At 40.6% G+C, this 230,686-nt stretch carries 164 protein-coding genes, 2 tRNA genes and 1 pseudogene (2 of these 167 only partly in view); 84 read left to right on the top strand and 83 right to left on the bottom strand.

Annotated elements, in window-relative coordinates:
• The 13 genes from AC6JAD_RS09105 to cyoE form a co-directional block, all read right to left on the bottom strand.
• On the bottom strand, positions 1-45 hold the beginning of the coding sequence (locus AC6JAD_RS09105; RefSeq protein WP_461305396.1) for a TolC family protein. Its footprint begins 1,413 nt before the window's first position; only the first 45 of its 1,458 coding nucleotides appear in the window; it begins with the start codon at positions 43-45; its stop codon lies off the left edge, out of view.
• 82 nt (positions 46-127) lie between these two features.
• Complete coding sequence (locus tag AC6JAD_RS09100; RefSeq protein WP_461305397.1) at positions 128-1,249, bottom strand: efflux RND transporter periplasmic adaptor subunit; 1,122 nt, start codon at positions 1,247-1,249, stop codon at positions 128-130.
• Positions 1,250-1,282: 33 nt separating this feature from the next.
• On the bottom strand, positions 1,283-2,548 hold the full coding sequence (locus tag AC6JAD_RS09095; RefSeq protein ID WP_461305398.1) for an ABC transporter permease: 1,266 nt from the start codon (positions 2,546-2,548) through the stop codon (positions 1,283-1,285).
• Between the two features lies 1 nt (position 2,549).
• A complete protein-coding gene (locus AC6JAD_RS09090; protein WP_461305399.1) occupies positions 2,550-3,782 on the bottom strand; it encodes an ABC transporter permease in 1,233 nt (410 codons plus the stop codon).
• Positions 3,775-4,476, bottom strand: coding sequence for an ABC transporter ATP-binding protein (locus AC6JAD_RS09085; RefSeq protein WP_461305400.1), 702 nt, complete (start codon positions 4,474-4,476; stop codon positions 3,775-3,777). Before AC6JAD_RS09085 ends, AC6JAD_RS09090 begins: the two co-directional genes overlap by 8 nt.
• A gap of 147 nt (positions 4,477-4,623) precedes the next feature.
• Positions 4,624-4,854 carry a hypothetical protein gene (locus tag AC6JAD_RS09080; protein WP_461305401.1) on the bottom strand — a complete coding sequence of 77 codons (231 nt, stop codon included), beginning with the start codon at positions 4,852-4,854 and terminating at the stop codon, positions 4,624-4,626.
• A 1-nt stretch (position 4,855) separates the two neighbouring features.
• Positions 4,856-5,383 carry a DUF420 domain-containing protein gene (locus AC6JAD_RS09075; RefSeq protein ID WP_461305402.1) on the bottom strand — a complete coding sequence of 176 codons (528 nt, stop codon included), beginning with the start codon at positions 5,381-5,383 and terminating at the stop codon, positions 4,856-4,858.
• A gap of 1 nt (position 5,384) precedes the next feature.
• Positions 5,385-6,011, bottom strand: coding sequence for an SCO family protein (locus AC6JAD_RS09070; RefSeq protein ID WP_461305403.1), 627 nt, complete (start codon positions 6,009-6,011; stop codon positions 5,385-5,387).
• A 7-nt stretch (positions 6,012-6,018) separates the two neighbouring features.
• Positions 6,019-6,693 carry a hypothetical protein gene (locus AC6JAD_RS09065; protein WP_461305404.1) on the bottom strand — a complete coding sequence of 225 codons (675 nt, stop codon included), beginning with the start codon at positions 6,691-6,693 and terminating at the stop codon, positions 6,019-6,021.
• 125 nt (positions 6,694-6,818) lie between these two features.
• Positions 6,819-7,202, bottom strand: a complete 384-nt coding sequence (locus AC6JAD_RS09060) for a cytochrome C oxidase subunit IV family protein (RefSeq protein WP_461305405.1) — start codon at positions 7,200-7,202, stop codon at positions 6,819-6,821.
• A gap of 18 nt (positions 7,203-7,220) precedes the next feature.
• Positions 7,221-8,204, bottom strand: a complete 984-nt coding sequence (locus AC6JAD_RS09055) for a cytochrome c oxidase subunit 3 (RefSeq protein ID WP_461305406.1) — start codon at positions 8,202-8,204, stop codon at positions 7,221-7,223.
• 44 nt (positions 8,205-8,248) lie between these two features.
• Entirely contained in the window at positions 8,249-8,836 is a 588-nt protein-coding gene (locus AC6JAD_RS09050; protein ID WP_461305407.1) for a cytochrome c oxidase subunit 3, read from the bottom strand.
• The gene (gene cyoE / locus AC6JAD_RS09045) at positions 8,836-9,732 is read right to left on the bottom strand and encodes a heme o synthase (RefSeq protein WP_461305408.1); all 897 of its coding nucleotides are present in this window, start codon (positions 9,730-9,732) and stop codon (positions 8,836-8,838) included. Before cyoE ends, AC6JAD_RS09050 begins: the two co-directional genes overlap by 1 nt.
• Positions 9,733-9,861: 129 nt before the next feature.
• On the opposite strand from cyoE, the gene AC6JAD_RS09040 reads away from it, so the two are divergent.
• On the top strand, positions 9,862-10,872 hold the full coding sequence (locus AC6JAD_RS09040; RefSeq protein ID WP_461305409.1) for an MBL fold metallo-hydrolase: 1,011 nt from the start codon (positions 9,862-9,864) through the stop codon (positions 10,870-10,872).
• A gap of 18 nt (positions 10,873-10,890) precedes the next feature.
• Here AC6JAD_RS09040 and AC6JAD_RS09035 read toward each other — a convergent pair whose 3' ends face one another.
• The 12 genes from AC6JAD_RS09035 to ruvB form a co-directional block, all read right to left on the bottom strand.
• Positions 10,891-12,999, bottom strand: a complete 2,109-nt coding sequence (locus tag AC6JAD_RS09035) for a gliding motility protein RemB (RefSeq protein ID WP_461305410.1) — start codon at positions 12,997-12,999, stop codon at positions 10,891-10,893.
• A 91-nt stretch (positions 13,000-13,090) separates the two neighbouring features.
• Positions 13,091-13,888: an energy transducer TonB family protein gene (locus AC6JAD_RS09030; RefSeq protein WP_461305411.1), complete on the bottom strand. Its 798-nt coding sequence runs from the start codon at positions 13,886-13,888 to the stop codon at positions 13,091-13,093.
• 111 nt (positions 13,889-13,999) lie between these two features.
• A complete protein-coding gene (locus AC6JAD_RS09025; protein WP_461305412.1) occupies positions 14,000-14,722 on the bottom strand; it encodes an energy transducer TonB in 723 nt (240 codons plus the stop codon).
• A 60-nt stretch (positions 14,723-14,782) separates the two neighbouring features.
• On the bottom strand, positions 14,783-15,181 hold the full coding sequence (locus tag AC6JAD_RS09020; RefSeq protein WP_461305413.1) for a VanZ family protein: 399 nt from the start codon (positions 15,179-15,181) through the stop codon (positions 14,783-14,785).
• Positions 15,147-15,527 (bottom strand): glycine cleavage system protein GcvH, encoded by a 381-nt coding sequence (gene gcvH / locus AC6JAD_RS09015; protein ID WP_461305414.1) that lies wholly within the window; start codon positions 15,525-15,527, stop codon positions 15,147-15,149. The genes AC6JAD_RS09020 and gcvH overlap by 35 nt, the downstream gene beginning before the upstream one ends.
• Before the next feature lie 27 nt (positions 15,528-15,554).
• Positions 15,555-22,979, bottom strand: coding sequence for a T9SS outer membrane translocon Sov/SprA (gene sov / locus AC6JAD_RS09010; protein ID WP_461305415.1), 7,425 nt, complete (start codon positions 22,977-22,979; stop codon positions 15,555-15,557).
• Positions 22,980-22,982: 3 nt separating this feature from the next.
• The gene (gene ruvA / locus AC6JAD_RS09005) at positions 22,983-23,564 is read right to left on the bottom strand and encodes a Holliday junction branch migration protein RuvA (protein WP_461305416.1); all 582 of its coding nucleotides are present in this window, start codon (positions 23,562-23,564) and stop codon (positions 22,983-22,985) included.
• 78 nt (positions 23,565-23,642) lie between these two features.
• Positions 23,643-25,946: an NADP-dependent malic enzyme gene (locus AC6JAD_RS09000; protein ID WP_461305417.1), complete on the bottom strand. Its 2,304-nt coding sequence runs from the start codon at positions 25,944-25,946 to the stop codon at positions 23,643-23,645.
• 53 nt (positions 25,947-25,999) lie between these two features.
• Positions 26,000-26,923 carry a tRNA epoxyqueuosine(34) reductase QueG gene (gene queG / locus AC6JAD_RS08995; RefSeq protein WP_461305418.1) on the bottom strand — a complete coding sequence of 308 codons (924 nt, stop codon included), beginning with the start codon at positions 26,921-26,923 and terminating at the stop codon, positions 26,000-26,002.
• 102 nt (positions 26,924-27,025) lie between these two features.
• A complete protein-coding gene (locus tag AC6JAD_RS08990) occupies positions 27,026-27,748 on the bottom strand; it encodes a DM13 domain-containing protein (RefSeq protein ID WP_461305419.1) in 723 nt (240 codons plus the stop codon).
• A gap of 84 nt (positions 27,749-27,832) precedes the next feature.
• Entirely contained in the window at positions 27,833-29,188 is a 1,356-nt protein-coding gene (locus tag AC6JAD_RS08985; protein WP_461305420.1) for a cytochrome P450, read from the bottom strand.
• A 94-nt stretch (positions 29,189-29,282) separates the two neighbouring features.
• Positions 29,283-30,305: a Holliday junction branch migration DNA helicase RuvB gene (ruvB, locus tag AC6JAD_RS08980; RefSeq protein WP_461305421.1), complete on the bottom strand. Its 1,023-nt coding sequence runs from the start codon at positions 30,303-30,305 to the stop codon at positions 29,283-29,285.
• A gap of 94 nt (positions 30,306-30,399) precedes the next feature.
• On the opposite strand from ruvB, the gene AC6JAD_RS08975 reads away from it, so the two are divergent.
• Positions 30,400-31,170: a hypothetical protein gene (locus AC6JAD_RS08975; RefSeq protein WP_461305422.1), complete on the top strand. Its 771-nt coding sequence runs from the start codon at positions 30,400-30,402 to the stop codon at positions 31,168-31,170.
• A 269-nt stretch (positions 31,171-31,439) separates the two neighbouring features.
• On the opposite strand, the gene AC6JAD_RS08970 is transcribed toward AC6JAD_RS08975, so the two are convergent.
• The 9 genes from AC6JAD_RS08970 to AC6JAD_RS08930 all read right to left on the bottom strand — a co-directional run bounded on the left by AC6JAD_RS08970 (position 31,440) and on the right by AC6JAD_RS08930 (position 44,667).
• Complete coding sequence (locus AC6JAD_RS08970) at positions 31,440-32,834, bottom strand: MATE family efflux transporter (RefSeq protein ID WP_461305423.1); 1,395 nt, start codon at positions 32,832-32,834, stop codon at positions 31,440-31,442.
• 86 nt (positions 32,835-32,920) lie between these two features.
• On the bottom strand, positions 32,921-34,747 hold the full coding sequence (locus AC6JAD_RS08965; protein WP_461305424.1) for a cytochrome c oxidase subunit I: 1,827 nt from the start codon (positions 34,745-34,747) through the stop codon (positions 32,921-32,923).
• A 22-nt stretch (positions 34,748-34,769) separates the two neighbouring features.
• Positions 34,770-35,828: a cytochrome c oxidase subunit II gene (locus tag AC6JAD_RS08960; RefSeq protein WP_461305425.1), complete on the bottom strand. Its 1,059-nt coding sequence runs from the start codon at positions 35,826-35,828 to the stop codon at positions 34,770-34,772.
• Between the two features lie 24 nt (positions 35,829-35,852).
• Positions 35,853-37,205, bottom strand: a complete 1,353-nt coding sequence (locus AC6JAD_RS08955) for a quinol:cytochrome C oxidoreductase (protein WP_461305426.1) — start codon at positions 37,203-37,205, stop codon at positions 35,853-35,855.
• Positions 37,206-37,233: 28 nt separating this feature from the next.
• A complete protein-coding gene (locus tag AC6JAD_RS08950; RefSeq protein ID WP_461305427.1) occupies positions 37,234-37,935 on the bottom strand; it encodes a c-type cytochrome in 702 nt (233 codons plus the stop codon).
• A gap of 1 nt (position 37,936) precedes the next feature.
• Positions 37,937-38,473, bottom strand: a complete 537-nt coding sequence (locus AC6JAD_RS08945; RefSeq protein WP_461305428.1) for a DUF3341 domain-containing protein — start codon at positions 38,471-38,473, stop codon at positions 37,937-37,939.
• 3 nt (positions 38,474-38,476) lie between these two features.
• Positions 38,477-40,231, bottom strand: a complete 1,755-nt coding sequence (locus AC6JAD_RS08940) for a helix-hairpin-helix domain-containing protein (protein WP_461305429.1) — start codon at positions 40,229-40,231, stop codon at positions 38,477-38,479.
• A gap of 30 nt (positions 40,232-40,261) precedes the next feature.
• Positions 40,262-43,321, bottom strand: coding sequence for a TAT-variant-translocated molybdopterin oxidoreductase (locus AC6JAD_RS08935; protein WP_461305430.1), 3,060 nt, complete (start codon positions 43,319-43,321; stop codon positions 40,262-40,264).
• Positions 43,322-43,353: 32 nt separating this feature from the next.
• The gene (locus AC6JAD_RS08930) at positions 43,354-44,667 is read right to left on the bottom strand and encodes a c-type cytochrome (protein WP_461305432.1); all 1,314 of its coding nucleotides are present in this window, start codon (positions 44,665-44,667) and stop codon (positions 43,354-43,356) included.
• A gap of 222 nt (positions 44,668-44,889) precedes the next feature.
• Between AC6JAD_RS08930 and AC6JAD_RS08925 the strand changes: the two genes are divergently transcribed.
• Positions 44,890-45,294 (top strand): SPOR domain-containing protein, encoded by a 405-nt coding sequence (locus AC6JAD_RS08925; RefSeq protein WP_497865310.1) that lies wholly within the window; start codon positions 44,890-44,892, stop codon positions 45,292-45,294.
• A gap of 56 nt (positions 45,295-45,350) precedes the next feature.
• Here AC6JAD_RS08925 and infB read toward each other — a convergent pair whose 3' ends face one another.
• From infB to rimP, 3 genes are read right to left on the bottom strand one after another with little or no spacing between them, the layout of a single operon-like run.
• Positions 45,351-48,065 carry a translation initiation factor IF-2 gene (gene infB, locus AC6JAD_RS08920; protein ID WP_461305387.1) on the bottom strand — a complete coding sequence of 905 codons (2,715 nt, stop codon included), beginning with the start codon at positions 48,063-48,065 and terminating at the stop codon, positions 45,351-45,353.
• A gap of 60 nt (positions 48,066-48,125) precedes the next feature.
• Positions 48,126-49,358, bottom strand: coding sequence for a transcription termination factor NusA (gene nusA, locus AC6JAD_RS08915; protein WP_461305386.1), 1,233 nt, complete (start codon positions 49,356-49,358; stop codon positions 48,126-48,128).
• An 11-nt stretch (positions 49,359-49,369) separates the two neighbouring features.
• Positions 49,370-49,831: a ribosome assembly cofactor RimP gene (gene rimP / locus AC6JAD_RS08910; protein ID WP_461305385.1), complete on the bottom strand. Its 462-nt coding sequence runs from the start codon at positions 49,829-49,831 to the stop codon at positions 49,370-49,372.
• Between the two features lie 153 nt (positions 49,832-49,984).
• Here rimP and AC6JAD_RS08905 point away from each other — a divergent pair, with 153 nt between their 5' ends.
• The 14 genes from AC6JAD_RS08905 (at position 49,985) to AC6JAD_RS08840 (ending at position 62,145) form a co-directional block, all read left to right on the top strand.
• The gene (locus tag AC6JAD_RS08905; RefSeq protein WP_461305384.1) at positions 49,985-50,806 is read left to right on the top strand and encodes a universal stress protein; all 822 of its coding nucleotides are present in this window, start codon (positions 49,985-49,987) and stop codon (positions 50,804-50,806) included.
• Between the two features lie 105 nt (positions 50,807-50,911).
• Complete coding sequence (locus tag AC6JAD_RS08900) at positions 50,912-51,181, top strand: hypothetical protein (protein WP_461305383.1); 270 nt, start codon at positions 50,912-50,914, stop codon at positions 51,179-51,181.
• A gap of 212 nt (positions 51,182-51,393) precedes the next feature.
• Entirely contained in the window at positions 51,394-51,903 is a 510-nt protein-coding gene (locus AC6JAD_RS08895; protein ID WP_461305382.1) for a c-type cytochrome, read from the top strand.
• Positions 51,904-51,967: 64 nt separating this feature from the next.
• Positions 51,968-52,540, top strand: coding sequence for a fasciclin domain-containing protein (locus tag AC6JAD_RS08890; RefSeq protein WP_461305381.1), 573 nt, complete (start codon positions 51,968-51,970; stop codon positions 52,538-52,540).
• A gap of 26 nt (positions 52,541-52,566) precedes the next feature.
• The gene (nosZ, locus tag AC6JAD_RS08885; RefSeq protein WP_461305380.1) at positions 52,567-54,525 is read left to right on the top strand and encodes a Sec-dependent nitrous-oxide reductase; all 1,959 of its coding nucleotides are present in this window, start codon (positions 52,567-52,569) and stop codon (positions 54,523-54,525) included.
• A 115-nt stretch (positions 54,526-54,640) separates the two neighbouring features.
• Complete coding sequence (locus AC6JAD_RS08880; protein WP_461305379.1) at positions 54,641-55,234, top strand: hypothetical protein; 594 nt, start codon at positions 54,641-54,643, stop codon at positions 55,232-55,234.
• A gap of 1 nt (position 55,235) precedes the next feature.
• Positions 55,236-55,679, top strand: a complete 444-nt coding sequence (locus AC6JAD_RS08875) for a nitrous oxide reductase accessory protein NosL (protein WP_461305378.1) — start codon at positions 55,236-55,238, stop codon at positions 55,677-55,679.
• 38 nt (positions 55,680-55,717) lie between these two features.
• On the top strand, positions 55,718-56,968 hold the full coding sequence (locus AC6JAD_RS08870; RefSeq protein WP_461305377.1) for a nitrous oxide reductase family maturation protein NosD: 1,251 nt from the start codon (positions 55,718-55,720) through the stop codon (positions 56,966-56,968).
• Positions 56,955-57,665: an ABC transporter ATP-binding protein gene (locus tag AC6JAD_RS08865; RefSeq protein WP_461305376.1), complete on the top strand. Its 711-nt coding sequence runs from the start codon at positions 56,955-56,957 to the stop codon at positions 57,663-57,665. Before AC6JAD_RS08870 ends, AC6JAD_RS08865 begins: the two co-directional genes overlap by 14 nt.
• Entirely contained in the window at positions 57,658-58,440 is a 783-nt protein-coding gene (locus AC6JAD_RS08860; protein WP_461305375.1) for an ABC transporter permease, read from the top strand. The genes AC6JAD_RS08865 and AC6JAD_RS08860 overlap by 8 nt, the downstream gene beginning before the upstream one ends.
• 185 nt (positions 58,441-58,625) lie before the next feature.
• Complete coding sequence (locus AC6JAD_RS08855; protein WP_461305374.1) at positions 58,626-59,846, top strand: sulfite oxidase; 1,221 nt, start codon at positions 58,626-58,628, stop codon at positions 59,844-59,846.
• A complete protein-coding gene (locus AC6JAD_RS08850; RefSeq protein WP_461305373.1) occupies positions 59,847-60,320 on the top strand; it encodes a monoheme cytochrome C in 474 nt (157 codons plus the stop codon).
• On the top strand, positions 60,304-61,266 hold the full coding sequence (locus AC6JAD_RS08845; protein WP_461305372.1) for a sulfurtransferase: 963 nt from the start codon (positions 60,304-60,306) through the stop codon (positions 61,264-61,266). Before AC6JAD_RS08850 ends, AC6JAD_RS08845 begins: the two co-directional genes overlap by 17 nt.
• Before the next feature lie 3 nt (positions 61,267-61,269).
• On the top strand, positions 61,270-62,145 hold the full coding sequence (locus AC6JAD_RS08840) for a sterol desaturase family protein (protein ID WP_461305371.1): 876 nt from the start codon (positions 61,270-61,272) through the stop codon (positions 62,143-62,145).
• An 82-nt stretch (positions 62,146-62,227) separates the two neighbouring features.
• Here AC6JAD_RS08840 and katG read toward each other — a convergent pair whose 3' ends face one another.
• Complete coding sequence (gene katG / locus AC6JAD_RS08835) at positions 62,228-64,450, bottom strand: catalase/peroxidase HPI (protein ID WP_461305370.1); 2,223 nt, start codon at positions 64,448-64,450, stop codon at positions 62,228-62,230.
• A 178-nt stretch (positions 64,451-64,628) separates the two neighbouring features.
• Positions 64,629-64,943, bottom strand: a complete 315-nt coding sequence (locus tag AC6JAD_RS08830) for a hypothetical protein (protein ID WP_461305369.1) — start codon at positions 64,941-64,943, stop codon at positions 64,629-64,631.
• 120 nt (positions 64,944-65,063) lie between these two features.
• On the opposite strand from AC6JAD_RS08830, the gene AC6JAD_RS08825 reads away from it, so the two are divergent.
• The 4 genes from AC6JAD_RS08825 to AC6JAD_RS08810 are packed head-to-tail and all read left to right on the top strand — an operon-like array spanning position 65,064 to position 70,180.
• Positions 65,064-65,732 (top strand): TetR/AcrR family transcriptional regulator, encoded by a 669-nt coding sequence (locus AC6JAD_RS08825; RefSeq protein ID WP_461305368.1) that lies wholly within the window; start codon positions 65,064-65,066, stop codon positions 65,730-65,732.
• Positions 65,733-65,741: 9 nt separating this feature from the next.
• The gene (locus AC6JAD_RS08820) at positions 65,742-67,403 is read left to right on the top strand and encodes a peptidase domain-containing ABC transporter (RefSeq protein WP_461305367.1); all 1,662 of its coding nucleotides are present in this window, start codon (positions 65,742-65,744) and stop codon (positions 67,401-67,403) included.
• Positions 67,404-67,406: 3 nt separating this feature from the next.
• A complete protein-coding gene (locus tag AC6JAD_RS08815) occupies positions 67,407-68,768 on the top strand; it encodes an HlyD family secretion protein (RefSeq protein WP_461305366.1) in 1,362 nt (453 codons plus the stop codon).
• Positions 68,765-70,180 carry a TolC family protein gene (locus tag AC6JAD_RS08810; protein WP_461305365.1) on the top strand — a complete coding sequence of 472 codons (1,416 nt, stop codon included), beginning with the start codon at positions 68,765-68,767 and terminating at the stop codon, positions 70,178-70,180. The genes AC6JAD_RS08815 and AC6JAD_RS08810 overlap by 4 nt, the downstream gene beginning before the upstream one ends.
• Positions 70,181-70,208: 28 nt before the next feature.
• Here the strand turns inward: AC6JAD_RS08810 and AC6JAD_RS08805 are convergent, their stop codons facing one another.
• Positions 70,209-70,433 carry a hypothetical protein gene (locus AC6JAD_RS08805; protein WP_461305364.1) on the bottom strand — a complete coding sequence of 75 codons (225 nt, stop codon included), beginning with the start codon at positions 70,431-70,433 and terminating at the stop codon, positions 70,209-70,211.
• A gap of 184 nt (positions 70,434-70,617) precedes the next feature.
• On the opposite strand from AC6JAD_RS08805, the gene AC6JAD_RS08800 reads away from it, so the two are divergent.
• Both AC6JAD_RS08800 and AC6JAD_RS08795 read left to right on the top strand, forming a co-directional pair.
• The gene (locus AC6JAD_RS08800; RefSeq protein ID WP_461305363.1) at positions 70,618-71,184 is read left to right on the top strand and encodes a LemA family protein; all 567 of its coding nucleotides are present in this window, start codon (positions 70,618-70,620) and stop codon (positions 71,182-71,184) included.
• A gap of 4 nt (positions 71,185-71,188) precedes the next feature.
• Entirely contained in the window at positions 71,189-72,880 is a 1,692-nt protein-coding gene (locus AC6JAD_RS08795; RefSeq protein ID WP_461305362.1) for a DUF2207 domain-containing protein, read from the top strand.
• 22 nt (positions 72,881-72,902) lie between these two features.
• Here the strand turns inward: AC6JAD_RS08795 and AC6JAD_RS08790 are convergent, their stop codons facing one another.
• From AC6JAD_RS08790 to AC6JAD_RS08780, 3 genes are all read right to left on the bottom strand, one after another.
• On the bottom strand, positions 72,903-74,066 hold the full coding sequence (locus tag AC6JAD_RS08790; RefSeq protein WP_461305361.1) for a pentapeptide repeat-containing protein: 1,164 nt from the start codon (positions 74,064-74,066) through the stop codon (positions 72,903-72,905).
• A 210-nt stretch (positions 74,067-74,276) separates the two neighbouring features.
• Entirely contained in the window at positions 74,277-75,434 is a 1,158-nt protein-coding gene (locus AC6JAD_RS08785; RefSeq protein ID WP_461305360.1) for a DNA-processing protein DprA, read from the bottom strand.
• A gap of 138 nt (positions 75,435-75,572) precedes the next feature.
• Positions 75,573-77,669 carry a RecQ family ATP-dependent DNA helicase gene (locus AC6JAD_RS08780; protein ID WP_461305359.1) on the bottom strand — a complete coding sequence of 699 codons (2,097 nt, stop codon included), beginning with the start codon at positions 77,667-77,669 and terminating at the stop codon, positions 75,573-75,575.
• 313 nt (positions 77,670-77,982) lie between these two features.
• Here AC6JAD_RS08780 and AC6JAD_RS08775 point away from each other — a divergent pair, with 313 nt between their 5' ends.
• Positions 77,983-79,038: a T9SS type A sorting domain-containing protein gene (locus AC6JAD_RS08775; RefSeq protein ID WP_461305358.1), complete on the top strand. Its 1,056-nt coding sequence runs from the start codon at positions 77,983-77,985 to the stop codon at positions 79,036-79,038.
• Between the two features lie 296 nt (positions 79,039-79,334).
• On the top strand, positions 79,335-80,981 hold the full coding sequence (locus AC6JAD_RS08770) for a T9SS type A sorting domain-containing protein (RefSeq protein ID WP_461305357.1): 1,647 nt from the start codon (positions 79,335-79,337) through the stop codon (positions 80,979-80,981).
• Positions 80,982-81,343: 362 nt separating this feature from the next.
• Here the strand turns inward: AC6JAD_RS08770 and AC6JAD_RS08765 are convergent, their stop codons facing one another.
• Together AC6JAD_RS08765 and AC6JAD_RS08760 are read right to left on the bottom strand one after the other, a co-directional pair.
• Entirely contained in the window at positions 81,344-82,384 is a 1,041-nt protein-coding gene (locus AC6JAD_RS08765) for a hypothetical protein (protein ID WP_461305356.1), read from the bottom strand.
• A 216-nt stretch (positions 82,385-82,600) separates the two neighbouring features.
• Positions 82,601-83,734, bottom strand: a complete 1,134-nt coding sequence (locus AC6JAD_RS08760) for a hypothetical protein (protein ID WP_461305355.1) — start codon at positions 83,732-83,734, stop codon at positions 82,601-82,603.
• A gap of 518 nt (positions 83,735-84,252) precedes the next feature.
• Here AC6JAD_RS08760 and AC6JAD_RS08755 point away from each other — a divergent pair.
• The 12 genes from AC6JAD_RS08755 (at position 84,253) to AC6JAD_RS08700 (ending at position 99,082) form a co-directional block, all read left to right on the top strand.
• Positions 84,253-85,527: an Nramp family divalent metal transporter gene (locus AC6JAD_RS08755; RefSeq protein WP_461305354.1), complete on the top strand. Its 1,275-nt coding sequence runs from the start codon at positions 84,253-84,255 to the stop codon at positions 85,525-85,527.
• A 104-nt stretch (positions 85,528-85,631) separates the two neighbouring features.
• On the top strand, positions 85,632-87,653 hold the full coding sequence (locus AC6JAD_RS08750) for a polysaccharide lyase family 7 protein (RefSeq protein WP_461305353.1): 2,022 nt from the start codon (positions 85,632-85,634) through the stop codon (positions 87,651-87,653).
• Positions 87,654-87,705: 52 nt separating this feature from the next.
• Positions 87,706-88,053 (top strand): cupin domain-containing protein, encoded by a 348-nt coding sequence (locus AC6JAD_RS08745; protein ID WP_461305352.1) that lies wholly within the window; start codon positions 87,706-87,708, stop codon positions 88,051-88,053.
• Between the two features lie 275 nt (positions 88,054-88,328).
• Positions 88,329-91,496 (top strand): SusC/RagA family TonB-linked outer membrane protein, encoded by a 3,168-nt coding sequence (locus AC6JAD_RS08740; RefSeq protein WP_461305351.1) that lies wholly within the window; start codon positions 88,329-88,331, stop codon positions 91,494-91,496.
• Between the two features lie 12 nt (positions 91,497-91,508).
• Entirely contained in the window at positions 91,509-92,810 is a 1,302-nt protein-coding gene (locus tag AC6JAD_RS08735) for a RagB/SusD family nutrient uptake outer membrane protein (protein ID WP_461305350.1), read from the top strand.
• A gap of 241 nt (positions 92,811-93,051) precedes the next feature.
• Complete coding sequence (locus AC6JAD_RS08730) at positions 93,052-93,753, top strand: FadR/GntR family transcriptional regulator (protein ID WP_461305349.1); 702 nt, start codon at positions 93,052-93,054, stop codon at positions 93,751-93,753.
• A 219-nt stretch (positions 93,754-93,972) separates the two neighbouring features.
• On the top strand, positions 93,973-95,235 hold the full coding sequence (locus tag AC6JAD_RS08725; RefSeq protein ID WP_461305348.1) for an MFS transporter: 1,263 nt from the start codon (positions 93,973-93,975) through the stop codon (positions 95,233-95,235).
• 29 nt (positions 95,236-95,264) lie between these two features.
• A complete protein-coding gene (locus AC6JAD_RS08720) occupies positions 95,265-96,029 on the top strand; it encodes an SDR family NAD(P)-dependent oxidoreductase (protein WP_461305347.1) in 765 nt (254 codons plus the stop codon).
• Positions 96,030-96,043: 14 nt separating this feature from the next.
• The gene (locus AC6JAD_RS08715) at positions 96,044-96,799 is read left to right on the top strand and encodes an SDR family NAD(P)-dependent oxidoreductase (protein WP_461305346.1); all 756 of its coding nucleotides are present in this window, start codon (positions 96,044-96,046) and stop codon (positions 96,797-96,799) included.
• 19 nt (positions 96,800-96,818) lie between these two features.
• Positions 96,819-97,859 carry a PfkB family carbohydrate kinase gene (locus tag AC6JAD_RS08710; protein ID WP_461305345.1) on the top strand — a complete coding sequence of 347 codons (1,041 nt, stop codon included), beginning with the start codon at positions 96,819-96,821 and terminating at the stop codon, positions 97,857-97,859.
• A gap of 18 nt (positions 97,860-97,877) precedes the next feature.
• Positions 97,878-98,546, top strand: a complete 669-nt coding sequence (locus AC6JAD_RS08705) for a bifunctional 4-hydroxy-2-oxoglutarate aldolase/2-dehydro-3-deoxy-phosphogluconate aldolase (RefSeq protein WP_461305344.1) — start codon at positions 97,878-97,880, stop codon at positions 98,544-98,546.
• Entirely contained in the window at positions 98,543-99,082 is a 540-nt protein-coding gene (locus AC6JAD_RS08700) for a LacI family DNA-binding transcriptional regulator (protein ID WP_461305343.1), read from the top strand. The genes AC6JAD_RS08705 and AC6JAD_RS08700 overlap by 4 nt, the downstream gene beginning before the upstream one ends.
• Positions 99,083-99,358: 276 nt before the next feature.
• Here the strand turns inward: AC6JAD_RS08700 and AC6JAD_RS08695 are convergent, their stop codons facing one another.
• The 7 genes from AC6JAD_RS08695 to AC6JAD_RS08665 form a co-directional block, all read right to left on the bottom strand.
• Positions 99,359-114,754 carry a T9SS type A sorting domain-containing protein gene (locus AC6JAD_RS08695; RefSeq protein WP_497865294.1) on the bottom strand — a complete coding sequence of 5,132 codons (15,396 nt, stop codon included), beginning with the start codon at positions 114,752-114,754 and terminating at the stop codon, positions 99,359-99,361.
• A gap of 56 nt (positions 114,755-114,810) precedes the next feature.
• Complete coding sequence (locus AC6JAD_RS08690; protein WP_461304848.1) at positions 114,811-115,152, bottom strand: hypothetical protein; 342 nt, start codon at positions 115,150-115,152, stop codon at positions 114,811-114,813.
• Between the two features lie 114 nt (positions 115,153-115,266).
• Positions 115,267-115,914: a response regulator gene (locus AC6JAD_RS08685; protein WP_461304847.1), complete on the bottom strand. Its 648-nt coding sequence runs from the start codon at positions 115,912-115,914 to the stop codon at positions 115,267-115,269.
• The gene (locus tag AC6JAD_RS08680; RefSeq protein WP_461304846.1) at positions 115,907-117,784 is read right to left on the bottom strand and encodes a tetratricopeptide repeat-containing sensor histidine kinase; all 1,878 of its coding nucleotides are present in this window, start codon (positions 117,782-117,784) and stop codon (positions 115,907-115,909) included. The genes AC6JAD_RS08685 and AC6JAD_RS08680 overlap by 8 nt, the downstream gene beginning before the upstream one ends.
• 55 nt (positions 117,785-117,839) lie before the next feature.
• The gene (locus AC6JAD_RS08675) at positions 117,840-119,888 is read right to left on the bottom strand and encodes a tetratricopeptide repeat-containing sensor histidine kinase (RefSeq protein ID WP_461304845.1); all 2,049 of its coding nucleotides are present in this window, start codon (positions 119,886-119,888) and stop codon (positions 117,840-117,842) included.
• A gap of 265 nt (positions 119,889-120,153) precedes the next feature.
• Positions 120,154-120,345: a hypothetical protein gene (locus tag AC6JAD_RS08670; protein WP_461304844.1), complete on the bottom strand. Its 192-nt coding sequence runs from the start codon at positions 120,343-120,345 to the stop codon at positions 120,154-120,156.
• Positions 120,346-120,409: 64 nt separating this feature from the next.
• Complete coding sequence (locus tag AC6JAD_RS08665; RefSeq protein ID WP_461304843.1) at positions 120,410-127,330, bottom strand: BspA family leucine-rich repeat surface protein; 6,921 nt, start codon at positions 127,328-127,330, stop codon at positions 120,410-120,412.
• Positions 127,331-127,814: 484 nt separating this feature from the next.
• On the opposite strand from AC6JAD_RS08665, the gene AC6JAD_RS08660 reads away from it, so the two are divergent.
• From AC6JAD_RS08660 to AC6JAD_RS08645, 4 genes are all read left to right on the top strand, one after another.
• Positions 127,815-128,696, top strand: coding sequence for a LytTR family DNA-binding domain-containing protein (locus tag AC6JAD_RS08660; RefSeq protein ID WP_497865290.1), 882 nt, complete (start codon positions 127,815-127,817; stop codon positions 128,694-128,696).
• A gap of 56 nt (positions 128,697-128,752) precedes the next feature.
• A complete protein-coding gene (locus tag AC6JAD_RS08655; RefSeq protein WP_461304841.1) occupies positions 128,753-129,376 on the top strand; it encodes an MORN repeat-containing protein in 624 nt (207 codons plus the stop codon).
• A gap of 398 nt (positions 129,377-129,774) precedes the next feature.
• The gene (locus AC6JAD_RS08650; RefSeq protein ID WP_461304840.1) at positions 129,775-130,938 is read left to right on the top strand and encodes an alkaline phosphatase; all 1,164 of its coding nucleotides are present in this window, start codon (positions 129,775-129,777) and stop codon (positions 130,936-130,938) included.
• A 29-nt stretch (positions 130,939-130,967) separates the two neighbouring features.
• Positions 130,968-131,444: a hypothetical protein gene (locus tag AC6JAD_RS08645; protein WP_461304839.1), complete on the top strand. Its 477-nt coding sequence runs from the start codon at positions 130,968-130,970 to the stop codon at positions 131,442-131,444.
• 258 nt (positions 131,445-131,702) lie between these two features.
• Here the strand turns inward: AC6JAD_RS08645 and AC6JAD_RS08640 are convergent.
• A tRNA-Gln gene (locus AC6JAD_RS08640) sits at positions 131,703-131,775 on the bottom strand.
• Between the two features lie 236 nt (positions 131,776-132,011).
• Between AC6JAD_RS08640 and AC6JAD_RS08635 the strand changes: the two genes are divergently transcribed.
• Together AC6JAD_RS08635 and AC6JAD_RS08630 are read left to right on the top strand one after the other, a co-directional pair.
• On the top strand, positions 132,012-135,308 hold the full coding sequence (locus AC6JAD_RS08635; protein WP_461304838.1) for a protein O-mannosyl-transferase family: 3,297 nt from the start codon (positions 132,012-132,014) through the stop codon (positions 135,306-135,308).
• Between the two features lies 1 nt (position 135,309).
• Positions 135,310-135,957 carry a polysaccharide deacetylase family protein gene (locus tag AC6JAD_RS08630; RefSeq protein WP_461304837.1) on the top strand — a complete coding sequence of 216 codons (648 nt, stop codon included), beginning with the start codon at positions 135,310-135,312 and terminating at the stop codon, positions 135,955-135,957.
• Here the strand turns inward: AC6JAD_RS08630 and AC6JAD_RS08625 are convergent.
• Positions 135,942-136,238 carry a thioredoxin family protein gene (locus AC6JAD_RS08625; RefSeq protein WP_461304836.1) on the bottom strand — a complete coding sequence of 99 codons (297 nt, stop codon included), beginning with the start codon at positions 136,236-136,238 and terminating at the stop codon, positions 135,942-135,944. The genes AC6JAD_RS08630 and AC6JAD_RS08625 overlap by 16 nt on opposite strands.
• Positions 136,239-136,282: 44 nt before the next feature.
• Positions 136,283-137,509, bottom strand: a complete 1,227-nt coding sequence (locus AC6JAD_RS08620; RefSeq protein WP_461304835.1) for a metallophosphoesterase — start codon at positions 137,507-137,509, stop codon at positions 136,283-136,285.
• A 105-nt stretch (positions 137,510-137,614) separates the two neighbouring features.
• Here AC6JAD_RS08620 and AC6JAD_RS08615 point away from each other — a divergent pair, with 105 nt between their 5' ends.
• Together AC6JAD_RS08615 and AC6JAD_RS08610 are read left to right on the top strand one after the other, a co-directional pair.
• Positions 137,615-140,554, top strand: a complete 2,940-nt coding sequence (locus AC6JAD_RS08615; protein ID WP_461304834.1) for a GH92 family glycosyl hydrolase — start codon at positions 137,615-137,617, stop codon at positions 140,552-140,554.
• Positions 140,555-140,560: 6 nt separating this feature from the next.
• Positions 140,561-141,568, top strand: coding sequence for a glycosylasparaginase (locus tag AC6JAD_RS08610; RefSeq protein WP_461304833.1), 1,008 nt, complete (start codon positions 140,561-140,563; stop codon positions 141,566-141,568).
• 499 nt (positions 141,569-142,067) lie between these two features.
• Here the strand turns inward: AC6JAD_RS08610 and cphA are convergent, their stop codons facing one another.
• Positions 142,068-144,704 (bottom strand): cyanophycin synthetase, encoded by a 2,637-nt coding sequence (gene cphA, locus AC6JAD_RS08605; protein ID WP_461304832.1) that lies wholly within the window; start codon positions 144,702-144,704, stop codon positions 142,068-142,070.
• 95 nt (positions 144,705-144,799) lie between these two features.
• Between cphA and AC6JAD_RS08600 the strand changes: the two genes are divergently transcribed.
• Positions 144,800-145,654, top strand: a complete 855-nt coding sequence (locus AC6JAD_RS08600; protein WP_461304831.1) for a cyanophycinase — start codon at positions 144,800-144,802, stop codon at positions 145,652-145,654.
• Here AC6JAD_RS08600 and AC6JAD_RS08595 read toward each other — a convergent pair.
• Complete coding sequence (locus tag AC6JAD_RS08595) at positions 145,651-146,583, bottom strand: isoaspartyl peptidase/L-asparaginase family protein (protein ID WP_461304830.1); 933 nt, start codon at positions 146,581-146,583, stop codon at positions 145,651-145,653. The two genes, AC6JAD_RS08600 and AC6JAD_RS08595, sit on opposite strands and share 4 nt — an antisense overlap.
• Positions 146,584-146,990: 407 nt before the next feature.
• On the opposite strand from AC6JAD_RS08595, the gene AC6JAD_RS08590 reads away from it, so the two are divergent.
• Entirely contained in the window at positions 146,991-147,851 is an 861-nt protein-coding gene (locus AC6JAD_RS08590) for a helix-turn-helix domain-containing protein (protein WP_461304829.1), read from the top strand.
• Positions 147,852-147,968: 117 nt separating this feature from the next.
• Positions 147,969-149,150 (top strand): T9SS type A sorting domain-containing protein, encoded by a 1,182-nt coding sequence (locus tag AC6JAD_RS08585; RefSeq protein ID WP_461304828.1) that lies wholly within the window; start codon positions 147,969-147,971, stop codon positions 149,148-149,150.
• An 81-nt stretch (positions 149,151-149,231) separates the two neighbouring features.
• Here AC6JAD_RS08585 and AC6JAD_RS08580 read toward each other — a convergent pair whose 3' ends face one another.
• Positions 149,232-149,600 carry a DoxX family protein gene (locus tag AC6JAD_RS08580; protein WP_461304827.1) on the bottom strand — a complete coding sequence of 123 codons (369 nt, stop codon included), beginning with the start codon at positions 149,598-149,600 and terminating at the stop codon, positions 149,232-149,234.
• A 66-nt stretch (positions 149,601-149,666) separates the two neighbouring features.
• Here AC6JAD_RS08580 and AC6JAD_RS08575 point away from each other — a divergent pair, with 66 nt between their 5' ends.
• Together AC6JAD_RS08575 and polA are read left to right on the top strand one after the other, a co-directional pair.
• On the top strand, positions 149,667-150,122 hold the full coding sequence (locus AC6JAD_RS08575) for a winged helix-turn-helix domain-containing protein (protein WP_461304826.1): 456 nt from the start codon (positions 149,667-149,669) through the stop codon (positions 150,120-150,122).
• A gap of 98 nt (positions 150,123-150,220) precedes the next feature.
• Entirely contained in the window at positions 150,221-153,052 is a 2,832-nt protein-coding gene (gene polA, locus AC6JAD_RS08570; RefSeq protein ID WP_461304825.1) for a DNA polymerase I, read from the top strand.
• On the opposite strand, the gene AC6JAD_RS08565 is transcribed toward polA, so the two are convergent.
• Together AC6JAD_RS08565 and AC6JAD_RS08560 are read right to left on the bottom strand one after the other, a co-directional pair.
• Positions 153,049-154,557, bottom strand: a complete 1,509-nt coding sequence (locus AC6JAD_RS08565; protein ID WP_461304824.1) for a KAP family P-loop NTPase fold protein — start codon at positions 154,555-154,557, stop codon at positions 153,049-153,051. The genes polA and AC6JAD_RS08565 overlap by 4 nt on opposite strands.
• Before the next feature lie 313 nt (positions 154,558-154,870).
• Positions 154,871-155,335 carry a lipocalin-like domain-containing protein gene (locus tag AC6JAD_RS08560; protein WP_461304823.1) on the bottom strand — a complete coding sequence of 155 codons (465 nt, stop codon included), beginning with the start codon at positions 155,333-155,335 and terminating at the stop codon, positions 154,871-154,873.
• Positions 155,336-155,483: 148 nt separating this feature from the next.
• Between AC6JAD_RS08560 and AC6JAD_RS08555 the strand changes: the two genes are divergently transcribed.
• A complete protein-coding gene (locus tag AC6JAD_RS08555) occupies positions 155,484-156,935 on the top strand; it encodes an SLC13 family permease (protein ID WP_461304822.1) in 1,452 nt (483 codons plus the stop codon).
• A gap of 76 nt (positions 156,936-157,011) precedes the next feature.
• Here the strand turns inward: AC6JAD_RS08555 and AC6JAD_RS08550 are convergent, their stop codons facing one another.
• Positions 157,012-159,708 carry a DUF5916 domain-containing protein gene (locus tag AC6JAD_RS08550; protein ID WP_461304821.1) on the bottom strand — a complete coding sequence of 899 codons (2,697 nt, stop codon included), beginning with the start codon at positions 159,706-159,708 and terminating at the stop codon, positions 157,012-157,014.
• Between the two features lie 221 nt (positions 159,709-159,929).
• On the opposite strand from AC6JAD_RS08550, the gene rplM reads away from it, so the two are divergent.
• From rplM to tsf, 4 genes are all read left to right on the top strand, one after another.
• Complete coding sequence (gene rplM, locus AC6JAD_RS08545) at positions 159,930-160,385, top strand: 50S ribosomal protein L13 (RefSeq protein WP_461304820.1); 456 nt, start codon at positions 159,930-159,932, stop codon at positions 160,383-160,385.
• Positions 160,385-160,771, top strand: a complete 387-nt coding sequence (rpsI, locus tag AC6JAD_RS08540) for a 30S ribosomal protein S9 (RefSeq protein ID WP_461304819.1) — start codon at positions 160,385-160,387, stop codon at positions 160,769-160,771. The genes rplM and rpsI overlap by 1 nt, the downstream gene beginning before the upstream one ends.
• 179 nt (positions 160,772-160,950) lie before the next feature.
• Positions 160,951-161,754 carry a 30S ribosomal protein S2 gene (gene rpsB, locus AC6JAD_RS08535; RefSeq protein WP_461304818.1) on the top strand — a complete coding sequence of 268 codons (804 nt, stop codon included), beginning with the start codon at positions 160,951-160,953 and terminating at the stop codon, positions 161,752-161,754.
• A 99-nt stretch (positions 161,755-161,853) separates the two neighbouring features.
• Positions 161,854-162,825, top strand: a complete 972-nt coding sequence (tsf, locus tag AC6JAD_RS08530; protein ID WP_461304817.1) for a translation elongation factor Ts — start codon at positions 161,854-161,856, stop codon at positions 162,823-162,825.
• A gap of 161 nt (positions 162,826-162,986) precedes the next feature.
• On the opposite strand, the gene AC6JAD_RS08525 is transcribed toward tsf, so the two are convergent.
• Together AC6JAD_RS08525 and AC6JAD_RS08520 are read right to left on the bottom strand one after the other, a co-directional pair.
• Positions 162,987-163,802 (bottom strand): tetratricopeptide repeat protein, encoded by an 816-nt coding sequence (locus tag AC6JAD_RS08525; protein WP_461304816.1) that lies wholly within the window; start codon positions 163,800-163,802, stop codon positions 162,987-162,989.
• Positions 163,799-164,362 carry an RNA polymerase sigma factor gene (locus AC6JAD_RS08520; protein ID WP_461304815.1) on the bottom strand — a complete coding sequence of 188 codons (564 nt, stop codon included), beginning with the start codon at positions 164,360-164,362 and terminating at the stop codon, positions 163,799-163,801. The genes AC6JAD_RS08525 and AC6JAD_RS08520 overlap by 4 nt, the downstream gene beginning before the upstream one ends.
• A 108-nt stretch (positions 164,363-164,470) precedes the next feature.
• Here AC6JAD_RS08520 and AC6JAD_RS08515 point away from each other — a divergent pair, with 108 nt between their 5' ends.
• The 10 genes and pseudogenes from AC6JAD_RS08515 to AC6JAD_RS08470 all read left to right on the top strand — a co-directional run bounded on the left by AC6JAD_RS08515 (position 164,471) and on the right by AC6JAD_RS08470 (position 182,096).
• Positions 164,471-167,551 carry a CHAT domain-containing protein gene (locus AC6JAD_RS08515; RefSeq protein WP_461304814.1) on the top strand — a complete coding sequence of 1,027 codons (3,081 nt, stop codon included), beginning with the start codon at positions 164,471-164,473 and terminating at the stop codon, positions 167,549-167,551.
• Between the two features lie 218 nt (positions 167,552-167,769).
• Positions 167,770-169,542 (top strand): T9SS type A sorting domain-containing protein, encoded by a 1,773-nt coding sequence (locus tag AC6JAD_RS08510; protein WP_461304813.1) that lies wholly within the window; start codon positions 167,770-167,772, stop codon positions 169,540-169,542.
• Positions 169,543-169,661: 119 nt separating this feature from the next.
• A complete protein-coding gene (locus AC6JAD_RS08505; RefSeq protein WP_461304812.1) occupies positions 169,662-172,742 on the top strand; it encodes a M36 family metallopeptidase in 3,081 nt (1,026 codons plus the stop codon).
• A gap of 558 nt (positions 172,743-173,300) precedes the next feature.
• Positions 173,301-174,008 (top strand): UMP kinase, encoded by a 708-nt coding sequence (pyrH, locus tag AC6JAD_RS08500; protein WP_461304811.1) that lies wholly within the window; start codon positions 173,301-173,303, stop codon positions 174,006-174,008.
• Positions 174,009-174,064: 56 nt separating this feature from the next.
• Positions 174,065-174,619, top strand: a complete 555-nt coding sequence (gene frr / locus AC6JAD_RS08495; protein ID WP_461304810.1) for a ribosome recycling factor — start codon at positions 174,065-174,067, stop codon at positions 174,617-174,619.
• A 117-nt stretch (positions 174,620-174,736) separates the two neighbouring features.
• A complete protein-coding gene (locus AC6JAD_RS08490) occupies positions 174,737-175,960 on the top strand; it encodes a DUF5686 family C-terminal domain-containing protein (protein ID WP_461304809.1) in 1,224 nt (407 codons plus the stop codon).
• Positions 175,961-176,024: 64 nt separating this feature from the next.
• Entirely contained in the window at positions 176,025-178,427 is a 2,403-nt protein-coding gene (locus AC6JAD_RS08485; protein ID WP_461304808.1) for an efflux RND transporter permease subunit, read from the top strand.
• Positions 178,428-178,487: 60 nt separating this feature from the next.
• Positions 178,488-179,939 (top strand): annotated as a pseudogene (gene asnS / locus AC6JAD_RS08480) (asparagine--tRNA ligase).
• Positions 179,940-180,033: 94 nt separating this feature from the next.
• Entirely contained in the window at positions 180,034-181,491 is a 1,458-nt protein-coding gene (gene rpoN / locus AC6JAD_RS08475; protein ID WP_461304806.1) for an RNA polymerase factor sigma-54, read from the top strand.
• Entirely contained in the window at positions 181,491-182,096 is a 606-nt protein-coding gene (locus AC6JAD_RS08470; RefSeq protein ID WP_461304805.1) for a hypothetical protein, read from the top strand. Before rpoN ends, AC6JAD_RS08470 begins: the two co-directional genes overlap by 1 nt.
• Here the strand turns inward: AC6JAD_RS08470 and AC6JAD_RS08465 are convergent.
• From AC6JAD_RS08465 to AC6JAD_RS08440, 6 genes are all read right to left on the bottom strand, one after another.
• Positions 182,091-182,804, bottom strand: a complete 714-nt coding sequence (locus tag AC6JAD_RS08465) for an outer membrane beta-barrel protein (protein WP_461304804.1) — start codon at positions 182,802-182,804, stop codon at positions 182,091-182,093. The genes AC6JAD_RS08470 and AC6JAD_RS08465 overlap by 6 nt on opposite strands.
• A 79-nt stretch (positions 182,805-182,883) precedes the next feature.
• Positions 182,884-183,357 carry an ExbD/TolR family protein gene (locus tag AC6JAD_RS08460; protein ID WP_461304803.1) on the bottom strand — a complete coding sequence of 158 codons (474 nt, stop codon included), beginning with the start codon at positions 183,355-183,357 and terminating at the stop codon, positions 182,884-182,886.
• Between the two features lie 15 nt (positions 183,358-183,372).
• A complete protein-coding gene (locus tag AC6JAD_RS08455; protein ID WP_461304802.1) occupies positions 183,373-183,999 on the bottom strand; it encodes an ExbD/TolR family protein in 627 nt (208 codons plus the stop codon).
• On the bottom strand, positions 184,000-184,428 hold the full coding sequence (locus AC6JAD_RS08450) for a hypothetical protein (RefSeq protein ID WP_461304801.1): 429 nt from the start codon (positions 184,426-184,428) through the stop codon (positions 184,000-184,002).
• 18 nt (positions 184,429-184,446) lie between these two features.
• Positions 184,447-185,256 (bottom strand): MotA/TolQ/ExbB proton channel family protein, encoded by an 810-nt coding sequence (locus AC6JAD_RS08445; protein ID WP_461304800.1) that lies wholly within the window; start codon positions 185,254-185,256, stop codon positions 184,447-184,449.
• A 307-nt stretch (positions 185,257-185,563) separates the two neighbouring features.
• On the bottom strand, positions 185,564-185,848 hold the full coding sequence (locus AC6JAD_RS08440) for a hypothetical protein (RefSeq protein ID WP_461304799.1): 285 nt from the start codon (positions 185,846-185,848) through the stop codon (positions 185,564-185,566).
• A gap of 265 nt (positions 185,849-186,113) precedes the next feature.
• Here AC6JAD_RS08440 and AC6JAD_RS08435 point away from each other — a divergent pair, with 265 nt between their 5' ends.
• Complete coding sequence (locus tag AC6JAD_RS08435; RefSeq protein ID WP_461304798.1) at positions 186,114-186,401, top strand: hypothetical protein; 288 nt, start codon at positions 186,114-186,116, stop codon at positions 186,399-186,401.
• Positions 186,402-186,668: 267 nt separating this feature from the next.
• Here AC6JAD_RS08435 and AC6JAD_RS08430 read toward each other — a convergent pair.
• The 3 genes from AC6JAD_RS08430 to AC6JAD_RS08420 all read right to left on the bottom strand — a co-directional run bounded on the left by AC6JAD_RS08430 (position 186,669) and on the right by AC6JAD_RS08420 (position 188,631).
• Positions 186,669-186,756 (bottom strand) — tRNA-Ser (locus tag AC6JAD_RS08430).
• Between the two features lie 78 nt (positions 186,757-186,834).
• On the bottom strand, positions 186,835-187,866 hold the full coding sequence (locus AC6JAD_RS08425; RefSeq protein ID WP_461304797.1) for an asparaginase: 1,032 nt from the start codon (positions 187,864-187,866) through the stop codon (positions 186,835-186,837).
• The gene (locus AC6JAD_RS08420; RefSeq protein ID WP_461304796.1) at positions 187,867-188,631 is read right to left on the bottom strand and encodes a TatD family hydrolase; all 765 of its coding nucleotides are present in this window, start codon (positions 188,629-188,631) and stop codon (positions 187,867-187,869) included.
• 43 nt (positions 188,632-188,674) lie between these two features.
• Between AC6JAD_RS08420 and AC6JAD_RS08415 the strand changes: the two genes are divergently transcribed.
• The 3 genes from AC6JAD_RS08415 to AC6JAD_RS08405 are packed head-to-tail and all read left to right on the top strand — an operon-like array spanning position 188,675 to position 191,818.
• Positions 188,675-189,112 carry a retropepsin-like aspartic protease family protein gene (locus tag AC6JAD_RS08415; RefSeq protein ID WP_461304795.1) on the top strand — a complete coding sequence of 146 codons (438 nt, stop codon included), beginning with the start codon at positions 188,675-188,677 and terminating at the stop codon, positions 189,110-189,112.
• Positions 189,113-189,167: 55 nt separating this feature from the next.
• Positions 189,168-191,189: a tetratricopeptide repeat-containing sensor histidine kinase gene (locus AC6JAD_RS08410; protein ID WP_461304794.1), complete on the top strand. Its 2,022-nt coding sequence runs from the start codon at positions 189,168-189,170 to the stop codon at positions 191,187-191,189.
• Positions 191,186-191,818, top strand: a complete 633-nt coding sequence (locus tag AC6JAD_RS08405) for a response regulator (RefSeq protein ID WP_461304793.1) — start codon at positions 191,186-191,188, stop codon at positions 191,816-191,818. Before AC6JAD_RS08410 ends, AC6JAD_RS08405 begins: the two co-directional genes overlap by 4 nt.
• Before the next feature lie 282 nt (positions 191,819-192,100).
• Here the strand turns inward: AC6JAD_RS08405 and odhB are convergent, their stop codons facing one another.
• Positions 192,101-193,309 (bottom strand): 2-oxoglutarate dehydrogenase complex dihydrolipoyllysine-residue succinyltransferase, encoded by a 1,209-nt coding sequence (gene odhB, locus AC6JAD_RS08400; RefSeq protein WP_497866276.1) that lies wholly within the window; start codon positions 193,307-193,309, stop codon positions 192,101-192,103.
• A gap of 25 nt (positions 193,310-193,334) precedes the next feature.
• Complete coding sequence (locus AC6JAD_RS08395; protein ID WP_461304854.1) at positions 193,335-196,079, bottom strand: 2-oxoglutarate dehydrogenase E1 component; 2,745 nt, start codon at positions 196,077-196,079, stop codon at positions 193,335-193,337.
• A gap of 114 nt (positions 196,080-196,193) precedes the next feature.
• On the opposite strand from AC6JAD_RS08395, the gene AC6JAD_RS08390 reads away from it, so the two are divergent.
• Positions 196,194-196,727: an alpha-ketoglutarate decarboxylase gene (locus AC6JAD_RS08390; RefSeq protein ID WP_461304791.1), complete on the top strand. Its 534-nt coding sequence runs from the start codon at positions 196,194-196,196 to the stop codon at positions 196,725-196,727.
• Here the strand turns inward: AC6JAD_RS08390 and AC6JAD_RS08385 are convergent.
• Positions 196,724-197,692 carry a polyprenyl synthetase family protein gene (locus AC6JAD_RS08385; protein WP_461304790.1) on the bottom strand — a complete coding sequence of 323 codons (969 nt, stop codon included), beginning with the start codon at positions 197,690-197,692 and terminating at the stop codon, positions 196,724-196,726. The genes AC6JAD_RS08390 and AC6JAD_RS08385 overlap by 4 nt on opposite strands.
• A gap of 165 nt (positions 197,693-197,857) precedes the next feature.
• Here AC6JAD_RS08385 and AC6JAD_RS08380 point away from each other — a divergent pair, with 165 nt between their 5' ends.
• The 4 genes from AC6JAD_RS08380 to AC6JAD_RS08365 are packed head-to-tail and all read left to right on the top strand — an operon-like array spanning position 197,858 to position 204,521.
• Positions 197,858-198,463, top strand: a complete 606-nt coding sequence (locus AC6JAD_RS08380; protein WP_461304789.1) for a TetR/AcrR family transcriptional regulator — start codon at positions 197,858-197,860, stop codon at positions 198,461-198,463.
• Positions 198,463-199,809 (top strand): TolC family protein, encoded by a 1,347-nt coding sequence (locus tag AC6JAD_RS08375; RefSeq protein ID WP_461304788.1) that lies wholly within the window; start codon positions 198,463-198,465, stop codon positions 199,807-199,809. Before AC6JAD_RS08380 ends, AC6JAD_RS08375 begins: the two co-directional genes overlap by 1 nt.
• Positions 199,810-199,832: 23 nt before the next feature.
• Positions 199,833-201,008 carry an efflux RND transporter periplasmic adaptor subunit gene (locus tag AC6JAD_RS08370; RefSeq protein ID WP_461304787.1) on the top strand — a complete coding sequence of 392 codons (1,176 nt, stop codon included), beginning with the start codon at positions 199,833-199,835 and terminating at the stop codon, positions 201,006-201,008.
• 3 nt (positions 201,009-201,011) lie between these two features.
• The gene (locus AC6JAD_RS08365) at positions 201,012-204,521 is read left to right on the top strand and encodes an efflux RND transporter permease subunit (RefSeq protein ID WP_461304786.1); all 3,510 of its coding nucleotides are present in this window, start codon (positions 201,012-201,014) and stop codon (positions 204,519-204,521) included.
• Between the two features lie 51 nt (positions 204,522-204,572).
• Here the strand turns inward: AC6JAD_RS08365 and AC6JAD_RS08360 are convergent, their stop codons facing one another.
• Positions 204,573-205,901: a RagB/SusD family nutrient uptake outer membrane protein gene (locus AC6JAD_RS08360; RefSeq protein WP_461304785.1), complete on the bottom strand. Its 1,329-nt coding sequence runs from the start codon at positions 205,899-205,901 to the stop codon at positions 204,573-204,575.
• Between the two features lie 11 nt (positions 205,902-205,912).
• Entirely contained in the window at positions 205,913-208,840 is a 2,928-nt protein-coding gene (locus tag AC6JAD_RS08355; protein ID WP_461304784.1) for a SusC/RagA family TonB-linked outer membrane protein, read from the bottom strand.
• 203 nt (positions 208,841-209,043) lie between these two features.
• Between AC6JAD_RS08355 and aspS the strand changes: the two genes are divergently transcribed.
• The 3 genes from aspS to AC6JAD_RS08340 all read left to right on the top strand — a co-directional run bounded on the left by aspS (position 209,044) and on the right by AC6JAD_RS08340 (position 211,340).
• On the top strand, positions 209,044-210,792 hold the full coding sequence (aspS, locus tag AC6JAD_RS08350) for an aspartate--tRNA ligase (RefSeq protein ID WP_461304783.1): 1,749 nt from the start codon (positions 209,044-209,046) through the stop codon (positions 210,790-210,792).
• 9 nt (positions 210,793-210,801) lie between these two features.
• Complete coding sequence (locus AC6JAD_RS08345) at positions 210,802-211,047, top strand: hypothetical protein (RefSeq protein ID WP_461304782.1); 246 nt, start codon at positions 210,802-210,804, stop codon at positions 211,045-211,047.
• A 95-nt stretch (positions 211,048-211,142) separates the two neighbouring features.
• The gene (locus tag AC6JAD_RS08340) at positions 211,143-211,340 is read left to right on the top strand and encodes a cold-shock protein (RefSeq protein ID WP_461304781.1); all 198 of its coding nucleotides are present in this window, start codon (positions 211,143-211,145) and stop codon (positions 211,338-211,340) included.
• Positions 211,341-211,388: 48 nt separating this feature from the next.
• On the opposite strand, the gene AC6JAD_RS08335 is transcribed toward AC6JAD_RS08340, so the two are convergent.
• On the bottom strand, positions 211,389-211,838 hold the full coding sequence (locus tag AC6JAD_RS08335) for a nucleoside deaminase (RefSeq protein WP_461304780.1): 450 nt from the start codon (positions 211,836-211,838) through the stop codon (positions 211,389-211,391).
• 60 nt (positions 211,839-211,898) lie between these two features.
• Here AC6JAD_RS08335 and AC6JAD_RS08330 point away from each other — a divergent pair, with 60 nt between their 5' ends.
• Both AC6JAD_RS08330 and AC6JAD_RS08325 read left to right on the top strand, forming a co-directional pair.
• Positions 211,899-212,420: an energy transducer TonB gene (locus AC6JAD_RS08330; protein ID WP_497866271.1), complete on the top strand. Its 522-nt coding sequence runs from the start codon at positions 211,899-211,901 to the stop codon at positions 212,418-212,420.
• Positions 212,421-212,454: 34 nt separating this feature from the next.
• On the top strand, positions 212,455-214,233 hold the full coding sequence (locus tag AC6JAD_RS08325) for a 1-deoxy-D-xylulose-5-phosphate synthase (protein ID WP_461304778.1): 1,779 nt from the start codon (positions 212,455-212,457) through the stop codon (positions 214,231-214,233).
• Between the two features lie 53 nt (positions 214,234-214,286).
• Here AC6JAD_RS08325 and AC6JAD_RS08320 read toward each other — a convergent pair whose 3' ends face one another.
• Together AC6JAD_RS08320 and dgt are read right to left on the bottom strand one after the other, a co-directional pair.
• On the bottom strand, positions 214,287-216,896 hold the full coding sequence (locus AC6JAD_RS08320) for a T9SS-dependent M36 family metallopeptidase (RefSeq protein ID WP_461304777.1): 2,610 nt from the start codon (positions 216,894-216,896) through the stop codon (positions 214,287-214,289).
• A 122-nt stretch (positions 216,897-217,018) separates the two neighbouring features.
• The gene (dgt, locus tag AC6JAD_RS08315; RefSeq protein ID WP_461304853.1) at positions 217,019-218,347 is read right to left on the bottom strand and encodes a dGTP triphosphohydrolase; all 1,329 of its coding nucleotides are present in this window, start codon (positions 218,345-218,347) and stop codon (positions 217,019-217,021) included.
• Between the two features lie 177 nt (positions 218,348-218,524).
• On the opposite strand from dgt, the gene AC6JAD_RS08310 reads away from it, so the two are divergent.
• A complete protein-coding gene (locus AC6JAD_RS08310; RefSeq protein WP_461304776.1) occupies positions 218,525-221,311 on the top strand; it encodes a TonB-dependent receptor in 2,787 nt (928 codons plus the stop codon).
• Positions 221,312-221,335: 24 nt separating this feature from the next.
• A complete protein-coding gene (locus AC6JAD_RS08305; RefSeq protein ID WP_461304775.1) occupies positions 221,336-222,517 on the top strand; it encodes a beta-helix domain-containing protein in 1,182 nt (393 codons plus the stop codon).
• A gap of 68 nt (positions 222,518-222,585) precedes the next feature.
• Here the strand turns inward: AC6JAD_RS08305 and AC6JAD_RS08300 are convergent, their stop codons facing one another.
• Positions 222,586-222,960, bottom strand: coding sequence for a toxin-antitoxin system YwqK family antitoxin (locus AC6JAD_RS08300; protein WP_461304774.1), 375 nt, complete (start codon positions 222,958-222,960; stop codon positions 222,586-222,588).
• 432 nt (positions 222,961-223,392) lie between these two features.
• On the opposite strand from AC6JAD_RS08300, the gene AC6JAD_RS08295 reads away from it, so the two are divergent.
• The 3 genes from AC6JAD_RS08295 to AC6JAD_RS08285 all read left to right on the top strand — a co-directional run bounded on the left by AC6JAD_RS08295 (position 223,393) and on the right by AC6JAD_RS08285 (position 227,723).
• Complete coding sequence (locus AC6JAD_RS08295) at positions 223,393-224,595, top strand: porin (protein WP_461304773.1); 1,203 nt, start codon at positions 223,393-223,395, stop codon at positions 224,593-224,595.
• 75 nt (positions 224,596-224,670) lie between these two features.
• Positions 224,671-226,914, top strand: a complete 2,244-nt coding sequence (locus tag AC6JAD_RS08290) for an inorganic phosphate transporter (protein WP_461304852.1) — start codon at positions 224,671-224,673, stop codon at positions 226,912-226,914.
• A 92-nt stretch (positions 226,915-227,006) separates the two neighbouring features.
• The gene (locus tag AC6JAD_RS08285; protein ID WP_461304772.1) at positions 227,007-227,723 is read left to right on the top strand and encodes a DUF6503 family protein; all 717 of its coding nucleotides are present in this window, start codon (positions 227,007-227,009) and stop codon (positions 227,721-227,723) included.
• A gap of 76 nt (positions 227,724-227,799) precedes the next feature.
• On the opposite strand, the gene AC6JAD_RS08280 is transcribed toward AC6JAD_RS08285, so the two are convergent.
• Together AC6JAD_RS08280 and AC6JAD_RS08275 are read right to left on the bottom strand one after the other, a co-directional pair.
• On the bottom strand, positions 227,800-230,241 hold the full coding sequence (locus AC6JAD_RS08280; protein ID WP_461304771.1) for a ribonucleoside-diphosphate reductase subunit alpha: 2,442 nt from the start codon (positions 230,239-230,241) through the stop codon (positions 227,800-227,802).
• 119 nt (positions 230,242-230,360) lie between these two features.
• Positions 230,361-230,686, bottom strand: the final stretch of a protein-coding gene (locus AC6JAD_RS08275) for a ribonucleotide-diphosphate reductase subunit beta (protein ID WP_461304770.1). 652 nt of this gene lie beyond the right edge of the window; 326 of the gene's 978 nt are visible here — the last part of the coding sequence; its start codon lies beyond the right edge, outside the window — the gene reads right to left on this strand; its stop codon occupies positions 230,361-230,363.

The raw sequence follows: 230,686 nt of genomic DNA, 5'->3' as shown, positions 1-230,686 counted from the left end.
TACACTTAAGCACAGTACTAGTAATATCAATACAATATTCCTCATGATAACATCTAGTTGTTGGATTTGTCTTTTGATTGTTGAATGTGTTACATTCTGGTTAAGAAAACCTAAGTTGGTTCGCTTTCTAGTTGGCTTCTGCTTCTTCGTTCTTAATAGGCTCGGTTTTATTCCACACCTTGATCTCATCATCCTCCGTAATTCCGGAGACTATTTCTACATTAATACCATCTGAGAGACCTATTTCAACATCTTTTCTTTCATATTCTTGTTCGCCTGTCAATACTTCAACGAAGGGTTTTTGATCTGCTTTATCGAATTGCAGCAACGCTTCCTTTATTGCAAAAACACTATCCTTTTTTTGAAGCACGATGGAAGCATTGGCACTGTAGCCAGCACGAATAAAATAACTATCATCTAAATATACCTCACCTTCAATCTTAAACTGAACGGCTCCTTGTTCCTCATTCCCCTTTGGGGCCACAAATTTAAGCTTGGCATCGAACTCCTTGTCCTGAATAGCTCCCAAGCTTACCTTTAGCGGCATGTCAATTTCCAATTTCCCAACTTCGGCTTCATCCACCTTCCCCTCAAAAATCATTTTGTTAAGATCGGCAATGGTAGCAATCGAGGTACCAGCATTAAAGTTGTTACTCTCAATTACCTGATCCCCTTCTTTCACCGGAATTTCAAGAATAGTTCCAGCTACGGTCGCCCTAATATTCGTGTTGGCTGCAGATGAACCTCCAGCTGACCCCACTCGGATAATCCGATAATCACTTTGAGCATTCGCAAGCTCTTGCTTCGACTGATTGTAGGATAGCTCAAAATTCTGAAATTCGTTGAGGGAAATAACTCCTTTTTCAAAAAGTGCTTTATTCCTATTGTATATAATTTCTGAATTGTTCAAAGCAATCTGTGCATTTTGAACACGTCCCCTAGAGCTATTTAGACTTTGCTCATTGGGCACCACTTTTACCTTGGCAATTAAATCGCCTGCTTTAATGGCGTCTCCTTCTTCCACAAATATCTCTTCAATAATTCCAGAAATTTGAGGTTTAATTTCTACCTCATCCTCGGGAATAACCTTCCCCGTGGCCACCGTTTTTTCTTCGATTGAAGTGTAAAAGGCCTTTTCGGTAGTATACGTAATAGGGGATCTACTGTTTGTTTTTCCAAAGTAGATTATGGCAAAAAGCCCCCCGAGTATTACAAAAGCTATAAAAAAGTATTTTAAGAATTTTTTCATTCGTAAATGATTTTGATTGATCGGTTATAGTTATTATTCTTCTCTTAATGCGTCTATGGGTTTAATACTTACAGCCCTCTGAGCCGGTATTAATCCTATTAATGTGCCCAGCAGTATCATTATAAATAAGGCTCCTACAACATAGGGTATGGGAACTGTTGGGTTGGAATACGGAAAGCCATCTTTGTCCGCAAATAGGGCATTGATAGTTGCTAAAAGCATGGCTCCACAGATGATTCCTACGATACCAGCAATGATCGTCAAGAACACGGATTCAAGTATGATTTGCCCTCTAACTTCCCGAGGCGTCGCCCCTAAAGCCCTTCGGACACCCAATTCCTTGGTTCGCTCCTTTACCGAAATAAGCAAGATATTTCCAATGGCAATAACCCCTGCAATGATCGTAGCAATTCCAACGATGAGGGAAAGGAAATTCATTCCCTTGGAGAACCCCATGATTTTCCCAAATGCTTCCCCTAAATTAAAGGACCCAAATGCGCGCTCATCGTCCGGATGCACTTGATGTATTCTTTTCAATGACTGCTTAATGTTTGTTTCCAATCCAATAATATCGGCATCATCGTACGCCGCAATAGCAAACCACGCCACATTATCGGCCATATTGTAAATTTTTTGATAAGTAGTGAATGGAATAAAGATCGCGCTGTCATCTTCAAAGCCTCCACCATCTTCATATTTGTGTATCCCCACTACTTGGAAATAAATATTGTCTATCCTAATAAACTGTCCTATGGGGTCTTCGTCTTTCTCGAAAAGTTCTTTTTGAACACGTTCGCCAATAACACAGACCTTGCGTGCCTCTTCAATATCTTCATCATTCAAGAAACGACCACCATCATATATCTTCTTTCTTGCAATCTTGTCTATTACCGGAAAATCCCCAAAGGTAGAGTAGTTACCGGATTTCAACCCTCGTATTACTTGCGCTGGAGGATCCCCGAAAATACCCTTTACATTTCTTGGGGCAATGAATTGAATTTCAGGATTTTGATTCTCCAAGGATTCGGCATCTCCCAATTTAAGCTGAATGGATCTTCCAATCTTGAATCCGTCGTGTGGAATACTGGTTCTTTGGGCCCAAACAAACATACTATTGGTGGCGATATCGCGAAACTCCTTTTCAAAACCATTATCCAGTCCTTTTGCAGCTCCGGATAGTCCTATGTAAACAAAAATCCCCCATAGTACTCCAATTACGGTAATCACCGTTCTTAGTTTGTTCTTACTTATGGAACCGTAAATCTCTTGCCAAGTATCTCTATCGAAAATAAACTTCATATCATTCGTCTCTTAGTGCTACAATGGGTTTTATTTTAGCTGCCCTTCGAGCGGGTATATACCCCGCAAGCGCACCAAAAAATATAAGCAATAGTGTTGCCTTGACCACAGTTCCTGTTCCCACGTATGGGTTTTTAATAAAAAAGTCCTCAAGGCTTACTCCGACCAGATTTAAGATTCCGATTCCGATTATTAATCCAGCCACTCCAGCTACAGTCGTAATAAATACTGATTCTTGCAACACCATTCCTACAATACTCCTTGGAGAAGCCCCCATGGCTTTGCGTATACCCAATTCCTTAGTACGTTCCTTTACGACAAAAACCATGATATTGCTAATTCCAATAATTCCGGCCAATAAAGTTCCAATACCTACGAAGGCTACCACTGTTTGAAGTATACTGGCAAACTGAAGTGTCTGCTTTACCCCTTCTGCCGCATTTCGTACAAACATTCCGTTCTGATCATCTGGTGCAATAATGTGCTTGTTGCGCATGTATTTATTCAAGCTGGATTCGAAGGCTTTAGAACCTGCGTACCCGATACTGAGCTTGAAACCAACGATAAGTTGATCTATTTTGTCTGTATTCTTTTCAATAAGCTGTCTTGTGGTGTAAGGCATGTAAATGTAACGCTCTTCATTATCGCCGCCATCATCCTGGAACACCCCAACCACTTTATAAACTATACCGTCTATGTCCATATACTTTCCAAGCGCAGTTTCCCCATTCTTGAAAAGATCTTTTTCCACCAACCTACCTATTACTATGTTCTTGGACTTGGTAAGAATATCATTTTCATTGATATAGCGCCCCTGCATTATGATCGTTTTCTCACTTAATTGATGAGCAGGCGCTACAGCGCGGGTCGTGTACGTATTGGATTCCCCTTTATATTTTGCAGTACCCCCTCTGGAAATCCTAGGAGTGATATATTCAACATACATGGCAAAATCCTTTCGTATGTCGTCTATATCATCATTTCTGAACTCAATTCTTCTGTTGGTCGCAAATCCTTTATAGGGTTTTGAAGTACGTCCAGGGAAAAGCCAAATCGTATTGGTCGCATCATCTACGAAGAATTCCTGAAAGGTGTTTTTTAAACCATTTCCAAAACCAAAGAGAATCGTAAAAATAAGTATCCCTAAGGTCACAGTAAATCCGGACAGAAATGTACGAAGTCTGTTCTTACCAATGGATTGGAAAATCTCTTGCCAACGGTCGCTACTAAACATACTGCTCTGCTCTTACCTGTTCAATTTTTTTGTCTTCAACGATCACCCCATCCTTAAGATGGACGATACGTTTGCACATATGCGCTATATCTTCTTCGTGAGTCACAACCAGTATGGTGTTTCCCGAATCATTTATCTTCTGAATTAGATCCATCACCTCATAGGAAGTCGTTGTATCTAATGCACCCGTGGGTTCATCTGCCAACAACACTTTAGGTTCTGCCGCCATAGCCCTCGCAATGGCCACACGCTGTTTTTGTCCTCCAGAAAGTTCACTGGGCAAGTGGGTGGCCCATTCTTTTAGCCCGACCTGTTCAAGATATTTTATAGATTTCTCATGACGCTCCTTTCTCTTAACTCCTTGGTAATATAGGGGAAGCGCCACATTCTCAGCGGCTGTTTTGTAATTGATAAGGTTAAAGGATTGAAACACAAAGCCCAAAAACTTATTGCGGTACTTGGCCGCTTTGGTTTCATTGAGGTTTTTAATCTCAACATTATCAAGGGTATATTCACCGCTATCTGATTCATCTAGCATTCCCAAAATATTTAGGAGTGTGGATTTACCAGATCCGGAAGAACCCATAATAGCAACAAGCTCCCCTTCTTTAACACTGAAATTTATTCCTTTTAACACATGAAGGGAATTACTCCCCATTCTATATGATTTGTGTAAGTCTTTAATTTCTATCATAATGAATCTATTCCTTAACAAAGGTAAAGCGGTAAAACCGCCATTTTGTAAAAATCATGTTAAGACTTACTAGGATTGGTTAGTGAAAGCCTTTACCATAAGACTTTTTCCAGCCGATTTAGTTACAAAAATTATGTGAAGGAAATGTTAATTTTCTTCCTGATGGGCTTTTTTTCTCATTCTGTAGATCATATAACCTACCGCACCCACCAGCAGATAAGGGAATAGCATCAAATATGCAATACCATCGTTGATACCCTTAGCGGTATTTCCACCTTCTTCAGATTCCAGTACCGCCCTGCACATAGCACACTGCGCCTCAGCCGGAATTGAGACCAGTAGAATTAGTGCGAGAGCAAGTAATACAGTTCGTTTCATTTTAGTAATAAGGTGAAATCATTAAGTAAACAATTACCCCAGTAACTGCCACATAAAGCCAAATGGGAAAAGTGATTTTTGCAATTTTTCGGTGCATCTTGAAATTACCCGTTAGTGCCCTAACATAGGTTATTAACACAAATGGAATGACACCAATGGAAAGCAGTATATGACTAATAAGTACAACGTAATACACATATTTAATAGCCCCTTCTCCGCCAAAGGCCGTTGATTCTGAGGTCATATGATAGGCAACGTACATTCCTAAAAATAAGACGGAAAGCAAAATACAGAACTTCATTATGCGTTCGTGAGCAATTCGGTTACCTTTTTTAATTTGAATGACCGCCAATATCAATAGCACAGCTGTAAGTCCATTGATACTAGCATAAATCGGCGGTAAAAACATGAGGGGTTCAACATTCGGGATTTTTATTCCGAACAATGCTGCCACCACCAACGGAATAGCAATGGACAGTATCCATATCCAGGTATTGTATTTCTTGGTCGATTCCTGTTTCTCTTCCATATTACTTTAATAGTAGTTTTATATCTTCAATGAGCATTTGAATTCCTTCAGCCTCCAGCCCATCATAGTAAATAATAGGGTTATTATTTTTATCGTAACGGGACCTGATATTACCTTCCTTATCTATAAGTGCAAAATAACCGCTGTGCTCAAATCCCCCGATATCCTCAGAACCTTCGCCTACATACAAATTGAATCCTTCGTTGGCAAGCTTAAAAATGGCTTCCTTATCACCCGTAAGCAAGTGCCAATTGGGATTGGTAATACCATAGCTTTCGGCGTACTTACTTAACACCTCTGGTGTATCATAGGCCGGATCAATGCTAAAAGAAGCTATCCCCAAATTGGGGTTCCCATAAAATTCATTTTGAATTTTCACCATATTCTGATTCATAATCGGACATATGGACGGACAGGTAGTGAAGAAAAATTCGGCCACATATACTTTCCCCTTGTAGTCCTCGTTGGAAACGGCCTCCCCCCTTTGATTGATGAAACTAAAATCTGCTGCTTTTCCTATGGTCGCCATTTCTGGACCCCCAGAAGCACGATCTACGATTTTAGGCACGGCCCAAATCCCGAAGATTAGTATAATAAACGAAATTCCTACATATGAGTAATTCTTCATAAAGGTGTTACTTTAGATGCGTATCGCGAAATTCATCTTTACGATCGGCCTTGTATTTCTTTAAGGCCAATCTGTATTCTGCCAAAACCACTTTCACGTCGTCGCTCATTTTATTATTAATCTCGGCATAGTCACTCGCATTGAATCCGAACAGCACTCCATAATCCTCATCATCTTCCCTACCCCTAAGGTTCCTTTCCTTATCAATAATAAAGACCGTATTGGTATTCAATTCGGTGGTAAGGGCAGAATTTGTTTTTAATGAAGTGAACACTTTCTCAATAGCTGCTTCGGAGCCAATTGCAAAACGCCAATTCTTAGGATCTTCGATCTCCCTAAGTTTATCCAGGAGTTGAGTCGCTTCTTCCCTTTGGCTTTCAGTAATCAGGGTCACGAACTGAAACTCGGCAAACTGGTAGTTCTTCTTATAAATCTTGTGTGCCAAATTGAAAGCATTTGCTTTCTTTTCTTCCACATCTTCACCAAAGAACATTAATACAGTAATTCTATCCTTAAGCGCTAATGGCTGTCCATCCAAGCTCTGGAATTCGGAGAGTTCATGAACACCATAGGTTATGGTTGGTAATTTTACAAAGTTGTTCTTTCCTGTTGCGAAGAACAGGTATACCGAAATGGGTAGTAGAAACAGAATTCCAAGTACAATGAACTTTTTGGCCTTCACGTTTATTTTTTTGCAAAAATACGACCCAAAGCTAGGTTGGGCAATTTTATATGGCTTTTTTAACTAGATATGGGCACAAAAAAACCCTGTCTGTGACAGGGTTCATATCTCGACAATTTCTACAATTAGAAATTGAATTTTACATAATTCTGTTTGTATACCTCATAAATATAATCTCCTTCAATAAGCAAGATTAGGATAAGGTAACAAATAAGGAACACGGCTGTCCAAACAACCGATCTTCTCAATCCTTTGGTCTCATCACGCATGTGCATGAAGTCCCAAGTGATATAATAGGCTTTTACTAAAGTAAGGATAATGAATATCCAGTTAAGGAGTTTCATTGCCAAGAAACGGGTTCCTGTTAAGGATTCTGGCTTTACGATACCTAAATACACTTCGACAGCAGTTACAAAACAAAGAAATCCGAAAACCCCCCAAATTTTGCTAACGTTCGACTTAAATTTCCAAAGTCCTCTAAATATCTCTAATTTATGTTCGTGTCCCATTGTTAATTTATTCAATAATTAAACTAGATAGAAGAAGGTAAATACGAATACCCATACCAAATCTACAAAGTGCCAATACAGTCCTACTTTTTCTACCATTTCATAACTCTTTCTCTTTTCGTATGTTCCAATAATCACATTAAAGAAAATGATGATATTGATCAATACCCCAGAGAATACGTGGAATCCGTGGAATCCGGTAATGAAGAAAAAGAAATTTGCAAATAAAGGGTGACCGTATTCGTTTCGTTTTAGGTTCGCTCCTTCTACAACCAGCCTTCCGTCATTAACGAGCTTTGCCACCGATTCTTCCCTCGATAGTACCGTGGGATGACCGTTTTCATCTAAATACTGCGTACGCACCAACAAATTATCGTTTGCCAGGAAACCAGCCTTTACCTCTTCAAATGAATAGGTTGTCACAGTTTCGGTCTCACTATCATACCAAACCCCATTTTTCTTTTCGTGTATTGCCCTCTCTGTAGGAAGTTCCTGTGCAAAACTAGCTATAGCCACGCGCTCTCCATCCGTATCCAAAAACTGCAGGATTTTCCCTCCTTTTGTTTCTACGGCACCATAATCCCCTTTAATGAAGGTAGCCCATTCCCAAGCTTGGGAACCTACGAAAATTGCACCTCCAATAATGGTGAAGAACATATACCATATAACTTTGTTCTTCTGCATTCTGTGCCCAGCATCAACAGCAAGTACCATGGTTACAGAAGAAAAAATAAGCACCAGGGTCATAAAAGCTACGTAGTACATAGGTGCTGGAACTCCATGCAAAAACGGAACGTGAGTAAATACTTCATCCGCAATGGGCCATGCATCTATAAATTTAAATCTGGAAAATCCATACGCGGCAATAAAGCCCGAAAAGGTCAATGCATCCGATACGATGAAAAACCACATCATCATCTTGCCATAGCTGGCATTGAGTGGACGGTTTCCTCCGCCCCAGGTTTTTCCTTCCGTACCTGTTTTATCAACAGTAGCTTCCATATAATGAATTTGGTTTATTTAGTGTGCAAAAATAAGTATAATTTTTATCTAACGAAATAGAAAAATAAAAAGAGATAGACCCATAAAAAATCAACGAAATGCCAAAAAGTAGCAGCTAGTTCTATACCAAGGGTTTTCCCGTTCTTATACTTCTGTTTATAATGATTATAAATTACGACTAACAGCGCCAAAAGACCTGCTACCACATGGGCAATGTGCACAATGGCGATTACATAAATAAAGCTTCCTTTTATGTTACTGGTTTTACCCGTGAAATAAATTCCCATACTCTCAATCATCTGAGAAAACCCTTGCACCTGAAACCAAATAAACAGCAAGCCCAACAAAAAAGTGAGGATTAACAATCCCATTCCCTCTTTCGATTTATTGCGCTGCACCATTATTTTGGCAACATGCATAGTCACGCTACTGATCAGAATAACAAGTAAGCTCCAAAAAAAGGCCTGGGGCAATTCCAGGTCTTGCAACCAATCCTTTCTGTTTTTACTCACAATATAGGAACTGGTAAATCCGGCAAAGCTCATTCCCAAACTGACCATCCCAAACCAGAGCATCATTTTTTTAGCTCTTCTATGCTTTAATTCTTCTGTTCCCTTTGAATAGTCTTCCATTAACGAATGAATTTATCTGCAACATAAATAATCTGCAGCAATGTGATATAACTTACGCTTACCAACATAAGTTGGCGTGCCGCTTTATCTGTTTTTTGCTTGTACAGGCGAAAGGCATAATAGATTAACCATACCCCCAACCCCAGAACAATAACTCCTGAAACCGGTGTAATGTATAATCTTCCCGTTACTCCTGCTACTGGAATCAAAGAAGCCAATACGGTCCAGATACAATATAAGATGACTTGAACAGCTGTTCCCTTGTCCCTTTTGCCATTGGGCAGCATAAAGAACCCTCCCTTTTTATAATCCTCAAAAAGAAACCAACCAATAGCCCAAAAATGAGGGAATTGCCAAAAAAACTGAATCATGAACAATGTCCCCGGTTCAATTCCAAAATCATTGGTCGCTGCTACCCACCCCAACATAAATGGAATGGCACCCGGAAAGGCCCCAACGAACACCGAAAGTGGTGTCTTGGTCTTTAGGGGTGTATAAAGACTCACGTACATAAAAATGGAAATGGCCCCAAACATGGCTGTTTTCGGGTTGATATAATAAAGAATGGCAATTCCGGCAAGAGTCAAGAAACTGGCCAGGACAAAAGCGGTATTTACCTTCATGCGCCCCGCAGGAATAGGCCTGTTCTTAGTCCTTTCCATTAATGCGTCAAGGTCTTTCTCTATAATTTGATTGTACACATTGGATGCCCCCACCATACAATATCCCCCTAAACACAGTAGCAGAAGTACATTGAAGTCGATACCGTTCTCTACCCCTAACAAATAACCCGCCACTGAAGAGAACACCACACTTATGGAAAGTCTCATTTTAGTGATCTCAGTAAAATTCTTGATCGCTAAAGCTGGAAAGGATGTAGTTTGTGCTGTGGACAAAAGTGCCTGTTTTTGAAAACGCTGCAAAGATACGTCACAACCCCATTTTTCACAATATATATCTTATATTGTTATCCTTGTATTAAAGCTATTTTATTAAATTCGCCTACACACAAAAAGTAATACCTCATGCGATTAGCAATTTTATGTACACTGGCTTTCATTTGTTCTTTTACAATGACCGCCCAGAATGTTTCGAAGATTAAAGTAAATGACAGCATCTATATGCTTAAAGGGAAAGGCGGGAACATTGCCGTTAATTTTGGGGAAGATGGTGTCCTGGTCATAGACAGTCAATTTGCAGAGGCCAGTCCACAAATACTTGCCAGCATCAGACAATTAAGCGATAAGCCCATCAAATTTTTGGTAAACACGCACCATCATGGGGATCATGTAGGTGGAAACGAAAACTTCAGTAAAGAAGGTGCAATATTGTATGCGCATGACAACGTGTTAAAGCGCATACAGCAAAAGGAACGTGCCGCTGCCTCGGAAGCCGTTGAAACTGCTTATCAAGAAGGATTGAAAAAGGCCAATCGCGAATCCATGAATGAAGGGGAAGCTGGTGCAAGTGCTAAACGCTACGCCCAGAAAGTAGAGGAATCTTTCGATTTCAATTATATCTCCCCGATGATTACTTTTTCGGAAAATTCTACATTCTATTATAATGGAGAACAAATTATGCTCATTCACGTGCACAAGGCACATACCGATGGCGATACGATGGTTTACTTTTCAGAAAGCAATGTAATTCATACAGGAGACGCTTACATTAAGGGGAAGTACCCTTTTGTTGATGTAAAAAATGGAGGTACACTAGAAGGTTATATTGAGGGGCTGCAAAAAATTCTGCTTTTGGCCGATGAGGATACGGTAATCATCCCTGGACATGGAGGATTAGCCTCCATTGCCGATGTTAAGGAAACCCACAGTATGATGAAGTATCTAAAGGACAGGGTTGGCTATTACTATCTTACAGGCAAAACATTAGAGGAAGTCTTACCATTAGAAGATGTGGCTAAAGCTTTTGATGATAAAGGATTCGGTGGTGGTTTCATCTCTACCGAGAGCTTCATTACGATGATTTATGACGCCGCAAAGAAGAAATACAAAAACAAAAGAGGCAAGCCTCAGAAATAAGCCTGTTTCCTTCTTTTTTTAAAAATCATTGTACCAATTAAACAGATCGGTACGAATACCAAAATTCACCCAAGTTGTACTGTTATTGAATACGGCATCCGTATCTAACTCAGGACTAAAATCCCTAACAATTAAGCTTCCGTAGATTTTAAGATTGGTTGCTGGGTTGATAAGGTATCCAGCTTGTATTTCGGCATGAAAGAAATCTGTGGTATTACCCTGTGCCAATTCATTCCCATTATCCGATATGCGATTGTCTTCGGTACCGTATATACTTCCGCCATAAAAAGATTCGTCCTCAGTAGTATTGAATTCGAAACCACGCTTGGCCACTATTACCTTGGCATCTCCAAAAATGCGGCCATTCTGATACCTCGCAATTCCAATGAATTCTGAAAAATTAGCCCCGAGGGTATGCGCCATAGACTGATTGTTATGCCCATAATTAAGCACTACGGTGTTGTGCGAATAGGTATACGGGCGCACCCTATTGTATTCGGCCTGCATTAAGAGTCCCTTTAGGCCGAAAGCATCGTAGTACTTGCCCCCAACCTGATATCCGATTTTGTTTTTATAACTTCCATCACCTCCAAAAATATCCGAAGAAGAAAATTCATCGATGATTAATTGACTGTAAAAGTTGAATCTGTTTGTAAACTTATACTTTGCACTTAAACCAATAATAGCATTACCTCCTCGGGATCCAGTTGAAAATTCAATGGCACGGTAAAAGATAACCGGGTTCAAATAATTGAAATCGAAGCCACGATCGTTGTCATTTTCCCATATTACCGATTCGAATAGGCCGATATTTAATCGCTTGGTCACATTGTAGCTTAAGTAATGGTTGGCCATAAACTTCGTCCTGAAAGATCCATCGGCCGTAACTTCGCTTCTCACATCCCGCAATGACATCCAGGTATTGGTATACTTTAGTTTCCAAAAGGTAGTATTCAACTTAAAGAATGGATACGGACTGGCATTATCACTTAAGAATAAAGAGCGATAGCCATCGCCGATAAAATTCTTACCATGCCCTAATTGAAGGTTAAAGTGCTCACTTGGACTATAGGAAACGTGACCCGTGGCTATGGGATAATCATAGGAATCTGTCCTAAAGTTCTTAGCAATTCCCCTTCCTGGGATGATAGCTGGATTCCCTCCATCTGGTGCCCTTGCTTCTGCAAAGCGATTGAAGTAATCTGCAAAACGGCCCTGACTTTCATACACTACAGCGAAAAAATTGACCTTCTTGCCCAGACCTCCTTGTGCATACACCAATCTGGTATTGTTATACGTATCAATATCCGAATCGGTATCCTTCCCCGCCTGAAGGTCCACGCCTGGATCTAGCGTAAGCCAAAAATCCTTTCCTTTAAGCGTTACCATATGTTCATTCCACCATTTTCTTCCTAACCATGTATTACGGGTTTTGGAAATAGACGCGTTCGCCTCGGCAAAATTGTAGTAGGTATTCACATCGGCGTACAAATAGGGTTTCTGTGCGGTATGTGCATTATTCCCTATCTGGTTCATAGCGGGATCGAAAAGCCCATAATTATGATGCGATAATGGAATATTGATGAAACTGGTATATTCGTCATTTTCATAGGGAAGTTTCTCTATGGCATCGTACTCCGGATGTTCTTCGTTACCAATCACTTCCTTTGTATTTCGCATGGTAAACGAGGACGTTTCCTTCTTTTCCACTTCTTCTTCCAAAAGGGCCTCTAAAGGAACAAAAAAGGTAAAGGTATACTGTGTGTTCAACGATTTGCCATTGTATGTTCCAGGGTCCACCTTAGGAAAGTCTCCGAACACCCTTTTCAATTCCTCTTTTAGTTCGTCATACGCAGCATCGATATACAAAATATCAATGTTACCCTTATCCGTTACTTCAAAAAGGACACTCACCTCTCCTTTATAATTTTCTTGGGAAACAATGGCAGGCAAGTTGTAGTTATCCGATATAAGCTGTCTGATTCTATTATTAAAACACACCTTCAATTCTCCTGCAGGGACTTCTTCACATGCAGGAAACACAGGGTATTTTTCGAAAGGATCTTGAGCCAAAATGGCGCTGCAAAAGAAGAAAGAAAAAACGAGAAGGGTTGGAAATTTCTTCATCGACAAAGGGCGTTTAGTTTGGCGAAAGATACGTTTTTTTACTATGCCCATAAAAACAAAACCCGTTTCGAAATGAAACGGGTTTGTTCTTTTAATATTCAGCCTTAAAGAGAATTGGCATTCGGTATATGACCGGAACATTTTCATTTAGGTCCTTTGCGGGTTTCATTTGAGGAAGCTTGGACATTACCTTGGCTGCCTCACCCTCTAAATCCTTTCCTGTGGATCGGGCCATAATATCAACGACATTCCCACTGGCGTCGATGGTAAATTGTACGTTTATCCGCAAAACCTGCCCAGCATATTTTTCTGAATACTTTTCGGTATCGAATTTTCTACCTACAAAGGCACTGATCTTAGACGATAAGCAATCCAATTTGGATTGATTGTCTTGTAACCCTTCGCATCCAGGAAAGGTAGGCACCATATCCACCTGATTTACATTTCGGGTCACCACAGGGGTAGTCTTCTTAACTACGGCGACCTTGGGTGCGACAGGTGCGTTCGTCAATTCTGAAGAACCCGTTTTGGTCTCAACCACAACCGTTTTATTAGTTACTGGCGTAAAAGTTGAAGCTAATGACACTTTCTGAATTACAGGTCTCTTCTCTACTACCGGTGCGGCTTTTTCAAGAACTTTTACAGGTTCAACAATAATATCCCCAAGAACAACTTCCTCAAATTTGAAATCATCCTTGGCATATCCAAATTCCCTTGGCTCTATATCCCAAGTCATTTCCATAGCTGCAATGGAAAGCAGCAAACTAACTATAAGACCTATTTGAAAAAATAGACCTGAGTTCCAACGAATGTTAATTCGCTTTTTTTCTTCTCTTTTTGAAAGTACCTTTGTTTCGGTACCGTCCGAATTTTTAATAGATGGTAACATAGTGTTTATATTTAAGAGTTATAAAAACTAGTTACACAAGGGTTGTGCCAAAAAGAACCGCCTCCCAATGGGAGGCGGTTTACTTTATCGTATATCTTAAAAAAGATTTGTTTAGTTCTCTACTTGGAAAAGAATTGGCAACGCATATAATACACCTACGGCTTTTCCACGTTGTCTCCCTGGAGTCATTTTAGGTAAGGCCTTAACTACTTTAATAGCTTCTTGCTCTAATCTTGGATGTGGAGCACGCGCTCGTACGTTAACAATATTTCCGTTTCTGTCAATCTTGAACTGCACAGAAATACGCTGTCTTCCTTCTAGCCCTAGATCGTTTGCCAACTCAGTATCGAATTTCTTCTGTACAAACTTCTGTACTTTATCCGACATACATTTCTTCTTGGCCTCATTGTTTCCGGCATTCTCACATCCCGGATAGACTGGCACGTTTTCAATAACAGCAAAAGGTACGTCTGCAATCTCTTCTTCTTCTACTTCTTCGATTTCTTCGATCTCAACAATCTCTTCTTCCTGATCAGATTCAGTAGACTCTATAATGGTTTCTTCCACTTCTTCCTCATCTTCTACAACCTCAATCACTTCCGGAGCTGGTGGTGGCGGAGGCGGTGGTGGTGGTGGAGTGATTGTCTGGGTAATCGGGATTTCTTCTTCAAGATCATCACCAACATCCAATACATCTCCTGCCAGATTATCTTTATCATACGTTTTCCATTCCAACGCAGTAACGGAGATTAATAACATTAATACCAATCCTCCTAGCAGAAAGATAGTACTCCATCTGTTCAGGTCAGCTTTTGGATTTTTCTTAGGTTCCATAATAGAGATTTTATATAATTGCTAAAATATGTAAAAGGATTTGTTTTTTAAAATGAAAATTTAAGTTTTAAGACTTATTCTTTTTTTCATCATCAGAAAAACGAAACAACCGATAAGAATACCTATTGCATCGGCAACAATATCCCAAATATCCGCACTTCGAGTTTCAAAAAACCCTCCCTGCAATACCTCAATTATTATGCCATAGACCAAGGCCCAAAATGAGACCCATATAATCCTTCCTGTGCCCAGCCACTCATTAAGCCAGGCAGCAAGCAACCAAACCAGTGAAAGCAAAAGGAACACCAAGATGTGGGCCCATTTGTCTCCAAAGCGAATTGCCATACCCGGTATGTCCTTGGCGGGCAATAAAAATAATACGGTAATTATTAGGGTATAAAGTACTCCTGAATAAAAAAGGGGCCTAGGCCCCAATAACTTCTTTATAAGCTTCATCATCCAAAAGGTCTTCGAGTTCTTCTGGGTTCGAAATCTTTATTTTAATCATCCAACCCGCTCCATAAGGGTCTGAGTTCACTTGCTCAGGTTCTGCTTCTAGGTCTTCATTGAATTCGATCACCTCGCCACTAAGCGGCATGAAAAGGTCCGATACTGTTTTAACGGCTTCTACCGTTCCAAAAACTTCTTCCCTATCCAATGTTTCATCCAGTGTTTCAACTTCAACATACACAATATCTCCCAATTCACCCTGGGCAAAATCGGTGATACCAATGGTAGCTGTATCCCCCTCTATTTTTACCCACTCATGGTCCTTGGTATACTTTAAATCTGAAGGTAAGTTCATGTGTTCTTAAATTATCTTAGTTGTTATTTAGTTACCAAAATTATATCGAAGTGTCAATCCACTTCTTATGGTTGTCTGCGGGAATGCTGTTGAAATAGCATACTCGGAGAACGTATGATCATAATAGAACAATGCCGTAAGGTTCTTACTCAATGCATAATCTGCAGAGAATTGAAGCCCATAAATGGTTTGTCCCGCAGTTACCTGATTGTTATTTATATCTAGGTAACGTATAATCGTTTTATTATCACGCACAGACATATCCAACTTAAAGTTTAGATCACTAGTAATAATCTTCTTTTTACCTCCAAAGTTGGTTCCAATCTTCAAGTCTTTTACCCTATATCCCAATCCTAATATCAGCTCATTCCCAATGATTTCGGTAAGTAGATTATTCGCAAAACTCAATGATAAAGCTCTATCTTTCCTGTACTCCGCCAATATTTTAACGGAATTCTGCATTTCGAAATCTACCCGCACCAGTGGAGAGAACTGCTCTGTAAGGTTCACATTGCTCAAGAAGGTTTCACTTTTAAAGTTACCCGCTTGATCTAAAGCAGTCGGATCATTTCTATCGTAATCTAAGTTGGTCTGAAATTGGTTCACTGTGTACGATGAACGATATCCATGCTGTATGGAGAATCGCTTAAAGTTTTTCTTAAACCACTTAATGTTCATTAACCCTGTATACTTAAGGTCCCAGTTTGGCAAGGGCATATCCCTAAACAAACCTGTCTTTTCCTTAGAGGCATCGCTTCCTTTGTAAGCGGACAAGAAAGAGGTTAGTAGTACATTTTGACTGGTAGGTCCGAAACCAACTGGGAAGCCAGTTTCTTCATCTATAGCGTACTGGTATTCTCCAGGGTTCTCTGCTGCAAAATTTCTTGCTAAACGGTCTGCAACTGTAAATCGATTGTTTCTAAAATCGGTAAAGGCATCACTTCCGTTTTCATCACTTTTTCCGAAGGCTGTTTTAATAAGTACCGTCGAAATATTAAAGTTTCCAAAAGTAGTTGGTGTTAAAGAACGGTACAATCCGTCCTCCACTATATAGTTTTCCGCATAGTTTTCCGAATAGGCGCGATTACCATTCACGTCTATCTTTAGATCTGGAATGAGTTCGATGTTAGCTTGATAATCCAATTGCCTACTTTCTACCTCCGTGTACTGTTCATTGAATTCTGGATATAAGGTAAGCCATCCCTTCCTTGCTGCTAAATCCCTCACTTCTGCCTGACTACCAAATACGAATCCAGAGGTTGGTTTCAGTGTTCCGGCAAAACCGATAGAAGGTGTATATCCCGGCAAGAAAATACCATTGTTCTCCTGATAGTTAATCCCCACCTTCTTAACCATAGTTACCAAACCTATAAGGGTATTGGCAGCCTTTGCCCCAGCACTTAAAGAACTTGAAGATCCGGCGGCATTCTGTGTTGCATTTCTATTACTTTGTACAATTCTCGTTCTTTTGTCACTACCCGAAGCTTTGCTTTCCTCATTTTTCGAGTCGCCCTTTCCTCCGTCTTTACCACCGCCGCCTCCGGCATCTCCACCACCACGTTCGTTTCCACTACCGCCACTATTACGAGCATCACGACCTCTACGCGTGCTCTTCTTGATTTTGGTAAGACCTATATAACGATAGAAATTCTTCATATCGAAAGTGGAGTTAATCCTATGAGTGCTCGCATTCTGAATAGAATTTCCGAGATCATATACAATTGGATCGCCCGTTTCTTGCGGAATAACTACATTACTGAAAAGATCACTTCCATCTTGCCACTGATAATCCCCTTGATAGCTATAGGTAGCCCGTATCCATTTCAGGAATGGGAATTTTTGGGTAGGAAGATCATAATTTATCTGTAAAGACTGGAAATGCTGGTTTGGATCACCAATATCGAAGAAACCATCCCATACTCCCACCGAATTATCCGTTATATAATTTATGCTTCCATCATCCTGTTGTTCAGGATTAATATAATTGGTAACTATTCTATTATTGGATGCATTGAAATTGAATCGCAAGGATTTAGTCAAATTATAATTGACCGCATACTGCCAATCGAACAGGAAGTTCCGTTGGTACAATGTTGGAATACCAATGTTCCCAGGCAATAAATTCAATTCACGGAATTTTTGCTCGTTGTACTGTCTTATAATATTGGAGCTAACAGATATATTGGAAGGCAATGGATTGAAGTTCAAATCCTTCAAGAATTGCCAGTATTTACTCCTGAATATTGAATCGTTTTTCTTGAAGGGTTCAATGGATTTCTGTGGGAAACTATAATCGTATGTTCCTCCTACACGTACATTTTGATCCAAGGATTCTTCAATTTCAAAATCGTTATGATCCACTTGGTTATAGGAATACGAGAAGGTGAAATTCTCAATATCATACGGCATCGGTTTCTTGTCACCGGTTCGTTCCTTACGAACACCAATAAAATTAATGCTCTGGCGCTTCGTATAGTCTACAGCCTGATCCTTATAGGCATCCTTTAGGTTTTCATCTGTTTCATTATCTATACGCGTATCCAGTTCTATATCCTGTAACTCGGGATCGAACTTAGGCGTGATAAACTCCTCTCCAATTCCGTAATTGAATGGTAGGTTTATTCCCCATTTCTTAGGCAATAATTGCCCTAAATTGAAATTGGTTACTACATCGTACAAACGGGTATCTTCAAGACTACGTTGGTTTGGACCTTGATCTATGGAACCGAATCCGATAGTACTAATACTACCCGTGGCACTTACATTGGCAAAATCGGCTAAATTCGCATCTATATTTGCTACAGCAGCCCAACCTCCTGTATTATCCAATTCTGAAAGTCGCATTTCATTGAACCATGCTTCCCCACAAATATTGGAGTTGGTCTTGTTTCGCAAACCTATCATGATGACACGCACATTTCCAAAACTGGGATTTCCTTTAATACCAAATCGGAACTTAGGGTCTGCATTTATTTCCCCCTCGGCAGCATACCTAACTCCTGCAGCATCTTCCGGCAACAATCCGTCCTGACCAGAGCTAACGGCTATACTCTTCAATTCCTGAAGGGCCTCTAACGGGAATTCCAATCTGTTTTCACTTGGCCATACCGTTTCAGCATCGGCATCGGTTGCATTTTCAATATTAGGAGAAACCTTTAATGGCATTTCAATTTCATAGAAACTTGTATTTAAATCGGTTCCCAATCGAATGAAAGCATGCATTTCGTCATCTGCCAATCCTATTCCGGCATCTTCATTAGCCTCGGCGTGCACAAATAATTCAAGGTTCTTATACTGACGCATATCTACATTGAAATTCTTGTAAACAGCTCGAGCATCACCTGGCTCTAATTCGCACACACGTAGCGCCAAGGATTGCTCATCCTGACGAATAATATTGTTATTCTGGTTTAACTCCTCACGGAATACTCCCGGTGGAATTACATAATTACTGTTCTGAATAATACCTACCGCTTCGTTTTCGAAAGTTGTATTGTCATTTTCATTAGGTTCAAGATCATTGGCCACATCTAGAGAACCAGCATATCTTCTATAGTCTCCCCTAAATAATTCTACGGTTCCTAATCGAAGTACCGTAGGCTGCTCAAATTCGGTTACGAACATTCGCATGAAACGGATGGATCGGAAATCGGATATTCCGTTCACCGCTTCTGTGGGTTCGTTTAATGGAATCCTAAATTGAATCCAACGAACGGGAATCTCTTCATTAGTCTGGGTTGTTATCTGAATCTCCTTTACATCGGTTACAAACTGGCTATTATCTGCATTCATGCCCGGCACTACATCTATTTCATACTGAAAATAGCTGTCTACCGTATTCATGGTATTATCACGGTTTACATCCTCTACATCGGGCTGTGCATTATTACCACGGTCTGTATTGCTTACGGCTTCTGGCGAGTTTCCATCGGTACCATTAAATAGACGGTATCTATCTAAAATTCCACCTTCTGCCTGAAGGAAATACTGATAGTTATCGCGAGCAGGATCTTCTGGTCCAAATCGCGCTACAATGGAATTCTCTGGTTCCACCGGCGCCCCATTAATATCTAATACTGATCCTTCTTCTAAATCTGATTTTCCATCCAGACCCACATCCTGGTTCGTACGTTCCTGTCCCGTGGTACTAAATGTGTAGATAAGGGATTGATTTAAAGGAACCTTCGCCAAATTGGTAGGCAACACATTAGAGGTCCCTCCATCTTCCGGAAGTCCATTTTCATATTGCTTACGACCATCCTTAAGGATATCTTCAGATATGTTCCCAAGATCAAATACTAATTTACCTCCTTGATTGGTGGAGTTTTCATCATAAATGAACGGATCCATTAACCAAAATTGAATGTATTCCACATTCGATCGCTCAAAATCGGTAGTGGTTAACTGTCGCATAATCCCTCCAAAATTTCGATCTGGATTAGGCAACTCATTTTGATCATTCCCTAAACTTTGCTCTGTGGACCTAAAGTTATAAGGGCCCCTTTCATCTGGATAATAGGATAAATCTAAGGTAAACAGTGCTTGGGTTTGCCCTTGCACAATATCTTGGTCAGGGAAAATCTCATCCCTGAATACCCTTCTGGTAAATGGTGATGAAAGATCTTCATCAGAAATACCATCTGGACGTTGCGAGCTGTAGAAAACTGGATCAATAGTATACCAGTTAAGTAATGCACGACGGTCATTAGATCCAATATCGTCTGCAGGAACTTCCTCTTGTCCGTTATGACTAACCCTACCAAACCCATTAGGCACACTGGAGAGTGTCCATGTAAGTGGTGCACTAATATCGATAGCCGTTTGAGCGGCTTCAAAATCATCGATATAAGAAGTAGTTTTTCCGTCGAAATCGGAAACCTTTGGTGCTCCTGGCAACAGGTAGGCTGCTTCGGCACGAATGGCCACATTGGAAGGCACATCCGTGTCTATGTTCGGTAATTTGTTTACCAATCTAGTTAAGAAAGGAACCTCTGTAGAATACTGAAGGTTCATTCCAAACATGGTGTTGTTTATGGGTTCATTGTCGAAGGCCGATTTTTGCGTCAATGGACGTTCGTTCAGGTTAAGGAATGTTCCTCCTAATTGGAAGTTGTTATTGAACTTATGCTGAACATCGAAACCTGTAAACCTTCTTGTTTGCTGTCCGAATAGTGTATTATTCTCTGTAGAAATATTAATGGGAGTATTCGAGTTTTGAAGTGCCGGATCCAAAATCTGCACTCGTCCCAATTGATAGTTTACCGTATAGTCCACCCCTTCAACAAGGGTTCTTCCACCCGCAGTAACCGTTACCGATCCTGGAGGAATATTGAAGGCACCAATCGGGATTCCATCCGATCCTGTGGATTTATAAGTTCCGCGCAATTGAAATTTATTCTTATCACTATCTTCTTGCTCGGCCACAATTTTTGTAGATCGATACATAGATCGGTATACATACTTCGCTTGGTTGGCATTATAACTGGCAGGTATATCGTAATCTTGACCTCCTCCAGGTGCATCTAGCCTATCGAAAAGGAATTCCCCGAAAGGCTCAACACTTGTAAAAATAATTCGCCCGTTTTGCTGATCGACCGTAATCCCTGGAAAGAAATCGAAAAAACCATCACCGCCATCCTGCGGGTCATTATTGAAGTTCAATCTATCCATATTGAATAAGCGCAATAGCACTTCATCGGTCAACACTTCATCATCTATATCATCTGGTAAGGCTTCCACGGGGAAATCACCACCTTCGGCTGGGGTAATATAATTCAAAGGGGAAGGATCCGTATAAAGGATGTTCATACGAAAATCCTCTTGTTCCAGTTGAAATGCACCAATAGGATAGATGTTCTTCATCATGATGTCCCATACAGGTTCTTCAACTATGGTGATATTACTTTTAAGAAGTTTTACTACTAAATTCTGAGGGATTCCTACTTCATTTTGGTCTGGATCTGGGTCCGGATCTACACCTCCTTGACCTCCAAGTGGACCTCCTGTAGCATCGACACCATCTGTTGAGAATTCACCTACTTGAAATACCTTTCCATTTACTGTAAATTGGAATGACACCCCAAGCACTTCGTCGTTATTCAAACGTTGATTCAAGGAAATATATCCCAGTTGAGAATTCAATTGGTATTCATTGGTTTGTAATCTTCTAGCATTCTCAAGGGTTACATAATCAATTCCGTCGGCAACCGAAACACCACTGAAACCATTGGAAACCTGAGCGATATCCCGAATATTACTATTTAATATACTTTGCTCACTAGCGTTATCTATACCAAAGGGGTTAAAGTCGTTATTTCCGTTATCTGGAAATGCATTTCTGGAGGTATTAATAAATCCTCCTGGTACGTTATCCAAACCAATATTTGAAATATCCGATTCTCCAATATCCTGAAGGGCCACAATGTTACGTACATCGTTGGTCGTATTGTTACGATTAGTAATCCAAACTTCTATTCGGGTTACCTGTACATTCGAATTAATGAATGGATATTGCTCTAAAACCCTATCGTAGTTATCCCTAAAGTAATGTGAAAGGAAGAAGTGCCTGTTCTCGTCATAATCCAAGGCAAACAACTCATATTCTGTCACTGTTGCCCCGCCTTCGGCCACAACAGAACGAGTTTCTGAACGTTGTTCTGAGAACACACCTGTAATGGTGGTCTTTCCAAATTGCAGTTCGGTTCGTACCCCAAAAAGACTCTGTGCCCCTTGAATTAAAGAGCTATTTAGCGGCATACTTACGTTACCCACTTCTATTTTTTGAATGATATCGTCCTCTGTAGGCGTATATTCCAATTTTATGATATTCTGAAAATCGAACGTAGATTGGGTATCATAATTGGCCGTTACCTGAAGTCGTTCCCCTACTTTACCCAATAAGCTCAAACTAATCCTTTGATCGAAATCGAACGAAAGGTTACTACGGTTTCTCGGTGAGAAAGCTGGATTGTCTTGTTTGGTATACAAGATTCCCAAATCCATTTCCACTGTACCCTGAGGAATTACTTCGATGGTATTTCCCCCAAAAACACTTTCAAAAAAGCTAGAATTCACATAAAAAGTGGGAAGTAAGTTCTTCTGTGCTTCTTCGGCACCATCTTTACGCCCATCAGCCGCATCGATCTTTTCTTTGAAATAGGCCTTCATTTCCTCTTTCATAACCAACTCCTGATATTCCTCTGGTGTCAGAATTACCGGATAGGATATGTCTATATTACCCAATGTACGTGTTAAAATGTACCGTTCGGTAATGGGGTCGTATGTATATAAGTTTTGGATACTCGTAGGATCTGGAAGATCTAAACGGCCCATAGTCGAGCCTGTGGCAGTAGTATCATCTTGGGAGAATAATTGATTCGTAGTTAGAAGCAATATCCCCACAATTATAATTTTCGCTAAACTATATCTTGAATCGTAATTTTTTGTACTCAATTCCTACAAATTTTTTAAGGCTTGTTTAATGATCGTTTCCACTGATGCATTTGGGTCTTCTTTGATGACCAAATCACAAGCTTTTTCGGCTTGTTTTCTTGCAAAACCTAAGGTCTCCAAAGCTGATAACGCTTCATTCTTATTCGTATTGCTCGAAATAGCAGAAACATCTTCTAAGCCATATACTTTTAAAATCTTATCCTTAATATCCAAAACTACCCGTTGGGCCGTTTTGGCACCAATTCCCTTTACAGATTGGATGGTGGTTACATCGCCACTTGCAATTGCCTCTTTTACTTGATCCGGACTAAGGGAAGACAGCATGGTTCTAGCGGTACTTGCCCCAACACCCGAAACGGAAATCAACAATCTAAAAATCTCACGTTCCACCTGACTTGAAAACCCATACAATGTGTGGGAATCTTCTCTAACAAGTAAATGCGTGAAAAGTTTCACATTTTCAGAATCGGGGAGGTGCGAAAATGTGTGTAGCGAAATATTCAAAAAATAACCCACACCATTGCAATCAACAACAACATTGGTCGGGCTTTTCTCAACAAGTCTTCCCTGCAAATGGGTAATCATTTGTTAACATAAGTTAATTGCCCAAATATAGTATAATTATTTGCAAGTGCTAACAAAGCAAATACGAAAATAGAACGGTTACTTTTTGCCTTTTTTCTTGGCTTCCTTAGCCCTTTTTTCTTTCTGCTGCGCATCTACAACTGCAATAGCAGTCATATTTACAATTTCCTCTACGCTAGCGCCCAACTGCAATATGTGCACTGGCTTTTTCATTCCGAGCATAATTGGTCCGATAGACTCAACCCCTTTTTGCTCTTTGAGCGTTTTGTAGTTACTGTTGGCAGAGTCCAGATTAGGGAATATTAGTGCGTTTACTTTCTTTCCAGCGAGTTTTGAAAAGGGGAATTTACTCTTCATCATTTCCATATTCAAGGCAAAGTCTGTTTGTACTTCCCCGTCCACAAGCATATCTGGATTGGATTTATGGAGCATGGACACTGCCTGTCGTACTTTGGCCGCATGTGGATCTTTAGAAGACCCGAAGTTGGCATAAGAGATCATTGCAATTACCGGAGTAAGACCAAACATTTTCACCGTATAATTGGTCATTTGCGCAATATTGGCAATTTCCTTTGCCGTAGGATCAATGTTTATGGATGTATCAGAAATAAAAACTGGGCCTTTACCGGTTAGCATTAGGTTTGTTGTCGCCACTTTGTCCACCCCTTCAAATTTACCAATGGTTTCAAGTACAGGCCTTAGTACTGTTGGATAAGCGCGGGCATAACCCGAAATCATACCGTCGACATCCCCTTCGTTTACCATCATGGCAGCAAAATAATTACGCTCCCTAAGCAATCGTTTGGCATCGTAATGGGTTACTCCATTTCGCTTTCGCTGTTGCCAATACTTTTCGGCATATTCATTCAGTTTATCCAACTGTTCGTCACTCTTAGGATCTATGATCTCCATTTCTTCTTCGAAATCGAGTTCCTTCATCAATTCCTCTATAACGGCCTTTCTTCCCAATAACACGGGTATAGCAATCCCTTCCTCATGCACTATTTGAGCCGCCTTAAGAACATCTAAATGATCTGCCTCGGCAAAAACAATCTTCTTAGGATTGGATTTTGCACGATCCATGAGTAATCGCGTAATTTTATTATCACTTCCCATCCTTTCCCGAAGCTCATCTTCATAACGCTCCCAATCCTTAATGGGCTCTGTCGCCACTCCACTTTCCATGGCTGCCTTGGCAACAGCCGGTGGAATTTTTTCAATCAACCTTGGATCGAAGGGTTTGGGTATGATATAGTCTTTTCCAAAGCCTAGTTTCGTTTCACCATAGGCAATATTAACCTGTTCGGGTACGGGTTCTTTTGCCAATTCTGCCAAAGCATTCACCGCAGCCATCTTCATTTCTTCGTTAATCTTGGTCGATCTCACATCTAGTGCTCCCCTGAAAATAAAAGGGAACCCCAATACATTATTCACTTGATTAGGATGATCACTTCGTCCAGTGGCCATAATGATATCATCCCTTGTCTTGCATGCTAGATTATAGGCAATTTCAGGATTTGGATTAGCCATAGCAAAAACAATGGGCCTTTTGGCCATAGTTTTCAACATATCTGGTGTTACTATGTCCGCAATGGAAAGACCTACAAATACATCGGCGTCTTTCATAGCATCCTCGAGGGTATCAATTTTTCTGGAGGTAGCAAATTCGGCTTTCTCCTCTGAAAGCTGTTCACGATCTTTTCGAATTACCCCTTTACTGTCCAGCATGACAATATTCTTTGATGAGGCGCCAAAAGCCTTGTACAAGCGTGTACAGGAAACGGCCGCTGCACCTGCACCGCTAATCACAATTTTAACTTTGCTAATATCCTTTTCAGCCAATTCCAGTGCATTCAAAAGGGCAGCTGCAGAAATGATCGCAGTACCGTGTTGGTCATCGTGCATAACAGGAATATCCAATTCCTCTTTCAACCGCCGCTCTATTTCGAAAGCTTCAGGGGCCTTAATGTCTTCTAAATTGATCCCTCCAAAAGTTGGGGCGATATTCTTGACCGTTGCAATAAACTCATCTATATTTTCCGTGCTCACTTCAATATCGAATACATCGATATCTGCAAAAATCTTGAAAAGCAATCCTTTCCCCTCCATAACGGGTTTGGAAGCTTCTGGACCAATATTACCCAATCCCAAAACTGCTGTTCCATTAGAAATAACAGCCACCAGGTTTCCCTTATTGGTATATCTATAAGCATTGTTAACATCCTTTTCTATTTCCAAACAGGGTTCTGCCACCCCGGGTGAATAAGCCAAAGCCAGATCCCGTTGGGTAGCATATTTCTTAGTTGGAACTACCTGAATTTTCCCAGGCCTAGGTTTCGCGTGATATAATAGGGCTTCCCGTCGTTTACTTTGCTTACTCATAAAAATGAATGTTAAGACTTACAAAGGTAACCGACCCTAAGGAATAGGGAAAGTTATTTCAGAAAATTTATGTTGCGCTGCAATCCCGAAAACTTGGTGCGTTTCACAGGACTTTTCTTGAATAGCTCACGAAATACTTCCTCTGTAATCTCCTCCCAGTCCGCTTTGGTCTTGGAAAGTAATTGTGGATTTGGATCGAATAGAGGTTCATTATGGCTTTGGCTAAATCGATTCCAAGGGCATACGTCTTGGCACACATCGCAGCCAAACATCCAATCATCGAACATTCCTGAAAATTCATGGGGAATTTCGTTCTTAAGCTCAATAGTGAAATAGGAAATGCATTTGCTTCCATCGACAACATAGGGAGCTACAATGGCTTGGGTGGGGCAGGCATCTATGCAGGCCGTACAGCTTCCGCAATGATCTGTAACCGGGGTATCGTATTCCAATTCCAAGTCGACAATGAGCTCAGCAATAAAATAAAAAGACCCCACTTGCTTTGTGAGCAGGTTGGTGTGCTTGCCCATCCAACCCAGTCCGCTTTTAGCTGCCCAAGCTTTGTCCAGCACGGGGGCAGAATCTACAAAAGCCCGACCATGTACTCCACCAATTTCTGTCTGAATGCTATGCAGGAGTTCTTTCAATTTGTCTTTGATCACAAAATGATAATCGGTACCATAGGCATATTTTGAAATCTTATAGGAGTCTACTTCCTGAGAATCGGAAGGGAAATAATTTAACAGTAAGGAAATTACACTTTTGGAGCCTTCCACCAGTTTCGTGGGATCCAGACGCTTGTCGAAATGGTTTTCCATATATGCCATCTCTCCTTGCATGCCATCCTTTAGCCATTTTTCCAGTCTTGGGGCTTCCTCTTCCAAAAACCCAGCCCGACTAATACCACAGGAAAGAAACCCAAGCCGTTTGGCCTCGGATTTAATAAACTGGGTATTTTTATGATGCGATGTTTTCATTGGGCCAAAGTTGCACCACAAGATACTATCTTTAGTAACATCTGGATATAAAAAAAGCGTCCTTTGATGGACGCCTTTCCCAATAAAGAAGCTCTTAAGCGTTTATTGAATCACCAATCTTTGTAGACTTCTATTTCCCTCGGTTGTGGTAACCTGCACTAAATAAATTCCCTGCGAGAGACTGGAAACATCTAATGACTTATTTTCTTGGATAGTCACATTGTCTATGACCACTGCTCCATTTATGGTTAGCACATCCACCATAGCCGAATTAAATCTTTCAGATACAACTTGCACTTCATTTTGTGCTGGATTAGGAAATAAATGAAATGAAATTACATCCTGATCAACAACATTCAAAATACTACAGGTACTGTCTGTAAAAGGGGTATAGGTTCCGAAATCCCAAAATTGATTGAATTGAAGGCAATAGAAAAACACTTTATCGAAATCCTGAATGTCATTGCCAGCCGGTAGGTCGATGGTAAAAGATTTGGCCCCATTTTGTGGCACACTACTACTTCCTACCAAACCAAACTGTACGTTTTGTAGGCTTGCGATAGGAGTAGTGGTAAGTTGGGCATCACTAAGTCCACCCGAATTCACCAAATAAGCCCTAATATCCGGACCGGCTGCCGTCATAAAATCATCCCCTAGATCTAGGGTCACCGAACCATCGGGGTTAAGAGTCACCTCCACTGTACCCTCCACATTATACATAGGAATGCTACTGTTATTTCCGAAACCGGTTACATCTTCAAGGCACTGCGCACTTATAGAGAAGGCTGAAAACAAGGATAAACCAAAGAATATTAATTTTTTCATAGTCGTTTTTTTGAATTGTTTGAGGTTTTAAGTCGTAGTAAAACCAAAACATTTCACGTCTATGAGAAATTTATGATGTTTCTTTTACTTTTTCGAACGTTTTTCGAAGGTCAAAAATGTATCTACGGGCTTGAGGGTGATGAGCGGATTCATCCTGATGGATTTGGTTTGGGTGGTGATCGCATAATTTTGGACCAAATGGGACACCGCCAAAACCATTTCATATACTGCAAAGCCCAAACCTATACAAAGTCTCGGGCCAGCTCCAAAAGGATAATAAATCCCCGAGGCCTTCTTTTTGTTTTCTCCAAGAAAACGATCTGGTTTAAAAAGATTAGGGTCTTCCCAATAGTCTGGATGGCGATGAAGCTCGTAGAACGAAATGCCAACCAAGGTATCTTCCTTAATGTGGTAACCTGCCAGGGAATCATCTTCAAGGTTCTCCCTGTCCGTAATCCAAGCTGGTGGATACAACCGCATGGATTCGTCGATCACTGCTTTGGTGTATTCCAATTGTCGGATTTGCTCAATAGGATCTGATGTTCGATTGGACACTTCCAATACTTCCTGAAACACCTTCTGCTGCACCTCGGGATGTTTAGCCAATAGCCATGAAGTAAAGGACAGGGCATTGGCCGCAGTCTCATGTCCCGCTACAAACAAAATGGTAATTTCATCTATAAGTTGCTTGATCGTCATGGGTTCTCCAGTATCCTCATAACGCGTTGCCAAAAGCATGTCGAGCAGATCGTCATGATTTTCCTTGGATTCTTTGCGTTCTTCAATAATTGCACGAAGAATTTGCCTGCTTTCCTCAGCTAGAATTAAATGCTTATTTACCTGCCCCGTTAATTTAAACCACCATCCTTTGTGAGGCAGTCGCACTTCCTTCACCAAAAATTCCTGAACTTCCTGAATAATGAATTGGAGCCGCTCTAACATTTCTTCAGAAGCGGATACATGGAACAATGATTTTCCCACCACTTGAAACGCTAATCGGTTCATAATAGGAAACACATCGACTTCTTCCTTTTGAGGAAGTTTCTCTAATTCTAATTCAATGGTTTTTTGCATAAGCCCAACCAACTGCTCCATTTTTTGTTTGTGAAATGCAGGTTGAATCAATCTTCGTTGTTGCAACCAGTATTCTCCATTAATGGTTAGCAGCCCATTCCCCAAATACTTAGACAAATAATTGGTTTGTATTTTGGACTTGTAATAATTCTTATGGTTTTTCCGAAGGATATATTCTACCACCTCCTTATCCCGGGAAAGCATCAGGTATTTCTTTCGGCCTAAACGTACCGAAAAGGTATCTCCATATTTTTCAAAAAAGCGGTTGTGAAAAGGAATGGGGTTTTTCCGAATGGCCTCTGCATTCCAAAAAAATTTGAGTAAGGGTAACGATTTGGGGTAGGTATACTTTTTCTTTGTTGGCATTAAGCTCACGGATCGTGCGCAGATCTGATCCCTTCTTTAAAATTGCATTCTTCTACAATCATACCCCAACTGCGCTCGGGGAGACATCATCTAATTAAAACAACCCGCCCTGAGAAGGCCCTTTTAGCTTACCCAAGTGTTTATAGGCATGTTCTGTGACTTCCCTACCTCGGGGTGTTCTTAAAATGAACCCTTGTTGAATTAAAAAAGGTTCGTATACTTCCTCAATAGTTTCCGCACTTTCGGAAACAGCCGTTGCCAAGGTGGTAATCCCTACTGGACCTCCCTTAAATTTATCGATAATAGTGGTCAATATTTTGTTATCCATCTCATCCAATCCGTGTGCATCTACATTCAATTGTTGCAGGGCGTATTTGGCAATGGTAATATCTATGGTTCCATCTCCTTTAATCTGGGCAAAATCACGCACTCTCCTTAAAAGTGCATTTGCTATACGTGGTGTTCCCCGACTTCTTCCAGCTACCTCAATAGCGGCCTCCATGGTAATGGGGACATTTAAAATTGTAGCACTCCGTTGCACAATGGTTGTAAGGAGTTCTGTTGTATAATATTGCAATCGGGAAGCAATACCAAAACGGGCCCGCATAGGTGCCGTAAGCAATCCAGATCTTGTCGTTGCTCCGACCAAGGTAAAGGGGGCCAAATTGATTTGAACCGTCCTAGCATTGGGGCCACTTTCGATCATGATATCGATTTTATAGTCCTCCATGGCAGAATACAAGTATTCCTCGACAATAGGGCTCAATCTATGTATTTCATCAATAAACAATACATCCCTTTCATCTAAATTGGTAAGTAAGCCGGCCAAGTCGCCTGGCTTGTCCAGTACAGGACCCGAAGTAACACGTATGTTTACTTCCAGTTCATTGGCCAAAATATGGGCTAAAGTAGTTTTTCCTAACCCGGGAGGGCCATGAAATAAGGTGTGATCGAGTGCCTCGTCTCGCATGTTTGCAGCTTGCACAAACACTTGAAGGTTTTCTAATGCCTGATCCTGACCCGTAAAATCATCGAAAGATAATGGCCTCAACTTCTTTTCGATATCCAGTTCTTGAGGTGATAGATGATCTCCGGTGGGATCTAGGTTGTCATTCATAAAACAAATATACGAAAGGCTATTTGGGTCTCCAAGACTTCCAATTGATATCACATCCCGAAGATTAGTGTATATTTATTTTTTTAAGTAACGCATGAACGAATTCTCTGAAAAATACCAAAGTCTCAGCGACTATGAAATTCTCCGTATCCTCGAAGAAAAAGAGAAATACCAACTAATGGCCCTAGAAGCAGCCAGGGAAGAATTGAAACAGCGTAATCTTTCGGAAGACAAAATTGCTTTGATGCAGGAAGACATCAGGAAAGCTGCATTTCGAAAAGAGGAGCAGGAAGCGATACATAAAGAGGAAATGCGAATGCATAGGGAAAAGTTCTTCAAATTACTATCGGCGTTAAATCCTTTTCAGGTCGGCATTCAGACTCCGGAAAAGATCATCCGGTTTCTCACCCTAATTTTCGGAGCCGCATCTATTTATAGCTTTTATAGTCAATTTTGGACCTTCCGATACCTATTCCAAAGCGAAGATGCTCGGTGGGATTTAAGTATAATCTTGAGCCTAATAATTCTTTTCCTACTCCCTATTGCAGTTTACTTATTCTATAGACGGAAGAAGATTGGATGGATTCTATTCAGTTTTTACTTGGGATATAATACCATAAGCTCTTTTTTGATGCTTATATATGCCATAAGGACTCGGGATATGTATTTTGAAGTTTTTGAATCCTTGATTCCCTCCCTACCTGTAGCATTGGCATCCGTAGCATTTTATGCCGGAGCGCTATTGGCGTTATGTAAAAGAGAGATCCTTAATATTTTCAAGGTTTCCACTAATACTATTGTATGGACCGTCGTACTGGTCATGATCCTTTTTAGTATTCACATTTACTACTTCTATTTCTATTGAAAATAAAAACCCTGCACCGCATTGATACAGGGTTAAAAAACAGCAGTTCTCCTCTTACCGCTGTAGTCGGTTTGCGTCAAAAATAGTGATCATCCAATACGATGAAAATCCCCATTGGAGGGTATTTAGCAAAAAGCCGCAGGGTCGCTGCGGCTCCTTACACCAAAAGGCTCCCCAGCCTATGATGTTCTAGTATTATGATATAAAACTAAACTGAAAACAAGGGGTTGGCAATACGTAAAAACACGTATTTAGAAGTATTAAAATGGTTATACCTTAACTTCCTTCCACTTTCCTTTCCTAAACCAAATTATACCAATAACCGCAATTAATGCTTCAGCTATGGTGATGGCTAAAAGCACACCAAGGACCCCTAAATCAAAGTAGATAGCAGCAGCGTAAGCAAATGGTAACTGAAACAACCAAAAACAAAAGAAGTTAATAATGGTTGGAGTTTTAGTATCGCCTGCTCCATTAAAAGCTTGGACAATGACCATTCCATAGGCATAGAAAACGTACCCTGCCGCAATAATTCGTAAACTTAATGCTCCGTATTTTATCACTTCCGGTTCATCGCTAAAGATCTTTATTATGAAGTCTGCAAAAAAGAGGTAAAACAAGGACACAAAAATCATAAACCAAGCATTATACTTCCCGGTTTTCCATACTGAAGATTCCGCGCGGTCTGGCTTCCCTGCCCCTAGGTTTTGCCCTACCAATGTGGCAGCGGCATTACTCATTCCCCATGATGGCATTAAGGTAAACATGAGTACGCGAATGGCAATGGTATACCCCGCCACAACTTCACTACCAAATTCGGCCATAATTCGCATCAAGAAAACCCAACTGGAGGTTCCAATTATAAATTGACCTATTCCCCCTAAACTTACCTTGATGAGATTCATCATGATCTTTGCCCTAAACACGATATCCTTTATCCCGACCTTAATTCGGCTCCATCCAAAAAACAAAATCAATAGTTGCAATAACACTCCCGTTCCCCTACCAATCGTGGTAGCGATAGCCGCCCCCTGGACACCGTACTCCGGAATTGGGCCCCACCCGAAAATAAACATCGGGTCCAATATGATATTTAGCAAGTTGGAAACGATAAGAACCCGCATGGCTACAGATGCATCTCCTGCCCCACGAAAAATAGCATTAATTAGGAATAACAACATGATAGTAACATTCCCTCCTAAAAGAATTTGTGTAAACCTATAACCCTCGGCTATTAAGTCCGGTTCACCTCCCATGAGTGCAAGGATATCTTTTGGGTAAATGATGCCTATCACACTAATAACCATAGCCACAATTACCCCTAAGAAAATAGCCTGGACTGCAGATTGCGTGGCTCCGGGAATATCTTTTTCCCCAGTTCTTCTAGCTACAAGGGCCGTTACTCCCATGCTTAATCCAATCGCAATGGCATATACTAGGGTGAGCACGGACTCAGTTAGACCGACAGTAGCAATGGCATTAGCACCTAGGCTCGAAACGAAATAGGCATCTACCAAAAAGAAAATGGACTCCATCATCATTTCCAAGATCATTGGGACAGAGAGCATGAACACAGCTTTGCGAATACTACCAGTGGTAAATTCTTGCTCTTTGCCTGCAACGGCATTGGGAAAATTACGGACGATTTTTTCGAGAATGGTCACAACGGGTTCATTTAGTGGGGCTAAAGATAACAAAAAACCCTTCCGAGAAATTCGGAAGGGTTCCTTTATAAAATATTATTTTCAGCTTAGTGATTCATCTCTTCTTCATTATCCTGAAGCGGGGTTGTCTGCGGAATAAAATCCTGTCCCGGAATCACGTAATCGGATTCGTCTTTATTCAATTTACTGTAGTCATACGCCCAACGGTGTACGTGCGGAATGGGTCCATCCCAGTTTCCATGAATATGTTTTACTTCTGCAGTCCACTCCAACGTATTCGAATTCCAAGGGTTCTTACTTCCCTTTTTTCCAAAGAACATAGATGAAATAAAGTTATACAAGAATACAATTTGCGCAGCGGCTGAGATAAACGCGAATATGGTAATTACTACGTTCACATCGGTCAAATCATCGAAATATGGAAAAGCCGTATTCGTGTAATAACGTCTTGGAAGACCCGCCATACCGATAAAGTGCATAGGGAAGAATACCCCATAGGCTCCAACAGCGGTTACCCAGAAGTGAATATACCCAAGGTTCTTATTCATCATCTTACCTTCGAACATTTTTGGGAACCAATGGTATACCCCGGCAAATAATCCGTATAAGGCACTAATACCCATTACCAAGTGGAAGTGAGCTACCACAAAATAGGTGTCGTGTACATTAATATCTAATGCACTATCCCCTAAAAGGATTCCTGTTAGACCTCCAGTAATGAAGGTAGAAACCAACCCAATGGAGAACAACATAGCAGGGTTCATTTGAAGATTCCCCTTCCAGAGTGTTGTGATATAGTTAAAAGCTTTTACAGCAGATGGAATTGCAATCAATAATGTTGTAAATGTAAATACCGATCCTAGGAATGGGTTCATCCCTGAGATAAACATATGGTGACCCCATACAATCGTTGAAAGGAATGCAATTGCCAAAATAGATGCTACCATGGCACGGTATCCAAAAATAGGCTTACGTGAGTTGGTTGCAATGATTTCTGAAGTGATTCCTAACGCGGGTAATAATACGATATATACCTCTGGGTGCCCAAGGAACCAGAACAAGTGCTCGAAAAGCACAGGAGATCCTCCTTGATTATGCAACACCTCTCCAGCAATATAAATATCGGACAGGAAAAAGGACGTTCCAAAACCTCTATCCATAATAAGCAACAAAGCTGCCGATAATAGAACTGGGAACGAAACCACACCAATTACCGCTGTGATAAAGAAGGCCCAAATAGTTAACGGAAGTCTAGTCATAGACATCCCTTTGGTCCTAAGATTAATTACGGTTACAATATAGTTTAGCGACCCCAATAAGGAAGAAGCAATAAATATAGCCATAGAAACCAACCATAGCGTCATACCCGTTCCTGAGCCAGGTATTGCTTGTGGAAGCGCACTTAATGGTGGATATATAGTCCATCCTGCAGATGCCGGTCCGGCTTCTACGAAAAGGGAAAGAACCATGATTACACTGGAAAGGAAGAACAACCAATACGAGATCATGTTCAAGAATCCAGATGCCATATCCCGTGCACCAATCTGCAATGGAATTAATAAGTTACTAAACGTACCACTTAACCCAGCAGTAAGCACAAAGAATACCATGATGGTTCCATGGATGGTAACCAAAGCAAGGTATACACTTGGATCCATAACTCCTCCTTCACCCCATTTTCCAAGCAGTACTTCATAGATGGTGAACTCCTTATCTGGCCAAGCCAACTGCATTCTAAATAGAAGCGACATGGCAATACCAATGATTCCCATAAACAATCCCGTAATAAGGTATTGCTTGGAGATCATCTTATGATCCTGACTAAATATATACTTAGTCACAAAAGTCTCCTTGTGATGATGTCCGTGATCGTCGTGGTGATCTACTGCTAAATCGTGTGCGTGTGCTGACATATCTTTCTAAGCTATTTTTTTGTTATTGTTTAAGAGTTTGCGCTAAAGTTGCCTGTTCTGCCATCCAAGCATTGTATTCGTCTTCAGTTTCTACTATGATCTTCATTTGCATGTTGTAGTGATTGTTACCACAGATCTTGTTACATAGTAGCATATAATCGAAGGTATAAGGCTCTAACGCCTCATCTCCGTTAGCAACTAACGCTTTACTATTCTCTTTTCTAATATTATTAATCTTGGCCACCTTTGCAATGATCTCTTCATTTTCACGCATATCCAAAGTAGTTTTGGTCGGTGTGAATGCAAATTGAGTAATCATACCAGGAACACAGTTCATTTGTGCTCTAAAGTGAGGCATATAAGCTGAGTGCAATACATCTTGAGAACGCATCTTGAACAGCACCTTTCTACCTACGGGCAGGTGCAGTTCGTTCACAATAATATCATCTTGTGCATTAGGGTCCCCTACATCAACACCCAATTGGTTGGCTCCTTCAATTAAGCGAACATTGGCTTCACCCAATGTATTATCTTCTCCTCCATAACGTGCTCTCCAATCGAATTGGTAGGCATATAACTCTACTACTAATGGATCGTCTTCTGTATCGATATTCATAATATCGGTCCAAGTAAAAAGACCGTAGATGATCAATCCGGCTAGCACGATAACAGGGATTATGGTCCAAATAAATTCAAGCTTATCATTATCGGCAAAGAAAACGGCTCTTTGTCCTTGTCTTCCTCTATATTTGAAGGCGAAGTAATGCAACAACCATTGCGTTACGATTCCGACCACAAAGATTAAAATCATGGAAATTAACCAGAGTTGATCAATTCCAACACCATGCTCGGATGCTGATTCCGGTAGCATTACATCTCCCCATTTCCAGAAAGAAACTATACTGATTCCGTATATAAAGAGAACAAACATCAACATGAGCCATCCGTTCATGTTGTTGTCTTTGTCGTTAGCTACTTCAGAATCTTCTTGTTGGTTTTTGGACAGTTGGAATATCTTACCCATTTGCCAAACAGCAACTCCAAAAAGTATGATTACTAGTACAACTAAAAATGCGGTCATCGTTATCTGTCTTCTTTAATTTAATTAATAATGAAAATGCTTACTCTCCTTCACGAATGGGCTTCCTTTAGCCAATAGCGGTGCTTTGGTCAATGCAGTAAAGACTACAAATACAAACAGTCCGAAGAAGAATAGTAATGATCCAATTTCCGGTAATCCAATGAACCATGAGGTTCCTACCGTACCAGGCATTACCATGTTAAACACATCGATATAATGTCCGGCCAAGATTACAACCCCAGCCATTATCACAAACCAGTTTACACGCTTGTAATCACTATTCATAAGGATTAATAGCGGGAATATGAAGTTCATCGCAAGCATTCCGAAGAACGGTAATTTATAATCTTCAATACGGGTTACAAAGTAAGTTACCTCTTCTGGAATGTTCGCATACCAAATAAGCATGAACTGAGAAAACCATAGGTAGGTCCAGAAAATACTGAAAGCAAACATGAACTTCGCCAAATCATGAATGTGGCTGTCGTTCACAAAATCCAGATATCCTTGCGATTTCAAGAAAATTGTAATCATTGCGATTACCGTAATGGCACTTACCATCATACCTGCAAAGACATACCATCCGTATAGGGTAGAAAACCAATGTGGATCGAAACTCATAAGCCAATCCCAAGACATCATAGATTCTGTATAGATAAAGAATACCAAGAACCCAGCTGCCAATTTAAAGTTTTTCTTAAACCATCGGTTATCGGATGCATTGTCCTGATTCAATGTCCATTTTCTTGATAAATAACGGTATGCATTGAATCCTAATAAATAAATTACTGCACGAATCAAGAATCCAGATGTATTCAGCCATCCACTTTTCCCATCTATCAATTTATCATAGTGGTCGCTTTCCGGGTTAACCAAATCGGGATCCATCCAATGGAAAATATGATTTACGTGAAATACGGAAAGTGCCAATAGTATCAAAATAATAACCGAAGCCCATGGTAAGTAGGCAGTAATTCCTTCCATTACCCTGAACAATACAGGTGACCATCCCGCTTGGGATGCATGTTGAATGGCATAGAACGCCAGGGTTCCCAATGCAATCATGAAGAAAAAGAACGAAGCGATGTACAAAGCAGACCAAGGCCTATTTTGCATTTGGTGCAATACGTGTTCATAGTGCGCGTCGCCTCCGTGAGCATCGTCTGCATGATCCCCACCGTGTGCGGCTTCCCCATGACTATCGGCAGTGGCGTGATCACCACCATGTCCGTCGCCATGATGACTTGCCTCAATTGCCTTCACCTCTTCAATAGTTTTTGGTGTTAAGGCAAACCCAGCTATCATGCCAAGTGCACCTATCACCATAAAGCTGATTGCAAATAACTTTAATTTATTAGGTAGCTTATACGTATCCATATTCTTAGCTATTCTCTTTGTTCTTCAGTTAGTGTTGTTCTTCGTCGTTTTCGTGATCGTCCCCTTCATGGCCTTCTTCTCCTTCATGAGACTCTGTCTCAACAATCATAGTAGCAATACCTTCGGCAACGTCTTCCATTGGAGTTTCAATTTCCAATAGTGGTTTCCCCTCCAGGGTATTCTTAAGGTTCATTACGTGCATAGTGATTTGCCAGCGTTCTTCTTCATTCGTCTGAGAGGCATACGATCCCATTGAGTTTAATCCATACATCTGAACGTGGTACGTTCCTCCTTCAGTAATCACCCTTCCTGGATCGGCATAACTTGGAATTCCCAATATTTTTTCATTCTGAACCAATATTCCCTGTCCATCTCCCTTTTCGCCATGGCATACAGCACAATAAATGTCGTAAAGTGCTTTTCCTTTGTCCAGGTTATCCTGTGTTACACTTAATGGGTTTGTCAATTCAACTTTTGCCAATTCGAGCCCTTCGTTGGTATTTGGATAATCATAAGGTTGCCATCCACGAGGGATAGAACCTTCAGCTGGCAACATAGCCTCAGAACCTCCAGTCACATTTTCGAAAATGCCGTACTCTCCATAGGTTTCATAACCTACTGGCTCATACATATTGGGCATGTACTGATAGTTTGGTTTTGCGCTATCGAAACACGATACCATCGTGATGGATGCAGCAAACAGAAGTGTTATCGTTAAAATACGTTTCATATTAGTGATCGTCTTCTTTATCGTGTAAACTAATTTCTATGGCACCTGTATCGCTGAGGAATTTAGATACCTCATCCACATTATGGTGACTCGCATCGATTGCCATAAGGAAATGGTCATCGGTGGTACGAACATCAGGGTTCTCTGCTTTTTTGAATGGCCACAATTTACTGCGCATGTAAAATGTAATCACCATAAGGTGGGCAGCAAAGAAAACCGTCATCTCAAACATAATAGGAACAAAGGCTGGCATATTCTCTAGGTAGCTAAAGCTTGGCTTACCTCCAATATCCTGTGGCCAGTCCGCAATCATTATATAGTTCATCATTGTGATAGCTACAGCCAACCCAACAATACCATACATAAAAGAACAGATGGCTATTCTTGTGTCCTCCAGTCCCATAGCCTTATCGAGGCCGTGAACTGGAAACGGTGTATATACTTCATCAATATGATAATGCTCCTTGCGAACTGCTTTTACAGCATTCATTAGGATATCATCGTCGTTATAGATAGCGTGAATTACTTTCGAAGCCATACCTTAACTATTTTTAAGTTTAGCAGCCTGTCCTGCCCAATCGTCGCGTTTTGCACGACCTGGGAACTCTCCAGTGATGCTGTCTAATAAATCGTATTCCCTGTCGGTCATTTTGCTTACCTGTTCAAAGGTGAAAATGCCCAATTGATGTAGTTTTTCCTCCATTTTGGGTCCTACACCACTTATTCTCTTAAGATCGTCTGCTGTTTGCGTATTTGGATCGAAAGTTCCAATGCTACTCAACAACGAATCTGTTTTAGCGGAATGATCTTCTTCTGAAGATTCAGCTCCTCCTGTGGCTTCTGAGCCTTCAGATCCAGATGATACCATTGCTTCGGCTCCAGACGGCATCTCATAATGCTTTGCGTCGTCTCCTTGTTCTGCCCTTAATTTTTTATACTTGCTTCCCGATGATTTTAGGATAGATTTTACCTCTGCCTGCGCAATTACAGGGAAGGTTCTTGAGTACAATAGGAAAAGTACAAAGAAGAATCCTATGGTTCCGATAAAAATCCCAATATCCACAAAAGTTGGGGAGAACATCGTCCAAGAAGATGGAAGGTAATCCCTATGCAGTGAGGTTACGATAATTACGAAACGCTCAAACCACATTCCGATGTTTACCACAATCGAAATAAAGAAGGAGAACATGATACTTCTTCTCAATTTTGGGAACCACATAAACTGAGGAGAGAATACGTTACAGGTCATCATGGCCCAATAGGCCCACCAATAAGGTCCTGTTGCCCTATTCAAGAAAGCATATTGCTCATATTCCACTCCAGAATACCAAGCGATAAACAACTCGGTTATATAAGCCACACCCACAATAGAACCAGTAATCATTATTACTATGTTCATTAATTCGATGTGTTGTATGGTAATATAATCTTCTAGGTTAGATACCTTTCTCATAATAATAAGAAGGGTATTTACCATCGCGAATCCTGAGAAAATCGCCCCAGCAACGAAATACGGTGGGAAAATGGTAGTGTGCCATCCCGGAATTACCGAAGTTGCGAAGTCAAAGGATACTATGGTATGTACCGAAAGTACCAGTGGTGTTGCCAATCCGGCCAAAACCAAAGATACTTCTTCAAAACGTTGCCAATCCTTGGCACGTCCACTCCATCCGAATGATAGAATGCTGTATACTTTCTTTGTAAATGGTGTAACCGCTCGGTCACGAATCATGGCAAAATCAGGAAGTAAACCTGTCCACCAGAATACCAATGATACCGATAGATATGTGGATATCGCAAATACATCCCAAAGAAGTGGTGAGTTAAAGTTTACCCATAAAGATCCAAATTGGTTTGGAATGGGTAATACCCAATAAGCCAACCAAGGACGTCCCATGTGAATAATTGGGAACAATCCTGCCTGAATTACCGAGAAGATTGTCATCGCCTCTGCAGAACGGTTAATCGCCATTCTCCATTTTTGACGGAATAACAAAAGTACCGCCGAAATAAGTGTTCCTGCGTGACCAATACCTACCCACCAAACGAAGTTGGTAATATCCCAAGCCCAGTTTACTGTTCGGTTAAGTCCCCAAACCCCAATACCAGTTGAGATGGTGTAAATGATACAACCCAATCCCCATAAAAAGGCAACCAAGGCAATAGAAAATACTATCCACCATTGTTTGTTGGCTTTGCCTTCTACGGGAGCCGCTACATCCACGGTAACATCGTGGTAGTTCTTATCTCCAGTAACTAAGGGTCTTCTAATAGGTGCTTCGTAATGCGACGCCATATCTATATATTCAATTACTTAGTTAGATTATTATGCTTCGTTTGTATTTCTCACCTTGGTCTGGTAGAACACATTTGGTTCTGTTCCTACCGCTTCCAATAGGTGATACATACGTTTGTCTTCTTTCAATTCAGCAATCTCACTGTCGTGATCATTTATATCGCCAAACTTAATTGCTCCTGTCTCACATGCTGCCGAACAAGCCGTTTTAAACTCACCACTTTTAACAGGTCTCCCATCACGCTTGGCATCCAAAATGGTCTTTTGGGTCATCTGGATACACATCGAACATTTCTCCATTACCCCACGAGAGCGTACCACTACATCTGGATTCAATACCATGCGGCCTAAATCGTTGTTCATGTGGTAATCGAACTCATCGTTTTCTGCATACAAGAACCAGTTGAAACGACGTACTTTGTAAGGACAGTTGTTTGCACAGTAACGCGTACCCACACATCGGTTATACGCCATATGGTTTTGACCTTGACGACCGTGGGATGTTGCAGCCACCGGACAAACCGTCTCACATGGAGCATGGTTACAGTGCTGACACATAACTGGCTGAAATGCAACCTGCGGATTCGCCGCAGCGTTTTCCATTTCACCGTACTCAGAAAGGGAACTTCCCAATCCGGAAATATTGTCTTTCTTCTCTGAATCTGCCGCAAAGGAATCTTCAGAAGAATAATATCTATCAATTCGAAGCCAGTGCATATCACGGCTACGACGCATTTCAGTTTTACCAACAACCGGCACATTATTCTCGGCGTGACATGCAATAACACATGCCCCACAACCTGTACAGGCATTCAGATCAATAGAAAGATTGAAGTGATGTCCAATAGAACGATCGAACGAATCCCATAAGTCGGCATCTGGAGAAGTAACAGGGATTTCCTGATGATCCTTAGATACTTCTGGAACTGCGTTCCAATCGTGAACGTCTTTAGTGTTGAAAATTTCCAAGGTGGTCTCACGAATAATATCGCGTCCCATCATGGTATTGTGCAACTGAACACATGCAAATTCATGCTCTCCAGACACCTTTTCTAAGGATACTGATCCTGGAGTAGCAGAGAACCCACTATAAAGAGGATAGGCATTTACACCTGTCTGCATTTCTGATTGTACGGAAGAAGTTCGTCCGTATCCCAAAGCAAGTCCTACAGACCCTTTGGCCTGACCTGGTTGGATTAATACCGGCACCCTTTCTAGGGTAACATCTCCCATTTTTACATTTACGTAACTCCCGTTAAGACCTCCATTGGCCACATTCCAGTTTTTCAAGCCAAGGCCTGAAGCATCGGAAGCAGAAATAGTAATATAATTATCCCAAGAAGTTCTTGTAATTGGGTCTGGCAGCTCTTGCAACCAAGGGTTATTGGCTTGCTGGCCATCTCCAAGTCCAGTTTTGGTGTATAACGTAAGTTCTAAACCTCCATTTTGAAGGGAGCTTAATGCTCCATTGGATGTTGAAGAATCGGTAGTTTCAGCGGTGTCTGCATCTGTAGTAATTGCAACAGCGCTTTCGTATACACCATCGTGCAATGCTTGGGTCCAAGAACCTCCATCGGCAAGGATGGTCGCATTCCACATGTCTTTTATATAATTGTAGTAAGAATCGCCATTATCGGTCCACTGTACCAAACAATCTTGAAATTGTTGGGTATTGAATAATGGACGGATGGTAGGTTGCATCAAACCAAATACTCCTTTTTTCAATTGTGCATCTCCCCAAGACTCAAGATAATGAGGGGTAGCTGCAACTAACTTGGCTTTTGAAGCCGTTTCGTCTTCTTTCATCGCAAAGGCAAGAGAGAAGTCAAGATTTTCATACGCAGCGGCGAATTCTGAATGCGGGAAGGTATACACAGGGTTCACACCTACTGTAATCAATCCTTTCACACTTCCACTTACCACTCCGTTCATTACATTGGCCACATCTGAAGCACTTCCCATGGAAGTCATTCGTGGACGATCTGTATCCATTACTTCACTACCTATGCCCTTATTGTATTGCAGCGCAGCAGTTTGAGCAGCTACGGTTTGAACTCCCGTAATAACCACTCCTTTACTACCAGCTTTGCCCAATTGCGCCTTAGCCTTATTAATAGCATCCACAATGTTTTCTGGAAGCCCCGAAGTACTACCCCCTGTAATAGCAGCAATAATCTGTGCTTGTTGTGAAGGGGTCGCTGGCACACGTACATCTGCATTGGCACCAGAAAGGGTCATATTCGCTTCGAACTGATAGTGCTTGGACATCTTTCCATTCTTTGGAATTCGTCCTTGGGCATATCCCGCCTCATAACCACCACCTTGCCAGTCACCTATAAAATCTGCACCTACCGAAACAATAACCTCAGCTTTAGAGAAATCATAATCGGCCAAGGCACGGGTTCCATATTCAGCTTGGAATGCATCCAACGCTTCACTGGAGGATACGGCATCATATATTACGTGACGTACGTTCGGGTATTTTGTTTTAAAATCGGCAATCAATTTGGAAGTCGAAGGACTTGCAAAGGTTTGGGTCAACAAAACCACATCTTGGCCAGCTGTTTCATTCAACTTGCCTGCCACAGCGGTATGCAACTCATCCCAAGAAGCATCTGCTCCATTCACTTTGGGTCCTTGCAGACGATTTTGATCGTACATGGAAAGTACAGAGGCATGCACACGTGCATTTACACTACCGCCATGCTTTGCCAGATCATTTCGCTCAATTTTTATGGGACGTCCTTCACGTGTTTTTACCAATACATTGGCAAAATCGTATCCATCTGCGATCGTAGTTGCATAATAGTTTGCTACTCCAGGCACAATCTCGTCCGGAGCCACTACATAAGGAATGGATTTAATAACAGGACCTTCACAGGCAGCCAAAGAAGCAGCTGCAGTGGTGAATCCAACATATTTTAAGAAATCGCGACGTGTGGTCGAAGAGGCTTCCAACGTGTCTTTGTCACCCAAGAAATCATCCGTAGGAATGGGCTCTACAAATTCGTTTTGTCGTAGCGTCTCAACAATAGAGCTGTTATCGTTTAGCTCTTCAACACTTTTCCAGTATTTCTTGTTTGATGCCATATTATAATTATAAAATAATATTCAAGTTTACATTAGTAGTGACACTTTCCACATTCCAAACCACCCATCTCGGCAGCAGTAAAGCTTTCTTTGCCATACTTCTTGGAAAGTTCTGCATGAATCTTTTCGTAATATTCGTTGTCGGCTACATTTACATTGGTTTCCCTGTGACAGTTAATACACCATCCCATGGTAAGTGGAGAATGCTGTTCCAATATCTCCATTTCTTCAACCGGTCCGTGACAGGTCTGACACTCAACCCCAGCCACGGTAACGTGCTGTGAGTGATTAAAGTAAGCGAAATCCGGTAGGTTATGAATACGCACCCACTTTACAGGTTTCTCTTCACCCGTATAAGCTTGGGTAGCTTCGTCCCATCCTACTGCTGCATACAGTTTTTGGATTTCGGCATTGTAATCTACTCCATATTCGTTTTGTCCTTCCGCCTGTGTATTCGCAGCTACTTCAGAAATGCTTTTATGACAGTTCATACACACATTCAAAGAAGGAATTCCAGAATGCTTACTCTTACGGGCAGAACTGTGGCAATAGTTACAATCTATTTCATTAACCCCTGCATGTATTCTATGGGAGTAATGAATAGGTTGCACTGGTGCATACCCTTGATCAACCCCTACCTGCATCATCCATCCGTAAGCAAAATATCCAGCGGCAAGTAGTAAGAAAATTGAGGTTGTTAACACCAAGAATTGATTCTCGGCAAAAGCTTTCCAAATAGGTGTGCTTTTTTCCTTTTCTTTTATCTCTACCCCTTGTGCTTTTGCAAACTGACGTAAGGTCTTGTTCACTAACACCAAAACCAGGATAAGCATCCCAAACATAAGAGCCAGGATAGCCAAAATCACTTCTGTGGAAACTCCTCCAGTACTGCCATCATCTTTACAAGATTCAGGATTTAAAATACATGGATCTTCCGGCGGTGGCGGCGTATAGTAAGTGTACGCAATTATATTGTCAATATCCTCATTGGTTAAAGCTGGGAAAGGGGTCATAACCGACTGGTTATACTCATTAAAAATCTTTACGGCCTGAGCATCACCTGCTTTTACAAGTTCTTGACTGTTACGAATCCACTTGTACAACCACTCTCGATCATACTTGTCACCAACTCCATATAACGCTGGCCCAGTAGCTTTCTTTCTAAGTTTGTGACAAGCTGCACAATTGGCCTTGAACAGTTTTTCACCAGCAGCCGTATCTACGGCCTGTGTAGGCAGAAAACTTGTAGAAGCGTACGCATTTTGGGAGAAAGAAAGGGTTAGTAATAAAACTAACGCAATAAATGACCATTTTTTGGGTAGATTTCGGTAAGGTACCTTTTCCATACGATCGGTTATATTATTATCCATAAGTTTGGCACGCAATTGGTTATAAATGGTTGTGTTTTCGAACAATTTTTACGTGCCACAAATAACTGTGCAAAAGTACGCCATAAAGTCGATTTTCGAAATCCAAATGAACTGTTAAACCTAATTTATATAGATTCTAAATAATAAATGGCAGCCTAAAAAAGTTATTTAGATTTACATTTGCAAAAAAGAACGAATATGATCGTATTACGAAACCTAAATAAGCTCTTGTTTTTAATCATTTTATCAATGACTTTTTCGTTGCCCTCAATGGCACAAACTGCTACGGTCACTGTAAACCAAGACGAAAAAATACCCCAGCTTCTCGAGCTGAAAAAGGAAATGGAAAAGGACAATGAGTTCACCGATGGATATACCATCCAACTCTATTCCGGCTCCTTGAGAACGGCTAATACGGTCATATCCAACTACCGGAATAAGTATGCCCAATGGCCTGCTTCCATTGAGTATGAAACCCCCAATTACAAGGTATGGGTCGGCAACTATTCCAACCGATTGGAGGTAGATAGGGCATTATTGGAAATACACCGAAATTTCCCGAATGCATTACCTGTCCCTAGAAAGCAACAAAAACAAAATTAAGAGGCATAAAAAAAGCGACCCTAGGGTCGCTTTTCTTTTATCATTGCTGGGTTTGATTACAGCTTCTTCTTCACCGCAACTTCCTGGAAGGCCTCTATAATATCACCTTCTTTAATGTCGTTGTAGTTTTTCACCTGCATACCACAGTCATATCCTTTGGACACTTCTTTCACATCGTCCTTAAATCGCTTCAAGGAAGCCAATTCACCCGTAAACACCACTACTCCTTCGCGGATTAAACGTATACCGGAATTTCTAAAGATTTTACCATTGGTTACCATACATCCAGCAATCGTTCCAATCTTCGAGATTTTAAACGTTTCACGGATTTCGGCGGTACCGGTGATTTCCTCCTTCATTTCTGGAGACAACATTCCTTCCATCGCATCTTTCAGGTCATTGATCGCATCATAGATAATGGAGTACATTCTGATGTCAATTTCTTCCTTATCAGCCAACTGACGTGCATTACCCATTGGGCGTACATTAAATCCAATCACTACGGCATCGGAAGCAGATGCTAACAAGACATCACTTTCGGTAATGGCACCCACTCCTTTATGAATGATATTCACTTGGATTTCCTCGGTAGACAGTTTCAGGAATGAATCTGTCAATGCTTCTACAGATCCGTCCACGTCTCCCTTCAGAATGATATTCAATTCCTTGAAATCACCCAAAGCAATTCGACGTCCGATCTCATCCAGTGTAATATGACGCTGCGTTCTCACACTCTGCTCACGTTGCAATTGTGTACGCTTGGTCGCAATATCCTTCGCCTCGCGCTCATCTTCGAAGACATTAAACTTATCCCCTGCCTGAGGCGCTCCGTCTAATCCTAAAATTGAAACGGGTGTAGAAGGCCCTGCTTCTTTTATTTTCTTTCCACGCTCATCGTGCATGGCTTTTACTTTTCCACTGTGTTGCCCAGCCAATACGTAATCCCCTATTTTAAGGGTTCCCCCTTGTACCAAAATAGTTGAAACGTATCCACGTCCTTTATCCAAGAACGCCTCTACAACAGTACCATTGGCTACTTTATCCGGATTAGCTTTCAGTTCCAGAAGCTCCGCTTCCAATAATACTTTCTCCAACAGTTCGTTTACCCCTTGACCTGTTTTGGCTGAAATATCATGGGATTGGATTTTTCCTCCCCAATCTTCTACCAACAGGTTCATGGCTGCCAAACCTTCTTTAATCTTATCTGGATTTGCCGTAGGCTTATCAATCTTATTTATGGCAAATACGATAGGAACCCCAGCAGCTTGCGCATGGGAAATTGCTTCCTTCGTTTGTGGCATGATATCATCATCTGCCGCTACCACAATAATGGCTAAATCGGTCACCTGTGCTCCACGTGCACGCATCGCCGTAAAGGCTTCGTGACCTGGAGTATCTAAAAAGGCTATTTTTTGCCCACTTTCAAGGGTTACCCCATAGGCTCCGATATGCTGGGTAATTCCTCCGGACTCACCAGCAATTACATTTTCTTCACGTATATAATCCAGTAAAGAAGTCTTACCGTGGTCTACGTGACCCATTACGGTTACAATAGGCGCCCTAGTTTCAAGATCTTCTGGATTGTCTTCCACATCTTGAATGGCTTCTTCAATATCCGCAGTTACGAATTCTACTGTGAAACCAAATTCGTCCGCTACAATACTAAGGGTTTCGGCGTCCAAACGTTGATTCATAGTTACCATCATCCCCAAAGACATACAAGCAGAGATTACTTGCGTAACAGGAACATTCATCATCGTAGCTACCTCACTAACCGTAACAAACTCGGTTACTTTCAGGATTTTGCTTTCAGCATCTAATTGAGCTAGTTCGTCTTCTGTCTTTTGCCTGTGAATATCACGCTTTTCCCTACGATATTTAGCTCCTTTACCTTTAGAAGTCTTTCCTTGTAGCTTCTCTAAGGTTTCCCTTACTTGCTTTTGTACTTCTTCTTCACTCGGCTCTTCCTTAGGTACGTGCGTTCTTCCTTTACCTTTTCCTCTGTTATCCCTATAGTTATTACCTCCTTGAGAAGGTCCTTTGCTAATTCTACGACGCTTGGTTTTCTTCTCTGCCTTTTGTTTATCGTCCTTCTTAGGATCTTTTTTCTTCTCGGGCTTTTTGAATTTAGAAAGATCAATTTTATTCCCCGTAAACTTGGGCCCATCCAGTTTCTGATACTGGGTTTTCACCTTATCCGGTCCTTTAGACACTTCAGCTTCGACCTCCTGTTTTTCCTCCTTCTTTTCTTCTACTTTAGCCTTAGGAGCTTCCTCCTTTTTGGCTACTACCTCTTTCTTAACCTCCTCTTTTTTAGCCTCTTCTTTTTTCTTAGGGGCTTCTTCTTTTTTAGGGGTAGGTTTAGGGGTTTCCTTGACTTCTTCCTTGGGAGCTTCTTCCTTGACTTCTTCCTTCTTTGGCTTGGCTCCTTCTAGATCAATCTTACCAACTTGCTTCGGCCCTTCCAGTTTAGCTTCGGCTTTAATAACGCGAGACTCGGATTGTTTTTCCTCCAACTCCTTTTCACGTGCCAAGCGCAACTCTTCCTTCTCCTTTCGCTTTTCCTCTCCTACTTCCTTGGAGGCAACTTTTTTGCTCTTGTCGGTTTGAAATTCATCGAAAAGCACTTGGTATTCAGTATCACTAATTTTGGTAGTAGGACGTGCCTCTATATCGTAACCATGAGAAGCCAAATGCTCCACAGCACGATCCAGTGAGATGTTGAATTCCCTTAGTACTTTACTAAGTCTCATTGTTTTTACTTCAGCCATAAACTGCTTTCCTGTTATTCTATTTTATTATTGGAATCGTAAATGTAGTCAAACTTTCGACTACTCTTCAAATTCTTCTTTCAATATGTTGACCACTTCCTGAATGGTCTCTTCTTCCAGATCAGTTCCATTGATCAAGAAAGAAATATCTTTTTCTAATACGCTCTTGGCGGTATCCAATCCAATCTTCTTGAATTCATTGATAATCCAATCTTCTATTTCATCGCTAAACTCAGTTAACTCTACATCTTCCTCTGCTCCTTCCCTCAACACGTCTATCTCATACCCGGTTAATTGACCTGCCAAACGAATGTTATGCCCACCACGACCAATGGCCTTGGACACTTCTTCCGGTTTCAAAATCACTTCGGCACGCTTGTTCTCCTCATCAATATTAATGGATGTTACCCTAGCTGGGCTCAACGCACGTGTAATGAAAAGGTTAAGATTATTGGTATAATTGATTACATCAATATTCTCATTCCCCAACTCGCGCACAATTCCGTGAATTCTGGAACCTTTCATTCCAACACAAGCACCTACTGGATCTATACGATCATCGTATGAATCTACAGCTACTTTTGCTTTTTCGCCTGGAATTCGCACCACCTTCTTCACATTAATTAGGCCGTCGAATACTTCAGGAATTTCCTGCTCGAACAATTTCTCCAAGAATATGGGACTTGCCCTTGACATTATGATGGCGGGTTTATTCCCTTTTAATTCCACGCTTTCAATAATACCTCTCACATTATCCCCTTTTCTGAAGAAATCGGATGGTATTTGCTTTTCCTTTGGAAGGATGATCTCATTTCCTTCGTCATCCAATAAAATTACAGCTCTGTGACGAATGTGATGTACTTCTGCTGTATAAATATCACCTTCCAGTTCCTTGAATTGTTTATAAATATTGGTGTTATCGTGTTCATGGATCTTCGATATCAAGTTTTGGCGTAATGCCAAAATAGAACGACGTCCCAAATCGATCAGTTTTACTTCCTCTGACACATCTTCACCAACCTCAAAGTCATCCTCAATCTTGCGCGCTTCAGTTAGGGAGATCTCTTCATTAGGATCTTCTACCTCTCCATCTGCAACTACGATACGGTTTCTCCAAATCTCCAAATCCCCTTTATCGGGGTTAATAATGATATCGAAGTTATCATCACTTCCATACTTCTTCTTCAATGCATTTCTAAACACATCCTCCAGGATCGCCATAAGCGTAACCCTGTCTATCATCTTGTCATCCTTGAACTCTGAAAAAGATTCGATCAACGCTAAATTTTCCATATCATTCTAAATTAAAATGTTATCATAACTTTTGCTTCTACAATATTTTCATAAGGCACTATTGCCTCTTTTTGAACAGTTACTTTTCCTTTTCCAACTGGTTTCGGTTCCCTTGCCTTCCATTGAAGGGTAATGTTTTCTTCTCCTGCATTCACCAATTCACCTTCTATGGTTTCGCCTCCAGTTTTCACCTTTAACTTTCGGCCTACATTTTTTCGGTATTGCCGTACCTCTGACAACGGTTCGGAAACTCCCGCTGATAGTACTTCCAATGAGAAATCCTCTTCATCCCGATCCAGATTATGCTCTATGGCACGACTCACGGCAATGCAATCTTCCACCTTAACACCTTGATCCCCATCTATAATAACACGGATCTGATTTCCGGGTCTGATTTCCAGATCAATTAAAAACAAGGAAGGGTTTTCCTCCAATGCTTTTCCCAACAATTCCTTTACTTTCTCCTGCATCAATTTTGGCTATAAAAAGAGGGGACTTCCCGTCCCCTCGCCTTGTTGCTCTTAAATTCGGTGCAAATATACTATATTTTTCGAGATAATAAAAGTCGAAGAGGTCAATATTATTTTGTAATTTAATTGGGCTAAATCCTTCCAATTTATACACTTATGAAACGTATTTTAGTCCCCACCGATTTTTCCTCGCAAGCCGAAAATGCATTAAAAGTTGCAGCTCAAATTGCCAAAAAGAATAATAGTGCAATTTATTTGGAACACTCCCTTAATTTGCCTTCGCACATAAACGACATGGGCTCAGCAGGAGCGTTACCTGAATCCCTCTATTTTATTAGGCTTGCTGAAAAGGAATTTGAAAAAATCTTGGAGAAACCGTATTTGGCAGATTTAGAAATTCATGAAGCCATAGGACATGGGGAAATCTACGACGATGTGCAGCAGACGGTGAAGGAAAAGGAAATCGACCTCATCGTCATGGGATCGCATGGACTTAGTGGCTTTAAGGAAATGTTTATTGGGAGTAATACCGAGAAGGTAGTGCGTACTTCCCAGATTCCTGTGTTGGTTATTAAGAATGAACATGAAAACTTCGCCATAAACGATTTTGTGTTTGCGACCGATTTTTCGGATGAATGCAGGATTCCTTTTGGCAAAGCACAAAAATTTGCTAAGGATGTGGGTGCTAAAATGCATCTTTTGTACGTAAACACCCCAAGTGGTTTCAAGACATCGGCAGAGGCAAATGCCATGATGAACAACTTTATGAATGGAATTGCCAAAGAGAACTATACCCTTAATATTTATAATGAAACCTCCGTGGAAAAAGGCATTTTAGGTTTTGCCCGCGATCATAATGCCCAGCTTGTAGGTATGAGTACCCATGGACGAAAAGGTATCTCCCATTTTTTTAATGGTAGTATTAGTGAGGATTTAGTGAACCATGCAAACATGCCTGTTATCACCTTTAAAATTTAAGTTTTATAAGCTTGATTTTTAAATGTTTACAATTGCTTGATCCCTCAAGCATTTAGTTTGGCACGCAACTTGATTTCTCCTTAACGAACCCATACCAAATGCGTTATGAGAAGCCAACTAAATGACAATCCGTTCAAAATGCAGCTTCAATTGGAAGACCAATTCAAGCTTGCCCAAGAAATGAAAAATGAAGGCGCTTACAGTTTCGATGAGTACCACAGATTGGTAGGATACTTAACCCGTGATTTCGTAACGCTGCAACATATAGAACCAAATGTTTCCATGAGGTGGGATTTCAGTAATGATCCATTTGGCAAGGCAATGATGGAACTCACCTTGGCCACTATGCAAGGTCAAGAAATCGAGAATTCATAATAGATCACAATTAATTATTAGTAGTAATAAGGCTCCTTCGGGAGCCTTATCTGTATGCAAACTATTCACTTGCCAACAAACCTCCAGCTCGCCTAATCCAAAGAAATTCAATCGGTTTTTACCATTAAAAGGTCGCTCATAAAACATGACTAAAGTCATAGAATGAGAACGCCTAGGGGTCTAATTTTGAAAGAACTTCCAACATGAACACTATGAATAACTTATTGAAAACCATAATACTACTCATATCAGTCATACTAATGAGCTGTGGGGGAAACGGAGATAAAAACCCTGAAAAAGAACAGGTGAAAATAGGCACCCCAAAGAAAGAATCCGTCAAGGAAACCCCAAAGGACAATGCCGAAAGCGCATTGGCGATCGACCTCAACAACAAAGGCGTTGGTCCCATTAAGAACTTAGATTTACCCACTGAGATCGATAACGCAATGGCGGCAACAGGTGCCGAGGTTTTTAAACTAAAATGTACGGCTTGCCATAAACCCACTAAAAGATTTATTGGGCCTGCCCCTGCTGGAATAATGGAGCGCCGTTCCCCAGAATGGATCATGAATATGATTCTAGATCCCGAGGGCATGGTAAAGAATGACCCAATCGCCAAACAGCTTCTTATAGACTATAATGGATCGCCAATGGCTAACCAGAGTTTAACAGAGGAAGAAGCCAGAAGCATACTGGAATATTTTAGGACGCTAAAAATGTAATGAGCATGTAACAGAATAAACGATCGCGCACTATAAAACTTAATTAACCATAAAAACGAATTCCATGAAAGCACTTATCAATTTGCTGCTTGTACTAGGAATCCTACTTACCACTAGTTGCAAAGACCAATCCCAAAATGACCCAAAGACGGCTTCAGCATCCCCAGAGACGGAAGCTTCAACAACCAAGAAACAAGGTCAGGCATTCTTAAAGGATGACGAAGCCAAGCCCACGGTTCTGCACATCGCAATAGGTTCGCCGGACCATACTACCCTTGTGGCTGCTGTACAGGCAGCAGAACTTGAAAATGCATTGGTAAACACAGGACCGCTAATGGTTTTTGCACCTACTAACGAAGCATTTGCTGCGTTACCAGAAGGTACAGTAGAAAACCTCCTTAAACCTGAAAACAAGGAACAATTAGCATACATCCTGAAACACCATGTTACTCCTGGTAATTACAGCAAAGAGTTTCTAAAGAAATTCAAATCATTAGGCCAAGCCAGTAATGAAAACATCCCCGTAGAAGTCAAAGGCGAAGATGTATACGTGGGTGGCGCCAAGATAATAGGTAGTGTTCCTGCCGGTAATGGTATTGTACATGTTGTTGACAAAGTGATTTTACCTGCAAACTAACCCTAACCAAGAAAACCCATACGATTATGAAAAAAATAATAAAACTAACAGTTGTAGTTGCAACCCTTTTGCTATTCATTGGTTGTAACCAATCCACTTCTACAAAAACAAACGGAGCCTTGGGTTCCAACGCCGCAGAAAAGGTTTATGTGGCTCCCGGAGAGTACGATGAGTATTACGCTTTCATCTCTGGTGGATTTAGTGGACAGCTCTCTGTATACGGATTGCCTTCGGGTAGACTTTTCAAGGTAATCCCTGTTTTTTCCCAAGATGCAGAAAAAGCTTGGGGATATAGCGAAGAGACCAAACCCATGCTCAATACTTCTCACGGATTCGTTCCTTGGGATGATTCCCACCATCCAGACATTTCACAGACAAACGGAGTTGTGGATGGACGATGGGTATTCATAAATGGAAACAACACTCCTCGAATCGCAAAAATAGATCTCACCACTTTCGAGACGACCGAGATTCTGGAAATCCCAAACAGTGCGGGAAATCATAGTTCGGCATTCGTAACGGAAAACACGGAATATGTTGTTGCCGGAACGCGCTTTTCTGTTCCTATCCCACAAAGGGACATGCCCATTAAGGAGTATAAAGGGAACTTTAAAGGTTCGCTTACATTTATAAGTGTAGATCCAGATGATGGAGGCATGGACCTTAGCTTTCAAATTCTCATGCCAGGGTTCGATTATGACCTAGCACACCCTGGACGAGGAGCTTCCCATGGTTGGATGTTCTTTTCCACATACAACTCGGAAGAGTCAAGCACGCTAATGGAAGTAAATGCTTCGCAAAATGATAAGGACTTTATTGCCGCCGTAAATTGGAAAAAAGCCGAAGAATACATCGCGCAAGGCAAAGGCAAAAAAATGCCGGCCAATTATGCCCATAACGTTTATGACCATAAAACCCAGATGGCAACCTCAACCATGAAAGACGAAGTTCTTATGCTCGATGCCTCAGAACTTCCTGGATTGGTGTACCTATTGCCTACCCCTAAATCACCTCACGGATGCGATGTGGATCCAACTGGGGAATACATTGTAGGTAACGGTAAACTATCTGCCAATTTAACGGTCCATTCATTCACCAAAATGAAAGCAGCAATCGAAGCTGAGAGTTTCGATGGAGATGCTTATGGAATACCCATTCTTAAGTTTGAAGATGTGCTCGCTGGTGTAGTGGAACAAGCTGGACTTGGCCCATTGCATACAGAGTTCGATGCTGATGGAAATGGATATACGACTTTCTTTATTTCTTCGGAAGTGGTGAAATGGAAAGTGGGAACCTGGGAAGTATTGGATAGACAACCCTGTTACTACTCGGTAGGACACCTTATGATTCCCGGGGGAAATTCACGTGAGCCATTTGGGGACTACGTATTGGCCATGAACAAAATTACCAAAGATCGTTACCTACCTACGGGACCGGAGGTAACTCAATCTGCACAACTTTATGACATACGTGGGGATAAAATGGAATTGTTATTGGACTTTCCTACCGTTGGGGAACCGCATTATGCAGCTGGTATTCGTGCCGATATCGTGATGAAAAACTCTAAGAAGATTTATAAACTCGAAGAAAACGAACACCCTCACGCTATCACTTCGGAAGCGGAAGCGCGTGTGGAAAGGGATGGAAAAACAGTCCGTATTTATATGTCGACCATAAGAAGTCACTTCAACCCTGATAATATTGAAGGAATTAAGGTGGGTGATAAGGTATATTTCCATGTTACCAATCTGGAACAGGATTACGATGTTCCCCATGGAATAAGTATGATCGGTGCGAATACGTCCGAACTGCTCATAATGCCCGGGCAGACCGAAACCTTTGTCTGGGAACCTAAACAGGTAGGCGTATGGCCATTTTATTGCACCGACTTCTGTTCTGCCCTGCACCAAGAAATGCAAGGTTATGTTCGGGTTTCGCCGAGCACATCAGACCTACCATTGTCTTGGTCATTGGGTGAAGATTAGTTTTTTAGTTAGGGAAATTATGCGATCGGTTTCCCGTTCAGGCTAGGGCCTTTGTGTCCTAGCCTGTTTTAAAAGCTTACAAATGATCGAAATGCATTCCAAAAATTTTAATGTCATGAAGAAATCACGCTTGCTCATGTTGTTGAGTTCAGCACTCATTTTGGGTCTATTTTTATTTCCGCTCTGGAACATTAAACTGGAAGCCCCACAATATCCCATCCCATTGGGAATGGATATTTACATTAATGACTTCGCAGATGAAAATCCCCACGATATCAAGAACATCAATCTCATGAATCATTATGTGGGCATGAAATATATTCCAGAGACCATTCCAGAATTCAAAATATTTCCGGCAGTAATAATTGTGATGTTTATTTTGGGAATAATCATTGGACTTAAGGCAAATTATAAATGGTTTTTAGCCTGGTTCATTGTAATGGTACTATTGGCTGCTGCAGGAATCTACGATTTTTACCTCTGGGAGCATGATTATGGGCACGATTTAGACCCAAAAGCGATCATGAAATTCACAAATCCCGATGGGTCCGTAATGGGATTTCAACCTCCCTTATTTGGGTCCAAAGATATCTTAAACTTTACTGCACACTCCTACCCCCAAATGGGCGCTTACATGCTCGGTCTTGGAATTGCACTCTCACTAGTATCATTCTTTGTGGGAAAAAGGGAAAAATCCAACTCTAATTAATATGAAAAGTTTCTACTACATATTGTCCCTATTTTTTTTGGCAGCCTGCCAAACAGGGCCAAGGGAAATCCATTTTGGCGAAGACAGCTGCCACTATTGTAGTATGACTATCGTAGATAGGCAGCATGCGGCTCAAGTAGTGACCCAAAAAGGAAAAGCGTATAAATTCGATGCTGCCGAATGTATGATCCATTCCTTGCAGGACTTAGGCATTGCTTCTATTTCACATTTCCTGGTCACAGATTATAGTACGCCAGACCAGCTAATCGATGCTCAATCTGCCACCTTTCTCGTCTCTCCAAACATAACAAGCCCTATGAGAGCGAACCTTTGCGCCTTGTCTTCTCAAGGAATGGCAATCGACCTTCGGGAGGAAAAAACCGGAGAGCTATATACCTGGGAAGAGATTCAAAAATACATTCTTGAGCACATGGAGTTTCAGTAGTAAAACAGTTATAACCAACTTATGAGAATTAGTTGAGCATGAAATTTATACGATCGCATATCACCTTTGCACTTCTTCTGTGCTGCAATTACTTGCATGCCCAGACCATTACTGTATGCGAAACGTGCAATTACACTTCCATTGCTAAGGCCATTCATGATGCCAGTCCCGGAACAACACTAATCCTAAAACCTGGAACCTACAAAGAGCATGGCATCATTATAGACAAGTCCATCTCACTCATGGGAGAGGGCCTCCCAACCATCGATGGCGGGGAAAAAGGCGAAATCATTAAAATTGTTTCAGATGGTGTAATCATTGATGGTATTCGAGTAATCAATGTAGGAACAAGCTATACCGAAGACCATGCCGCCATAAGGGTAGCAAGATCGGACCATTTCACGATTCAGAATGTAACCTTGGAAAATCTCTTCTTTGGGATATATCTTGAAAAAGCGAACAATGGTATGGTTCGGAATAACACAATTGCAGGCAATGCCAAGGAGGAGTTTAATTCTGGTAATGGTATACAATTATGGTATAGTGAAAACATACAAGTGCACAACAATGAAATATCCGGCGTGCGCGATGGTATCTATTTAGAATTTGCCAATAATTGCAATTTATCCGGCAACTACAGCCACAATAACATTAGGTACGGACTGCACTTCATGTTCTCCAACCATGACAGTTACAGCAATAATACTTTTGAAAATAATGGAGCAGGTGTCGCCGTCATGTTCTCTAAGGAAATCCAAATGTTTGACAATTCCTTTATCAACAATTGGGGGCCTGCATCCTATGGTTTATTGTTGAAGGAAATAAACGATGCCGAAATTATCGGGAACCGCTTCGAGAGTAATACCATTGGAATCAGTATTGAAGGATCTAATAGGGTAAACTACCAAAAAAACGACTTCAGAAACAATGGATGGGCTATTAAATCGAGAGGGGCTTGTTATGCCAATCGTTTCGAAAGGAATAATTTTCTATACAACTCCTTCGACCTTGCTTACAACAGTAAGTTGAACGACAATGTTTTCCAACAAAACTATTGGTCCAATTATACAGGATATGATTTGGATAACAACAATATAGGAGATATCCCCTATCGTCCCGTTAAGCTTTTTTCCTATGTGGTAAACCGTACCCCAGAAGCCATCATTTTAATGCGAAGCCTTTTTACGGACATCATTAATTTTTCTGAAAAGGTATCGCCCGTTTTTACCCCGGACAACTTGTTAGATACCCAACCATTAATGAAACCAATACCACATGATAAAGATTGAGGGATTACATAAGAAATTCGGAAAGAACCCTGTACTAAATGGTATTGACTTGGAAGTAATGGAAGGGGAAACCTTTGCCATTCTTGGGCCTAACGGATCAGGTAAAACCACCCTTATAAAAAGTATTCTGGGCATGGTACTTCCTACCTCCGGAAGCATCTCTGTGCAAGGGAATCCACTTCAAAAAAGCTTCAAGTACCGAAGGCAAATAGATTACCTACCTCAAATTGCAAATTTCCCGAACAACCTTTCGGTCAAAGAATTGATTGACATGATCAAGGACTTGCGAGGCAATACAGAATCTCAAGAAGAGTATCTCATCCAACTATTTGGATTGGGTTCTTTCCTACATAAAAAAATGAATACGCTTTCGGGAGGAACGAGGCAAAAAGTAAATATCGTACTTGCCTTAATGTTCGACACCCCCATATTAGTCCTAGATGAACCCACCACCGGATTGGACCCAGCCTCACTGATTCAATTGAAAGATCTCATTGCTACCGAAAAGAAAAAGGGCAAAACCATTCTGATCACGTCACACATAATGAGTTTCGTAGAAGAAGTAACTAACAACCTGGTGTTTTTACTTGAAGGAAAGATCTATTTTAAAGGAACTATTGAAGCACTAAAAGCTCAAACAGGAGAAACGAATTTTGAACATGCTATTGCAGCGCTATTTTCAAAGGAACATGCTTAAAATCTTAAAATATAGCTTTTTCGATTTAACACGTAGCCGCTGGAGCTACGTTTACTTACTGTTCTATTTACTTTTGGGGGTGGTACTCCTATTTCTTAACAATGATCTTTCCAAAGCAGTAATTACATTAATGAACGTCATTATTATTCTGGTTCCTCTTATCAGTACTGTTTTTGGAACTATGTATTATTACAACTCCAAAGAATTCACGGAATTGCTCCTTGCACAACCTGTAAAGCGATCCTCAATATTTATTGGACAATATTTGGGAGTCGCAGTTTCACTATCGCTTAGTTTAATTATTGGTCTGGGCATACCCTTTGTGGTGTATGGCATCTTTATGTCTTCTGCTATTTGGAATTTTACCCTATTGCTTGTAACAGGTACTTTTCTTACCCTCATATTTACCGCATTGGCCTTCAACATTGGCCTCGCAAACGAAAACAAAATTAAGGGCTTTGGTTATGCCATACTACTTTGGTTGTTCATGGCTATCATTTACGATGGCCTATTTCTTGTTTCACTTTTGGTTTTTGAAGAATATCCACTAGACACTTTTTCCATTGGAGCAACCATTTTCAATCCTATCGACCTTTCCCGAGTACTCATATTACTTAAGCTGGACATTTCGGCCTTGATGGGATATACGGGAGCGCTATTTCAGAAGTTTTTCGGTACGGGTTGGGGTATGCTCATATCGTTTACTGCACTTTGCTCGTGGATACTTATTCCCGTTGCCTTCATTCATAGGCAATCCAACCGAAAGGACTTTTAGGATGAGCTGCTGATCAAAACATCCGTAAGTAATTGAATTTCTTATTTATACAAGAATGATCAAGGCCATTCTCCAGTACGTCCGAAGAAAACCAAAAGTGTGAATCCATACCTAATTTCGCACCTGTTATGGCACATACCGAGGTTTTAATTACTTTTAGGGAACCAAAAAAATAACCCTCCATCATGAAACGAAGGAATTTCATAAAGAAAGCTGCATTAACCTCACTCAGCAGTTTGGTGGGTGTCGAAATAGTTTTTGGAAACTTGATACCCCGTGGTTATTCCCCTTTGTTTTTGCAAGACCCAGATCCATTCAAAATGTTCGACAAGGACACAAGGATGGTAGTCTTAAACAATAAACCTTGGAATATGGAAGCCAAGGCTCATCTTTTGGATGAAAAAGTGACCTCGAACAAGTATATGTTTATTCGCAATAACGGTATTATCCCGAAAGAAATCGATAGCTCTACTTGGTCAATAACTTTTAAAGGGGAGGCTGTTACGCAAGAAAAAACATATACCTTAAAAGAACTACAAGAAAAATTTAAACACTATACCTATCAGCTAACGTTGGAATGTGGTGGCAATGGAAGGAGTGAATTCGATCCACCCGCCAAGGGGAACCAATGGACAGTAGGTGCAGTAGCCTGCGCCTCATGGACCGGGGTTCGATTGCGGGATGTTTTGGAAGACGTTGGCATTAGCGACAATGCGGTTTATATTGGGTATCATGCGGCAGACACACATCTAAGTGGCGACCCTGACAAAGAACCTATTTCCAGAGGAGTCCCGATAGAAAAAGCCTTTCAAGAGGAAACATTACTTGCCTTTAAAATGAATGGAAAGGATATTCCTTTGGCACATGGCTATCCATTGCGGTTAGTCGCCGGGGGTTGGCCTGCTTCTGCTTCCGGAAAATGGATTAATGGCATTAGTGTTCGCAACAAAGTGCATGATGGCACCAAGATGACGGGCACAGCCTACCGTGTTCCATGCGACCCAGTTGAGCCCGGTGCTAAAGTAAAGGACGAAGACATGTGCATTATAGAATCCATGCCCGTGAAATCCCTTATCACCTACCCTCGGACAGGAGCTGTCTTAAAATCGACTACTGAAGTAGACATTAGGGGACATGCCTGGGCTGGCGAACTGGAAGTGGCTAAAGTGGAATACTCCATAGACTTCGGATCGACTTGGAACGGTTGTTCCTTAGAAAAACCAGCCAATCGCTTGGCATGGCAACACTTTGCTGCAACTGTTCGTTTGCCAAAGCAAGGCTATTACGAAATATGGGCCAGAGCGACTGACGCATCGGGAAAAAGTCAACCTATGCTATTGCCGGGCTGGAACCCCAAGGGTTACCTCAACAATGCGTGTCATCGAATTGCTGTGAAAGTTGCATAAATGGACAAGAAAGAGGAATTTAAAAAGACCGTTAAGATTATTTACAAAGGATTTATAGTCTTTTTGGCCTTTTTCGGTATCATTATTTGTTTTCTGGTTTACTTGATCATAGATCCTAACCTCACTTCACTTACTGCGGAAACTTCCTCGGCATATATGGATGTTGAAAGTGTGGATGACGACCGTATAGAAAATGGCATTCATGTGCGAACAGGACTCATAGAGGCCGAAGGTCTTATGGAAGTGGTAAACAATTGCACGAATTGCCATTCGGCATTGTTGGTGACCCAAAATAGAATGAATAAAGAGCGATGGGAAGCCACCATAGATTGGATGCAGGAAACTCAGAACCTATGGGACCTGGGAAAGAATGAAGAAATTATTATCAACTATCTAGTGGCCAATTACCCCATTCAGGAAAAAGGACGTAGGCAACAGCTGGAAAATATAGAATGGTATGATTTGGAAGACTAATGCAATTATCCTAGCGTGCATTCTATCTATTTCCTGTAATCAAAAGGCAGAAAAAGAGCAAAAAACAGCTGTTATTCCCGAATCTAGGTCATCGTATTTTAGCAGCGATCATATTATTGAAAGTCTTGAACTGATGCCAATTCTTGATCAACCTAATATGAAAGTAATCGATTTCAGGAAAAAAAAGGAGTACGACTTAGGTCATATAGACGGCGCCATACATATGTGGAGAAGCGATATCGAAGATGACTCCTTCCCCTTTAGTGGAATGATGGCAACGAAAGAAACTATTGAGATCCTTTTTAGCAAACTAGGAATTAACAACAAAGACACACTCGTCGTCTATGATGATCGAGGATCTTGCGATGCCGCCAGATTGTGGTGGGTTCTGGAAAACTATGGTTTCCAAAATGTAAAGATTCTGAACGGAGGCTTGGAAAGCTGGAAAGCAATGGGTGGTATCACGACCTTGGAAACACATGAAACTCATCCAACTACCTTTATTTTACCTGAAGATGGTTCTATGAAGCTGTTTATTGGTAAAGACTCCCTAATACTAGAAAGAACTGCAGCTCCATTGCTACTTCTAGATACAAGATCACAAGATGAGTATTCAGGAAAACGTCACAAAAAAGGAGCCGCAAAAGCCGGAAGGATCCCAGAGAGCATTCTTATAGATTGGTCCGAAGCCGTAGATTATGATAACAATGGCAGGTTTAAATCCTATGAGGATCTAGAACGTCTTTACTCCAAACTCGATATTAAGAAATCCCACCCTATAGTAACCTATTGTCATACTGGAGTTCGCTCCGCACACACTACCTTTGTACTAACCGAACTATTAGGGTATAAAAATGTAAGGAATTATGATGGTTCATGGACTGAATGGAGTCATACAGAACAATTGCCCATTGAAATCGATAGTACAACCACTATATTGCAATAAACTATGGAAAAGTATATAGATGCTATTGTAAACGCGATCATCGGAACAGCCGATTGGACCTGGAGTTCTATTATTTTCGATGTCCCGTGGTATCAAAATTATTTTTGGGGGCTTATCCTTATTTCATTACTTGTTTGGACTTTGGAAATTCTCTTTCCTTGGCGGAAAGAACAGTCGATTTTTAGAAAAGATTTTTGGCTGGATGGTTTTTATATGTTCTTCAATTTCTTCATCTTTTCCATAGCCGTAAGTGGCATATATAAACTAATTGAATTGGGGTTTGGCGAATTAAACATTACCATGACCTCTTTAGCCCTTATTGATATCGCCACTTGGCCTTCGTGGCTGCAGTTATTGATCTTCTTTATCATTTTGGATTTCGTGCAATGGTTCACACATATTCTACTGCACAAGTATCCACTCCTTTGGCAATTTCACAAAGTACACCACAGCGTAAAGGAAATGGGATTTGCGGCCCATTTGCGCTATCACTGGATGGAAAACATTCTTTACAAGCCGTTGAAAACCTTTGGGGTAATGATTTTAGGTGGTTTTGAACCAGAACAAGCTTTTATTGTTCATTTTCTTGCTATTGCCATTGGTCATTTTAATCACTCCAATATTAAAATTACCTGGGGACCACTTAAATACCTACTCAATAATCCTGTAATGCATTTGTATCATCACTCTTATGTATTGCCTGAAGGAACGTATGGGGTAAACTTCGGTATTAGCCTGAGCCTCTGGGATTACCTGTTTGGCACAAACTACATTCCAGAAGATAGCGGCACTATTGAATTGGGGTTTGAAGGGGATGACCGCTTTCCCAAAGGATTTTGGGGACAACTTTTTTACGGGTTTAGAAAGCCATCCAAATAAAAACCCCGAACCTTTTGGAAGAACGGGGTTTCAATATATTCAACTGGAACATTATTCCACGTTGATGGTACTAATTACAAGCTTATTTTAGATCGAAACGGTCTAAGTCCATTACTTTGGCCCATGCGGACACAAAATCATTTACAAATTTTTCCTGACCATCATTTGCACCATACACTTCGGCAATTGCCCTTAGTTCCGTATTAGAACCAAAAATTAAATCGGCGCGTGTTCCTTTAAATTTCACATTTCCAGTTATACGGTTGCTCCCTTCAAAGTATCTATCATCGTCAGAAGTGGCTTTCCATGTATATGTGAAATCCAATAAATTGATAAAGAAATCATTGCTTAAATGACCTACGTTATCTGTAAAAACCCCATTGCTGGAACCGTCATAGTTGGCACCCAGTACGCGAAGTCCCCCTACCAAAACGGTCATTTCCGGAACCGTAAGGGTTAATAGGTTGGCACGATCCACGAGTAAATCTTCCGCCGCAATCTGCAAATCAGTTTTGATATAATTCCTAAATCCATCAGCGATAGGTTCTAAATAACTGAAAGATTCTAAATCTGTTTGTTCTTGCGTGGCATCCCCTCTCCCTTGGGAAAACGGCACCTTCACATCATGCCCAGCATTTTTTGCCGCTTCTTCAACACCGGCATTACCTGCTAAAACAATAAGGTCTGCCATAGATACCTCTCCATTGAATGCATTCTGAATACCTTCCAACACCTTCAATACCTTATCTAACTCTGCAGGGTTATTTACGTTCCAGCTGCGTTGAGGCTCCAATCGTATACGTGCTCCATTTGCACCACCACGCTTATCAGATCCCCTAAATGTTGAGGCAGACGCCCAAGCCGTTGTTACCATTTGGGAAACCGTTAGACCAGATGCCAAAATCATATTCTTTAAGGACGCTATGTCGGCGTCGCTCAAAGTGTAATCCACCTTGGGTATCGGATCTTGCCACAACAATTCCTCTTGTGGAACTTCGGGTCCTAGATAACGATCTACTGGCCCCATATCCCTGTGGGTTAGTTTATACCAAGCTCTTGCGAAAGCATCTTCGAAAGCCTTATGGTCCGTGTGAAATTTTTTGGAAATTTCAAGATATGCAGGATCGGTTTTTAAAGCAATATCGGCAGTGGTCATCATTAAAGCCTGCTTTCCGTTTGGATCCCCAGCGGTTGGTGCCATTCTTGCGTTCGACGCTGCTGTTGGGGTCCATTGATGTGCCCCTGCAGGACTTTTAGTCAATTCCCAATCATAGTTGAGCAATACATCAAAATAATCGTGATCCCACTGTGTTGGGTTCGGTGTCCAAGCTCCTTCAATTCCACTGGTAATCGTATCCTCTAGAACACCCGTTCCGAAAGAATTTTTCCATCCTGTGCTCATTTCTTCAATCGATGCCCCATGCGGTTCAGGTCCTACATATTTATTGGGATCTGCTGCTCCGTGAGCTTTTCCGAAAGTATGTCCTCCGGCAACTAATGCTACTGTCTCTTCATCGTTCATGGCCATACGCCCAAATGTTTCCCTTACATCTTTTGCAGAACCCATTGGATCCGGATTGCCATTAGGACCTTCTGGATTCACATAAATCCATCCCATCATTACAGCCGCTAAAGGGTTTTCCAATTCTCCGTCCTCATAACGATCCTCATTGGCTCCCCATTGTGTCTCACTTCCCCAGTATACATCTTGTTCTGGCTCCCAGATATCTTCACGTCCTCCTGCAAAGCCGAAGGTTTTAAAGCCCATGGATTCCAGGGCACAGTTTCCGGCCAATATCATTAAATCGGCCCATGAAATATTTCGTCCGTATTTCTTTTTAATCGGCCAAAGCAATAATCTTGCCTTGTCCAAATTTCCATTGTCAGGCCAGCTGTTTATGGGTGCAAATCTCTGATTTCCACCTCCTGCTCCACCACGACCGTCGCCCACTCTGTAGGTTCCTGCACTGTGCCAAGCCATACGAATCATGAGTCCACCATAATGTCCGTAGTCGGCGGGCCACCAATCTTGTGATTCGGTCATTAAGTCGGTTACCTCTTGTTTAAGTTGGGCATAATCCAGGCTATTAAACGCCTTTGCATAATCGAAATCGCCTCCCATAGGATTCGACTCCGATGCGTGTTGACGCAGAATATTCAGTTTTAATTCGTTTGGCCACCAGTCGCGATTTTTCACACCACCGCCAGCAGTATTTTTATTAGTCCCATTAAGAAAAGGACACATACTTGCTGCAGCCTCGTTCATGTCCGATAAATTATCATTAGCATGCGGGTTGTTTTCCATTTTATGTAAGATTAAGTGATTGTGTTTTCCCTCAAATTTAGAATAATCTTATCTTATTCTACCTATACCTTCGATCAATAAAAACTATCAATTCATTAGAGGGGTTTATACCCAGTATGAGCACGTTGTAGGCATGAGTCCCCTAAGTCGTTTAATGGAAGACAGAAGTTGTGAAACCTCAGATTTTTCTGAGTTGTTCCATAAAGGCCTCGGTATGTTTTGGGTCAATTAATATGATTGGTTCGGAATATACCAATGGCATACGATCGCCATATTTTTCGCACATCATATTATTGATAAGACCAAACAATAAGGATTTGGAAATACCTTTTAAAAGAAAGATGGGACGCGAAACTACTTGATCTCCATCAAGAGTATTCGATACATGTTCGTGACTTATAATGGCGTTTACGATCAAATTTTCCTTAAGCAAAAATCCTGCAACATCATTGAGCAACTCTTTGTCCTGGGAGACTACCTGAAGCGACATCATATGGGTACGGTTTAGATTTCAATCAAAAATAACCACCCGAAAGCTTAACATTCATAAAAAATAGTTAAATAATTAGCAATTGATAGTATTACTATTAATTTTGAGCATAATTTAATTGATATGGATAAATTAGGTGTTCAAATAACCATTAACCCAGAGCTGTATACCAAAAACCCAGAATCTTCAGAATTGGGTCAGAGAATTGTTTCCAAAAGCATCGAAATGCTTGTGGAACTGGGTTTTGAATCTTTCACTTTCAAGAAATTAGGGGTCGAAATCGGGTCTAACGAAAGTTCCATTTACCGTTATTTCGACAGTAAGCACTCGTTGCTCATCTATTTGGTAAACTGGTATTGGAGTTGGATGGAGTATCGTCTTGTGTTCACGACACATAGTATGCCTGACCCAACGGACAAACTGAGGATTGCCCTTCAATTATTAACGCAACGCGTAACAGAAGACAACAGCTTTTCCTATATAAATGAAGTCTTACTTCACAAAATAATAATAGCCGAATCCAGTAAAGCATATCTTATAAAGGACGTGGACAAGGAAAACAAAAAAGGGTTTTACAAGACCTACAAGCGTGTAGTGCAGCGGGTAAGTGACATGGTCTTGGCCATTAATCCCGATTTCGAGTTTCCGCATATGCTCATTTCCACAGTAATTGAAGGGGCGCACCACCAGCGCTTTTTCTCCAAACATTTGCCCTCACTTACAGACTTCGAAGAAGGCAAAAACAACATTGTTCGATTTTACACAGACCTTGTATTTAAAACAATTGCTTAAAAACTTGCTATGAAAAAAGAAACTATGACGCCTTGGCAGCGTTTTGTAGGACTATTAAAGCTGGATTATAAGGACATTCGTCAAATCATCTTTTATGCGATTTTCGCCGGATTGGTTGCATTGTCCCTACCCTTGGGAATTCAGGCCATTATTAACCTCATTCAAGGTGCTCAAATAAGCACTTCGTGGATCGTCCTTGTGATACTGGTTACTTTAGGGGTTGGTTTTCAGGGAGGTTTACAGCTCATGCAAATTCGAATATTGGAGAACATTCAGCAGAAAATATTCATGCGTAGTTCGTTCGAATTTGCCTACCGATTCCCCAAAATAAAAATGAATGAGCTCCGCAATTTTTATCCCCCAGAGTTGGCCAATCGCTTCTTTGATACTCTCACGGTTCAAAAAGGACTGTCTAAGGTACTCATCGACTTTCCCGCTGCCGCACTTCAGATCGTATTTGGATTGCTCTTGCTTTCCTTTTACCACCCATTTTTCATTATTTACGGAATTCTTTTGGTTGCCCTTATTTATGTGGTCTTTAAATATACCGCTAGAAAAGGTTTGGACACCAGCCTTCAGGAAAGCCAGGCCAAATACCGCGTGGCCCATTGGATTCAAGAAATTGCACGGTCCCTTATTAGTTTTAAACTCTCGGGCAAAACAAACTTGGCCATGCAGCGCAATGACGAATTCACCTCTTCATACCTAGAAGCGCGCGAAGGTCACTTTAAGGTATTGTTGCTTCAGTTTACGCAATTAATAGGATTTAAGGTCCTGGTTACTGCAGGACTACTAATTATTGGAGGATTCCTCGTGCTGAACCAGCAAATGAATATTGGACAATTCGTCGCCGCCGAAATCATAATCCTTTTGGTGATTAGCTCTGTTGAAAAGTTAATCACGGGACTGGAAACCTTCTATGACGTTATTACCTCCTTGGAAAAAATAGGCCAGGTAGTAGACAAAGACCTAGAGCTCCAGGAAGGACTTAGTCCTTTCGACAATACGGATTCATTGACCATTGAATTGGATAGACTGGAATATAAAACCCCAGATGGCAACATTATTTTAAGGGACATTAGCACAAGGTTTAAACCCGGGGAGCGCGTGATGCTCCAAGGTGGGAACAGTTCTGGAAAAACCACCCTTTTAAAGTTACTTTCCGGATTAATCTCTCCCACAAGTGGTAATTTTTACATAAATGATGTTTCATTAGAAGGTATTCGCACCAATGCTTTCAGAAGTATGGTGGGCCAGGTGTTACCAGAGCAATTGCCTTTTGAAGGAAGCATTACCGAAAACATCACTTTTGGGGATCCTTCCATTAAAACATCACGATTAAATGAAGTGGTGAAAGCGGTTGGTCTCGTAGATTTTGTAAAAGAGCAGCCCCAAGGGCTCAACACCGTCATTTATTCCGAAGGAAAACAGATACCACATACCATATCGAAACGAATCGTTTTGGCACGAGCCATTATTAACGAGCCAAAAATCCTACTCCTAAAGGATCCATTAGAACATTTCGAAGCGAAAGAAGTAGGTAGAATTATAGAATACCTCATTTCGCCAGAAAGACCTTGGATTTTAATCGTTTCCAGTAGGAATTCCCAATGGGAAACCCAATGCGGACGTAGTATCATACTTAAGGACAGAACCCTTTTAAACGCATAAATCATGTTGAACATCACACATAATAATGTAAATAAAAAGGTAAAACTGGAGCAGTTCTCTGCTTACCAAAAAGCCAATAGAACGAACCATTACCGGTACTTTAATCGGTTTCTAATCGCTTTTTCCATCATTGCCCTTATCATTTTGTTTCTACCATGGACGCAGAATGTAACAGGCAATGGATACGTGACCACCCTAACACCAGATCAAAGACCCCAGACAATACAATCGCCTATTCCCGGTCGTATTGAAAGGTGGTATGTAAGGGAAGGCGATTTTGTAAAAAAGGGAGATACCATCTTACATATTTCTGAGATTAAGACCGAATATCAGGATCCCCAATTGGTAAATCGTACCGTTCAGCAGCGCGAAGCTAAAACACGCTCGGTTGGCTCTTATAAGGATAAAATAGTGGCATTAGATAATCAGATTGCTGCTTTGCAGCGGGAGCGTTCCCTTAAACTGGAGCAGACCAAAAATAAATTGCAGCAATCACGGCTAAAGGTGGTTTCGGACAGCATCGATTTAGAAGCCATTCGAAATAACTATCAAATCGCCGAACGTCAGTACGATCGAACAGTAACGCTTCAAGGTGAGGGTCTAAAAGCCGTTACCGATGTAGAAGAAAAACGTTTGAAACAACAGGAAATGTTGGCCAAACTTGTTTCTCAAGAAAATAAATTACTGGCCAGCAGAAATCAGCTCATCAACGCCAGCGTAGAAGTGAGTAGAATTGCCGCAGAGTATGCCGATAAGGTAGCCAAGGCTCAAAGTGAAAGGGCCACGGCCGCTTCGTCGCAATTTGAAGCGGAGGCGGATGTTGCAAAATTGGAGAATCAAACCTCCAATTACCGCATTAGAAGTGCGATGTACTACGTTACGGCTCCTCAAAATGGATTCATCAATAAAGCCCTACGGGCAGGTCTAGGAGAAACATTTAAGGAGGGAGAGCGCTTGGTAAGCATTATGCCATCTCAATATGACCTGGCAGTAGAAACCTATGTGGCCCCATTGGATCTACCACTTATTCATGTGGGTGAAAAAGTACGCATTCAGTTTGACGGGTGGCCCGCTATTTTCTTTAGTGGATGGCCCAATGCCAGTTACGGAACTTTCGGAGGGGAAGTTGTGGCTGTAGAAACCTTTATAAGCGAAAATGGAAAGTTTCGTGTCCTGATCGCACCCGATGAGCTTCAAGGCACCTGGCCTGAGAATGTTCGTGTGGGATCGGGAGCTTATACCATTGCCTTATTGGACAACGTGCCAATTTGGTACGAGGTTTGGCGCCGATTAAACGGGTTTCCCCCCAACTACTACACCCCTGAAAACGACGAATCGAATTCGAAATCGAAAAAGAGCAAATGAGATCGATAATTACATATAGTCTTCTTGCCATACTTTGCTTATTGGGTATCCCCACGAAAGCACAGGAAGTCACAGATTCAACTTCGCTGAATATGTTGTCCTATGAAGAATTTATAGGCTATGTAAAAGCCCACCATCCCTTAATGAAACAAGCAGACTTGCGCTTAACAGAAGGAGAAGCCACTTTGCTCAGGGCTCGTGGAGGATTTGATCCGAAAATTGAGGTGGATTACGATCGTAAACAGTTTAAGGGAACAGAATATTGGGACCAGTTAAATGCCACCTTTAAAATCCCTACTTGGTATGGATTCGAATTCAAAGCCAATTTTGAGCAAAATTCAGGTGATTTTCTAAATCGGGAATTCTTTGTGCCGGAAGATGGATTGTATAGCGCAGGTGTCTCGTTAGACATTGCAAGAGGATTTCTAATCAATGACCGAATGGCAAGTTTGCGTAAGGCCAAGTTTTTTATGGAACAAACCAAAGCCGAACGTGACCTCATATTGAACGATTTAATTTTTGAAGCTACCAAGTCCTACCTCGATTGGTTGGAAGCGTATAATGAAGAACTTATTTTCAGTAATTTCCTTAGCAATGCACAACAGCGTTTTCAGGGGGTAAAACAAAGTGTGGAAGCCGGTGATAAGGCAGCCATAGATAGCACAGAAGCCCGTATCACCCTAGAAACACGTTTGTTAAATCTTGAGGCAGCAAAACTGAAGCGCTTGAAAGCCGCCCTAAAAGCAAGTAATTTCCTTTGGTTAAATGAGGTACCCCTTGAAATACAGGAAGGAGTATTTCCTAATGCCCCCACCGTTGAAATCGTCAGGGCCTCACTAACCCTCGATGGCATAACGGATACAAGCGTACTGATGGAGAATCACCCCAAGCTGCGTAGTTTGGATGCCAAAATTGATGGCCTTCGGGTAGATCGATCCTTAAAACGGAATAAATTACTTCCAAAGGTAAATTTGGAATACAATTTTCTAACACCCGACGTGAATGAACTGTCTGGCTTGAACACGGCGGACTATAAAGGTGGAATTACATTTCAAATGCCCTTATTCCTGCGAAAGGAAAGAGGGGATGCCCGTTTGGCAAATTTAAAATTGAAAGACGCCAATTTGGACCGGATGAACACCTCCCTGAAATTGCAAAACACCATTGCCGCAACAAACCAGGAAATCAGCTCTTTAGAAAAACAACAGAATCTCATCGTTTCAATTGTAAGTGACTATGAAAAGCTGGTAAGGGCAGAGGAGCGAAAATTCGAACTGGGAGAGAGTTCCCTGTTCCTAATAAATGCCCGTGAACAAAAACTTATAGAATCCAGATTAAAGAAGAATTCACTTGAGATAAAATCGCTGAAAGCAACTGTGGGATTGTACAATGCCCTTGGATTAACCCTATAAAAAAGCCCCGCATTTAGCGGGGCTCCTTTTAGATTCCCAATGGAACCATCCTTAGGCGTTTTTCAATTTTTCTTTTCTTAGTGGTAAGACGTTTCATTAAATCCATAAGTTCCCCTTCCCGGGTCTTCTTATAAATTTCATTGATGGCTAATATAAGTCGTTTGGCTTCCCTTGAAGCTTTTACCCGATCGCTGGTAGACATATGACTCATTTTGGCTTTTTCAAATACTAATGCTTCATTTATTAAATCCATAGCGTTTATTTTTTGTTTAATCTTAAATAAATTTAATTAAACAAAATGAATTTTAAAAACTGATTAGCAATTCTTTAACGATTGGGGCTCAGGCCCAAAATCATTTAAACTTCGTAAAAAGTTGGTACCTTAGTGGCAAATGCTGTAACATTCTCAGCATCAGACTAACCAATACAATAAAAACATGAATCTCACTCTCATCGTTCTTCCCATTCTTTTAGGCCTTATCGTTTTAATTGCCATTGTAATCTTTAACAAATTCGTAAAGAATAGAAATTTGGTAAAAGATGCCTGGAGCAATATTGATGTCGCTTTGAAACGCCGCTACGATCTCATCCCCAATTTGGTAGAAACCGTAAAAGGGTATGCAGCACATGAAAAGGAAACCTTGGAACGTGCAATACAAGCACGCAACAGTGCCATAGCCGTGCCGGCTGGAGATATCAATGGTCAAATAAAAGCGGAAAATGCCTTGCAACAAACCTTGAGAAGCATCTTCGCTTTAAGTGAATCCTACCCAGATTTAAAAGCCAACACCAACTTTATCCAACTTCAAGAAAAACTCAACGAGATCGAGGAAAACCTAGAACGCAGTAGACGTTATTACAATGGAACCGTCCGCGAGAACAATACCTATGGCGAGAGCTTCCCTGGCGTGATCTTTTCGGGGATGTTTGGTTACCAGCATTTCGACTATTTCGAAACAACGAAGGCGGAGCGTGAAAACATAAAAGTTGACTTTTCATCTTAGGTCTATGAAGTTCTTTTCTAAATTAATACTGTGGAGTTGTTTTGGTCTAATTCCCTTCACTGTATGGGCACAGGGGTTTACCGTAGAGGCCTACGAGGTAGATGTTTATTTGAATAAAGAAGGGTATTTCGAGGTGGTTGAAAAATACGATGTGTTCTTTACCATGGATAAACATGGTATCTTACGGAATATTCAAACCAAATACGATCTGCTCACTGAGGACGGTACAGAGGAAAAACGGCAGATAGAAATTAGCGAGATAGAAGTACCGGGGCATCGATTCAGTGTTTCTTCCAAATTCGAGCAGCGATTCAACAACTACATTCAAATAAAAATTGGGGATCCCAATAAAACTATTGATGGAGATGTCTTTTATGAAATTCGGTATCGGGTAGATTATGCCTATTTATATGAAAATGATGCCACACGATTTTATTGGAACTTAAAACCCACCCAATGGTATGCTCCGTTTCAGGACATGACCCTTCGTGTGCATATGCCCGAAGGCGTAAGCATTGATGACTCCGACACCTTTTTGTATGCAGGCCCTGAAGGATTTACCGAACCTACAGATGATTTTAACACCTCGGTACAAAATGGAGTCTTTACAGCGGTATCCAAACCGGGATTCGTTTCGCATTATGGGAATGCAGTAACTGTATTGGTAAACTTGCCTACCAATAGCATTGCCGAGATAAAACCTGCGTGGCCCTTCTGGAGCCAGTACGGCTGGACCTTATTTTTGGGCCTTATAGGCATGGTCTTTTTCGTTGTTTTCCAAAGGCATGGCAAGGATGACCCCGCTCCTGCCATTACCAGCTATTACCCTCCCGAAAATATGGATCCTGCCATGGCCGGATTTCTAATAAATGATAGAAGCGATACCAAAGATTTAATTGCACTCATTCCCTATTGGGGCTCCCAAGGTCTTATTCGTGTTGAGCATATAGAAAACGAAGGGCTTTTCGCTAAAGACGATACCAAACTCATTAAACTAAAGGAACTTCCCATGGGACGTCCTCATTACGAACGTAAAATCTTCAATGGCCTATTTAGTGGTCGCAAAGAAGTGCTAGTGAATAGCCTGCGTAATAAATTTCACAGTAAGATGAGCAGTGCCAAAAGCTTATTAAAGAAAGCGGCCCAAAGGTATTATGTGCCTCAATCGAAGCAAGTGTTAGGCTGGATGGCCTTTGGCCTTGTCCTGAGTATTTTTGTAATTGTGCCCTTGTTCTTTTACTTCTGGGGATTCTTGGCTGCCATTGTTGGCTTTTTTAGCTGTGTTACCCTATTAATCTTCAATTCCTTTATGATCAAGAAAAACAGGCATGGCACCCGAGTGCTCTCCGAACTAAAAGGGTTCAAACAATTTATTAGGACGGCCGAAGAAGGAAAACTGAAAATGCTCATTAAGGAAAGCCCGCTATATTTTGAATCTACCATGGCTTATGCATTAAGCTTTGGTTCCTTTAAGCAATGGTCCAAGAAATTCGATGACTTAAATATTCCACCTCCGGACTGGTACCACCACTCGGGAAGTCATCATAGCTTTCATAGTTTTTCAAATTCCTTTAACAGTAGCATGAGTTCCGCAGGCAATGTCATGGTAAGCTCTCCATCCAGTAGTGGTTCTGGAAGTAGTGGCGGCGGATCTTCCGGCGGTGGCTTCGGCGGCGGCGGCGGAGGAAGCTGGTAGCCAAGCTCCCATCGTACATATCCTAATTCTGTGGTACGTAGAACAAGGTTGGGTTATCCAGGTTAAGACGTATTGCGGTCGATGGCTTCTTTTCGTTCCGTATGCGGTACACCACCCGGGTAGTGGTATCTAAGGTTGTTGGGATACCCGGAAAAAACGAATAATCCCGCTCCCGGTCCTTGGTAATGCTAAAATCCTCCCTAGTGTAATTCTTCGGGGCATTGGGCAGTTCAAAAAACTTATCCAACCACAAGGGATCCAGCACCGTATTAAAACGCAACTCGATACTGTCCATCTTGGCCCCGGCAAACATTTCTGCCTTGGGCAGGTAGGCCCCTTCGAAATCGCAGCCTTCGAGGTTCGCCTTCTTTAAATTGGCATAGGATAAATTGGTGTATCGCATCATGCTGTTTTCCAGATCGGCCCACGCCAAATTGGTAGAGACAAACCGGGCGCCATAAAAATTACCGCCTCGTAGGTTGGCATGGTTTAAATTCATTTGGGATAGGTTTACATAAGAGGCATTCTGTTTAAACAAATCGATCCCTTCCAGATCGGCATAGGAAAAGTTCATTTTAGACTGCATATAATCGGTGAACAGGTAGGAGTTTACGATGGAAATTAACAACTGGCCCCGTTCCGGACTCAAAGGCCGGGTCAATTCGCCGTTTTCGTCCAAGTACTTGTAGGGTTTTAACGAATTGCTCAGGGCGATGATACGCCCATTTAAGCGAGAGGACAATTGCCGGTTTGGGGCATGGATGAGCTCGGGATTGGCGACCTCCTGTAAATCCAACTCCTCGTCTATTTTATCAAGTATACTACTCAGCTCGAAGGTAAGGGCCGACCTACGTGTGGACTCTTCCAGAAAGGTCTGGTTCTCGGTAAAGGTATTCTGGTCGTCTATAAGGGCGTTTTGCCGATCCAAGATCTCATTGGCTCGATTGGCGATAATAATTCCCATCACGGCCGTAATGGTAATGCCGATAGCGGTGGCGGTACCGGAGGAAAACAACACAAAAGCCAAGGCCCGTACGGTAGCAATGCGCTCTTTTTTGTTGTTCCACTTTTTAAAGAGGTTAAGGAAGGCAGGGATGATCCTGTGTTCCTGCTCCAGTATTTTTAATTCCAGTTTTTCCAGACGGGTTTCGGTATCGTCTGTGGTTTTTTCTTTTTCGTCTTGCATGGGGCAAACGTTTATGGTTACCCGAATAATTCGGTTTTCTTTATTTTGAGTTAGGGCTATAGCAATACCCTAAAGCTACTGCAATAGTTTAGCTTACTGAAATTAAAAGGGGAGATTTTAAAGGTACAAAATAATCTATCTTTGGTATCGTAATATGATAGTCAATGGAATTTTCTAGTGAATTGGATAAAATAATTTTTGATGACTACTTTACTCGATATTAGCGTTAACCTTTGTATTCATTTGATACCGAACTGGCCGCGTCTTTTTTAACAATAACTTATCCTTTACTGCAATCTTTAACCAATCATCTATCTGCTTCGGAGTCAATTCAAAAAGCTCAATAAGTTCTTCTTTACCTAACTCATCATCTTTAAGGTAAATTGACAACTTATGAATAAAAAGGTCATAAAATGAAATATCCCGAATCTTGGTTTTAATTTTGTAAGATCCTGAATTATAATTATTTGCGTATAATGAAGTAGTTCTTTTGACTTGAACCTTTTTTATCCCATCTTCATTGTTCTCATTAGAAATGCTGAATAAAGTGCCTTGAAAATCAGTTGACTTACTTTTAGCATTAATAATATCTGAAACATTAAATTGACTCTGTAAAAATCGAGCTCCCTTTTTTACCAATTCATAGTTCCCTTTTGTAGTTTTATCATCATTATTGGGGCTAACAACCCATAATGGAACCCAATCATTCTTTAGATTCTCATTTGCCCCTTCCCAAGTACCCCCTTTAGTTTCAGATTTTACAACAATTGTTGCCTGGGAGAGAACATAAATTAGTTTATTTCTACCCATCGCATTTCCAACATTAAAACCAGCATCAGGATTAAATGGTGAAATCAAAGTCAATCGTCTTTCTAGAATATGATTGCGATAATTAGATGAAGTAGATTTTTTTATTAAACCATCAGCAACAACGCCTAATGCATAACCTTTTAGTTTCAAAATACCCGTCATAGAAAATTCATCTACACCCCTTGCAGCTCCAGATACCACACCGAACCCTTGCGAATGTAATTTCCCTGCAATATCTATAGTATTTCTAATATCGTTTTCAGAGCAATTTCGGGAACCTACAATTCCAACATAATTATAATTCAACAAATTTTTATCACCAATGCCGAATAAAATTGGAGGCACTTTATCCTTAAGCTTACCTTTTAAACTTTCAGGGTATTCCGAATCACTCCTATTTATAATCCATACTCCAGCTTTAAACCATTTCTCCAATTTAATCGCCAGAGCCATTTTACGGTCTAAAAGGGTAACAATTCTATTCTTAGGTATTGACTTATCATTCCAATTATTTAAAAAAGAGTGTAAGTCTTTCGATAACAAATCTTCGGGTTTCAAATGCTTCGACTGCAACCATCTGACCATTCTATTCCATTCTAACAAGGACAAAGGCTTATCATTTTTACTGGTGGAGCCCTTAGTAAAATAAGAAGTTAAAAGTAATATGGCTTTTGTTCTCTCAGAAATCAATTTATTCTAATCGCTTACAGATGTTGATGTCAGAGCTATAGGATACACAGGCCCTGATCCTGACTTTTTTAATAATATCGTGGCAATGGTAAATGTCCATCTCGAATCTACTGCATCATCAACCAAAAATAAGGGTTTATTTTCAACTTCACCATCAATACGAAAAACACCATCCAAATTATGGCATTGATGAAAACTATTCTCTTGCTCTTTTTGGGGTGCAGTTTCAATAACTTTAATAATTATCGGCCTAAATGGGATTCCCAATTTTCTTGCCAATCGATTGGCAAAATCAGGCACCAATTCAGGATGACGTTTAGAAGGAATGCATGTCAACCACTCGGGAAAAGGCTCAGGCTCCCACCTTTTAGTTATCATCTCGTACACGGCTTCTACCAATTCATCTCTAAAATGACCTGAACGCTTATCTTGAACTACTATTTGTCCCCAACCAGCATCTCCCCATCTTGACAGAACTTTACCTGTTTCTGCCTGTAATTCTTCAACCAAATTACCTTTCCAATTATATTCGGGCAATGCATTATAGGCAATTTTTTTTCTTGGCAAAATATCAAACTCTGAATGCTTTAAGAAAATGGAAGCGTCCACAGTATTTTCAAGGGACACTTCACTTGGAAAAATATATCGTCCAAGGCAATTGGCGCATTTACCACATTTGGTCAAATTTGTATCATCTAGTTCTCGCTTTAAAAATACCATCAAGCAATCATCTGTCCGAATATAATCTTGAATTGTGTTCCACTCCATTAGTCTTTGAGAACTCAAACGTTCAATTTTTTCAGTGTTCATTGTAAATGCAGTAGCAGAACGTTTCCATTTAGAACCTTCCTTAACGATTGGCGACGGTTGTTCTACTCTTAAATACTTAAGAGTTTTATCTATTTGACCATATTTTATATTTAAATGTTCTTGTATTTTTGGAACAGATAAACCGTCATTTTCCTCAAGAGCCTCCAATATAATCATGACAATTTCTTCAGGAGGGAAAGCCGAATCTCTGAAATGTTCGTGAACATCTGCATCCTCGTTGCCTGATAATAATATCCCATAAGCACTTTCTATAGCCCTACCTGCTCGCCCAACTTGTTGATAATAACTAATTATTGAATCTGGTGCTTGAAAATGAATTACAAATTTTAGATCTGGCTTATCATAGCCCATTGCTAGAGCAGTGGTTGCAACCAAAACCTTTAATTCATTATTGTATAAAGAATCCTCCAGAAATGACCTGTATAAAGCAGAATCTTCAAAATGATCGTCTACAATTCCAGAGTAATAGGGCGCAGCATCTATCTCACAATCATTTAACCATTGAGCAACATTCCTTGCATCTCTCTTGGTTAGGACATATACAATTCCACTACCATCTAATTTGGGAATATTCTCTTTAAGCCATGCAAGGCGAGTGGCTTGATCTTTTAAATATAAATTTTGAAGACTTAAACTATCTCTCGTTAATGCTCCACGAAGTACATCAATCCCCCCTAATTGATCTCTGATATCACTAATTACCCTATCATTTGCAGTAGCAGTCGTACCAAGAATTGGCATTCCTTTAGGCATAACATTTAATAAACCAACTATTCTTCTGTAATCTGGCCTAAAGTCATGTCCCCAATCTGAAATACAATGAGCTTCGTCAACCACAAACATTCCAATTCTATTTGCAATGGGGTACAATATGTTTTCAACAAAATTATCATTTGCGAGGCGTTCAGGAGATATTAAGATTGCATCAACCTGATCATTCAAAACCTCAGCCTGAATTTGCTGCCAATCCTCGAAATTGTTTGAGTTAATCGTTACAGCCTTTATACCCAATCTCTCTGCGGCCTCAATTTGATTGCGCATTAGAGCAAGTAAAGGGGAAATAATTATGGCAGGGCCTTTTCCTAAATCTCTCAGGATTCTACAGCTTATAAAATATACCGAACTTTTCCCCCAACCAGTCCGCTGTACAACTAATAACCTTTCTTTTATTACAGTCAATTTCTCAATAGCTTCCCACTGACCATCTCGAAAATTAGCATTTGGGATATTAACTGCTTTACGTAATAAAGTGATTGCTTCTTTCTTATCCATATTACATTTACACTGTAGATTATAAACTTTATCCTAATATAGAACTGACAGTAGAGATATTTTAATGGGGAAAGATTATGAAAAAATAATACTTCTGGGTCAATATAAATATACAAAATATTTTGTTCCCGGCTGTGACAAATTCCCCGTCCCACCCTCAAATCTATTTGTATATTTACTATATGAATGTACACTTAAGCAAACGCAGTCATTGCCGTGCGCTGTTACCATTAAAATTTTCTTCTCCGCATTTATAAATTAGAAGAAGAAGGTTTTCTGGCTTCCTTATATTTGGTATATCAAACATTCAATCATGAAACACACTTATACCTTATTTATCTTAATCGCCTCTTTCACACTGCATAGCCAAACCTATACCAATGCAGAGAGCGCAGAATACGATCCAGTCAACAATCAATGGCTTGTTTCTAACGGAAACAATATTATCGCAGACGACGGTAATGGAAACCTCAGCTTTTTCGGCACCGCTTCGGCCAACACGGGCATGGAGGTGCTCAACGGAATTTTATTTGCCGTAGATGGTATGGACATTGCCGGCTATGATCTTGCCACCACCAATGAGGTAATGCGATTAACCATTACCGGTTCGCCGTTCTTAAACGGATTGACCAATGATGGCTCCAATACTTTATATGTTACAGACTTCACCACCCGGGTAATTTATGCGGTGGATGTTTCGGATATTGCAAATCCTAGCTATACCGAATTTGTTGCAGACACCATTAATGCGCCCAACGGAATCATTTACGACGCAGCCAACAATAGACTTATCTATGTATGTTGGGGGACAAATGCGGCCATTCGGGCAGTGGACATCACTACACAAGACGTTTCCCTAATTATAAATTCCGGCATTACCAATTTAGATGGGATAGACGATGATGCCGAAGGTAATTATTACGTTTCTTCATGGAACCCCGATCAAATCATAAAATACAACAGTGACTTTTCCGTGAGTGAAGTCCTCCCCACTCCTAGCTTGAATTCTCCGGCAGACATAGGTTACAATCAGGCAACGGACATTATAGCCATACCCATGTTTTCTGATGTAATATTTTATGATAATTCTACATTGGGTATTGGCCCAAAAAAAAATAAAGGGTTCTCCATTGTCCCCAATCCTATGGGCCCATCTAATAGGTTTACCATAGAGCTAGGTACATCCCTAATGGAAAAACTGGAAGTTTATGATATTACCGGAAAGAAGATAACGACACTCATGGATGGAGTCGCTGTCACGGGAAGTGCGTCGTTTTCCCTTAGTGGCAATGAACTTAAAAGCGGAATCTATTTGATTAAAATAACAACAGAAGAGGGAATTTTCTTTGAGAAGTTGATGGTTCGATAATGTAGGGTATCCAATAAGGGCATGCCTCTATTCACCCCTATATAACTGTGGTGCATGCCATTACGATTAATTAAAAAAAGGCCCCGTTGGTGACGTCTTACCTGTCAATCAACAAATAAGTCTTATATTTAGTAAGACGTATGGATTCCTGCAACTAGTAGTCCTAGACCTTTTTCCGAAAGGAATACAGTATGTAGTGGCCAATTTATCCATTAAAATATAATGGATAATAACATCTGTATACGTCTTAATTACCCCAACCTCACCGTAACAAAACCTAATAAAATTATGCACTCATGCTACGGAACTATCTTACCCCACTCTTTTTTTTACTTGCCCATGTATTTGTTTTTGCCACCGACTATCATATAGGCCCAGGGCAACCACTGGCAACTATTTCTGAAGCACCGTGGGATGCCTTACAAGCCGGTGATAGGATTTATATTCACTGGCGCGACACCCCCTACTATGAAAAATGGGTCATAAATGCGCAAGGAACCGAATCTAATAGAATTGAGATTATAGGTGTAAGTGGTCCTGCAGGTCAAAAGCCCATCATTGACGGAGATGGGGCGATAACCCCTTTATATTTGGACTATTGGAATGAATCCAGGGGACTCATTAAAATTGGTGGCTCCAGTGTCCCGTCCGATGGTCTGCCAAGCTATATTACCATTAAAAATCTAGAGTTAAGATCTGTAAGACCCGCCTATAACTTTACCGGGGACAATGGGCAGACAGACACGTATTCCAGCAATGCCGCATCCATATATATAGAAAAGGGAGAACATATTATCATAGAGGACTGTATCATTCATGATTCAGGAAATGGGATTTTTATTGGAGCAAATGGCGGGGATACACAGGACATTCTCATCACCAACAATTATATCTATGACAATGGTATTGTGGGAAGCATATTTGAGCACAACACCTATACCGAAGCCCTGGGAATTACCTACGAGTACAATAGGTTTGGCCCTTTAAGGGCGGGTGCCCTTGGCAATAACCTTAAAGATAGATCTGCAGGGCTTGTGGTACGATACAATTGGATTGAAAGCGGGAACCGACAACTTGACCTTGTTGATTCCGGGTCATCTGCTTTGTACAATCACCCTTCCTATTCGACCACCTATACTTACGGAAACATCCTTATAGAACCCGATGGGGCCGGAAATTCGCAAATCGTACATTATGGAGGCGATAGCGGAACAACATCCCAATACAGAAAGGGCAACTTTTATTTTTATAATAATACGGTTATTTCCACTAGAGATTCGAATACCACCTTGGTGCGCCTCTCCAGCCAAGACGAAACCATGGATGCGTTCAATAATGTAATGTATACGACTAACAGCGGTAATACCTGGGCCATGATTAATGACACGGGAACATTAAACTTGTATCATAATTGGATAAAAGTGAATTGGGTACATTCACATAATGGCTCACCATCCGGTACCGTTACCGACCAAGGCAATAATCTTGAAGGCTCCGACCCATTATTTAGGGATCTGGGAAATCAGGATTTTGGCTTACAGGAAAGTTCGCCATTAATTGATGCTGGTACCGATATCCCTGCCATCCATTTACCCGATCACGATTTGCTCTATGAATATCTTGAGCACGGTGATGGTATGGCAAAAAACATTATCGGCAACATTGATATTGGAGCGTTTGAGTATCAAGATCCATTATCCTCCAATGATATAGCGCTAGAAGACATTAAAATCTACCCCAACCCCGTGACAGATGTTTTATTTATAAACATAGGGGAATCTAGAATTAAAGAAGCTAGTTTGTTTACCATGTCAGGAATGAAAGTGCGTACCCTACCATATAAAAATGAACTAAACACAGCCAACCTCGCAAGCGGTGTCTATATTCTGAAAATAGAAACCATCGGCGGAACCATCATTACTAAAAAGATTATGAAAGTGTAATTTGTTTTCAATGAAAATATCGAATATGTGTTCTTATTGCAAATCTATTTGTCTGATTATTAGATATTTTCGGACAAAAATCAAAACAAAAAAGTCTTTTTACCTTTTTAGATTTGCTTGAAGTCGTTTTGGAAATTACTATGAGCAAAAGAGAAGCGCACAGCGTGCATGATTTTGAGTACCTACTGGATCATTGCCGTAAACGGTCTGGTATAACCCAGTTACGGTTTTCTATGCGTTAATATTCGGTTTAGTACTGACTTTAGCAATTCCGAGTAGATTCGGACGTAGTCGAATCCGCCATAATTGCGGTTATACATTGTTGGCAACTGGCTTTTATTATTTTCATAATGTATTTCAAACTAAAAATTGACAAGTTTTTCATCAAAATATAGCTTGCCGTTTATCCAAACCTCAGCCCATTGATTTTTTGATAATATGAGATTTTTAGTGGAATTAGTTATAACTTGATAGTAAGGAACATATGTGTTTTTTTCGTGTACTCTAAAAGTTACATTTCTTTTACTAGTAACAATAATATTGTCACCTTGTTTTTTAACGGTATATCTTCCACTTAGTGGTTGTGGTGATGGTATTGTTATGTCTTTTCTTACTCTTTCGTAATGTACTTCAATAGACTTTCCGACTGCCATTATTTTGCGCATTACACGATTATTTAATTTTATTCGTTCACTCACATTTCTGTGTTCTGTCCTACCATCTAAATCCTCACCATTTATTGCATATGGCGGTGAGAATATTTCGGCAATATTTTTTCCTTGTTCATCTTTAATTATTGCTTTAATTCGGGAATGAAAACCAGTTTTACGTTTGTTATATAATGTCCCGCTTAAATATAAATATCCATTACCATTAACAGAGACATTCACTCTTTTCCAGCCTCTATCATTGCCTAATTCATAGATTTCTTTTCTGGGCATCTTTATTTCCGAAAAATTTAATTCTCTTATTCTTTTATGTTCTTCTAAATGCCCTTGCATAGATGCCCAAACAGGTATGTTTTCATCGCCCCAACCATAAATTACCAAGTTACCATCGTTTTGAAATTGTAGTCTAGTATGAGGGAAATTATGCGTGCTAGTACTGAAAAGAACATTGTTGTTGCTGCCATATAGAACTAGGTTTCCGTCTTCTTGGTTTTTTAAAATAGAGGCTGTTTTATCATGGGTGTTGGTACTCCAAATAGGTTCACTAAATTGATTTCCTACTTTTTTATAAATAACTAGGTTTCCATCTGTCTGTAGTTGCAATCTATATTGACCGTTTGGACTATTTATCCCTTGACCAACTCTCAATTCTCCTTTCTCCCCGATCAATTGTCCAAACCCCAATGCGCTGTAAAATAAAGCGATAAATAAAGTAATCGTGATTTTAGTTTTCATTTGATTTGGTGGATTTAATTTAATCTGGTATAACTAATTCCAATGTTTCTAATCCGATAGTTAAACTGGTCATATTAAAAGTTCTGGTAGCATTGGATGTCACCTCTAAATCACAATCTAACTGACATTGAATTTTATTTGATGGGGAGTTTTATAAGGTTAATCAAAATTGACAACTAACACTTGTATTTCCAATGAAAAAGAGAAACAAAATCGCTATAATTTGAATAGATCATAACCTAATCCAATTCCAAGCCATGGTCGATCATCATATACCCAATTCTTTGAGACTCTTCCCACTCCTTTGTCAATCCCATAAAAAACTCCCAAACTTATCTTATTCCAGCTTTTTACGTAACCAATACCAAAACTAATCGTGCCAATTGTCCCTTCACGGTCACTTTGAACTTGATTAATTCTGATGTTGGTATTTGAACCTTTCAATTCTACAGCACTTGAACCTAGAAAAGCTCCTATAGTATTCTTGTTGTTTTTAATTCTATTACCTATTTTTTTCCGATGAGTAAATTTGGTTTTACCCCAGCTGTAACCCCCAAACAAAGCTATATTTATCGAGGTGCTAAATTCCTCACTACTAATACTTATTTGTTCGACCATTTCATTTTCATTAGTGTTAATGGCATCTCTATTAGTTCTAAATCTATATTTTAAGGGAATTGTAATGGCATTCATGGTAAATTCCGTAAATCTGAATATAGCCATGTGATCATCAGGTATTTCATAGAAAAGCACCTCTCTTGTTTCTCTACTTTTATTTAGATTAGTATCTGCTTTCAAATCGACCTCACCTGAATCGTCACTCGCATTTACTGAAATACCCGATTCCCCTTGTTTATCATTATTACGACTATTTTCCTTGAAGGGCCACAAATTCACGTAAAGTCTATTTTTTTCCATTAACAACCCTGCCCTATAAAAATTACTGTTATCCTTATCACTACCAAAGGTTTTGGCTCTTACTGTTACTTTAACACCTATCAGATTTTTGGTTTTTACTTTATCGAAATTGGATTTATCAATGAGCAAGATATTTCCAGAACAGTCTTTCAATTCTATTTTGGGTAAAACTCCATCTTCAATGAGTTTTAATAGATCATTAATTTTATCCTTCTCATCTGAGGGCAAGTCATTGTAAATAATGCATTTTTCGCGCGATAGAAACTTAATTTTAGCTTTCTGGTTATTTAATAAATTATCATAATCGTAAGTCTGCTTACCATCATTTAAAAAATCAATGAAATTCCTGATTTTGTAGTTCTTATAAAATGTCTCTTGGCCAAAGCAATTTATGGCGAGAAGGCTGAATAGAATAAGGTATAAGTTTTTCATAATCTGATCGTTTGACGATGAAATTTATGAATACCTTTTCCAGTTACAAATACGTAGAAATACCTATTTGTAGGTAACTATATATTTTAATCGTATTGGCACAATATATCTAATTCTCCGCCAATGAAATTAGGATTTCAATAAAGTCTTCTTTCATCAATTTTCCACGTTGTCTTTTTATTATGCTGATTTAAGAAAGTTGTTGAGCCTAGCACTGAAACCTATAAACCACTAATCTTTATACTTATGTTGAACCCGCCTAAATCAAAAAACCCACAGAGTTTGTAAACCCTAAGGGTTTCGTAGTTCTCCTGTAGACTTAGAAGCTATATAGTGATTATAGGTTCATATTGGTAGAAGTAATGTTTTCTTTAAAAGGTGTTTTTGCCCTATTCCCACCTATTTTAATATACTATTTACATTCAGCAAAACCACGCATTCTAAAAAATTGCAGCCAAAAAACTTGTCTGTTAAACTAATATCTATATATTTGGTAAACCAATCTGGTTAACCAATTTATGAAAGACCAAACCAAACAAACCTCCCTTCTCAAAAAACTAATCCTTTTAGTGCTAAGTTTTGGCCCAGGTATTTTTGCCATAGGCTATACCATTGGCACAGGTAGTGTTACTTCTATGATCGTAGCTGGAAGCACCTACGGAATGCAGTTAATGTGGGTGTTGTTGTTGAGTTGTGTCTTCTCAGGGATCTTGATGTATGTTTATGGGAATTACGCACTTATATCTGGTGAAACCGCACTCTACGGATTTAAAAAACATCTTAAAGGCGGAAAGATTCTGGCCATATTGATCATAGTAGGCATTTCTTTTGGTCAATGGAATTCCCTAATGGGCATATTAGGTATATCTTCTAATATTATTTTTGAAATTCTAGCGATTAAGTTTGATGGCCTACGAGCATATGAATACGAAACCGTCCTTATCACTGCCATTATCATAGTGGCTATTTTCTATGCCATCATGCTAGTGGGAAAATATAGTTTTTTCGAAAAGCTATTGATCATTTTCGTATCATTTATGGGCCTATCTTTTATCATCTCCCTATTTTTTGTGTACCCTCTTCCTTCAGATGTTGCCAAAGGGTTAATACCAACCATTCCCGATGTCCCCGGAGGTAAAATGATGGTGGCAGCTTTCGTGGGAACCACCATGGCAGCAGCGACATTTTTATCGCGGCCCCTATTCGTAAAAGGTAAGGGATGGACCATTGCAAACCTAAAACAACAAAAGAAAGATGCCATCATAGCCGCTGTTCTGGTATTCATCATTAGTGGTTCGGTAATGGCGGTCGCCAGCGGTGCTCTCTTTCAACAAGGTGAACCGGTAACAAAAGTGTTGGATATGGCCAATACACTTGAACCAGTGGCTGGTAGCCTAGCAGTTGCCATTTTCTTTTTCGGAACCTTAAGTGCTGGATTATCTTCCATTTTTCCGTGCTTGTTAATAGCGCCATTGTTGCTGGCAGATTATCAATCGGGCACCCTAGACACAAATTCTCGACAATTTCGGATTATCACTTTTATTGCATGTTTAGTAGCACTCACGGTTCCAATTTTTGGAGCAAATCCAATAGAAATGCAAATCCTAACCCAGGTATTCAATGTATTTGTGCTTCCCTTGGTAATCCTAGGAATTATTTTAATGATACGTAAAAAGAAGGTCATGAAAGGTCATAAAACTGGACTTACCGTTCATCTTGGCTTATACGGAGCCCTGTTCTTTTCACTGGTCATTTCGTATAATGGAATTTTAGCATTATTGGAATATCTATAACCCTTAAAGTATTTCCAGCATATCTATTAATTAAATATCGAATGAAACGGACAAATAGGTTTTTAAAAATTATAACACACATAAGACCAAAACAAGTATTACTTATGAAAAATATAGCCTTAATCGTATGCTCGCTGCTATTACTTTCGGCATGCGAGAATAAAAACGCCAAAAGCAAAACTGAAAATGTAGAAATAGGTAGTAACGCCAACGACATTATACCTTTTTTCGAACACTGGAATTTAATTTTAGGGGATGGCTCTAACGTAGGTCAGGCAACCAATTATGAGAATAAGGATTTCTTTTACACGGCAAAAGATGACAAAGGGGACTGGGTTGTGTTTAAAACACCAAATGCAGGAAACACCCATGGTACTTCCAACAATACCAGGACCGAACTTGCACAACTAAAGAAATGGTCGCCCATGACCGAAGCCAAAATGAACGCCACCCTTAAGGTCATGAATGTAGCCACCACAGGAGATGCCAGCGTCGCGGCCACCTATTCTGTCGTTGTTGGCCAGATTCATAGTGCCGACGGACATGAGAACGAACCGCTTAAAATATTTTACAAAAAATTTCCAGATCATACCAAAGGATCTGTCTTTTGGAACTATGAAATTAATACCTCGGGCGATGATAACTCAGGAAGATGGGATTATTCCTATCCTATTTGGGGATATGACTTTTCTGTAGTTGGACCCGATGAAAAGACTTATCCGCCAGAACCTGAAGATGGCATTGCCTTGGGAGAAGAGTTCAGTTACGAAGTCGAAATCAAAGAAGGAGTCATGCATCTAACATTCACTAGTGAAGGACATGAAACCAAAACATTTACAAAAAACCTTATCGCGTCAGAATATACCGAACGCGCAAACATCCCAGAACAAGTCAATCAATTATTTGTCCCCATAGGCCAAGATGGCCTGGAGCGTGAAAAGGCATATACGGACGAGGGGCTCTTTTTTAAGTTGGGGTGCTACAACCAAACTAACGGCAAAGACCCCAAAGTAAATAAAGTTTGGTGTTCTGGTGCCGAAACGCATGATGGTGATATTCAAAAACAATATGAGGACGGAAACTACGCCGAAGTATGGTTTAAATCGGCAAACATTAGTATTAGTGATGACGCCATATCTAATGCAGGATATTTTCAGGCAAACGATGGCTTAAGTGCAAAAACGGTGTACCCCCATGAGGTAATTCCCTTTATGGACAAGTTTAAAATTTTAATGGGCAATGGAACCAGTGTCGAGGATATTACCGAGTTCGAGCATAAAGATTTTTTCTACACGGTAATAGATGGAACAAGGCGTTGGGTGGTCTATAAAACACCGAATTCGGGAGTCACCTCACCAAATTCCAGCAATACAAGGACAGAGTTACACGAAAAAAGGGAATGGACGCCCGAACAAGGAGGTAAACTAACAGGTACCTGCAAGGTAATGCAAGTTTCCACTTCGGGAGATGCTAGGGTTGCGGCCTCTTACTCAACAGTGGTAGGCCAAATTCATAGTGGTGAAGGACACGAAAATGAGCCCTTGAAAATATTCTATAAAAAATTCCCCGGTCAAAGTAAGGGATCAGTCTTTTGGAATTATGAAATTAATACAGCTGGTGACGACAACTCCGGCAGGTGGGATTACTCATCGGCCGTTTGGGGTTACGATATGTCTGTTATTGGAGAAAGTAAGGATGACTATCCATCGGAGCCTGTTGATGGTATTGAATTAGGTGAAGAGTTCAGTTACGAGGTAAATGTATACGAAGGCATCATGTATCTCACATTTAAGAGTGAAGGGCACGAAACGAAAACATTTACAAAGAATCTAATCTCTTCAGAGTACGTAAATCGATCGGACTTGCCAGCTCAGGTAGAGAAATTATTTGTGCCTATAGGGCAAGACGGAACAGAACGGCCTATTGCCTATAGTGGAGAATTAAATTATTTTAAACAAGGCGCATACAACCAAACCAATGGAAAAGATCCTGAAACGAATAAGGTTTGGTGTGCAGGTGCCGAAACTTATGGCGGTGATATTGCCAAGCAATATGAAAATGGCTGCTACACCGAAGTTTGGTTTAGGGAAGCAACTGTAGGTCCAGGTACGCCGCCCGAAAAATAGAATTAAAAGAAATTAAGGACCATATTTTAAAACTTATAAAAAGCATTAGTATATGAAAACATTTGGAGCAAGCAAAGAATTCTTATTTGGTGATGACATTGAATGGGAAGTTGTAGGGGAAGGTCTCAAACGTAAAATTATGGGGTATGACGATAAGATCATGCTCGTAAAAGTCGAGTTCGATGTGGGCGGGGTTGGTGTCATGCACCAGCACTATCATTCACAAGTTACCTATGTAGAAAGTGGTGAGTTCGAGTTGACCATTGGCAATGAAACGAAAACGGTTAAAGGAGGCGATGCGTTCTATATTCCTCCCAATGTAATGCATGGTGCAATTTGTACTAAATCCGGCATTTTAATAGATGTGTTCAGTCCTATCCGTGAAGATTTTATGGAATAACAGGAAATAATGCACAAATTATTTGTGAGTTAACAAAAAGTTAATATATTTGGTAAACCAATTTGGTTTACCAGTTTGGTTTACCAAATTAAATTGTACAAAAAAAGGACAGGTGTACGCCTATCCTTTTAAACAATTACTTCTTTAGAGGGAAGTAACAACACATGTAGTAGCTTAACAAAACATGTATCGTAAAGATAATAAATTTAATTATTACTTGGCGCGTACTGGTCGTTTTAGGCTCCTATCATTTGCTAACCTAAAATATTTCAATTATGAGCTTAAAATCCAAGCTAGCCTTAATTATTTTGCTTTTCAGTAGCATTATTGTTGCGCAAGACAACTATAATCTGGAAGGTACAGTAGTTTCGGCTACAGATCAAATTGGTATTCCCGGTGCCAATATTGTAATTCAGGGGTCCTCAACCGGTGCTTCCACAGATTTTGAAGGGAACTTTCAAATTCAAGTAAGCAATGGTGATGTACTGGAAATTTCCTATTTAGGATACGTCACCCAAACAGTCTCAATAACCGGTCAAACTTCAGTTTCCGTAGCCTTAGTCGAAGACGCTGACACTTTGGAAGAAGTTGTAGTCATTGGGTATGGTAGCCGGAAAAAGAGTCATGTAACCGGTGCCGTCGCGAAAGTACAAGGAAGCGAGGTTGCTGCTATTCAGGCCAATCGAGTGGACGATGCATTAGCGGGTAAATTGGCCGGTGTCCTGATTCAAAATCAAAGTGGAGAACCCGGAGCCGATCCCAAAATTCAAATAAGGGCAGCTTCATCCATTTCAGGGGATTCAAGCCCACTTATAGTTGTAGATGGTTATCCTATTTCAGGAAATTTAGCAACTGTTAACCCAAACGATATTGAAAGTGTGGAGGTGTTAAAAGATGCCGCCTCAGCTGCAATCTATGGTTCTCGAGGAGCTAATGGTGTTATTCTGATTACCACTAAAAAAGGAAAACAAGGTGCAGCAAGTTTTAGTTATAACAATTTCACAAGTATCTCAAATAAGTATCAAAAGGATAACCTCCTTATGAACTCCAGTGAATGGGCAAATACTATTGAGACCAATATAGCCAATGGTTCCTGGGATGTTTCTGAAGTGGATCCAGCTTTATTGAATTATAGAATTAACGCTTATAGAAATTCACCTGGTGCCATAAGTCCAGAAGAGTGGCTTTTTGGTTCAGGTTATACAACCAGTCATGATTTCAGTATGAGTGGTGGTACCGACGACGTAAATTATTTTGCTTCGGCTGGTTACCTAAACACAGAGGGTATCGCAATTACCCAAAGTTTTGAAAGAGTCAATGCTCGTGCAAGCGTCGATGCCAAGCTGGGCGACAAGTTTAAGACAGGGATTAGTATTAACGGATTTACGTCTGATAGAGCAATTTTAGCACATGACCAGAGAGATCTCTTAAGAGCCTATGGTGTTCATCCCGTTTACCATACGGCAGAGTCCATTGCTTTTGTTCAGCAATTGGACCAGCAAGCCCAAGCACTCGGACTAGCTCCGTTTGATGAGGGTTATAGAGGAGGCGAAGGTGGTACCGCAGCAGGTTTCAACAACAGTATATATACGTTAGAACCGGGCGATACGGCCCAAGACTGGCATTATGGACGATCCGGAAATGGTATTGGAGGTTCAGGGGACGCAGGTCCAGCAACAAAGCTTGATAATGCAGAGCGAACACAAAGGACCTATTTCGTCAATGCCAATGCATATTTACAGTACAGTATCCTTGAAGGATTAAATATAAAGACTGTTCTCGGTGGGGACCTAAATGACACTAAAGACTTTTATTATCAAGGTCTTGAGGCAGATTCTAGGGCGCGTACCAATCAAACCGACTTGGACGAAACGGATGTAAAGAGAACTTCAGTGTTAAGTGTCACTACCCTAGATTACACCAAACAGATCGGCAAGCACGATATTTCTGCGGTAGTTGGAGTGGAATTTCAAAATTTCTACACTACTGGACTTTCGCTACAGGGTACCAATGTGCCATTTAGCGACATTAGAAATTATAACTTATTAGATCCCGCAGATATCACCACAACAGAAAGGGACGAAACGATTAATAGACAGAGTATTTTTGGAAGAATTAACTATGCCTATGACAATCGTTATTTGATATCGGCATCCGTAAGACGGGACGGAGATTCCCGCTTTGGTGAAAATAAAAAATACGCCACCTTCCCAGCATTTTCTTTAGGATGGAACGTTCACAATGAATCCTTTTTTAACTCGAACCTTCTATCTCAATTAAAACCAAGGTTTAGTTATGGATCTTTAGGAACTACGGCCTTTTTAGGACCATACGACGCGTTGAGCCTTTTAAACTCTCAAGCTACAGTTCTAGGGAATGGATTTATAATCCCAGATAATATTGCCAACCCAAACTTGACTTGGCAAACCAATACAGAGACCAACTACGGGATTGATTTAGGGTTCCTAAACAACCGTATTAGATTAGGCGTAGACTACTATACTTCGGATATTGAGGACATTTTAATTCGACAGAGTGTTTCCGAAGTATTGGGTACTACATCTATTGTACTTAATTCTGGTGATGTTACAAGTTCTGGTTTGGAGTTTGAGTTATCCGCAAACATTATTCAGACACAAGATTTCTCATGGAATATAGGTGGAAATTTATCCACAGTTGAAACAGAAATTACAGACCTCGGTGGTCTAGATGAATTACCTCCTACCATTTACGGTCAGAGTGGTCGAGGTCCTGAATTCAGGAATTATATAGGTGGAGAAATTGGAGAAATGTGGGGATTGGAAACCATTAGGGAAGTTGAAATGATTCACGTAGCTGATCCTACAAGAACCCTAGGGGCTACCAGTGGAGAATATTATGTAGTAGATCAAAATGGTGATGGTGAAATTGACACTGACGATTATGTTAAAATAGGACAGAACACACCGGATTTTTACTGGGGTATGAACAGTTCTATGACTTATAAGGCTTTCGATATGTCCTTCCAATTTCAAGGATCCCAAGGCGGGGAAGTTTTCAACGTAGACCCACTTTATTGGCAATCGCAATTTGGAGGAAGACTACGTGATAGTTTTGACGCTGATGATAATGGTATTGCAGATGCCAATGGACTCCATTATACGAGGGCAAGAGATCAAACAGACGCTACAATACAAGATGCATCCTATGTAGCTTTAAGAAACCTTACCATTGGGTATACAATTGATCCAAATTTGGTTAGCAAAGTAGGTATAGATTCGGCGAGAGTATATCTGGCAGGTACTAATTTGTTATATCTATGGGCAGATAATTATACCTCTTTTAATCCAGAGGGTGTAGAGACTACTAATGGAGGTTACCTAGGACCCACTACATATGGGGTACAAGTAGGTGCAAGTCCCATCGTTAGAAGCTTTACGTTTGGTTTAAATGTTAATTTTTAAAATAAGGAAATCATGAAAAAAGCTTATATATTATTACTAGGATCATTGCTGTTAACGGCAGGATGTAGTACCGATTTAGATCAATTCCCTCCAAATATAGCTAGTGCAGGGTCTTTGACAGACTTTAGCGGAGTTTTGAACGCCGCGTATTTCTATCAGCACGCCTCCGTTACGCCAATGGCAGTAATGGGAGATTTTAGAGCTGACAATGCTTTAATGGAGGAAGAACCCTATCCAGCATTTGATAGATTTAACCGAGACCTGCTGGATATGAATGATCAATTTTTCAGACCATTCTACGCAGCTTTATACAAGTCAATTTTAAGTGCTAATAATGTAATTGAAAATTCTTCGGATGGCACTCAAATAGGTGAAGCCAAATTTTTAAGGGCTTTGTCTTATTTTAAACTTGTACAAATGTTTGGTGACACGACCGTTAACCTCTCTGCTGAACCAAGTACAACAGACACCTCTATTTTAGTAAGGCGCCCTGTGGCAGAAGTGTACAATAACGTGATCATCCCCGATTTGCAAGATGCGATATCCATGTTAGGCAATAACATTGTAAATGGAAGAGCCTCCAGAATCGCAGCCCAAGGATTATTGGGTAAAGTATATGTACATATGGGGAATTTTGGCAATGCAGAATCACATCTAGCGGCCGTTGTAAATACTGCTCCTGGTGCTGGTATTAGTTTGCAAGAGAACTTCGCTGATATTTTTGGATTTGCAAATGATCTGAATTCAGAAGTCATATTTGCAACTCAAATATCTAGTTCGGTAGTCGATGAATACGGTTTTTCCGAATTTTGGGAATGGTCTTTCGGGCTTGACACAAAAGCATTGGATCCATTAGATGCTTCTTTAGTTGCGGCTTTTGATGCTAGCCCTGGAGATTTAAGAAGAGCAGTAACTATTGATGAGGAGACTTTAGCCTCTCCAAAATTTCAGCAAACAGATGGTCCTGATCACGACTGGATAGAGCTCAGATTAGCAGATGTCATATTATTGTATGCAGAAGCACTAAATGAAAACGGAAGTACCTCGGCTGCGTTGACAGAATTGAATAAGGTTAGAACTAGAGCAGGTTTGGCCAATTCAACTTCAACCACACAAGCCGAAGTCCGAACGGCCATTGCCGATGAAAGAAGATTGGAGTTGGCCTTTGAAGGACATAGGTGGTTTGACCTTGTTAGAACCGGTACTGCACAATCTGTTTTAGGGTTCGGAGATGCGAACTATTTATTGGCTCCCATCCCAGTTTCAGAAATATCGTCTAGTTTCGGGGTAATAACCCAGAATCCTGGATACTAATAAAACAAAACAGGCAATAAAGTTTAGTTTGATGAGAATCATACCATTAGCACATATTTGATTAGCCTGTTCTCAGATAGTGTTTTAGTTCTTACTGGTCTAATTCGGGCCAGTAAGAATTCTTTAAACCTTGAAAAATTGACAACCAAAAATGTTTTGAGCAACTAATATTGTTATACGAGTTTTAGTTAACTTTATAGTGTTCTATTTGGTTAACCAATTGTTTTGAAAAGAAAAATGTATGAAAATTGAAGTCCTTAATTCAACTGAAAAACACTCAATTCAGAAAGAGGTCATTGAAAAGGTAAGAGACCTGATCAATCAGAAAAATCTGGAACCTGGAGATAAATTGCCTTCGGAACGAATGCTTTCAGAAAAATTTGAAGTAACCCGGAGTACGATACGTGAAGCGATTCAGAAATTAGAGTTTTATGGATTGCTGAAATCAATTCCACAAAGTGGAACTTTCGTAGCAAATATTGGAGTAATTGCTATGAACGGAATGATTGAGGATATCCTGAGGTTGGAGGATCCAGATTTTAAATCATTGGTTGAAACTCGCATATTATTGGAGTTAAAAACTGCCCGTTTGGCAGCATTGAGAAGAACTGAAGAAGATCTGATCAAAATGAAAGAAGCCTTGGATGCCTATGCAGAAAAGGTCTTAAACGATGAAGATGCTGTACAAGAGGATTTGCTTTTCCATCTCGCCATTGCGAAGGCAAGCGGCAACAGTACAATGAATACTTTTATGCTAATTATCACACCAGGGATAATTACAAATTTCCAAAAGTATCATGTATGTGATGATAAGTTAGCTCATTCTGGAATTAAGGAGCATCAGCGAATTTATGAAGCTATCAAAGCCCAGAACCCATCATTGGCAAAGCAAAGAATGAAGGAACATTTTAGAGTACTTTATCAATACTGTTACAATATTTAATGACACGAATTCAACGGTTGGAAATTAAATGTACGATTAATCTCTAACTGACTAAATATACTTTGGAGGGGATAAAACAATGCAGTAGTAGATCACATTTCCTGATACTACCTTAATGATATTTTCCCTTATTTGAAATTATGTTGATTCAAGAATATGGCTTTCTGGCTTTGTTCCTTGATCCTAATGGAGAACGTATCCAGAAAAAACCGATAGAACATGAAAATAAAAGGCCTCAGATGGTGGATTATTGGGCTTGTTTGCCTTGCAACCATCATCAACTACATAGACAGATCTGCATTGGGCATTATGTGGCCCGAAATGAGCAAGGATTTAGGGCTTTCGAAAGAAGATTATGCCTGGATCATAAATATCTTCACGATAACCTATGCAGCCGGTAAATTCATTTCTGGAAAATTATATGATAAAGTTGGGACCAAAATTGGCTTCGTGCTTTCCATATTCTTCTGGTCGCTTGCATCCGCACTTCATTTCTTTGCAAAAGGCGCAGCGTCGCTTGGAATTTTCAGAGGACTATTAGGTGTTGCCGAAGCGGGAAATTGGCCAGGAGCCGTTAAGAATAACGCCGAATGGTTTCCAATTCAAGAACGCGCTCTGGCACAAGGTATCTTTAACGCAGGTGCTGGTATCGGCTCGATTGTGGCCGCCCCGACCATTGCAGAATTATTTGGTGCCTATGGATGGAAACTAACGTTTGTAATTATTGGTGTCATTGGGTTCCTCTGGATCATTCCCTGGCTGATTATGAATAAGAAAAAACCAAAATTACACCCCTGGATTACGGAAGAGGAAAAAACACATATTATTTCGGGAAGGCATAAAAGCAGGCAGAACAATGATGACGTCAAAGGCCTAAGTGTGATGGAAATTCTATCAAAAAAAGAGTCATGGGGTGTCATAGCAGCACGTTTCTTTATCGAACCCATTTGGTGGCTATTTGTTTTTTGGATGCCTATCTATTTAGCCGACGTATTCAATTTTAATGTGAAGGAAATCGGATACTATGCTTGGTTCCCTTATGTGGGCGCTATGATAGGAAGTTTGATAGGCGGTTGGTACGCGCAAAGACTTATTAAGCGTGTTACTGTAGATTTTAGTAGAAAAAGAACCGTCAGTATTGGAGCGGTCATAATAGTAATCTCAATAATAGGAGCTATTCTTTTTGCGGATACACCCCTAAAATTTGTTTGCTTTGTTTTTGTAGTCCTTTTCGGTTTTCAATTTGCTATAAGCAATATCCAAACCATTCCGAGTGATCTGTTAAGCGGTAAGTCAGTAGGAACACTTGCAGGTTTGGGTGGCAGCATAGGGGCCGTATCCGTGATCATAATGAATTGGCTAATCCCCATTATTACAAAAGAGTCGTATACGCCGGCATTTATAATACTAGCTGTATTGGCGCCATTGGCTGTACTCTCAATATATGTACTAATTAAAGAGATTAAACCGATAGACGTCTAAAAAAAATAACCTTTAATAAATTATCTAAGATGAGCAAATTAAAAGAAAAAGTTGCGGTAATTACAGGAGCTACGGGTGGTATTGGATTCGAGGTAGCAAGAAGGTTGGGCCATGATGGCTATACTGTTGTCCTAAACGGTATAGAAGATGAAGCTGGAGCCGAAAGAATTAAACAACTCACCGATGAAGGAATTACTGCAGAATACTATGGCTTTGATGTTACGAATGAAGAACAAGTAACCGTCAATATTACCAAAATTGGAGAGAAATACGGTAAAATAGATGTGCTGGTAAACAATGCCGGAGGATTAGGTGGTAGAGCTAGATTTGAAGAAATGACTACTGATTTTTACAGATTTGTAATGGCGCTTAATCTCGACTCCGTGTTTTTCGCATCAAGAGCAGCCATACCATTCCTTAAGAACGGAGAGCATCCGTCTATAATTAACTATACATCGAATGCAGGATGGACTGCCGGAGGACCTGGAGCAGGAATCTATGGCACATCTAAAGCAGGTGTACATGCAATAACCAGAGCTCTGGCTAAGGATTTAGCCGAATATGGGATTCGAGCAAATGCCGTATCACCCGGTACCATCGATACTCCTTTTCATGCTCAAATTAAAGCAACCAAACCAGAAGTTTTTGCTTCTTGGAAAAACAATATAATGTTAGGAAGATTGGGACAACCAGAAGATGTTGCTTCCGTTGTTTCCTTTCTAGCAAGTAAAGATGCATCATTTATAACTGCCGAAACCATACAGATTGGTGGCGGGCAGGCATTAGGAATTTAAACTTTAATAGAACAATGAGCAAATTAATAGGGAAAGTCGCAGTGGTAACTGGAGGCTCGAGGGACATAGGGAGAGCAATATCCGTCAAACTTGCAAAAGAAGGTGCCAAGGTTGTTGTGAACTATTACAATTCTGAATCTAAGGCCCAGGCAACCGTGGACAAAATAGAATCTATGGGAGGCCAAGCTATTGCTGTAAAAGCCGATGTATCCAAGCTAGCGGATATCGCGTATTTAAAGACAAAAACAATGGAAGCCTTTGGCAATAATGTAGATATTTTGGTAAATAATGCCGGTGGCCTATTCGCTCGGAAGACATTGACAGAATTTGATGAAGCATTTTATAATTTGGTCATGGACGTCAACTTTAAATCCGTGGTATTTATGATGCAAGCTTTCGAGACCCTAATGAGTAAAGGAGGCGCAATCGTCAATCTTTCTTCCCAAGCGGCAAGAGATGGTGGTGGTGGCGGATCTTCATTATATGCCTCCTCAAAAGGGGCAGTAAGCACATTTACCAAGGCTATGGCAAAAGAATTAGGACCCAAAGGAATTAGGGTAAATGCATTATGCCCTGGTTTAATTGGAACTAAATTTCATGATGACTTCACCAAAGATGAGATAAGGGAAAAAGTTGCAGGTGCAACTCCACTGAGAAGGGAAGGTCAAGCGAAGGAAGTAGCAGATTTGGTAGCTTATTTGGCTTCCGATGAAGCTTCATTCATAACAGGAAATAATGTAGATATTAATGGAGGCCTTGCCTTCAGTTAGATAAAAAATAAAAGAACTTATGAGTAGAGTAGTCACTTTTGGAGAAATCATGCTTCGATTGTCTCCGCCCGGTTTTTTACGATTTTCACAAACAAACTCCTTTGACGTTGTGTATGGAGGGGGTGAATCAAATGTTGCTGTTTCCTTAGCCAATTATGGCGTTTCAGTAGACTTTGTCACTCGATTGCCGCAAAATGATATTGGGCAATGTGCATTAATGGAAATGCGCAAGAGAGGTGTAGGTACCGATAAAATAATCTACGGAGGCGACCGTCTGGGAATCTATTTTCTTGAAACAGGCGCCGTTAGCCGGGGTAGTAAGGTTGTATATGATAGGGCTCATTCGGCTATTTCACAAATAGAACCCGGAATGATTGACTGGGAAAAAGTATTCGAAGGAGTTGAATGGTTTCACTGGACAGGAATTACCCCTGCCATTTCGCAAGGGGCAGCAGATGCCTGTTTAGAGGCCGTAAAAATTGCCAGTAAACTTGGGGTTACTATTTCTACCGACCTCAACTATCGGGCAAAATTATGGAAGTACGGGGTTGAACCCGAAGCAATTATGACCGAACTTACCTCCTACTGCGATATCATACTTGGTAATGAAGAAGACGCCGAAAAACATTTTGGTATAAAACCAGAAGGCTTGGATATTACCACTCAAGGAGAACATGTAAAAGCGGAAGCCTTTTTATCCGTCTGTCAGCAAATGATGCAAAAATTCCCACGAGCCAAAAAGGTAATTACCACTTTAAGAGGGTCGATCTCTGCATCCCATAACACTTGGGCCGGAGTCATGTACGATGGCAAGAAAATGTATAAATCAAGAGAGTATCAAATAACCGATATTGTAGATAGAGTAGGTGGAGGAGATTCATTTATGGGTGGACTTATTTACGGCCTGTTGAAATATCCCGATGACGATCAAAATGCATTGGATTTCGCGGTTGCTGCCTCATGTTTAAAACACACAATTAAAGGAGATGCAAATTTGGCAACAATTGCAGAAGTAGAAAAATTAATGGGTGGGGATTCGTCTGGTCGAGTGGCCAGATAATTGGATAAAACAAATGCTATGGCACAATATTCTAGAATAGAAGTAGCGCAAACCATGGAACAAACAGGCTTGGTTCCTCTTTTCTATCATCCCGATATAGAAATTGGCAAGCAAGTACTTAAAGCCTGTTACGATGGAGGTGCACGCTTAATGGAGTTTACAAGTCGAGGGGATTTCGCATTTGAAATATTCTCTGTCCTTAATAAATATGCTATCAATAACCTACCTGGAATGATCATGGGTGTTGGTTCTGTGACCGACGCTTCTGCGGCATCCCTTTATATGCAATTAGGGGCAAATTTTGTAGTTACCCCCGTTTTACGGGAAGATATTGCCCTGGTATGCAATAGAAGAAAAGTGCTATGGTCCCCGGGTTGTGGTTCACTGAGTGAAATTGCGAAAGCCGAAGAATTGGGCTGCGAAATTGTAAAGCTTTTCCCAGGCGGAATCTATGGACCCGACTTCGTTAAAGCTATTAAGGGGCCCTGTCAATGGACCAGTATCATGCCTACAGGTGGCGTTTCCCCGACCAAAGAGAACTTGACCAGCTGGTTTAAGGCTGGAGTAACCTGCGTAGGGATGGGATCTAAATTAATGGTTAAAGATGGACAAGGCAATTTCGATTTTGCCAAGATTCAGGAGCTTACAAGAACCTCCCTACAGATCATTTCAGAATTAAAAAAATGAGTGTTCATCCAACATCCATAAATCTAAAGGAATTGTCTTCTTTAACTGGTTTTTCTATCTCAACGGTATCGAAGGCCCTGAATAACAAATTGGATGTAAGCGCCCGAACCCGCCGATATATAAGATCCATTGCAGATCAACACAATTATATTCCGAATGGCCTGGCAGCAAGTTTACGACTTAAAAAGAGCCGTACAATAGCCATAATTATACCTCAAATTAACATTGATTTTTATAGTAATCTCCTATTCAATTTTCAGAAAATAGCGGATCGTCATGACTATCGAATTGTCGTTTTTCAATCCTTTGAACGTGAAGTTAAAGAAATAGAATATTTAGAAAGTATTTGCGATGGAAGTATTGATGGGGCCATTGTAATTACCAATTTAAGGAACAAGTATTATTCAAGGGATTATACCATTCCCGTTTTAAGCCTATCCATTATGGAGACATTATCCAAAAAAGATTTAAAAGGGTTTTGTTCCCATACTTTTGAAAAACTTCTGACCAAAAGAAAAGAGCCTGAGCTTTGTTAATCATTCGATCAAAACTATGTTGATAGTATTACACAAGTCTTGATCGAACCGCTCTTGTTTTGTTTTGTGATTGCCCCATTCATATTGAGTGGGGTTTTTTGTGATTCAAATACTACAATGTTGTGCTAGCCAGAATAAAAACAAAAGAATTTTTTCTACCAGAAATCGAATACAAAAGGGCAAATTCTGTTGTTAAGTTGCAACGGTAGAAAACAAAAACCCTCCTCAGCATAAAGCCTTAGAGGGAAACTAATTAACCAATAATAAATCTAAAAATTACTCTTTAATAAGTCGTTTGTTCAATTGTTTACCGTTGCCTTGTATGACCATCGTGTAACTGGCCGAAGCAAGGTTGGAAATATCTATAGCGCTTTCTTGTCCTCCATTTCTAAGATCGTAAGTAGCCACTTTCCTTCCGGTAAGATCAAATAGGGTAACTTCATCTAATGGAATGTGCTGTGGGTTACTTATGAACACCACGTTGGTCGCTGGGTTCGGATACACAACAATCGTGGATAGATCTGCCTGTAAATCCTCTAACCCCAGTGTGCTTTCCACTGTCAATTCGAAGGTACATGTACCTGTATTGCCACTATCATCCGTTCCCGAAATGGTAATGGTATAGGTGCCATCGGGGACCAAAGTACCCGGGGCAGGATCCTGGATAGTAATTGTAACAGGATCTGTACAATTATCGATAGCAGTTGCCTCCCCTATTGTAATATAGTCTGGGATTTCATAAAACAGATTTCCAGGTCCCGGATCTACGGTTTGGTCCGCAGGGCAAGTTATTACAGGAGCCAAGTCATCGACAACCGTTACTACAGCTGTACAACTGGCAATATTTCCACTTGTGTCCTCGACAAATACCTGCACGGTAATCGGAGTCCCTATATCATCACAGGTAAATTCGAAAATATCTATGGCAGTAGTATTAACTCCACAATTGTCATCGAATGTTGCAACATCGTCTGGCGTTATTGTAGCCAATCCATTCTCATCTAAAGACACCGTGATGTCCGTACATGTAATCACTGGGTCTACTATATCTACCACTGTTACAGTTGCAGTACAAGTAGCCTCATTACCAGATGTATCGGAAACCGTTACCGTAACCACATTGTCACCAATATGGGAACAATCGAAGGTATCTATATCCAAAACAGCGGAATCGATTCCACAAATGTCATTTACATTGGCAATAACATCGATTGGGGATATGGTCACGACCCCGCTGTCATCTAATTCAACAATTATATCTTGACATATCACTTCGGGTGGGGTTACATCTTCTACCGTCACCACTGCAATACAGGTAGCCGAATTACCCGCCGCATCTGTAACAGTGAGGGTAACATCGTTAGGTCCTATATTGGAACAATCGAAGGTGTCTATATCTATGGATGAGACGGCTACACCACAGTTGTCTGCACTGACCCCTGTAACATCTACTGCGGTAATTGTAGCCGTACCATTATCATCCAATTGTATCGTTATATCTTGACATACCACCACTGGAGGCTCATTGTCCATAACGGTTATCGTAAAGGAACATACAGTCGTATTTCCACTGGCATCTGTAGCCGTAAACTCTACTGTGTTTATACCAACAGGGAATGCAGATCCAGATGGCAGTCCATCCGTTTGTGTCACCGTAACTGTTCCACAGTTATCTGAAGCAATAGCGTCAGAGAATACCACTATGGCACTGCATTCGCCAGGATCGTTATCCGTTGTAACATCAGTCGGACAGGAAATAGCTGGGGCAATAGTATCTACTACTGTTATTATTACTTCGCAACTAGATGTTTGACCATTGCCATCATCCACCGTCCAAATTACCGTGGTGTCTCCTACTGGAAGTACTTCTCCCGCAATAGTATCGGTTCCATTCAGGTTATTGGTAATGAATGAAGAAGTACAGTTATCACCAAAGCCTACTGGATCAAATTCATTGCCTTGAATGGTATACTCACAAGTACCCGCATCGGTATCCCTTGTATCGTCTGCAGCACAGGTGATCGTCGGGGCCTCATTGTCCTCGACCGTGATCGTAACCTGACAGGTAGCCGTCTGGCCGTTGCCGTCATCTACTGTCCAAGTCACCACGGTGTCTCCCAACGGAAGCACCGCTCCGTCTAGGGTATCTGCGTTGTTGTAATCGTTAGTTACCGTAGCCGTGGTACAGTTATCGCTGAAGCTCGGATCGAACTCATTGCCCTGAACCGTGTATTCACACACCCCAGCATCGGTATCTCGTGTACCATCTGCTGCGCAGGTAATCGTCGGAGCCTCGTTGTCCTCGACCGTGATCGTTACCTGGCAGGTTAATGTTTGCCCATTGCCATCGTCTACTGTCCAAGTTACTACGGTATCTCCCAACGGAAGCACCGCTCCGTCTAGGGTATCTGCGTTGTTGTAGTCGTTCGTTACTGTGGCCGTGGTACAGTTATCGCTAAACGTAGCATCAAATTCAGTTCCCTGTACGGTGTATTCACACACCCCAGCATCGGTGTCCCGTGTACCGTCTGCGGCACAGGTGATTGTCGGGGCCTCGTTGTCCTCAACGGTGATCGTTACCTGGCAGGTAGCCGTCTGGCCGTTGCCGTCGTCCACTGTCCAAGTCACTACTGTGTCTCCCAATGGAAGTACTGCGCCATTCAACGTGTCCGTATTGTTATAATCATTAATAATGGTTGCTGTTGTACAGTTGTCACTAAACGTGGCATCGAACTCGGTTCCTTGTACGGTGTATTCACACACCCCAGCATCGGTGTCCCGTGTACCGTCTGCGGCACAGGTGATTGTCGGGGCCTCGTTGTCCTCAACGGTGATCGTTACCTGGCAGGTAGCCGTCTGGCCGTTGCCGTCGTCCACTGTCCAAGTCACTACTGAGTCTCCCAATGGAAGTACTGCGCCATCTAAGGTATCCGTATTGGTATAATCATTAGTAATCGTTGCTGTTGTACAGTTGTCGCTGAACGTGGCATCGAATTCGGTTCCCTGTACGGTATATTCACAAACCCCAGCATCGGTATCTCGTGTACCGTCGGCAGCACAGGTGATCGTTGGCGCCTCGTTGTCCTCGACCGTGATCGTTACCTGGCAGGTAGCCGTCTGGCCGTTGCCATCGTCAACCGTCCAAGTCACTACGGTGTCTCCCAATGGAAGTACTGCGCCATCTAAGGTATCCGTATTGGTATAATCGTTAATAATGGTTGCTGTTGTACAGTTGTCACTGAACGTGGCATCGAACTCGGTTCCCTGTACGGTGTATTCGCATACACCTGCATCGGTATCACGTGTACCATCTGCAGCACAAGTGATTGTTGGAGCCTCGTTGTCCTCGACAGTGATCGTCACCTGGCAGGTAGCCGTCTGGCCATTGCCATCGTCCACTGTCCAAATCACTACGGTGTCTCCCAATGGAAGCACTGCACCATCAAGGGTGTCTGTGTTGTTGTAGTCGTTCGTTACTGTGGCCGTGGTACAGTTATCGCTAAACGTAGCATCAAATTCGGTTCCCTGTACGGTATATTCACAAACTCCAGGATCGGTATCTCGTGTACCATCTGCTGCGCAGGTAATCGTTGGGGCTTCGTTGTCTTCAACCGTGATGGTTACTTGACAGGTCGCTGTCTGACCGTTACCATCGTCTACCGTCCAAGTTACTACTGTATCTCCCAATGGCAGTACTGCACCATTTAACGTGTCCGTATTGTTATAATCATTAGTAATCGTTGCTGTTGTACAGTTGTCGCTGAACGTGGCATCGAATTCGGTTCCCTGTACAGTGTATTCACATACACCTGCATCGGTATCTCGTGTACCATCTGCTGCACAGGTAATCGTTGGGGCTTCATTGTCTTCAACCGTGATCGTTACCTGACAGGTGGCCGTCTGGCCGTTGCCATCATCTACCGTCCAAGTTACTACTGTATCTCCCAAAGGAAGTACTGCACCATCAAGGGTGTCTGCGTTGTTGTAGTCGTTCGTTACCGTGGCCGTGGTACAGTTATCGCTGAACGTGGCATCGAATTCGGTTCCCTGTACGGTGTATTCGCATACCCCGGCATCGGTATCTCGTGTACCGTCGGCAGCACAGGTAATCGTTGGGGCTTCGTTGTCTTCTACCGTAATGGTTACCTGACAAGTTACCGCCTGTCCATTACCATCATCCACCGTCCAGGTAACTGTTGTATCTCCCAATGGAAGTAATGCACCGTCTAAACTAGCTTCATTGTTAAAGTCGTTTGTAACTGTATTGATACCACAATTATCAGTCGCTGAAACAGGATCAAATTCATCACCGATCACTCTGTATTCGCAGATCCCTGGATCCGTATCACGAGTTGCATCTGAAGCGCAAGTAACTATAGGATCTTCATTATCCTCTACCGTAATGGTTACAATACAAGAGACGATATTTCCACTACTATCGGTAGCTGTCCAAGTAACTTGGGTCTCTCCAGGTGAAAGAATTGCTCCGGCTAAGGTATTTGAGTTGTTAAAATCGTTTGTTAATGTAGTCGACGCGCCACAGTTATCCCCAAAGGTAGCATCGAACTCAGTTCCTTGTACCGTGTACTGGCAAAGACCAGGATCGGTGTCGCGTGTTCCATCAGGAGCGCAAGTGATGGTAGGGAAAGTAATATCGATTACCGTAACTACTGCCGTGCAGGTAGCAACATTTCCGTTTACATCGGTTACTGTTAAAACTACATCATTGTCCCCAAGATCGTCACAGTCGAAAGTATCGATATCAATACTTAGGGTATCGATCCCGCAGTTATCGGTAGAACCTCCATCTACGTCAGCAGCCACAATGGATATCTGACCTGTACTGTCTAAAGCAATCGTTATGTCTTGGCAAACTGCCACCGGAGGTGTGTCGTCTAAGTTAAGAACGAAGTCATTTCCATCACCCCCTACATAGGATACTTTACCCGTAATATTTCCAAAAGAAACAGAAGCTCCTTCTGGCACACCATTGAAAGTTCCAATAATAGCATCGGCCCCGTCATTGTCAATTAGAATGATGGTCTCACAGCTATCTTCAGCTGCGCCTGTTTGGTCATCAATTGTGAAGGTTGCATCCGTTATATCTACGGTACCTGTAATCACCCACTGGTCATAATCGGTTCCTGCTGTGGTAAATCCTGAAATTCCAAAGACCACATTATCACCACTGGAAAGTGCTGTGTTCGCAGCAATTGGGAACACACCGATGTTGTCGAAACCAGCTCTGGTTTCCCCATTGATTTCAAGATTTACTGCATTTATTAAATCGGCAGTAGGAACTCCTGCAGGTGTTGTTATGGGTCCCGTAGTCGTATTTAAGGTTACATTGCCGCCTGTAGTAATATCGGCATTATTATTACTGAATGCGATTCCTGCACTGGTAGCCAGTCCGGCAGTTCCATTCAAAATTACTTCTCCTGTACCCATGGCACCAATTTGGGACGTCAAGGAAATTCCATTTTGATCGTCGCCAGCAGTATCTGTTGCCGTTCCAGTGATGGTAAGATTTCCATTCACGGTGGCTACCTGACTAGCATTATTGAGAATTTGGACCCCAATATTACTGTCGCTACCGCCACCTCCAGTACCTGTAATGGTAACGACACCCGTATCTAATGTTCCTACGTTAGCTCCGGTATTAATAGTGGTTCCTGTATTGTTCTCACCTGTGGTATTGGCATTAGCTGTACCCATTAGTTGGATATCACCTCCAGCACTGGTCACGAGTGTCCCCGATCCAAGAATATTTAGGCCACGGTTATTATCAACGCCTCCTCCGCCTTGTCCTGTTAGGGAAACGGCTCCTGTTGCGTTGTCCTGTACTATAGAAGAGTCATTAAATTCAATTCCCATGTTTTGCCCCCCCGTAGCTGCCGAGTTAGCAGATCCAGTCATCGTAATACCTCCTCCATTGGTGATTACCGAAGACCTATCGAATATAAAAATACCGTCATTAGAACTATCCCCGGTTCCGCCAGTTCCGATAATGGAGACCGCTCCGGTTCCTGTACTTGAAATTTGGCTTTCATTGGCAATAAATACTCCAATATTCGCATTACCGCCTCCTGTACCGGCCTGTCCGTTAATGGAAATATTTCCATCGTTGGTGGTTACCACACAACTAGGTGTATTACCAAACACTACTCCTCTGGAATCACTAGTTCCACTACCAGCAGTTCCATTGATAGTAATATCGCCATCATCTGAATCGATGGCTGTACCACCTTGTAAGAATACAGTTCCACTTTGGAAAGTAGTACCGGCTCCACCATTACCCGTCATAGTTATGCCACCACCAGCGGTTAATACTTGTCCTGACTGATTTAAAATACCGTAGTTGGCATCGGTTCCCGAGGTTCCATTTCCTGTTAAAGTTACGCTTCCTGCTCCCGTGGACTGCACTGTACCATCATTAAGAAGTACAATACCAATATTCAAGTTACCTGTTCCTGGAGCCCCCGTTCCTTCGATATCTATATTACCATCGCCAGTTGTTACTGCAGACGGCCCATCGATACGGATTCCCATATTTAGGTTGTTACCATCTAATAGGGATTCTCCTATCAACTCTATGTCACCAGCACCATTGCGGATACTTCCGCCACCAACAAGGTAAATCCCATTGTTATTATTTCCTGATGTATTGCTGGTTAACCCGTTTACATTAATAGTTCTTGATCCGAAAGATTCGATAATAGAGTTGCTCTCAACACGAACACCATTGTTATTATTGGTTCCATCCCCGCCAGTACCAAAAATTAATATTTGACCTAAGCCTGTAACCTGCGCATTGTTCTGTAAAACAATACCATTGTTTCCAGCTGTTGTTCCAGTACCTCGACCGACTCCAGATAAGACAACCGATCCAATCCCAGTAGCCTGGACAGTGGCATTGTCAATAACCAAGCCATCCAAATCGATTGCACCACCCGTAATCCCTGAGGTGTTCCCTCTAAGTTGAATACCAAAATCTTCGCTCGAAACCACAGCATTATTCGTTACGGTTAATTGTGTCGCAGCCCTCATGGTGATGCGTCCCAAACCAATCACAGAAACGTCTTCTGTGATGGAAATATATTCGGCAGTCGCAGTGATATTAGAGCCTCCTCCAATATTCGTGGCATTGGTTTGAAAATTAATAGTATCCTCGGCATCATTATCGATGATAATTAGATCTGCTTCAAAATCAGCATCCACTCCTTCGACATTGATAATATCACTACCGCTACCAGGACTTATGAAAACAAATTCTATAGGATTATTAAATTCCACTAACTCTCCCAAAGTAGAATCAATTCGGTTGTCAAGACTGCCTCCCGCATCTATGGTAATAGTCTCAGCACCCCCGTTAAAGTTGAAGTTTCGGGTGGAAGCATCAAGGTTATCGATTATGGGTTCCAACCCTGTATAGTTAAATAGACTGTTACCAGTAACTGAAACACTACCCGAGGTGGCATCTGTAAAATTATGTGTTGTATTGGTTACTGTATTCGTACCCGATAGGATCATAAAATCCCCTGGGGTTGAATTCTGGTTTCCTCCGTCGTAATTGATGATATCATCAAAATCCCCACCATCTAAATCAATATTCAGACTATCGTCGCCTTCAAGGGTGTTGATATTGATGTCTCCTATTACCGAAGCAATAGGCACTAAGGCGTCATTACCGTCCTGTGTAGCTCCATTACCTGCTACTACTGCTTTATTTGGATCGCTAACTCTATAGTTACCTCCGTCAATAATAATGGTTAATTCGTCATCTTCACCCGTAGTGTCTTCAAACACCATGTTATCACTGCCATCAACGTATACATTGACTGCACCTGAGCGAAGGACTACATCATTTCCATCTCCTCCATCGTAGTAAATAAACCAATTACCAATGGCAGTTCCTTGTGGCAAACCAGCAAAGGTGCCTACAATGGGATCGGTTCCATCATTTTCAATGATGGTTAAAGCCTCAAACGGATTGGTAATCACGGTAGCATCAGTAATACCAAGAACAGCATCTGTAATGTCTACAGTTCCTGTAACGGACAACTGATCGTATTCTGTCCCTGGATTTAACCCATTAATATTCAAAAGATATTGTTCTCCACTGGTAAGTACCAGATCCCCTGCAACTGGGAAGTATCCCGCTGAAGTTAGACCCGGACTTAAGTCTCCATTTATAACCACATTGGCGGCATCTAGCAAGTCTCCTGTAATGGTTCCTGTTGTCGAAGCCAAGGGACCCGTTACCGAATTGATTGTGATGTCATCGGTTGTCGTAATAACATTGCTCGTATTGAATAGATATACCCCTGCATTTGACGTAGAAGCTGCCGTTCCAGTAACAATTACTTCTCCAGAAGTTGAACTCGCTGTGGCACCTTCAAATCGAATACCATCGTTTCCTGCACTTGCTGTGGATTGAGCAGTACCGTTTAATGTGAGTATTCCACTATTGGTAGTTATAGCAGCATCCGAATCCATTAATAATCCGAAATTACTCGCATTTCCAGTTCCTCCATTTCCAGTAATGGTAACACTCCCGGTTCCTGTTGTTTGAATTACGGCATTAGAAAAGATTCGTGTTCCCATATTCGCACTACCCGAAGCAGTACCTCCTGTACCTGTAATAGTAATGTCTCCATCTACAGATTCAATAATAGAAGCATTTCCATTTATGGTGATCCCAAAGTTTTGATCGACCGTGGCATCTGAAGATCCCGTTCCGGTAATTGAAATGGATCCTGATTGCGTAGAAATACCTGTATTGGCGATAACAATTCCTTGCCCAAAATTCCCGGATCCATTATTCGAACCAATTCCGGCCAATATGATGCTTCCAGTTCCTGTAGCAATAATATTGGAAGAGGTCATGAAAAACCCTACCGTATTTGTTGTAGGATCGGTTGGCGCAGCATTGGCATTAATATTTATTGTTCCATCTGTAATTTGAAGGGTACTACCCGAAAGGAACACCTCATCTTCACAAACGGCAAAAATACTACCCGTTGTTATCAGGTCTGCACCCACGGCTACAAAACCATCGGTTTGAATATTGAAGGTTCCGCTACCAATGTTCGTGTCGTTTGTATTGAAATCGGAGATGTCTTCTCCCATACCTCCCACAATAGTGAGGTTGGCATCGAAATTGGCATCTACTCCTTGTATATTGATTCGATCATCTTCAGATCCTGCGTCAATGGTAAGATTGTTAGTTGGGTTGGTAAACTCTACCAATTCCCCTAGGGTAGAATCGATACGGTTGTCTAAGCTACCTCCTGCATCCAAGGTAATGGTTTCTGCTCCTCCATTAAATGTAAAGTTTCGGTTGGTGGCATCCAGATTATCGGTAATAGGTTCTAGCCCTACATAGTCGATATTACTGTTTCCTGTGATCGACACACTACCGTCATTTTCATTGGTAAACGTGTGACTTACCGTAGTAAATAACGATGTCCCAGATAGTATCATCACATCACCCGGTGTACTATTCTGATTGCCTCCATCGTAAGCAATCACATCACCGAAATCACCTCCATCCAAATCGACATTCAGACTATCATCTCCTTCTAAGGTATTGATGTCGATAGTTCCTGTAACCGAAACAATGGGTACTAGGGCGTCATCACCATCTTGTGTAGCTCCAATCCCGGCAATAACAGGTTTGTTGGGGTCACTAATTCTATAGTTGGTTCCATCGATTACGAGTGTTAATTCATCATCATCACCTAGGTTATCTGTAAAGATCATATTGCCGCTGGTATCGACATACACATTTATTGGGCTTGACCTTAAGACTACGTCATTCCCATCCCCTTGATCGTAATACACATACCAAGGACCTACTTGAGATCCGTTTGGTATCCCATTGAATGTGCCTACTATGGCATCCGTTCCATCGTTATCGATAATGGTTAAGACTTCAAAAGCGGTTGCTCCCGTTGAGTTATCAAGAATTCCCAGATTGGTATCGGTTAGGGTAAGCGTTCCTGTTAAGGATAATTGATCGTAATCCGTACCCGGGGTCGTAAAATCATCTATTCTGATTTGGACTTGTCCATTATTGAGCAATTCACTATTACCTGCGATTGGGAATACCCCAATATTCGCTCCACCGGCATTAATGTCACCATTCAGATTAAAGTTGGCTCCTGTAATTAGATCATTCGTCGGAACTCCAACTAGGGAAGTTAATGCACCATTAAAAGTGCTTATGGTAACGTCATTTGCTGAGTTAACAAGTGAATTATTGGTATTGAGACTTACTGCCGCATAGCTGTTGCTGGGGGTTAATCCTGTAATAACAATATTACCCGATCCTGTAGTTTGTAGGCCCGCTGCGTCGAAATAAATAGCATCATTTACGGATCCATCTGAATCTACCGACTCTCCTATCATTATCAGATCCCCATCGGTACTTTGTACCATATTGCTTGCGCCCAATAGGTAAACCCCGCCGTTAAAGTCAGTTCCACGACCTCCTAAACCATCGATTCGCACATTTCCACTGGTGTTGTCGAGTAGGGTTGTATTCACCAATTGAATACCATCGTTAGCACTCCCAGTAGCCGTTCCACCGGTTCCCGAAACGGTAATTCCGCCACCATTGGATCGTACCTGAGTACTTCCGAACAATGCGACTCCAGCGTTATTATTTACACCCGGACCTCCTGTACCATTAAGGGTAACAGATCCAGTTCCGGTACTTGTGATCGACATAGAGGTGCCCAGACTTATTCCTAAATTATTATTTCCAGTTGCCGTGGTGCTTCCTTGTCCTGTTAAAATAATGTTTCCATTGTTGCTCGTAATACTGGATGCTGGGGTAAGGTTAGAAATAATTCCACTATTCCCATTACCTCCTTGACCGCCGGTACCAGTGATCTGAATATTCCCATTTTGGGTGTCGGCTACTTGAGATCCTTCGAAAAAGACAACTCCTACATCGTTGGCAGTACCATCTCCTCCAATACCATTGATAATCGAACCTCCGCCAGCAGTAAACACTAGCCCTTCTTGGAATAATACCCCGTAAGAAGAATTTGTGCTTGCATTGCTTCCACCTGTCCCGGTCATGGTTACCGAGCCTGTTCCTGTAGCTTGCAGTGTTCCATCAAAAGCAAGGGCAATACCGGCATTTAGTAATCCCGTTCCATCAGAACCGTTTCCAATGGCATTAATGGTTCCATTGGTAGTTTGAGCTACTGCAGGCCCATCAATTCGGAATCCAATATTGAAATTTCCACCTGCGGCTGGTCCATTCCCTGTAATATTTAGGGCTCCCGAAGTCGTGGAAACTGTTGAATTACCCTGGATATATACTCCATTGAGGCTATTTGCAGTTCCCGCATTATTACCCGTTCCATTGAGCGTTACACTTCCGGTACCTGTCGCCTGTACATCGGCATTATTGATATCCAAGCCATGGTAGTTAAGCCCAGAAGTTGGAGCGGAACCACTCGTAATAGAGATGGCTCCATCTGTAGTAGTTACATTAGCCCCGGAAATCAAAGTATCATCGGTAGAATTGGTAGTGATATTTCCCGTCGTTGTTATATCAGCTGTAATATTGATAAACTCAATTTGGTTATTAGCGGTTAAATCTCCGCTAGCCAAGTTAGTAGCCGTTGTTTGGAAATTAACGGTGTCTACATCCGAAGTTGACCCTCCTTCAATGATAAGGTCTGCGTCGAAGTTGGCGTCCAGTCCTTCAATATTGATGATATCGTCTCCGTTTCCAGCATTTATATCAAGAGAGCCTGTTGGGTTGGTAAACTCGACCATTTCCCCGAAGTCTGAATCTATTCGAAGATCAAGATTACCTCCTGCATCCAGGGTAATAGTTTCATCGCTAGCAGAAAACACAAACTCACGATCTACGATATCGAGATTGTCTACAACAGGTTCTAAGTTTAGATAGGTAGTAGTAAAAGCGAGAAAAGCGCCAGTATCCAATAAAACCCAACCATCGGATTCGTTGAAGAATGTGTGTGTTATTCTATCATAGGTTCCACCTCCAGTAAATTGCAAGATATCTCCTGCTGCAGTGGTCTGACCACCTCCGTCGTACTCCACATTGTTGTCGAAATCGCCCCCGTCAAAATCTAGCGTGAGACTATCGTCACCGTCCTGTGTATTAACATTGATGTTACCAGTCACCGATGCGATGGGCACCAATACATCGTCTCCATCCTGGGTGGCTCCTGCACCTGCTATTAAAGCTCGGTTGGCATCACTAATGCGGTAATCTGTTCCATCTACTATGATGGTTAAGTCATCATCTTCGCCATCGGGATCATTAAATACTAAATTTCCTCCAGCATCTACCTCAACATTGGTTACAATGCGTGTAGTTTGAAGCACTACATCGTTGCCATCTCCTCCATTATAGTAGAGATACCAAGTTTCGCCATTAAATGCTATCGCCGAATCATTGGGTAAACCGTTAAAAGTTCCTGTAACTGGGTTGCTACCACCATTATCGATTAAAGTTAGAACTTCAGATCCATCGGCTACTTCGGAAGTATTATCCACTAAATCAAGTGTGGCACCTCCCAAATTTACATCACCACTTTGAACTGTAATGTTATCATAATCGGTTCCTGAATTTGTAAAAGCATCAATTTCTATTTCTAAGGTTGCACTAGCTGGGAAAATAAGGTTCCCCGTAAGCAGGATTCGACCTGGGGATTGCCCAGGGGCCAATCTTCCAAAAAAGTTGACGTTTGTGGCTGTATACAATGCTGCAGCATTGCCATCTGGAGTTTGGATTTCTCCAACAACTCCAGTTATGGTTATATCGCCACCTGCCGTATTTACACGATCGCGACTAATTTGATCTACACCTGGAATGCTTGCATCCAGAGAAGCACCGCGTATGGTGGCATTACCTGTTCCGGTGGTTTCAAAATTAGGGTTAATCATGTAGACGCCCGCATTTTCGGTTCCAGAATTGTCCTCACAATCACCTACAACATTAATATTCCCATCTTCGGAACGTATAACGGTTTCTTCCCAGTAAACTCCTTCGGTCTTTGTACCTGTAGAGGTTCCTGAAATACCATCTACCAGAATGTTCCCCGTACCACTAGCAATCACATTTCCATTTTGTAGAATAACCCCGTCCGAAAAGTTTCCGGCAGTCGATGTTCCTCCTTGTCCACCCATGGTAATGTCACCCCCATTAGCCCGTATAGTAGGTTCAGTTGCATCTGAAGCAATAACAATTCCAGCTGTTACATTGGTTCCACTACCAGCAGTTCCAATAATATCTATATCTCCAGAACCTAACTCTTCTACAAGCCCACCAAGGATGTAAACACCAGCACTAAAAGCTCCAGCACTTGTTTGTCCTACGCCAGTCATGGAGATACCACCACCGTTGGCTGTTACTAGCGTTGTTTGCGTATTCTGGGTGATAAATATCCCATCACTGCTTTCATCACAATCTCCTGCTGTTCCGTTGAGTTGAACTAAACCTGAGCCCTGATCGCGCAGGGTCCCGGAGGCTACGTAAATACCTGTGTTAAAAATACCATCCGTGCTGTCCCCACCGGTACCCGTGAGACTGAGTCCTCCACCATTGGTACTAATGAGTGTATTTTCATCTTGGATATAAATACCATCGTTAATATCGCCTTCGTCACCTCCATTACCTGTCATGGTAATAGATCCTGAAGTAGTATCATTAAAAATTTGAATATCGCTAAAGACAATAACCCCTGCATTGGAACCATTAGGTCCTATCCCACCGGTTCCTTCAAATGTCATGTTTCCGCCGTCATTGCTTCGAATATTGGAAGGTCCTTGCAACCAAATTCCAATATTCTGATTTCCATTAGCGGTGTTATTGGAAGTACCATCCATGGAAAGGTTTCCAGTAGTCACGGTCACATCGGTTTCCAGTAATCGGACACCGATATTGAATTCTCCTGTACTAGAACCAGAGTCTCCTGTCATGGTGATATCCCCTCCACCGAGTGCGAACACACGGGCATCGGAAAGCGCGGTACCATAATTACGGTTCACCCCGTCTCCACCGGTTCCATCAAGGGAAATATTACCCGTTCCTGTTGTGGTAATAAGCCCATTATTATTTACAAAAATTCCTGATTGGTTGGAGCTAGTTCCGTTACTTTTTCCTGTGGCCGTAATATCAATATTTCCATCGGCCGTTCGCACCGTACAATTATTACATCGAAAACCAACATGGTTAAGTGTAGTCACAGTAGAAGTTCCTGCGTCTATATCAATGCTGCTCGCTGTTGATTCCAACACAATCCCAGAATTAATGGTCGTTTGTCTTTCACTGATAAATGTGATTGCATCTGCAGAGGTCAAGTCTGCATTCATAGTAATTTGATCGGCACTTATGGAAACAAAACCATTAATGCTAGTAGGGTTGGTCTGAAAGTTCACTACATCCAGTGTAGCATCTCCTGCATTGCCTCCCAACACAAAAAGACCAAAATCCTCTGTGGCCGTAAATCCTTCGAGATTGATGGTGTCGTCTCCATCTCCGGAAAAAATGGAAAGAGAACCCGTAGGTTCATTGAAATCAACCATTTCACCTAAAGTGGAATCGATGCGAAGGTCCAAAGTACCTCCGTCATCCAAAGTTATGGTCTCAGCTCCACCGTTAAAGACAAAAGTACGGTCTGCAGCATCCAAGTTATCAATAACAGGTTCCAGTCCCGTATAGGATATCATCGAGTTTCCAGAAACTTCTATGGAACCATCATTTTCATTCGTAAAATTATGAGCAATGCTAGCATAGGAACTTGCTGTACCATTAAGTTGCAAAACATCTCCTGGCGTTCCATTTTGATCACCTCCATTAAAGATAATAGGATGCGGAAAATCGCCTCCATCCATATCAACTGTAAGCACATCATCTCCTCCTAGTGCATTTATGGTAAGTGAGCTCAATCCTGCACTGAGTACTCGAGAAATCTCCGTACCATTTGCAGTAACCACTGTTTCATTTCCATCACGGACAACTACAAAGTCTTCATCGAAATCAGATCCAAAGACAGCCAAGTCAACCGTTGTGAAGGTTACTCGAATATAGGGTACCGTAAAATTCCCATCATCATCACCCGAAGCTACATCGGCAACATTCACTTGCCATGTACCATTCGCGCTTAGACCATTGTTATTAATATTGGCTATCAATCCGGCAAAGGCTGTACCGGACTGAAAAGCACGATAGTCGCAAATACCATCGTCCCGACATACCACTTCCGAGGTGCCTAGGGTATTTCCCATTTCCTCGGGATTCGCTGTGAAGGAATCTGAAAAAGTGATAGGCGAAGTCCTAAAAAGATCGCTTCCATCTCCGTTAGTACCACCTGTAGTTCCAGGTCGATCTACCAAAGTGATCGTTTCCCCATTGGGATCGGTAACTTCCATAATTAAATCACCTATAAAGCGATGGAATACGGCTAAGCGTACTTCTACATTGGTAATTGCCGCACCCGGAGGAATACCAGATATGGTAACATTTCTATTTGCCCCAGCGGTATCATTGCCAGGTATAAAAACAAAACCTGAGGTATTGCTGCCTTGGGCTGTTGCGGTTTGAGCTTGAATTTGAAAACCAAATAGGAGGGCCAAGAGTAGCACTAAAATGCTACCGTAATATTTAGTAGTGGATTTCATAATAAAAAGAGTTGGATGAAACTGAAATGAGAATACCTGCAATAGGTTACAAGAGACTATTGCTTTTTGTTGGTTGACTTCACGGCTCTCCTCGCCATACGCTTTCTTACAGCCTCCGAAATTTGGTCACGCTCTGCTCTAGCTGCTTTGCTCTTTGCAGCATTCTCTGCAAGCCTTTTTTGTGCTTCGGCTTCCTCCAATTGTTGATCGGCGGTTTTTTCTTCTAATGCTACAGAAGGCGCAATGCTCTTTTCACTGCGCACCGTTACGGGCACTTTCCTCTCAGAAACCGTTACGGGCACTTTCTTTTCAGAAGTTGAGATCTGATTTTTTTCTTGGGCCATTAAAGTAGAAACTGCAAAGATGGCTACAATCGTTAGGGTCATTTTGTACTTCATGATTCTGATGTTTTATTTGATTGCAAGGTAGATTCATCAGTAATCCTATGAAATAAGTATCGACTCTTAAATACTACGTACTAGTACGTATATAGGTAAAGATTTAGGTAGTTATTATTGCGAGAGAATGATATTTTTATTCACTAGCGCCCAATTGGTTAAGGAATTATTGGTCTTCTTTAATCCCAATTTTACAATGATATTACTTCGGTGTTTTTCAATGGTTCGTTTAGATAATGATAATGACTCTGCAATTTCCTGACTGGAAATTTCTTGGGCAATTAGTTTTAGAATCTTGGTTTCGGATAATGTAAGGAAACTTAATCTTCTAAGTTCATCACTAGCTATCTCCAGAGGTGTTTCGTCAATGGACTTACTGAAATATACTTCATCATTCAATACGCTTTCAATGCACCGTTCGAATTCAAAGAAGGAATCTTCTTTTAACAAATACCCATTAATCTGAAGGGTTTTAGCCTGAACTATATAAAACGCTTCCTTATGGAAGGAAAGAATGATAAATTTTGTTTTAGATCCTTTTTCCCTAGCCATTTTTATGACTTCGAATCCATTTAGCATGGGCATATCTATATCTAAAAAAGCTAAAGTGGGGCGACTTTTTATAATGAGTTCTAAAGCTTGTATCCCATTGTTAGCCTGACCAATGATGTGATAGCCATTGGCTTCCAATTCATCATGCAAGCCTCTCAACAACATGGGATGGTCATCGGCAACTACAATGGAGATATCTACTTTATTCATATGACAGGGGAATTTTCAGGGACATCACGGTACCATTATTTATTTCACTATTTAATTTCAACTGAGCACCCAAAATCTTGGCGCGTTCGAACAGCGTTTTTATTCCTAAACTTACTGTTTTATTTTTAGAAGTTACATCGAACCCCATGCCATTATCACTTACCAAAACATCAATATGCTTTGGTCCCTTGCTCACTTCTATTTCTACCGCTTTTGCCTTGGCATGTTTTACAATATTGCTCAGCGTTTCCTGCAAAATTCTGTATAGATGTAATTCCGATTCCTTTTTCAAAGTATTATCAACATTTTCAATGCTCTCAGTAAAAAACAGGTCGGTATTTGCGTTGATGTTGTAAATAAGAGAGTTAATAGATGCCGTTAATCCCAAGCGCTCCAGATTGGAAGGGTGCAATCCCCGGGAGATGTTCCTAATCTCCTCCAAGGTGGTATCAGCTAATTCTTGTGTATTCTCATCCCCAATTTTCTTTGTTTGTTTGGAAAGCAGCATGAGCTTTTGCCCTACGCTATCGTGCAATTCCCTAGCCAAATGGGTCCGTTCACGCTCCTGTTCATTAATGAGGTCTCTAGAAAATTGTTCCTGAAGTTCCTTACTTTGGCTAGCAAATTGTTTGGTTTTAAGGAGATATATAATCGCAAATAAAAATAGCAATCCCAATCCCCCAAATACGATCCAAAAGGTTTTTACCCTATTTTTTGTAGCTAATACTTCTACTTGTGCTTCGGCAAATTTTCGCTCACCAACCAATGTTAGGCTGTCCTTCAGTTTTTCCTTTCTAAAATTAAAGGTTAATTCTAATGCTTGAATTTTTTTTACATTTTCTTTGTTGAATATAGAATCCGAGTATAGCTTGTGCAGTTTAGCACTTTCGTATGCTGTTTCGTAGTTTTTAAAATGCTCGTATAGTTTACTTTTTTGCAGATATCCCTCGGATATCCATTGTTTATAATCCTCCTGCAAAGCTATATTCAGGGAATTCTCATTGTAAGTGAGTGCTTTTTTATAGTCTCCCATTAGCATATAGATGGAGGCTATTTTTAAAGTGTGGATAGCTTGAAAACCTTTAACGTCTATACGCGTAAAAAAGTCCAGGCATTCTTTGAAAATTTCAAGACTTTTTTGGTATTCGCCTTGTTCAAAATAAAAGTCTGCCACGATCCCTTTCAAGCTATATAAGCCAAACTCATCATGTATTCGGTTAAAGTTGTCTTCGGATTTCTTAAAATAAAACATTGCAGAGTCGACTACGCCTCGTTTACTGAAGTAGTTTCCCAAAGCTTTATAATTATGTCCTAAACCTTCCGCATAGTCCAGCTGTTCATCAATTGCTATGGCAGCCTTCAAATTGCGCTTTTGTTCTTCCGGATTTTCTTGATACCTATGAAGCACTGCCATATTGTGATAAATATTCGATATTCCTTTGGGGTTTTCAGAAATTTCCAACTGCTCTTTTGCTTTATTATAGTACACCATGGCCTCAGTATACCTACCCTTATCTGTAAGCAATGCTGCTAGATATCTATATGAATCGCCCAATAAGGAAGAATTTTTAGTAGTTGACCCCAAGAGAGTTGTAATGGCCGAATTAAAATAGCGCTCGGATTCAGAAAAATCTATCTCCCATAGATGAACCCCAAGATCGAACATAACTCGGGCTCTTGTAGTATCTACAGTTGTTCGAGTTAGTTTTTCCTCTAGATTGGCGCGGGTGGTATCCTGCTCAATTGTATACCTTGTTTCCATGTTTAGTTTTAGCATCCCTTTACTAGAAAAGGTTTTGGCCTCTGCATACACATGGTTTACTAAGGAAGCCGAAAAAAGTAAGACGGTTATAGCAAAGAATTTTTTCAAGATAACGTGTGTGTTTTTGATTTAACAGGTAAATAGTAAGGACATAAAATCTGAACTAGGTGACATTCAGTGTGTTTTTAAATGGAATAACCATTTTAATTACAGTTCCTTGCCCAAGGTTACTTTCAATATTCAATTTAGTATTTATGATTTTTGCCCTTTCCAACAGGGTTTTCATTCCCAAACTTCGGCTTGCATTCTTTTTTTCTTCAACATTGAAACCTTTTCCATTATCACTAATCAATACCTTAATTTCCTTTTCTGCCTTACGAATATTGACTTTAACTGCTTTTGCCTCGGCATGTTTTACAATATTGCTCAACGTTTCCTGTAAAATTCTGTATAGATGTAATTCCGATTCCTTTTCTAGAATACCATCAACATTCTCAATGCTTTCAGTAAAAAATAGATCTGAATTCGCATTAATGTTGTAGATCAAGGAGTTAATGGATGCAGTTAATCCCAAACGTTCCAGATTGGAAGGGTGCAATCCGCGGGAAATGCTCCTAATCTCCTCTAAGGTGGTGTCTGCTAACTCTTGTGTATTCTCGTCCCCAATCTTCTTGGTTTGTTTGGAAAGCAACATGAGCTTTTGCCCTACGCTATCGTGCAACTCTCTGGCTAGATGGGTCCGTTCCCGTTCTTGTTCATTAATCAAATCCCTGGAAAATTGTTCTTGCATGATTTGTTCGGAAACCGCAAATTTTCGAGAACGCATCAAAAATAAAATGAGATATAAAGCCAGTAATCCCATTCCGCCCAAGAGCATCCATTGTTTGCTCAGTTTGTTTTTTGCATCCAACAAGGCTATTTCCGACTCTTGGCTTTCGATAGTAGCATCCCGCTTTTTGGTTTCATAGAGGGTTTGATAGTAAGTAAGTGATTGTACATTTTGAATGGCATTAATACTATCCCTAATGGATGAATAGGCTTTGTAATGCTCATACGATTTCGCAGTATTCCCGAGATTTTCATAAGCCTTAGTTAAGATGTTATGAATGTTCATACCATTGGCAAAGTCATTCTTAGAATCCAATTGAAACAATCGGTTACTCAAGTTGATCGCTTGCATATTATTTCCCAGCGCCAATTGATAATTGGCTTGCGCCTCCACATAACTGAAATCGTCCAATCCCCCATCTTTGGGCACCATAGCGTGATTCTGTATAAGGTTTAACGTTTTTGAAGCTTCTTCTACGTTACCTGCCACGGAATAGGTTCTTAGTAAATTAATTAAGATCCTCATCTGATAACTTTCGTAATTACCCAATTGGGCATACTTCATTGCTTCCTTCAGGTTTACAATGGCACTTTGCAGTTCATTGGACTGCCTTTTATCGATGGCCATATTGTAATAAGTGGATTGCAGCATTCTGTAGTCTTTACGGGAAATTGCGAGTTGTATCAACTCTTTCCGAACTTCCTCGGCTTCTCTAAAAAAGCCAATTCTACTGTATAAATTTGCCCTCGAATTACGAGTGGTCATTAAGTTAAGGGTATCACTAAAGGTGATAAAGATTTCCTCCGCATCGCTCAAAACAGAACCCGCTTCGGCAAATTGACCTCCATCGGCATAGGCGTCGGACATGTAGATCTTAGACTTCCCCCATAATATTGAATCCTGTGCTTCCCTTGCATAGGAACCCGCCTGTCGGTAAAACGGGATTGATTCTGCAGTTTGGCCGGAAAAGAAGTACCCGTCTGCCCCATTCAAATAGATTCTAGCCTTTATACTAGGATCCGAGAGGAGCAATTCCCTTTCCCGAAATGCATCGAAAACCTGAACTGCTTCCTTTGGTTTACCAGCTCGATTCGCTAAATAGAATATATAATCTGCGGTATGCTCACCTCCCATATCTAGGTCATTCAACTCCAGTGCAACAGCTACTAACTCCTTTACAGTAGTTTCGTAGTCATAATCGGAATTGAACCGAGTCAATTGGCATAAGCTATCTAGAAGGGATAATTTTCTTACATCGTTGGCTTGGCTAATCTGTAACCGAAGGCCATCTACTTTTATCTGAAGTGAATCCTGCTGAGAAAAAGCTTCAGGGAAGCAGAACAAAAATGGAAAACATACCAAAAGGCTTTTAATTCTGTTCATATTCAGGGGTTTAAACAAAGCTATAAAACTAATCTATTTCAATTTGGAATTCAACTGACATATCTTAGCAAAGATTTCCCTGTACTGCATATTTAACAATCCAAGTATCACCTTATCCATGGCGCAGCCTTATAAATTCGATGCGATTCATTAATTACCGTAAACCATATAATGAATGGGATAATAAAAGCGACTTCAAAATTGAAGCCGCTTTTGCAAGTTCACTGAGGTTAAAATTAACCTGAATCAACCTATCATGAAAAATCTAAACTTCTATTAGTAAGCCATTCCTATCTATGGCACGTTCCAAAGTCTCCAATCGATCCAATTGCTGAGGAGATCCGTATGCCCATTCATAGGTATAATCGATTATGCGGTTTCGGTCTATTTGCCATACTTCAGAATTCATCATTCCTTTCTTTGGTTTGTCCTTGCACTCCGGATTTCTTACTTTCAAAGAAGAGGAGAATAACTAAATGGCTTGCTACAAGGAACATTCTATTGCATATCTCTTTCATGGTTTACTCTTTTATAACTCTTTTAGTAACTGTTCCATTCTCTGTGTGAATCTTAACCAAGTAAACTGCAGAAGACATATTCTCCAGGTTCACTTCTAAATTTTCCAACCCATTTCCTGCTGCTTCCAATACGATACGACCCTGAAGGTCATATACTTTTACGTCCTGAATACCCATTGGGGACTGAATATTGAGCAATCCATGGGTTGGATTAGGGGTTACTGAAATTTTCTGTAAAGCAGCATCATTTGTAGAAAGCACTATCGGTTCCTCGAACGACAGGGTGAATCGACCCTCCAGGTTCCCCGCTTCACTCTCAAAATAGTAGTCCCCATCGGAGAGTATAACGGTTTCATTCAGGTAATTATCGGTTAAGTATACGGTAGCTTGGGTAATGCTAGTGCCCTCCATATTGGCAATAGAAATACTGTAAGTAACCCTCTCCTTAACAACACTGCTAAAGCCCATTGGTATTTTGGCTTCGGACGAGAAGGCTCCTAGGGTTTGAATCCCTAGTTGTTCGCTACCATCTTCTAAATGTGAATACAAGGAAATCGCAGTCGCCAGTCTGTTACTATCGTAACCTGAATCTAAAGATTCTGAGGCCAAAGGATTAAAGGCAACTAAAGTATTTGAACCCAAATCATATTCTAAGTTCGTAAGCTGCAGCCAAATCTTATCGATGTTATCCGTTAACCGCAGAGTGGTATTTCCCGTAGTTCTTCGCATGTTGTTGCTGAAGGTTATATTCCCACCAGCAAAGGCTTTCACACCAAACCCTTGTGAGGTTGCTATCATTCCATTAGGTGCCGTATCGATCCCTGTAGGATCGTTCGCGGCAGCAACTCCTCCAGAAAGGTTATACATAGAGATATCGTCCATACTAAAGTTCGTTCCATTGGCTCCAGGAATGGATGCGCTAGGCGGCGTAAGATGTTCCCAGAAGTAAAGCTCGGTCACCAATGGATTGGCGGTTATAAAGTCGTCTGCCGATATGGCTGAGGCGTAGGGGTTTGCATAGACATTCGGCGTACCGTCTGGATTGCTTGTACCATTATAAACACTGGTTTTGGTAGTTATCCCATTATTTAAGGTTCCCAGCGCATGTGTGAAAAAGTAGGGCTCATCGGCTGGATCTGTATATGAATCTTGTGGTCGAACGATATATCCTCTACCTGAATCTATACTACCCGAAGCCATTTGTGTCCAGAAATCACCATCGTCATCTGCAAAGTTCGTTCCCCCTGGATCTACATCGGGATGCGGAATAAAATTCTCTGGAACATGATCCAATACCAAAAAGGCCGTTCCGTATACATCAGTGCGCGTTTCTGCACTCATTGGACTTCCCAACACCATAAAATCTCTGGTTTGTAATACAGGCGTAGTGACGTTTACATTGATGGTTCCGCTATTGGTAACTGTAGCGGTATCATCCACTTGGACCACGCTACCTTGATGCGCTACGATCAAACTACCATTTACCGTAATATTACCTTGCACCTCGATAAACTCATTGGCACCAATGGATAACACAAATCCTGAATTAACCACCAATTCGCATGCCTGTATATCTGCTGTGCTCGTGCTGTAATCTGCTGCAATGATAGCCTCGATGGTGCTGTCGGGAACACCATTGTCCCAGCTCGTTCCGTTCCAGATGGTGCTCCCACCGGCACAGTTTGAACAATTTAGATCACCATCTGTAAAACTCCAATTATGATTGGTAATGATGTTTTGCTTGGCGGTTTCACCCAAGCAGAAGCTAGCATCCGTTCCAAAACTTACATTATTTTTTAGTGTGAGCATATCCCACTGAATTAATAAATCATCATAATTCTCAGTCGAAAAGGCTGTTCCTATAAGCATTTCGGTAGCAACTCCTACGTTAGAGACATCCCAGTTGCCAATAGGCTGGTTATATAGGGTAGCGCCGTTGAACATCCAACCCATGTCAGTCACCTGACCTACATTCCATCCCGAAATATTCTGATTGAAGTTTACTGCATTTTGGAACATCCCGTACATCGTGGTTACCTGTGCCGGATTCCAATTGGAAATGTTACCGTTGAAATTAGTTGCAGCCAAGAACATGAAGAACATATCTTGAACCTGACTCACATTCCAGCTATTAAGATCTTGATTAAAATCTTCGGCATTGTTAAACATCCACCCCATATCTGTCACATTGCTCACATTCCAATTTCCGATAGCACCATTAAAATCGAGTGCTCCTGTGAACATAAATCGCATGGTTTCTACCTGAGAAGTATTCCAACTATTGAGATCCTGATTGAAGGTTTCGGCTCCATTAAACATACTTTCCATGTTAGTAACATTACCAACGTTCCAGTTGTCTAAAGGTTGATTGAAATTGTTGGCAGCAATAAACAAAAGTTGCATGTTTTCAACATTGCTCACATCCCAATTATTGATAGTTGCATTTCCCGTAAGGGCATGACAATTTCCAAACATGCTAAACATACTTGTTACGTTGGACAAATCTGGAATATCGGTTGCAAGCACATCCATATTTTCACACTCATAAAAGGCATCGGCAAAGGAAGTCCATGAGTTGGTTCCCCATTGGTCGATACTTATTAGTTTTTCTGCATCACCAAAAAAGGAGCCATTAGAAATAAATCTCGGAAAGGTTCCTGCAATTCTGATGGTATAGGTACCAGCGCCACTACTATAGGTATGGGTTACATCTCCAGTGATACCTGATTGAATGGTTCCGTCCCCCCAGTCAACAACATAGTCATAAGTTAAAGTGTTATCTGTGTAAATGGCGATCTGATCGTCGTTGCTATTTCCATTATTATCCGTTTTCCACGTGGTCACAAAGGCATCGGTGCCCGTTAAAATCGCTTTCGGATTAATGGCACCAAACGTACCACTAGAAGTAGGTGTTATATCGAAGATAGCGGCATTGACCAAAGTCCCTGTATTGTCATAAATATTACCATTACTGGCTAGTATTTGATAAAAATCTCCGGTACTACCTTCTCTAAATATGGCTCCTGGAATACCTCCTATACCTGGTAAGTTGATACCTCCAAAATCTGTTCCATAAAGGAAGTCTAGTGGACAACAAGCTCCGCCATCTCCTACGCCTATCGCATCAAGTATTAGACCGAAGGCAGACAGATCATCTGCGGTACCATCATCATCGGCATCAATATCGGTCACATTAGCAGTACCGCTAAAAGCAGTGGTTAGCACTACTGTATGGGTTGGGTTATTTATGTTGGGGATTGAAGCCACTAACAAACCATTTCCATCAAATGTACCTGAGAAACTATCGGCGCTTTTTATCACACCAATATCACTGGTGTCTGTATCTCCTTCTATGACGACAAAAAACCCTGTAAAGCCTTCCCCAGGTTCTCCAATGATCTCAATAGATTGTGGATCATTGGTAGTGTCTGGTTGGTATTCACTTATAAGAACAGGTAAGGTTGCACCCGAAGTGAGCGTTACAGTCGCTGTACATTCGTCGGTATTGCCGCTGGTATCAACAACCGTGAGTGTCACATCGTTACTACCTAAATCGGTGTAAGCAAAGTCTACTTGAGATTGCCCATTGATTAGAAGATTGGCAATGGCAACATTATCTGAAGAACCATTGTCTATCATATCTGGAGTAACCGTAACACCACCCAAATCTATGCTCAGTGAAATATCTTGACAAACTGCGACAGGATCTACCGTATCAGGTAATAATACTACATCGTTACCATCGCCTCCAACGTAGGAAATAAATCCAGCATAGTCACCAAAAGTCACAATACTTCCTTCACTAAGACCATTAAATGTACCTGAAACAAGATCTGTACCGTCGTTGTTAATCAATACCATTTCAAGATCACTAGCTTGAGGTGTAAATCCTCCTGTTGGATTAAAGTCGGCATTGGTTAGCGTAACGCTTCCAACAACATTTAACTGATCGTAAGCACTGTTGCTCTCAATAAAAGGAGCATAAGTACCTTCATCAAATTCTACACTTGTTATTGCTAATGTCGCTGGGGATGTCCCGTTTCCTGGGGCAATGGTTCCGTCTAATTCAACCGAGGTTGAACCACCAGTAAATGTACCGGTACCAGACAAAACAGCTTCAAATCTATTTACTTTAAGCTCATCTAATATATTAATAGTAAAGCCTGTGGACCCGATATCCAATGGCGCTTGAAGTTCCAGTGTTCCGAATTCTGCAAAGAAGTCGATGGGGTTAAAAACCGTGCTACCTAATAGCCTTGTTTTTGTTCCTGGAGCGGCATCATACCATAATTTTTCAAAGGTGATAGCATTTCCACCAAATTCGATAGTGCCACCATTGTGGGTTATGTAGGCTAGTGAACTGGTAGCATTGGTAATATTTAAATTATTAGTAGCCAATATAGACAACGTTCCATCGCTGTTTTTGAAAATATCGGTGTTATTGGTAAGATTGATGTTAGGTGCAAGAACGGTGGTCGCATCTATAGTCAACAACCCGATCTCCAAATCACTAATATTATTGAATACAATCAGTTCCATAGAGCGTCCTGTCGCCACCTCGATCACATTAATGTCGTTATCGCCAAAGAGTATTGCCGTGGTTTCACCGGTGTTTCTCCCATCAAATATCAAGTTATCAGTGGTAATGGTTCCTCCCGATTGATTAATAGTGGTTTGTGCACGCAGGTAAAGGTCTGAGCTTCCCCCCGTCACAATATCTCCCGTTAAATTCAGACTTCCAGGACCAATTCGAATATCATTTCTGAAAAAATCGTCAGTGGCTGTTGTAGTCACAGCACCTAGGTTCACTGGACCAATGGCATGAAAAGACACCCTTCCCGATTCCAGATTTACGGTTCCCGCAAAGGTATGTGTCGCCGTTTCAAGAATATCAATTCTATTGGAAGCCTGTAAATCTGTTTGTCCTGAAATATTGATAGGCGAAGGATCGACGCGATCCCGAATATTTTCGACACCAGAAATAGACAAATTCACTGCCGTAAGCTCTCCAAGCAAAACAAAAGCACTGCTACTGTTTGAGATTGTAAGGTCCGCCCCAATATTTATATGCCCGTTATTTTCGAATGCAGCAACACCACTAGCATTAAGTCCACTAATGTTGATATCATTATCACTTCCCGGCAATGTCACATCTCCCTCAAAGAAGATGGTATTGGTTCCACTACCGCCAATAAATTCTATTCCGTTAGTAATATCGGCCTTAGAAACACTTAATAAAGTAGATGTAATTCGACTGATACCCGTTGAAATTTGAGCCGCTGGTAAATTATTTAAAAACAGTGCATTTCCTGTGGCATTTTCTTCTATGACTAGATTCATGTCGCTGGTATTGCCAATATCCGTGATACGCAACGTCCCACTATCAAGTTCTACCAATACTTCGTATGGATTTTGAATGACCTCCACAGTAAAGGAACAGGTTCCGGTATTACCACTTCCATCGGTAGCTTCAAACTCATTGGTGGTGATACCCACTGGGAAATTACTTCCCGAAGCCAGACCCGAAGTTTGGGTAATCGTGGGTGTTGGATCTGCTACTTGTAAGATATATTGAAGTGTAGCAGCCCCGCCCATTACAAACCAGGTACCCGAGCTACCAAACAACACATAATCGGCATCTTCCGAATTAAAAGGACCACCGCCGCCCCAGTTTGTATAACTTGTACTGGGACCGTGCCATTCAAAAGTACCTTCTATCGCAGCATCAGAAATACCAATCCATTGTGCAGTTGTAGTTATGCCAGCTTGATCTCTGGCTATTAGCAATTCCTGATTTAAATCCGAATCACTAATCGTCGCAACAAAACCACCTTGTGCCTCTGCATCGGCCCTAGCCGCTGGACCTGTAAATGAATTGTCTGAAATATAGTAGCTATTTCCGTTACTTGCCATTAAAAAAGTAAATCCATCAATAGCGACAGTACAGTCGTCGTAGCCAATAGGATCATAATTGATCACTGGATCTGTTTCAAAAGGTTCAATGGTCACCGTTATGTCTGCTGGACAAGTAAGTTCTGGTGCATTATTATCTACCACGGTTACCATAGAGATACAACTGTTATTTTGCCCACCAGTATCTTGAATGCCCAACCTTACTTTATTGGGTCCCACATCGTCACAATCGAAGTTGGATTGGGAAATGGTCCTGAATACGACACCTAAATCATCCCCACTACCTGTAGTTAACGCATTAAAGGTAGTACTGGCTTCATTATTGCCATCTAAGGTTAGGGTAATGTCCCTACAAGAAATGGTAGGGTAATCGTCCTTTACCCGAATATCAAAATCCATATCCCTCGAAGGTTGTTGCGACCAAGGATCTCCGATGTCACGGAAACGGCTGTAATTACCTCCATCGTAAGGATCTGTGTTGGTATACTGAAATCGAATATTCTCAGCGGTTTGAATAATTACAAAGGAATATTCCTGACTGGCCGCTACATTAAGCAAACCCGGAATTGCAATGGAGTGATTTTGTCCAAATACTTCGTTATCGACAAAATCATAGTTAAAATTTTTAAGTATGCTACCAGGAGCACCGGTGTTTCCTTCAATGATTAAAATTTGTGCCGTAGTCGTACCTCCATCGGTTATAAACCCAGCGGTACGTAACTCAATAGATTCAATTTGACCCGTACAAGTGGCTGTCCAAGATTGCGCAGCCCCAATCCAGAAAGAGCTAGTTGAATTGTTATCGGCTGTTTGCGATATATCGTTGAGTCGTGTACAGCTTTGTCCTAAAAGATTCGTAGTTCCTAAAAACAGCAAAAGAACCACTACAAAGTGTAGGGTGATTTTACAATTTGATGTACCTGACTTAGCTATATTCGACCCAGTATTTTGAGCGAAAAAGAGTGAGGAAAAGCAATAATTTGCTTTTGTGAATGGGATCAGTTTTTTCATTTTGCTAGATTTTCAGCAAAGAACCGATGTGCGAAAGAAATACACCATTCGAGCCAACACGTAAATACTACGTACCACCACGTATACTTTTGAATATAATGACTTTAAGCAAGGATCATTTAGATAAACCCAAAATTTTCGAGCACCCAAATTCGTTAAAATGAAAAAGTCTTCAAAGGGTTTATCAAATTTATAGTCTGATTATTGTACAGGTGTAAATCAAAAAAACCCTCAGAGCCTATAAACTCTAAGGGTTTCGTTGTTGGCCCACTACCGGGCCGAAATACATTTCCTGTTTTAGAGTTATTTGTTCAATGACAAATAACTTTAATTTATTCGCTTAATAAAGGGGATAACTACATTTTACTCTTTTGTATTTTACTATTTTTGATTTACATCCAAAACACTCTTTCAAACTAGTTGGATTATGAAAAAATGACAGTGCATTAAGCAATTACAAATCATTTTCACCACGGGCATGAATTTGAAATGGTTAAATATAGAATACCCCTTTGAACAAACGTTTATAGAAAAGCGAAATGTTATTCTATTTGTTTCAATTTTTGCAGGCCTAATTGTTCTTTTTCTTAAACCATTTGGATTTTCCATATTAGAACAGTCCCTAACTTTTTTCAGCATCCAAATAATTGCAACAATAACCCTTAGCATTAACTATTTTGGTTTCCCATATTTTTTTCCTCAAGTTTTTGAAGAACATAAATGGTCTATTTCGAAAGCGTTTTTATTTTTTCTGTACAATTTCATCATTATTGGTCTTTGGAATCATATACTCTATGCTGTAATCGCCAAAAAAGGCATTCTATTTATCGGTTATTCAACAGACCTTTTTCCAATGTTACTTAGGACAATTACTATTGGGATATTTAGCGCGTTCTTTTTGGTGCTGCTGAAGTATAATTTTTTAACCAGAAGACACTTACAAATAGCTCAAGCTTTGAATGAAGAGTTTAAAGTTCAGTTTGAAAAAAAAGTAAATTATAAAAATGAAGGCGATATTGAGTTGCAAATTGGGAGCAGTACTATTTCTTTTGAAAGAGAGCACTTAAAATTTATAAAGGCCGAAGGTAATTATATAGCGATGCACTTTATTGGGGACGAAAAAGCAGTACCCATATTACATAGAGCAACTATTACCGAACTTAACTTAAATCTAATTGAATATCCCGAATTCTTTAAATGCCATAGATCCTACATTATTAATCTTAATGCAGTGGAGTATTCTATAGGAAATTCTCAAGGACTACACTTGAAGATGATTAACGATCATATCAAAATTCCAGTGTCCCGTCCTAAAATAAAATTGCTAAAACAATATCTTGAAAAAACAGATGATGCACAATTCTAAACCATCCATTACAAAAAATAGCATAGAGTGCCATAAAAACATAATTTTCAAACTAAGTGTCTAAAACTAATAAACACATCGGTAGCTTACTATTTGTGTTATTTACTATTTTTCAAGTAACACCGCTATTGATTATATGTTGGCATACGTTCAATAGGACAGTACTTACGGGAAATCCAGGTTGGATACTAGACAAAGATGGGGATTGCAAATTTTTTACAACTTCTAATTATGAAAACCGCATCTTTACATGGAGTGGAGATTGTATTGATGGTTTCACCGATGGCTTTGGAGAATTGCGAATATTTGAGAATGGAATGGAGCATTACATTTATGAGGGTTTCATTTCTAAAGGCATCATTCAAGGACATGGTAAACTAATTGTTCTCTCCGATGGAGATACCTATGAAGGTAATTACCAAAATGGAAAGCCCCATGGCTCTGGCCATTTCTACAATGATGATGGAGACCACTACTTAGGCAACTATGCAAATGGTATGCGATCGGGTAATGGCACCTACTGGTTTCCTCCTGAGAGTGAGTTATTCAAATATGTTGGGGAATGGAAAGAAGGCAAGGAAAATGGTAAAGGCACCTTATTTTACCGAAATGGGGAAAAAATATCTGGGATTTTTACCGACGGGATTCTAACGAAAACCTTCCGTAAGGATTCGATATAAGCAATCTTACCCAATTGAAAATACGCAATAATTTTGATGGAACATATGGTGAGTAGCATGAAACCAATTGAGGTAATAAATAGACTAAAATAAAACTCTATCTTACTTTAAATAATAAATACCCACTCTCCTCATCCCTGTTTATACCATAACAAAACTCTCCGGCTTCGTAGAGAGTACTTACACTTGCGGCAGCTGGGCTTATTCTTAAACAAAGCCGCTTGAAAACTTGGAAAATAGTCAATTCGTCACAATCCTAAGCCATTCATAACAAAAAGTGTTTTTAGGCGCTTTAAAAGATTATTTTGAGCATATAAGTTAAAAAAAGCCCTAGGTATTTATTAACAGGACCATTTCAAATATTGGACGCTAAGGACAAAAATTATTAATTATACACAATGAAACAAAGAAAAAAAACAAACCCCTTGACCTTTCTTATTTTTGCGATCTTTTTGGTCAATTGTAATTCATCGGGTATCGAATTTTCGCCTGGAGAAATTGTAGACACCCCGACACCTAATTATATATCGGAACCCCCAAAGAATATTATCCTTTTTATGGCAGATGGAATGGGTTTTGGTCACCTCTCATTGGCGCAACTTTCTCAACAGTCTAAAAACACTCCTTCCGTTTGGAGTCAGTTCGAAATTAAGACATGGCATGACCCCAGATCTCATTTTGGACCCCTTACAGATTCTGAGGCATCTGCCACGGCCATTGCCACCGGGACATCTACAAATTTTGGACATATTGGTATTGACATTGATGGCAACCATCTGAAGAATATCTTTGAAATGGCCTCCCAGCAAAATTACAGTACTGGAATAGTAACAGATTCTTATGTTTGGGATGGCACCCCTTCAGCATTCGTGGCTCATATAAGAAATGAAGATGATGCCCGAAATATTTTAACACAAATGGCAGAGAGTGAACTTGATCTGTTATTTGGAGAACTTGAAGACCTTGGGGAGGGCGATATTCCGGAAAAAGAAGAGTCTCTGGAGATTTTAAGAAAAAGGTTTCTACTCTTGGATTCCTCTTTAGAACTTCCCGATAAAGCAAAAAATGGAGCTCCAGTAGCAGCCATTTTTCAAGAAGATGAAGTACAAGATATGGACTCTTCTCCTAACCTTTTGCAATTGACTAAAACAGCATTGGATTACATGTCCGCTCATGAAAAACCGTTTATGTTATTGGTAGAATGTGAAGAAATAGATTCTGCTTCCCATGAGAATGACACAAAGAGAGTGATAAGGGGTTTAAAATCCATTCAGGAAACACTTTCTTTTTTGCTCCATTTTTCTAAAGAAGATGGAGAAACCCTATTAATTTTCACCTCAGATCATGAGACTGGAGGGTTTGCCGCTTTGGGAGATTATAATAACTATCCAAAAATGCGTGTTCGGTGGACAACAAAAGAGCATTCCGCAGAAGTAGTACCTTTCTTTGCAACAGGCCCTGGGGCAAATTATTTTGGCGATATCGAGAGAAATATAGATATTGGAAATAGGCTTAAAAAAATTATCTCTCGCGACACCTTAGAAGCATACATAGAGCAATAATGCCTGAAAAAATACCCGATAACCAAACTATGATAGCAATTTACGACTTCGGATTTCTTATTGGCAATTGGCATGTTTTAAATAGAAGACTAAAAGAACGTCTTAATAACTGTAATGACTGGATCGAATTTGAAGCGACCATGGAAACAAAGAGTATCTTAAATGGATTGGGCATCATGGATGAAATGAAGACCTCCTATTTTGGAGATGAATTTATTGGTCTTAGTATAAGAATGTTAGACCCAAAATCTAACGTATGGACCATTTATTGGGCTGATACTTTTAATCCTAAAATTGGACTTAAACAACAAGTGGTTGGTAAATTTGAAAATGGGGTTGGAACATTCTTCGGGAAAGAGATTTTCAAGGGGCAAAAAGTCGAATTACGATTTATATGGACAAAACCCTCCGCGAACACGGCACAATGGGAACAGGCCTATTACGATAAAAACAACGACCAATGGGAAACCAACTGGACCATGTTATTCACCTCAACCCTAAAGTAAAAGCCAATTTAAAAATATGCCCATTGGTGTATTCCTGATTTTGAGCTCAAACCATTGGGGACAAAACCGATCTCTTTAATCTGTTCTTGCAGTTATTACTCAGATCCATTTTGAGAATTGTATCTCACACACAAGAAAAAGTTGTTTATCACTAAAAGCGTATCAGAAATGAAAAGACGTATCATACCAATAGTTTGATTGTTGTACTGGTATAAATCAAAAAACCCTCAGAGCTTGTAAACTCTAAGGGTTTTGTAGTTGGCCCACTAGGGCTCGAACCTAGACTCTTCTGGACCAAAACCAGACGTGTTGCCAGTTACACCATGGGCCAATACCATAATGTGGGCGCAAATTTAAAACATTCTTTGGTACACGCAAACAAATTTTCAGAAAAATGACATCCCCTTTCCACTGTGAGGCCTTAAAAATTCGATTTTTTGGTACTAGAACCAAAATCCACCCTATTTTAAGGCAAAATACACATGGGCACCTAGCCGTTAGTAATTTTTTATCACTCCGCTAGCTATATAATTAGTAAATTCGCCACAACCAAAACAGGAAACCTTCATGAGCGATTTCAATTATAAAAAATGGAACCAAATCATTGGATGGACCGTTTTTGCCATTGCACTACTCACCTATTGGCTTACCGTAGAACCTACCGTAAGTTTTTGGGATGCTGGCGAATACATAACCACCGCTAGTAATCTTGAAGTAGGTCACCCTCCCGGAGCACCGCTCTATCAACTTTTGGGGGCTTTCTTTTCCATTTTTGCCATGGACGCATCTAGCATCGCACTTACCATTAACCTAATGTCGGTCTTTGCCAGTGCTTTTACCATCCTGTTCATGTTTTGGTCACTTACCATGCTCCTTACCAATATTGTTTCTAAGAACAGCGAACTGAACAAAAATAATAGCATCGCTATCCTTGGAAGCGCAGCTGTGGGATCTTTAGCCTTTACTTTTAGTGATAGTTTCTGGTTCAGTGCAGTTGAAGCAGAGGTATACGCCGCTGCCGCATGTCTTCTGGCCATTATGTTCTATTGTGGATTGCGCTGGGAACGTGAAATGTTTACCCCGCGAGGTGATCGCTGGTTGGTGCTTATCGCATTTATTGTAGGCCTATCCTTTGGGGTTCATTTTATGGCATTGCTTACCATACCCGCCATAGGATTCCTCTATTTTTTCAAGAAATACAAGAAAATTACTGTCAAAAATTTCATTATTGCCAATATAGTAACGGTAGCCATTCTTCTGTTTATTTTCAAATTGCTCTTACCCATGACCATGAAGTTCTTTAGTGCTTCCGAAGTATTCTTCGTGAATACAGTGGGGATGCCATTTAATTCTGGAACTATCATAGCTGGCTTATTGTTTATCGCCCTTTTCTATTTCGGATTGAAATACACCCGAAAGTATGGTTATACCATGTACAACACCCTATTGCTTTGTGTACTCTTTATTTTTATCGGGTTCTCCAGTTGGCTTATGCTTCCCATAAGGGCCAATGCAGGTACGGTGATCAACGAAAACAACCCCAACAATGCGAGGGAGCTACTTGCCTATTACAACCGTGAACAATACCCAGAAACACACCTGTTTTATGGTCCGCAATTTACGGAGGCCTATGTGGGACTGGACGCAAGAAACCCTTACAAAGATGACAAACCCAAATATGAAAAAGACCTAAAATCGGGTAAATATGTCATCGTTAATGAATGGAAAAATGCAGGTCAAAATACAGACGATGCACAAAAAGCTTTCCTCCCTAGAATGTGGAGCCTGGAGCACAATGCAAACTATCTGGAACATACCAATGGTCTTGAATTTGGCATTAAATACCAATACCGAGGGGAACAGCGATTGGTAGAAGAAGTCAATAAATTTAAACAGGCCCATGCTGAGGGCTTGGTAGATGGAAAAGACTACAATGACTTCCTTACTCAATTTGGGCCCTTCTTAGACATAAAAAAGCCTTCTGGTTGGGACAACATCACCTTTATGTTTCAACACCAGTTTAGCTATATGTATTGGCGTTATTTTATGTGGAATTTCGTTGGACGACAAAATGATGTACAGGGAGAAGGAGGCAGACTCAATGGGAATTGGCTAAGCGGCATAAAACCTTTGGACGAACTTCGGCTGGGCTCACAGGATAACCTCCCGAGTGACATGGCCGACAACAAAGCCAGGAACACTTATTTCTTTTTACCCTTAATCTTGGGAATTCTTGGGCTGGTCTTTCACGCTAAAAATGACAACAAAAGTTTTTGGGTATTGCTCGTCTTATTTCTCTTTACAGGATTGGCCTTAAAGGTCTACTTAAACGAACGCCCTTACGAACCTAGGGAAAGGGACTATGCCTTGGTGGGATCGTTCTATGTGTTCGCTATATGGATTGGGTACGGTGTCTATGCCCTCTACGAAATTCTGAAGGAGTATATTAAACCCAAAACAGCTATACCGGTCGTCCTAGGGGTTACCCTGCTGGCAGCTCCTATTTTAATGGCCACGCAAAATTGGGATGATCACGATCGTTCTGGTAGGCGTACGGCTAACGCCATGGGTAAAATGTATTTGGATTCCTGTGCCGAAAACAGCATACTATTTACCATTGGGGATAACGACACTTTTGCCCTTTGGTACCAGCAAAATATTGAAAAATACCGTCAAGATGTTCGTATCGTAAATACCAGCTTGTTTCAAACAGATTGGTATATAGATGATATGAAGAAAAAAGCCTTTACCAGTGATCCCATTCCGTCCCAACTTTCACATGATAAATATCGATACGGAACAAGGGACGTAATTGCCTTTATGGAAACCAAAGAGGATACCATAGACATAAAAACCTGGATGAATTGGGTAGAAAGTGAAAACCCTGCCACAAAAGTGGAATTGAATAGTGGTCAATTGATAAGCTCATTCCCTACTAAGGTAATTCGCATCCCAGTGGACAAGGATGCCGTATTAAGAAATGGGGTTGTTGCCCAAAAAGATGCAGACAAAATAGTACCCTATATAGATATTACCTTGAAAGGCGACTTTGTGTATAAAAATCGTCTTCTTATGCTAGACATTATAGCAAATAACAACTGGGAGCGTCCCATTTACTTTAGTGGTGGTGCCTTTGGGGATGATGATTACCTATGGATGAAGGATTATCTTCAATTAGACGGAGTGGCATACAAGCTGGTTCCCATACGAACGCCTGTAGACCCACGAAATCCTTTTGACATGGGTAGAATTGATGCTGAAAAAATGCACGGCATCGTTATGAGTTGGGATTGGGGCAACAGCGGCAATCCAGATATTTATCACGATACGGAAACTCGCAGGAACGGTATTACCTACAGAAGCCATATTGCCCGTCTAGCCGAAGCTTTAATCAAGGAAGGAAAATCGGATAAAGCAGAAGAAGTACTGGACCTAGCCATGGAAAAAATGCCCGTGGCTTACTTCGAATACTATTCGCTTCTAGAGCCATTCGTGCAACAATATTACGAAGTTGATGCAGTAGATAAAGCGAGAAAGGTGTATGAAGAAACAGCGAAAAAACATCAAGAATTCCTGACGTATTATGGTGGAATGACGGTTGGGGACCAAGGGGATATGATTGAAGAAATCTACACCAAGATGAATCAATATGAAAGTTTGGTAGAATTGGTGTATACCTATGACGATCAAAGCTATTACCAACAGGAAAAAGAGAAATTCCTCAACTATTTGAACCCATACAAAGGTTTCTTTGCAAGGTTAGGAATTGATATAGACGAAGAATTCCTTCGGAAGGAAAAACTAACGGAACAATTCTTGGATTCCTTATTAAGGGATAGCTTAGATGTAGATACCACCGAATAATATGCGACCATATCGGGTAAAGACTCCATCCTTTTTGCAACGGTTATTTCCGAAGCGGGTATGGAATTTGCCCAATAAGGATCGAGTGGTATACCTTACCTTCGACGACGGCCCTATTACAAGGGTCACACCTTGGGTATTGGATCTCCTAAAGCAGCACAATGCCAAAGCTACTTTCTTTTGTATTGGTGACAATATAGCAAAGCACCCCGAGGTATTCGCTAGAATACAAGCCGAGGGACACAGTATTGGCAATCATACTTTCAATCATCTTAATGGCTGGAAAACAACGACCGAAAACTATGTTGAGAATACCCTACGGGCAGAAGAAACATTGATGAAGGAAGGATGCCAATCCAAGCTTTTTAGACCTCCCTATGGCAAAATACGTTTCGAACAAGCCAAAGCCCTACGGAAATTGGGGTATAAAATCATCATGTGGGATGTGTTGAGCGCAGATTTCGACCCAGCTGTATCGAAAGAGCAATGTGCAGAAAATGTTTTGAAACACATAAAACCAGGAAGCATAGTGGTATTCCACGATAGTATAAAGGCAGAGGACAGACTTACCTACGCATTACCAAAGGTCTTGGATTTTATAAGGGAAAAAGGTTGGAAGTCCGACGGGATAAGCTACACATATTCCTGAACCAACCCTATAAGGGTATTGGCATCTTGCTCACCGCTTTGCCTCCATTTCATCTCCCCATTTTTGTAGATCATTAGGGTAGGTAAACCCTTAACCCTTAGGGCATCGGCAAGTTCAGAATTTTTTTCGATATCTATTTTGATGACACGAGCTTTGTCACCCAGTGCAGCAGCAACATCCCTTAATACAGGATGCATATCCTTGCAGGCTTGATCCCATTCTGCGTAAAAATCCAACAGGACAGGAACGTGCGCTTCTATTAATTCACCAAATTTGGACATAGGTTTGAACAATTCGTTATTACAAATATAACATTTCCCGCCAATTATGCGGTATTGCGACGTTTTTTAAGGGTTATGACAGATATTTCTGGCCAAATTCCTACCCGACCTGGATAACCTATAAATCCGAAGCCTCTATTTACATTTATGTAGCGGCCAAGTTCTTCGTACATACCTGCCCAATTTTCATAACGGTATTTTACCGGACTCCATTTTATCCAACCCGGAATTTCAATGCCAAACTGCATGCCATGCGTATGGCCGCTCAATGTTAAGTGAAAATTCCTATCGTCCCCTTTTACTTGTTCCTTCCAATGAGAAGGATCATGACTTAGTAGAACTTTGAAATCCTCCTTTTCAATTCCATTGCAAGCCTTCTCCAAATCTCCAGCCTTCTTAAACCCTCCGGCACCCCAATTCTCCACACCAATCAACTTAATGGCCTGTCCATTTCTTTCAAGGGAAGTATGTTCGTTCAATAATAAATTCCATCCCATATCCCTTTGTAAATTCTTCAGGTCCTCAAGGTTCCTTTTCTTAGCTTCGGGTGTGTCCCAAGAGACATAATCGCCATAATCGTGATTACCCAAAACTGAATACACCCCATCGGACGCAGTAAGCTTCGAAAACAGTTTTTTCCAAGGAGCCATTTCCTCAGCTACATTATTTACCAAGTCCCCAGTAAATACAATTATATCACTTCGCTGTTCATTGATGAGATCTATACCATAGCTAATTTTTTCTTCATTGTCGAAGCTCCCACTATGTACATCACTTATTTGCGTAATGGTGTATCCGTCAAAAGCCTCAGGCAAATCATCGAACTCAACGGCATAATTCAACACCTTGTAATTGTATTTACCCCTGTACATACCATAAAGCAATGAGCTGAAAGGGATAGCCGCCAAGCCCAATGCAATTGTGCTTACAAATTTCCTTCGTGACGGCATATAAAATCCTTGGTCATTCCCATTAATTTTTGAAAAAACACCTATCAAAAAACGGATGCTATCTTCACCAAACATTATAATTATCAGAAATAATTTCGGAACGAAAAAAGCCAAGAATACGCCAAATGTGTACATACGCACCGGAGTCATGGTTCTATTCGAAGATCCATACTCAATTTGGTATATAAAAGCACCTAGTAAAAGAACCGAAATGGCAATGTAAAAACCATATATCCAATAGTTTTTAGTTAAGGTTTTAACTGCTTGAAAAGCATATACATCTATGAGGATATAGATGATGATAAAAATAATCCAACGCAACTTTACTGTATTTAGGGTTTAAAGATAACCTCCTTTTAAGTAGGCCTTCCCCGAATTCACTTTTTTTTAACTTGTTTTCGTATCTTTTCGATCCAAAAACCTAACATGTTCAGAAGCATTTTTATTTTCTCCTTTTGGGTCGTTTTTATCGGCTGCAATGAAAAGGGAAACATACCACCACCCGCAAAAAAAGATAAGGCGTTAACTTCATATGTGAACACATTTATTGGTACGGGAGGACATGGCCATACCTATCCCGGGGCTACCTTGCCATTTGGAATGATGCAACTAAGTCCAGATACGCGACTGGATGGATGGGATGGTTGTAGCGGATATCATTATAGTGATGAATACATCTATGGATTTTCGCATACACATCTTAGCGGTACGGGCGTAAGTGATTATGGGGATGTGCTCCTAATGCCCACCAATGAGCTCAATTTCAACAACGGGGCCGATGGAACAAAAGGATATAAAGCGCATTTCAAGCACGAAGAAGAATTTGCCTCCCCCGGTTTTTACAAAGTCCATTTAGACTCCACCAATATTCATGTGGAGCTTACGGTAACCCAAAGAGCTGGAATGCATCGATATGAATACCCATCTTCGAGCAACCAATATTTGATTTTAGACCTTGAACATAGGGACAAATTATTGGATAGCAAGATTGAAACCAACTCGGACACTGAAATTAGCGGGTATCGCTTTTCCGATGCTTGGGCCAAAGAACAAAAACTCTTTTATTATATAAAAACATCTCATCCCTTTTCGACCAAGCCGAATGAAAGTGACATTCGATTTGGCAAGAACTTAGAAGGAACCAAGGCCTTTTTGAAGTTTAACAATCCAAACAATGATCCAGTATACATTTCTGTTGGGATTTCGGCTGTGGATGAAGAAGGCGCCAAAAAGAATCATGATGAAGAAATTGGCTCAAGGTCTTTTGAGCAATTGAAGCAAGAGGCCAACACCATTTGGGAAAACCATCTTGAAAAAATGGTGATCGAATCGGATAATGAAGATTATAAATCCAATTTCTATACTGCCTTGTATCATACCATGATCGCACCCAATTTATACCAAGATGTGGATGGCAGGTATAGGGGAATGGACCTGGAGATTCATCAAACCAATTCGTTCGATTATTATACCGTTTTTTCACTCTGGGATACCTATAGGGCCGCGCATCCTTTATATACCATTATAGAACAGGAACGCACCAATGATTTTATAAATACGTTTTTGGCCAAGTACGATGAAGGTGGCATACTTCCTATTTGGGATTTATCTGCCAACTATACGGGCTGCATGATTGGTTACCATGGGGTTCCGGTGATTGCCGACGCTTATGTAAAGGGCATTAGGGGATATGATGCTCAAAAGGCATTGGAGGCCATGAAACATAGTGCTACACGTGATCATTTGGGACTGGAATCATACAAAACAACTGGTTTTATTCCTGTGGAAGAAGAAAGTGAAAGTGTATCAAAAACATTGGAATATGCCTATGACGACTGGACTATTTCTAAAATGGCCGAAGCTATGGAAGATGCCGAAACAGCTTCGGAATATGGGCAGCGTGCACAGTACTACAAAAACCTGTATAATCCCGAATCCGGTTTCTTGCAGGGTCGATTCCGAAATACTTGGTTCGGGCCTTTCGATCCTTTCGAAGTAAATTTCAACTATACGGAGGCGAACGCATGGCAATATAGTTTGTATGCTCCCCAGGATATAACAGGACTTATGAATCTCATGGGTGGTAAAGATGAATTTGAAGCGCACCTAGATGAGCTCTTTTCAGCAAAAAGTGAGACCTCTGGCAGGGATCAGGCGGACATTACTGGCCTTATTGGGCAATATGCCCACGGCAACGAGCCGAGCCATCATATGGCCTATCTCTACAATTTTGTAAACAAACCGCACAAAACACAGGAAAAAGTCCATCAGATCCTCACAGAACTATATTCTAATGCGCCGGATGGCATAAGCGGGAATGAAGACTGTGGACAAATGAGTGCCTGGTACATTTTCAGCAGCTTAGGGTTCTACCCTGTCACCCCAGGAAGTAACGAATATATTATAGGAACTCCGTTATTCCCGAAAAGTACTATTTCGCTTGAAAATGGCAAGAACTTTACCATTATCGCAAAAGATATTTCGGAAGGGAACAAATATATTGGCTCCGTTCAACTAAATGGAACACCACTTAACCGCTCCTATTTGTATCATCATGAAATCATGGGTGGGGGATATTTGGAATTTGAAATGTCCAGTGAGCCTTCCAATTGGGGAACATCGGAGGAGGCCATACCTTCTACTGAAATCGCGGAAAACCCATTAACGCTTGCTCCATTTATTGCCAGTGGCGATGTCGCTTTCAAAAACAGTACAGAAATCACTTTACAATCCTTAACACCAGGGGCTACTATTTTCTATACTATGAATGATGGGGAATTTCAGAAATACGAAAAGCCAATTGTTATTTCAGAACCATGTGTATTGAAAACCTATGCAGATAAGGATGGAAAACCCAGTAGCATCCTTAATACTGAATTTTATAAAATTGATCCCAATGTAAGTATCACATTGGAAACCGAATATGCCAATCAGTATAGTGCTGGGGGCAATGATGCCCTTATTGATGGAATTAAAGGAGCTAGGGATTTTAGAACGGGCGCGTGGCAAGGGTATTCGGACACCGATGTTATAGCTACCGTGGATCTTGGTAGTATAAAACCTATAGAAACCATCGAGGTGAGTTTTCTACAGGACCAAAGGAGTTGGATCTTTTATCCTACAGAGATAGAATGTTTTGTGGCACCCGGAAAGACATTTTACAAGAACTTGCCCATGCAGAAGATCGATGCTGAAACACCTTCAGAAAATAGTGAAATAAAGACCGTTCAGTTCAACATGAATGGTTACAGTGCCAGATATATAAAAATTGTGGCAAAGAATCTGGGAGATCTTCCAGAGTGGCATTTAGGCCATCCCTATAATGGCAAAGCATGGATCTTTGTCGATGAAATAACCGTTAAATAACCAACCATGAAGCGCAGAAAATTTATTCAAAATACTTCCTTGGGGAGCTTAGGTGTGGTTGCTGGAGCTGCCGCCCTAGCATGCAAACCAAACACCAAAAAAGAGGCGATAGCTAGTATTGACAACCCTATGGAAAACCAAGTTCCCGTGGTCATTTCCACATGGGACGTTCCACAGGCCACAACAAAAGCCTGGGAGGTTCTACAGGAGGGGAAAAGTGCGATTGATGCCATAGAAGCGGGTTGCCGTGTAGAAGAAGCTAATGAACAAGGACAAAGTGTTGGTATTGGAGGTCTTCCCGATCGTGATGGACACGTAACATTAGACGCCTGTATTATGAATAAAGAGGGTGACTATGGTGCTGTGGTATACCTGAAAAACATCAAACATCCCATTTCTGTAGCTAGAAAGGTTATGGAAGACACCCCTCATGTATTAATGGCGGGTGAAGGAGCGCAACAATTTGCATTGGAGCAGGGGTTTGAAAAAGAAAACCTATTAACCGAGCAGTCTAAAAAAGCATGGGAAGAATGGAAAAAAACCTCCAAATACGAACCGATCATTAATATAGAAAACCATGATACCATAGGCATGTTGGCTATTGATAAAAATGGAGACATTTCTGGTGGATGTACCACAAGTGGATTGGCCTATAAAATGGCTGGCCGTGTCGGGGATTCACCCATTATTGGAGCGGGTCTTTTTGTTGATAATGAAATAGGTGGTGCTACTGCCACAGGTCTGGGTGAAGAAGTACTTAAAACCGTAGGGAGCTTCCTCATTGTCGAGTTAATGCGTCAAGGCATGTCACCTCAAGCTGCATGCGAAGAAGCCATTGCAAGGATCGTAAAGAAAAATCCCAATCATAAGGATTTTCAAGTGGGATATATCGCAATAAACAAAAAGGGAGAGACGGGAGCTTACTCCATTCACCAAGGGTTCGTTACTACGGTTTACCAAAATGATAAGATGGATACTTCTTCACCTGGGCATTACCTTAAAGGTGAGGAATAACCCGAGAAACGCACTGTTGTAAGGTTATTCTGATTAAATTGTGTTAATATATTGATTATTAACTTGTTAATATATACGTAATAACACGTATTTTACATAATCTTTCTGTTTTTTGTCCAATAAAACCATAATTTTTTTATAGTTTTGATGTACATAAGTAGGTTGCCCTGCCTATGGCGGGTCAATCAAATTTGGGGCGAAAAGTCATCACACCTGTGGTGGCTTTTCTATTTTCAAAAATGCAACCCAATTCAATTTTCTTATGACCCATCGCTCCAACTTCCTTATAATCAAAATACTACTTTGATAAATGAGAAAAAGCCCACTAAAAAGCGTGGTCCTTTTCGTACTACACTATAACATTTACTTAATATATCCGTTGTTCAGAAGTTGTATTTTTATGATGTAATTGGATGATCGGAGTCGTCCTTGCATCTTTTTTATGGAAAGCCGCTAATGAGGAGAAGCGGCTTTTCTTTTTCTATTAAATACATTCCTATTAATTGGCAAAAACCTTCTCGCCCTTGGCCTCCATTTCCTTAAATTCTTGAACCAACTTTAAAGCATCGGGAATAACATCGCTACACAATACAATGAGCGATCCTTTTTTGGCATTGTTCACGGCATAAGTTATGGCCTCTTTCTCGGATGGTATGATGGTGGTCTTTTTGTTAGGATCTTTGGCGATGATTCCATCATTCAACATCTTAATGAGTTCTTCTTCCGTTTTTCCGCGAAGCCTTTTATCCTGACGTATAATAATCTCATCGAACATATCCGCAGCGATAGCTCCCATTTCATTATTATCCTCTACTCGCCTATCGCCTATTCCTGCAATGATGCCAACTTTTACCGTACATTCCAAATTATCCGTAAACTTTTGAAGTGCTCTCATTCCAGCAGGATTATGGGCATAATCCAACAGGATTGTAAAGTTTTCGAACTTGAAAAGATTTAGCCTTCCGGGCGTTTGGGAGGCAGAAGGTATAAAGGTCTCTAAACCTGCTTTCATATCTTCAATACTTATGCCCCTAACATGTGCAGCCAAAACGGCGGCCAACACATTTTGTATCATAAAAGTGGCTTTTCCACCATAGGTGAGAGGTATCTTTTCCACCTTCATGATTCGCATTTTCCAAGAGCCCCTGCAAATGGTCACAAATCCATTTTCATATACAGCAGTTATACCTCCTTTGCGCTGTAAGGCCTGTACCCTGGGGTTGTCTTCGTCCATAGAGAACAAAGCCAAATTACAGTTGATCCCCCTTCTCATTTCATACACCAAATCATCATCTGCATTAAGAATAGCATATCCATCGGGCAGTACCGTTTCAGGGACCACACCTTTTACCTTTGCCAACTGTTCTACCGTATTTATCCCTTTGAGTCCTAAATGATCTGCGGCCACATTGGTCACTACGGCCACATCGCAATTTCCAAATCCAAGTCCAGCCCTAAGTAATCCGCCGCGAGCACATTCCAATACGGCAAAATTGACCGTCGGGTCCTTCAGCACAAACTCTGCGCTAGCCGGCCCAGTACAATCGCCCTCCATTAAAAGGCGGTTTTGTATATATACTCCATCGCTGGTGGTATATCCTACCCTATATCCCTTCATTTTGGCGATATGGGCTATCAACCTACTCGTGGTGGTCTTCCCATTGGTTCCTGTTATCGCAACAATTGGGATTCTACCTGTGTCCCCTTGGGTCGGGAACAACTTATCAACAACTGGCGCTGCCACATTTCTGGGTAATCCCGAAGTAGGTGATAAATGCATTCTAAACCCAGGACCTGCGTTAACCTCTAATACGGCACCTCCCGTTTCGGAAAGTGGTTTGGTAATATCACTAGTCATAACATCGATACCACATATATCTAAGTCTATGATTTTCGAAATACGCTCTGCCATGGACACATTGGCCGGATGCACAATATCGGTAACATCTTCTGCCGTACCACCCGTACTTAAATTTGCTGTGTCCTTCAATACCAACATTTCACCCTTAGGGAGTACGGAATCTTCCGTATAACCGGCATCTTCCATAATGGTTTTGGTCAGGTCATTAATGGTAATCATCGTGAGTACCTTTTCGTGACCGTACCCACGCCTAGGGTCTTCATTCACCTTATCCACCAATTCCCTGACGGTAGATGTTCCATCACCAATCACATGTGCAGGCGTGCGAAGTGCTGCAGCAACCAATACATTATTAATAACCAATAAGCGATAGTCCTTCCCGGTAATGTATTTTTCTACAATGACCCTTCTGGATACTTCTTTTGCAGCGTGGAATGCCACCAACGCTTCGTCATAATTCTGAATGTCTACTGTAATTCCCCTACCATGATTTCCGTCAATAGGTTTAATGACCAAGGGATATCCCACATAATCGCATGCATCCTTTAAGCTTCGTTCCTTACTAATAATATCCCCTTTAGGAACTTCCACTTCCGCTTGTTCCAAAAGGTATTTTGTGTCTTCTTTATCGCATGCAAGTTCTACACCAATGCTACTTGTTTCTGAAGTCACTGTTGCTTGTATACGTTTTTGGTTGGCTCCATACCCCAACTGGCAAAGTGAATATTTGTTCAATCGAATCCAAGGAATACCCCTACTGGCCGCTTCTTCCACAATAGACCCTGTACTGGGACCCAATCGCTGTGCTTCCCTTAGCTCACGCATTTCCTGGATATCTTCGGTTAAATCGTATGGTTCACCCGCAATAAGGGCTTCACAAATACGAACCGCCGCCTTTGCAGCATAACGCCCTGCATCTTCCTCGATATAAGAGAACACTACATTATATACCCCTTCCTCACCATAGCCCCGGGTTCTACCAAAACCTGTATCCATACCCGCCAAAGTCTGTATCTCCAATGCGATGTGCTCAATAATATGCCCCATCCAGGTTCCTTCTTCCACACGTTGAAAAAACCCTCCAGGTGTTCCGATAGAACAGCGATGCTCATACATAGTAGGAAACATTTCCTCAAGTCGTTCCTTAAATCCAGGAATCTTATTGGACGGTAGCTCCTCCATCTCTTCAAGATCCAAGACCATTACGATTAATTTGTGTCTTCTTACGGACCAATAGTTTGGACCTCGCATCGCATTTATTTCTCTTATCTTCATGTGGTTTTGGTTTTTCGGTTAGTTATAAGGTAAGAACATAAATATATGATTTTTTCAGAACAAAAAATGTATTTTTGTGCCTTATAAAAAGTGATATGAGCAGCAAAGGAATTCTAATTCCGATTGGAGGAAATGAGGATAAGGGAATAGAAGAACATGAACAGTATACTCTAGAGTTTATTAGCGAAGGTATACTGTACCATGTAGTGAAAGAGGCCGGCGGGAAAGATATGAATTTCGTTATCGTGCCAACGGCATCCAGCATTCCAGAAGAAGTGGGCCGCAACTACTTGGAGGCTTTCGATAAATTGGGATGTGAAAATGTACAGGTATTAGACATCCGTCATAGGGAGGAATCTGAAGACCCCAAGAACATTGCGCTTATTGAGAATGCGCAATGCGTTATGTTTTCTGGTGGAAATCAATCGAATATAACCAGGAAGATAAAGGGTACTACACTCCACAAAGTGCTGTTGAAAAAATACAAAGAAGAGCCATTTGTAATTGCTGGGACCAGTGCAGGAGCTATGTGCATGTCTAAAGAAATGATTACTGGCGGAAGTGCCCAAGAATCTTTCGTAAAGGGTGCAGTAGGTATGGCCGAAGGAATGAACTTTATTCCTAAACTCATTATCGATTCCCATTTTATTCGCCGCGGAAGATTTGGTAGATTGGCAGAAGCCGTTGCTCAGTTTCCGAAATTGGTCGGAATTGGTTTAGCAGAAGATACCGGATTGATTATTAAGGATGGTTCTTTCGAAGTTATCGGATCTGGAATGGTCATTATTTTTGATGCTAGAAAAACGAAACACAATAATCATAAAATACTGCCCGAGGGAACCCCGATGACACTTACAAACCTTAAAACCCATGTGTTGGCCAATGGTGATGTGTTTAACATTAAAGATCGTAAAATTAAGGTGTTACCTATAGACGCTCCATTTGTCTAACCACCATAGATTGAAATAGCACCTTCTCCGGTAGATTTCTTGAATCCCCTATACATCCCTTCCGTATTGAAAGGCATGGCAATATTTCCTTGTCCATCGACAGCAATCAAACCGCCATCCCCGCCAATTTCCAGAACTCTTTTTTGAATGACCTCCGAAGCTGCTTGTTCAAGGGACCAACCTTTGTACTCCATTAAACAGGAAACATCGTAGGCAACCACCCCGCGAATAAAAAACTCGCCACTCCCGGTGCAACTTACCGCACAGGTCTTATTGTTTGCATAGTTACCAGCCCCAATCATAGGACTATCCCCTACACGACCCCATTTTTTATTGGTCATTCCTCCGGTAGATGTTGCCGCTGCTACGTTTCCGTTTACATCCAAAGCTACCGCTCCTACCGTTCCAAACTTGCTGTCTTTTTTTATACTATGGTCCAGCTGGAAACTATCGGTATTCTTTATATCCTGCCATTGTTGGTACCTAAGTTCATCGTAAAAATATTGGGGATCCTCATTGCGATACCCAAGGTCATGCGCAAAACGCATTGCGCCATCTCCAGCCAAAAAAACATGATAACTCTTTTCCATGACGTCCCGGGCCAACGAAACTGGATTCTTAATTCCCGTAACCAAAGATATAGCTCCAGCTTCCAACGTCTTTCCATCCATGATGGCGGCATCCATTTCGTGGGTTCCAACTGCTGTAAAAACAGAACCCTTCCCTGCATTGAAAAGGGGTGAATCTTCCAATAACTTTACAGCAATTTCCACTGCATCCAAAGCGCTATTCCCTTTTTGCAGTTCACTATATCCAGCCTCAAGTGCTTCCCCTAAGGAAGCTTTGTACCTTGCTTCTAATTCTTCGGTCATTAGCCCTTTTACCAAGGTACCCGCTCCACCGTGAATTGCTATTGAATATTTACCCATTCTTAAGAGGTTTGCTTCTCATTTCAAATAAAAGTGAAAAATACAAATTGCCCATTAAATGATAGTGAAGTATATCAAATTTCTTTATGGGCGAAAATCCCTTTTTCTTCAAGGTAATTTTTACATTTGGAAAGGGTAAACACATTCCCTTTCAAATTTTTACGAACATGTTCAATATCTGGGAAATTATTTTCTTGTTTTTTTCATTTCAGGCATTGATCATGGCTCTTTTTTTCTTTTTTAAAAAAAAGGGGGATAAAACTGCCAATCGCATTTTAGGTGTCTACCTATTTCTATTTTCATTTAACATTTTCTACAATGTTTTGTACTGGTCGAAGCTATTATTTGAAGTGGGAACCATTCACTTATTCGGCATTTTGGCCCTATTGTGGATATCCTACCCGCCTTTGATCTACTTGTACACAAGAAGGGTGGTTGAAAACAAACGTTTTGGTTTAAAGGATATCATTCATGCGATTCCCACCACGGCATTGATTTGCTTCCACTTGCCCTTTTACATTTTAAGCGCAAAGGAAAAACAGCTTATTCTATATAATGGGGAATTGGGATCCTACGTTATCAATTTGAAGTACAATTTCGACATCACTATTGTATTGATGATTTTCTATACTGTTCTCACTTACCTATCCTTCAAAAAGAAGGAATTAGGACGCAATAAGAACCGCTGGATCACTTGGTTACTTGGTTCATTTGCCAGTTATGTGCTAGCCATGACCTCCTATTACCTATTATCCCGACTTGGGTTAATTACCACAGCACATGACTATTTTATAACCTACACGCTAATCTTATTCGTGGGAATGGTCACTTATTTTGGACTTGTACAACCCGATGTATTTAATGGTCTTTCTATGGATAAGGTGCTTCCTTTTAAGAAATACAAGAATACCGGGCTTACCAGAGGGCATTCCTTAGACCTTAAAAAAAGCTTGATGGCCTACATGAAGACAGATAAACCCTATTTAGACAGTAATTTGCGACTGGACGACTTAGCCGAAATGCTGAATTTATCCAGGCATCATACGTCACAGGTGATCAATGAACATTTTGACACGAACTTTTTCGATTTCATAAATGGATATAGAATTGAAGAAGCCAAGGCCATGCTGCTGAATGAGCAAAACTTGAACATAACCGACATTATCTACTCTAGTGGATTTAACAATAGGGTATCTTTTTACAAGACGTTCAAAAAACATACGGGAATGACCCCAGGGGAATTCAAATCATGTCAAACTATTGGTTAACAACAAACAATCTTTCTTCCCCGACAGAAATTTCCCTGTGTGCTCTGTAAATCTATATAAGGAATAACAACCTGTACTACTCATTAGATTTTCTTAGGGGTATAAAATTATATCACTATGAAAAAATTATACGTTTTTATTTTTTGCCTTTTTAGCGCAAACCTTATTGCCCAAGTAGAAGTAATTACCCTTACATCCGAACTCAACGGTAGTGGAGGACTGTCATTGGATGATGACGGGAATCTTTACATTGGAGATTTCGGAGATATGCTTAGTGGCCCCGACACAGATGGAATGGCCAATCATATACTAAAACTGGATACCGATTTAAATCTCACGCAATATGCGACAGGGTTTGTAGGCGCCTCAGGGAATGGCTTTGACAATAATGGCACTCTGCATCAATCGGATATACGCGATAATGCCATTTATAAAATAATTGATGGCGTAAGAACCTTTGTTACATCTGATGGAATTTCCTCTCCGGTCGGAATTGTTTTTGACAGTGCCGATAATTTCTATGTATGCAATTGTGGGAATGGAACCATTCAGAAGGTGACCCCTTCAGGCACCTCAACCGTGTTTGCTTCAGGATCTGTTTTTGCTTGTCCCAATGGTATCACCATAGACGAAAATGACAACCTTTATGTATCCAATTTCTCGAATACAAATATTGTTAAAATAACTCCAGGTGGAACTACATCCATTATTGGAAACACCGAATTCGGTAACGGTCATCTGGATTATGACATTAACTCCAGAAACTTATATATAGCGAGTTATTCAGGACATCAAGTATTTCACTTAAATATTGACACACAGGTTATGGGGGTTCTGGCAGGAACGGGAGTTCGAGGTAACACCGATGGATTAGCCGCCTCTGCCACATTTTCCACTCCCAATGGTGTTGCTGTAACACAAACCGGGGATTCCATCTACATAAACTGTGCGGTACCACTGAGCGGCCCAACCATAAACCCACAAATAATTCGACTCATAAAAGGTGTTTCATTGTCGGTAGAAGAAAACACTTTGGCGTCTTACCGGATTAAGGCCTACCCAAATCCTTCCCATGATTATGTGATCATTGAAGCTCATCTCCCTCCTATGTATACCGATATAACAATTAGAACCTATAATCTGCAAGGAAAACAGATGGATCTTCTTAAGGTAACCGAAAGCACCCATGAAATAATGAAACAGCGCTTAGACCTTTCCAATTATGCCACCGGACACTATTTTTACACCGTAAGTAATGGATCTAAGCAATTGTTCAATGGGAAGTTCATAAAGAAATAAAGTCCGCAATTTCATTGAATAATATACCTATTAAAAACCGCCTAAAAAGGCGGTTTTTTTCATGATTCTGTTCCCGTGGAATTAGCCCTCTGATCTATTCTCCTTATTCATAAAATTCAAATAATACACCGATATTAGCAGAACCAGGAACACCAATGGACGGATAACCTGTCCGATGGGATCCATTAAGACATGGGTTAGCATGGCACCTACCATTATAATCGCCAATCCAAACAAGGCGATCTTCAGTGTTTTAGGAATCAAAATAAGAATAGCCAAAACCAATTCGAGCCCACCAATGACGAAGTGCAATCCATCTGGAAAACCCCAATTGGTAAACATTTGCACGACACCTTCATTAGCAGTTAATTTCCCAGAACTGGCTAGTAAAAATGCTAGGGAAAGAAGAATCCTAAGACCCCAGCTGAGTATTTTTTGTCCTTTTTTCATTATCTTGTTTTTGGTTAAACGAAACTGTAAAAAACACACTGAAAAGAGTGGAAAAACATTGGAAAAATGACTGAAACTAAATTGAAAGTCGCAACCAACTCTCCCTTAGACTTTCTATCGTACACTTTCTACCCAAGAAAAGGAAGTATAGTTTCAGATAATGGTACCGAGTTGTTCATGGAACCTAGACTAAGGGATTTCTTCCATGTGTTATTATTACACAAAGACGATGTGGTTACGCGCGAAGAATTGATGGGTTTTGTTTGGAAAGATACCGTGGTTACTGAGGATTCCATATCGAAAGCCGCTTCCGACCTTCGAAAGTTTTTAGACACACACGATATAGGTGGAGTAATGATCGCAACCATACCAAAATTGGGATATTCCATCCGGCTGTTGAATCCTGTGGAAAATGGAAATCAATTCCTTTCAAGAAAAAACATCCTGAAATTTGCGATATACAGTCTTGTGGTATTTACTGTTTTAATACTCCTTATTCGGGCCCTACGATATGAACAATAGACCATTTCTGCCCTGCCAAAAAGTTAGAATTGCCCTTCAATAAATTTCTACGCAACAAGGAAGTTTTGTAGCTTTAGACTTTACAATCAAAACAACCTATGTCCGACCAAAAACGACTCTTTTTAGTTGATGCTTATGCACTGATTTTTCGCGGCTACTATGCCTTCATAAAAAATCCAAGAATTAATTCGAAGGGTACCGACACCTCAGCTATTCTCGGCTTTATGAATTCCTTATTGGATGTTATTAAAAGAGAACGACCGGACCATTTGGCCGTCTGTTTCGATAAGGGTGGCAGTGAATCACGAAATGAACTCTTCCCAGAATACAAGGCCAATAGGGACGAAACCCCTGAAGCTATTAAAATAGCGGTTCCTTACATAGAAAAGATCTTAAGAGCCATGAATATTCCTATCATGGTAAAGGAGGGTTTTGAAGCGGATGACGTTATAGGCACCCTTGCCAAAAAAGCTGAAAAACAAGGATATAAAACCTTTATGGTAACTCCAGACAAGGATTTTGCCCAATTGGTGTCAGAAAATATATTCATGTACCGCCCTGTATTCGGGGGTGGTTACGAAACCTGGGGAATTCCTGAAGTACAGGCGAAATTTGAAGTAGAGGACCCTTTACAGGTGATAGACTTTTTAGGAATGATGGGAGACAGCGCCGATAACATCCCAGGGCTTCCCGGTGTTGGTGAAAAAACTGCCAAAAAGTTCTTGGCTCAGTTCGGTTCTATGGAAGGTCTGTTGGAAAATACCGATCAGTTAAAAGGAAAGATGAAAGAAAAGGTAGAAGCCTCTAAGGAACTGGGGTTGCTTTCCAAGGAATTGGCCCGTATAATATTGGATGTCCCTGTTGAGTTTGACGAGAAAGATTTCGAAATGTGCGACCCTGATATTAAGGGTGTCACCGAGGTTTTTGAAGAACTGGAATTCCGTAGACTCACAGATAATTTCCTAAAAACATTTTCTACCGAAAGTCAAGCGGCACCTACCGCAAAAGACGAATCCCCAAAAAAGGAAACTAAAAAGACAGCTGCCGGAGCAGGGCAGTTTTCCCTATTTGGGGGCGACACAGAAGTTCCTCAAGAAAACGAAGCCTTCAGTTCGAGAAATACGATAAAGGATGTTTCTCATTTTTACCAGACCGTTCAACCTGGATTAGGCACACAATTGTTTTTGGATCAATTAATGAAACAGCCTTCCGTATGTTTCGATACAGAAACAACAGGGCTTAATCCGATTACGGCAGAGCTGGTCGGTATTGCATTTTCATGGGAAGTTGGAAAAGGCTTTTACCTGCCCATTCCTGAAGAAAGGGATGCGGCACAAACCGCTGTAGACCTTCTGAGACCTTTCTTTGAAGATGAAGGGATCGAAAAGATTGGTCAAAACTTAAAGTATGATATTAAGGTGCTATCCAAATATGGAATCACTGTGAAAGGGAAACTGTTCGATACTATGTTGGCACATTATCTCATTAATCCAGACATGCGTCACAATATGGATGTACTGGCCGAGACCTATCTCAATTACACCCCTGTTTCTATTACAGAACTCATAGGCAAAAAAGGAAAGAACCAACTTTCCATGAGACAAGTTCCCATTGAACAACAAACGGAATATGCAGTAGAGGATGCAGATATTACCCTTCAATTGAAAGAGCATTTCGAAAAAGAATTGAGTGAAGCAAATACCCGAAAATTATTTGACGAAATAGAAGTGCCCCTGCTCCGTGTCCTAGGTGATATGGAATTGGAAGGCATCAATTTGGATAAGGGATTTCTGGAAAACCTTTCTTCGGAGTTAGATAGTGATATCAAAAAATTGGAGGCCGACATTTATGAATCGGCCGGAGAGGAGTTTAATATTGCCTCACCAAGGCAACTGGGAGAGATCCTATTTGGTAAAATGAAACTGGTCGATAAGCCCAAAAAGACAAAAACAGGACAATATTCTACCGCAGAAGATGTACTTTCTTATCTAGCCAAAGATCATAAGATCATTTCCGATGTATTAGCGTATCGTGGATTGGCAAAGTTAAAATCCACGTACGTAGATGCGCTTCCAGGACAGGTAGAAGAAAGCACCAAAAGGGTACATACGGATTATATGCAAACAGTAGCTGCGACAGGACGGCTTAGCAGTAATAACCCAAATCTTCAAAACATTCCAATTCGAACGGAGCGTGGACGTCAGGTTCGGAAGGCCTTTATACCAAGGGACAAAGACCATGTTCTATTGGCCGCAGATTACAGTCAAATAGAACTCCGGATCATCGCTGCCTTAAGTGAGGAAGAAACCATGATTAACGCTTTTAAGAATGGGGAAGACATTCATGCCTCCACTGCTGCGAAGGTATTCAATGTGCCCATAGGAGAAGTAACTCGTGAACAGCGTGGCAATGCGAAAACGGTAAACTTCGGAATCATTTATGGGGTTTCCGCTTTCGGGTTGAGCAATCAGACCGATCTTTCCAGGAGTGAAGCCAAGGAATTGATAGATACCTATTACAAAACCTACCCTAAGCTCAGGGATTATATGAGCGAGCAAGTTGACTTTGCCCGGGACAATGGTTATGTACAGACCGTTTTGGGCAGGCGTCGTTATTTAAAGGATATTAATTCTAGAAATGCGGTAGTACGAGGTGCGGCAGAACGAAATGCTGTAAATGCACCCATTCAGGGAAGTGCCGCGGACATTATCAAAATTGCCATGATTCATATTCACAAGAAATTGGAAGAGGGCAATTACAAAAGCAAGATGTTATTGCAAGTGCATGATGAATTGGTTTTCGATGCTTACAGACCCGAACTGGAAAAGCTAGAACGAATGATCAAGGAGGAAATGGAAAACGCGTACAAAATGAGCGTTCCCTTGGATGTGGAAGTCGGATTGGGGGAAAACTGGCTAGAAGCACATTAAGGGATTGCTTTAACAAATCTCCAAATACCAATCGATGATGAATTTGACTCCGCATTGTGGCTGATCAGATCATTAAAAAACCTTATTAGAAAATAACACATGAAATAATCAACTTCTTTCTTTTTGATTCTGAAACCTTCATAAAAACTAGCTGGCGAATCGAAGCAAGATGAATCTAAATACTCTGGTGTTACCGGAGCAAAATCAATAATCATCTTTCTTATAATCCGAAATCTAATTAGATCATTATTTGCCACTTTCCATTGCCTTTGAATACTTAAAAATTTTTCATTTCTTCCATTGGCCTGAACCATTATTTTGATCGCATTTCTATTATTCGATAGACCCGACGCATCAATACCTGGAGTTTTGCTGAATGATGATTCATAGTTGGTTAAGCGTAAGGAGTTGTTGCTGAAATCCTCTAATATCATAGGATAAAATTCTTTCAAAACAACAAAATATATCGTGATCAGTAAATCTAAAAGGCTACAATTTTCATCATTTAAGATATTTGGTGCTATCTTTTTTAGTTTATGATTCCCTGAAAGATTTTTGGTAATATTCTGGACAATCACAAACCGATTCAAAACCTTTTTGATTTTTCGGATATTATTGAACCTTAATTCATTAAAAAGGAAATTGACAATCTCCGCAATTGACATTGATTGGCCTGCCAATTCGTATTTTTTATCATTAGAAAAGTAAAGACCAAAAAGCTTTATGCTGTTTTCTGCTTTTGGCATTGAAAATGAAATATCAAAAATCTTTTCTAAATATTCTGTCGATTTAATGTAATCGAAGTATTTTGTTTTTATGGCTATTTCTACAGCTTTCTTATCAATCCCACAAAAGAATATCGTTTTCTTTCCATAGGTAAAGAATAATTTCAACGCAGAAAGGAGGTTCAAGACGTTTTCCGGCTCGCATCTGTCGAGATCATCAATGAAAACAATATTATGTTTGGTTTTCTTATCTTTTGTCACCATGTCTTCCCAACCCCTGAACTGGAACTTAAAATCTTCTTTTATTTGATAGAATGTCTTCTCATCCGCATCAAACTCTTCGACAAAAGATGATGGATCGATTTCCAATTCAGGTCCGCCTGGAGCCAATGGCACCTTCAATTTTAGAGAACGTCCTAATCCTCTAAAAAGCTTGCCGCCTAGTTTTAAGATATCGCCAATTACTTGTTCAGAAGCACCTTCAGATTTAAGTGTTAAAAACTCTAAAAGACTAAAACACAGATTAGTGTCATTTTCAAACTCCCATGCTTCAAAAAAGAAAGTGTTAAATACCCCTTTTAGCTCTTTCTCAAGATATTTCATCAAGGTACTTTTTCCGCTACCCCATTCTCCATAAAGCACGAACATTTTGATCTGTTCAAACTCATCGGTATTACTTTCTAGAAAAGTTTTGATTAAATCCGCTTTTTCAATGATACCCAGGTAATCATTTTCTTCAGTAAGATCTTCGATAGGAAGATTTGGCAGTAATTTGGACATATCCCCATGTTTTTAATAAAGTTATGAAAAAAGCCGAAAGCAATATGCTTCCGGCTTACACTTAGTAAATACAACCTAACACCAGTAGAACCCATAAAAATATAGGTGCAAAAGGTGCAGCTTGTCCTATTCTCGCTGAAGGTCCTTCCCTCTTCAGCTAAACAAAGAAAGGTGAATTCCCTCTGGAATAAAACAAGTAACTATCTGCATTCATGAATGTTGACTACTACTATTCAGGTATACAATCTGTGTAACAAAAAAAGGCCGAAGACAAAAATGTCTCCGGCCGCTTTACTATTTGTAAGATGTTATCTTAGTTGCGAGTCCAAACCCAAGTGGCAGTTCCAAAATCTGGATCCGTTGCCTCGAAGGTCAAAGTGTTTCCATTCAATTCTACTGGCTGGGTGTCTGTTTCACCTTCCGCAGTGATAGACAACTGATCACCATTCAATTCCCAAGTTCCAGTTAAGGAAACAGGATCGATACAAATCACCGTTGCCGTTCCATTAATGATGTCTATGTCTACATCGATCTCACTGGTCGAAGAAGCAAACGATCCATCATTGGAAAAAGTAGCTGTAGAAGTATAACATGGTAACTCATCTAGAAAATCTGTAGAAGCAGTTCCATCTAGATTTACGTCTACTGGTTGATCCAATATGTAACTAGTCAACGTCCAAGAACCAACCAAGGAAGCAGAGTTATCTCCACCATCATCGTCATTAGAACATGACCCAAGAATAAGGGCAATTGCCAAAAGGTTCATTAATTTTTTCATTTTTTGAGGTTTTAATTGAGCCCGCAAAGAACGAACAATAATTCGAATTGAAAAACAGGATTATTCCTGTTTTCGTCCTAAATCATGAAAAGCACACGTAAATTCTGGATCTTGCTTTATTTGATAAAGAATATTTATCTTGAGCCCAATGAAATCTTTTCCCTTACAAAAGCAGATAGCCTTCTTTACTGGTCCTTTGCTGTTCCTCGCACTCTATTTTTTTCCTGCCACGCTAATTTCACCAGAAATTGATGCCGTTGCTGCAGTGGCTGTTTGGATGATCGTATGGTGGATTAGTGAAGCAGTTTCCATTTCGGTAACTGCATTACTTCCTTTGGCACTTTTCCCCTTATTGGGCATAATGGATATAAAGGCTGTATCCGGAAACTATGCGAATCCTATTGTCTACTTGTTCTTTGGGGGTTTTGTGATTGCGCTTGCTTTGGAGAAAGTAAAATTACACAAACGCATTGCGCTTTCTATACTGAGGATAACAGGGACCAAAGCCAACGGGATTATTCTGGGATTTATGCTCGCTACGGCTCTTATGAGCATGTGGATTTCGAATACGGCCAGTACCGTGGTAATGTTACCTATTGCCGTATCGGTGATTACATTGTTGATGAATGATCGCGACGGATTCACAAAAAACGACCAGAACTTCGCATTGGCCATCATGCTGGGAATCGCATTTTCTGCCAATATTGGAGGCATGGCCACTCTAATTGGAACTCCTCCCAACAGTGTCATGTTAGCCTTTCTGAATGAAGAATATCAAATCGACATCGGTTTCTTTCAATGGATGAAAATGGGGGTCCCATTTTCGGCCCTTATGTTACTGATTGCTTATGGCTGTATAGTACATGTCTTTTTTCCAAATAGGCTGGGTAAAATCCAATCCTCTGAGGATATCATTACCAATGAACTGAAAAAACTTGGCCCCATTTCAAAGGATGAAAAGATCGTACTTGCCATATTTCTTTTAACCGCCTCGGCATGGATGCTCCGAGGAAGCCTCAACCAATGGTTCCCAAACTTGGGTCTCACCGATACAACCATTAGTATGATTGCCGCTGTTGCCATGTTTGTCGTTCCTCTCAATATTAAAAAAGGGGAATTCCCATTACAATGGAAAGACACGCAAAAGTTACCTTGGGGGATTCTAGTTCTATTTGGCGGTGGACTGGCATTGGCATCGGGACTCACCCAAGCAGGATTCATAGACCTCATTGGGGATTATATCTCCACAAAATCACACTGGAGTGTTTTTGTAGTTACGGCTGTCCTTATAGCCCTTATGCTATTTATGACCGAACTTATGAGCAATGTAGCATTGGTCACAATTTTGGTTCCTTTGGTGGTTGGAATCGCCTTAGGACTTGAGGCACCTATTTTGGAAATGGTAATTCCGGTTACCTTGGCATCCAGCTGCGCTTTCATGCTTCCCATGGCTACCCCGCCTAATGCAATTGTATTTGCGAGCGGACACATTAAAGTACATCAGATGGCAAGGGTAGGTGTGGTACTAAACCTAATCTCCATTGGGCTTCTTATTGCCCTTACATACTTTATCATACCCGGTTTGTTCGATATTGGTTAGGCCATAAAAAAAGCCCCCACTAGGAGGGCTTTCCAAAATTAACCGATATATGAATACACCGTTCGGTATCGATCTATCACAAAACGAACCGATAGGTAGCTTTAATCAAAAAGGTGTTTTGTGGGCGGGCACCCAACAATTGGTTGTCGATAATCTGACCAAAGTCATTATCAACATCTCCGAGTCCAGTAATCCCCTGTGACCAGACCAAGAATATCTCGGATCCTGGAATATACTCCCAACGCACAACTAGATTACTTCTAAACTGAACAAAGGCAAAATCTGGATCGCCAAAGGAATAATCGGTTGCACTGTCGCCATCTTCATCCACCAAATAGGCACCGTCTTCCTCACTGAAACTTATTTGGTTATCAGCAAACCATGTTACCCTATTATTTAAATCACTGGCAACGGGATCATTCACATAATTGAAATTGGAGAATTTTGCCTTAAAAATAAAAGGTTGTCCGTAATACTGAATTGTAAGGTTAGGATTAATATTATAGTTAACCCTAAGGGTAGTACTTAATGATTCATTGTCTATCTCACCCAAAATATATCTTGGCGTTCCATTGAAATCTGTTTCGGTTACATATTGGGTTTTATTAGGGTTTACCTCAAACTCGTTAATCAGCGATAGACTCAAAGTGTTCAAAGGCTGATAGAAGAATCGTAGGACATAGCGTTGAAAAGAAAAATTATCCTGGGTAGCGGCTGAGTACACATACCCCGCATGCATTCGGAATTTCTTTCTCCCATCGGTTCCTGAAAACAGAAACACAAAGTTCTCATCATTCCATAGCCATCTAGGCCCTCCCCTAAGAACTGTATTACTATAAATTCTTGGCTTATGACCGAACCCAGCTTCACTCCACCAGTTGTTTTTCCAATTTACATATCCATTTATTTCGTATTGAATACGGTTATAATTGCCATCGAAATCGTACTGTGAAAATTGATTTACACCAACATTGGCCTGTCGAAACCAACTGGTCGGCTTGTTCCACAACCTTCTCACGTTTGCATACTGTGTAATTTGATCGGCCTGGCGTAAGAACCCAATGTCATTAAGTTCCAATTCGGGGGAGCGGAAGTTACCCCCGACATTATAACGCCAATTTCCACCGCCACCTTTACCTACTTCAAAACTACCTCCGGTTCCTGTCAAGGATGTTTTGGTAGGATCCACCTCCACATGGCCAGCATCGGTTCGCTGAAACAAATGAGTTAATGAGCGTTGGGTGGCCTCGATAGACTCCTCGCTCCCATTAACATTACTAAAGGTGAATTTCCCTGTTGCATAATATTTTCTCTCTTTCCAGTTATGTCGAAAATCGACTCCACCGGTAAAGGCGCTTTCCCGAAGGAAATCAAGATTCCCCTCTATATTTCGTTTCGTATAGGTAGCAATCCCTCCAACGAAGCTATTGTTGTTATTAAAATCCTGCTGCAAACGCATTACCGAGTAACTTGTAAGGGGTTCTACCAATTCTTCCCTTTCCTCTCCAACTTCTTCTAAATTATCCAACACATCCTGACGGGTGTCCAGTTCAATTTTGGCGTATTCTTTATCGGTAATACTTTGTAATGCTCCTATAGAAAGGCCTTTCTTAGTTTTTCCACTGAACTTTGCAGCCCCTAAAATGGTCGTATTATTCGGAAAGTCGGTGAATTCACCTTTACTTCCATCTGTGGTCGTAAAACCTTGGGGAGTACGCCCAATCCGACGCGAGAAGAATAGATTATCCGCTCCTCCTCCTACACGGAAGTCGAATACGTTTTTATTTTCAACAAAAAATGGCCGCCTTTCCTGAAAGAAGATTTCGAAACCATCCAGGGCTATAGCTCCGGGATCTGCATCTACCTGTCCAAAATCAGGGTTTACGGTAAGGTCTAAGGTTAAGTCGTTCGTTATTCCAATTTTTGCATCGAGTCCACCTGTAAATTTGGCGTCGCTTCCATCACGGAACGGATTTCCAACTTCTTCTTCGTAGGTGTCCAATTGAGCTACGGTGTAGGGCTGAATTTCCAGCTGTTTCTGTGGCTTAATTCCTTTAATTCCCCTTAAAATACCAAATTCGCTCACCCATCCAGGGGGGTTCGCGGGTAGTGGTTGCCAAAGGGAACGCTCTTCATTTCTGAAATAACGACGTGTGGACTGTATTCCCCATTCTTGCTCTTCGTCATTTCCAAATCGCAACTGACTTAGTGGTATTCTAATCTCTGCGGTCCAGCCATCATCATCAATTTGGGTGCTCAAATACCAGATGGGGTTCCAACTACTATCAAAATTCCCATTGTTGGAAATAAACTCATCTCCTTTTACTCCCGAAGCCGAAGCGGTAAATGAGAAACCGGAACGGTCATCGTTATAACTATCAATATTAATCTCAACCCAATCTCCCGGGAAATCATCACGACGACCCATTCGTTTCTCTATAGTGGAAGGATCTGCCTGATAACATTTAAAAGCCACATATAGATTCTTATCGTCATAGGCGATTTTCATTTTTGTCTGCTCTGTAGGCGCGGTTCCAACATCTGGCTCAAATTCCACATAGTCAGATGTCCATTCCACTACATCCCAAGCAGCTTCGTCCAGAACCCCGTCAATGGTGATTCCGTCGGTACCAGCAATGGAAGCTGTGGTATATATTCTTTTTTCGTAGGAAACTTGAGCGGTAGAGTCTTGTGTTGCACTGTTGTCATCTTGCGAAAAAGCAAAAAAAGGCAACAGAAAGAGCAACACCAGTGGTGAATGGCTGTTAGTCATGGTTGCTGGTCGTTTTGTGATTGATGTTTTATAGACTTTAATAACGGAAGCATGTGGCACTTTTATTTGTTAATTGGGAGAATTTTAACTTTTAATAGGGCTTCCGAGGGCCTATCAAAAAAAGGGAGCGACCTATTGTTATTCAAATAAATAACATTACCTTTGCACCCCTTTTTGAAGGGAAAAAAACAATGTTTAATACAACTATTGACAAAAAACTTATGGATACATTAAGTTACAAAACGGTATCTGCCAACAAGGCCACTGTAAACAAAGAGTGGGTTTTGGTAGATGCGGACGGGCAAGCATTGGGTCGTCTAGCTAGCGAGGTTGCTAAATTACTTCGCGGTAAACACAAACCAAACTTTACTCCTCACGTTGACTGTGGTGATAATGTGGTGGTTACTAATGCTGCAAAAATCAAATTAACAGGTAAAAAATGGGATGACAAAGAGTACATTCGTCACACGGGATATCCGGGTGGACAACGTTCTTTGACTGCCCAAGAACTGTATGACAAAGACCCTACTAGATTGGTAGAAAAAGCAGTTAAAGGAATGTTGCCTAAGAACAAATTGGGAGCGGCTCTTTTCAGAAACCTACGTGTATATGTAGGTGCAGAGCACGACCAAGAGGCACAAAACCCAAAAGTAATTAACCTTAACAACAGCAAGTAATGGAGACCATACACAAAATCGGAAGAAGAAAAACCGCTGTTGCCCGTATTTATGTTTCTGAAGGAAAAGGAAACATCACGGTAAACAACCGCAAATTAGATGATTATTTCACCACTGGAACACTTCGTTATAAAGTGAACCAGCCATTGGCCCTAACGGATAATGAAGGTGCATATGACATCAAGGTTAATGTATACGGTGGAGGAATCACAGGACAAGCCGAAGCGGTTCGCTTGGCAATTTCCCGTGCAATGTGCGAAATAAACGAAGAAAACAGAACGGTATTGAAGCCAGAAGGATTACTAACAAGGGATCCAAGAATGGTAGAGCGTAAGAAATTCGGTCAGAAGAAAGCTCGTAAGAAATTCCAGTTCTCTAAACGTTAATATTTTTCAGCCCTATCGATTGGGTGCTTCTTTGAAGTGCCCAATTGAAAAAGGCCAAGTTCATACTTTATTATTAATTCAGCTGTTAGTTCCTTCCTTTGCCGGTAGGGACGTTAGTTTAGCATCTAAATTACGTGAATTCGTGATTGCTATCTAAACAGAACGTAAACTAAAACAAAATGGCAAACAACAAAGAAGTCAAGGAACTCCTTGACGCTGGTGTTCACTTTGGGCACCTTACCCGTAAATGGAACCCAAACATGGCTCCCTACATCTACATGGAGCGAAATGGGATTCACATTATTAACCTTTACAAAACTTCTGCAAAGCTTGAAGAGGCAAATGCTGCCCTTAAGAAGATTGCTGCTAGTGGTCGTAAAGTTCTATTCGTAGCTACCAAGAAACAAGCGAAAGATATCGTTGCTGAAAAAGCAAAAGGAGCAAACATGCCATACATCACAGAAAGATGGCCAGGTGGTATGTTAACCAACTTCGTAACGATCCGTAAGGCCGTTAAGAAAATGACTTCCATCGATAGAATGAAGCAAGATGGTACTTTTAACACCCTTTCAAAGAAAGAGCGTTTAGCAGTAGACCGTACACGTGCGAAATTGGAAAAGAACTTAGGTTCTATTACAGACATGAGCCGTCTTCCAGGTGCCTTGTTCATCGTAGATACGACTCGTGAGCACATCGCCGTTAAAGAAGCCCAGAAGCTGAATATTCCAATCTTTGCTATGGTAGATACCAATAGTGATCCAAGACAGATCGACTATGTGATCCCATCAAATGACGATGCGTCCAAGTCTATTGAAAAGATTGTTAGCAGTGTTGCCAATGCAATTTCTGAAGGTCTTACCGAAAGAAAAGCAGGTAAAGAAGGTGGCAAAGAAGGAGGTAATGATGCTCCTGTTGAGGCTAAAGCCCCAAGAAAAAGAGCTGCTGCCGTTGCTACCAAAGAAGCATCTAGCGAAGAAGAATAAATAACAATTCAATAATACTTAAAAGTCGTTTGGATCTATTCTTCAAGAGTACTTTTGAACGACTTTTTACAATTTACACACACTAAAACACTTACAACGATGGTAAAAGTAACCGCCGCACAAGTAAATGAATTAAGAAAGAAAACCGGAGCCGGAATGATGGACTGTAAAAAGGCATTAGTTGAGGCAGAAGGTGACTTCGATAAAGCAATTGAAATCCTTCGAAAAAAAGGTCAGAAAATCGCTGAAAAAAGAGCCGATAGGGATTCTAGCGAAGGAGCTGTAATAGCTAAAGTGAACGAGGCAGCCAATAAAGGTGTAATCGTTTCCCTTAACTGTGAAACAGATTTCGTTGCAAAAAATGATTCTTATGTAGCCATGGCCAGACAAATGGCAGATGTAGCTCTTAATACTGGAAGTAAAGAAGAATTTCTTGCTGCAGAGTTTGAAGCTGGAATGACCGTTCAGGAAAAATTGACTGAGCAAACGGGTGTTATTGGAGAGAAGATCGAAATCGGTGGTTTCGAAGTATTGGAAGCCCCTTTCGTTGGGTCTTACATTCATGGAAATAAAATTGGTGCATTGGTAGGTCTATCAAATGCTATCGATAATGCTGCCGAAGTTGCAAAGAATATCTCTATGCAAGTAGCTTCCATGGGAGCCACTACACTTTCCTATAAAGATTTTGATCCTGCATATATCGCTAGCGAAACCGAAGCTCGTATTGCTGTTATTGAAAAAGACAATATCGAATTGGGTCGTTTGGGTAAAACCCTAAAGAATGTTCCTCAGTACATTTCCAGAGCACAATTAACGGATGAGGTATTGGCAGAGGCTAAAGCCAACATCGAAGCTCAATTGAAGTCAGAAGGAAAGCCTGAGCAAATCTGGGACAAAATTGTTCCTGGTAAGTTAGAGCGTTTTGTAAGCGACAATACTACTTTGGACCAAGAGCAGTGTCTGTTGGACCAGAACTATATTATGGATGAGAAACTTAGCGTTGCAGATTACGTTGCCAGTAAAGGTGATGTGAGCGTGACCGGATTTAAAAGGGTTTCTCTCGCTTCCTAATAGCAGAAAAGCACACTAATTTGAAAAACCGCTCAGGAAACTGGGCGGTTTTTTTTATTTCCATAATTCAGAATTTAAGATTCTCAATAAAAGATTTCGTTCTTTAAAACGATGCAGACCTTAGTAAGGGATAGACTTTAAAAAAGGCTAATCGCACCAAATTATTCAGCCATGAAATTATCCTTAATATTTTCAGTAAGTTTTAGAGCATTTTCATAATAGTCGTTATCCGGATTTTGAGTAATCATTGTTAATTGTTCCAAAGCTTCGTTAATTCTTTCGTTCTTTAAACAAATTAAAGCTTTATACCAATAAGCAATAGAAGCATCTTGGCTATTATGGACGATTAAATCGTTAAAAGTCTTTTCAGATTCTTCATACAAGCCTAATTCAGTTTGTGCTAAACCTACATAAGTATACAGCAAACTATTTGTTTCATTGTCTTCTAAAACAGTTTTCAAAAGATTTAAAGCCTCATAATAATTGCCTTTTTTGAATTGTTGTTCACCCATAACCAGTTTAAGTTGAACTTCACTATGAGAATCTCTTGTAACAAAGGAAGGTAACTTATCTAAACTTACATTTGCATAATATAAATCCTCATTTGATGCATTTTGATTAAAAAACAACTGAATTCCCAGAAATATTACTATCGATGCTGCAGTAAGGTAATATAGTATTCTGTTGTTGTTTTTTGATTTTGAATTAAACTCCGAACTAACTTCGGATAAGGTTTCTCTCAATTTTTTTAAATGCTCTTGCACTAAAGCTTCTTTATATTCAGCAACTTCTGAAGCTTCTTTATCTACAAAACTCCAACTATTCTCTTTTAGGGTAGAATTTAACTCCTTCTCTAATTTGTATTCTTTATAAAATTCAAGATCTGTCATTAAACGCTCTTCAAAAGACTTTCTTTCTTTATCAGAAAGCAAGCCTTTTAAATAATTTTCAATCAAAATATTATCTTCTGACATCATAGTTTGCTTAACAAATTAAATCGTTTGTCTTTTTTAACTAGTTTCTTTAATCTTGTTTTACACTTAAAAACACTTTGTCTTGCAACGGTTTCAGAACTGTAATTAAACTTCTTTACAATATCAGCATAAGACATTTTAGAAAAATATGATTTTAGTAGTTCTTTACACCTTCCAGAAATTTCTTCTAGCTTTTCTGTAAACAATTCCCAACGCTCTTGTTCTAAAACTGAGGCAGCTATATCTTCATGTTTGGCTTCCGGTTGCTGATTTTCATATTTTGTTACCCTAATTTTTGTTTTATTTAACTCCCTTCTCCATAAATTTTTGCATACCGTAAATAAATATGCTTCAAAACTAGATGTGACAACAAATTTCTCTTTGTCATATCTTACGGCAAGTTGCATCAACGCATTTTGAAAAATATCTTCAGCATCTTGCTGTTGACCCTTATTATTTAATATAAAAGATTTTACTTTAAAGAAATTATTTTTATAAATAGCTTTTATAACTTCAACATCATTATTCAATAAAGCTTCTAAGTAAAAAGAATCATCTATCATTAAAATATTTTCTTGATTTTTTTCGTAAAATAATTAATTCTAAAGCTAGAATAATATTATGAAGTCACATTTTATTACCATAATTTTATTTTCCACACATTAATAAATATGTTATACTCTAACTATCAAATTATTTATAAATTATCCATACTATTAGTCTTTTTGAATAGTTTTTTGATAAACGCCCAACAAAACGATAGCCTAGCAACTAATAATTTAAAAAAGGGGAAAGATCAATTGTTTTATGGTAAGTACAATGAATCTATTAACCTCTTTCAAGATTGTTTGGATCATTATAAGGCTACTAACGATCTTCATAGGATTACCTCAACTTTCAATTTACTATCTAAAGCATACCATTCAAACTCAAGAATAAGAGAAGCCATGTCTTATGGAGAACTTGCATTAAAAAGTAGTCGCCAAAAAGGATTTGAAAATAAGTTAGAAGAAGCAAATGCTCTTGATAATATAGGTATTGCTAAATCATTTATGAGAAGGCTTGAAGAGGCACAAGAAAATCATGAATCAGCATTAAAAATTAGATTAGAGCATTTTAAAGAAGACTATTACAATCTGGCGAGTACATATTTCAATTTAGGGCTAGTTTATCAACGCAAAGGAGATTTTAAAAACGCATTAAAATATCTAGACAAGGTACTTGATACGCCATTAGAGGATACACCCGAAAACAAAATATTAGAAGCAAATACTTACGAAGTAATAGGTTTTTTAAACTACGATAAAAGCGATTTTACTACTGCTTTAGAATTCTTCGAAAAAACATTTAATCTGGCCAAAGAAGTCTATCCAAAAGATAATCCTTACTTCATTAAAGTTTACAATGATTTGGGTCTTATATACTCTATAAAAGAATATTACAACAAAAGTTTAAAATATTATCAAAAAGCACTTAGTGTTAGTATTAGTAACTATGGAATGGATGGTCATCCTGATCAAATGAAAGTTCATTATAATATTGGTACTATTTATAGACTACAAAATCAAAAAGAGAAGGCAATATATCATACCCAAAAAAGCCTTGATATGGGATTAAGAGTCCTGGGGGAAAATCATGAAAATTTGTTTTTTACCTATAGCCAATTTGGGCAGATTTATGGTAGCGAAGAAGGTGTTGCCTATATTATGAAGGCTTTGGATGTTACTAAAAATCCGGTGCGGATTTCTTATTTATATGGTTATCTCTCGGTAATCTATACCAACGTTGGCAATCACAAAAAAGCCTTGGAATTTGCAAAAAAAGCTTTATCGCTTAGGCTTACACTATTCAAGGAGAAAAACATTAGTATAGTACGTTCTAACCTTACTGTTTCTAAAGCTTATTTAGATTTAAATAATTATGATAATGCGCTACTATATAATCATCAAGCTATGAACTACAATTATCTAGGCAATGAAGATCATAGCATGCTCGCAGAAAAATTCAAATCGACAAACTATTTAGATGATGACTTACTTCTGGAGTCAATTAAAGTAGAAGCGGATATTAAATTTGCTATGTTTAAGACAAATGGTAACGTTTCAGATTTAAAGGAAAGTAATTCGTTTTACTTAAAAGCCCATTCATTAGTTAATTCTGTACGAAATAAAAGAAGGGATTATGAAGATAAGATCCGGTTGTCTGAGTTGGTGAAATCCGTTTATGCCAAAATCATTGAAACGTCACTTTTACTTAATAAGAAGAGAGAAAATGAAGTGCTTATAGAGGATCTATTTTATTATTCTGAAAAAAGCAGAGCTACTATTTTAAGAGAACTAGCAAAAAATTCCGACTTAAAAAAAATCTTAAATATTGATTCAAGTATTCTTGATTTAGAGCAATCAATAAACTTTAATATTTCAAAACTAACAACAGACCTAATTTCAGAAATCACTCAATCAACAATAGACACATCAAAGGTATATGAAATTGAGGGTGATATTTTGGATGCAACAATAAGAAAAGATTCTTTAGAAAAAAGAATTGAGGCGGATTTTCCAAAATATTATAATTTAAAATATGAAAAGAGCATTATTACAATAGAAGAGATACAGCGGCGCATTGATGAAAATACCACCCTGCTAGAATTCTTTCGGTCCAACGATGTGATCTATGCTTTTGTAATAACTAAAAACTCCTACAATATTCAGGAACTTGCTGTTCCGGAATTAGACGAAAAAATTCGAGCGTTTAATAAGACTATTACAAGTAAAAACCAATCTAACTTCTTAGATATGAGTTATAACTTGTATCAATTATTAATTAAACCTATAGAAAAACACTTTGTTGGCAGTAAACTTATTGTTTTACCCGATGAAGCCTTATGGTATTTACAATTTGATTTACTTGTCAATTCCAAAAGCTCCAAAACAAAACATCACTATTTACTTTACGATTATGCCATCAGTTATGCCAATTCGGCTAGTATGTTGTTCGAATCGACACACCCTCAAGGCAACCATGATTTGCTGGATCAATGCATTGCTTTTTCATATACAAGTAAAGGTTCGATATCTACCAATAACAACATAGACTTGCCCGGCTCTAGAAAAGAAGTCGAAGAATTGTCGGCTATTTTTAAAGGTGATTATTTTTATGACGACAGTGCTAATGAAGCAACTTTCAAAAGTACTGTTAGTAATTATAAATTAGTACATCTCGCATTACATGCAGATATTGATAGTTTAAACCCTAAACTCCTGAAGATACAGTTTTCGGATAAAGAGCAGAACGGAAAAGAAGATAATATACTCTACGGACATGAATTATATGGCTTGAATATTCCCGCAGATCTCGTTGTTTTAAGCGCATGTAATACAGGCATAGGAAAGGTAAATAAGGGAGAAGGAATATTGAGCTTGGGTAATGCCTTTCAATATGCAGGTGCAGAAAGCCTGCTTTTAAGCAGATGGGAAATCTCCGATGATGCCACTCCAGAAGTTATGAGGCTTTTTTACACCAATATAAAGAAGGGAATGAATAAAAGTAAAGCATTACAACAAGCGAAGATTACTTTTCTGAATTCCTCAGATGCTTTTACTTCAAAACCTTTCTATTGGGGCAGCTTTTATATTCTGGGCACCACTGATCCTATAGAACTTAATAGCACAGGGTCTAACATATACTATTATTTGGGGATTTTACTTTTTCTTCTACTTATTATTTACTTCTATAGAAGGCTTAAGAGTTAAAAAAGTACAGTTACAATAAAATCTTCAATTATTCTTCACTGCAAATTTATTGGTTAAGTCCATTGTCTATTCGGCTAGTCATTAAATTCGGCTAGCTCAAGCCTATATTTTCATTCATTTTACCAAAAGGAGTTGATGAAAAAAAATAAAAAGGGTAACAAAAATTGAATTTAGGAACAGGAACCCAGAAAATGAATATAAATATTAAAATCTGTTCTATGAAAACAAATTCTTTCGCATATGTTGTACTTCTGTTATTAGGAATAAGTACGGGTATATTTGGACAACAAGAAAACTCCAATTGGCATTTCGGCCATCGAGCCGGCCTAAGTTTCAACGGAGGCCCCACGGCCTTGTCTAGTGGTGAAACGACCAATGTTCACAATCATACAGCATCAATAAGTGACCAAAATGGAGAATTGCTCTTTTATACAGATGGCACCTCTGTTTGGAATTCCAATCATGAAGTTATAAGTAACGGTCTTAATGGTGGAGGTAGAACCGTAGCAATTGTACCTAGGCCAGGAGGGTGTGATGAGTACTACATCTTCACGGTTAATAACGATTATTTCTACTCTCTAGTAGATTTTAGCACAAACCCCTTAGGAGAGATTACGACAACCAATCAACCCTTAAACATTCTGCCATATACAGACTCTAGTGGTATCGTAAAGGATATTAATGAAAGGCCCAACCATATGGCAGTTGCGCAACATGCAAACGGGGATTCGTATTGGTTAATTCTAAATCCTTTTGACCACTTATTCACCGTATTAATAGACGGTGGAATTGGTGCTCCCAATGTAATCCAAGAATTTGAAACTTTAAACAGATATGGAATAGGTATTACAGGCACCTCTGGCATGAGCGTTTCACCAAATATGCAAAGTGTAGTTTATAGTACGCGCAGGCTGATGGAATTTCCTGGTGGTCAGACACAAGAATCATCAATGTTCTATTTACTAAATTTTGATAATAGTACGGGTAACTTTCTTGGGTTTCAAGCAAACATTGTTACCAGTGAGCTTCTAGGAACGCTGACATTATTTGAAGATTTTGAGTTTTCATCCAATAGCAATAATATATTTGCTCTCATCAATAATCGGGACAGAACTTACCGAATCGACCAAATTGACGCGGTAAACAGCATGAATCTTAATGTGATTGCATCTCCTATTGGATCGTTCAGTGGCCTCCAGGGAGCAAATCATCCAACAATTACTAGAGGTGTAGACGGAAGCATTTATGTGCCAAACGGCGATAGAATGCTACATTCAATAAACAATGCAGATATTAACTTTCCCAATGCCTCTTTAACAGAAAATGAGATAGATCTAGGCTCAGGGAACTATACAAATAAATTGCCTCAACAAGTTCAAATACAGCAAAATACTACTAGTAATTGTTGTCCATTAATTAGTGAAGCAGAACTGTCTTTTAATACTAGTACTGGATATATTCTATCGTGGGAGAATATACCTAATGCGACATATACCCTCGAATTTATTGTAGATTATAGTTGTTTCAGTTCGCCATTTCCACCATTAGACGGGAATACAGGAACTTTTACAACAACAAATAACTTTATAAGTCTTTCACACGATGTAACACCAGTAACAGGAGGTAGATCATGGAGATATCGAATAAAAACAGGAGATGATTGCGAATGGACAGAGTGGTGTTGTGTAGCTTACGGCCGAATAGATACTAGCTGCGATTCTACTAGTGATAGGGTAAATCATATAGCTAACCATGAAAATATTTTGGTGTATCCCAACCCAGCTAGTAATGAAGTTTCTATAGCTACAGATAAGACAAATATCACTTCAATTGAAATCTATAATATTCACGGAACCCCTGTAAAATCTGTTAATGAAATAAAAGCTTTACAGCATACTATAGATGTCACGAGATTAAAAATAGGTTATTACATTTTAAAAATCACGCTTCTTGATGGCACCACCCAATACAAGAATCTGATCTTGAAATAATTCCTGTTGAATCATTAGTTGAAAAGCTGATTATACAATAAATAGTCAGCTTTTTTACTCCTCAACTTAAAGCCGTCATGGCTCATACAGAAATCCACTATAAATTCTAAATTCTTATTATGAGACACTCAAAACAACTATGTTTAATTCTTAGCTTGTTTATATGTTCAATATTTAATTTATTCGGACAAAACCATTTACAGCTATTGGTAAAACAGCATATTGAACAAAACGCAACTAAATTCAATCTTAATAAAAATGATGTAAAAGAGTGGCGAATTTCAAGTCATCACGTGAGTAAACAAAGTGGTGTACATCATATTTACGGCATTCAACAATACAATGGTTTAGATATTTATCAAGCCACATTCAGCCTGCACCTGGCCAATAACGATAGTCAGGTAGTAGTCTACCATAACAATTTTCATCCGGGCTTGAAAAATAAAATAAAGAACACTTCCCTGATCCCTGGCATTTCAGCTACTGAGGCATTGCAACTTGCAATACAGAACCTCAATTTAAAGACAGATGCTACTATATCTGTAGTAAAAACAGTGTCAAATTCGGAGTTAGTGCTTGAGGCCAATGAGGTTTCGTCTTTGCCAATACAAGCAAAACTTGTATACTATCCCAACATTAAAAATGACTATGAACTGGTGTGGGATTTAACCATAGACGATTTCAAGGGCAACCACTTATGGAATGCTAAAATTGATGCTGTAACAGGAAAGTTGGTTGATAAAAAGGACATAATACTAAGCTGTTCATTTCATGACCATGCGCTAAAAGAAACGATAGTTTATGGCCCTAGAGAAGAAGTTAAAAATACATTTACTTCAATCACAGCGGACAATGTATATCAAGTTTACGCAATGCCTATAGAAAGTCCACATTTCGGAGATAGAACTATCGTAATTGGTCCCGAGGATGAAAATGCTTCTCAACAAGGTTGGACAACATTAAATAACGTACCTACAAACCAAACAAAAGGAAACAATGTTCATGCATATGAAGATCGTTTAGGAGAGAATATGGGCTCATCGGCGCAGTGTACAAGCGAAGGTTTCATATTTCCTCTGGATACAAATTACGAAAATGGAGGCAACTCAACTCCTGCAGCAATTACGAATTTATTTTATTGGACGAATCTCTGTCATGATGTTTGGTACCACTATGGTTTCGATGAAGCTAGCGGGAACTTTCAACATGTCAATTTTACACAACAAGGTGATGGGAATGATAGTTTATTGGCCGAAGCTCAAGATGCAATAGATGCTCCACCAATTTATTCTGGGGGAAATATTAATAGGTGTACAGCAAGTTATTTGCCAACAAATGATGGACTAAGTCCGAGAATTCAAATGAATATCTGTGGAGAAAGGGATAGCTCGCTGGACAATCTTGTTATTGCGCATGAATATGGGCATGGTATTTCTACCAGATTAGTGGGCGGAAGTGATGACTATAGTGCGTTTAACAGTAGTCTTGAACAAATGGGTGAAGGTTGGAGTGATTGGTTTGGATTAATGATGACTATGAAAACGGCAGACTTGGGCACCGACAATAGAACCGTAGGAACTTGGTTTAATGGTGATGCTCCTAATGGTAATGGCGAAAGAAACTATCCATATAGTACCGATATGACAGAAAGCCCCTATACGTATAATTATATTTCTCAAGCTCCTTTTCCCGGATATCAGCATCATGTTGGCTCGGTTTGGGCATCTATGCTCTGGGAACTTACATGGGAATTAATTGATGCTTATGGCTTCGACCCAGATTTGTACAATGGCACAGGTGGAAACAATATTGCTATGAAACTTGTAATAGAGGGGCTAAAATACACGAACACAAGTCTAGGGTTTGTAGATGCCAGAAATGGAATCTTAACCGCTGCAGAACTTCTTGAAGGTGGTAAATATGTATGTAATGTTTGGAGAGCGTTTGCCAAAAGAGGATTAGGCTATTCTGCATCACAAGGAAGCCACAATAGTTTAACCGATGGTAACGAAGCGTTTGACGTTCCCGAATGTATGAGTGCTTGTGACGGAGTTAATATTTCCATAATCAATGAAACAGAATTCCCGCTGTGTGAAGACGTTGATTATTATGGTTTTTTTCCATGGTTTGAAGTAGAAGTTGAAATTAATGTTCCACCTAGCTATACTTTTGACGATTTGGCCAACGACTATGCGAATAACAATATGACTCTTGATATAATTGACAAGACCAATGAAAACACAATAAGAACCATTAATTCTTACGAAATGAATTATGAGTCTTTCGAAAATGGTATATTTAAATTTAGTTTTCCCATAAGAACCTCACATTTCCTTTCTTCCGGATTTGAAGGAAATTATGACTTCCGAGCCAATGTAAATCTTACTACAGAAGACGGTACTATTTGTAGTGATATGGATCGTGAGTTCGGCATTTCTTTAGACAACTGCCCTGTATATACTTGTACATCAAATTATATCACTATAGAATCGGAAATTCCGGATTGCAGCGATTTGGATTCTCCTCTGAGTTTTGATGTTTGTGGCACATTTGTAGTGAGAGGAAACTACGAAGCAAATCATATTGATTTAGTCTTACAAGATGTTGCAGATCCTTCTAACAACTTTACAATAACAGACAACAATCCCCAACTTACAGGTGACATAGTTTTTGGTTTTCCAGGTGGTTTCGTTGGAGAATTTTGTTTTACGGTTAATGAAGAAGATTTTTCCATACTTGAAGGAAACTACGAAATTACAGCAATGCTTTTTACAACAATAGAAAATGAATTTTGTCGAGAAGTAAAAAGTCAAACCCTTAATTTCTCTTTTGATGGCTGTAGTAGAAAAAGGTCCAGAAATAGTACCGATGTATGGATTGAAGGCGATAAAATTTTATCTTGGAAAGGAACAGCATGGAAGTTGCAAAATGACGACGGTTTAGAATTGGATAAATCAAGGGTCGATTTAGTAACTGTTTTTCCAAATCCTGCAACAAGCCAAATAACAGTTTCCGCCAGTAATTCTAAATTAAGAGCAATAGAAATTTACGATGTGTACGGCAAACACATCGAAACTGTTGAAAGACTAGGCAATTATACCCAAAGCATACGTATTAACGAATATGCCACCGGACTCTATATCTTTAAAATTATCTTGGAAGACAATTCCACGGTAATGAAAAATGTAGTTCTAAAATAACCCTTGATAATTATCTCACAATGCTGATCAGGTTTAATTAGCTTCTTGTGAATAATATTCCAAACTAGGGTATAGACTTGAAAATAATTTTAAATATTTAGAAACCAGTAGTTGTCGAAATGATTAACTGCTGGTTTTTATTGTTCTTTGAAAAACAATATGACATTTTAAAAAACCAAAAAAGTCCTAAAAAAAGAGGGTGTAATAATACAATTTCAGGAGGAAACAGTTTAAAAATGAGTGTTTGAAATTGAGTATGGAATTGAAAGAAGTCCCATAGATGGAAAGGAAAGCGATTAATCCAATTTTTCCATTTCAGCTGGATATTCCTTTCTCTAATTATGGAATTCAACGTTCACGACACTTATTTTGTGAATAGTTGGTTCCATGTACTCCTAATTCCTGTTATTTTAATAGTCAGTATCTATCTTGGCATCCTTCTCTTATAGCGTTCGTTTCGTTAATTGAAAGAGGTCGTATCTAGATTTCAACTCCCAAATCGCCAGTTGGATGTCAAATTTTCGCTATTTTTGCGCCAGCAAAACACCAGCAACCAGCATGCAATACAAAAGAATCTTACTAAAACTTTCTGGGGAAGCCCTTATGGGAAACCGACAATATGGAATTGACCCCGAAAGACTCAAGGAATATGCCCAAGAAATAAAGGAAATTACCAACAAAGGGGTCGAAGTTGCGATCGTGATCGGTGGTGGAAATATTTTTAGGGGTGTGGCAGGAGCCAGTAAAGGAATGGACCGTGTACAAGGAGATCATATGGGCATGTTGGCAACGGTTATTAATGGTTTGGCATTACAAAGTGCCATGGAAGACGAGGGTATCCCAACCCGTTTGCAGAGTGCCATTAAAATAAATGAAGTAGCAGAGCCCTTCATTCGTCGTAAAGCCATTCGCCATCTGGAAAAAGGCCGTGTGGTGATTTTTGGAGGTGGTACTGGTAATCCGTATTTCACAACCGATAGTGCCGCAGTGCTAAGAGCCATAGAAATTGAAGCTGATGTTATTTTGAAAGGAACCCGTGTAGATGGTATTTACACCAGTGACCCAGAAAAAGACGACAAGGCAACAAAATTCGATTTTATCAGTTTTGATGAAGTATTGAAAAAGGGCTTGAAGGTTATGGATACAACTGCTTTTACTTTGAGTCAAGAAAACGAACTCCCCATAATTGTATTCGATATGAATACCAAAGGGAATTTGATGAAAGTGGTATCCGGGGAAAAAGTAGGGACCAAAGTGAACCTATAAGCAAGGACTTTTTTGGAACAATTGTTGCATTTCCGAAGAAAAATTTAACTTTGAGTATGGAAGAAGAAATTAAATTTATTATCGACAGCACCAAGGAATCAATGGGGAATGCCCTACTGCGCTTGGAAAAGAAGTTGGCAAATATTAGAGCCGGCAAGGCAAGTCCAGCGATGTTAAATGGTGTCATGGTAGATTATTATGGCAGTCAAACTCCTTTGGGCCAGGTCGCCAATGTAAACACCCCAGACGGAATGACGATCACTATTCAGCCTTGGGAAAAAGCCATGATTCCAGAAATAGAAAAGGGAATTCATGCTGCTAACCTTGGTTTCAATCCAATGAATAATGGGGAAAGCGTTATTATTAATGTTCCTCCATTAACCGAAGAACGGCGACGAGAACTGGCCAAGCAGGCAAAGGCCGAATCTGAAGAATCTAAAATTGGGGTTCGGAACGATAGGAAAAGTGCAAATAATGAAATTAAGGGACTGGATGTTAGCGATGACATGAAAAAGAACCTTGAAATCGATATTCAGGAAATGACAGATGCGCACATCAAAAAGATAGATGATATGTATGCGACGAAGGAGTCTGAAATCATGACGGTCTAATCTTTATGTCGTTAAACAAAATACAATAAAGCGGCCCCATTGCCGCTTTATTTATACCTTTATCCCAAATACCTCACATTGCGAATAGGCCTCCTTTTTTTATTACTTGTGTTAGGTTTGCCCCAGTTTTCCTATGGACAAACTGTTACCAATGCAAGCAATGATAGTATTCCAAAAACAAAGAAGGAAAGCCCATTTTCCAGTGGCTACTATCCACTTGGTTTTTTCGATGTAGATCTTCGATACTTCATAAAATACAACAATTACGAATCTTTCCGTTTGGGATTTGGTGGAATCACCAATGAACGACTATTCGAAAATTTCAAGGTAGGCGGATATGCTGCTTACGGTTTCAAGGATAAAAATTACAAGTACAGTTTGGGAGGCAACTTACGCCTACACCCGGAAACCAATACGTGGTGGGATCTCTATTACATTAACGATATCAGTGAAATTGGCAGTTTTGCCTATTTAACAGATGCCCGTGTCTATTCCGTTTTCGAACCGCGACGCATCAATGTTATTCAATTCTACAAATACCGTACTTGGCAAAGTAGCTTACAGCACGAATTTTCACCCAAAATCCTTTCTGAAATAAAGGTCTCCCGAACTAAAATAGATCAGATAGAGGATTATCAATTCTTTAAAGACGGTGAAACCTATAGAAATTATCACACCACAGAAGCGACACTTTCCTTTAGGATTAGCCCCAAGACTAAGTTTGTTACAGCAGATGATGGCAGGATCGAATATTTTGACGGATTCCCAAAAATTAGTGCACAGGTAACGCAGGGAATTAAAAACATTGCCAAGAGTGATTTCAATTATACCAAACTGGGATTGAAGTTAGACTACTACATAAAACGGACAGATTTGTCATCCAGCAATTTTTTATTGGAAGGCATGGCAGCTTTTGGGGACGTACCACTTACCCATTTGTTCCATTCCTATCCCAATGCCCCAACCAAGGATGAGATCTTGCAACGGTTTTCGGTAGCAGGGACACGTAGTTTTGAGACCATGTACTTTGGTGAGTTCTTCTCGGACCAACTCATCTTCTTTCAAGGAAAGCATAGCTTGCGTAGGTTTTATATTTCGGACACCTTTAAACCCGAGTTGGTATTCATTACGCGACATGCGATTGGGAATTTAAAAAATCCTGAAGAACATTTAGGAATTGCTTTTAACACCCTAAATGAACTCTATTCCGAATCAGGATTCGAGCTCAATAGAATCTTATTTGGTTTTGGATTGAGTTTCGCATACCGTTATGGATTTTATCACTTGCCTGATTTTGAGGACAACATTTCTTTCAAATTCACCTTCAACCTAAAAATATAACACCCTTTTAGCCCTTCAATCCTAGGTATTTTAATACCTTTGCGCGACTTTCAACTTTAGGGGTTTGAACAAGCTTTTTAGTATCGGATTTTGGAGTGCGGTAGCTCGGTTTATCCTTCGCAATAGGACCCTAATCATTATTGGCATAATTGGAGTAACGGTTTTCATGGCAATGCAATGGAAACACATGCGTTTTACCTACACCGAAGCCAACCTACTTCCCGACGATCACGAATTCAATAAAGAATATGTTCAGTTCCTGGACACCTTTGGGGAAGAAGGAAACTTAATCATACTGGGTGTAAAGGACTCCACCTTATTTCAACCAGAGGTATTCAAGGCCTGGTCCGACTTAGCCATGGAAATTTCCGGCTATGATGAAGTTGATGTCACTCTTTCCATTGGGGATCTTAAAAAATTGGAAAAACGGAATGATTCGGCAATTTTCGATTTAGTTCCTTTTATTCAGGACTCCGTATTGGATCAAGAAAAACTGGATCGATATAAGTACGAACTCTTCAACAAACTACCTTTTTACAGTGGTTTGGTGTACAGTCCAAACAAAAAATCGGTACGCACTGCGGTCTACCTAAAAAAGGACATTGTAAACACCCCCGCGAGAAAAGATTTTATTACCCTAGACCTCATTCCACTCATACAAGAATTTGAGGCCAAAACGAAGGTAAACGTGTATACCAGTGGAATGCCGTATATCCGCACCCTAAACTCACAAAACATTATTGATGAAATAGGGATGTTTATTGGTGCTGCCCTTCTAGTGACCTCACTGATCTTCTTTTTCTTCTTCAGATCCTTTAGGGCAACTTTCATTTCTATGGTTACGGTAATCATTGGGGTGATGTGGGCATTTGGGGTTCTTGGCCTTCTTAAATACGAGATCACAGTACTTACGGCACTCATTCCACCACTCATTATTGTAATTGGGATTCCCAATTGTATATTCCTTATCAATAAGTATCAGCAGGAAATAAAATTGCACGGTAATCAGGCCAAATCCCTGCAACGTGTCATTACCAAGGTGGGGAATGCCACCCTTATGACCAATGTGACAACGGCTTCCGGATTTGCCACATTTATCCTTACCAATAGTAAGTTGCTTAAGGAATTCGGTACCGTGGCTTCCATTAATATCATTGCCATTTTCTTATTGAGCCTGTTCATCATTCCTATTGTGTACAGCTATATGGCCGTTCCAAAATACAAGCATTTAAAACACCTTAACAAACGTTGGATAGGTCGATTTGTAAATTGGATGGAGCGCATGGTTCGTGAGCATCGCATAGCCATTTTTATAGTCACCATAGGTATGCTATGCGCGAGTATTATTGGAATAAACCAAATAAAGCTTTCCGGAAGTCTTATAGAAGATATGCCGAAAGGGAAAGAGTTTTACAGTGACATCAAATTCTTTGAAAAGGAATATGAAGGGATCATGCCCCTAGAAATACTTATCGACACCAAGCGCAAAAAAGGGGTGATGAAATTGGCCACCTTAAAGCGTATGGACGAACTGGAATCGTATATTGAAGAAATACCGGAACTTTCCAAAACCATTTCAGTGGTGGATTTAGTGAAGTATTCGAAACAGGCCTATTACAATAACAACCCAGAGTATTATCAGCTACCAAATAGCCAAGAAAGAACTTTTATTTTGTCGTACGCAAAGAATAGTGCCAACAGTACAAATTTGCTTTCCAGCTATGTAGATACTACTGGTCAGTACGCCAGGATAACCACGTTTATGAAGGATACGCAAACTCAGCGTTTTGACAGGATTGAAGAGGATTTGCGTGCTAAAATTGAAAAGATATTCCCGGCCGACAGGTACAATGTTTCCATTACCGGTAAGGCTTTCATTTTTGAGAAAGGAACCAAATACTTGGTAAATAACCTAGTTCTTTCACTTTCACTTGCTATTCTTTTGATTGCTGTATTCATGGCCTGGATGTTCCGAAATGTGAAGATGATATTGGTTTCCCTCATCCCAAATTTACTGCCCTTGCTTATCACGGCTGGATTAATGGGCTTCCTGGGTGTCCCCATCAAACCGTCGACTATATTGGTATTTAGTATTGCCTTTGGAATCTCGGTAGATGACACTATTCATTTTCTTGCCAAGTACAGACAAGAATTATTGGTGAACAACTGGAAAATTAAACGTTCGGTGTATGCGGCCCTCAAAGAAACCGGGGTTAGTATGTTCTATACGTCCATCGTATTGTTCTTTGGCTTCTCGGTATTTACCATTTCAAGTTTTGGAGGCACGGTAGCATTAGGCGCCCTTGTTTCTGCCACCCTGTTGTTTGCTATGTTAGCCAATTTATTACTTCTTCCGTCGCTATTGCTTTCTTTGGAACGAAATATTGCCAATCAGCAAACCCTCAAAAAACCGGCTCTTGAAATCCTTCCCCCTTCGACAGAAGATCCAGACGAATTTCAGAATTAAAAAAGTATCTTTACGGCCTATTTTTAGCTAAAAACTATCAACCATTTTTTCAGCACAAAAATGAAACGAGCGCAACAAAAAGAGATTATAGAACTTATTCAAAGCACACCATCTGCGGCCCAAATATCTGTTTCGGGATGGGTAAAGGCATTTCGCAGCAACCGCTTTATTGCATTAAATGATGGCTCTACCATCAAGAACATTCAATGTGTAGTCGATTTTGAAAATTTTGAAGAAGAGCTACTGAAAAAGGTAACTGTGGGCGCCGCCGTTCAGGTGGAAGGAACTTTGGTAGAAAGCCAAGGACAGGGACAGAATGTTGAAATTCAAGTTTCTAATATTGAAATTCTTGGGGAAGCTAATCCAGAAGATGTAAAGCTCACTATTTTATCCCCTAAGCGCCATACATTGGAGAAACTGAGGGAACAAGCGCATTTGCGGGTTCGTACCAATACCTTTGGTGCAGTGATGAGACTTCGTTCCAAATTGGCCTTTGCGGTACATGAATACTTCCAGAAAAATGGATTCTATTATATGCACTCCCCATTAATTACGGGTAGTGATGCCGAAGGTGCTGGGGAAATGTTTCGCGTAACAACCTTGGATGCCAAAAACCCTCCGCTTGCGGAAGATGGCTCGGTAGATTACAAACAGGATTTTTTCGGAAAGGAAACCAACCTAACCGTAAGTGGTCAATTGGAAGGTGAAACCTATGCCATGGGATGAGGAAAAATCTATACATTCGGCCCAACTTTTAGGGCAGAAAACTCCAATACTTCACGTCATTTAGCAGAATTCTGGATGATAGAACCCGAGATGGCGTTCTACGATCTTGATGACAATATGGATCTTGCAGAAGATTTCATTAAGTACGTTATTCAGTATGCATTGGATCACTGCCAGGACGATTTGGAGTTTTTGGAAAACCGTTTGATACAGGAAGACAAAAGCAAGCCGCAAGCAGAGCGCAGCGAAATGTCCTTGAGGGAAAAACTGCATTTTGTGGTAGACAATCAATTTAAAAGGGTTACTTATACAGAGGCCATAGATATTTTAAGAAATTCTAAGCCCAACAAAAAGAAGAAATTCAAATTCCCAATAGACCAATGGGGAGCAGACCTACAAAGTGAGCACGAGCGATTCTTGGTAGAAAAGCACTTTAAGTGCCCTGTGATCCTTTTTGACTATCCTGCCGATATAAAATCTTTCTATATGCGCCTGAATGATGATGAGAAGACCGTTCGTGCTATGGATGTCCTGTTTCCAGGAATTGGTGAAATTGTGGGAGGTTCCCAGCGTGAAGAGCGTTACGATGTCCTAAGGCAAAAGATGGAAGCCATGGACATTCCGGAAGATGAATTGTATTGGTATTTGGACTTGAGAAAGTACGGAACCTGTGTCCATAGTGGATTTGGACTTGGATTTGAGCGCTTGGTTCTATTCGTTACTGGAATGGGGAATATCCGGGATGTCATTCCATATCCCCGAACCCCAGGCAATGCAGAGTTCTAAATGCAATAAAAACCTCATAATATCCTATTAAATCCGTCTATCTTGTACCCTAAGTAGGCGGATTTTTTTAATTTTAACAACAAGTAGTCATTCTATGTTAAAACAACAATTAAATTTTAAACTATCCCAGAAACTTTCACCTCAGCAAATCCAGCTGATGAAGTTGATTCAATTGCCCACACAGGCATTCGAACAGCGGATTTCGCAAGAGCTTGAAGAAAACCCAGCTCTTGAAGGTGGGAAGGACGAAAAGGATACTTTAGATGATGAATTCAGTAATGATGAATTCGATGATTTTAACGACTCGGAATCCATTGAGACCGAAATAAATGTGGATGACTATTTAAGTGATGACGAAATTCCCAGCTATAAGCTCTCTGCCAATAACTATAGTGCAGACGACGAAGAAAAGCAAACCCCTTATGCCTCAGGAACCTCTTTCAACCAATACCTACTGCAACAACTAAATACCTATCGATTAAACGAAGAAGAAAAGGAAATTGCACAGTTTTTAGTGGGCAGTGTTGATGAAAGCGGTTACATACGCCGTGATCTACAGGATATAGTGGACGACTTGGCGTTTACGCAAAATGTCTATACTTCGGAAGGGAAAATTGAAGGAGTTCTTGCCATCGTACAAGAATTGGATCCTGCTGGAGTTGCTGCCAGAAACCTTCAAGAATGCCTTCTCCTTCAGTTGGATCGAAAAACGGATTCCCCTTCCGTAGAATTGGCTACCGAAATTATTAAGGAGGCGTTCGATCATTTTACGAAGAAGCATTACAAAAAACTACTTTCTAAGTTCGACATTAGTGAAGATGAATTGCGCGATGCGATTTCCGAAATTGAAGGATTGAACCCCAAACCTGGAGGAACGTATTCTGGCAATACCCGAATTATAGAGCATGTGGTACCCGATTTTGCCATTAAGATTATGGATGGGGAGTTGGAGCTTACACTTAACGGCAGAAATGCGCCAGAGCTACACGTTTCCAGAGAGTATACCAATATGCTAAAGGGGTACAAGGATGCTAAGGACAAATCGAAATCGCAAAAGGACGCCGTTCTTTTTATAAAACAAAAACTGGATGCTGCCAAATGGTTTATAGATGCCATTAAGCAGCGTCAGCAGACTCTATTTGTTACGATGAATGCTATTATGCATCATCAGGAAGAATATTTTCTTTCTGGTGATGAGCGTAAACTCAAGCCCATGATCTTAAAGGATATTGCCGATAAGATCGATATGGATGTTTCTACGGTATCCCGGGTGGCAAACAGTAAATATGTAGATACACCTTATGGTACTAAACTTATAAAGGACTTCTTCAGTGAATCCATGAAAAACGATCAAGGAGAAGACGTTTCCACTAAGGAAATAAAGAAAATCCTGGAGATTACCATAGGGGAAGAGGACAAGAAAAAACCATTAACGGACGACAAACTGGCGAAAATCCTGAAAGAGAAAGGGTACCCTATTGCGCGACGAACCGTTGCAAAATACAGGGAGCAATTGGACTTGCCTGTTGCCAGACTCCGAAAAGAAATTTGATGGATAGCTTCCTTCGCTTGGGCGCCTATGTCCTCCATCCTTTATTGATGCCTATACTGGGCACCGGGATTTATTTTTATGTAACACCAAGGTACATTGACCAACAGGTCATTCAAACAAAATTACTTGCAGTTTTTATCATCACCTTCCTAATTCCTATTGTATTCTACTTTTTACTAAAGAATTTAGGGTTAATTCAAACATCTCAGCTATCCGATGTAAAGGAGCGCAAGATTCCGCTGATGATTCAGTGCTTGCTTATGCTCTTGGTGGTGAAAATGGTCTTTGATCCTTATGATGCCCCAGAAATGTATTATTTCTATGTAGGCATTCTATTTTCAAGTATCTCGGCACTCATATTGGTTATGTTCAAAATCAAGGTGAGTTTACACCAAATTGGAATTGCAGGAACTACCATGTTTGTGATTGCCTTGAGCGTACATTTTCAGATTAATATGCTTTTGCTTATTGGCCTCTTATTATTCGGTAATGGTTGGGTAGCCTCTTCCCGTTTGGCCACTCATTCCCATACGCCCCCAGAATTGGTCCTGGGCCTTGTAATAGGGATCGTTCCCCAATTACTAATGCTACAATTCTGGTTATAGGATATAGAAAATAATCCCAAGTTTAAGGGTTCTGAAATCGATGCTTTCCCCAGTATCGACCGTTTTGGCATCTTTAAAATAAGGATTTATACTGTAGGAGGTATAGAAATTAAAAGTCCCATACCCAAAACTGAGATGAGCAGATAAGCGCATTCTATCGAACTCTGGAATATCCGTTTGACTCACTTGATTTCCTGCCTGTTTAAACCGCGCCCTATACCAATAGGTGTATCCTACCCGAAGTCCCGTGTAAATCCTCCAAAAGCGGAATTCTTCTGCAGTAGAAGTTCGCCACCTGAACTCGAAAGGAACTTCTATGGTGGCCGTGCTAAATCTATTACTATCGTAATCTATGGTATTATCGAGCACCCTGAAAATAGTCGATTCGTCCGGCTCTTCGCCAATGAAAAGGGTTTGGCCCATCTGATCAAAATTAAGGCCCAACCCAAGGGCCACAGCCATATTTCTTCGTTCATTAATGGGCATGTCCCGAAGGTATCCAAATTCGATACCACCCGACACTCCTTGAAGGTTTACTCCACTGGGCACGCTTGTTAAGAGGTTATAGGTGACACCAATATACAATTGATCCTCACGGTATGTATCGTCTATAAAGACACTGGCACCCTCCTCCTCTTCTTGCGCCCAACAAAAAGGGGTGTTTATAAATAAGAGAAGAAGGAAAAAGAATCTTTTATTCAAGGCCATAGGATAAAGATAGGAATTCTGTAAAACAAAAATCGCCTTGAGTTATCAAGGCGATTTTATATGGAAAGATATATAGAAATTAATTATCTACTTGGTTTCCTGGAGATGTAATGTAAATTACTTTATACATCTGCAATTCTCTCAATTCCTGTTTGATATCGGATATCAAACCAGTATTGGTCTCTTCATCTACTTTTAAAGCGACATTCACAGAACCCCTTAGCTCTTCCCTAAGCTTTTCCCTTGCTTCGGTAAGTGCTGCTGGTAATGCATCTATGCTTGTGTATTTATCCCCGATCTGTATTTTACCTTCGGTACCGTACTGTTTCTGGTAACGCGGACTTGGTTTTCCTGCGTAAATGAAAACAGAACGATCTTTCTGAAGCTTCTCTACCTGATCTCCTTTAGGCAATGTCTGCTGAACCAAAAGGTTTGTATCCCTTAGTACAGTTACTACCATAAAGAAGAATAAAAGCATAAATACAATATCTGGAAGTGACGCTGTGTTCACCGCTGGGATTTCTCCGCCTTTTTTCTTTTTAAACTTTGACATATATATTATACTTTTTTAAGATCCAGCCTTCTTAGGCTCCGCTTCAGATAATTTCAGAGGAATCATTGCTTGAATGTTCTTGATTTTCTCTTGAATATCATCTTTTCTCGATCCGGTGATTTGACCTTCGTCAATGGATTTTTTCATCTCCGTAAAGTCCCAGCCGTACAAACGTTGTGACTCTCTATTACGCAAGAAATTATATGCTGCTACCAATTCGTTCTGAACGGCGATATACATTCCATAGGAAGTCAATCGGTCATTCTGAACGGAGATTACAGCCTTGTCTGGATTATCCGATGAATCTGGAAGGCGATCTCCCTGACAATAATTACAATGCTCTGGAGAACCTGCTGGTGCCCCACCATTATCTATGAAGTCGATAGCGGCTTGACGCAGATCTTTAAGTTCCATCAGCTCTTCTTCCACCAACAATTGATCACTTCTGTTAACATTAACCACAAACAAGTTCTTTTGTTTTATGATTACGTCATCAGGAATATCTTCTTGTTTCGGTGGTAATTGTCTAGCAATCCCCTTGTCTTTTTCGATGGTTGTCGTAACCAGGAAAAAGATAAGCAGAAGGAATGCTATGTCTGCCATAGACCCCGCATTAACTTCGGGTGTTGATCTTCTAGCCATTTACTTACTTGTTAATTTTTTCATGCCACCCCATAACATAGCACCTATAGCTACGATAGCCAAGAAATAGAAGGCATAGAGCCCAGCTCCAACCCATCTTGAACCACTAGCCGACAGTACCTCATCGTCTTTCATTGGAGTCTCAACTCCTTGCGCCAATCCATATGCAATGGCTACAACAACCAAAAAGGCTCCAATAGATATTAGTGTCTTCTTTATGTTCCCTTGGGCAAGACCCTTGAGAACAAAGATCAATACGAATGCGAGTATGAGTGCAAAAACCACATACGCCACGTATAAGTATCCGTCTACTCCTTCTCCGGTGGCTTTTACCACTTCATCGCCTTTGGAAATGATCATTCCAAAGAATACGATACCTACCAGGCAGAGAATTATAGCGACAATCTTTATTATTTTATGTAATCCCATTGTATCTCTGTTGTTAGATTATTTTTTGTTTTTGTAGTCTACCAACATATCGATCAATGTGATAGAAGCATCCTCCATACTGTTTACGATGCTATCGATTTTAGCAATGATATAGTTATAGAAAATCTGAAGGATAATAGCTACAATAAGACCAAATACCGTAGTAAGAAGGGCTACTTTAATACCCCCTGCTACAAGTGATGGGTTCATATCTCCAGCTGCTTCAATTTTATCGAAAGCCTGAATCATCCCGATTACCGTACCCATGAAACCAAGCATTGGTGCCAAGGCGATAAATAAAGATACCCAAGATACATTCTTTTCTAACTGTCCCATTTGAACACCTCCATAAGATACTACTGCTTTCTCAGCTGCATCGATGCTCTCGTTGGCACGGTCTAGACCTTGATAGTATATGGAAGCAACAGGACCTTTTGTATTTCTACATACTTCCTTAGCAGCTTCGATTCCTCCACTGTTTAACGCATCCTCTACATTGTTGGCCAATTTCTGAGTGTTTGTAGTAGATAGGTTTAGATAAATAATTCTTTCAATAGCAATGGCTAGACCAAGAATTAAACACAATAATACAATTCCCATAAATCCAGGACCACCCTCGATAAAACGCTTTTTAAGCTCTTGGTGGAAACCTTCAGACTCTCCATCGGCATCCGAGGAAGCTCCGTCTTCTTGAACTATGGTAACTGTAGATGCCGTCACTAATGATTGTACGTTAGTTGGCACGGTTTGAGCAGCGTTTGCACTTGCGTTGTTGGTTCCCGCAAAAATCATGGCTGCAATTGCTAGAATAGAAAATAATTTTTTCATTGCTATCGACTTAAAGTTTGTTTTTAGTTAAAGGTTTAAAGATATAAAAATAATTAGTTATTGTACAATAATAATAAGATTCTACGGGGTTTCCCACAATATCCTTTCCAAAAATATATTTTAACACGATATCCTCCAATACATTACCTATAATTTATAAATGAAGAGGTTTCTACCCCATAGAATCGCGAATTCTTTGAAAACTACAATAAATAGAAAAAGCGGTATGGGTATTCCGTATATATTAAGGTATAGCTTATGGCCACTAAAAGCCATTTGAAGACAGAACGAAATATTCGTTTTTAAGCTATTTGGGCATTTCCTCCTTGATCACTTTCAAGGAATTCTGGTAGACCTCTTTCTCGAACCAAAAGCGATAGGTTTTGTTTTTCAATAGCTCCGTGTGGTTATCGGTCACAAAATCGGCAATATCCTCTAAGCCATTTTCATCGAAAATCACATAGTCGGCCGTGGGTTCGTTAACCTGCTGCGCAGTATTGGGCTTTAACTTGAAGTTCTTTTCCCTTAAATCGACCAATACCAAGGTTTCTACCGAAATGCAAAAATAACGGGCAATCTCGATTAGCTTCACAACCCGTGGTTCGCTGGCACCTTCGTAGGAGTTTATTTTTCCCCTGGTAAGATTGAACAGGGCACCAAACTCGGTTTGGCTTTTACCTGTAAGTTCCCGTAAATAGAATAGATTGGGTGCTATGTATGTCTTGATGTCGATTATTTATTCAATTAATTAGGATATGTATATAATTTTTTCAAACTTTGTTATTATGTACAATCCTTAAACAAAACTTACACAAATATAACACTAAAATACCTACCCCCGCAATAGCTGAATACCTATGATTACGGAACAAGAAAAGGAACTTATAAAGCAAGTTATCGGGAACAGGGCGCTTTCTGCCATCCATCAATTTTTCATACAAAAGAAGATCTTCCGAAAGGATGGCAGTCCTTACTCAAAAAGCCACATATCGAATGTGCTCAATGGGGGCATACCCCATCAAACCATCGAAGACGGCATTGCACAAGCCGCGTTGCATTACCAAGCACTTGCAGACAAGAAGGCGAAAGCCAAGGAAAGACTTATGGACCAACTGCAAAAAGGGTGCGATGGACGATCCTCTTGAACAGATACGAAAACGGCTGGATCGTACCGCCGTGTACTCGGGCATACTCCTTATTTGCCTTATTGTATTGTTACTGAGCGTTATTCTACTAGGGCTCCTTTTTTTGGGGATGGGATAATGTAGCTGTAAAGGGAATGGGAATCTTGCACAACCCAAAACCCAGTTCGCTTTGCGAACCCTTTTTTTCGTTTCCCATCTGAAACAGAAACAGAATTCGTTCCTTCCGGAAACGAAAAAACCCGCAACAGAGTTGCGGGTTTTGGGTTGCAGAGAGGAAGGGATTCGAACCCTCGATACGCTTTTGGCGTATACACACTTTCCAGGCGTGCGCCTTCGACCACTCGGCCACCTCTCTAATTGTTTTGCCATTACAGGCAAAAAGGGTCGCAAAAATAACAAAAAAATTGGGCTTCAATATAAAAATCGACCCTATTTATTGCATCATCTCGCCCCGTAATGGTGTTTCGAAAAATATCTTGAAGTTTTCCTTGGGAATTCCCTGCCCCAATAAATACATCATTTTAGCCACCGCAGCCTCCGTAGTCATATCCTTCCCGGAAATTACACCCAGTTTCTTAAGCCCAACACTGGTTTCATAAAGTCCCATAGAAACACTTCCCCCAGAACATTGGGTCACATTCACAATGGGAATGTTCCGCTGGCCCACCGTTTTTAGTTGTTTCAAAAACCAGTCTTCACTGGTTACATTACCACTGCCATACGTTTCCAGGATAAGCCCTTTCATTTGCTCGAAAGAAAAAATGTGAGCCACTGTATCCTCATCCAAACCAGGGAATATCTTTAACAATACGATATGGGAATCCAAGTCCTTCTGCACCTTCAGTTTCTTCCTTCTGTTTGGCTGCAACAAGGCAGCATCATTAATGGATAAGTGCACCCCACTTTCTGCCAATGCCGGATAATTTAATGAAGCAAAGGCTTCAAAATGTTCTGCATTTATTTTGGTGGTGCGGTTTGCGCGGTACAGTTTATATTCGAAATAGAGGCCAACCTCTGCGATCTTAGGTTTCCCCTTCTCCTGTAAAGCAGCAATCTGAATGGAAGTAATTAAATTCTCCTTGGCATCGGTTCGCAAATCCCCAATAGGTAATTGAGATCCTGTAAAAATAATGGGCTTTGCGAGGTTTTGAAACATAAAGCTCAAGGCAGAAGCCGTATACGACATGGTATCGCTTCCGTGAAGGACCACAAAACCATCGAAGTCATCGTACGCCTCCTCTATCATTGAAGCCAAGTGCGCCCAATACGTAGGATTCATATTCGAGCTATCGATCGGGTTTGGAAAACTTTGGGTGGCGATAGAACAATCCAACAACTTGAGTTCGGGAATGTGTTTCAGAAGGTCATCGAAATTGAAATTTTTCAGGGCCCCTGTTTCAAATTCCTTGATCATCCCAATGGTTCCACCAGTGTAAATAAGTAATATGTTCGGGGTATAGCTCATTTATATGCCAAATACTTTTTTCGAATTATCGGTTGTAATCCTTGCAATCTCATCTTCACTTACACCATACACTTCAGACATTTTCCTACACACCAAAGACAGGTAACTGCTCTCATTGCGCTTGCCGCGATACGGAACAGGTGAAAGATAAGGGGAATCCGTTTCCAAAACAATATGCTCTAAGGGAATTTGATCCAAGAAGGTATCGATCTTGCCGTTTTTAAAGGTAACTACACCACCAATACCAAGTTTCATATTGAACCCTATGGCCCTTTTGGCCTGTTCCAAAGTTCCTGTAAAACAGTGAAAAATTCCGAAGAGGTCCTCGCCCCTTTCAGTCTCCAGGACTTCGAAAATCTCATCGAAAGCATCCCTGCAATGAATCACTATGGGTAGCCCTAGTTTCTTTGCTAATTGAATCTGCCTTTTGAAGGCAATCTTCTGAATCCCCAACGTAGAAGTGTCCCAGTACAAATCGATCCCAATTTCGCCAACCGCAAAGAACTTGCGTTTTTCGAACTCAGACTCCACATGCGCCAGTTCTTCCTCATAGTTTTCCTTTACAGAGGTGGGATGCAGTCCCATCATTAAGAATACATGCTCAGGATAAGCCGCCTCCAAACGATACATGGCATTCGTATAACTGGAATCTATGGCAGGTATAAAAAATCGTTTTATACCCACCTCGAAAGCCCGCTTCATCATGGCTTCCCGATCTTCGTCGAATGCTTCGCTGTATAAATGGGTATGCGTATCTGTTAACATAGCGCAAATCTAGTATTTTGTTGTCTATCTTTGTAAAAAAACATTGACAAGCCTACGAAACTTTCTCGAAGACCAAAACTTCGAACGGATTCCTCTTAAAAAGCTGAGTACCGGACATTATAAAACCACACTGTACGTTAATGGGGTGAAAGGGGATTTTATAGTCGATACTGGTGCTTCGACCAGTTGCATTGGGCTGCAAAGCGCCTCCGAATTTCTCCTAAAAAGCGAAAAAAGTGACATAAAAGCAGCAGGTGCAGGCGCCACAAATATGGAAACAGAGCTAGCCAAAGGGAACGAGCTTAAGCTTGGGGAGACCTTATTGAAAAAGCAGGAGTTCATCCTTTTCAATCTAACGCATGTAAATGAAGCCCTGAACCAGGTAGAGGAAGCAGCAGTAGACGGCATTTTGGGAGCAGATCTTTTAAAGAAACTAAGGGCAATTATTGACTACGGAAGAAATTGCATGTACATTAAATAATATGCGGCACAAGTCTTTATTTTATTATATTTATATTGTTCCAAAATTTCAAGTTTTGACCCGCCTCAAGATACTTATAGTATCGGCTCTATTTCTGATTTGCCCAATAGTGCAAGCACAGGATATTGAAGCCTATAAAAAACGAATACATAGCAGTAGCGATCCCACAGAAAAGCTAACTGCCATGGATTCTATTATTTCTTGGACCCGTAGGACCGATGTCGATACTTTTTCCAAATACAGCCTCGACTATATTGACTTGGCCAAAGAACTCGACAGCATTGAGGCAGCAGCCCGAAAATTAATCAATGTTAGCTACACCCTTACCAACATAAAGAATGAGCCCCACAAGGTTCTAACCTTAATTGATGGGATCCTAGCAAGAAAATACAAGATTAAAGATTCTTACATTCTTGGGAGTTTGTACCTAAAAAGAGGTGCCGCTAACTACAGATTGGATTTGGAACAGGCCATTTTGGACTATCAGGATGCCATTGAGAATTACAGTGCCAAAGATTCTATTTATATCGCGGATGCACACCTATTTAGTGGGCAAGCGTATTCCAATCTAGGGAAATTCGTACCTGCCGGCGAGAGCTACAAAAAGTCATACGAATATTTTGAATCCCTGAAGGATTATGAATATATGTATTATGCACGCCAAGGGGTAACTGCCATGTTCAGCATGAATGGTTTTTACCAAAAAGCGGCAGAAGAACGTGAAAAGAATATTGAGAAGATTAAAGAACTCAATCTGGAACACCATCTGGTTACGACCTATTATAACCAAGCCCTGGATTATGAAAAACAGGGGAACAAAAAACGATACCTGGAATACCTCCTTAAAGCAGAGGAAGCTATCTACGCTGTCCCCGAAGGAAAAGTAAACAACACCAACAAAATATACGTATACGCCAATTTGGTAGAATACTATGCCGATCAAGGGCAATTGGAAAAATCTAAAGGTTATTTGGACTTGCTTGAAAAGAGCATTGATCCAGGAACCGGTGATTTGGTGAATATTAGCATGCATAATTTTGCAAAGGCGAACTATCATTACGCCTTAGGGGAATACAATATTGCATTACAACATGCCGGTAAAAAACTGGAAGCTGCAGAAACACTGAAGTTTGAAGAGGACATCATGAGTTCCCATAAACTTCTTGCGAAGATTTATGCCGCAAAACAGGACTACAGGAATGCTTTCACTAGCAAGAAAAAGTACAATGAAATAAAAGACTCTATTTTCAATAAGACCACCTCCAATACGCTGGCTTACTACCAGACACTTTACGAAACCGAGAAAAAGGAAAATGAGTTGATCGAAAAAAATACCAGTATTCAATTATTGGAAAAGGACAATCAATCTGCGAAAAGAAAATCTTTGTACATAAGTATTTTGTTGGTGTCCATATTCGGAATGATTATACTGTATAGAAATAGAATGCGCATCAACAACAAGAAGTTGCTTCAAGAAAAATTTAGCCAAGAGCTATTGGTTTCACAGGAGGAAGAGCGGAAGCGTATCTCTAAAGATTTGCATGATGGCTTGGGGCAACGATTGTTGCTCATAAAAAATAAGGTGATAAAAAATGAAGACCCAGAAACCAAGGTGTTGGTTGAAACAGCCATTGAAGAGGTACGGGCAATATCGAGAAACCTTCATCCGTTTCAACTTCAGGAACTAGGTATTACCAAAGCCATAGAGACGACTATAGATCAGGTAGACGAGAACACCACCTTGTTCATTTCTTCGGAAATTGATAATATTGACAATATCTTCAATAAAAAACAAGAGGTTAACCTTTACAGGATTGTGCAGGAATCATTGAGCAATATCCTAAAACATGCGAAAGCGGAAGCTGGTAAAGTAGTTATTACCCGCGAACCCCAGACCGTGAAACTAGTGATAAGGGACAATGGAATTGGTTTCGATTTTTCCGAGAAATTCCAAAATCGCAGGTCTTTAGGACTGAAAACTCTTTTGGAACGAACCAAGTTCTTGAAAGGTCACATGAAAATTAATTCTAAAAAGAACCATGGCACTGTTCTTGAATTTCAATTTCCGATTGCATGAAGAATAAGTCTATTATCATAGCAGATGACCACCCCCTTCTTTTGAAAGGTCTTAGCGACTTTTTGTTGGAGAAAGGGTACAATGTTATTGGTAGTGGTGAAAACGGCCGTGAAGCCTTTAACCTCATTAATAGATTAAACCCGGATATTGCCATTTTGGATATACAAATGCCATTTATGTCTGGGATAGAGATTGCCAAGAAGTGTCATAGCAATAGAATTGACACCAAGATTGTACTTATCACTTTTCACAAGGAAAAGGAGTTATACAAGGAGGCCAAGGACCTAAAGATTTTTGGTTATATCCTAAAGGAGTTTGCTCTCGAGGAAATTGAAAATTGTATTCAAACGGTTTCGGAGGGCAACGCGTATTTTAGCCCTAAGATAAAGGAATTGTTAGCGGAAGATTTAGGTGAAAATGAGGAATTGCAAATGCTTACCCCTTCCGAAAAAAAGATCCTGAAACTCATTGCCAAGGACAAAACCAATAAGGAGATTGCCAATCTTCTCTTCATTTCGTACCGAACGGTCGAAAAACACCGTAGTAATATCATTACAAAACTAAAACTGGAACCCAAAACCAATAGTCTACTTATTTGGGCCAAGGAGCATCAGGAAAAGCTCCAATAAATTTACGTGTTTGTACGTATTTACTTTCACGATTTATTTACCCATTTTTACAAAGTGAAAAAGGAAGATGGAGTGCATCCTGGAGATGCAAAAAAAGGAACGGAAAACAGATGGGTTTTCTATTCGATCATATTATTTGTCATTGGAATAATTGTATTGAATGTTTTCAATTACATTTCTTCATAAACGCAAGTTAATTTTATCAACTTCTAACCAAGTTAAATAGAAAAACCAGCCGATTTTGGCTGGTTTTTTTACTTTATAAGAAGTGGTCGCCAAGGCTTACAGCTCCAGTGCACGTTTTATGTCATTGTTCATGAGTAGCTCTACTGGATTTTCCAGTGCTTCCTTAACCGCTACCAAGAATCCAACAGATTCACGACCATCAATAATTCGGTGATCGTAACTCAATGCTACAAACATGATAGGGGCAATAACGATCTCACCATCGCGTACGATAGGGCGTTCCACAATATTGTGCATACCCAAGATTCCAGATTGTGGCGGATTGATTATTGGGGTAGACAGCATACTGCCGAACACTCCTCCATTGGAAATAGTAAAGGTTCCTCCAGTCATTTCATCAACTGTTATCTGTCCGTCCCTAGCTCGTATCGCCAAACGCTTAACTTCGGCTTCTACACCTCTGAACGTAAGGTTTTCGGCATTTCGAATTACTGGAACCATTAATCCCTTTGGGCCTGAAACCGCAATAGATATATCCTTAAAATCATAGGTTATCTTGTAATCCCCATCTATCATAGAGTTCACGTCCGGATAAAGCTCAAGTGCCCTAACAACCGCCAAGGTAAAGAAGGACATAAAACCAAGACTAACCCCATGTTTCGCTTTGAACGTTTCCTTGTATTCTTTGCGCAGTGCAAAAATAGGACTCATATCCACTTCGTTAAATGTGGTGAGCATCGCAGTTTCATTTTTGGCAGACACCAATCGCTCTGCAACCTTTCTACGAAGCATGGATAATTTTTTACGCTCACTGCCTCTGCTTCCGCTTCCTGGTGTCCCCATGGAAGGTGCAGCATTAACGGCGTCTTCTTTTGTGATTCTTCCGTCACGACCCGTACCTGTTACACTTGCAGCATCAATGCCTTTTTCATCCAATATTTTCTTTGCAGCGGGAGATGGAGTCCCAGTGGCATATGATTTTTTCTCTGGGGCCTTCGCTACTTCCTTTTTAGGCGCCTCTTCTTTTTTGGCTTCAGCTGGTTTATCCGATCCCGCTCCTTCTGGTTTGGGAGCGTCTGTATCGATAAGGCAAACTACTTCACCCACAGTAACAGCATCTCCTTCTTCGGCTTTTAAAGTGATAATCCCACTTGCTTCGGCAGGAAGCTCTAAGGTGGCCTTGTCGCTATCTACTTCAGCAATTGCCTGGTCCTTTTCTACATAATCACCATCTTCCACAAGCCATTGTGCGATCTCTACTTCGGTAATGGATTCTCCCGGTGAGGGAACTTTCATTTCTAACATAGTCTCTGTTTTTTCCTAGTTAGGATTAATTTTTTGGTGTTTCAAAAACACGGTCTATAACTTCTTTATGTCTTGCCTTAGAGCGGGTACTACTACCTGCTGCCGGTGCACTATATACATTCCTTGATGCCACGCGTAACTTCACCTGATCAAAATTCATAAGCATGAATCCCCAAGCACCCATATTCTTGGGTTCTTCTTGGGCCCAAACATAGTCGGTGGCATTAGGGTACCCTTTTATTATTTCTTCGAGTTTCTTCTCTGGCAAGGGGAACAATTGTTCCATTCTAACAAGAGCTACATCTTCCCTTCCTTCCTGTTCCCTTCTTTCTAGAAGGTCATAGTAGAACTTACCTGTACAGAACACCAACGAAGTGACCTTCTTCTTATCAACTTGTCCGTCATCTATTACCTCTTGAAAAGCACCCTGAGCCAATTCTTCTTTAGTAGAAACTACCTTAGGGTGGCGCAATAAACTTTTTGGTGTGAATACGATAAGGGGTTTTCTGAAATTCCACTTCATTTGTCTCCTTAACAAGTGAAAGAAATTTGCAGGAGTCGTTACATCGGCTATTATCATGTTATCCCTAGAACACAATTGAAGATAACGCTCCATTCGTGCACTGGAGTGCTCAGAACCTTGGCCTTCATAACCATGGGGAAGGAGCATCACCAATCCATTCTGGGTTTTCCACTTGGCCTCTGCAGCTGAAATGTATTGATCTAACATGATCTGGGCACCGTTGGAGAAATCCCCAAACTGTGCTTCCCAGATGGTAAGTGTTTCAGGAGCAGCCATTGCATACCCATAATCGAAACCAACTACCCCATATTCGCTCAATAAAGAATTGTAGATGTACATTTTTCCATCTACACCTAAATCATTGTGAAGGTTTATTTCCTCGGCATCATCTTCCGTCTTAATTATCGCATGTCTATGTGAGAACGTTCCTCTCTCTACATCCTGACCCGTCATTCTAACATTGAAACCTTCCTCCATAAGTGAAGCATACGCCAACAATTCTCCCATGGCCCAATCCAGTTCATTGGTGTCATGGTAACGCTTATAGCGGTCTGCAACGATGCGCTCAATTTTTCTTATGAATTTTTTATCGGATGGGAGTTGGGTAATCCCCGAAGCCAGCTTATCCAATTTCTTAAGGTCGAAGGAAGTATCGGCTTTAGCTAGTATATCTTCTTTGTTCCCCAGTGTATAGGCATTCCAATCGTCTGCCAATATCTCGGTAATAACCGTTTTGTCTTTTTTTCGGGAGGCTTCTAAATCTTCTTCCAGTTCCCCTTTGTAATTTGCTTCCAGCTGCTTTACGAAGGCATCGTCTATAACCCCTTCGGCTTTCAATCTTTCCGCATATATATCGCGGGGGTTTTTGTGCTTAGAAATGGCCTTATACAGTTTTGGCTGTGTAAAGCGGGGTTCGTCCCCTTCGTTATGACCATATTTTCTATATCCGAGAACATCGATAAACACATCGCGTCCAAACTCCATTCTAAATTCCAATGCAAAAGTAAATGCATGGCATACGGCTTCAACATCATCTGCATTTACGTGAAGTACCGGCGAAAGTGTCACTTTACCCACATCGGTACAATAGGTAGAAGAGCGGGCATCCAAATAATTGGTTGTAAAACCTACTTGATTATTGGCAACCACATGTATGGTACCTCCAGTTCGGTATCCGTCCAATTGCGCCATCTGCACAACCTCGTATACTACTCCCTGGCCTGCCACAGCAGCATCTCCATGTATTAAAATGGGAAGGATCTTCTTCTCATCCCCCTCTAATTTATTATCTAATTTAGCTCTTGCAATACCTTCCACCACAGCATTTACTGTTTCAAGGTGCGAAGGGTTTGGGGCTAAATCCATTCGGACTTTTTTACCCTTACCTGTTTCACGGAAACTCGTCCAGCCCATATGGTACTTTACATCACCATCAAAAAGTTCGGCTTCATCATACTCCTTACTATCGAACTCACTAAAAATTGCTTCCGGTGATTTACCGAATATATTTGCCAGCACATTCAATCGGCCACGGTGGGCCATCCCAACCACAAACTGTTCGATTCCCTTTTCGGCACCCATTTCAATAAGGGTATCCAATCCAGGAATAATAGCATCTACACCTTCTACCGAAAAACGTTTCTGTCCAACATACTTCGAATGCAAAAATGTCTCGAAAGACAAGGCTTCATTTAATTTCTTTAGAAGGTATTTCTTCTCATCCGAAGAATAGCTTGGATGGTTATCATTTTTGTTCAACCAATTTTGGATCCATGTACGTTCTTCAGGATTCCTGATGTACATATATTCTATCCCGATGGCATCGCAATAAATAGCTTCCAAATGCCTAACAATTTGACGAAGGCTGGTTTTACCCAATCCTAAAATAGAACCTGCTTCAAATTGTGAATCTAAATCGCTTTCTGAAAGTTGAAAATTTGTCAATTCCAGTGTAGGAGCATATTTTCTCCTTGCACGAACTGGGTTGGTCTTTGTAAACAGATGACCTCGGGTTCTATACCCGTCTATCAGTTTGATAACCTGAAACTCTTTCAGTACATTCTCGGGAATAACCCCACCACCCTCAATACCGAGTGCTTCCAGCGATCCGTTTTCGATACCAAAATCAAATCCCTGAAAGAAAGAACGCCAGCTGGGTTCTATACTATCCGGAAATTGAAGGTACTTATCGTAGAGATCTGCTAAATATTCTGGGTGAACCGCATTTAGAAAAGAAAATCTATCCATAATAGGAATAAAAAGGGCCGCTTTTAGTAAAACGTTACAAAAATACAACAAATCCAGAAATCCACTTCTCATATTTGTATATTTATAAGGTATTCTTTTTTTAGCTCTAATTTCATGAAAAAGTCTTCGTTTTTAACCGGTTACTTTTGTCTGGCATTAGGACTGTTTACAGTCTTTTCTGTCTCAGCGCAAGAGTCTCAATCTACTCGTTCAGCATTTTGGTCCAACGTTCGTTTTGGGGGAGGAATTGGAATGAGTTTGGGCAATGGGTTCTTCAGCGGAACGCTAGCCCCCAGTGCCATTTATGAAGTAAACGATCAATTTGCGGTCGGAATGGGCCTAAACGGCACCTACACGAGTGAAAAGAATTTTTATAGATCGGTTATTGTGGGTGGAAGCATCCTTACATTGTTCAACGTCATTCCCGAAATTCAATTATCTGCCGAATTCGAAGAACTCAATGTGAGCAGAAATTACGAGGATGATCTAAATTTTGAAGATGAGAATTATTGGTATCCTGCACTTTTCGTGGGTGCTGGCTTTAGAAGCAATAACATCACTTTTGGAATTCGCTTTGATGTATTATACGATGACGAACGAAGTATTTATGCAGATCCCTGGGCTCCTTTTGTAAGGGTCTATTTCTAAACGGAGCGATTCATTAACCAAGCACCAAACAACCTTAGTCTTTCTTTCTTCTCATCGGAAAGATCAATTCCATCCAATACCGTATTGGCTTTTTGGGTATAGCGTTCAATTTCATCCTCCGTAGCTTTTGCCGCTCCAGAGCCTACGTATATATTCTTAACCGTTTCAATCTTGTCGCTAGGGTCTTTTGGGGTTATACTGAATAGATTTCTTAAGGCATTGCCATCGGAAGTGCCTTCCAATGCTTTAAGGTATAGGAATGTCTTTTTGTTGGCTATGATATCCCCACCTACTTGCTTCCCAAAATTCTTTGGGTCCCCAAAAGCATCCAGGTAATCGTCCTGCAACTGAAAGGCTATACCGAGATTTCTTCCAAACTCGTAAATACCTTCTTGGCAACTTGGAGAAGCGTTGGCAACAATAGCCCCCATTTTCATAGCTGCGCCAACAAGGACAGCTGTTTTATAATCGATCATTCGAATATATTCGGCAATGGTTACATCGTCTCGTTCCTCAAAATCTACATCATATTGTTGACCCTCGCACACCTCTATAGCCGTTTTGCTGAAAAGCTTTGCCAATTCCTGAAACATGGGCGGCTCATATCCCTCGAAAAGACGATATGCCAAAATGAGCATGGCGTCACCACTTAGTATTCCCGTATTTACATCCCATTTTTCATGAACGGTCTCATGGCCCCTTCTCAGTGGGGCATTGTCCATAATATCGTCATGTATTAAAGAGAAATTATGAAACAGCTCTACGGCCAATGCAGCATCCATGGCCTTATCCATACTTCCACCAAAAAAATCTGCAGTTAAAAGGGTCAAAGTAGGTCGGAGGCGCTTACCTCCCAGCTTAAGTATGTATTTAATAGGATCATATAATTGAGCTGGTTCTCCCTGATTTACAACATTTTGAAGGCGTTCAGTAAGGGATTCTTGGTAGGATTTCAATAATTCCATGCACAAAATTTCCCGCTAAAATACGGCATGAAAAAGAAACGATCGCCAAAGAAATGATAAAATGGACAAATGGTAACTCAATGAAAACTAATTGTTAAATAATTGTAAAAACCTTGGAAACTTTTTTTGTTTCTAAAGTTTCCAAACTACTTTTGTCCCACTTTTATGAAAAATCAAATAGTACAAACCTCCACGGATCTATTTTTAAATCAAGGATTTAAAAGTATTACAATGGATGATATTGCCCAGTCCATGGCAATATCCAAAAAGACCATATACAGTCATTTTGCGAATAAGGAAGCTATAGTTGCAGTAGTTGTAGACAATCTTTTTGAAGAGGTCTCACACGGTATCGATTGTATTTGTGATTTGAAATTGAATCCCATAGAGGAAATCTACGAGATCAAGAAATTGGTAATGCACCACATGAGAAATGAAAAATCCTCTCCATGGTATCAGTTACGAAAGTACTACCCCAAGATTCATGATTCCGTAAAAAAGCGCCAGTTCAACTATATGCAGGAATGTGTGGTAGACAATCTGAATCGTGGATTGGACCAAGGGCTTTTCAGGGAAAACATTGACGTTCAGTTTGTCTCACGTATTTATTTCGTAGGTGTTTCAGGCATTAAGGACGACGACTTATTCCCTACATCCATGTTCGATCCTTCCGAACTCTATGGCATGTTCCTAGAATACCATTTACGAGGGATCGTAACTCCGAAAGGAAGGGAAATATTAAACAAAATTATACACTCAAACCAACAATAATGATCAAGAAGTTCAGCCTAATACTCATAGTCCTCATAGGATTTCAGTTGCAAGCTCAAAACGATTATCGTTTTTCCTTGGAAGAAGCCATTTCATTTGCTTTAGACAGTAACTACACAGCTATAAACGCGCGTAAGGATATTGCTAAAGCCATTAAGCAGAAATGGGAAACAACAGCAACTGGACTACCTCAAATAAGTGCCGAGGTTAGTTATCAAAATCAACTAAAACAACCGGTAACCTTGATTCCTGCCGAAATTACAGGCGGTGAAGCTGGTACATTTACCCCAGTTATTTTTGGTACTCAACACAATGCAAGCGCCACGGCCACATTAAACCAACTCATTTTTGACGGAAGTTACTTGGTAGGCCTTCAGGCGGCTCGAGCCTTTCTCGATTTTTCGGAAAATGCCAACGAGAAGACCCGTTTGGAGGTAAGAAAAGGGGTTATCAATGCCTATGGAAGTGTCCTATTGGCAGAAGAACTCCTTGAAATTTTTGAAAAAAACAAAGTTGCGGTAGAGAAGAATCTTTTTGAAACCCGCAAGATCTATGAAAATGGATTAGCGGAAGAAGAAGATGTAGAGCAATTGGAAATTACCTTATTGGATCTTGAAATTAATATTCAAAATACAGAACGCACCTTAGCAATTGCGAAGCAAATGTTCAATGTAGCCTTAGGAATAGACATTGCTACCCCAACTTTCCTCACAGAGGATTTGGATATGTTGGCCCAACAGAATATCCAACTTAGTTTTATGCAGCAAGCGCTCAGTATGGAGGAGAATGTGGACTATAAGATCGCATTCAATCTAACAGAGCAACGCTCGCTGGAAATGAAACTGGAAAAAAGTCGGGCGCTTCCAAGCTTGAACGCTTTTGTTAACTATGGCACACAAGCCTTTAGTAACGAATTCGATTTACTGAATAGCAGCCAGCCTTGGTTTCAATCCTCGGTTCTAGGTGTCAATATGAGTATTCCAATATTTAGTAGCGGCATGAGAAGTGCGAAAACGCAGAGAGCCAAAATAGCCCTGGAACAAGCCGAAACGGATCTTGAAGAAACCATGCAGACCATAAAGCTTGAGCATGACACCGCTAAAAACAATTATCAGTTTAGTATCGACAAGTACAACAACGCCAAGAAAAACCTGAATTTGGCAGAACGGATCGAAACAAAAAACCAGATAAAGTTCACAGAAGGAATTGCCACTAGTTTTGAGCTACGGCAAGCACAGCTTCAATTATACACAGCACAACAACAATATTTTCAGTCCATGCTCGACCTCATCAACAGCAAAGCAGAACTGGAAACCGTATTAAACACCCCACAACTAAGAAACTAATCCGAATGATAAAAGTCACTAACATGAAAAAACTCGTCCTTTTACTAATCGCAGCTATTACCTTGGCCTCGTGTGGAGGAAATCAAGGTAAAAAATCTATAGAAAGCCTTATTGACGAAGGGAATTTGGAAGCCATTCAAGCCCGTCGTGCAGAGGTAAAAGAAAAACAAACGGAAATCCAAGAGCAGTTGAAGCAATTGGATGCCGAAATTAAAAAACTGGACAAAAGCAACAATGCAGCTTTGGTAACCACACATACGGTTTCGGATACCCTATTTAAGCACTTTATTGAAATACAGGGAAATGTGGAAACCAAGCAAAATGTAATTGTGTATCCCGAATACCAAGGAACGCTTACTAGGGTTTTCGTAAAGGAAGGAGATCGGGTTAGCAAGGGACAGACCTTGGCTAGGATTGACGATGGCGGATTAGGCAGTCAAGTGAGTCAATTAGAGGTACAAGCACAATTGGCGAAGACCACTTTTGATCGACAAGAACGTCTTTGGCAACAGAAAATTGGAAGTGAAATACAATACCTTCAGGCCAAGACCAATTATGAATCAGCGCAAAATGCAGTAGATCAATTGAAAAGTCAATTGGCCAAAACAGCCATACGTGCGCCATTCTCTGGAGTAATAGATGATGTTATAACAGATCAAGGTACAGTGGTGGCCCCAGGGCAGGGTGTTTTCAGGATTGTGAACCTAAAGGACATGTATGTGAAAGCTAGTGTACCCGAGCGATATCTTTCCACAGTTTCAGAAGGAAAGGATGTAACAGTAGAAATCCCTATGATTGGTGAGCGCATCGATTCTAAGGTGAGACAAACTGGAAATTATATCAATCCAAATAACCGCTCATTCTCTATTGAGGTTGATGTTCCTAACAAAGGGGGAAGCGTAAAACCCAACCTAACTGCTAAGGTTAGAATTAACGACTACACCAATGAAAATGCCATTTTGGTTCCACTAAATGTGATTTCCGAAAATGCCGAGGGACAACAATATGTGTATACCGTTGCCAAAGATTCCACTGGCACTTCGGGTAATTCATTGGCTCTGCGAAAATTTATTACCACTGGCAAAACCCAAGGGGACGAAATTGAAGTACTATCGGGATTAGATAATGGCGACCACATTATTATTGAAGGAGCCCGAAGTGTAAAAGACGGTCAGGAAGTACAAATTTTAAAGCTATAACCTATGAGTGCGAAGAAGAAAAAGCAAGTAGACAAGGAATTTAAGCTTTCCAGTTGGGCCATAGATAACTCAACAGTAATTTGGGTGATGGTTACCATCTTTTTTGTACTGGGATTGGTAGCATATTTTACCATGCCTAGGGAAAACTTCCCCGAAATAAACGAAACTAAAATCTATATTTCGGTTCCTTATCCAGGAAACACGGCCGAAGATGTAGAACGACTTATTATAGATCCTTTAGAGGATAAATTGAGAAGTGTCTCTAATGTGGTAGAGATCCTATCCACTTCGCAGGAAGATTACGGTATCATCACGGTAGAGTTTAATGAAGACATTACCGTAGAGCAAGCCAAGCAGAAAGTGAAGGATGAAGTAGATAGTGAAACGGCAAATGAAGACTGGCCTACTTTTAATGGAGCCAAGGTAGAACCCAATGTATTCGACCTGAGTCTTTCTGAAGAAATGCCCATCCTTAACATTAATATATCTGGTGATTATCCGGTAGACAAGCTAAAGGAATATGCAGAATATCTCCAGGATGAAATTGAAGATCTAGGGGAAATAAAGGCGGCCGACATTCGAGGTGCGCAAGAAAAAGAAGTAGAAGTCGCTGTAGACATCTATAAAATGATGGCAGCCAAAGTGAGTTTCGATGATGTCATCAACTCCATTCGCAATGAAAACATGACTATGTCTGCAGGAAATTTAATTTCCAGTGGACAAAGACGTACCATTCGTATTCTAGGGGAAATAGATGAACCTACAGAGCTTAGGAGTTTTGTGGTAAAAAGTGAGAAAGGGGATGCGGTATACCTTAAGGATATCGCTCAAGTACGTTTCGAAGAAGAAGATAAAACCACCTATGCCCGTGAAAAAGGGGAAAGTGTTGTGATGCTCGATGTGAAGAAGCGGTCTGGTGAAAATATGATTGAGGCTGTCGAAAAGATTGATAATATTTTGGAAGAAGCTGCTACTGTACTCCCTCCAGACCTTACCATTACCAAAGCAAATGACCAATCTGCAAAGACTAATAACCAGGTAAGCGATTTGGTAAACAATATCATCTTTGGAATCATTTTGGTTGTCGGGGTTCTTATGTTCTTCTTAGGGTTTAGAAATGCACTTTTTGTTGGTTTCGCGATTCCTATGTCCATGTTCATGAGTTTTATGATTCTTAGCGCCATGGGATACACCATGAACACTATGATCCTATTCGCCTTGATTATGGGACTGGGAATGCTTGTAGATAATGGTATTGTGGTGGTCGAAAATGTGTATCGATTAATGGATGAAGAAGGTATGTCCCGCATTCAAGCTGCCAAAAAAGGTATTGGGGAAATTGCCTTTCCTATTATTATATCTACCCTTACTACGGTAGCTGCCTTTGTACCACTTGGAATGTGGCCCGGGGTTATGGGAGAATTTATGATTTACTTCCCGATCACATTATCGGTCGTATTGGGATCCTCACTCTTTGTCGCCATCTTCATAAACTCGATGCTTGTATCGCGTTTTATGGATGTTAGTGAAAAAGTGTTAACGCGAAAGCAACTTATTCGTTTATCATTAATAATGGTTCCCATTGGGATCTTTATGATGATCATTGGTGGCGCTGTTAAAGGGCTAGGGACTTTGGTAATTTTCGTGGCGATCATGTTTTGGATCTACCGTTACGGCCTTAAGAAAGCGGCCACTTTTTTCCAAACACGAATTTTGTCAAGGGTAGAGAGCTCCTATCAGCGATTCCTGACTTGGGCATTAGGCGGGCCTAGACCTGTGCTTTTTGTGATTGGAATTTTCACATTGTTGATCCTAACATTTGTAGGTTTTGGAGCTTCGGTTGGTGCCAAGAGAACTGGGATAGAATTCTTCCCAGATAACACCCCTAACCAGATTATCGTATATATAGAATATCCCGAGGGTACGGATATAGATAAGACCAATGCTATTACCAAGGAAATTGAACAGCGGGTTTATCAAGAAGTGAACAATAATGAATACCTAGAGGATGCGGAGTATAACTTTTTGGTAGAGTCGGCAGTATCTCAGGTAGGTGAAGGAGCTGGAAACCCACAAACTGACGGTGGAAGTAGTGCAGAAATGCCTCACAGAGCCAAAATTACGGCTACCATGCGTGAATATAAGTTCCGTAAAGGAAAAGATAGTGAAGTGTTGCGGAAACGTGTTCAGGAAGCATTAAAAGGAATTTATCCAGGGGTCGCAATTTCGGTTGAAAAGGATGCAGTAGGACCTCCAGCGGGGTATCCAATTAATATTGAATTGGAAGGCGACAATTACGAGGAACTTATTGCCACTGCTGAAAAGATGAGAAACTTCATCAACTCCAAAAACATTGCGGGAATTGATGAATTGAAAATTGATGTAAACAAAGGAAAGCCCTCGATGCAAGTAGCTATAGATCGTGAAAAGTCTGGAGAGCTTGGTGTGCCAGCCGGCATGGTAGGGAACCAATTGCGTCGTTCCTTATTTGGTGAAAAAGCTGGGGTTTACAAGAAAGATGGAGAGGATTATGATATCTATGTTCGTTTTGATGAAAATGAACGCTACGATGCTTCTGCTTTATTCAATCAGAACATTACCTTCCGTGATCAGGCAAGTGGACAGATTAAGGAGGTGCCTATTTCGGCTGTAGCCTCACAAAAGAACACCTCTTCCTTTAGCGCCATTAAGCACAGGGACAACAAACGGGTTGTAACGGTATATTCGGCTCTAGCTCCGGGATATACAGATGCCGCTGCTATTGTAAGCCAGATTCAGAATGAAATGCTCAGCTTTGACGGTAAACCGAATAGCGTGGAGATTGATTATACAGGGCAAATTGAAGAGCAAACCAAACAAATGGAATTTTTAATGGGTGCCTTCTTTGCAGGACTAGGGCTCATCTTTTTGATTTTAATTTTCCAATTTAGTTCCATTTCCAAACCAACCATTATAATGATTGCTATTTTCTTGAGCTTCATTGGGGTATTTGGTGGAATTTTAGCGACCGGTGCGTCCTTCGTTATCATGATGACCATGATGGGGATCATATCCCTTGCTGGAATTGTGGTAAACAATGGGGTGGTATTATTAGACTACACCCAATTGCTCATTGACCGAAAGATTGTGGAGCTTGATTTACCGGATAATGCCTTGTTAACAAAGGATCAGGTAAAAGATATCATCATAAAAGGTGGTAGGGCACGTTTACGTCCTGTTATCCTAACAGCAATTACCACAGTTCTTGGATTGATTCCGTTGGCTATTGGGGTGAATATCGATTTCTTCAGTTTGTTCTCCTCATTCGACCCTAAATTCTACTTAGGAGGTGATAATGTTATTTTCTGGGGACCTTTGGCATGGGCAGTAATCTATGGACTGATCATCGCCACCTTCCTAACACTTATCATTGTGCCTACCTTATTCTTTATTATTTATAGAATTAAGATCTGGATACGAGGCCTTCGGTCTAAACCAGAAGAAAAGGAAATAGATTATAAGGCAGCTGCCTAAAAGAAAAGCCCTTCCGAAATGGAAGGGCTTTTTTTATATAAGAAACAATGATTAGTTGTTTTCTGCTAATGGTACTGGTAATTGATTAAATACCTGATCTCCCGCTCTATCTATTGGCAATGTGCTAGATAGACCATAACGACGTAAATCATACATTCTGTGGTTTTCACACCATAAAGAATAACGTCTCTGGTTCAACATCTCAGTTGTTAAAGCTGCTGCAGAATTAGCTCCACTGTAATTAGCAAGACCTGCAGAATTACGGATCACATTGATTCCATTTTCCGCATTTCCTAGGTTTCCAGCCAAGATACTTGCTTCTACGTAAAGAAGGATCAACTCCTCATTTCTTAGGAAGTCGATGAAATCTGTACTGGAAGCATACAAACGAGTTTCGTGAGTACCTGTTAGATCATCCAAAGAAGCTGAAGGATCTGGTCTTGGAGCCGCTTTAGTAGCTACACGAGTATCTCCTGCCTCCGCATCGTTAATCCAACTATCATGAACGATAATCTGATCACCATTGTTTTGATCTTCTACAGAAGTAGACGGCAACTTGAACAATCCGTTCAACGCATCATTTCCTCCTGGAGCAAATAGGTGCTTCGGTCCGTTAGACAAATCTCCGTTAAGGTTGAAGTGAGAATTTCCTAACGCACTTAGTGCACCAGGACCGTCACCCGCATATACTGCAGCCATTGCAGCTACCCCACGGTTAAACTGACCGAAAGAACCTGCTGTATCGAAGCCAGCAAAACCAGCACTTAAAGAGAACAAGAAAGTTCCACTGTTAAGTTCACTATTTGCTTCGTTCAACATAGCGCGAGCTGCAGCCAAAACTTCAGCCTCACCAACGATAGGACCAAGGTTTTCCTCATCAGCCACATCTACCCTAGCCTGTCCATAAGACTTAGCCATCTGGATCAATTCATAGGCGATAATGGTTTTAGCAAAACCTATATATCCGTTTCTCTCTCCATTAGTAATGGCACTTGTATTAGTAGCCGCACTAATTAGAAGGTTTGCATTCTTAATACAACGGTAACTACCATTCCACTGCGCTGTGCTATAGAAGGAGTTATTGTCTAATCCAATTCCATTCTTTCCAAGCAGGTCTCCCGTATTACGAGGATCCGCATCGAAAAGATACAGCTCTCTTGCCATGGTTCCACTTGCAGTGGTTTCGATAGCAACACCGTTTCTAGCAGAGGATTCAACACCCACCACCAATTCATTTAACTGACCGATAGATGCTTCAGATTGTACACCGTCCGCACTTGGCCCATTGGGATCTACTACCTCGTCAAAGGTACAAGACGTTACAAGCATTGTCGCAGCCGCCATCCCAAATAATGTTATATTTCTAACTATATTTTTCATATTCAATTTTATTAAAAGTTAACATTTAAGTGGAAGTACACTTGTCGCGAACTTGGGAAAGGAGTTACCTCGATTCCACTCGATAGTCCCGCTCCACCATTTACAGATGTTTCAGGATCGTAGCTGCTGTAGTCTGTAATGGTAAAGATATTTCTACCAGATACACCTAATTTAACTCCTTCTACATTACCTCCAAATACGTTATCGATGAATTTAGTTGGAATACTATAGTATAAAGCTGCTTCACGTAATCTTATATAACCAGCATCTTCCACAAAACGAAGTGCATTGGTTGGCGATACTAAACGATCTTGCCCAGCTTGAGTTTCTAAGTCTTCAGAAGTCTGACCTAAGTCAGTTAAGAATCTAGAAAGGTTAAGGTTTTCCCCTCCTTGTTTCATTTGGAATAAGAAAGAAAGGTCCCAATCCTTAAATAAGGTAATATTGTTACTCCAAGCCATTTGGAAATCAGGCTCTACATCACCTACTTGAGTTAGCTCACCGTCGATATTACCTACCAACTGAGTTACTGGCTGACCTTCTTCGATGAAGAATGTACCTAAACCTGTACCGAATCCAGCACCTGGCTGAGCAAATGCAGGAACGTCTAAACGAGTTACCTCAGAAACGTTCTTGTACCACTGTACTCTTGTATTCCAAGCGAAATCCTCGGCTTCAAAAATATCTGCAGTTACCGCTAATTCAACCCCTGTGTTCTTAAGGTCGGCAAGGTTTGTTCTTTCCTGAGTAAATCCAGATGAACCTGGCAATGCTCTAGTCAAGATAAGATCATCTACTTGTTTGTTATAGTAAGTAGCTTCTAAGTTAATTCTACTGTCAAGGATTCCAAGGTCTAAACCAAATTCAAGCTCTCGTGCTGTTTCTGGTTGTACATCTGGATCTCCTTTTAGTCCTCCTAATGTCTGACCTGCAGGTCCTCCAATAGTAGTACTCACATAACTTGTGAATGTAGAACCAAACTGAGCAGGGTTACCCGTTTCACCATAGGCAGCACGTAGCTTAACTTGGTTAAGGGCATCTACACTCCAGAAGTCCATATTAGCAAGGTTAACTGCCAAAGATGCTTTTGGGAAGCCATAGAACTCATTAGGGTCTCCATTACGTGTTGACTTATCTAAACGATATCCAACAGTTGCGATGAATTGATCCTTATAGTTAGCTTCTACCTGTCCAAACATACCGAAATCTTGTTCTCTTTGCTTGGTCTGGAAGATTGTCTGTACAGCAGAGTTATCTACACTTGTCTGTCCAGCAAGTAGTCCAGCTCCTGTAGTCAGTACATTATCAAAATCTTGATATAAATACGTCATACCCGCTTGGGTGGTCAATGCTAAGTCTTCATTAGCATCGTGATTCCATACCGCAATTGCTTGTGAGTTGAACTGTGTAAAGTTGTTGTTACCAACAGCTATAAATCCAGGATTGTCTGGGTCAGGGTGCGATTGGTGCGTTTCTGGTACATATACATAGGTCTCATTAGAAAGGTAATCTACACCACCACTGAAGATCATTTTCACACGGTTCTTATCCGTGTTCAAAACGTTTGTGTTCAAAGTTAAACCTTGAATGAAACGGTTGTTTGAGTCTTCATTGATTGCTTTGTCCCTTACAAAAACTGGGTTACCAGCAAAAGTTGGGTTATTTGGGTAATTACCTTGCGCATCCGGGAAAAGGTTATTCCAAGGACGCGTAAAGGCCAAGTTATATCCATAACTCAAACCACCTTCATTTTCATTACCCGTGAAACTACGACTTGCACCACTTCTAACATAGTTACTTGTAGATACAATATCGAAAGTATTAGAGATTTTATGATCTATGTTTGCTCTTAAGGACAAACGATCGAACCCAGTATTTTTAATAATACCTTGTTCGTCACGGAAACTACCACCTACATAGAACTTGGTTTTCTCATCACCACCGGAAGCACTTAAACGTGTTTCAGTAATGAATCCTGTTTCTCCGTAAATGATATCCTCATAGTCATAGAGCTCTCCTCTAGCGGCAATTACCGCATCGTACTTAGCTCTTTCTTCAGGTCCAAATACATCTTCTACAGACTGTGCTGTCCAAGGACGTAGACCTAGAGGGTTAGCAATTTTGTTGATCCCAACATCTTGGGCAAAGTTAATTCTGGTTTTACCTCTACTACCTCTTTTTGTAGTAATGATAATAACCCCGGCATTACCACGCTGACCATAAATGGCAGCTGCAGACGAACCTTTTAGGATTTCGATATCCGCAATATCGTTCGGATCTAAATCTGCTAAACGGTTACCGGCATTCTCCTCATTTGCTCGGTTTGCACCAGAAGCAAAACGAAGACCTGAAGGAATCTCCACATTGTTTACGTATACCCCATCCACAATAATAAGTGGCTGGTTATTTCCATTAATAGAGGAAATACCACGTAAACGTAATGCAAAACCACCCCCTGGTGCTCCAGAAGAAGAGGTAATATTAACCCCGGTTACTTTACCATAAAGTGCTCCATCAACAGTGGATTGGCCAGTAGTTCCTACCAATTCCTCGGAAGAAACACTAGAAACCGCATTTGCTGCATTGGCCCTTTTTATCGAAGTACCCAGACCCGTTATAACTACTTCCTCTAATGCTTGAGCAGATTCGGCCAGGGTAACATCTACGGCACCCGCAGAGCTAACCTGCTGCTCAACAGTAGTAAATCCTAAAGACGAAAATTCTAACGTTACCGGAAGATTGGAAACATCAATAGAATAGCTACCGTCAAAATCTGTTGTGGTACCATTGGTAGTCCCCTTTTCTATTACGTTCGCAAAAGGAACGGGGTCACCATTTTCTGCACTCACTTTTCCTGTGATCGTATTCTGAGCAAACACGAAACAAGGAAAAAGCAATAAAAACAGGAGTATCCTGTAATTAAAGTTGGTTTGTTTCATAATTATTAAGTTTTTGTTAATCGTTCGAAAATAGTAGTAATTCTTCACTTAAACCAAAGAATATTCTATTTTTTTCAATAGAATCATTCAAAATTACAGATTCTTTTGCAAGAGTCTCAATTTGAGATAGCTTCTTTTAAGAATTCAAGGTTATCCCCGATAATCTTTATAAATTTGCACCTCCTTTTTCTGAAACAATAGAAATGTATAGAACACACAACAACGGAGAACTCCGTTTCGAGCATATAAATAAGACCGTTACGATATCCGGATGGGTACAAAAAATTCGTAACAAAGGGTTTATGATCTGGGTAGATTTAAGGGACCGTTACGGCCTTACCCAATTAATATTCGATGAAGAACGAACCTCCAAAGAAGTGATGGATATGGCTTCCCAACTGGGAAGGGAGTTTGTGATTCAGGCTACGGGAACTGTCATAGAACGCGAGTCTAAAAATCCAAATATACCCACAGGGGATATAGAGGTATTGGTATCGGAGTTCACTTTATTGAACGAATCCCTTACCCCTCCCTTTACTATAGAAGACCAGACCGATGGTGGGGAAGATGTACGAATGAAGTACCGATACCTGGATATAAGACGCAAGCCAGTGCGTGACAACCTTATATTTAGGCACAAGGTATCTATGGCTGTCCGTAATTACCTATCGAATAAAAACTTTATCGATGTAGAAACACCCTACCTTATTAAGTCAACACCAGAAGGCGCAAGGGATTTTGTAGTGCCCAGCCGCATGAATGAAGGTCAGTTCTACGCCCTTCCCCAATCGCCGCAGACCTTTAAGCAACTGTTGATGGTTGGTGGAATAGATCGTTATTTTCAAATAGTGAAATGCTTTCGAGATGAAGACCTAAGAGCCGATAGGCAACCGGAATTCACGCAAATTGATTGCGAGATGACTTTTGTGGAACAAGAAGACATCCTCAATACCTTCGAAGGCCTTACCAGGCATTTATTGAAAGAAATTAATGGGGTCGAAACAGGTGAGTTCCCAAGAATGACCTACGACGACGCCATGCGCACTTATGGGAATGACAAGCCAGATATTCGCTTTGGAATGAAATTCGGTGAGCTTAATGAAGTAGCGCAGCACAAGGAATTCAATGTATTCAATTCTGCCGAACTGGTGGTAGGCATCGCTGTGCCTGGTGGAAATAGCTACACTAGAAAAGAAATTGATAAACTAATCGATTGGGTAAAACGCCCACAAGTAGGTGCCATGGGTATGGTTTACTGCCGCTGTAATGATGATGGGAGCTACAAATCTTCGGTCGATAAATTCTATGACCAAGAAGATCTTGCTAAATGGGCTCAAGTTACCAATGCCCAACCTGGGGACCTTATTTGTGTCCTTTCCGGCGATACCCATAAAGTAAGAACACAATTAAGTGCCTTACGAATGGAATTGGCCGAACGCTTGGGCTTACGAAAAGCCGATGAGTTTGCACCACTATGGGTCATAGATTTTCCGTTGTTGGAGTGGGATGAAGAAACGGAGCGCTACCATGCAATGCACCATCCATTTACTTCCCCAAAACCGGGACAAATGGAGTTATTGAAAACAAATCCGGGTGAGGTTAAGGCAAATGCCTACGACCTTGTGCTCAATGGAAACGAAATTGGAGGAGGCTCCATTCGTATCCACGATAAAGAAATACAGAGCAAAATGTTCGATTACTTAGGGTTTAGCCCCGAAGAAGCCAAAGCACAATTTGGCTTCCTTATGGATGCCTTTCAATATGGTGCCCCTCCTCATGGTGGGATTGCCTTCGGACTGGACAGATTGGTAGCTATCTTGGGTGGACAAGAAACGATTCGTGACTTCATCGCCTTTCCTAAGAATAACGCTGGAAGGGATGTCATGATCGACGCTCCAGCTCCTATTGATGAAACCCAACTGGAAGAACTCAATTTGAAACTGAACCTATAAGAGCATCCTATGCGAACATTCTTGATCTTAATCTTTCTGGGAATAGTCGCAACTTTAAGCTACGGGCTTTACATAAAACCTACCGACTATAAAACAGGTGAGTTTTGTATTGGAATTTCCGTAGCCGCGGTGTTTTTTGTTTGGATGCCGCTATTTATTTACCATAGATGGAAGGGTAAAAGTGTTAAGGATTATATGCTTACAAAAGAAAACATCGAAAAGATGAGGGAAGAAAGTGATCAGAAAAATCTGTAAATCAGCTACTTTTTCCAAAATAGTCATATTTTCTTAACATTTGAAAATATAATTAATGTACCTTTACCCATTATTATTAATTATTATTTATTACAATGGAAGGAACAGTAAAGTTTTTTAACGAGTCCAAAGGTTATGGCTTCATTACCAACAGTGAAACAGGAAAAGATATCTTCGTTCACGTAACAGGTTTAAACGGAGAAGCTATCAACGAAGGCGACAAAGTGGAGTATGAGGAAACTGAAGGAAGAAAAGGAATGGTCGCAACGAAAATCAGGGTAGTATACGAATAAGATATAATACGCTTGCCAGACTCAAAACCCGCTAAAGAAGCGGGTTTTTTAGTTTAAGTTCCTTTTCTCTACAAAAAAACGCTTCAATAAGATTGAACATTCCTCTGCAAGGACGCCCCCTATCATTTTGGTCTTAGGATGCAATTGTGTTCCCATAACCGTACAACCTCTTTGATCGTCCCTTGCACCGTACACAATTTTGGAAACCTGACTCCAATACAATGCTCCGGCACACATTTGGCAAGGCTCCAAGGTAACATATAGGGTACAATCTGTTAGGTATTTACCACCTATATAATTGGCTGCGGCCGTAATGGCCTGCATTTCGGCATGTGCCGTAACATCATTCAGGGTTTCCGTTAGATTATGTGCCCTGGCAATAATTTGATTGTTCACAACAACTAAAGCACCCACAGGAACTTCTCCCTTTTCAAAAGCCGCCTCGGCTTCCTGTATGGCTCGCTTCATAAAGTAGGTGTCATCGTATGGTTGTATCATGATTTCAAAGTTACAAATTATGCGCCCCCATAAAACTCCTTGGGCACAAAAATTGATAGATTGAAAGAAAGTAACCCTATGCACAAACAGCTACTCATACTATTCTGTCTTTTCATCATTAAAGCACCAACCCTTTGTGCACAGGAAGATTCACCACCTAACACCACCCATAATGAATCGATCACCATTGGCTGCGGTTTTGGTACTGAACCACAGGTAGCGAAAGAACCATACACCATATTTCAGACAGATACCCTTCCTTATTTTTTGGGCAAACCGTTAGAAAGAAATGAACCGAAATATTTTCAAGAACAGATAAAGGAGTATATCGTGGCAAACTTTGATGCCCCTATTCTTAATGACCCTTATTGGTCAGGGGTGCAAAGTATTGCGGTTCAGTTCATAATTGAAAATACCGGCGAAGTATCACATATTGAAGTTAGGGCAAGGAATAAAGAAATGGAAGCTTACACTTTGGAAATTATCAATTGTCTTCCAAAATTTGAGCCCGGGGTTCGCGATTCCAAAAAGGTGGCTGTTACATATAGCTTACCCATCAGATATTATCCCGAAGACAAATAAGGGAACAAATTTTCAATAACCGTATCTTTGATGTGTGAAAGACAACCTACTTTCAGAAATCAATCTACCTGAGGATCTTCGAAATCTTGACCGAAAGGATCTTCCCCAGCTTGCTAGTGAGCTCAGGGACTTCATTATAAATATTGTTGCGGTAAAAGAGGGACATCTTGGGGCCAGTTTAGGTGTGGTAGAATTAACGATTGCCTTGCACTATATTTTCGACACTCCAAACGATTTATTGGTTTGGGATGTAGGGCATCAGGCGTACGGCCATAAAATCCTTACGGGCAGAAAGGACATTTTCCACACCAACCGGCAATTGGACGGCATTAGTGGTTTTCCCAAACGAAGTGAAAGCCCTTACGACACCTTTGGGGTAGGCCATAGTAGCACCTCTATATCTGCAGCTCTTGGTATGGCAATAGGATCGCAGCTCAATGGAAATAGGGACCGTCAACATATAGCAGTAGTGGGTGACGCTTCCATTGCCAGCGGAATGGCTTTCGAAGCATTAAACCATGCTGGAGTTACAAATACAAATGTACTAGTCATACTAAATGACAATGCCATAGGAATTGATCCAAGTGTTGGCGCACTAAAAGACTACCTCACCAAAGTAACATTGGACAATGCTCCAGATAGCGACAATATTTTTGAAGCTTTGAACTTCAACTATTCTGGGCCAGTCGATGGACATAACCTAGACGATTTGCTCACAGAACTAGAGCGTCTAAAGCAAATAAATGGACCCAAGCTCCTCCATGTTATCACAAAAAAGGGAAAAGGTTTGCGTCAGGCCGAAGAAGATCAAGTAAAATATCACTCTCCCGGAAAGTTCGATGCGAAAACGGGCGACTTGTTACCCAAGAACAGTAATGGTTTACCCCCAAAGTTTCAAGATGTGTTCGGAAAGACCCTTTTAGAGTTGGCTTCACAAAACGAGCGCATTATGGGAATTACTCCTGCAATGCCTACTGGTAGTTCCCTTAAATATATGATGGAGCAGTTTCCCGAAAGGGCTTTCGACGTGGGAATTGCCGAACAACATGCTGTTACCTTGGCCGCTGGATTAGCCACCCAAGGAATGATCGTGTACTGCAATATTTATTCTACATTTTTACAGCGCGCTTACGATCAAGTTATTCATGATGTTTGTTTGCAAAAGCTTCCCGTAATCTTTTGTTTGGATCGCGCTGGATTGGTAGGTGAAGACGGGGCAACGCATCATGGTATTTTCGACTTAGCCTATCTAAGATGCATTCCCAACCTCACCATTTGTGCTCCAAGAAATGCTATTGAATTAAGAAACATATTGTATACCGCACAATTGGGCCTTACCGAACCTTTGGCAATTAGGTATCCCAGGGGACGAGGTAATATTAGGGATTGGCAAAAAGAATTCAGCCCTATTGAATGGGGAAAAGGCGTTTGTCTTAAACAAGAAGGTACAATGGCCATGCTATCCGTTGGCTTCATTTCGCAGAATGTGACCGATGCTATCGAAGAAATTGAAAAATCCTCCAACAACAGTATTGGCCATTATGATATGAGGTTTGTTAAGCCTTTAGATAAAGACTTACTTCACACCTTATTCAATTCTTATGACGCCATAGTTACAGTTGAAGATGGAGTCATTGCGGGTGGATTTGGATCTGCAATCTTGGAATTTGCTGCTAGGCACAACTACAAGAACCCCATTGAAGTTTTGGGTATTCCCGACCAGTTCCCGGAACACGGTAGCATTGCCCAACTTCAAGACATCTCCGGAATTTCTTCAGCAAAGATAATTTCAGTACTTAAAAAACATTTGTAAAAAAAAGGGCCTCTCGAATGAGAGGCCCTTTTGGTTTATCTAATTTCTAATGATTACTGAATAATCAATTTAGAAGTGTGCTCGTAGTTACCACCATCAATCTTGATAATGTATACACCAGTTGTTAAACTAGTAGCATTGATTGAAGCTCTGTTTCCAATCTCAACATCTTGAGAGAATACTTGTCTTCCGTTCATGTCGAAGATAGAAACTTTAGTAGTTCCTAAGCTAATAACAGAACTGATGTTAATCTCACCGTTTGATGGGTTAGGATAAATCTGGAAGTTATTGTCGAAGTTGTTATCTCCTAGACCTGCAGAACACTCAGCTGGTAAGTCGAAAGCTTCTGTACCATCTACCACAGAAGCAGAACTTCCTTGGTCGGCACTAGATCCTAGACCACGACCTGCAAAAGCTTCCCAGATAAGACACTGGTTAGCACCTGCGTTCGCTAGCATGTCAGCTTCAAGGATCGCATCACGTCCGTCAACAAATCCTGGGCTACATGGCTGTAACTTCATTCCATCCATTACTAATTGAAGGGCGATGTTATTACCACCTGTACCATTGTAAAGATCGTCATCGAATCCGTACTGGTCAATCAATAACCAAGTCATATCCCAAAGAGCAGTTGCCCATACGTATCCTACTCCGTGAGGAATAGACAATCCACCTATGTCTCCATACGTAGCTCCGTTAATAGACATATCTGTACTGTAAGCAGTTGGTCTAATTCCAGCAGGGTTTTGAGATGCATAAGATGCCAATCCTCTGATATCTGCACCAGTGTCACCAGTTTGCATAGTCATTACTAAGCCTAGGTAATCACTCCATCCTTCTCCCATTTGCTCTGTGTTATTCAAACAGCTTACGTTTACTGGTCCACCAGTAAGACGGTTAGAAACTCCATGTCCATATTCGTGAACAACGATTTCGTTATCTAAGTCTCCATCTACGAAACCACCAGTGTTAGTTCCATCGATCGTTCCATTTAATGGTCCATTAGAGTTGATGTCTGCAATAATTGCATCTCCAACAGCTTCCGGAACTAGGAATGCAGGAATTGTTACAGATCCTCCATCAGCACCAGCACCCATTTCGAAAGGATATACAGCTCCACCATCGGTAGGGATGTACTTAACGATTACGGCGATTGCACCGGCATTTTGAGCATTAAGTGCTTTAGTTCCGAACTCACAGGATCCTCTATTTAGGATAGCGATCTTACCGTTTAGGTCTGCTCCGTTTGTGATAACGTCACAAGCATCATTCGGGTCAGTAGAAGCTCCACTGTCATCATCGATAACAACAACGATGTCTTCAGTTAATGGTGGCACAGGAATTGGCGCACCAAAAGCAGCAGGTACTCCTTCATGGAATCCAGCCAATGGACCTTCGTTGATTAAAAGAATATCTCCTACAACAAGCGTAGTCCATAAGAACATTTGCATTCTTGGGTTACCTCCATCTGGTGGAGTTCCAAAGTTTGCATTGTTGGTACCAGATCCATCTTGTGCATCTGCCAATACAGAGTCACTTCCGTTTCCTGGGTTTCCGTAGTTGTTCTCTTGGAAGTTACCACTCTCTTCATCGAAACCGTAGTGGTACGTAAGATCATGGATAATGTTGTTCCAGTAGAATAAGTTTGTAATTGCTGCAGATTGGAAATCTACAGGTTGAGCTGGAAGGTTGTAATCGAAATCGAATACTAAAGAAGCGCCACCATCAGGTGAGAACCCAGTACCGTTATTTCCATTAGCATCTTCTTGAGACCATACATTGTTTCCACGTGTGATAGTAAATTCCGCACCAGCGGCACCATCAGTATCATGCCATCCGAAAGGAGAAGCCGTAGCATCTTCTGGATCTGCTACCAATTCACCGTTGCTGGTTCCATGGTCAACTGGATTTCTGAATGGAATTGGGAATACTCTATAAGATCCTTCTGTAAGTGCTGCTGAAGGAGCTGCAGGAGCTGCTTCATTTTTAAACAACATGTTTCCAGCAGTAGCCTCTCCAGAATGAGAGTGCTCTCCTGGACCAAAGTCACAGCTAACAACCCAATCTGTAGTATCCAACAATGCTCCACTTAGAGCATCGATACGAACACTGTACCAGTGGCTTCCATCTAAAAGATAGATACTTAGGTCCCAAGCCAAACGAACTGTATTGTTCTCAAGAGGTTGATACACCAAAGAAACAGGAATTTCTTCAGTTGAAATTCCACCATTTGAATATAGATAGGTATTACCTTCTACGTTCAATAATTCCAAAGCCGTAGGAGCGTTCAACGAAAGAGAAGAAGCCGCTCTATTAATGGCTGCAGCTGCATCCAATGAAGGATTGGTTGTATTAATCTTGCTTGCTAAGTTAGCAGTAAAAGAAGGAGTAGCAGCGTATACTACTTGACCATTCTTAATTGCGAAACTAGAAGTTGAATTGAATACATCGATTCCATTGTATTGCTGGTTAGCATATACATTCGTCACTTCCATACTTCTTGAAGTACTCTGTGACAACACCGAAATAGATTCTACATCTTGTGTAGTTAACCCATAAGCATCACGGTTGCTGCTCATGTAAGACTGAACTGCTTGCGCATAGTCTTGGGCTCCTGCCACACCTACCGTAAGGAAGGCAAACAGGTAAAGTAATTTTTTCATAGTCTTTAGTTTATGATGAACAATTAATTAAGATTAACTTTTTGCACTATAAATAGGTATAGGCAAAAAGTTCATAAATATACTATCTTATTTTTATAATAAGCTCGTATCAGTTGAAAATATCACAATTTACCGCTCATTTTATTGAATATTTGCAAGGATTTCCCGTCGGTTAACTGGGAGATGAAAGAACAAACTTTCATCGCAAATACATAGGTGTCCTCAATAGCATGTGTATCCATCCCAGTACTTTTCAGCAAAAGATCATCGTAATGCCTGAAATTCCCTTCTTTCTTATTTTCGAAGGCGGTGGTGAGTGCATCCAACAATGTTGAAAGGATATGATAGCCCGTAATTTCTTTGTCTATCACTTCGGAGCTCCTATAGATTTTCTCCACTGAAATTTTAAGGATGTCGCTAATCTGTGCTTGATACTGACTTCTATCTAGCAGTGCTTCTGAGAATTCCCCTTTTAGAATGGCCTCTTCATTCTTCAAAAAAATGGAAACCGCTTCTCCAATCAATGTACTAATAGCCAAGGAACGCAAATACGCCAAACGATCACTGGCCTTCTCCAGCTTGTTATACTTGTCGCGGTTAATTGTATCCTTTACAAGGTTAATGAGGTATTCTAACGCAAATTCCTCCTCGATAAGACCTAAATTGATCCCATCTTCAAAGTCTATGATGGTGTAGCAAATGTCATCTGCCGCTTCCACTAAAAATGCCAAAGGATGGCGGGCATGACGATCTTCACCATGTGAGATAAGACCAAGTTCTTTTGCCACTTCCTTAAAAAAAGCGACGTCCCCTTGAAAAACACCATACTTTTTATCGGCAATATGATTCGTTGGTTTCTTAGGTAAGGACTCCTTGGGATATTTGGTAAATGCTCCCAGGGTAGCATAACTTAACCGCAAGCCACCATCTACTCCATCTTTGGATTCCGAAAGGATCTTAAAGCCGTTGGCATTCCCTTCGAAATCAACAAGATCTTGGTATTGCTTGTCCGTGAGTTGTCCTTTAAATCTTTGGCCCCTTCCATTCAAAAAATAATCCCCAATGGCCTTTTCTCCGCTATGGCCAAAAGGAGGGTTTCCTATATCATGTGCCAATGCTGCTGCTGCCACAATGGCCCCAAAATCGTTAAAACGGTAGCCATGGGTTTCCCGGAGATGGGGATGTCTTTCCAGTAGCTTTTTCCCAACGGCCCGGCCCAACGATCGCCCCACTACAGAAACTTCCAAGCTATGAGTGAGACGGGTATGTACAAAAGAGGTTTTAGACATAGGTATGACCTGCGTTTTGTCTTGTAAGCTTCGAAAGGCGGAAGAGAAAATTACCCGATCATAGTCTACTTCGAAACCCAAACGGGTCTCATCTTGCTCAATTCTAAGGCGTTTATTGGTATCTCCTTGTCTGCGCAAAGAAAGGAGTTGTTCCCATTGCATCATACTATACAGATTATGGGTAGCCAAGATACGAGTTTTACCTTCTTTAAGAGGAGAAAAATTGAATGTTACGCCCTTAACAATTATCTAACCTTGAAATGACCTAAGGATAATTTGTGGATAACACAGTCTTTACACTCCTAAAGTTTCTTTGCAGCGAGAAATTTAAATATCAGCATGAAAAATTTATTGTTACTTTTTATTTTATGTTTCAGTGTTTCGGTAACAGCACAACAAACCGGATCCATTGTGGGTAAATTAACCGACAAAGACTACAACAATGAGCCCCTATCCTTTGCAAATGTGATCATTAAAGGAACCAATACGGGTACCACTTCAGATTTTGACGGGCTATATGCCTTGGAGAATGTAGCGGTTGGCACCTACACAATTCAATACAGTTTTGTGGGGTATGAAACTGTCGAAATCCCCAATGTAATAGTAGAGGCAAACAAAGTTACTACAGTGAATGTACCTATGGGAGCCAGTGCTGCCCAATTAGATCAGGTAGTCATTACCACTACTACAAAACGTGAAAGTGAGGTTGCGCTCCTGTTAGAGCAGAAAAAAGCGACTACCATAAAACAAAGTATTGGAGCTGACGAGCTTGCCCGTAAAGGTGTAAGCGATGCGGCAGGCGCAGTAACCCAAATCTCCGGTATCTCCAGACAAGAGGGCGGAAGCAATGTTTATGTTCGTGGGCTTGGGGATCGCTACCTAAATACCACCTACAATGGTTTGTCACTTCCCTCTAACGATATAGAAAAGAAGAACATGGATCTCAACCTATTTTCTTCGGATGTTATCCAAAATGTTTCCGTTAGTAAAGCATATAGCGCTGATTTCTATGGAGACTTTTCTGCTGGTAATGTGAATATTCTTGCCAAGGACTATTCCGGAAAAGGATTTATCGATATCGAATTAGGGTCGGGATTCAATTCAAGATCCATTGGTGAAAATTTTGTAAAAAGTGAAGGAACGGGGAAATTCGGTTTCTATAATCGATACGATAACAATCCATTTGCGGTGATTCTTTCGCATGGTGTAGACCCAGAAGATGCTGGCACTCCAGTACGCTTTACAGGCAGCTTTGCAGGTGGAACATCCTTCAAATTTAAAAACGATTCCAAACTTAGTTTGTTCGCAATGGCCTCTTTCGACAATGATTTTGAATTTAGGGACGGGCCAGCGGTCGATTTTACAACTGTAGAAAAGAAGCGATTCCACGCTTCCGAAACCTACGAGTATGCTACCACTACTACCGCTATGGCCAATATCATTTACAAATTTGATAGTGATCATAAGTTCAGCTATAATTCCCTATTCATTAATAGCTCCAGTGACGAAGTATCCTATTTTGGTGTGGATGGCCAAGGAAGAAACAGGGATGCCATATTGGATACCGACAGGGGATTCTATCAGATGAACGTACAGTTTGACCAAGACATGATCTATGTTAATCAGTTATTGGGAACCCATAAATTAGATGAGAAGTTAACATTCGACTGGGGCGTAGGTTACAATGTTGTAGACTCGAGACAGCCGGATCGTAAGCGTATTAGTTTAGAGCGTTTCGACTTGGCCTTTGATAACGACCCTAGCACGAATCCTTCCTTTTTCAACAATATCCCATTCGATAACCAACGTTATTTCCAAGATATTGATGATACCGAAATTAACGGCCGAATGGACTTTACGCACAAAGCTTCCGAAAAACTGACCCTAAAAGCCGGTTACAACGGAAGAACCAAGGAGCGTGAATTCGAGAACGTGCGTTATGGATATGACCTCATCGAGGCCAATACCCCTGCGGAAGACGTAAACAACTTTAACTCGGTATTTTCATTAGAAAACCTAGGCGTAGTCTACAACACTTTCGTGTTCAACCCTCTCGATCCGGGTAATGGAATAGGCAGTAACAATTTTCCTGGAAATCCTGAGAACACGTACAAGGGAACCTTGGGAATTCATGCGGCCTATCTAAGTGCCGAGATTAAGCCCGACACCACTTGGACTATTGTCCCAGGGGTTCGTGTAGAATCACTACAACAGGATATTGTTTATGACGTAATCAACTTATTACCTACAGACCCAGGATTTAGATCAACAGAGGAAAACTACATTCTTCCATTCTTGAATATCAAATATGGATTGAATGAGGATCAAAACTTACGTTTCTCCTTCAGCAAAACAGTTTCCTTTCCAGAATTTAAAGAGGTTACACCATTCGTTTATGAAGACGTAACACAGCGTGTGGGTGGTAACCCAGATTTATTGAATGACCCTTCCTTTTCTGAAATCTACAACATAGATCTTAAATACGAATGGTTCTTTGGTAAAGGGGAGATCTTCTCTGCGGCGGCCTTCGCCAAGCAAATCAATGACCCAATCAATAAGGTAATCGCCAATGATGCAACAGGAACTCAGCGATTCTTTAGAACAGGTGACAAAGCAGAAGTACTCGGTGCAGAAATAGAACTGCGAAAGAACCTATTGCTAAATGAAGATGAAAAATCCGAATTAAGCGTGGGCCTAAACGCTACCTATATGTACACCAATCAGGACTTAAAAAGCTCCCAGGGATTGTTTACTACCACGTTTGAAGAAGGTAGAAGTGAAGAACTACAAGGAGCTTCCCCATTTATTGTAAATGCCGACATTAATTACAGTCCTATTTTCGGTAAGTATGAACCTACCGCGAATTTGGTGTTCTCCTACTTTAGCGACCGTATCGATGCCATTGGATCTGGACAACTTGGAAACATTATAGAGAAAGCAGTACCCACCCTTGATTTGGTTTGGAAAAACAAAATTGGCGAAAACTTTGAGGTAAATGCCAGTGCTAAAAACCTATTAGATCCTACCATTGAAAGAATTCGTGAAACAGAAGCCTTTGGCGATATCGCCTTGTCTAGTTATAAGCGAGGGATAAACCTTGCACTACAATTGAAATACAAATTTTAAATAAAACTAATAACAATGAAACCTATGAAAACAAGAATTTTATTAGCCAGTTTAGCGATCGCTGGACTCGTATTTACAGGATGCGAGAGCGATGACACCGCTCCAGTAATTATTGAAAACAATCAAGGTGGTGGTAACGGAGATGAAACCCCAGAGGATAACAATATTGGTGGTACCATGACAAGCAACCTAACCCTAGAGCTTGGAACGGAGTACAACCTAACAGAAGCCTTGATCATGACCGACGGAACTACTTTGACTATCCCTGCGGGAGTTGTAATTAAGGCCAACCCTGGTGCCGGTGTTTATATAGCCATTGCACAAGGTGCTACTATTAACGCCGAAGGAACTTCAAGCAGTCCTATTGTTATGACTTCATCTATCGCTACGCCAAGTGCTGGTGACTGGGGAGGGCTTATCATTCTAGGTAAAGCACCTATTAATTCTGTAGCTGGTGGAGATGCAACTTCTACAAGTGAAATTGGAGGTCTTCCTTATGGAGGAAGTAGTGCCAGCGACAATTCGGGAACCATTCGCTACGTTCGCGTTGAATATTCTGGTGGTGCTGCCGATGCATCTTCAGAGAACAATGGGTTCTCTTTTTACGGAGTTGGAAACGGAACCACTGTTGAGTACATCCAAGCTTTCGAAGGAAAGGATGATGGAATTGAATTCTTTGGCGGAACTGTAAATGCCTCTTTTATTTCCGTAGTTGGATCCCAAGATGACTCTGTAGATTGGACAGAAGGTTTCTCAGGAAACTTAACCAATGTATATGTAGAACACCGAGTGGAGCATGATAAAGCTTTCGAATGTGATGGATTTAACACCGATATCGGAAACAACTCCAACCCTACTTTCTGGTCCAATCCTACGGTAACCAACGTAACCGTTGTTGGAAGGGGTTCTGCTACCGGAAATGAAGCTATTCGTTTAAGAGCTGGGACTCAAGGTATATTCAACAATGTTTGGATTCAGGGATATGAAGAAGGTTTCGATTTAGATGGAAATACTGGGGAAAGCCCAACTGGACAAGGCGTCCTTGATGGCAATCTTGCGGCTAACAATGTGAGCTTTGAAGATGTTGCCCTGAAAATGAAAAACGACACGGAGTATGTTTTCGAAGAATCAGATTTCATTTCTGGTGACGGAAACGGTACTGGTGCCGATTACGATAGTTGGAATACGGGTTGGACTCGTAACTAACTTTAAATTTCTCGAAATGAAAAGGCCTCCATCTGGAGGCCTTTTCTATTTCTTAGCATTGGTTGTCTTTAATTAACGACCACCTTGGTGTCTGTAACGGTCCATGTTTTAACTTCCGCAATCCTTGAGTCTTGGTAGTTGACCTCCTTAATGGTCTCTCCCTGGTAAAACTTCCAAGTACCCACCTTGTTTCCATTGTCATAATTTGCCACGGCGGTTTTAGTTCCTTGAGAATCGTAGCTTACCCATTCTCCGTGTAATTTATTATCCAATGTATAGAAACCCGTTTGGGCCACCATACCATTATCATGATATAAAGTTGCTTCTATTAAATCCCCACTCTGCACATAGCTGTCTTTCTTTAAACAGGTTTTTTTACAATCTTGGGCCATTGTCAAATTCATACAGAATAATGCCACAGCCAGTAATACTATCTTTTTCATCTTATCAATTTCATTTGGGTTAATAGATAATCAAAGTTAAAAAATTGATAACTATTTTGAAAGCTTTTCATAACATTAAATTTACATTAACTTTATATTTATTTGATTATCAATTCTTTACATATAGTAATTTAACATTGAAAAGTTGTTGCAGCATACCATTCTTAATCATTTATTAATAATAGCGTTACGCAAAGGCTACATTCATTCTATTTCTTTGTAAATGTCGAAAGACAAAAAAATCACTATGAAATCGTTAAGTTTTTGTCGACTGGATTTTGCTAGTGTACGGGCTGCCTTCTCCAAGGCAGCCCATTGTTTTTAAAACGGATTGAAAGGTGTTAAATCACGCCCAGAAAGTTAAACTTGACATAACATTAAATTAACATTGATTTAGGTTCTTTGCAGCGACAAAAACTTAAAACGATTTTAATGAAATTACGTTACCTTCTAGCAGTAGCACTGATCTTTTTTATTCATACTGTCCAATCCCAAGAAATTAGCGATACCAAATTCGGAAAGGGGCTAGTAAATTTTACCGCAAAGGATAGTTCCTTCAGCGTAAAATTTGCCCCAAGATTTCAGGCCCGTTATATGGTGAATTGGGATCATAATGGCGATAACTACGGAAATGGCGAACAAAACTTCCTTATTCGTCGTGCGCGATTAAAGTTTGACGGTTTTGCTTATTCCCCGAAATTGAGATATAAAATAGAGTTAGGGCTTTCTAACAGGGATATTTCTGGCGCCAACCAATTTAACCGAAACACTCCGAGGTATATTCTTGACGCAGTAATTATGTGGAACTTTGCGGAAAACTTCGAATTATGGGCTGGACAGACCAAGCTGCCGGGTAATGTAGAACGTGTGGTCTCTTCAGGTAACCTACAGTTAATAGACCGCTCCTTGTTGAACAGTCGTTTTAATATAGATCGTGATGTAGGAGTGCAAGTACGCCACCACACCCAACTGGGGGAAAAATTCCTGATGCGCGAAAAAATTGCCATTTCTCAAGGTGAAGGTAGGAATGTAACCGAAGGCAATGAAGGTGGACTTCAATATACCGGACGCTTAGAGTTTCTACCATTTGGGAAATTTATATCAAAAGGGGATTACTCGCAATCGGACCTTAAGCGTGAGCAAGCCCCAAAGCTTATGTTGGCTGTAACCTATGATTATAACCAAGATGCCGTAAAGACCCGAAGCAATCTCGGATCTTATATGTTCCTTGAAGATGGTTCTTTATATGAAACCGATATTACAACCCTATTTGTTGACACCATGTTTAAATACAAGGGTTTTGCTTTTATGGGAGAATATGCGTTAAGGGATGCTGACAATCCTGTGGCAGTGGAAACCGATGGTACTGCAACTGGGGATATTGTTACTACAGGAAGTGCCTTTAATGGACAAGTGAGTTACTTGTTTAACTCCAATTATGAAGTTGCAGGTCGATTTACCACTTTAAGTTTTGAAGATATCACAGGAAGAGCCCCAGAGGAGCAATTCACCCTCGGGTTTTCGAAATATGTGGTTGGGCATAAATTAAAAATACAAGCCGATATAAGCTATAGCACTCTGGACGGAAATGAGGACAACATTATGTTCCGCACTGGGTTTGACTTACATTTTTAGGCTAAGAGATAACAATTTGGTAACAGATGGACTCAGGGAAAATGAGACATTTGCACCATGAAATTTGAATTAATAATGGAAAATATTTATTTATTAATGCTTGTCGCACTAGTTATTCTTGCCGTTGCCGATATCGTGGTAGGGGTAAGTAACGATGCGATCAACTTTTTGAATTCAGCTATCGGTTCCAAAGCTCTTTCCATGCGAACCATTATGATAGTTGCCAGTTTGGGAATCTTTATAGGAGCCGTATTTTCTAGTGGTCTCATGGAAGTAGCCAGAAAAGGGATTTTTGTTCCAGGACAGTTCTATTTCGATGAAATCATGGTCATATTTATGGCCGTAATGATTACCGATATATTACTGCTCGATTTCTTTAATACCCTCGGACTTCCAACCTCTACGACTGTGTCCATTGTATTTAATTTGCTTGGGGCGGCTGTGGTAATGTCCCTTATAAAAATTAGTGGTTCCGACTCCCAGACCATTGCAGATTTAGGAAGTTACATCAACACCAAAAAAGCTATTGAAATTATTAGTGGAATCCTGTTATCTGTAGTAATTGCCTTCAGTGTGGGAGCTTTTGTTCAATGGATATCACGACTAATATTCACATTTCAATACGAAAAGAAAATAAAGAACTTTGGAGCTCTTTTTGGAGGAGTAGCCCTTACTGCGATTTTGTACTTCATCTTTATGAAAGGACTGAAAGGAACTCCGTATTACAAAGACTTAAAAGGACTGATTGAAGGGAATGAGATCTACATCATTCTAATAGGTTTCGCATTGTTTACATTGGTATCCTTCGTGTTTCAAAAAGTCGCTAAAAAAAGTATTCTTTTGGTAGTGATTGCAGTAGGCACCTTTGGATTGGCATTGGCCTTTTCAGGTAATGACCTCGTAAACTTCATTGGTGTACCTATGGCTGCCTATCATTCATACGAAGCATGGTCGGTTTCTGGAGTGGATGCTTCTAAGTTTGCCATGGACGTCTTGGATAAGAAAATGCCAGCAGAGCCTTTCTTATTGTTCATTGCCGGAGGTATTATGGTGGTAACACTATGGTTTTCTAAAAAAGCCAAAACAGTAGCCGAGACAGAAATTAGCTTATCCCGTCAAACAGATACGCATGAGAAATTTCAACCAAACATGCTCTCCAGGGGTGTGGTAAAAGGTTCCAGATTATTAGGGAAGTACTTTGGGATACTCATTCCAGCTTCGACAAAGGAGAAAATTGCAATTAGTTTTGCCAAACCAGAAGTAGTACTAACAAAAGATCAAAGTATCGACGCACCTGCGTTCGATATGATTCGTGCATCGGTAAACCTCATGGTTGCCGGAGTGTTGATTTCCATTGCCACAGCAATGAAATTGCCATTGTCTACCACCTATGTAACTTTTATGGTCGCCATGGGAACTTCATTGGCAGATAAGGCATGGGGGCGTGAAAGTGCCGTTTATCGTGTAGCGGGAGTATTAAACGTAATTGGTGGTTGGTTCTTTACTGCTATCGGAGCCTTTATCGCCGCAGGGATTGTTGCATTCCTTATCCATTGGAACAAGCAAGTAATGATTCCTATCCTACTCCTAATTACTGTACTCCTATTGGTTCGCAATTACCTTTCCCACAGGAAAAAGAGTATGACTACTATAGATCCTAAGAGCCTTAAGAAGTCAGAAAGCAGTACCGTACAAGGTATCATTTCTGAAAGTGCCGATAATATTTCAAACGTTATTTCCCGCACTAATAAAATCTACACCGCTGTTCTTAAAGGATTATCCTATGAGGACAATAAAGTGCTTAAAAAGAGTAGAACAGGAGTCGAAAAATTGGATGCCGAGATAGAAGATCTTAGGGATAATATCTTCTATTTGATCAAAAATCTGGATGAAACAAGTGTTCGCGGAAGCAACTTCTATATAACCGTCCTGGCCTACCTAACGGATATTGCCCAATCCCTTGAGTTTATATCCAAGAAGAGTTTTAAACACGTAAACAATAATCATAAAAAACTAAAATACAAGCAAATCACAGAACTTCAAAATATTGATGAAACACTGGAAGGTTTGTTGAATGAGATTGTTGAAGTGTTCGATAGCCGTAAGTTTGAAAGAATTAGCTATGTTATTGCTCAGAAGGAACAAATCCTTAATAATATATCCGAAAAGATTCAAACCCAGATAGACAGAACCCGCGCCGAAGAATCAAGTCCGAAAAACACGACCTTGTATTTCAATATTCTATTGGAAACGAAGGATCTTGTTAATGGAATCATGAACCTTATGGAAGAGTACTACACCAGCTACAAGCGAGAATAGTGCTTCCCTTCAATATGAAAAGCTCCGTTCCATAAAAGAACGGAGCTTTTTTTGTTTTTATTTCTGGCTATCTTTAGCCAAATAGTCACCCTATGAATAAATTTCTTTTAGCCATTTGTCTTTTACCACTGTCTTACACAAGCATTGGGCAAGAACTAACCGGTTCTCAATTACTTGAAAGAACGATCGCCTATCATGACCCCAATGGAGCTTGGGAAACTTTCGATGGGACTTTTCTGGTTACCATGGAAACGCCCAAGAGCGCCAATCGGGATAGCGAAATACATATCAACTTAAAGGAGGAGTATTTTCAGGTAACTGCTACCCGAGATACTGTAACCACTTCCTATACGCTATCTAAAGACGACTGTACGATTCGATTGAATGGAAAAACGGATCTTTCAGAATCCACCCTCAAAGAGCATAACCTAAGTTGCGAGAGAGGTCGCCTCTACAAAGATTATTATACTTATCTCTATGGATTGCCCATGAAGTTAAAAGACCCTGGCACGAACATAAACCCTATAGTGGAGTTAATAAACTTTAAGGGAAAAGACTATTTGGTACTTGAGGCGACCTACGATGAAGGCGTAGGAAAGGATGTTTGGTATTTCTATTTTGACCCAAACACCTATGCTATGGAAATATACCAATTCTTTAAAGGGGACCCCGAAGGAGAAGGAAAGGACACAGGCGAATATATCTTACTTTCTGAAGAAGCCATTGTACAGGGCATAAAAATGCCAAAAATAAGGGCTTGGTATTACAATAAGGATCATGAGTATCTGGGCACGGATATACTAAAATGAGCATAAAAAAGGGAAGCCAATGGCCTCCCTTTTTTTCATTTTAACACTTAAAAGTTGACTCTTTTTAAGAGTCTAATTAAGAACCACACATGAGGCAATCCTCGTCGTCTTCGGCATCACGGGACTTTTCTAATAGGTCTCGCAATTCCTTAGCGGTTAAAGGTTTGTCATTTGCTGCAGAAGTAGCTTCCACTTTGGCTTCAGCCATCATTGCAGGTGCTGCAACTGCTGCTTCGGGCTCTTTCTTGGCATCGTTCTTTAGGGTGAACTTAATGGCATCTACGGCACTTTTGGTACGTAGATAATACATTCCCGTTTTCAATCCGCTTTTCCAGGCGTAGAAATGCATCGATGTTAGCTTAGCCATATTGGCATTCTCCATAAAGAGGTTTAAGGATTGGGATTGGTCTATAAAGTACCCTCTGTGACGAGACATATCGATAATATCTTTCATGCTCAATTCCCAAACCGTTTTATATAGGTCTTTCAACTCCTGTGGAATAACGTCCACTTGCTGAATAGATCCATTGGCGCGCATGATCTCTTCTTTTAGATCATCGTTCCATAATCCTAAATTCACCAAGTCTTCCAATAGGTGTTTGTTCACTACAATGAACTCACCCGAAAGTACCCGGCGTGTGTATATATTTGAAGTATAAGGCTCGAATGCCTCATTATTACCTAGTATTTGAGAGGTAGAAGCAGTTGGCATAGGCGCTACCAATAGGGAGTTTCGCACCCCATGTTTTTTGACATCCTTGCGCAACTTGCCCCAATCCCAGCGTCCACTCAACTCTTCATCCTTAATATTCCACAGGTTATGCTGGAACAAGCCTTCGGATATTGGCGATCCCTTGTAAGACTCATACGCTCCATCTACTTTGGCCTCTTCCATGGAAGCGGTTACCGCAGCAAAATAAAGTGTCTCAAATATCTCTTGGTTCAGTTTCTTCGCCTCGTCACTTGTAAAAGGTAAACGTAGCATAATGAACGTATCTGCCAATCCCTGAACACCCAATCCTACCGGACGGTGACGGAAATTGGAATTCTCCGCTTCTTTTACCGGATAATAGTTACGATCGATCACTCGGTTCAAGTTCTTGGTCACTCGCTTGGTTACCTTGAACAGTTCCTTGTGATCGAACTGCCCATTTTTCACAAACATGGGCAAAGCAATAGAAGCCAAGTTACAAACAGCTACCTCGTCTGGAGAAGTGTACTCCAAAATCTCGGTACAAAGGTTCGAAGAACGAATGGTTCCCAAGTTCTTCTGGTTACTCTTGCGGTTTGCCGCATCCTTATATAACATATAAGGCGTTCCCGTTTCTATCTGGGATTCTAAAATCTTCTCCCAAAGTTCACGAGCTTTTATTGTTTTTCGACCTTTATCTTCGGCTTCATACTTTAGATACATTTCTTCAAATTCCTCACTGTGCGCATCGAATAGCCCTGGGCATTCATTAGGGCACATCAAGGTCCAATCTCCATCTTCCTGTACTCGTTTCATGAACAAATCCGGTATCCACATGGCATAGAATAAGTCACGGGCGCGCATTTCTTCCTTTCCATGGTTTTTCTTCAAATCCAAGAAATCGAAAATATCTGCATGCCACGGCTCTACGTAAATGGCAAAACTTCCTTTGCGCTTTCCACCACCTTGGTCTACATAACGTGCTGTGTCATTAAACACACGTAACATGGGAACAATTCCATTGGATGTTCCGTTGGTTCCTGCAATATAGGATCCCGTCGCTCTAATATTATGTATAGATAACCCAATTCCTCCTGCCGACTGGGAAATTTTGGCAGTTTGTTTTAGGGTATCATAAATTCCATCAATACTATCATCCTTCATGGTAAGAAGGAAACAGGAAGACATTTGTGGTTTTGGTGTTCCACTATTGAAAAGGGTCGGTGTCGCATGAGTAAAGAACTTCTTCGACATTAACTCATACGTCTCCTTGGCCGCAGCCAAATCATTTAAGTGGATCCCGATAGACACCCTCATGAGCATGTGCTGAGGCCGCTCAGCAATTTGCCCATTCAATTTTAACAAGTAGGAACGTTCCAATGTTTTGAATCCGAAGTAATCGTACCCAAAATCACGATTATAGATAATGGTAGAGTCCAATTCGTCGGCATTCTCTTCAATAATTTTATACACCTCATCACTTAAAAGTGGGGCCGGTTTTCCGGTACGTGGATTTACATACTCGTATAAATCCTTCATTACTTCCGAAAAGGTCTTTTTGGTGTTTTTGTGCAGGTTGGATACGGAAATCCTTGCTGCTAATTTTGCATAATCTGGATGCGTAACGGTCATGGTGGCTGCTATTTCTGCCGCCAAAGTATCCAACTCACTTGTGGTTACCCCATCGTACAACCCTTCAATAACGCGCATGGCTACTTTTACGGGATCCACTAGTGGATTTAATCCGTAACATAATTTTCGAACCCTGGAGGTGATCTTGTCGAACATCACTGGTTCTTTGCGGCCGTCTCTTTTAACTACGTTCATACTTCTTAAGGTGTGTGTTAGTGTTTTTCAAAAAAAATCCTGTTTGCACGGTTTTAGGCCGTACATTCTTGAATATTTTAAAATAAAATCCGCCGTTTGGGGAGCCAGCGGAAGTATATTTAAAAGTCTGCGTCGAAACTTATTTTGTTCGACTCTTTGTCCTTGTTGGTTACACCGGCTTTTTGGTATTCTGAAACTCGCTTTTCAAAGAAGTTGGTCTTTCCTTGAAGTGAGATCATATCCATAAAGTCAAATGGATTGCTGGTGTTATACTCTTTGTCACAACCCAATTCAACGAGTAGGCGGTCGGTAACAAATTCCAAGTATTGCGTCATTAGGTTTGCATTCATCCCTATTAAACTTACAGGCAATGATTCTGTAATGAATTCCCTTTCAATGTTCAAGGCATCTACTATGATCCCACGGATACGTTCCTTGGGTACTT

The sequence above is a fragment of the Aureisphaera sp. genome (assembly GCF_059726885.1).
This window is presented reverse-complemented; position numbering and strand designations above follow the sequence as displayed.

Excerpts from the sequence above, each read along its gene's own strand:
- AC6JAD_RS08435 (WP_461304798.1), top strand. The coding sequence starts at position 186,114 with ATGATTACGGAACAAGAAAAGGAACTTATAAAGCAAGTTATCGGGAAC.
- AC6JAD_RS08840 (WP_461305371.1), top strand. The coding sequence starts at position 61,270 with ATGGAAAAGTATATAGATGCTATTGTAAACGCGATCATCGGAACAGCC.
- AC6JAD_RS08460 (WP_461304803.1), bottom strand. The coding sequence starts at position 183,357 with ATGTCAAAGTTTAAAAAGAAAAAAGGCGGAGAAATCCCAGCGGTGAAC.
- AC6JAD_RS08755 (WP_461305354.1), top strand. The coding sequence starts at position 84,253 with ATGAAAGACCAAACCAAACAAACCTCCCTTCTCAAAAAACTAATCCTT.
- AC6JAD_RS08815 (WP_461305366.1), top strand. The coding sequence starts at position 67,407 with ATGTTGAACATCACACATAATAATGTAAATAAAAAGGTAAAACTGGAG.
- gcvH (WP_461305414.1), bottom strand. The coding sequence starts at position 15,527 with ATGAACTTACCTTCAGATTTAAAGTATACCAAGGACCATGAGTGGGTA.
- AC6JAD_RS08940 (WP_461305429.1), bottom strand. The coding sequence starts at position 40,231 with ATGGCGTCGCATTACGAAGCACCTATTAGAAGACCCTTAGTTACTGGA.
- queG (WP_461305418.1), bottom strand. The coding sequence starts at position 26,923 with ATGAAAACATCGCATCATAAAAATACCCAGTTTATTAAATCCGAGGCC.
- AC6JAD_RS08865 (WP_461305376.1), top strand. The coding sequence starts at position 56,955 with ATGATAAAGATTGAGGGATTACATAAGAAATTCGGAAAGAACCCTGTA.
- AC6JAD_RS08905 (WP_461305384.1), top strand. The coding sequence starts at position 49,985 with ATGAAACGTATTTTAGTCCCCACCGATTTTTCCTCGCAAGCCGAAAAT.
- AC6JAD_RS08890 (WP_461305381.1), top strand. The coding sequence starts at position 51,968 with ATGAAAGCACTTATCAATTTGCTGCTTGTACTAGGAATCCTACTTACC.
- AC6JAD_RS08300 (WP_461304774.1), bottom strand. The coding sequence starts at position 222,960 with ATGAAAAAGATAGTATTACTGGCTGTGGCATTATTCTGTATGAATTTG.
- AC6JAD_RS08740 (WP_461305351.1), top strand. The coding sequence starts at position 88,329 with ATGAGCTTAAAATCCAAGCTAGCCTTAATTATTTTGCTTTTCAGTAGC.
- AC6JAD_RS08335 (WP_461304780.1), bottom strand. The coding sequence starts at position 211,838 with ATGATACAACCATACGATGACACCTACTTTATGAAGCGAGCCATACAG.
- AC6JAD_RS08795 (WP_461305362.1), top strand. The coding sequence starts at position 71,189 with ATGAAGTTCTTTTCTAAATTAATACTGTGGAGTTGTTTTGGTCTAATT.
- nusA (WP_461305386.1), bottom strand. The coding sequence starts at position 49,358 with ATGGAAAATTTAGCGTTGATCGAATCTTTTTCAGAGTTCAAGGATGAC.
- AC6JAD_RS08650 (WP_461304840.1), top strand. The coding sequence starts at position 129,775 with ATGAAACAAAGAAAAAAAACAAACCCCTTGACCTTTCTTATTTTTGCG.
- AC6JAD_RS08900 (WP_461305383.1), top strand. The coding sequence starts at position 50,912 with ATGAGAAGCCAACTAAATGACAATCCGTTCAAAATGCAGCTTCAATTG.
- AC6JAD_RS09060 (WP_461305405.1), bottom strand. The coding sequence starts at position 7,202 with ATGGGACACGAACATAAATTAGAGATATTTAGAGGACTTTGGAAATTT.
- AC6JAD_RS08930 (WP_461305432.1), bottom strand. The coding sequence starts at position 44,667 with ATGGAAAAGGTACCTTACCGAAATCTACCCAAAAAATGGTCATTTATT.
- AC6JAD_RS08675 (WP_461304845.1), bottom strand. The coding sequence starts at position 119,888 with ATGAACAGAATTAAAAGCCTTTTGGTATGTTTTCCATTTTTGTTCTGC.
- AC6JAD_RS08555 (WP_461304822.1), top strand. The coding sequence starts at position 155,484 with ATGAAATCTTTTCCCTTACAAAAGCAGATAGCCTTCTTTACTGGTCCT.
- AC6JAD_RS08710 (WP_461305345.1), top strand. The coding sequence starts at position 96,819 with ATGAGTAGAGTAGTCACTTTTGGAGAAATCATGCTTCGATTGTCTCCG.
- AC6JAD_RS08945 (WP_461305428.1), bottom strand. The coding sequence starts at position 38,473 with ATGGCTTCGAAAGTAATTCACGCTATCTATAACGACGATGATATCCTA.
- AC6JAD_RS08380 (WP_461304789.1), top strand. The coding sequence starts at position 197,858 with ATGAAAAATCAAATAGTACAAACCTCCACGGATCTATTTTTAAATCAA.
- AC6JAD_RS09070 (WP_461305403.1), bottom strand. The coding sequence starts at position 6,011 with ATGAAGAATTACTCATATGTAGGAATTTCGTTTATTATACTAATCTTC.
- AC6JAD_RS08355 (WP_461304784.1), bottom strand. The coding sequence starts at position 208,840 with ATGAAACAAACCAACTTTAATTACAGGATACTCCTGTTTTTATTGCTT.
- AC6JAD_RS08850 (WP_461305373.1), top strand. The coding sequence starts at position 59,847 with ATGGACAAGAAAGAGGAATTTAAAAAGACCGTTAAGATTATTTACAAA.
- AC6JAD_RS08790 (WP_461305361.1), bottom strand. The coding sequence starts at position 74,066 with ATGCAAGACGAAAAAGAAAAAACCACAGACGATACCGAAACCCGTCTG.
- pyrH (WP_461304811.1), top strand. The coding sequence starts at position 173,301 with ATGCAATACAAAAGAATCTTACTAAAACTTTCTGGGGAAGCCCTTATG.
- AC6JAD_RS09090 (WP_461305399.1), bottom strand. The coding sequence starts at position 3,782 with ATGTTTAGTAGCGACCGTTGGCAAGAGATTTTCCAATCCATTGGTAAG.
- AC6JAD_RS08310 (WP_461304776.1), top strand. The coding sequence starts at position 218,525 with ATGAAAAATTTATTGTTACTTTTTATTTTATGTTTCAGTGTTTCGGTA.
- tsf (WP_461304817.1), top strand. The coding sequence starts at position 161,854 with ATGGTAAAAGTAACCGCCGCACAAGTAAATGAATTAAGAAAGAAAACC.
- AC6JAD_RS08985 (WP_461305420.1), bottom strand. The coding sequence starts at position 29,188 with ATGCCAACAAAGAAAAAGTATACCTACCCCAAATCGTTACCCTTACTC.
- AC6JAD_RS08305 (WP_461304775.1), top strand. The coding sequence starts at position 221,336 with ATGAAAACAAGAATTTTATTAGCCAGTTTAGCGATCGCTGGACTCGTA.
- ruvA (WP_461305416.1), bottom strand. The coding sequence starts at position 23,564 with ATGATTACCCATTTGCAGGGAAGACTTGTTGAGAAAAGCCCGACCAAT.
- AC6JAD_RS09095 (WP_461305398.1), bottom strand. The coding sequence starts at position 2,548 with ATGAAGTTTATTTTCGATAGAGATACTTGGCAAGAGATTTACGGTTCC.
- AC6JAD_RS08730 (WP_461305349.1), top strand. The coding sequence starts at position 93,052 with ATGAAAATTGAAGTCCTTAATTCAACTGAAAAACACTCAATTCAGAAA.
- AC6JAD_RS08465 (WP_461304804.1), bottom strand. The coding sequence starts at position 182,804 with ATGGCCTTGAATAAAAGATTCTTTTTCCTTCTTCTCTTATTTATAAAC.
- AC6JAD_RS08695 (WP_497865294.1), bottom strand. The coding sequence starts at position 114,754 with ATGAAATCCACTACTAAATATTACGGTAGCATTTTAGTGCTACTCTTG.
- AC6JAD_RS08765 (WP_461305356.1), bottom strand. The coding sequence starts at position 82,384 with ATGAAAACTAAAATCACGATTACTTTATTTATCGCTTTATTTTACAGC.
- AC6JAD_RS08770 (WP_461305357.1), top strand. The coding sequence starts at position 79,335 with ATGCTACGGAACTATCTTACCCCACTCTTTTTTTTACTTGCCCATGTA.
- AC6JAD_RS08505 (WP_461304812.1), top strand. The coding sequence starts at position 169,662 with ATGAGACACTCAAAACAACTATGTTTAATTCTTAGCTTGTTTATATGT.
- AC6JAD_RS08630 (WP_461304837.1), top strand. The coding sequence starts at position 135,310 with ATGCGACCATATCGGGTAAAGACTCCATCCTTTTTGCAACGGTTATTT.
- dgt (WP_461304853.1), bottom strand. The coding sequence starts at position 218,347 with ATGCAATGGGAACAACTCCTTTCTTTGCGCAGACAAGGAGATACCAAT.
- AC6JAD_RS08825 (WP_461305368.1), top strand. The coding sequence starts at position 65,064 with ATGGATAAATTAGGTGTTCAAATAACCATTAACCCAGAGCTGTATACC.
- AC6JAD_RS08470 (WP_461304805.1), top strand. The coding sequence starts at position 181,491 with ATGGATAGCTTCCTTCGCTTGGGCGCCTATGTCCTCCATCCTTTATTG.
- AC6JAD_RS09020 (WP_461305413.1), bottom strand. The coding sequence starts at position 15,181 with ATGATGAAGCTTATAAAGAAGTTATTGGGGCCTAGGCCCCTTTTTTAT.
- AC6JAD_RS08830 (WP_461305369.1), bottom strand. The coding sequence starts at position 64,943 with ATGATGTCGCTTCAGGTAGTCTCCCAGGACAAAGAGTTGCTCAATGAT.
- AC6JAD_RS08455 (WP_461304802.1), bottom strand. The coding sequence starts at position 183,999 with ATGGCTAGAAGATCAACACCCGAAGTTAATGCGGGGTCTATGGCAGAC.
- AC6JAD_RS09040 (WP_461305409.1), top strand. The coding sequence starts at position 9,862 with ATGCGATTAGCAATTTTATGTACACTGGCTTTCATTTGTTCTTTTACA.
- rpsB (WP_461304818.1), top strand. The coding sequence starts at position 160,951 with ATGGCAAACAACAAAGAAGTCAAGGAACTCCTTGACGCTGGTGTTCAC.
- AC6JAD_RS08280 (WP_461304771.1), bottom strand. The coding sequence starts at position 230,241 with ATGAACGTAGTTAAAAGAGACGGCCGCAAAGAACCAGTGATGTTCGAC.
- AC6JAD_RS08725 (WP_461305348.1), top strand. The coding sequence starts at position 93,973 with ATGAAAATAAAAGGCCTCAGATGGTGGATTATTGGGCTTGTTTGCCTT.
- AC6JAD_RS08550 (WP_461304821.1), bottom strand. The coding sequence starts at position 159,708 with ATGACTAACAGCCATTCACCACTGGTGTTGCTCTTTCTGTTGCCTTTT.
- AC6JAD_RS08860 (WP_461305375.1), top strand. The coding sequence starts at position 57,658 with ATGCTTAAAATCTTAAAATATAGCTTTTTCGATTTAACACGTAGCCGC.
- frr (WP_461304810.1), top strand. The coding sequence starts at position 174,065 with ATGGAAGAAGAAATTAAATTTATTATCGACAGCACCAAGGAATCAATG.
- AC6JAD_RS08375 (WP_461304788.1), top strand. The coding sequence starts at position 198,463 with ATGATCAAGAAGTTCAGCCTAATACTCATAGTCCTCATAGGATTTCAG.
- AC6JAD_RS08990 (WP_461305419.1), bottom strand. The coding sequence starts at position 27,748 with ATGAAAAAATTAATATTCTTTGGTTTATCCTTGTTTTCAGCCTTCTCT.
- rpsI (WP_461304819.1), top strand. The coding sequence starts at position 160,385 with ATGGAGACCATACACAAAATCGGAAGAAGAAAAACCGCTGTTGCCCGT.
- AC6JAD_RS08875 (WP_461305378.1), top strand. The coding sequence starts at position 55,236 with ATGAAAAGTTTCTACTACATATTGTCCCTATTTTTTTTGGCAGCCTGC.
- AC6JAD_RS08735 (WP_461305350.1), top strand. The coding sequence starts at position 91,509 with ATGAAAAAAGCTTATATATTATTACTAGGATCATTGCTGTTAACGGCA.
- AC6JAD_RS08750 (WP_461305353.1), top strand. The coding sequence starts at position 85,632 with ATGAAAAATATAGCCTTAATCGTATGCTCGCTGCTATTACTTTCGGCA.
- polA (WP_461304825.1), top strand. The coding sequence starts at position 150,221 with ATGTCCGACCAAAAACGACTCTTTTTAGTTGATGCTTATGCACTGATT.
- AC6JAD_RS08285 (WP_461304772.1), top strand. The coding sequence starts at position 227,007 with ATGAATAAATTTCTTTTAGCCATTTGTCTTTTACCACTGTCTTACACA.
- katG (WP_461305370.1), bottom strand. The coding sequence starts at position 64,450 with ATGGAAAACAACCCGCATGCTAATGATAATTTATCGGACATGAACGAG.
- AC6JAD_RS09025 (WP_461305412.1), bottom strand. The coding sequence starts at position 14,722 with ATGGAACCTAAGAAAAATCCAAAAGCTGACCTGAACAGATGGAGTACT.
- AC6JAD_RS08690 (WP_461304848.1), bottom strand. The coding sequence starts at position 115,152 with ATGAAGTACAAAATGACCCTAACGATTGTAGCCATCTTTGCAGTTTCT.
- AC6JAD_RS08870 (WP_461305377.1), top strand. The coding sequence starts at position 55,718 with ATGAAATTTATACGATCGCATATCACCTTTGCACTTCTTCTGTGCTGC.
- rpoN (WP_461304806.1), top strand. The coding sequence starts at position 180,034 with ATGTTAAAACAACAATTAAATTTTAAACTATCCCAGAAACTTTCACCT.
- AC6JAD_RS08925 (WP_497865310.1), top strand. The coding sequence starts at position 44,890 with ATGATCGTATTACGAAACCTAAATAAGCTCTTGTTTTTAATCATTTTA.
- ruvB (WP_461305421.1), bottom strand. The coding sequence starts at position 30,305 with ATGAATGACAACCTAGATCCCACCGGAGATCATCTATCACCTCAAGAA.
- AC6JAD_RS08365 (WP_461304786.1), top strand. The coding sequence starts at position 201,012 with ATGAGTGCGAAGAAGAAAAAGCAAGTAGACAAGGAATTTAAGCTTTCC.
- AC6JAD_RS08810 (WP_461305365.1), top strand. The coding sequence starts at position 68,765 with ATGAGATCGATAATTACATATAGTCTTCTTGCCATACTTTGCTTATTG.
- AC6JAD_RS09080 (WP_461305401.1), bottom strand. The coding sequence starts at position 4,854 with ATGAAACGAACTGTATTACTTGCTCTCGCACTAATTCTACTGGTCTCA.
- AC6JAD_RS08950 (WP_461305427.1), bottom strand. The coding sequence starts at position 37,935 with ATGAAACGTATTTTAACGATAACACTTCTGTTTGCTGCATCCATCACG.
- AC6JAD_RS08450 (WP_461304801.1), bottom strand. The coding sequence starts at position 184,428 with ATGGGATTACATAAAATAATAAAGATTGTCGCTATAATTCTCTGCCTG.
- AC6JAD_RS08585 (WP_461304828.1), top strand. The coding sequence starts at position 147,969 with ATGAAAAAATTATACGTTTTTATTTTTTGCCTTTTTAGCGCAAACCTT.
- AC6JAD_RS08390 (WP_461304791.1), top strand. The coding sequence starts at position 196,194 with ATGAAAAAGTCTTCGTTTTTAACCGGTTACTTTTGTCTGGCATTAGGA.
- AC6JAD_RS09000 (WP_461305417.1), bottom strand. The coding sequence starts at position 25,946 with ATGAGTAAGCAAAGTAAACGACGGGAAGCCCTATTATATCACGCGAAA.
- AC6JAD_RS08775 (WP_461305358.1), top strand. The coding sequence starts at position 77,983 with ATGAAACACACTTATACCTTATTTATCTTAATCGCCTCTTTCACACTG.
- AC6JAD_RS08780 (WP_461305359.1), bottom strand. The coding sequence starts at position 77,669 with ATGGATAAGAAAGAAGCAATCACTTTATTACGTAAAGCAGTTAATATC.
- AC6JAD_RS08565 (WP_461304824.1), bottom strand. The coding sequence starts at position 154,557 with ATGTCCAAATTACTGCCAAATCTTCCTATCGAAGATCTTACTGAAGAA.
- AC6JAD_RS08340 (WP_461304781.1), top strand. The coding sequence starts at position 211,143 with ATGGAAGGAACAGTAAAGTTTTTTAACGAGTCCAAAGGTTATGGCTTC.
- AC6JAD_RS08845 (WP_461305372.1), top strand. The coding sequence starts at position 60,304 with ATGATTTGGAAGACTAATGCAATTATCCTAGCGTGCATTCTATCTATT.
- AC6JAD_RS08705 (WP_461305344.1), top strand. The coding sequence starts at position 97,878 with ATGGCACAATATTCTAGAATAGAAGTAGCGCAAACCATGGAACAAACA.
- AC6JAD_RS08560 (WP_461304823.1), bottom strand. The coding sequence starts at position 155,335 with ATGAAAAAATTAATGAACCTTTTGGCAATTGCCCTTATTCTTGGGTCA.
- AC6JAD_RS08425 (WP_461304797.1), bottom strand. The coding sequence starts at position 187,866 with ATGAGCTATACCCCGAACATATTACTTATTTACACTGGTGGAACCATT.
- AC6JAD_RS08370 (WP_461304787.1), top strand. The coding sequence starts at position 199,833 with ATGAAAAAACTCGTCCTTTTACTAATCGCAGCTATTACCTTGGCCTCG.
- AC6JAD_RS08510 (WP_461304813.1), top strand. The coding sequence starts at position 167,770 with ATGAAAACAAATTCTTTCGCATATGTTGTACTTCTGTTATTAGGAATA.
- AC6JAD_RS08720 (WP_461305347.1), top strand. The coding sequence starts at position 95,265 with ATGAGCAAATTAAAAGAAAAAGTTGCGGTAATTACAGGAGCTACGGGT.
- AC6JAD_RS09050 (WP_461305407.1), bottom strand. The coding sequence starts at position 8,836 with ATGGAAGACTATTCAAAGGGAACAGAAGAATTAAAGCATAGAAGAGCT.
- AC6JAD_RS08685 (WP_461304847.1), bottom strand. The coding sequence starts at position 115,914 with ATGAATAAAGTAGATATCTCCATTGTAGTTGCCGATGACCATCCCATG.
- AC6JAD_RS08525 (WP_461304816.1), bottom strand. The coding sequence starts at position 163,802 with ATGATGTCAGAAGATAATATTTTGATTGAAAATTATTTAAAAGGCTTG.
- AC6JAD_RS08935 (WP_461305430.1), bottom strand. The coding sequence starts at position 43,321 with ATGGCATCAAACAAGAAATACTGGAAAAGTGTTGAAGAGCTAAACGAT.
- AC6JAD_RS08515 (WP_461304814.1), top strand. The coding sequence starts at position 164,471 with ATGTTATACTCTAACTATCAAATTATTTATAAATTATCCATACTATTA.
- AC6JAD_RS08420 (WP_461304796.1), bottom strand. The coding sequence starts at position 188,631 with ATGTTAACAGATACGCATACCCATTTATACAGCGAAGCATTCGACGAA.
- AC6JAD_RS08520 (WP_461304815.1), bottom strand. The coding sequence starts at position 164,362 with ATGATAGATGATTCTTTTTACTTAGAAGCTTTATTGAATAATGATGTT.
- AC6JAD_RS08320 (WP_461304777.1), bottom strand. The coding sequence starts at position 216,896 with ATGAAAAAATTACTTTACCTGTTTGCCTTCCTTACGGTAGGTGTGGCA.
- AC6JAD_RS08715 (WP_461305346.1), top strand. The coding sequence starts at position 96,044 with ATGAGCAAATTAATAGGGAAAGTCGCAGTGGTAACTGGAGGCTCGAGG.
- AC6JAD_RS08360 (WP_461304785.1), bottom strand. The coding sequence starts at position 205,901 with ATGAAAAATATAGTTAGAAATATAACATTATTTGGGATGGCGGCTGCG.
- AC6JAD_RS08665 (WP_461304843.1), bottom strand. The coding sequence starts at position 127,330 with ATGAAAAAACTGATCCCATTCACAAAAGCAAATTATTGCTTTTCCTCA.
- AC6JAD_RS08345 (WP_461304782.1), top strand. The coding sequence starts at position 210,802 with ATGCGAACATTCTTGATCTTAATCTTTCTGGGAATAGTCGCAACTTTA.
- AC6JAD_RS08960 (WP_461305425.1), bottom strand. The coding sequence starts at position 35,828 with ATGACCGCATTTTTAGTTGTACTAGTAATCATACTTTTTGGAGTTGCT.
- AC6JAD_RS08745 (WP_461305352.1), top strand. The coding sequence starts at position 87,706 with ATGAAAACATTTGGAGCAAGCAAAGAATTCTTATTTGGTGATGACATT.
- AC6JAD_RS08580 (WP_461304827.1), bottom strand. The coding sequence starts at position 149,600 with ATGAAAAAAGGACAAAAAATACTCAGCTGGGGTCTTAGGATTCTTCTT.
- AC6JAD_RS08645 (WP_461304839.1), top strand. The coding sequence starts at position 130,968 with ATGATAGCAATTTACGACTTCGGATTTCTTATTGGCAATTGGCATGTT.
- infB (WP_461305387.1), bottom strand. The coding sequence starts at position 48,065 with ATGGCTGAAGTAAAAACAATGAGACTTAGTAAAGTACTAAGGGAATTC.
- AC6JAD_RS08610 (WP_461304833.1), top strand. The coding sequence starts at position 140,561 with ATGAAGCGCAGAAAATTTATTCAAAATACTTCCTTGGGGAGCTTAGGT.
- AC6JAD_RS08385 (WP_461304790.1), bottom strand. The coding sequence starts at position 197,692 with ATGGAATTATTGAAATCCTACCAAGAATCCCTTACTGAACGCCTTCAA.
- AC6JAD_RS08615 (WP_461304834.1), top strand. The coding sequence starts at position 137,615 with ATGTTCAGAAGCATTTTTATTTTCTCCTTTTGGGTCGTTTTTATCGGC.
- AC6JAD_RS09055 (WP_461305406.1), bottom strand. The coding sequence starts at position 8,204 with ATGGAAGCTACTGTTGATAAAACAGGTACGGAAGGAAAAACCTGGGGC.
- AC6JAD_RS08635 (WP_461304838.1), top strand. The coding sequence starts at position 132,012 with ATGAGCGATTTCAATTATAAAAAATGGAACCAAATCATTGGATGGACC.
- AC6JAD_RS08700 (WP_461305343.1), top strand. The coding sequence starts at position 98,543 with ATGAGTGTTCATCCAACATCCATAAATCTAAAGGAATTGTCTTCTTTA.
- AC6JAD_RS08955 (WP_461305426.1), bottom strand. The coding sequence starts at position 37,205 with ATGGATACGTATAAGCTACCTAATAAATTAAAGTTATTTGCAATCAGC.
- AC6JAD_RS08800 (WP_461305363.1), top strand. The coding sequence starts at position 70,618 with ATGAATCTCACTCTCATCGTTCTTCCCATTCTTTTAGGCCTTATCGTT.
- AC6JAD_RS08895 (WP_461305382.1), top strand. The coding sequence starts at position 51,394 with ATGAATAACTTATTGAAAACCATAATACTACTCATATCAGTCATACTA.
- rplM (WP_461304820.1), top strand. The coding sequence starts at position 159,930 with ATGGATACATTAAGTTACAAAACGGTATCTGCCAACAAGGCCACTGTA.
- AC6JAD_RS08625 (WP_461304836.1), bottom strand. The coding sequence starts at position 136,238 with ATGTCCAAATTTGGTGAATTAATAGAAGCGCACGTTCCTGTCCTGTTG.
- AC6JAD_RS09100 (WP_461305397.1), bottom strand. The coding sequence starts at position 1,249 with ATGAAAAAATTCTTAAAATACTTTTTTATAGCTTTTGTAATACTCGGG.
- AC6JAD_RS08395 (WP_461304854.1), bottom strand. The coding sequence starts at position 196,079 with ATGGATAGATTTTCTTTTCTAAATGCGGTTCACCCAGAATATTTAGCA.
- AC6JAD_RS08855 (WP_461305374.1), top strand. The coding sequence starts at position 58,626 with ATGAAACGAAGGAATTTCATAAAGAAAGCTGCATTAACCTCACTCAGC.
- AC6JAD_RS08595 (WP_461304830.1), bottom strand. The coding sequence starts at position 146,583 with ATGGGTAAATATTCAATAGCAATTCACGGTGGAGCGGGTACCTTGGTA.
- AC6JAD_RS08760 (WP_461305355.1), bottom strand. The coding sequence starts at position 83,734 with ATGAAAAACTTATACCTTATTCTATTCAGCCTTCTCGCCATAAATTGC.
- AC6JAD_RS08975 (WP_461305422.1), top strand. The coding sequence starts at position 30,400 with ATGAACGAATTCTCTGAAAAATACCAAAGTCTCAGCGACTATGAAATT.
- AC6JAD_RS09075 (WP_461305402.1), bottom strand. The coding sequence starts at position 5,383 with ATGGAAGAGAAACAGGAATCGACCAAGAAATACAATACCTGGATATGG.
- AC6JAD_RS08880 (WP_461305379.1), top strand. The coding sequence starts at position 54,641 with ATGAAGAAATCACGCTTGCTCATGTTGTTGAGTTCAGCACTCATTTTG.
- AC6JAD_RS08600 (WP_461304831.1), top strand. The coding sequence starts at position 144,800 with ATGAGCAGCAAAGGAATTCTAATTCCGATTGGAGGAAATGAGGATAAG.
- aspS (WP_461304783.1), top strand. The coding sequence starts at position 209,044 with ATGTATAGAACACACAACAACGGAGAACTCCGTTTCGAGCATATAAAT.
- AC6JAD_RS09085 (WP_461305400.1), bottom strand. The coding sequence starts at position 4,476 with ATGATAGAAATTAAAGACTTACACAAATCATATAGAATGGGGAGTAAT.
- cphA (WP_461304832.1), bottom strand. The coding sequence starts at position 144,704 with ATGAAGATAAGAGAAATAAATGCGATGCGAGGTCCAAACTATTGGTCC.
- nosZ (WP_461305380.1), top strand. The coding sequence starts at position 52,567 with ATGAAAAAAATAATAAAACTAACAGTTGTAGTTGCAACCCTTTTGCTA.
- AC6JAD_RS09030 (WP_461305411.1), bottom strand. The coding sequence starts at position 13,888 with ATGTTACCATCTATTAAAAATTCGGACGGTACCGAAACAAAGGTACTT.
- AC6JAD_RS08575 (WP_461304826.1), top strand. The coding sequence starts at position 149,667 with ATGACTGAAACTAAATTGAAAGTCGCAACCAACTCTCCCTTAGACTTT.
- AC6JAD_RS08405 (WP_461304793.1), top strand. The coding sequence starts at position 191,186 with ATGAAGAATAAGTCTATTATCATAGCAGATGACCACCCCCTTCTTTTG.
- AC6JAD_RS08965 (WP_461305424.1), bottom strand. The coding sequence starts at position 34,747 with ATGTCAGCACACGCACACGATTTAGCAGTAGATCACCACGACGATCAC.
- AC6JAD_RS08805 (WP_461305364.1), bottom strand. The coding sequence starts at position 70,433 with ATGGATTTAATAAATGAAGCATTAGTATTTGAAAAAGCCAAAATGAGT.
- AC6JAD_RS08290 (WP_461304852.1), top strand. The coding sequence starts at position 224,671 with ATGGAAAATATTTATTTATTAATGCTTGTCGCACTAGTTATTCTTGCC.
- AC6JAD_RS08295 (WP_461304773.1), top strand. The coding sequence starts at position 223,393 with ATGAAATTACGTTACCTTCTAGCAGTAGCACTGATCTTTTTTATTCAT.
- AC6JAD_RS09035 (WP_461305410.1), bottom strand. The coding sequence starts at position 12,999 with ATGAAGAAATTTCCAACCCTTCTCGTTTTTTCTTTCTTCTTTTGCAGC.
- AC6JAD_RS08445 (WP_461304800.1), bottom strand. The coding sequence starts at position 185,256 with ATGAAAAAATTATTTTCTATTCTAGCAATTGCAGCCATGATTTTTGCG.
- odhB (WP_497866276.1), bottom strand. The coding sequence starts at position 193,309 with ATGTTAGAAATGAAAGTTCCCTCACCGGGAGAATCCATTACCGAAGTA.
- AC6JAD_RS08820 (WP_461305367.1), top strand. The coding sequence starts at position 65,742 with ATGAAAAAAGAAACTATGACGCCTTGGCAGCGTTTTGTAGGACTATTA.